Raw genomic sequence first — 230,686 nt, 5'->3', positions numbered from 1 at the left:
GAAACGGAAGCAAGCAAATTGTTGAATTCGGGCTGAAACTCGACAGCAACCCTGAATTTACGGCGAGCGTGCTCGTGTCTTATGCAAGAGCGGCCATTCGCTTGAGCAGAGAGGGACAGCAAGGCGCCAAGACGGTATTTGATATCCCGCTCGGATACCTGTCGCCAAAATCAGCCGAAGAGCTCCGCAGCGAGCTGCTGTAAGCTGTAAGAAGCCCTGCCGCATATGCGGCAGGGCTTCTTTTTTTCTGTATATTATACGATACCTTGGGCGATCATGGCATCGGCCACTTTGATGAAACCTGCGATGTTGGCGCCAGCCACAAGATTGCCGGCCACACCATACTCTTCAGCAGCATCTACGGCACTGCTGTAGATGTTTTTCATAATCTGATGGAGCTTCGCATCCACCTCTTCAAAGGTCCATGACATTCTCATGCTGTTTTGGCTCATCTCCAGAGCGGATACGGCAACTCCGCCTGCATTGGCGGCTTTAGCCGGTCCAAACAACACGCCGCTGCTAATGAACAGCTCCATGGCCTCCAATGTTGAAGGCATATTGGCTCCCTCGCCGATAGCCTTCACTCCGTTTGCGATGAGTGTTTTGGCAGCGTCGGCGTCGAGCTCATTCTGCGTGGCACAAGGAAGTGCGATATCGCATGGAAGGTTCCAGATTCCCGAGCAGCCTTCGGTATACTCGGCATGCGGGTGGATCTTGACGTATTCGCTGATCCGCAGGCGATCCCGCTCCTTCAGCAGCTTGACGGTTTCAAGGTTGATTCCGTCCGGATCATGCAGGTATCCGTTGGAATCACTGCAAGCAATGACATGCGCGCCGAGCTGCTGCGCTTTCTCGATGGCGTAAATGGAGACGTTGCCCGAGCCGGAAACCACGACGCGGCGGTCTTTGAAATCAAGGCCTTGCGCAGCCAGCATTTCCTGTACGAAGTAAACGCAGCCATAACCGGTTGCTTCCGTCCGAGCCAGGCTTCCGCCATATATGACGCCTTTGCCTGTCAGCACTCCGGCTTCATGTCCTCCGCGGATACGCTTGTATTGACCGAACATATAACCGATCTCGCGAGCACCGACACCGATATCCCCAGCAGGCACATCGGAATCAGGTCCGATATGGCGGTACAGCTCGGTCATGAAGCTCTGGGTAAAACGCATCACTTCCTGATCGGACTTGCCTTTCGGATCGAAATCCGAACCACCCTTGCCGCCGCCGATCGGCTGGCCCGTGAGCGAGTTTTTAAAGATTTGCTCAAAACCAAGGAATTTGACAATGCCGGCATAAACCGACGGATGGAACCGGATGCCGCCTTTGTACGGACCCAGTGCGCTGTTAAACTGGACGCGGAACCCGCGGTTCACTTGAGTTCTGCCTTGGTCGTCCATCCAAGGAACGCGGAAGGTGATCATACGCTCCGGCTCGACAAGGCGCTCCAAGATACCAAGCTCACGATACTTCGGATGCTGGGCTAACACAGGGACGAGGGAATCCACAAATTCCCGGACGGCTTGATGAAATTCGGACTCATGCGGATCTCGCGCTACAACCTGGTTATAGATGGATTCCACATAATCTTGCGCGGCAGTAAGGGGTGAGGATACAGAAATATTCGTAGTCACTTTTGCGATGCACTCCTTCAAATCGTTAAAGTAGTATTGCGTGAAAAATCGTCTGTTCTGCAGAAAGAGGGGCCTGTCTTGGACAATTTGTACTAAAACATTAAAAGTTTGCACTCTGCATTTTTAAGTTAAAAAGAATTTTATAGAATCTTGGCTCGCATTACCAATAAAATGTTTTTTACGAACTCATTAAATATTTCTATAAACCTGTCATTAGGTGTTAATTCGCTGGCAGTTTCGCCGTGTTTCGTGTAGTTAAAATGCAAAAAATAAGCTGAATTTGTCATGGAAATACACAACGAAACCGGTCGCGAAGTTAAATTTTTTGGGTGTGTTTTACGTTTAGGGTAATGGAATACATGGAATATTATTACAGGAGCTGAAGGAGCCATCTTCCGGCGGAGACGCTTCTGGTCATCCAGCCAGCAGATCCGAAGCAGGCCGGGGCGGAAGGAGAGAATGTACCTCTGCTGTCCGTGTCGGATGATGCGATAACGAATCTCGGATTGGAGTACGGAAGATATATGTCTCCGATTAAGCTGTTTAATATAGCCGAACATGTACACAAAAAAAAGATCGAACCCAGTCCGTGTGCTGAGTTTCGATCTATTTTGTTATTACAATAAGAATAAGTGCGTTTTATTTGGATATATCAATGAATCCCTCGCCAAACACATCGCGTACATCGTGGATCGTGACAAAGGCATTTTTGTCCTCTGCGCGCACGATTTTTTTGAGCATGGATACTTCTTGTTTGCTAATGACGATGTAAAGCACATCTTTCGTTTGACCGGTGTAGTATCCGTAACCCCGCAATACGGTTACCCCGCGATCCATGATCTCCGTCACCCGTATGGCGATGCGATCATGATGGGTTGAGATGATGGTAACGGCTTTTTTGGGATTCAGCCCCTCGATAATAAACTCCATGGCTTTGGTCCCGATATAGAGGATCACCACCGTGAACATCACCTTCTCGATACCGATAACAAAGACGGACAGTCCAGCCACGATCAGGTCGAAGAACAGCAGTGCGTAGCTGATATTCCAATCCCAATATTTGTTGGCCAGACGTGCGAGTATGACTGTGCCTGCCGTTGTGCCGCCCACCCGGACGATGAGTCCGATTCCGACGCCGGCAAACAGTCCGGCGAAGATGGCGTTGATCACCGGCTCATTCGAAGCGATACGCCAGTTCTCTGTCAGATGCAGGAAGATGGAGTTAAAGGCAACCGCAATAATGGTATACACCGTTGTTCTTCTATCCAGCAGCCTGTAGCCGATAATGAGTAAAATCCCGTTAATAACGATACCGACCAGTGCCGGGGACCATTGCAGTGCGTAATACAGAATGATGGATACCCCGGTAACGCCGCCTTCGCCAAAATCGTTGGGAATCACAAATAAATTGACGGCCAGCGCAAAAATAAATGCCCCGATGAGCAGCATGATCATATCAAATGCTCTTTTTTTCATACGTACCTACCTCCATGACTTTCAACAAGCTCACAAAAAAAGCGATTAAAGGAAAAAATCATCCTTTAATCGCTTTATGCAAACATAGGTTGCGCAGCTCTTTTGATATTCTCATTATAAAGAGCATTATATGGAATGTAAATGATTTTTAATTTTCAGAAAAGGAATGTCCGAATAGGTGAGCAACATTTCGAAACGGACCCTGTGATAAAACTGAAAGTGAAAGAAGAAGAGGAGATGATGAGATCATGACTGCATTGAATGGGAAGATAGCCCTGGTTACGGGTTCCAGTCGAGGAATTGGGCGCGCCGTAGCCATGCGTCTAGCAAAGGAAGGGGCCTTGGTAGCTGTTCACTATGGCAAGAACCGCGATACGGCGGAAGAGGTCGTACGGGAGATAACACAGGGCGGAGGCGACGCTTTTCTGATTGGGGCAGATCTTGGCGACAGGGATGGAGTAAGAAAGCTGTACAAAACGCTGGATGACATGTTGAGAGCACGGACCGATGATACGCGTTTCGATATTCTGGTCAATAACGCAGGAGTCGGCTTGATGGCAACAATCGAGGAGACAAGAGAAGAGAGCTTTGACGATATCATGCGAGTCAATGTGAAGGCACCGTTCTTCCTGATTCAGCAAGCCCTTCCGCGCCTTCGGGACGAGGGGCGCATTATTAATCTATCGTCTGCCGTAACCCGGATTTCCTTGCCCAATATTCCGGCGTACACCATGACGAAGGGGGCCATCAATGCGTTGACGCTCTCCTTGTCAAGCCAGCTTGGCTCCCGTGGGATTACGGTCAATGCGATTCAACCCGGATTCATTAACACGGACATGAATGCCCCGATGCTTCAGGATCCTGCTTCGTTTCAATTCGGCGCCGACTATTCGGTCTTCGGAAGGTGGGGAGAGCCTGGCGATATCGCAGATATCGCAGCATTTCTGGCTTCTTCGGAGAGCCGCTGGATCACGGGTCAGAGCATCGATGCAAGCGGAGGCTCTCACTTGTAAGAGCTTGCTTCTTGAAGCAAGAGAAGAACACGTATTCATGAGAAGAACCGTGCCATGCACGGTTTTTTGCATGTTCTGTAACAGGCCGACATACCATAAAGCCCGCGCGCAGTGCGCAGGCTTCTTATGGTAGGAAGCTAACCCAGCCGTTACCTCATGCGGCATGATAGTTATGCAAGTACTTCTACTGTAAAGCCTCCTGGAGCCTTGACATAGAAAGTCCAGCCGTGGGCCCTTTGGGGAGGAGGGACATCATACCCATCCTCCCTCAGACGTTGATGGATTTCATTTACCTTCTCTTCGCTTTCCTGTATAAAGCCGATATGAAAAGTCTTGGGATAGTTCACCTCGGTCCCCCGCATTAAGGTCAGCACCATCCCTTCATCGTCAAACAACGCTGCAAATGACTGACCGCGCTCACCGCCGATTTTGAGTCCGAAATAAGTTTGCAGAAATTCCTTGGCTGCGGTTACATCAGTTACCGTGAGATTAAGATGATTCAGTATCATTGTGTACACACTTCCTTTTTAGTGGAATGAGGGATTCTTAATTCAAGCGTAGCACATATATGCAAGTACCAGGCTTATGGTCGTTTTAGACTGTAGTTGATGATGAAAGCCGTCATATAAGTTGAAGGTTTTTGAACGGGCTTTGCTTTGTCAGTTCATAAAAATGCATAGCTGCTGAGAATGGATTTATCCTAACAGATGAGACAGCGCATCTGTTATACTTAATTGATAATGATTATCATAATCAAGGGGAGGTTCTATGTTAACTCCAAAGGCCACCTTTTCCATGTACTCTTTTCATATCCCCATTCGTTTAATCGGATTGGAGAAAGGGATTCCAAGCACCATCGGGGACAGTCAGGAGGCGGATTACATAGTACTGATTATTCAGGACGGAGCCGGTATGCTGCACCAGGATGATCGTTCATTCCCGGTTTCCAGGGGAAGCGTATTTGTCTCTGGCAGCACCATTCCGGATTTAAGGCTGGAATCGAACAGAGTTACCCCGTTGCGGGGGATTTATATAGAATACCGGTGTTTATCTATAGCTGGCAGCACATCTTATGGTCTTGATTGCTCTGCGCCGTTTCATGCCATCTCGCCCGAGACTCTGCGATTGGCCGGAGAGTTTGAGAGCTTGTGGAGAGGTCAGAACTCAGATGAGCCCTTTCACATGCAGCTTCTGTTTATTAAACTGCTGCAGGAGATCCATGCGGAGATGGAAATCAGGGCTTCTTCATCAACAAAACAATCTTGGGTGGAGCAAGCTCTTGAGTATATAGAAAAGAACTACCATCAAGATGTAACACGTGAGCATATGACTGCTCTGTCGGGTGTCAGTCCTGAGCATTTCTCACGCATGTTCCGCAAGCATACCGGACGTACCTTTAATGCTTACCTGACGCTGCTTCGAATTCGCAAAGCGCAGGAACGAGTATTGACCGGATCGCAGGATCTGAATGCTCTGGCGCAGGAGGTAGGGTATAAGGAGGGCTTGTACTTAAGCCGTAAATTCAAAGAATCCGTCGGTGTATCGCCTACGGTATACAAACGCAAGACTAAACGTATCACGGCGTTGAATCTTAACCATACCGCATCGTTGTTGGCACTTGGCATTATTCCAGAGCTTGGTGTGTATACTCCCTGGCTGCTGCAGACTCAATATAACAAGAACTTGAGTACAGGACGTTATTTCGATCCCTATACGCTTGCCACTGATGGATACTATGAAGCAGTGGCTTCATCCAGTCCCGATTTGATTATTAGCTACAATTCTGCGGCTGAGAATAAGAGGATGCTCTCTTTGGCCCCTGTTCTGGAGCTGCCATTCAAGACGATGAGCTGGCGTGAACAGTTTCGTTTCATTGCTTGCACGATGAACAAACAAACGGCAGCAGAGGATTGGCTGTCCCGTTATGACGAACTTGCCGATCGTGTGAATGGTGAGCTGAACCATGTGCTTGGTGAGCGGGGCACCGCCGTTGTCTGGGAAATATGCTCGGACAAGGCCTATTGCATTAGCGGCAGCTTCGGCAGAGGCAGTCAGATTTTATATGATGATATCGGATTCCGTCCACCTGAACGGCTGATAGAGGAGGGTTTGTTTCGTGATGGGTTTGTCGAAGTCGATATTGGAGAGATCGCTTCTTATGCAGCAGATCATATTTTTATCACGTCACTCCCAAGTGATCCATCTGGTCAGGAACGTGTCAATGTATTGTTTCGTTCGGAGGAATGGATGAATTTGGATGCAGTCCGGCGCAATCAAGTCTATGTGCTGAATCAGCCGGAATTATTCTTCGGGTATGATCCCATCTCTTCGGAAGCACAGCTGCACGAATTGATGAAGGTGCTGAGACGACATCACAAATTTGCATGAATGGACATCATTATAAGGCATAGCCATTTGAAGGGACAGGGGGTAAAGTTTATTTGAGAATGATTATCGTTATCGATAAATAAGGGGGATTCAAATTGCTTTTTTCAGATTATTTGAGCAGACGAAGGCTTACATTGATTGTCATGGTCCTTATAACGGCACTTATGATCAGTGCGTGTGGAGCAGCAGATACGGGTAACGGCAATAGCAACACGGAGACAGTACAGACTGCAGCGTCGGATCCGTCGAAAGCGGTTGAGACGAATTCGGAGGGAGATTCCAAAGTGAAAACGATCTCCACTGTCCATGGAGACATTGAAGTTCCGGTGCATCCGCAGCGAATTGTTGCTGAAGAATACTTGGGAAGTCTCATTGCGCTTGATGTGATTCCGGTCGGAGCGCCAGGATTAACCATCAAGAACTACTACTTTAAAGAATCTTTGGAAGGAATCGAGGATATTGGGGATTACGGAAAGCCGTCAGTCGAGAAAATCGTGGCATTGAATCCGGATCTCATCATCACCGGCAATGCTGAAAAAACGTATGAACAGCTCAGTAAAATTGCACCTACTATCGTCATTCCGTGCGGGGATTTAAAAAACGCCCACGAAGAGTTGACTTATTTCGGCGAACTGTTTGGTAAGGAAGAAGAAGCTAAAACCTGGCTGGAGGAATATGACCGGCGCATTGCGGCCGCCAAGGCTAAAGTCGATGCAGCAATTCCCACTGACGCCACCTTCAGTATTATGGAGGACGGCGAGAAGTCAACCTGGGTATACGGTGATAATTTCGGGCGTGGCGGTCAGGCTGTCTATCAGGCTTTGGGAAGGAAACCTCCCAGCGGGGTGGCCGAGGAAATATTAGAGAAGCAGTGGGCTGAGTTAACGGCTGAAATGGTGAGCAAATATGCGGGTGATTATATTATTATGACCTCCAATTCCAGTACGATGGAGGATTATAAAGCAGACCCGATCTGGGGCAGCCTCCCGGCAGTCAATAAGGGACAGATGTACGTCTGGCCTGAGGAACGCTCCTGGTATTATGATCCGCTTGCCGTTCTTGCTCAAACAGAAGAATTGGCGGATTGGCTCTCCAAACAGGATAGATAGTTGATGTGGTTCTCTCCGTCGTCGACGATGAGCACGCTCGCAAATGATATGACGTGTTGGCTTACTGGAAAAATAGATAAAGAGTGTGCAATTTCTGCACACTCTTTTTTGTTGTATTGAATTCAATCTATGAGGAACCAGCCTAATACTTGAGAGGTTATGGTGTAATGGAGGGAGCAGGATTATACAACAGGCATCGTAGTGTTTTTTCAGGATAACGAAGCTCTGCATCATAAGTGCTGCCATCTTCCAAAGTAATTAGAATGTTAACCATTCCACGTTTATCGTTAACTGGATTCTTCACATATTTTGCGCTCTTGATTGCTCGGGTTTCGCCAAGCTTCTTAGTCACAATCTGCCTAGCTGCTACCACCCAGCTTGCATCCTTGCTTATTTTTAGACTTGCTGAGGAACTAATAGGTGTTCTTTTGTATGATAAATCAGTAACCGTTGTATCTATCACCGTACCTGTTGTTGAATCCAGGATGACAATATAAGTTAAATAGGCTTGTCCATTGGCTCGTAAAGTATCTGCTTTATATGGCTGAAAGAGAATACTCCATGTTTTCTGTTGTTCGGAATATAAGGTATGCAAAGAGGCAGAAACCTCCAGCTTGGAAACATCGACGTCAAATATTTTCTTTACACTTGCTGCTGCAAATTTGACAGCTTCTGACTCTTTGATGTCGGTGATTTCCTGTTGTTCGGGATCAACTCGTTTGGATAATACATAGTTGATCCGGTAGTACCAGTCGATATGTTGCAGCAGCTCTTGATCTGTCATAGGTCTCTTGGGGTAGAAGAAGATGTCTTTGTCCATATCGAGATAAAAATCATAAGGTCCTGGCTCTAAGGGTAGTGGGCTCGTTGGTCGCAGTCCATCATATACATATTGATCGCCCAGCTTTAGAAGACGGTTACTTTCCTCTTCTGTAAGCTCTCTGCTTAGCTCGGTGGTTTCTTTTTTATTTTCATCGAAATAGTTATTAATTAATTGTATTTCTTCATCTGTTATGGTCTGCTCTAGATAGCTCTCAACTGTTGATACAGGAGCTGTGGCTTCAATTTTCATAACAGGCACCGTGCTGCTAACAGAGCTTACGGTTGATATGTTCTGTTGCAAGGACGCCTTTTGTGCTACAACTGTTTGATTTACGACACTTGGAACCATGACTGCATTTAATGCCAGAAGTCCCCCCGAAATAACAAATACTGTTGCTGCCATCGTGAATAATTTTTTCTTGTTTTTCATTGTTATACCCTCCATTTAATAAGCTTTTGTCTTGGTTTACTTTAATATAGCGTTATTATGGAGTCGTACTGGAGTTGTTATGGAGTTGTAAAATAAGATGGACACTCGTTCCTGAATGCTGCTTAGACTGCAGTGATAGACGAGCATCGTGTGCTTCGGCAATTTGACGGCACAAGGATAAGCCGAGCCCTGCCCCTCCATGTTCTCTGGAACGGGCACTGTCAGCTCGGTAAAAGGGTTCAAAAGCCCGTGCCACCTGCTGTGCAGTCATTCCAATACCGAAATCGCGTACTTCCAGAACGGCTTCTTCGTCAAGTTCATAAGCCATTAGCCTAATTTCGCCTCCTTCAACGGAAGCATGAATTGAATTCTCAAGGCAGTTTACTAGGAAAGTGGCGAGTAAATCAAAGTCCCCATATACATAATCGATATCCCGATGGACAATAAGCTTGATTCGAGAATCCCTCATGTTTTTCATTTCAGTCTGTTGGACAGAATTGAATAACTCTTCAACAGGGATTCGTTGCAGTTCCAGCGGTTTACGACCGACAACCGAAAGGTCTAGCAGCTTAAAGGCCAGGCTTTTTAATCGCATGGTTTCGGTCCATATATAGTGGGTGGCGGTGCCGCGTTCTTCTTCCCCAATGTTAGCGGATCTCAAGTATTCTGCGAAGCCTTGCATACTTGTAAGTGGTGTTCGCAATTCGTGTGCAAGATTATCAACGATTCGTTGTTTTTCTTCTGCCATTTCTGACAACTCATGCATACGCTGTTCTATCGCTTCAGCCATGCGGTTGAAATTCTGCGACAATTCGCCGAACTCATCCTTGTTGTATAACAGGACCCGTTCTGAATAATCGCCTTCGGCAATATGTTTGGTTGTCTTCGATAATAACCTAAGTGGTTTAGTCAACTGCCTGATGAATAGAAACAGGAGAATCATAAGCGCAGGGCTGATCGTAAAGTTGATAGTTACAAAAAAACGATTCAGCTCTCGCTGATTGTCATACAATTCCTCAATATCTCGTGTGTAAACAAGCAGTAGATGATCATAAGGGGGAGGAAGTTTATGAGAGAATTGTATATAATGAATTCCTTGTTCTTCAATTTGTTCGAATGGAATGTCGGGTTTTATTAGATGGTTCATATCTTTTGGATATAATAGCTGTTCTTGATTCCAGAGCTGTAAGGTAACACCCTGTTGTAAATAATTTTTGGCATAAGAATAGGTAACATTGTGCAGGATTTCATCGTCTACACTCGATCCTCGTGACATGATCGACGTTAAATTCTCATAGATGTTATTAGCAATGAGCGCTTGTTCACTTGAGGCTCTTTGGATTTCTCGCTCTGTATTAAGAGACCAGCTTTTATTCATAATCATGACAACACTGATATCAAGTGCCACAACGAAAAGAACTAATACCACGAGTAGTGTCTTCAGCCAGAATTTCAATGGGTTCTATACCTCCGCATTCAGCCTATAGCCCAGCTTAAAGATAGTGACGATCCGTTCTTCCCATCCTAGCTTTTTACGCAGCTGTCTAATATGGACGTCTACCGTGCGGGTTTCACCGAGGAAATCATAACCCCAGACAAGTTCCAGCAGTTTCTCTCTGGATAACGCAATATTGCGATTACGGATTAATACCTCAAGTAGATCGAATTCTCGTGCAGTCAATTCTACAGGTTGGTCGTTTTTTAATACTTGCCGTTCCAGCAATTTGACTTCTGCTTCACCTAAGACAAAGAGGTCATCGGATGGCTTCGCACGGCGAAGCACGACATTTATGCGAGCAAGAAGCTCTAAAATTTCAAATGGTTTGATGATATAATCCTCAGCTCCAAGTTCAAATCCGGTGATGCGGTCGGACAAGGATTCCTTCGCTGTAAGAAAAATAACCGGTATGTTATATGCTCGTATATGTTGCATTAGTTCAAAACCATCCATACCAGGCAGCATTATATCTAGGAGAATCAGATCAAATTTCTCCTGTTTAAGAAATTGAATGACGTCTGTTCCGTTGTAAGATTTACAGAAATGATGTCCTACCAGTTTTAAATTCATTGTAATTAAATCGTTTATCGATTTTTCATCTTCAACGACTAATATATTGGCCACAATCGAGTCCTCCGTTTGCTAAAATCCGTTATTCACTGCGATAAGCAGGGCGTTTTTTAAGTCAAAGCCCGTGTTTTACGATAGTTTCTCTTTGAAAGTACTTTAGCACGAGTTGTCGTTTCAGCGATACATAGATTCATGAAAGATAGTTAACAAGAGCGATCATATAAAAAAAGAACCCGCCGACTAACGGGTTCTTGCACTTTACTCGTCTCCCGTCGCAACCGGGTTGTCCTCGTAACTGATCCAGTCGCTCCAGCTGCCTGCATACAGCTTCACATGGCCGTAACCGGTTTCCTCCAGAGCAAGCACGTTGGGGCAGGCAGTTACGCCGGAGCCGCAGTATACAATGATCTCGGTATCTTGCGGAATGTCCGAGAAGTGCTCACGAAGTGCTCCTGGAGCCTTCCAATGTCCGGAAGGCTCCAGAACACCCTTCCAGAAGTAGTTCTTTGCACCCGGAATATGTCCGGCCTTGGCATCCAAGGGCTCCTCCAATCCGGCATATCTGCGCGGCTCGCGGGAATCCAGAAGCATGCTGATACCCTGTTGAGAAGCCTGGCGTACGTCATGTACGCTGACGAGTTTATGGGGCTGCAGCTTCATTTCGTATGTAACGGGAATGACAATCGGCTGTTCATCCGTAACCGGATAAGAAGCGCTCTTCCAGGCTGAATAGCCTTCGGCCATTACATAGGCTTGTTCGTGCCCCGTATATTTCAGCAGCCACCATAAACGGCTGGCCATGGCCCCGCCCTGGTCATCATAGATGACGACACGGCTGCCTTGATGAATACCGGATTGGCCAAGACGCTTTGCCAATGTATCCAAGTCTGGCAGCGGATGGCGTCCGCCATGTTCCGTAATGGGGGAGGAGAGGTCCTTCTCCAGATCGAGATAAACCGCACGCGGGATATGCGACTCCTCGTAACTGGCCTGGCCGCTTTCCGGCTTGCCAAGAGCAAAACGGCAGTCTACGATGACCAGATCCGATTCGTAGAGTCTGGCCAGCAGCCATTTCATCGTCACGATATTGTTCATATATCAGGACACCGCCTTCTATGGGAAATAATGATATAAGGTAATCGAATTATATCATATTGCTGCTTGCCATTACGTATATAAGTAAAAAGTCGACCTGTCCCATAAAATTATGAGAGCAGGTCGACATTAGTAAGAATGGAATATGGCAAGAATCGGATAATGCTTATTTCTTGATAGATTGAAGCAGCATCGAGGTGTAGGCAGCGGCACCTTCCGGTTCCAGGTGAACGCTGTCGGATCGGAAATATTCAGGATGATCCTTGCTCGCCGAGTACCAATCCACGAGTGTAACCTTCGGGTTCTCGGCAGCCGCTTTTGCCAGCATGTCGTTTACGTTCTGTTCCCAATCACGAGGAACCCGTGTATTGACAAGTACAATTTGCTTAGCGGAATCCAGCGGGCGCAGAAGCGAATCGAGGTCTTTTTTCGAGAAAGCTCCGTTGGTTCCCAGTCCGATAATGATGATGCCGCCATCGATACGGTTTTGAGCTTTCAATGCTGGGACAAGATCATCAGCCTGGCGCATTTGGCGTCCAATCACCGCATCGATATGAATGCCGGGCAGTGATTTCTCCAGATAAGGGGAGACACCGAGCATGACCGAATCTCCGATGGCCGTGATTGTGGATTTAGACGATGGACGAGCTTGCGGATCCTTATTCACCGGCTTGGTATGGTTAGGGTCCTTGCCATCAGCAGAACCGTCTGAAGAATCCTTGGATTGAGGAGGATTTTCAGACTTTATTTCCTTACCAGTCTTATCATTGTTGCCGGAATCCGTTGTCTCTGAGCTCCCATCCACTTTGTTTGTCTGATGGCTCGCGGTGCCATCTCCGGCTGGAAGTGCATTGCCCGAATCTTCATTCACGATTGAATCGTTATTCCCTGGAACGGCTTCTGTATCCGGGAGGGAATCCTTCTTCGTGTCATCCCCGGAGCTTGGCTCCCTCGTCGCTTCAGGCTGCATCGAAGACACGTCCGCAGGCGGAGTAATGTTTCCAATCGTTCCTACCGGATTTCGCTGCTGTCCTTGCGGAGGAACGTCTGGGGAGGACTCCTCTGTTTGAGACGGCTCGGGTTCTTCCAGAACCGTGTTCTCGATGTTCAGCATTGCTGCGATATCGCCAACTGTTCTTGCATCGGATACGCTGCTCATCATGCCGGTACAGAAAATACCAATTAAGATAAGCGAGCTTAGCGACACGATCCAGCCTCTTAACGATATCGAAGCCGGACGGCGGCGAACGGAACGGACCTTAAGCCATAACTTCTTCAAACCGCCGTGTCGTATTGGCTCTTCTACATACTTCCAGGATAGTGCTGCCAGTATGACACTTGCCGTAATCTGCAATACAACCTGTGGCAGGCTCAGATCTCCTGAACCGGAAGCAGGCGAGGTGAGTATCATCACAGGGTAATGCCACAAATAGATGCCATAGGAACGTACGCCTACCCATAACAGCGGTTTCCAGCTTAACAAGCGACTGATTGATGCCGCGGGATGGGCGAGTACCGCAACGAGTACGGCAGCAGCCATAGAGAAGAGGAACATGCCTCCGCGATACAGGAACGGATCGTACCGGTCCACCTGCCACATCATGAAGAGGATGATGAGCAATGCTGCAGCACCTGTCAGGTTAAGTCTGCGCCGGACGGCAGTGGATACTTGAAGGGATAACTTCCAGCTGGGCCATACGATGGCCAGCCCTGCTCCGATCAGCAGACCGAACGCCCGGGTATCCGTTCCATAGTAGACTCGGCTGGGATCTTCTCCCGGCTGGTAGATGAGCGCCATGACCAGAGCCGAGGCTGCTGCTCCGGCGGCGATAAAGCTGAACAGCTGTCCTCTGCGGGGGAACAGCTTGAGTCCCGCCAGCATGATGAGCGGCCACAGCAAGTAGAACTGCTCTTCCACGGCCAGCGACCAGAAATGCCCTAGTGGAGACGGCGGGCCAAATGATTCGAAATAGGATTGCTGCTGATAAATAAACTGCCAGTTGCTTATGTACGTAACGGCTCCCAGTACTTCGCCCCGAAGAGTGAGCAGCCGGGATCGGTCGAACAGTGTAACCCATACGACCAGGATGAACAGCATGAGCAGCATGGCCGGCAGAAGGCGCCGGAACCTTCGTATCCAGAAATCCTTCAGGTCGATCCGCCGTTGATGATGCCATTGGGATGCCAGAATATCGGTTATGAGATAACCGGATAGTACAAAGAATAAACTGACCCCGAGAAAACCACCGCCTGCAAAACCAAAATTCCAGTGGTATCCCATAACCCCGATCAAGGCGAGGGCTCTTAGCCCATCCAGACCAGGCATGTAACGCGAATGTGGTTTATCCGATATCGGCACTGGAGATCACTCCTTTCGAAGGATCTGCACTGATGCCGCCCTGCAACAGCCGCTGCGATAATATGTAGGACATATTCTCAAACGTCTGGGTGCTGAATAGTCGATGTGTCATTTGGAACATGGTAAACCTTCCCTTTCCTTTATAGGAGGATATTTCATATTAAGGAGACCTGTATCGAAACCTGTAATATCCTGCAACTTGATGTCATAGTTAAATACTAGCATCCCAAGAAAAACAGAAGGTGACAAAAAAATGAACCTACGGCTACATTGTGATGTCAATAATAAGACAGATTTTTCATTTGAAATTACAAGCTATTATGCTTGGTATGTGCACTCTTCGATAACAGCCTGTTAGCCGTATCGCTTCAGACCATAAGAAAGAGGAGGTCCCTGCCTCCCCTAACGTCAAGATGATGAATCAGCTCACATCTTCCTTCATTCTTTTTTGCGTACGGATTATATAGCGGCTCCTTCACGTTTGCGAAAAAAGGTTTTCAGTGCGTCGTACACTTCCCCTTTATCTTTGATCACATGGTACATGAATTGGTCCAGCTTGATATTCTTATAGGCCGACATCAGCGTGCTGCTGCGATTGTATTGATTGACCTCGCCGTAACCGAACATATTGCTTACCTTCAGCAGCTCGCCGATGAGTTTGACGCAGCGTTCATTGTCGGAAGTGAGATTATCGCCGTCCGAGAAATGGAATGGATAAATGTTGTATTGGGAAGGGGGATAACGGTGATTGATAATATCCAGCGCTTTCTGATAAGCGGATGAACATATGGTTCCGCCGCTTTCACCGCGTGTGAAGAATTCCTCCTCGGTTACTTCCTTCGCTTCGGTATGGTGGGCGATAAACACAATTTCAACCTTTTCGTACTGTTTGCGAAGGAAACGGGTCATCCAGAAGAAAAAGCTGCGTGCGCAGTATTTTTCAAAAGAGCCCATGGACCCTGAAGTATCCATCATCGCAATAATGACCGCGCTCGATTCCGGAATGACGGTATCGTCCCAGGTCTTGTAACGAAGATCGTCCGGGCTGATGCCGTGGATGCCGGGATTGCCGTCTCTGGCATTGCGTCGCAAATTCTCCAGAATGGTGCGTTTCTTGTCAATGTTGGACATGATGCCTTTTTTGCGGATGTCGTTGAACACGATGGACTGCGTCTCGATCTGCTCTTTATCCTTGGGCTGAAGCAGCGGAAGTTCCAGCTCCTCAAACAGCATGTTCTCCAATTCCTCCAGACTGACCTCGGTCTCCACGATGTCCTGGCCTGCCTGATCGCCCGCGGATTCTCCCTTTCCGGGCTGGGCCGACGAAGGGTCTCGACCGAGGACGTCACCAACCTGACTGTCGCCATCGCCTTGGCCGACATGCTTTTGCTTCTGATAGTTATAGATGAAACGGTATTCGTCAAGGCTTCGGATCGGAACCTTAATGATCTGTTTCCCGTCGGAGAGGATAATGTTTTCTTCGGTAATAAGGTCAGGCAGGTTGCGCTTGATCACTTCGCGAATTTTATGCTGATGACGTACCTGATCCTGATAGCCTTTGCGGTGCAGCGACCAGTCTTCACGGGATACGACAAACGAAAGGGCATCTTCATTTTGCACGGACAGTCACCTCCCAAGTGTAGCTTTGACACTGTTGCCGTCGTTTTGGCTGTAGTATTTCATTATATTCGGGAGAAAGAGCGATATGTGAGTGTGAATCCGTGTTTGCCGTGAAAAAGGACACTTCACCTGAAAATGATCAGGCAAGTGTCCCACCATGATAATGCTTAGCCGTTTAGTACGAATAGGAACAGGGCGCCGATGGTGACGATAACCACGCTGTTGACGATGGTTGCAATGACGGCAACCGCACGCTTGCGCGTTTTGGAGAAGCAGCCTACAACGCCGAGCACCAGCCCGACGATATTTACGATCATCACAAGGATGAACACAGCGGCAAGCGTCGTCATCGCTTCCATCGTTTCCTGCGTCGGCTCCAGGATCGGGCCATTTTCCGTCATATAAGGTTCAATCATCGTTGTGCCGAGTGCGCCGAGCAAAATATAACCGAGCAGCGTAACGATAGACAGTATGAAGGATGCTATGCCGAATCGGGAGTGCTTTCTGTCCTCAGGGGGGATAAATGTGGTTTTAGGTTTCTGGGGTGAAGCTTGGTCCTCGGATGGGGAGGAAGGTGTTTGCTGATCCATGTACTTAATCGCTCCTAACTTGGGATACATTCTTTAATAGTCCATGCGGGTTATTCAAAAAAAAAGACATCCTTATTAATCTTTCACAAAATGGCCCTGAAATCAAGTCCAGAGCGCTTTCATGCAGGTGGAAAAGCTGTGGCGAATCCGTTAAACTTAACATGATTACATAAGGACACGGTGTGTCCGTTGACAAAAGGGGTTGAAACGGCTTGAGTCGAACATTCATCGCATGGGGCTCGATCCTGATGGCGCTGTCTGTGGCCATCGGTGCTTTCGGTGCCCATATGTTAGAAGGCATGATTACGGCAGACGAGCTTGCCATTTATGAGACGGGAGTCCAATATCATATGATGCATGGACTTGCGGTCCTGATTACAGGTATTCTGGCAAAGGTACTGGGCGAATCCCGCAAGCTGTTCTGGGCGGGAGCTTTATTCATTGCAGGCACCATCATCTTCTCCGGCAGTCTCTATGTGTTAAGTATATCAGGTATAAAGTGGCTTGGGGCCATCACGCCGATTGGCGGCGTATCCTTCATCGTGGGCTGGCTGATGCTGATGTCCTCGGCGCTGTCTCGAAGAAACGCCTGATTCTCCTGAAAAACGGCTTCGCCGATCCCTTGTTGCAGGGGCGGCGAAGCCGTTTTTTAGTGGAATCCGGTTAAATGTATACCCTGTTAACTGACACTGAATTCGTCTATTTCATTAAGCTTGAAGGTATAAACCTGTTTCTCATCCACATGATAGACGTTGACCAGAAAATTGCTTTCATCATAGTTGAGAATCCGGCAGGGAAGACTTGTCTGCTTGCCGTGGCGGTTGGTTGTCAAGCGAACAAGGCGATTCTCCTTACTATATACTTTAATCCATTCAAAGGGATCGTTTCCGGTGAGTGGAGTTTGAACAGAAGGCACGCTGGCAGCGACCTTCTTTTTTTCCGGCAAGGATGTCGCAGGGGGCGGAGCGGGCTTTTCCTTATTCTGAGAAGTTGCAGAAGCCATCTTCTGAGAGGCTTTGCTGATAACGGATTTTTTCTTGGCTTGAACCAAAGTGTTGATAATCTCTCCAAGCTCCATCCCGGATTTAACCCGGAAATCGACGACCTCAGCCTTGTCGTTCAGCATTTCCAGCAAATATTGCAAAGCCAGTGCGTTGGAGGGACTCTTGACCAGAATATCAACGTTGAATAAAAAGCCGTTATCATCGGTGACAGGAATTGTGTTCATAGCTTTTATTATTCACCAGCTTTCACATTGTTTCTACTGAATCAAATATACCATAATTTTCAGATTTTCATAGTCCTAATGTCATGCGTATTTCATGATTGTTCTATTGATCTAGAGACATTCGTACCACTTGTATGCAGGAGAAGGCCCAGATATCAGAGACATTCGCACCATGTCGGTTCATGGAGAATAAACATAATTCTAAGCCGATGTGAGGGGAGGTTTGTTTATATTGGTGACTTTACTGCCAATCGAAATTGAAGGACATACCGTTATGGGGGTTGAGGTTAAGCTGCCCAAAACTACGCTGCTGGCCGTATATACTTCCCGCGGCTATATTATGTGTGGTGCGCTGGATGTTGGTCTTCTGAACGAACAGCTTGCGGACCGCAAGATCATTGCCGCAAGAGCCGTTGGGGTACGCACACTCGAGCAGCTGCTGGAAGCACCGCTCGAATCCGTAACCTTGGAAGCGGAGAAATGGGGTATCCATCCAGGCTTGGCTGGCAAGGACGCAATTCTTCGGATGTTATAGGGCCTGTTTCTGGGGCTGAGGAGTGGTCCAAGCGGATCGCTCTTTTTTATATGAAATAGTTAGTAAGCTGCATTGAAGCAGCTTTGACAAGAAAAAAACGGACAATCGGGTTTTTCAACCGGTTGTCCGTTTTAGTTGAAGTGACTTGCATTTGCAGCGACAGGACTATTCAAACAAACTTTTCAAGCTCTCGTGATAAGGAGCCTGTACGACGCCTTTTTCGGTAATAATTGCTGTGACATATTCATTCGGTGTGATGTCGAAGGCCGGGTTATATACTTTTACGCCTTGCGGAGCCGTGCGTTTGCCAAAACCTTCTGTGATTTCCTCGGCAGGACGCTCCTCAATCGGAATATCCGAGCCTGTCTTCGTGTTCAGATCAATCGTAGACAGCGGACAAGCCACGTAAAAAGGAATGCCGTGGGCTTTCGCCAGAACGGCTACCCCATACGTTCCGATTTTGTTGGCGACATCGCCATTTGCGGCTACACGGTCTGTACCGACGATGACTGCCTGGATCCAGCCTTTGGACATAACCATGGCGGCCATATTGTCTGCCAGCAGCGTAACGTCGATACCGGCCTGCTGAAGCTCAAAAGCGGTTAGTCGGGCGCCTTGCAGTACAGGTCTTGTCTCATCGGCGAACACCTTGATGTTCAAGCCTTGCTCATGAGCCAGATACATCGGTGCCAGGGCTGTGCCGTATTTGGCAGTTGCCAATCCGCCCGCATTGCAGTGGGTAAGGACGCCCATGCCATCCTTGAAGAAAGGCAGTGCATTTTCCCCGATCCGGCGGCATACCTCTTCATCCTCGGAACGAATGGCCTCAGCCTCAGCGAGCAATGCTGCATTTAGCGCGGCTGTATCAAGCTTATCTGCTGCGAGTTTCTCTGCAGCCAGCTTCATACGGTCCAGTGCCCAGAACAGATTGACAGCCGTCGGTCTGGAAGTGGCGAGATAAGCGCAGGTCTTTACAACTTGCTGAAGCCATCCCTCGCTGTCGTCAGCTTCGTACAGCATGCCTCCCAGCACGGCGCCGAATGCTGCCGCGATTCCAATGGCCGGTGCGCCGCGGACCTTCATGGAATGAATGCCTTCCCACACCTCCTCCGGTGTTGAAAGCTTGAGATACACGATTTCTTCCGGGAGCAATCTCTGATCAAGCAGGACCAGATGGTCCCCGCCCCAGTATACGGAGCTTAGCGGCTCATAGGTGCTGGAGTTGCCGGTAGTTATACCGCTCATATCGATACCTCATTTCCTTTAGTTGCTTGTTGAATCAAAGTCAGGATATCCTCGAAGGATTTGATGCTGCGATGATGGCGAACAAGATTCTTGCCGATCGCCAGTGCTTTGCGCTGCGCCGCTTCTCTGGCGGTATCGTCGGCAATGGTATCGATATCCGCAACGTGGGACAGCCCAACAATGCGCCGGATCATCTTGCAGCCGGCAAATCCTGCGGTGTCCTTCAATATCTGCGATACGTAGTAGTCCTGATATCCAGGCGTACGAGACATTTCATCCAACAGGTCATCATTCCACAGCATGCGGAAGTTGCTCTCGAAGTGATTCCACACGTCGCTTGCCATTTCGAGGAGCCTTGCCTCCCGGGTCGCTTGCGTGTACTCGTCCTGGCTCCAGCCCGGCTGAGCGGCATAGTTGAGCAGCAGGTTGCCAATCACGGCGCCGATATCAAAGCCCATCGGCCCGAAATATGCAAATTCCGGGTCAATCACCTTGGTTGATTCCGGCGTGACGAAGATGCTGCCTGTGTGCAGATCCCCGTGCAGCAGGGCTTGGGCGTGAGTCAGGAACTTCTCGCGAAGCAGAGCCACTTCGAAGTGGAGAGGCAGATCCGTACGAAGCGCCTCCGCCTCATCGGCAATATGGTCCGGATAGTTATTATTGGAGGATTCGCGGTATGGATCTTCGAAGATCAGATCTTCGGTGATTTTGCATAAATCCGGATTCACAAAACGGCCGGCAAGTACTTTCTTCTCCTGTTGGTTCATCCCGAGATCCGATGTATAGAACAGCGTTCTGGCCATGAATTCGCCAATGTGCTCGGCAAACTTCGGATAGGCGATGCCCTCAATAAGGCCTTTGCGCATGATGGTATACTCGCTCAAGTCCTCCATCACGGTGTAGGCGAGCTCATCCGAATAGCCGTATACTTTCGGTACGAGGTTCGGGCAAAGGGAGTACTGCGTCTCCAGCGCCACACGTTCAATACGGGCACGGTCGAGCGACAGCGGCCAGGATTCACCTACAACTTTTGCATAAGGAACGGCTTGCTTGATAATGATACTATCAGCCGTATTTTTGGCGGTGACATGAAACACCAGATTCAGATTGCCGTCGCCGATTTCGCGGCATTCGAGTTCGGCATGGTCCGGGAACCGGCCCGGTATACTTTTTGCTAACTGTATAGCTTCTTCCGCGTTCAGCGGATGGTATGCAGACATGGATGATCACCCCCAAATAGAATAGAAGAAAAACAAAGCCAACTTTTTTGCTTGGTATTACCTAGTATAACGTTTTTTCGCGAATTTTGTATAACTTTTTGGCAACCCTTAAGTTTGGTGAATCTGATTCGCTTCGAAGCCGTAAGGGTAAACTACAAATAGACGCCCAAGCTCAGGATGTACTTATATATTAATGAAGGAATGGCATTAGCAGAAGGTTCCAGTTACAATGGGTATACACCGATCTGCAGCATATTCCTTTGTCGCAGTACAGGGTGCATTTCATATAGAAAAGGAAGGGATTAACCATGGCAAAAACTACATCAGGCAAATCTGCAGGAAAAACAAAAAACTCCAGCTTAGAGCAGCTGTTGAACCAACAGGTCGCGAATTTCAACGTGCTCTATGTCAAACTTCATAATTATCATTGGTATGTAACAGGAGAGCAATTCTTCTCCCTTCATGTCAAGTTCGAGGAACTGTACGATGAAGTTACACTTAAAATGGATGAGGTTGCGGAGCGCCTGCTGTCGATCAAAGGCAAGCCTGCAGCAACCATGAAAGAATATTTGGAACTTGCAACGGTTCAGGAAGCTTCCGGCAACGAGGATACTCGCGGAATGGTACAAGCCCTGATTGAGGACTTTGCTACCGTATCGGAAGAGCTGACAGAAGGTATCGAAATGGCTGAGGAAGCCGGAGATGCGCCTACAGCGGATATGTTTACAGGCTTCAAGGCTGATCTTGAGAAGCATATGTGGATGCTGCGTTCTTTCCTTGGATAATTCGTGAATAATAATGTAGCGATGCCATGTTCATGACTTGTATTTGCAGAGCTTTAGGGTGCTCGTCCAACATGCGCCTGTACAGCTCAACATGATGATGACTATAACACCGTTTGTCAACGAGCGTTAACGCGGTGACGGATGCCGTGACGACACTAGAAGCATCAGCAACTACAGGATGAGCAGAGCAGATTAAAACAGGCTTGGCCGGTCTATCGGTCAAGCCTGTTTTTTAAGTGTTTTGGTTGTCCGAATGTTGTCTCTAAAACGCTTGTCCGGTTGAAATACGTCATATTTTATTATAAAATGGCTTGAGAATCATTGATAATCAGTTTAGAATGATTATAAATAAATAATTATTTTTTATTTATGAAATCAGGGCGTCCAAATCCTGTTATCATATAGGACAAAAATACACTACCTATCTAACGGAGGGAATCTAATATGTCAACCAAGTTTGTCATTGAAGGATTGAAAGCAACAATCGAAGGCAAGGAGATCCTTAAGGGAATCAACCTTGAGATGAAGGGCGGAGAAATTCATGCCATCATGGGACCAAACGGCACAGGCAAAAGTACGTTGGCTTCCGCTTTAATGGGTCATCCTAAATATGAAGTTACAGACGGTAAAGTTTTGTTGAATGATGAAGATGTGCTGGATATGGAAGTTGATGAGCGCGCACTCGCCGGTCTGTTCCTGGCTATGCAATATCCTAGCGAAATCGCTGGTGTTACGAACTCCGACTTCCTGCGCAGCTCCATCAACGCGCGCCGCGGCGAAGGTAACGAAATCTCGTTGATCAAATTCATCCGTCAAATGGAAGGCAAAATGAAAGAGCTCGAGATGAACCCTGAGTTTGCCCATCGTTACCTGAACGAAGGCTTCTCCGGCGGTGAGAAGAAGCGTAACGAAATCCTGCAAATGATGATGCTGGATCCGAAAATTGTGATTCTTGACGAAATCGACTCCGGTCTTGATATCGATGCTTTGAGAATTGTAGCGAACGGCGTGAATGCCATGAAATCGGAAGAACGCGGTTTCTTGATTATTACCCACTACCAGCGTTTGCTTAACTATATCACGCCAGATTATGTACATGTTATGATGCAAGGCCGCATCGTGAAATCCGGCGGTCCTGAACTGGCGGAGCGTCTGGAAGCTGAGGGTTACGACTGGATTAAAGAAGAGCTGGGCATTACTGATGAAACTGTAGGTCAAGACGCGTAAATAGACGGGAGGAGGAAACGATATGACTACACAAACCATTCTTCCGGTCAACGCTGAGGCTCTGAAGGCATTGTCCGAAAGTAAACAGGAGCCGACTTGGCTGACAGACAGCCGTCTGGCTTCTCTGGAACTGGCTGGCCAGTTGGAACTGCCCAAGCTGGAGAAACAGCGTATTGAACGCTGGAACATTCAAAGCTACGGTGAATATAAAGAGAGCAAGAAACTTGCTTCCCTTGATGATCTGCCTGAACAAGTTGCTAAACTTGTAGAAGGTTCAAGAGAAGGCGGTCTGGTTATTCAACGCAACTCGGGAACTGTGCATGTAAGCTTGGCACCGGAACTTGCTGCAAAAGGCGTTATCTTTACCGATCTGGAAACAGCGGTTAAAGAGCATGCGGATTTGGTTAAACCTTATCTGCACCAAGCGCTTAAGAACGATGAGCATTCGATGGCTGCTCTGCATGCTGCGGTATGGAACGGCGGGGTGTTCCTCTATGTTCCCAAAAACGTAGAGGTGGATGTTCCGCTTCAGGCCGTTATGCTGAGTGATGATGCCGAAGCGACATTTGCTCCGCATGTTCTGGTCGTAGCGGAAGCGAACAGTCAGATTACGTATGTGGATAACTACGTATCGGATTCCCTGACTGGGCCGGTAACGCACAACGGAGCGGTGGAAGTATTCGTTAAAAATGGCGCGAAGGTTCGGTATGCTTCCGTACACCAATTGACCGGCGAGGTAACGGATGTTACATTCCGCCGCGCGGTGCTGGAGAATGATGCCTCCATCGAATGGATCGTCGGCGAGATGAATGATGGGGATACAGCAAGTGACACCATGAGTATTCTGAAGGGCAATGGCTCAACCTCCGATGCAAAAATCATTGCGGTTGGTTCCGGCTCCCAGAAGATTAACTACACGACGCAAGCGAAGCATTTTGGCAAGAGCTCTGAATCCCAGATGATTACTCGCGCGGTCATGCGTGAAGAAGCCCAGGCCATCATCAACGGAATCACCAAGATCGAGAAGGGTGCAACGAAGGCGGACGGACAACAAACCGAGCGCGTTCTGATGCTCAGCCCGAAAGCCCGCGGCGACGCGAACCCGATCCTGTTGATTGACGAGGACGATGTAACGGCAGGACACGCAGCGTCCGTCGGACAAGTGAACCGGGAGCAAGTCTATTACCTGATGTCCCGCGGTATCTCGCGTACAGTGGCTGAATCCTTGATTATTTATGGCTTCTTGGCTCCGGTTGTAAGTGAAATCCCGCTTGAGGGACTTCGCGATCAGCTGCAGGGGCTTGTTGAAAGGAAGCTGGGACAATGATAGCCTCCGTCCGTGAGCAATTTCCCATCCTTCATCAGGAGATTAACGGACATCCGCTGGTATATCTCGACAATGCCGCGACATCTCAAAAGCCGCAGGTAGTCATAGATGCTGTCAAGCGGTACTACGAGTGGGAGAACTCCAATGTGCACCGCGGGGTTCATACGCTCGGCAGCCGTGCTACCGACGCTTATGAAGGAGCCAGGGAGAAGGTTGCCCGTTTCATTAATGCCGAGAGTTCGGAACAGATTATTTTTACCCGCGGTACAACGACGGCACTGAATCTGGTTGCTTCGTCGTACGCACGCTCTGTATGCGGTCCCGAGGATGAAATTGTCCTGACGGAAATGGAGCATCATAGTAATCTCATTCCGTGGCAGCAAGCGGCCCTGGCCGTTGGCGCTACGCTGAAATATATTCCTCTGCAGCCTGACGGCTCGATCAGGGTCGAGGATGTAGAGGCCATCGTTACCGAACGGACGAAGGTCGTTGCGATTGCTTACGTATCCAATGTCATGGGCATTGTGCATCCTGTAAAACAAATCGCGGAAATCGCCCATCGCCACGGTGCAGTTGTTGTGGTTGACGGCGCTCAAAGCACACCGCACATGAAGGTGGACGTTCAGGACTTGGATTGCGATTTCTACGCCTTGTCCGGCCACAAGATGTGTGCTCCAACAGGCATCGGCGCATTATACGGCAAGAAGGCGCTGCTGGAATCAATGGAGCCGATCGAATTCGGCGGCGAGATGATCAATGATGTTGGATTGTACGAATCGAATTGGAAGGAGCTCCCTTGGAAGTTTGAGGGGGGCACGCCTATCATTGCAGGGGCTGTCGGTCTTGGCGCCGCTATCGATTTCCTGGAGGAAATCGGAATGGACGCGATCGAACAGCATGAGACTCAGCTTGCGGCTTACGCTATGAACCGCATGTCCGAGATTGAAGGGATTACGATATACGGTCCACGCGAACGCAAGGTCGGTCTCGTTACATTCAATCTTGGAGACGTTCACCCGCATGATGTAGCCACGGTACTTGATGCACAAGGAATTGCGATTCGAGCAGGACATCATTGTTGTCAGCCGCTTATGCGTTGGTTAAAAGTATCATCTACGGCACGTGCGAGCTTTTATCTGTATAATACAGAGGAGGACGTTGATCGGTTAGTTAGCGCCTTAATCCAGACAAAGGAGTATTTCGGCGATGCAACTTGACGATTTGTATAGACGTGTCATCATGGATCATTATAAGAACCCCCGCAACCGCGGAAAGTTTGATGAAGATGTGGTAACCATCGATTTGAACAATCCGACTTGCGGAGATCGAATTTCCTTGCAGCTGAAGGTGGAGAACGGCGTTGTTGCCGATGCCAAATATACAGGCGAAGGCTGTTCCATCAGCATGTCTTCCGCTTCGATGATGACCGATGCTGTAAAGGGCAAGTCGCTTGATGAAGCAATTAGTCTTGCGAACCGCTTCTCCTCCCTTATGAAAGGTGAGGCCGTGGAATTTGAAGAGTACGAGGACATTGAAGCCCTATCCGGTGTTAATAAATTTCCTGCCCGCATTAAGTGTGCAACACTTGCGTGGAACGCACTCCGAAAAGGAATAGACGCGAAGTAAGCGAACGATAATAGATCGATAGGGAGGTAAGTTAAATGGCTAAAAAAGCACCAGAAATGGAAGAGTATAAATATGGTTTCCGCGATGAGCACAAAGCTATTTTTCAAACCGGTAAAGGTTTGACACGTGAAGTCGTTATGGAAATTTCCAAAATCAAGAACGAGCCGGAATGGATGCTGGAATTTCGCCTGAAATCACTGGAGCAGTTCGAGAAAATGCAAATGCCTCGCTGGGGCGGCGACCTCGACGAGCTCGATTTCAACGATATCCAGTATTATGTAAGACCTTCTGATAAGCAAGGGAAGACTTGGGAGGAAGTACCTACCGAGATCAAAGAAACCTTTGACAAATTAGGAATTCCGGAAGCAGAGCAGAAGTTCCTGGCCGGTGTATCCGCACAGTACGAATCCGAGGTTGTTTATCACAACATGCAGAAGGATCTTGAGGATCAAGGTGTCATCTTCATGGATACCGACACGGCGCTCAGAGAGCATCCGGAAATTTTGAGAGAATACTTTGCAACGGTGGTACCTCCAACGGATAACAAATTTGCTGCACTTAACAGTGCCGTATGGTCCGGCGGAAGCTTTATCTATGTTCCAAAAGGTGTAAAATGCGAAATTCCGCTGCAAGCATATTTCCGCATCAACTCCGAGAACATGGGACAGTTTGAGCGTACCCTGATCATTGCGGACGAAGATAGCTTTGTTCACTACGTAGAGGGCTGTACAGCTCCAATCTACAGCACGAACTCGCTTCACAGCGCGGTAGTTGAGATCATCTGTAAAAAGAACGCTCGCGTTCGTTATACAACGATCCAGAACTGGGCACCTAATATCTACAACCTCGTTACGAAGCGTGCGGTTGCTGAAGAGAATGCAACGATGGAATGGGTTGATGGCAACATCGGCTCCAAACTTACAATGAAATACCCAGCTGTTATTCTGAAAGGCCGCGGCGCTAAAGGGATGGTATTGTCCATCGCTGTAGCAGGTAAAGGCCAACATCAGGATGCAGGGGCTAAAATGATTCACCTGGCACCGGATACAACGTCTACCATTGTATCCAAATCCATCAGCAAGCACGGCGGTAAAGTAACGTACCGCGGACTTGCCTCCTTCGGCCGCAACGCGGAAGGCGCCAAAGCCAACATTAAGTGTGACACACTCATATTGGATAACGAATCTACATCCGATACGATTCCTTACAATGAAATCAAGAACGATAATATCGTGCTGGAGCATGAAGCGACCGTATCCAAGGTTTCCGAGGATCAATTGTTCTACCTTATGAGCCGTGGTCTCAGTGAAGCTGAAGCTACACAAATGATCGTTATGGGCTTCATCGAACCGTTCACCAAAGAACTCCCAATGGAGTATGCGGTAGAGATGAATCGTCTTATCAAGTTCGAGATGGAAGGTTCCATCGGTTAAATCCTAAACACAGGGGCAAATCACTCACATGCGAGTGGTTTGCCCCTTTTTTTGCTTATTCCCGATTATTATAGCCCACAGAGAAGGGGAAAGCATGGTGTCCTTCTCCATTCATTTTGACAGGAACGGTCCCATGATGTATCTAGTGTGACTTTTATACTTGCGTGCTCAGGTTATCGGGATACGTCTTATATTCTGCCAGAAACCAGGAGGGATCGGATGTGAGAAATATCACACCTTCCCTTGAAAATATGAAAAGGTTCCCCGGTGGTGAATCTCTCATCCAGCCGGGGAACCTTTATTTCAAATGTATGTATCGAAATGAATTCGAAAAGGACGTAACCATAGAAAAACGCGGTTTACAGATTACAGGAGGATCTCCAGAATCGCCGTATTGTATTCCTTGGAAAGATCGATGAACCGGTCGTCGGTTTTCACCAACGGACGGAAGTAATCCGAGGGATTGTTCATCACAATAATGCCCGATTCACCGGTTGTCAGCTGAACTTTTTTGCCAATAAAGTTCGGAAGCATTTGCTGGATGAAGGCGTGTGTAGGCTTGCCGTTCAGCTTTCCGAAACTGAGGCTGTAGAGCTCCCGAAGAACGGTTAACAGCTGCTGCTTGGACTGATACACCCGGTTCGTTGTCATCGCGCTATATACATCCGCGACAGCACATATTTGGGCATATGGATGGATCTGATCTTCACGGAGTGCTCTGGGATAACCGGAGCCATCGTCCCGCTCATGGTGCTGCAGGGCAACCATTGCGGTAACCTTATCATTCATGGATTCCGAGATCATCTCGTAACCATAGATGGTGTGCAGCTTCACTTCCTCAAACTCTTCAGGGGTGAGCTTGCCAGGCTTGTCCAGTATATCTCTTGAAATCTTGCTCTTGCCAATGTCGTGGAGATAACCGGCTTTGCCAATATCGTAAGCTTCCTTTTGGGAATATCCCATCCAATCCGCTATATAGTACGATAACATTCCTACTTGAATGGAGTGCCGGTAGGTGTAATCATCTTTACCGTTAAAGAGGAGGAGGAGGGATACGACATCCGTATGCTCATCCAGAGAGCCGACCAAAGGTTTGAAGACATCGTCTACAACGGATTCATTGAACTTTCCGGACTGAGATGCTTCCGTGAACAGGGTGGAGCATCCGTTGAATGCGAGATTGAATTGTGGTTTCACCTTGTTGAATGAATCTGAAATTTCAGATAATGGATCGAGGGATACAGTCAATGCCCGTGGCTCTATTTCAATGTAATCGATGCCGTGCTGCAGCAGCTTGGATATATCCTCTATTCGAAGTGTTGCTCCTTTTTGTAGAACATGAACGCCGTTACTGTTGTAAGCATCATGCTGCATTTGATCACCGGGTATCAGGTCCGTGACATGTACTCTCAAATCATTGCACCTCTTGCCCTTATAGTAAGTAAAAAGATCAAAACTATCTTAGCAAGAAAATTATGGTTTTACAATGATATAATCACGACTTATTGCCTAATCATTGGGTCCCAGGGTCCAGTCTGCGGTCCTTTCCACTCCGACCCATCGTCCCATATCTCCTTCTTCCATATCGGGACGGAGCGCTTCAGCTGTTCGATGGCGTAGCGACTGGCATCATAACAGGATGCCCGATGGGGAGAGGACACGGCAATGACCACACTGGTTTCACCTATGCCGACGGTACCGATTCGATGAGAGATCGCGCATTGCGTACCAGGCCATTGTGAGAGAATGTCTGCACAGATTTGCTGCATTTCTTTTAATGCCATCGGAATGTAGGCCTCATATTCCAACGTAACCGTACGCATCTCGCCGGTCATTTCCCTGGTAGTTCCTATAAATGAAAGTGTAGCTCCATGATTTGCATCATGGACTTTGGCTACAGCCTCTTCTACAGACAGCTTGTCGGAAGTGATAAGGCAATTCCCATCCGTGGAGGACTTCGAGTCAGGGGCATCCCCCTCTGTTCCATCACCGCCGGATACAGGCGGAATGAGAGCAACCTCATCGCCAATCTGAATAAGCTGATCCGATAGGGCATATTCTTGATTGACCGCTACAAAAGCGGTGGCAATCTGGGATTTGGCATGAGGATAAGCTTCGCTGAGAAGCGACTTTAATTCGCCGGCTGTAAGCGGGAGGCCCGGTACGTTGAAGGCAAGCGAACCGGTGCCGATTCGATCAGCTAGTCCGGCGAATAGCAGTAAAGGAATGGTTGTCGACATCTTTATCACCTCGTAATTCTTATGGGCTACAATATACCATATTCTTCGCTAAAATGTTATGCTTGTAAGACCGGAAATTATCGTAAAACGAACATAGGGAGGGGGGCCGCCAGATGGGGATACAAGGCAATAAACAGACGCTTACCATACTGTATACCAACGATATACACAGCCATTTTGAAATGATGAGTAAGGTGGCGGCACTTATTTCCCGGGAAAAGACGGCTGCCGGCGATTCTGCTATCGTACTGGATATCGGTGATCATATGGACCGGGCTTCGGTGGAAACGGAAGGCTCCATGGGCCAAGCCAATGTGGATGTCATTAATCTGACAGGATACGACGCGATTACAATTGGCAATAATGAAGGGTTGACCATACCCTATGACATCTTGGAGAGTGTTTACGCCGGACTGCTATGTCCTGTCGTCTGCTGCAACATTCATGAGACGATAAGCGGCGCTCCTCCTTCATGGATGAAACAGCATGTCATCCTTGAGCGGGAAGGCATCCGAATCGGGCTGACTGGCGCAACCGCTGCTTTTGCAGGATTTTATCAATTGTTAGGCTGGGAAGCTGAGGATCCTGTGCAGGCCATTGCTGAACAAGTAGAGGCACTTCAGGACAAGTGCGACATCGTTATTGTTCTATCCCATTTAGGTCTAACGATTGATAAAAGATTGGCAGAGACTATCGAAGGCATTGATGTCATTCTTGGCGGTCATACCCATCATATTTTAGAGGAACCGCTGATGATCGGAAATACCGCCGTATGCGGTGCAGGCAAATTCGGACAATATGTTGGTCGAATCGTTATGCAGCGCAGCCATGTGGAGGAGCGGTTTACTTGTATTGAGGGCAGCCTTCTGCCCGTTGACAAGAGCGTGATGGAGCCGATCGTCGAACAAGCGATCATGAGGCATCATGAGTTGGCAAGGGAGCGATTAACGGAGTCTGTTGCCGTTATAGATCGGAGTCTGCCGATCCATTATGAAGAGGAGTCGCCGTTTGCAAACCTGCTGGCTCAGGCCGTGCTTCAGCACACAGGGGCAGAACTTGCCATCGTTAACTCGGGACAGCTGCTCGGTCCATTGCCGGAGGGCGAGATCAGTACGGGAATGCTCCATGGTTTGTGTCCTTCCCCCATTAACCCCTGTGTAGTGAAGCTGCTTGGGGAACATATCTATCAGGCGCTTGAAGAGAGTCTACTCCAGGAGTTTAGCAGCAAGAAAATACTCGGTTTCGGCTTTCGCGGCTATATATTAGGCGGGCTTGCCGTAGACGGATTAAGCATTCACTACGATAAGCAGGGAGAGCCGTATCACAAGATCACCGATATCTCCATCCAGGGACAGCCGCTGGATCGACAACGTGAATATGAAGTGGGGACGCTGGACATGTTCACTTTCAAAATCGGATACGAGACGCTGGCACTTGGCAAGGATACGGTTTACATGCTGCCGGAGTTTATCCGAGATTTGCTGAGAAAAGAACTTTCGCGCCCCGGCTCGCTTGAAGAGACCTTGATTTCACGCTGGATATCCTGACAACCCCCGACTAACTTCCTTTGGCCGAGCATACATATGAGGACAAAGGTTAGGGAGGGGATGGACATGGATTTTATAACAGCTATTATACTGGGGATTGTGGAAGGATTAACGGAATTCATTCCGGTGTCTTCCACAGGCCACATGATTTTGACAGCCAAGGTGTTAGGGTACGATGATCAAACAGCGATCATGAAGACATTTGAAATTGTTATTCAGCTTGGCGCTATTTTGGCGATTGCGATTGTTTACTGGAATCGTATTCTGAACCTGCTGGGCTGGAGTCGAAGTGAATCTTTGAACAAAAAGGCGCCGCGCAAAAAACTGAATCTGATTCATGTATTTTTGGGCATTGCTCCAGCGCTGCTGGTAGCGTTTTTTGCGAGGGATTTCATCAAGAGCCTCTTTCATGCCCAAACTGTATTATTTGCACTTGTTGCGGGCGGTATTTTCATGATATTTGCAGAATGGTACAACAAAAATAAAGTCCAAGTGACTTCACACGATCTGGACGAATTGACATACAAGCAGGCACTTCTGATTGGTGTCTATCAGATCATATCGGTATTATGGCCGGGCTTTTCCCGTTCGGGCTCGACCATCTCCGGCGGCATGCTCAGCGGAGTGAGTTACAAGGCATCGGCCGATTTCTCTTTTCTTATCGCAATTCCTATTATGTGTGCTGCATCCGGTTATGAATTGCTGGATTCTTATCCATATTTTACTTCAGATACGATTGGTGTATTTCTCGCCGGATTTATCGTTTCGTTTGTTGTCGCTTATTTTGTCGTCTTGGCCTTCATGAAGCTTATACAGAAGATACGTCTCACTCATTTCGCGATCTACCGTTTTGTTCTCGCCGCTGTTTTCTGGCTGTTTATTATGCACTAGAGATCGTAGGCACAAGAGGTGGTCCGGCTTCTTCGTATAGTGATCGACTGAAGACTAGACGCTATATCCCACACAAGTTTGAGAATAGCAGAGGAAGTGACGGATTTGCGTCTTATACCTATCCATGCGTTGAGGCCGGGAATGGTACTTGGTAAAAGAATATACAATAGCGACGGTTTGGTCCTGCTTGCTGAAGGTGTTGAACTGACGACTGGACTGATCCGCCGACTTGGCACATTAGAATTGGGATATGTATATATCGAGGATGCGGTGACAGAGGATATCGTGGTTCCGGAGTTATTGACGGAAGAAACACGGCTTCAGGCGATTCGGTCGATTCGAACCAGCTTCAAGAACCTGGAGAGTCAAGCGAGTCTGAAAGGCAGCTTTCTTCATTTGGGCAAGACATTTTCGGGAATGATGGAATCGATCATGGATGAAATATCGGGACATGATGAGTGCATGGTGCTGCTGACCGATATGAATACGAATGATTACAATCTGTACCGCCATTCCTTAAACGTATGTTTATATTCAACGGTTCTTGGCGTGTCCTACGGATATAACCGGGAGGAGCTTCGAGTTCTCGGTCTGGGGGCTCTGCTCCATGATATTGGAAAGACCAGGATTTCCCAGAAGCTTCTGCAGCATCCCGGGCGGCTTAGCGAGGATGAATTTCGCGAGATCCAGAAGCATACCGAAATCGGGTTCAAAATATTAAAGGACGAGCCCAATATTCCGCTGTTATCGGCTCATTGCGCGTTATCGCATCATGAGCGTCTGGACGGCAGCGGTTATCCAAGAGCATTGAAAGGCCCTGACATCCATGAATATGCCAAATGGATTGCCATTACGGATTCTTACGATGCGATGACAACGCAGCGGGTGTACAAGCCTGCCTTACTGCCGCATGAAGCGGTAGAAGTCATGTATGCCGGGTCGGGAACGCTGTATGAACAGCAATTTCTGGCCATGTTCCGCGACCGCGTAGCAATATATCCTCCAGGGATAACGGTGAAGCTGCACACGGGTGAAAGCGGGGTTGTATCCAAAATCCACGCGCATGTGCCCCATCGGCCGGTGGTTCGTGTCTTAACGGATGGGGACGGAACGCCGCTCTCGGCTCCGTACGAATTGGATTTATCCGAAACCTTGGCGATCATGATTGCCGGAATCGGACAGAGCACCATAGATCAAACTTGACTATAAGGAGGTTGACTCGTGAAACGTAACGGCCGTACAACATTGCTGCATACATGGGGGCGACAGATATATCGCTACCGTAAAGCCGTTGTTGTAACTTGGCTTATTTTGTTTTGCGGGCTGCTTCCTTTTGCGTTTAAACTTCCCTCCATATTGCAGCATAACGGATTTACACCGGAGGATAGTCCCGCCCAGATCGGGATTGAAAAGCTGGAAGAAGGGTTGGGGCTTTCGGCAGCCTCGCTGGATATTGTCGTGGTCAGCAACAGTGATGAGAACCTGACAACAGGCATGGCGCAGAGGCGTATTCTAACGGAGCTGGAGCCTTTGCGTTCCCGTCCTTACGTGAGAGATATCTATATGAATTTGGCAGCTCATAGAGCCGGTCAGGACCATATCGTATCGGTGACGGTGCTGCTGGACCTGGACTCCTCGGAAGCCCTGTTACAGTTTGATGAGATTAGGGAATCGGTCCCTGCCATTACGGGAGCGGATACTTACATAACCGGAAATACGGCCATATTCGCCGATATGAATGAAGCTGTCAAAAGCGACATAATCCAAGCCGAGATGATTGGCATACCTGCAGCTTTGATCATTTTGGCCGTGGTCTTCGGCACATTGACCGCGGCGATCCTTCCGCTGATCGCAGGCGTGGTCAGCGTGGTTGTTACGATGGGGCTCCTGTATTTTGTTGCCATGGCTGACGGTTCGATCAGTAATTTTCTTCCGAATGTTGTCACGATGCTGGGTCTGGCTGTAGGTATTGATTATGCTCTGATCGTAGTAAGCCGATTCAAAGAAGAGATGCAAGCGCGCAGCGGAGACGTGGAAAGTGCCTTGGCCGTCACTTGTGCAACAGCCGGCAAAGCGGTCATGTTCTCCGGAGCCGCTGTATTGATCGGTTTTGTGGCCATGGGTTTTATCAATCTGCCGATTTTCCGTTCCTTTAGCCTTGGCGGCATTACGGTGGTGCTGTTATCGGTTCTGGCAGGCAACACGCTTCTTCCCGCACTGTTGGGGCTACTGGGACCCCGCATTCATACACTCCCTCTATTCCCGGCCAAATTCCGGCACTTCCGTGCACAGCAGACTTCAGGCATGTGGAGAAAACTATCCAGGTTTGTCATGGCTCATCCTGTGACGATCTCGATAGCTGTGATCGGTGCGCTTCTGCTGGCCATTTATCCGGTACGAAACATGAACATCGAGATCCCGGCTGCCGAGGTTCTGCCTCCAGCCTATGAATCCCGTTATGGTCATGACCTGCTTGCACAGGCTTATGATGAGCGTGAACTAAACTCCATCGTTGTTGCTGTGGAGCTGCCTGCCTCTTATGAGGATTTGCGCAGCATCGAGCAGATGAAGGCATATACGGATGAAATCAGGATCATGCCGGGCGTGAAGCGGGTGGAGAGCTATCTGAGCATCGGGCGGGGGTCCATCGATGAAGTGTCCAAGTATTTGTCTCGTGCAGATATCCGCCAGCAGCTGGAACAGCATCGTTTCGTAAGGGGAGAGATGGCCGCAGTAGCTGTGATTCCGGAATACGGTGAATCTCATGCGTTAACAACGCAGCTTGTCCGGGATTTGAGAACGATGGATGCGTTGGGCCTGACAACCTATGTAACAGGTAGCCCTGCTTATAAACTGGACATCATTGACGTTATTCATCAGAATATTCTGTTTGTCCTTACCTTTGTATTTGTAGTGACTTACGTCATTCTCCTTATAGCGTTCCGATCGATGGTGCTCCCGTTAAAAGCGAGTGTGATGAACCTGCTCAGCCTTGGTGCGGGACTCGGGATCGTTGTGTGGGTATTTCAAGAGGGGATAGGCGCAGAATGGCTGGGCGTGTCCTCAACAGGATCCATTTTTGCACTATTGCCGATACTGATATTCTGTGTTGTGTTTGGCATATCCATGGACTATGAAGTCATGATGCTCTCTCGGATTATGGAGAACTATGAGCGGACGGGGGATAATGAATACAGCACAGCCGAAGGTCTGGAGAGCACGGGTGGGCTGATCACAAGTGCTGCCCTGATTCTGGCTGTCGTTGTGGGTGCCTTTGTATTTACGGATAATGAAGTCATGAAAGCAATCGGTTTAGGTTTAACTGCGGCTGTTCTTCTGGATGCTACGGTGATTCGTGTTTTGCTTGTTCCTGCATTCATGAAAATGCTGGGCAGAGCCAATTGGTGGAGTCCAAACTGGATGTTTCCTCGATATAAGCCTGCTGCCAGGGATACGCCTGATCGCGGAAGGGAAACCGGCTGATATTCTCTAAGAATGAAACACAAGCCTTCTGTACGGGTATGTTATAATCATATAATGGGCATGATCAACAACCGTAAGTACATCCATGTAAGTTGTACTGATAGAATCGGTAATTCAAAGAAGTAAGGTGAGTGAACCATGAGTAATACAGCACAGCCATTTCCATCAGCCTTGAGGCCCATTTCGCCGAGTTATGATCCGTGGGATCCGATAACTTCATTGCGTGAGCATGGCCGCCATGTGCTGACCAGCGTGGAAATGACAGTGACGCATCTTTGTAATATGCGCTGTGAACATTGCGCTGTTGGCGATATGCTTGTCATGAAGGAAGCTCCGATGCTGCCACTTGATACCATGCTGAGGCGGCTCGACGAGGTAGAGCATCTGCAGACGATCAGTTTGACCGGTGGGGAACCGGCATTTCTCGGCAAGACGGTGGACAACGTGATTGTTCCCCTTCTTAAGTATGCCAGGGATCGGGGAATTCGGACTCAGATCAACTCTAATTTGACGCTCGATATCAGCCGTTACGAGAAGATGCTGCCCTATCTGGATGTTATGCATATCTCCTTTAATTATTTGAACGGGGACGACTTCTATGAAGTCGGATTTGCGAATAGTGCGCGTCCTGTTTCTAAGGAAACAGCATACAAGATGTATGATACGATGCTTCTCAATTCGGAAAAATTGAGTGCGGCGGGAATGTACATCTCCGCTGAATCCATGATTAACTACCGAACGCATACCAAATTGGGAGGCATTCACAGGTTGATTAAGGACATGGGCGCCAAGCGGCATGAAGTCCATCCGATGTATGCATCGAACTTTGCTTCTGCTCTGCCTGTGTTGTCCTTAGCGGATACGAAGGCCGCCATTCAGCATTTGCTGGATGTGCGCGACCCTGAGATGTGGATGCTGTTCGGAACGCTACCTTTTTATGCGTGCAGCTTCGATGCTCACGATCAGGAGATCATCCGCCGCCTGCGGCAAGAGCCTAATGTAACGGTTCGCAATGATCCGGATGGTCGCAACCGGGTGAATGTGAATTTATTCTCGGGTGACGTGTATGTTACGGATTTTGCTGATATCCCGGCTTTTGGTAATATTAAGGAACAGAAGCTGGACGATATTTTTGACGAATGGTCGACCGGCCACCCGTTAAATCAAACCGTCAACTGTCATTGTGATGCAGTAAGCTGCTGCGGCCCGAATTTGTTGGTAGCTGACATGTACTATCGGGGTGTGGATTTCAAGTCAAGAAAAGCACAGACAAACTAGAACCCTAGAAAGAAGGCGTGTCATCATGGCAGAGGAATTTGAGGTCGGGCAACTGATTTTGAATTTACTCTTGGTTTTCCTGCTCGTTTTGTTGAACGGTGTGTTTGTAGCTGCGGAGTTTTCACTTGTGAAGATGCGTCAATCCCGGTTGACCCAGCTCGTTAGTGAAGGCAACCGGCTTGCAGGTATTGCGCTGAAAGTTAACCAAAAGCTGGATGCGTATTTATCCGCGACTCAGCTTGGAATCACCTTGACTTCACTGGGTTTGGGCTGGATTGGGGAACCTGCAATTTCGGATTTGCTGGTAGCGCCGATTATGCACAGTATTGGCTTTACGGATGAGCGATTGATCAGCACAATCTCCGTTGCAGTCGGCTTCTGTATTATCACCTTCCTGCATATTGTATTAGGGGAGCTTGCCCCTAAATCAATTGCGATTCAGCGAACGGAGGGGACGGCACTGATCCTGTCGGCTCCGCTGCTCTGGTTTTACCGCATTTTTCTGCCGGTGATCTGGATACTCAATGCGTCCGCAAACCGTATCCTCAAGCTGGCCGGTATTCAGCCGGTAAGCGAAGCTGAGGCGGCCCACTCGGAAGAAGAGATTCGAATTCTGATGAACGAGAGTGCAAAGAGCGGGGTCATCGATGAGAATGAGATGAAGCTGATGGACAACCTGTTCGATTTCTCCGACTTGCGAGCCAGGGAAATCATGCTGCCGAGAACCGATATGGACGTTCTGTTCACGAATCTTACGTTGGAAGAGAACTTGCGGATTGTCAGCGAGACGAAGCATTCCCGTTATCCGGTTGCAACGGACAACAAGGACCGCATCATCGGATTTGTTCATATTACGGATCTTTTACTCGCCGATCCTGAGAAACAGCGTGATCTGGCCAGCTTGGTCAGACCGATTATGGACGTATCGGAATCGACGGAGATCAGCAAGGTGCTTCGTCAGATGCAAGCGAAGCATGAGCAGCTTGCTCTTGTGATAGATGAGTATGGGGGAACTGCCGGCATACTCACAGCCGAGAAGATTCTGGAAGAGATCGTCGGTGACTTGTACGATGAATTTGAAGATGAACGTCCGGAAATGGAAGTGTACGATGAGTACTTTTCGGTGGATGGGCGAATGCTCATTGAAGAAGTGAATGATTTAACCGGATTAATGATTGAGGAGCATAATGTTGATTCCATTGGCGGCTGGTTATTCAAGGAACTTGAAGGTAATCCGGCAGTCGGGAAGAAAACAACATTCGATGGAGTGGTCTTCGAGGTGGAGGAGTCAACCCGTTTTCGTGTAAACCGCGTCATGATTCATCAGAAGCTGGATAGCAGCTTCACTTAGAACTAGCAAGACTCTATTTGTTAGGAAGTGGATTATGTCGATTAAGCAGCTGATATTTATCGGCCTGGGGCTCTTCTTGCTGTACGGAATGTTTACGGTGGGAGCTCCCTTCTTGTTGGCCATTGTCATTGCTATTGCACTGGAGCCGTTAAATCGGCTCTTAATGAAAAGGCTGCGGCTCAATCGGATCGCGGCGGCCACCGCTACAAGCACACTGTTCCTTCTCTTGCTGCTGCTGTTAGCCTATTTAATCGGCCTGCAGGTGTTTAACCAGCTGGTTGAGTACTGGAGCCGGGCTCCGCAATATTTTGAAGGGGCTAACGAATTCCTTCAGCATACGATTATACAAGCTCAAGACATGCTGAACGGCATTTCGCCGGGACTTGCAGACAGTCTGACCGAGTTTATGTCGAATATTTCTTCCTATGTGCAGTCACTTGTCAATTCGGTATCATCGACATTCCTGTCCTTTGCCAAAACATTGCCTAACCTGTTTGTAACCTTCATCGTGTTCTGCGTGGCCGTGTACTTATTTGCCTTCAGCCTGGATACGATGCGAGAAAGAGTGCTCTCCCTGTTTGATGAGACATCGCAGTCGCAGGTGAATGAAGTGCTGCTCAGCCTGAAAAAATCAATTTTCGGATTTTTACGGGCACAGCTGATACTCAGTCTGTTTACATATGTGATCACACTGCTGGGCTTGCTGATATTAGGGATTAACTACCCGCTGGCAATCGCTCTGCTTGTTACGATTGTCGACATTCTTCCGATTCTGGGTGTAGGGTCCGTATTGGTGCCATGGTCGGTGTATCTGCTTGCAACAGGTGATGTTTTCACAGGGCTCGGCTTGATCTTCCTGTTCATTCTGATTACGGTGATCCGCCGTGTATTGGAACCGAAGGTCATCGGTGATGCTGTTGGTATAGGCGCATTACCTGCTCTGGTCAGCATGTATGTCGGATTTAAGCTGGTTGGCGTCATCGGATTTTTTATCGGTCCATTAGTCGTCATTATCTACTCAGCGATGCGCAAAGCAGGCTTGTTCCAAATCAAAATTAAATTTTAAGGACAACTTGAAAAGAACCCTTTTCACGGAAATATTCCAGGGATGAGGGTTTTTTTGTCAATTTGGAGTTCATTTTCTGGGCGAAGGACATATGTTAATTACGAAGAGTCCTTGATATTACGGATAGTAAAACATAAGGAGGAATACCCTTGAAGGAGAATCCAGAGGTACGTGTCTACCCGGTTTTTCATTCCCCGTTTGATCCTTGCCCTCCCAAACTCTACAGATCGTACGTTGTCCCTGTTAACCAGTATATCGTATTTCAACCGGCTGGACTGCCACAATTCAGCCCTGCCGAAGCGTTGAGATACGGAACGTTGTGGCCATCCTTATATAGTCCGTATACCTCGCGAAAATTTAAAGGAGAGTGAGCGGCGTGAATGAAGCCAAACCCCAGGTTGGTGATCTGAAGTATTACGAATTGCTGGAGCAGCTGCAGGCATTGGATTTTGTCCTGGTGGAGCTGAATCTGTTTTTGGATACTCATCCGGATGACCTGAAGAGTATTGAGCAGTTTAACAAGCTGACACAGGAAAGAACGGTACTTGCGAAGCAATTTCAAGAGCTGTATGGACCCCTGCAAAATTTTGGCCGTGCATTTTCTAAATATCCCTTTGAATGGGCTCAAGGCCCCTGGCCTTGGCAGGTTTAATGGTGCCGTCACTCGGGCTGCAACTTCCTTCACGAACGGCATGCAGCCCTCAAGATTAGGAAAAGCGAGAACAAGGAGGCGGAAGAGCCCATGTGGGTATATGAAAAGAAGCTTCAATATCCGGTCCGTGTAAGTAAATGTGATCCAAGAATGGCGAAGTTCTTGATTGAGCAGTACGGAGGTGCCGATGGCGAGCTGGCGGCAGCGCTCCGCTACCTGAATCAGCGATATACCATTCCTGACAAGGTCATTGGGCTGCTTAATGATATCGGGACTGAAGAATTCGCACATCTTGAGATGATTGCCACCATGGTATTTAAATTAACGAAGGATGCAACGGTGTCGGAGATGGAAGCTGCAGGACTCGGTGCTCACTACGTGAATCACGACCATGCGCTGTATTATGAGAATGCCGGAGGTGTACCATGGACGGCAGCCTATATACAGGCCAAAGGCGATCCTATCGCGGATTTGTATGAGGACATTGCCGCAGAAGAGAAAGCGCGGGCTACATACCAGTGGTTGATCGATATGACGGATGATGTGGATTTGCAGGACGGTCTTAAATTTTTACGGGAACGTGAAATCATTCATGCCATCCGTTTCCGGGAGGCGGTAGAGATTATTAAGGATGATCGGGCGACAAAGAAGGTTTTTTAAATAGGGAATACATAAAGTCCCACCGGCAGCCTGCCGGTGGGACTTTATGTATCTTACTGCATCTGTAGGCTGAACTGAGGTTCCGTTCGGAGGTAGTAGTTGCCCCTAACCTCCGCAGTCCAGTTGGCAAAGACCTCTCTCCATTGCACGCTGCCAAAAAATTCATCCACGGTCTGATTGTCGGAGTCCCATTCCACGAAAATGTTCAGCGGCGTGATGCCGCCTGCCCAGATCCCATTGGTGGTATCGGTCCCCCGTTCCCTGACCAACAAGATCGGAAGGCCAAATTGGAAAGCCATCGACGGTTCGATCTGTGAAAAGGTAGAGCCCTGCCAAAACGGCGTGGTTGTTGGCGGCTGCCCGACGTTAGCTTCCAGGATCTGCACAAAAAATCTTCGGAAGTTGATAGCCAGCATACCGTAGCTGGAGATGACCAGACGACGGATGTTGGTCAGCACCGTCTCGGGATACTGCTCACTCTGCGGCAGGGTGCGTGGAAATAACAAAGCGTCCTCAATTTCCAAAACCAGCCGGTTGAAAAATTGCTGCTGCACGTTGTTCAACGAATTGGCCGTGCTCAAAAAGATTGGAATCCGAAAAGCCCGATCGATGCATTCGTTGTATGCGGCGCTCACTTGTTGGGCAGCGGGGGCGTTTGCTTGACTCGTAGAAGAAGATGCGTGATGAATGCGCACAGTGGGAAACTCCTGGATCCGGGCGAGCGGGGGAAGTTTTTTTAAGGGGATGTGCTTGGGTTTGGCTTTCGCTTTTGCATGATTCATGGTTTTCTGGCTCCTTCATCGGCAAAATCAAATATATCCCAGTCTATGTACGTTCGCCTAGTTTAGACACAGGCTGGACTGGCTGACGGAGGAAAATAATCGACAATGACTCTGTCCGATTTGCTTTTTGCTTACGCAATGAACAAATAAGGCCAGGCTAATATCTGCCAGACTGTCCTGTATATGATGGAGCTTCGGCGGTTGCCTTTGCCTAGTGATTCAGTCAGTAAGTACCTGCCGGGATGGCGCCGTCTAACGGTGGCAGTCGGTATTGTGCGCAGCTACGCTGTTCATCTGGCGCACGTGTCCGAAGTAACCAGGTCGAAGATTACCTTTCAACGGCCAGCGATACCCAGACAATCAGAATATAGAATAGCAGAGGGATCGTGATTCCCATCGCCATGAGGAGCCACACCAGCGGCGTTCTGATCATCTCCTTAACAATCACGATCGGGCTGCGGACATACCTCCCTCTTTTTAGACGGCTGACTATTCGCTTAAGAATGGCAGCCTGTTCGTCTGAATTATATCGATTGAGCTCTGTCGCCAGTTCGGCTTCCAGTTGCTCGATTTGCTGCGCAGCGGCGGATTCCTGAGTTCCCGGCACGTCGATCATCCTTTCACATTAACTCACTATCTTTATAACAACGATTAAGCTCCCCTGGTTACGCATACTTTATAGGCTGAAGTCCAAAAGTATATAGGAATTGGGGTTTGCAGTTGTGATATGGTTCCTATATGATGAGGGGAGATTAGACTAAAATCAGATTATACGGAGCGAAGGGAAGGACCAAATTGGAAAACACAGCAACTTTGATCAAGCCGGAAGCAATGATATTTGACATGGATGGAACGCTGTTTCAGACGGAAACCTTGCTGCTGCCTGCCTATCACAAACTGTTCGACATTTTGCGTGAAGAGGGGCATTATCAAGGGGAAACACCGGATGAGGAGCTGATGCTTGGATGTTTGGGAATGCTGCTCGATGACATCTGGAAGAAGGTCATACCGAATGGAACGCCTGCTGCCCATCGCAGGGCAGATGAGCTGCTGCTGCAGCTGGAGCTTGAGGGATTGAACAATAAAACAGGCATATTGTATCCTGAGGTGAAGGAAACGTTAGAGGAGCTTCATCAGCGCGGTGTCCGTTTGTTTGTTGCCAGCAACGGTCTGGAGCATTACGTTAAGGGCATTGCTGATGCGAGAGGAATCATGTCGCTCTTTGACGGAGTCTACAGTGCTGGAGAGCATGGAACGGCTTCGAAGGTAGATCTGGTACGGTTACTGCTGGATCAGCATAATATCCAGAATGCCTGGATGGTAGGTGACCGGTCGTCGGATGTGGAGGCAGGCAAAGAGAATGGACAGACCGTCATCGGATGTCAGTACGCTGGCTTTGGCGGGGAGCAGGAGCTGAAGGGTTCGGACGTTGTCATTCATTCTTTTTCACAGCTGTTGAAGCTTCATGATCAAGCGGAATAGATAGATAGGAGTCACAAAGGCTGTTCCCAAGGGTAGGAACCAACTTGGGAACAGCCTTTGTGTGTTCTTCTGAATTCTGAGATACGGCATTCGTAAGCTTCGATTAAGCATTTTTTGCGGATTTTTTTTGACTGTATACCCACATTGCATACTCTAGAGGCCTTACCATGGATTCCCTGTAAGCCGTCATATCGCCGATTTGCGAGAAGACTTCCCGCGATGGCTTCGGATTAACCTCGATAATGAGGATTCTCCCGGATTTATCAACGGCCAAATCCAGGGCGAGTTCGCACAAGCCCCCGTACTGTTCATCAAGAAACTTAGCGACATCCACGCCGAGAGCGTCGGCTTCCTCGCGGATGCTGGCACGCCTTGCCGGATCCGCAATCCATTTGCTCAGCAGCTCTTCCATCCTTGTTGCACGTCCGCCGCCATGCAGATTGGAGGTGACGCTTTTGGGTGCTCCAACGCGTCCTACGCAGCCCGTCACTTGCCAACGGCCGGTTCCATTTTTCTGTACGAGCATCCGGTAATCATGCACTCTGCCATCCGGCAGTTCCAGCTGTATTCCTTCCTGAACCAGGTATCTATCTTTATTGCCCCAGCCTGAGAGGTATTGGGCCAGATGGCCTGAAGGCATGCGTTTTGGTTTAATAATGTTGCGGTTGGCATTGCGTCCCTGGACTTCATAGGTACCTGCGACACCTTCCACTTTGTTTATCCTCAGAATTCCGCGTCCGCCCGTTCCGTTAATCGGCTTAAAGTAGACGGTGGGATGAACATTCAGCATCCGGTGGATATCGCTGGTGCTCGTCACGATCCGGGTATCCGGCAAATGGGGCCGGAATCGTTTCTTGGTGGATAATATTTGATGAATCGTCCATTTATTGCGCAAGGGTCTGTTCAGAAACAGTAAATACCGGTAGCGGGAACGAAAGCGCAGCAGTTGTTGAAATCGGGCGCTCTTTTGAATTCGGCAGCGGTCAAAGATCATATGGGGAAACGAACGCCAATTTCGGCTCCATTTGTTGTTGTCAGGATCGTACTCCATGGCGTTGATCAGACCTTGTGAGCTGTTGACATCGGCAGGGGTGAAGACATAAACGTCCATCCCCATCGCTTTGCCTTCCCTGATCATATGCTCGTAGATATGCCGTTCTTCCAGCTTTTTTCGATCATCCAAGTAAAGCGTCATGATACCTAAGATGGGTTTTGACACAGAAGGTCACCTTCTTGAATAGAGTCAGCATTAGGCGCTGAAGAACTCTGGTATTGGTTTAAGGGCAGGGTTCCGCTCATAATGAGCGTTGGCTTGCCTGTTGGACCCTGCTCAAGGGCGATAGCTTGTAAGCCTGCATGGAAGCACATTTGCAAACTGGCTGAATGATCGGCAGCTACTTTGCAGCGCAGCCGACCAAGTCTGGACAATTGTGAGCGGATCAGGGAAGAGCCGATATGCCGGTTGCGGTAAAGCGGGTGCACCGCAATCATACAGGCACCTTCGCCATAGTCCGCCGCATAGCAAATTCCCACAGGTATGCGGCCGACATCGCTTCGAACTGTAGCCGCTATAATAGAAGTACCGGGCTGCATCAATTCATCGTAGGATAGCGAAGCCAGACGCTGATAACCTTCACGGGTTAGACGCTTGCTGCTATACCGCCGGAGAAAGTCGCTGCACTGCTGTCGTGCATGCGGCCATTCATCCGGACTTGAGAGAGAGAGACATGAGATTTCCACAGGATCCCCTCCTTTCCTATAATCCCTAAGGCTCGGTTTCGAGGCGAGGCAGCGTCCTATCGTTGATTGATTAGATAGTCGGAATATTGAAAAATCCGCTCAAGTGACTTTTTACGGATGGCCGGTTCGTCAAATTTCATCGGTCTCGAGTTGGCTTCGAAAAACCAGAGGACGCCTTCGCTGTCAATTCCAAGATCCATCGACATTTCACCATGCGTATGGCCGGAGCTTTTCTCAATCTGCCGGGCCATGTGCACGGCTGCTTTTCTAACTTCACTAAGAATGGCCTCAGAGCGCTCCTGACCGAACACGATTGGAAGCAATTTCTCGGGATCCTCAATGGTTCCTCCGCGGGGAACATGTGTGGTTATGCTCTTGGCACCTGCCATGCGAGCGCCGATGCCAGTGACGGACCACGCACCAAACTCATTCTTTTGCACAAGAATTCGAAGGTCAAAAGCGCGTCCATGGACCTGGGCCAGCTCGATTCCCTGCTGGATCAAGTAAGAGCTCCCTTTGGTTTCCTGATAGACGCGATTCCAGAGCCGTTCCAGAGACGCCGCTTTATAAGTCGTGCTGTTCTTGTTGTTCTGAATTTGAATGCGGTAAGGAAGGGAGTTGTTCCTCTGATACCGCACTCTCATGATGCCTTGCCCGGCTTTTCCATCCTCGGGTTTCAGATAAAGGTAAGGCTTCCGTTTAATCATCTCGTATAAAGTGGGGAAGCCTTTCATACGCTTCGTTAGAGGAGCCCATTTTTTAGTTAAGCGTGATTTGTTCAGCCACGAGAAGAGCTGCCATTTATTGAAGAAGTGCGGATTGTAAATATCGATGTGGGGGTGCTTTTGGCATTCCTTGATTTTGCGGCGGACCCAGGGGAGGGATTCATCCTCCCGGTATGGAATCCGGTTGTATATAACCTGGGGCAGAGGACAGAGCCTCTGCTCCCAGGAATTGTCGCTCTGCAGTGTATAGCCCTTGACCGTACCCGAGTTTAGTTTCAGATCACGCACGGTTACTACATAGACCATAAAGCCCATATCTTTTCCCGTCTTGATGATTTCCTGAAAGTTCTGCCGGTTGCCCCTGAACATGGAATACGAATCATGCATGGTCAGAATAGCTACAACCGGTCTTCCATCACTCTCCACTCGGCTGATCACGAATCATTCCCCCTGTGGAAGCCACTCAGATACATGCTGTGCTCAAAAATATGCTCGACCGATGCTTTTCCTTCCCCTTTGAGCAAAGGATGGCTGAAGATCGATCTGCCGGGCTTCGAATTCGCTTCAAACATCCATATTCTCTCGTTATCATCAATGCCGATATCGAACCCGATTTCTCCCAGCAGATGCGGATGATGATTCTCGATGGCTTCGGACATCGCAATGGCGGCGTCCTTGGCGCGCTCCAGCACATCACGCGACCTGGAGCCGAAGGCACGGGAGAGCGCCTGCTCCGGTGTCATTAAGGAGCCGCCGTTCTTGATATGCGTTGTTACGCTGCCCCGGCCGGCTTTTTTGGCACCGATACCGACCACCGACCAGCGGTTCTTGCTGTTCTTATGCATATGGAATCTGAAGTCGATGGGGCAGCCGTCAATTTCAATAAGCCGAATTCCCTGCTGGATGACATAATTCTTCAGCTTGGAGCCGTGTTTGGCCTGAAGCATCCGCATCATGCTGTTAAAGTTCGGGAATTTCAGCAGTGTGTTACCACCGTTTCCGTGATATCGCGCATAGTATCCTTTTTTGGGGAGGTAGGTCAGCCGGTAGATGCCGAGTCCTAAACTTCCGGCTGAGGGCTTATAGTAGACAAAGCTATGGCGTTCCATCATATCCTTGATCCGCTCGGGACTTGGATTGTTATAGGTTTCTGGTAAATATCTTCCGGCCTGCACGTCGCCGTCCAGCTGTGAATACACATCCGATTTATTGAAGAATGCCCAATTGAAGAATTTGATATTGCGTTTGCCAAACCGGTCTCTGAGCTGATTGGTGAACGGGGAGAAGTCGGTTTTCCGGCTGGGCAGGCGGTTATAGACCACGTCAGGAAGCGGAACGGTTTTGCGCACAAAGCCGCCGTTAGAGCCGAGCATATAGGCCTGCACGGTTTCACGCTGCCAGTTGATATCCCGCGGGGCGAAGGCATATACAAACATCTTCTTATTGCCCTCACGAAGCAGCTGCTTGATATACGAAGTCCTGGCGCCGAACGGGCTGGATGGATTATGTGGTCCATCGGACAGAACGCCAACAACGGGCCCGAGTTCGATTTCTCCGTCACGGGGGGAATGAATATAGACGGGTCCTTGTCTGGGGACATTGATGCTGTTTCGGACGCCGTTGCTTAAATAGATATGTTTCCCCGACCGCTCTATCGGTTTCACAGAAGCGGACACGGCATTGGTGCCGATGCGAAGCTGAATGGATTTCCTGCTTGTTAGTCCCAGGCTCCGAAGCAGCGAACCGGATAAAAAGACGACTTTTTCGGGCTGCTGCGAGAAATGAATATTTCCGAAATTCAAACTCATGTATTTACCCTCCTAAGTTGTCGAAGCAATAAATAACGGGCGTATTGAATCGGATGTTCGACGGACAGCCGGGCTGCGTCACCATCTCCCGTTAGTGTAAATGCGCGTCGGCCAGGTTTGGAATTGACCTCCAGAATCCATACTCGCCCGCTCATATCCACGCCGAAATCGATTCCCAGTTCCCCAAGACGGCCGAACCCTTCTTCCAGCAGTGAAGGAAGCTGGGCGGACAATTCCCGGATGGTCTGAATGATCTTCAAGGCCTTCTCTTCCCCGAAATCGGAGGTTAGATATGGAAGGGCGGGGTAAGCCGTACCGCCTCCATGAAGGTTAGAGGTCAACCCCTGGACAGCTCCTTGCCTTACTGCAATTCCTGTAATGGACCATAAGCCGCGATCATTCTTCTGGACCAGCGACCGGATATCGTACGGCTCCCCGTTACGGTTATGAAGCTTCAGGAAGGGTTGAATGATAAATCGGCGTCTGCCGGTAAATCTCCGCACCCAGTCGTTCATCTTCTCCAAGGGAATGGTCTGCTCGAACATGCGATTGCTCCGATCTCTCCCTTGCAATTTGACATGCAGCTCATCTATCCAGGAGATGCACAGCGTGTGACGACCCTGAGAGCCTCCGCTTGGCTTCATAAAAATGCCGCTGCCAAAAGCCAGCAAAGCCCGGTTCAGTGATTCGTCTCCCGTATAACTTAAGGTTGCAGGAAGATAAGGTCTTAAGGCGGCTGAATGCTTCAATAATTGATGTACTTTTTGTTTGCCTGGCAAACCGCGCGACCATAGTCTGGAACCTCGTTGTAACATGCGGTTTAGAGATTCGCTTGCGGCGGCGGTTTCCTCGCCGTTTCGATGCAGACCTCGGTCATAGATGATATCAGGCAGTGGAAAGCTGCCGGAACTCCACTGTTGATCCGGGCCGTAACAATACCCTTTGATTCTGTCTGAACTGCTTCCTGCATCGTCAGCAGCAAAAGCATCGTCCGGGCAAAAAACAAATACCTGCATTCCGAGCTTCCTGCCCCTCAAGCTTAATTCACGAAGAAATTCCTTCTCGGCAAAGGGAGGGGAACCTGGTCTGCGGCATACCATGACACCCAGGGTGCCTATCATGTTTAAGGACATAAGGTTCTCCTTTTTTTAAAGACCCGTCAAGAATTGACAATATTGAACGAGGCGTACGGCTGAAGGTCTAACTTTGGAGTCGGCATTCAGCGGTGCATTTTCACCTTTGGAAGGCTTGGAATTGACTTCAAGGAGCCATATGCGTCCTGACGTATCAATCGCCAAGTCAATGCCGAGCTCACCGAAATGATATGGAATGGCAGCCTCCAATCCATGAGCGATGTCCAGTGCGATCTGGTTCATTCGAGCAGGCGCTGTTTGTTTGGAGGTTAACGGAATTCCACTCATCGCAAGCGCATCCTTGACGGCAGAGAGCGTACCGCCTCTGGCAAGATTGGACACAAAGTGATTTCCGCCGGCGATTCGGGCTACGACAGAAGTCACCGACCATTTGCCGTTTTTGTTTTTATGAACAAGCACGCGAAAATCGACGTTTCGCCGGTTGATGCGGATCAAATCCAATCCTTGCTGAATTTGATAACGCGTTTTCTTGATTTTTCCTGATAAGCTGCTGAACAGCTTTGGAAGCGAGGAGTAGGTATTTTTCTTGATTCCTTCAAGAGAGGTGGTCATCGTCTGATAATGGCCGTTCTCTTGGCGGGATATCCGGATGATTCCTTTTCCCAGACTTCCACGTACCGGTTTTAGAAACACGGTCCGATAAGCGGCACACATTTTTTTGAGGGTTGGATAACCGCTGAGTAAATAGGATTCAGGCAAATACTTTTGAAGTTTCGCATCAGGTCCGAGTGCTTCAAAAACATCGGATTTATCGAGAAATTTCTCATTGAAGATGTGGGTGCCGAATCGTGATTTTACTTCTCTCATAAAATGCTGTACGCTAGGACTATTCTCCAGTTTGCGGGTAGACAGCCGGTTATTAATGACGTCTGGAGCTGGAACGCTGAGCTTTTTCCACCCCGCGTCATAGGCAATCGCTTCAAGTGTCGACGGGTTCGAACCGATCATGTCAGGGGTAAAGAAGTATACATATGCGCCTTGTTTCCTGGCCGCGTTTACCATTTCCAGGCAGAAGGCTGAAATGGATCCGAAAGGTTTGTCTGGCTCATCCGGGTGATAGCGACTGACCATAACCCCGATAAGCGGACCGAGCTTCAGAGTCCTTTCTAATGGAAAATATTTGACATTCATTACGGTTCGAGGAAGAAGTCCCGAATTGCTGAATACGGAAGGGTTAAGATGCAGCGAGTTCGATTTACCTCCTGAAGTGACTTGAATTTCCTGCTTGAAGGAGCCAAAGGCAAGCTGTATCGGCGAATCTGTGGGGATACGGAGCTGTCTTATGAGCCGATCACCAAGCTTGATATCGTTATCCGGAAGCTGGGCTGAACGGACTAATTGAACCGATATCTTGGATTTGGTGTTGGGTTTAATCTTGGATTTGCGCATGATGGATCTCCTTCCGACAACAACTGGATACTTAAGTGAACAGACTAAGAACTTCATCTGATCATTGCATGTAATGCATCATATGAGGACATATATCCCTTGGTGATTGTACTGCTCGGGAAAAAGGAGTGCTTAAAATGCCGAACTGGCTGTTTATTTTGGTGAACGTGTGCGTAGCTGCTTTTGTCGGCGGCATCACCAACCACTTTGCGATAAAAATGCTGTTTCACCCCCGCGAAGAAAAAATTCTGCTGGGTCGTCGCCTGCCATTTACACCAGGCTTGATCCCGAAGCGCAAGGAAGAAATCGCAGAGTCGTTGGGACATGTGGTCTCGGACTATCTGGTGACAAGCGAAGGACTGCAGGAACTCATCCGCAAGCCCGTATTCCGGGCCAAGATGGAGGATACCCTTCATCGGAAGCTGGTGGAATGGAGCCAATCGGAACGGAGCCTGGGAGACTTGGCGTTGAAGGTATGGAGTCCCGAGCAGTGGGAGCAGGTAAAGGTTCGGGCCGAACAATCGGCGCGCTCGCTTACGGCCCAGGGCGCATCTGCAATATGGCATGGGTATGAGCTGGGAGCCAAACCGCTGAAGGTGCTTGTTCCCGGTTGGTCGGAAGAAACGATCGAGGGCTGGAGCAGGGCAGCCACTGATATGGTGCTGAAGGAACTGGGGAGCACGCTGCTGTCAGCCAAAGGCCAGCTAATGCTATCGGATGTGGCTTCCTCGCTCATCGATAAGGCGGGCGGATTTTTGGGCACAATGGCTTCGATTTTTGTGGATGAGGATAAACTGATTCAGAAGCTGACCCCCATGCTGATCCAGCAGCTTGAGGGAGATCAGGTTCGTAAGACGATTACGGACATCATCTCAGGAAAATTGTCATATTACGGCGATATGCCGCTTGGGGAGGTCATCGAGCATGCAACGGGCGAGCCGGGGCTGACGTGGATCGAACGCACATTGGATGATAAGCTTCCTTGGGCCAAGTGGATTCAGCAAATCGAAAATCTTCGCGTTGCCGACGTGATCGGGACGCGGATGCCTGCCATCGAGGCGGCGCTGCCGGGCTTGCTTGACAAAGCCCTGGGCTTCCTGGAGCGAGGCGTTCCTGTGGCCATGAAGGCTGTTAATTTACCACAGCTTGTTCAGGAGCAGGTCCAGAAATTTCCCGTTGAGCGGCTGGAAGAGGTCATATTAAGCGTCTCGGGGCGGGAATTCAGGGCCATTACGTGGCTGGGCGTCCTGCTGGGGGGAATGATTGGATTGTTCCAATCGATGTTAACCCTGCTCTGGAGATAGATGGATATTCATCGAGTGCAAAGCAAACAAATACGGCAATGAGGCCGAACATAATTGGAGGAAATTAAAAATGAACATCTATGATAAAGCGCACGATTTGGCAAAAGCGATGAAGGAAAGCCAGGAGGTACAGGAGATTACGGATGCGATGAAACTCGTGGATGCCGATCCGGAGAGCCGACGCATGCTGGATGATTTCCGTCAGCGTCAGATGGAGGTCCAGCAGCGCATGATGTCGGGGGATATGCCGGCACAGGACGAAATGGAGAAAATGGAGAAACAGTTCGATGTGCTTAGCCTGAACCTGAACATTCGCCGTTTGTTTGATGCAGAGCGCCGTCTGAGTGTTATTATTGAAGACGTGAACAAGATCATTTCAGATAGTCTTCAGCATCTGTATGGCCCAGGCCAACAATAAATTCGTCATTGGCATAGCCGAACTGGATAAATTTCGAAAACTTGTCTCATAAATTGTGCAGACTCCTCATAGAGTAGAAATATAGATTTCAGAGAGTAGAGGAGCTGCGTTTACAATGAAAAAGAAGAAGAACAAGTTTAAGCACACGGCTTATTTGTTGGTCGCACTGGGCATGTTGATATACGCCCTTCCTAGCATTTCTTTCACAGGAGGGTTCTCATGGGTTTCTCTGTTCGGTGCAGTCTGGGCTGGATTTGCCCTGCTCGTTATCGGCTCGCATCTCTATTACCTTATCGGTGTTGATGATGCAAAACAGAAAGCACTTGATGAGATTCGTAAGGAAAAAATGCGTCAATGGGAACTGAAATGGCCTGAAGAACAGAAGAGCCAGGAAGCGAATTAATAGCAGGGGACGATAAGTACCGCGACAAGAACAAATAAACTCCCTAAGGCGGATTGGATGGCTGCACCCATCCGGTATCCGGCAGGGGAGTTTTTTGTGTTGGCCGGGTATGGGAGCTTGTTAGGACGTGATATAATAGATACAGTATGGTACAGATAGTGTTCCGGGGGTGTAACAGATGGACGTTCGAGATGATACGATTACAAAACACGAGCAGTTGGTTCAGCATATCGAAAGTTTGAAGGTTGGGAGCAAGATATCCGTCCGCCGATTAGCCAAAGAGATGGGGGTGAGCGAGGGTACCGCTTATCGTGCCGTGAAGGAAGCGGAAAGCCTGGGCATCGTGGTCACCAAGGAACGGATCGGCACGGTTCGCGTTGAACGCAAGCCGCGGAACATATCGGAGCAGCTTACGTTTGCGGATGTTGTTGAAATTGTGGAGGGGCACGTATTGGGCGGTGCGGAAGGGCTGAACAAGAGCCTGCACAAATATGTGATCGGCGCCATGAAGGTAGAGGCGATGATCCGGTATATTGATGCTGGAAGCCTTATGATTGTTGGCAACCGGGAGGATGCGCATTTCCTGGCATTGGAGCAGGGAGCGGGAGTATTGATTACGGGGGGGTTCGGTACGAGCCGTGAAGTGAAGCAGCTGGCAGACCAGTTGGACCTGCCCATCATATCATCCCGACATGATACGTTTACGGTAGCCTCCATGATTAACCGCGCCATTTTTGACCGTTTAATTAAGAAGAAAATTATGCTGGTCGAGGATATTGCTCATGATAAACCCAAGAATCACCAGTTGAAAAACTCTGTTACCGTTCAGGAATTTAAGCGGATTATCCAGGAGACCGGAGAGATTCGGTATCCGGTAACCGATGAATGGAACCGGGTCATCGGCATCGTCGGGGTTCGGGATGTGGAGGGATTGGCCGAATCCCAGCCGATCGAGAAAGCAATGACCCGCAATCCGGTAACGGCAAGTTTGAAGACGTCCCTCGCTTCAGCGGCACAGATTATGATGTGGGAGGGAATCGATTTTCTCCCGATTGTCGATCGGAACCGCAAGCTGCTCGCAACCGTCACCCGAAAAGAGGTGCTTGGCGCACTTCGCGATGCCCGAAACCAGCCTCAGCTTGGAGAGACGTTTGACCAGCTGATCTGGAATGGCATTGCCGAGGATCGGGATGAGGAAGGGCATTTGTTTTTCCACGGCTTTATTACTCCCCAGATGGCCACGGATCTCGGTACGATTTCTCAAGGCGTGCTCACAACGGTGATGAGTCAGGCGGCTGTCAAGGCTGCCAAGGATATCAGCGGGTGGGATCATGTATTGGATCATCTGTCGACCTATTTCATCCGGCCCGTGCAGATTGAGGATCCCATCGTCATTATTCCGAAATTGCTGGAAATCAGCCGGCGCACCTGCAAGATGGAGATCGAAATCCAGCATCAATCCAGTCTGATTGCCAAAGCGGTCATGACGATGCAGGCCATCGATCATGGATAATACAAACGCTTGAAATATAAAGGGGCATCCCATAGGTCGCTATGACCTGACGGGATGCCCCTTCAGCTTAATTCACTCAGCTTGCAGTCCGGGAATTCTTCAGCCTGTTGTAATAGGTGCGGCTTCGAAGCCCGGCAAATATATTAAATGCGCCAAGCACCATAAACGCGGCCTCTACAATAACGGCCGGCGTGGAGCCGCTGAACAAAAACATACAGATAAGCGATAGGGAAACCAGCATAATGCCCATGCAGAGGTTCATCATGGACATATATAGTCCGCGATCAGCCGGATCGGCCACTCGGCGAGCACGAATACTGTACAGCGCAGCGGCAATTACGGACAGAACAAGGATAATGTACAGGACGTAGTGAATGACGGTTATCATGGAAGGCTCCTTTAGTTCGGCTATGTGCTCACGATGCAGCACAGCATATACGATTCGATCATTTACGATAACGGTATTGTATCATGATATGCTTGACTTTGCATCCAGATGGTCAATGCTGATCCAGATTTGCAGCACACCCTCCATGACCAGCATGGTCTTGATTTGGACTTTGTAATCTTTATCGCGAACGGTGTAAATTTTGTCGCTGAGGAGCGAACGGGTCAGCTTGCTGTCCGTATCGATATCAAACACGTTCCGGCCGCGAAGGGCTGCCAGATCTTCCCCCATGAGTTTTATGATATCCTTGCTGATCACGGGATCAAGAGGGGCTTTGGCGTCTTGCTCGCTGCGGATCTTGATTTCCTTGATGACCGTAGATTGTTTATTGTATTTTTTTAACGAATCGATATCTTCTTTATACTGCGTGATTTGGAGCTGCTGGGCTTGATTCGTTTCCCACAGTTTAGTGTAGCTTGCGTGGTAGATCGAGTTGTAGACGATGCTGCCGACGACCATCCCCAGCACGAAGATGGAAGCAACCTGATAGAAGGGGCGAAAGCGGTGGGCTGGGGGCACTCGCATAGGCTAGCTCCGGCTGGAGCAAACCCATTTTACGAGTTCGCTGCCCATATGCGCTCCGAGAAATGCAAAGCCAAGATATAATATTTGCTTGATCGCAGGGGATAAATTGCCGCCAAGCATATTGCTCTCGATGACGCGCATCGGATCGATGGTGCCTCCGATGGCGGCAGCAAGCGCCCATATCTTGATCCGGTCTGCGACCTCCAGCATGGTATGGGTGGGGGGCTGCAGGGACAGCACGGCACCCACGCCTCCCACCATAGCGCCCCCCAGGACGATGCCGAAGGCTATAAAAAAGTCCAGAATCGCTTTTGATAAAAAAATGCTCATCGCCTCATGTCTCCTCTCTTCTTAGGTGGATATCACGGCAGCCGCCTGTCCACATTCTCCCTAGTCTCATTCTATGGGCGGGCCTAGCATGATTATGATAAAATGGAATAAAGACTTTTAAAGATATTCCCGGGTTGACTATGAATATAAATGTACCGGCGAAAGGAAGGCGTTACGATGAGCTCTTTCGTGCATTTGCACGTGCATAGTGAATACAGTTTGCTCGATGGAGCGGCACGTATCGGTGACCTGGTGCGGGAAGCGGCAGCGCTTGGAATGAAATCGCTGGCGCTGACGGATCATGGCGTGATGTATGGGGCCATTCCATTCTATAAAGCCTGCCTGGCGCAGGGCATTAAACCGATTATTGGGTGCGAAGCCTATATTACGGCGGGTTCCCGCAAGGAACGGGGCAGCCGGAAGGATCAGCCGATCTATCACTTGATTCTGCTCGCCAAGAATGAGGTCGGCTATCGCAATTTAATGAAGCTCTGTTCGATCGGGCATCTGGAGGGTTACCATTACAGACCCCGAATCGACATGGAGGCGCTGGCTGCCCATCATGAAGGCATCATATGCCTCAGTGCTTGCCTGGGAGGCGAGGTCCCGCAGCATCTGCTTCATGGACGTGAAGCGGAAGCCAAGGCAGCAGCGCTTCGTTACCAGGCGATATTCGGAGATGACTATTACCTGGAGCTGCAGGATCACGGGATTCCGGAGCAGAAGCGCGTCAATCCGCAGCTGATCGCGCTCAGCCGTGAGACGGGTATTCCACTCGTAGCTACCAATGATGTGCATTACCTCACGGAGGAAGATGCCGAGGTTCAAGACGTTCTGATCTGTATCGGTACGGGCAAAACGGTGGAGGACGAGGACCGGCTGCAAATCCAGACCAACCAGCTGTATCTCAAGAGCGGCAGTGAAATGGAGCGTCTGTACCCCCATGTGCCGGAAGCGATACAGAATACAGCCAAGATTGCGGACCAATGCAATCTGGAGCTCGAATTCGGCAAATCGATTTTGCCGGAGTACAGCTCTCTCCCCGAGGGAAAGAATGCTGCGGAATATCTGCGCGAGCTTTGCCTGAACGGACTGCAGGAACGCTACGGGATTACAGAACGGTGGCAGGATGAGGCACTTCGGAGTGAGCTGGAGCAGCGTCTGAATTATGAGCTCGGCGTCATCGAGAATATGGGCTTCAGCGACTATTTTCTGATCGTATGGGACTTTATTGCTTACGCCCACAGACAGGGCATCGCGGTTGGGCCCGGCAGGGGCTCGTCGGCGGGAAGCTTGGTCGCTTACACCCTTCAGATTACAAATGTTGATCCGATGAAATATAAATTGTTGTTTGAACGCTTCCTGAACCCGGAGCGGATTACGATGCCCGATATTGATATCGACTTCAGTGACGAGCGCCGGGATGAGGTTATCGATTATGTGGTGGATAAGTATGGGAAGGAGCATGTCGCCCAGATCATCACGTTCGGTACGATGGCGGCAAGGGCGGCTGTACGCGATGTCGGCCGTGCGCTGAATGTGCCGTTCGGGGATGTGGACAAAGCGGCCAAGCTGATTCCTAACCATCTTGGCATCAGTATTGCCAAAGCGATGGAGCAAAGCCCGCAGCTGAAGGAGCAGTACGAAACAAGGCCGAAGGTGCGCGAACTGATCGACATGGCGATGAAAGTGGAAGGTATGCCGCGCCATGCTTCGACGCATGCCGCGGGTATCGTTATTTCACGCGATCCGCTGACGGATGCGGTGCCGCTGCAGGAAGGCAGCGAGAAGACAGCGCTGACGCAGTATTCCATGGAGAATTTGGAGAGCGTGGGCCTTCTTAAGATGGATTTTCTGGGTCTGCGGACGCTGTCCATCATCGAGCGGACGCTGAAATGGATTCAAGAATTGACCGGCGGGGCGCTTGATTTCGAACAGATACCGGATAACGATGGCAACACATACGAAATGCTGGGGCGCGGCGAAACCACGGGCGTATTTCAGCTTGAGTCCGCAGGTGTAAGGCGGGTGCTGAAAGATCTGAAGCCTTCGGCGTTTGAGGATATCGTATCCGTGGTCGCCTTGTATCGACCAGGTCCGATGGAATTTATACCGAGGTTTATCCAGGTTAAGCACGGCCAGATAGATCCTGAGTACCCTCATGAGGATCTAATTCCAATACTTGGCGATACTTATGGGATCATTGTCTATCAAGAGCAGATCATGCAGATTGCCTCGACGATGGCGGGCTTCTCTCTCGGGGAGGCGGATCTGCTTCGACGAGCGGTATCGAAGAAAAAGCGCGAGGTGCTGGACCGGGAGCGCAGCCACTTCGTTTCGGGCAGCCTCAAGCTTGGCTATAGCGAGGATGAAGCTAACCGCGTGTACGATATGATTGTACGGTTTGCGAACTATGGATTTCCGCGTGCGCATGCTGCCGCCTACGGCGTGCTCGCCTTCCAGACGGCTTATCTGAAGGCACATTATCCGGTTCCATTCATGGCTTCCATGCTGACCGCCGTTATGGGGAGTCACCGGAAGGTTGCAGAATACGTGCTGGAGGCTCGCCGCATCGATATTGAAGTGATGCCGCCCGATGTCAATGAAAGCGGGACATATTTTACGCCGGTCGTAAGCCAGTCTGAATCTGGCAGCCTGGATGAAGGGAGCCATCATTTCACCGAAGGCGGCATTCGCTTTGGGCTTGCAGCCATCAAGAACGTGGGCACCCAGGCGGTTGAGAATATCGTGGAGATACGCCGCGAGAAGCCGTTTGAAAGTCTGCTCGATTTTTGCCGCCGCGTAGACCTCCGCGTATGCAACAAGCGCGTGATCGAGTCACTCATCCAGGCCGGGGCCTTCGATTCCTTGCCGGGTCACCGCTCCCAACTGGTGGCCATGCTGGATGAGACGGTGGAGGCAGCTGTGAAGTGGCGTAAAGAGCGGGACGACCTGCAAATTCAGCTGTTTGACTTTGTTGAAGCAACCAATTGGGACATTGAATATCCTGACATCCCGCCTTATACGGCAGGTCAGCAGCTCGAATTCGAGCGTGAGCTTCTGGGTATGTATCTGTCCGGCCACCCGCTGGATGGATATGAAGATACACTGACGGAGTCGGGGGCCGACCGGCTAATGGACCTTCATGAAGCGGCAGACGAATCGATGGCTGCCGTGGCCGGTATGGTGGTTACGCTGAAGACGATTACGACCAAACAGGGCAAAGCGATGGCCTTCATGGAATGCGAGGACCAAATCGAGCGCTGCGAGGTTGTGCTCTTTCCTGAAGTATGGAAACGAAGCGCGCATCTGATTGAAAAAGGCGCCCTGCTCGCCATACGGGCCAAGGTACAGCTGCAGGATGAAGGCTTCAAGCTGCTGGCCGAAGAAGTGGCGCCGCTTGAAGCGCAGACGCTGCGTCAACTGATCCAGCGGAGCAAGGTCCGTGGAGCAGCAGGCGGCGGCAGGGGCAAAGCCGGGGGACCAGGATCAGGCAGCGGCGGGGCTGGAAGATCGGGTCCGGGTCCGTCAGGAGCACAGCCGGTTTCCACTGCAGTGCCATCGGCAGAGCCGGCCGCGGCACCGGTGAGCACCATGAATGGCGGTGAGACGACCCCGTCTGGAAACGAAGCCGTAAACAACCGCCATGCGTCCGAGAAGGATTCTCGTACAGACACAGCGAATCCTAAGGCTGAGCAGCGCGTGTTTGTGAAAATAACAGCCGATGCCGAGCAATCAGAATTGCTGGTGAAGCTGAAAGAGCTGCTGCAGCGGCACCCGGGACCTGTCGCAACGGTGTTATTTTACGAGCGGAGCCAAAAGGTCCTTGCACTTAGCGATGCCTACCGGATTAAGCCCTCGAAGGAGCTTTTTGCTGAAATGGAGGGCATGCTGGGACAAGATACCGTCAAGGTAAAATGATATCAAAATTTAAGAACGTTTCTAATCCCTCCCGCATACAATTAGGACACTACAGGAAACATTGGCCGAGTATCGCCAGCCCAACAGGCTCTCCACGACATTTAATCCAGTGGGGATTCGGCCAGAGACGCGGGGGGGATTTGTGATGTCAATTGATTTGGCAGAGAGCATGCTCAGCCGCAGGGGAGTCAGCGTAAGCTCCATCGCGGATATTGTGTTTCAGCTTCAGAAGCGATATCATCCGAAATTAACGATCGACCAGTGTGAGGAAAGCGTTCGAGCCGTACTTGGCAAGCGGGAAGTGCAGTATACGCTGTTTACGGGCATTGCGCTTGACGAGCTGGCAGAGAAGAAGCTGCTGCCGGAGCCCTTGCAGTCGATTATGGAACAAGATGAACCGCTCTACGGTGTGGATGAGACCATGGCGCTTGGTGTCACAAGCATTTATGGCATGATCGGACTGACCAGTTTCGGTTATTTGGACAAGGAAAAAATGGGTGTGATTGAGACGTTGAATGATAAATCCGACGGGATCCATGTGTTTTTGGACGATCTCGTTGCAGGTATTGCCGCTGCCGCTTCTTCGCGGATCGCGCATCGAAATCCCGATGCGGCCCTCTACTCTGCGGGTTCTGACTGATTATCGCGAGTGCTGTCGAATGATGCATAAGGGTACAAATTTGGCTTTCAGCCCCCTGCTCTCTTTGTTGAGGTAAAAACTGAAGTATGTTATCATTATCCATTATATCGGCTCAGGATATGCCTGTGGGACGAGATTAGGGGGATCTGAAAGGCATGTGGACGGTAATCTATATTGCGCCAACTGCAAAGGTGGCGGAAATGATCAAGACCAGGCTAACGGAAGAAGGTTTTTTGGTTCAAAGCCGTCCTGTGAATCTTTCCAAACAGCAGTTTGAGATTTTGGTACCCTCCGGAGAGCTTGAGGAAGTACAGGAAGTGTTGAATTCGATATTGCACCCCTAGTTTCACCTGGGTTACATAGCGAAGCAAGTGTACGGATCGGCGAAGTGCTATTTGCGGCGGCCATTCAAATTTACGGCTGGAGAGGTGTAGTTGTGTTTAAAGACTTGTTTCAGAAAAAAAGGAAATACGCAACGATCCCATCGGAACGACTTGGGACAGCGGGGCAGCCTCAGGAAGGCGAACGCCCGAAACGGGAAATTCCAGAAGGTCTGATGAATAAGTGTGCCAAATGCGGCACCATTCAATACAGCAAAGAGCTTGAGAAGAATCTGAAGGTCTGTCAGGAATGCGGACATCACATGCGTCTGAATGCGATAGAACGGATTAGCATGACGTTGGATGAGACAGGCTTCGAAGAATTTGATGCCGATATGATCTCGGTGGATCCGCTGCAGTTTCCTGGATATGCAGCCAAGCTGGAGCAGCAGAAGATGAAGTCCGGACTTCATGATGCGGTTATTACCGGTCACGGCTCCATCCTGGGCCAGCCCGTTGTTGTGGCTGTGATGAGCTTTGATTTCTTCACGGGAAGCATGGGCTCCGTCGTAGGGGAGAAAATTACGCGCGCCATTGAGTTTGCAACGGACAAGCGTTTGCCGCTTATTATTTTCTCTACCTCCGGCGGTGCCCGGATGCAAGAAAGTATTCTAAGTTTGATGCAGATGGCCAAAACAAGCGCAGCCCTATCCAGATTCAATGAACTGGGCGGGCTGTACATTTCAGTAATTACGGATCCGACGACCGGCGGCGTATCCGCCAGCTTCGCAACCCTCGGCGATATTAACATTGCCGAACCGGGTGCCGTATTCGGTTTTGCGGGCCGTATCGTTATTGAACAGACCATTCGCCAGAAGCTGCCGGACGACTTCCAGACAGCGGAATTTAATCTGGCACATGGTCAGCTTGACATGGTTATTCATCGGAAAGATATGCGCTCCATGCTTGGCAAGCTGCTGGAGATGCATTCCGTGAAAGGGGGATTCTAATGTCAGGCGAATTGCCTTTTGAAATGCCTCTTGCAGAAATGCGCAAGAAGATTGAAGAACTGAAACAATTCGGACAGGAAAAAGGGATCGATTTCACGGATGAAATCGCCCGCCTCGAAGAACGATATAGCCGATTGGAGGAAGAAATTTACACTTCGATTTCGCCTTCCCAAAAAATGCATCTGGCCCGTCACCAGCAACGTCCGACATCGCTTGATCTGATTCAATTGGTCTTCACCGATTTTATCGAGCTGCATGGGGATCGACTCTATGGGGACGATCTCGCAATCGTCGGCGGATTGGCCAAACTTGACGGCATTCCCGTTACGGTGGTTGGTCAGCAGCGCGGCAAAGATACGAAGGACAATATCGCCCGTTTCTTCGGAAGTCCGCATCCGGAAGGCTTCCGCAAAGCCCTGCGACTTATGCAGCAGGCAAACAAATTCAAGCGTCCGATCATCACCTTCATTGATACAAAAGGCGCATATCCGGGTAATACAGCTGAAGAAAGAGGTCAGTCCGAGGCGATTGCCCGTAATTTACGGGAAATGTCGTCTCTTGGAGTGCCTGTTGTTTGTGTGGTCATCGGCGAAGGTGGAAGCGGCGGTGCTCTTGCGATGGCCGTAGGCAACCGTGTGCTGATGCTTGAGCACGCGATTTATTCCGCGATATCCCCTAATGGTGCCGCATCCATTCTGTGGAAGGATGCGTCCAAGGCAGATCAGGCTGCGGAAGCGATGAAGATTACCGCGAAGGATCTGCTCGAAATGGAAGTCATTGAGGAGATCATTCCGGAGCCTAAGGGCGGTGCCCACCGGAACTATGAGGAGACGGCTGCCGCGATCCAAAGCGCCCTCATCAGCCAGCTGAAGGAGCTGTCGGTGATGGACGCCTGTGAGCTTAAGGAAGACCGTTACCGCAAATTCCGCAAGATCGGCGAATTTGACTTTGCGAAGGCCGAAAAGACGGAACAGGAAGACATTATACTGTAAAAGTCTGATGAGTATGTGACGATATGACAAAGTTCCTATACAAATGAGACTTTTTGTAGTAGATTTAGTTGTTGGAAAAAGAGATATAGAGAACCCTTTAATAAACGGAGGAAACCCAAAATGCGCAAAACAAAAATTGTATGTACCATCGGTCCTTCCAGTGAATCGTTGGAAAACACCAAGAAGCTCATTATGGCTGGCATGAACGTGGCTCGTCTGAACTTCTCTCACGGCGACTTCGAGGAGCATGGCAACCGGATTAAAAATATCCGCCAAGCTTGCGAAGAGTTGAACAAAACGGTAGCGATCCTGCTTGATACCAAAGGACCGGAAATCCGTACAGGTAAACTTGAAGTGGAACCGATTGAGCTTGTACAAGATGAATATATCACCCTTACTACCGAGGAAATCCTTGGTGATAAGAATCGTTTGTCCATTACTTACAAAGAGTTGCCGCAGGACGTTCAAGTCGGATCGACGATTTTGATCGATGATGGTCTGATCGGTCTGACCGTAGTGGAGATTGAAGGCACGGAAATCAGATGCCGCATCGTTAATGGCGGAACCATCAAGAGCAAAAAAGGTGTTAACGTACCGGGAGTTGCAATTTCCCTCCCAGGAATTACGGAAAAAGACGCCAACGATATCATTTTCGGGATCGAACAGGGCATCGATTTTATTGCTGCTTCCTTCGTTCGTAAAGCAAGTGACGTGCTTGAAATCCGCGAATTGCTGAAAAGACACAACGGAGAGCACATCCAAATTATCTCCAAAATCGAGAATCAACAAGGCGTTGATAACCTTGACGAAATCCTTGAAGTATCCGACGGTTTGATGGTTGCCCGCGGTGATCTGGGCGTTGAGATTCCTGCAGAGGAAGTTCCATTGGTTCAAAAACGCATGATCGAAAAATGTAACCTGGCAGGCAAACCTGTTATCACGGCTACGCAAATGCTGGATTCCATGCAGCGCAACCCTCGTCCTACCCGTGCGGAAGCAAGTGACGTGGCGAATGCGATTTTTGACGGTACAGATGCCATCATGCTGTCCGGCGAAACGGCTGCAGGTAAATACCCGGTGGAGTCCGTGTTGACTATGTCCCGTATTGCGGAAAAAGCGGAGTCTGCACTGAATTATCGTGAAATGTTCTTGAAACAGCGCATCGCGCAGGATACCAGCGTTACAGAAGCGATCAGCCAATCGGTAGCGATCTCCGCACTCGATTTGAATGCAAAAGCGATCATTTCGTCCACGGAGTCCGGTCAAACGGCTCGCATGGTATCCAAATACCGTCCAGAGGCTCCTATCGTCGCTGTAACGACTCAAGACAGAACGATGAGACGTTTGGCACTGACTTGGGGCGTGACGCCGGTTAAAGGCGAACAGGCTTCTTCTACAGACGAGATGTTTGATTATGCTCTGCAAGGCGGCGTGAAGTCCGGACTTGTTAAAGAAGGCGATCTTGTTGTCATTACAGCAGGTGTGCCGCTTGGCCGTTCCGGTTCTACCAACCTGCTGAAAGTGGATCAAATCCCTGCGCAGAAGTAATTTCGATTAACAGGAATCGCGAGATTCTGAATATAGCCGCATACAAGCAATGGACGATGAACTCTATCGACCATTGCTTTTTGCATAGATAAGGGGTGATGACATTGCCTAGCAAAGACGAATGGAGACCCAGCCGCTGGTACTGGACATCCTTTCGGGTGCGTTATCAGGAAAGTGATCAGATGGGCGTGGTATATCATGCTAACTACTTAAACTGGTTTGAGATGGGTCGAACCGAAATGATTCGTGAATTGGGATTTTCTTATCGCGGAATGGAAGAGGAAGGCGTATTGCTCCCGGTGGTTGACCTTGACATCAAGTACCGCCAGCCAGCCCAATATGATGATTTGGTTACGGTATTCACTCGAATGACTGCTTTCTCTCCGCTTCGAATACACTATGAGTATGAGGTTCGTCTACTGAGTGGGCAGGAGCTGGCTGATTTGGATGCCAGTATGATGTTCCCGGAATCCGGACTTCCCGGTGCATTGTTAACCGCAGGGGCTACCCGTCATGTATGGCTGAACCGTGAGTGGAAGCCGGCTCGACTGGATAAATGCGCTCCAAAGCTGTATGATGCATTGAAGGACACCCTCTTGGGGAGGAAGGAGTAGCTTCATGTTCAAATGGTTGCTGGCAGCATTCATCTTCGTGCCTGTCATTGAAATATTTGGTTTCCAATTCGTTGCGGATCGCGTGGGCGGTATGAATACATTTCTTCTGACATTGCTGACCTCTGCCGTCGGCGTTGCCATGATGAGGTTTGAAGGCCGCAAAGCGATGGAAGATGCCAAACAGAGAATGAATTCAGGTATGGTTCCCGGTGTTTCCATGGCGGATGGCTTATGTATATTTGCAGGTGGAGTACTTCTTATTCTGCCGGGCTTTGTCACTGACATTATCGGATTTACGCTGGTATTTCCACTGACCCGTCCGTTGTACCGAATTTTGCTGCTGAAGTGGATGAAGAAAAATATGAAGAACGGCAAGATTACGATTTTTCGCAGATAAATCCAAAAAAGGCTTCCCCCATATATGACCGGCCCATCAGGGGCCGGTCTATTTATATGGAGCACTGCACTTTCATGGAGCTCAGCGGCCTGTAAATTACATCTCTCCTCCATGGAGAAGTTAGGGTCAGTTACCTCACCCTGCCCCCGATAATGTAATTCCTGAGATCCTTGAATACATGGGCCCGCCGGAAAGCATCCACAATGACAAGCGAAACCGGACCAATGATCAGACCCAGAATGCCGAACAGCTTCAGTCCGACAAACATGCCGAACAAGGCGGCCAGCGGGTCTAATCCCACGCTGCTGGCAAGCACCTTGGGCTCCATGATCTGCCTGACGATCAGGATGATGCTGTACAGCACTGTCAGTCCGATGCCGAGCGTCAGGTCATCGGACATGAAGGCATACAGCGACCAGGGGATCAGGACGATTCCGACGCCAAGATAAGGGAGAAGATCCACCAATCCTATCAGAAGTCCGATGGCAAAGGCGGAATTGACGCCGAGTGCATACAGCGTGATCATGACGATAAAGGCCGTAATGGATATTAGGATCAGCTGGGCTTTGGCGAATCCGAACAACGCTTTTTTGAGGTCCGAGAAGATATAGGTCATGGGTTTATGGATGACGCCCGGAATCATGCGGAACAGCGCCCGATTATGACGCTCCCAGCTATTGCTGAGAAAGAAGGTGGAGAGCAGGACAACGATGAAAATCGTGCCTAAATTCGGCAGGTAATAAATAATTTGCAGAATTCCGTTAAAAATACCAGTAACCAGGTCGGTCACGGCCGTACCGATGGTTTGTGTAGTGCGGGTCACGTTTTGATTGATGGTTTCATGGTAGTTTGGGTTGTTCTGATAGAAGCGGCCGATCTCATTGACAATATTCTGGAAGCTGTCATTTTGCGTCCAAGAGGTAAGCCAGTCCATCCAGGCGTCGATATGCAGGTTGAAGGACTGGGAGAGGGTGATCAGCTCCTTGACCAGCCTCGTAACAGCTGCAGTCAGAATCAGCAGAGCCGCACCGAAATACAGCAGCAGGGACAATGAGACAGCCACCCAGCGCGGCAGCTTCATGCTCTGCTGGAGCAGGTTGACGCACGGATTCATGGCATAGGCGATGACCCAGGCCAGCAGGAAGGGGTAGAGCAGCGGCAGCAGTACATATATCAAATAGGCAGTCACAAAGATGGAAGACATCACCCACACTCCACGGCCGATGCGTTTGAGCATCAATCGTTCCATTGAATCACACTCCTTTTGCGGCTGACTTCAGGGACGAGCAGAATGGGCTCATTCTATACCTATGCGAGGAGTTTCAATATAAGGATAAAGAGTTCGAAAACGTCCATCTTCATGATTCGACAATGAGAAATATCATAGGTATAATGGAATTGTAAGTGATTTCAAAAAAATGTTTATGGTGTCGATAAAAAATAAAAAGCGCTGATGCGGCATTCTTATGCGGTTTGTTGTGGTTAACTACCCACATCTTTCCCACACTTTAGAATAGGCCATCCATCAGCGCATCTAATTTATCTACAGCTGCACGTTTCTTTGATTCGGTTACATGCAGGTATATATTCTTTGTAGTGGTGTCGTTCTTGTGACCGAGCATGCTTTGTATCTCAGTGATCTCTACTCCAGACTCAGCCATCAAAGAAGTGTATGTGTGTCTTAATGAGTGGGGAGTGATCGAGGGAGGTAATTTTGCCAAGCTTATCACTTCGGACATGTACTTTCTAACTTCACTAGGTCGGATCGGCAAACCTGAGCAGCTTCCTTCATCAATGAAAATATATTCAGATCTATCATCGAACCACTTTCGGTATTCCATCTTAAATTCATTTCTCCACGCCATCTGCTCATTAAATACTGATATCACCCTTTGGCTTACATCTATCTTACGGATAGATGATTTATTCTTAGGGGTATGAAGGACGTGCTTCTTGAGTGATCCTTTTACATACAAAGTTTTAGTAACTGTTATACGTTTCTTAAATTTGTCGATGTCGTTTAATTTTAGTGAACAAAGTTCCCCTAACCGCATACCGGTATAGGCTAAGATGAAAAGTATTCTAAATCCTTGTGGCGATCCATATTCCCTGGCGGTCTTTAGTAATAAGGCTAATTGTTCCTTCTCCAAAAACTCTGGAAGTTCCTCAAAGCTTTCAAGTTCCTCGACTGTCTTTTTAAATGATGGCACTTTAGCGAACTGGGTGATATCCTTACTTACTACTTCTAATTCAAGAGCTTTTTGAAATATCATCTTCATTACTGCATGAAAATTAGATATGGTGTTCTTGGATTTCTTATCTTCCTTCATTTTGTTTAATTCCTGTTGATACTGAGCAGCAGTGATTTCAGTCATGTATAACCCGCCGAACTTCTTTTCAGTACTCTTTATAACACTTTCCCTCAAATAAACGGTGTTTTCTTTCACATCAGTCGCTTTATATAACTCAATCCATTGTTTGGCGAAGTCTGAGAAGGTTATCTTCTTCTCTTCTATGTATATTCCATTAAGAATTCTGGCTTTGATTTTAATACCTTCGTTATAAGCTTCTTTTTCTGTAGCGTATGGTCCAGCCTCTTTTTGTTTTCTTTTTCCTGTCTCAGCATTTTTGACGCTGTATCTAAAGTAATACTTCCCGTCTTTCTCTCTGACGTTTCTATACTTAGTTGCCACATGATCACCTTCTTAGTCTTTGTTCAATGATCTTTCCATAAGTATGTTGAACATCTTAACTTCTTCTGTAGGTAATTGAAGGATCAACTCAATTGCTCTTTTTCTATCTTCGTCTAAATCTAAATTATGTATGGAATTAATTTGTTCTAATCTGTTTATAGAGTTATCGAAAAGTAAATCATCAATAGTTACATCAAGAACCTGGGCAATATGATCTACCTTACCCATACGCGGTTCGTTTCTGCCGTTTTCCCAATAACCTACAGTAACACCAGATACCCCAACGCGTGAGCCTAACTCTTCTTTGGAAAGTCCTCTCAGCTCCCTGTATTTTTTTAAGTTTTCAGCAAAATTAATTTTATTCACTATTGATTCTCCTTCACTATTTATAAATACACTTTAACACTATTTATATAGAATTACCACAGTTTTTCTAACTTATACTTAAAAAAAATCATTTTTACGGTTGACACCTAACTTTAACTTAGGATATATTGGTCTCAAGGAAGGAGGTGGCAGGAATGGCCAGTTTCAACCGGAGGACAGTTCGAGAATGGAGGGCGTATCGAAGACTTACTAAATCTGAAGTTGCGAAACAGATGGAAGTTCACACTCAGACGTACAGTCGAATGGAAGATAAGCCTGAAAACATTACTTTGACACATGCTGTTAAATTGTCTTCAGTTTTTAAGTGTGATCCTAAAGAGATCATTTTTTTTGAAGAAGAACCTAACATTATGTTAGAAGTAGTGAACTGATCTAACTTTGAAGGAGGGAATCACAATGAACGCAACTGAATTACCACCGGTATGCAAGATCGCAGATGTTATGGATTACTTCCAGTTGAGTAGAACGACCATTTATCGGCTGATCAAATCCGGGAAGATCAAAAGTTACAAGTATGGCAACAAACCAAGAATCAAACGGGAATGGGTTTTGGAATACGAAGCGGAGCTGGTGGGCTCCGCTGATGTGGAAGAAGGTGCAGTATGACTCAATTAGTGTTCATCGATAACGGAAAAACAGTAACGGATAGTCTGACAGTCGCTCTAGTGTTCGGGAAGGAACACGACAAGGTGATGCGTGATATCAGAGAACTCGAATGCAGCAAGGAATTTTCACTCGCCAATTTTGGAGAGTCAACATACACGAATGATCGAGGTCGAACATATCCGAAGTACATCATAACCCAGGACGGATTTTCATTCCTTGTAATGGGTTATACGGGCAAGGAAGCAGCTCGTTTCAAAGAAAAGTATATTGCCGAGTTCAACCGGATGCGAGATAAGGTGAACAATCTTCCTGCAAGCCCATTAAAAGCTCTGATGCAAGCTACTCATAATCTGCTTGCCAGTCAAGAATTGATAGTCGAGCGCTTGGACGAAGTCGAAGAGAAGGTTGAAAAACAAATCACTTTAAACAGTGGGGAGCAACGAAGATTACAAAAGGCAATTGCTCAAAAGATTTACAGCATTGAACCTGACGAAGAATTCCGAAGTGAGTTATTCCGACAGCTATACAAGGAAGTTAAAGACCGTTGGCAGGTTCCGAGTTACAAAGACATCCTTCGGCAGGAATTACAGAGTGTTCTGAAATATGTAGAAGCCTGGGTGCCGATTCGCCGAGCTGGATAATAAATCGGAAATGGAGAGTGACGACATGAAAGAACTCGCTATCCATACTATCCATCGCAGATTAGCTGAAGCAGCATACATGCATATGAACCACACGACAGGCCGCATCAAGATTGAGAATATCCCAGCACGTCTTATTGAATTGCTCTTATTGCAGAATTACATGTTGATTCGCCAATATGACGAGCTTCACGAGTTGTCTATGGTAGCTTATACGGCTGGTGATATGGATTGGTTGCATAACATTTGCGAAGCCATTGAATACCTGAAAGATGAATCTTTAACCAAGAAGGGAGAATGGAAATGAACATTATCGTGAGTACATGGAATGCACTGACTACAGGTGAGAAAATGGCCGTCCTGCAGTACGCAGCATCGGAAAACAAAAAGAAATGGAGCCGGTGAACATGTGGATCCATGAAATGAAAGCTATCGAGAAGACGGCTTATGGTTTCGTGAAGATCACAAAGGAAGACTTGGAAAAGCTCGGTCTTGTCAAGAAAGACGAGGACGAAGGGGATGAACCGGATGATCAAGTGTGAAGGATGCCATAAACCGGCTAAATACCTTGTCTACGAACATAAAGAACCACATTGCCTTGAATGCATGCTTGATGCAGTTGAATGCAAGGGATGGGTGGAATTGAGGTCAATCGATGAACATGCAAACCAGATGCAAAGGGACTCATAGTTTTGAAGACGTATTTTCATTACAGCTTGCTGGAGGAAAGATGCTTAACCCTGAAAGTGACAATCCGACATTCGTGTTCCCGTCAGATGTTCACTATTCGGAGTACAAGAGGCATAAACGGAATTTGAAGGAGGCTGGCGAACGTGGATCCGCTGAACAAAGTGATAAACCGGCTGGAAGGTCTGCAACACGAAACGAGCACCGCTGGAAACTCGGCAGCAAGCATTATATGTGAAGCTGGTGATTTCATGCGTGAGCTTCCGGAGATTATCGACCAGCTAAAACAGGTTCAGATTGATTTAGACATGAAAAAAGACCATGGCTGCAACCATGATCTTTGAGTAGTAGTTTTATAAAAATTTCTTACGGTCACAATATCACATTTTTTAGGAGGTTGTAAAGGGATGAATCCATTGATGCAGGAAGAATTGGACGAAATCGAGCAACAGGAAATAGAAGAACGGCAGAGTTTCCGGGTCACTGACCTGGATTCTCTAAACTGGGTATTCCGTAAATTGGCGGCGATTGAAGCCAAGAAAACCGAAGTGAATAAGCTGGCGGCTGCTGAAATCTGCCGTATTCAAGATTATCAAAAACGTGAACTTGATAAGTTGGCAAAAGACGAAGAGTTTTTCCGCACTCATATTTCTGCATATGCTTCTATGCGTAAAGAAGCTGATCCAAAGTTCAAGTCCGAGAAGACTCCATATGGTTCCTTCACCTTGAAGAAGCAACAGCCTAAATGGAACTACGATGACGCGAAGCTTGTTTCATGGCTTGAGTTTAATGATTGCGAGGACTTGGTTCGAATCAAAAAAGAACCGGCTAAGTCTGAAATCAAAAAGATGTTTGTTGTAACGGATTCTGGCGAGGTCGTGGATCCTAACGGGCAAGTGGTCGAGGGGATACAAGTGGAATTCCGTGGTGATGAATTAGTCATCAAACCGGAGGTGTAACGTGAGCAAAGAGAAGTTGTACCAAAAGATCAGTAATGTCATGAAGGATGTTGACTACCTTCAAAAGGATGATCAAGTCGCATTTGGTAACACGAAGTACAAAGTGATCAGCGAAGAAAAAGTAACGTCAACGGTACGGGAAAGCTTGATCAAAAACGGTCTTGTTATTTTCCCGATCGAACAACTTCATAGTCGTGAGGGGACTCTTTCAACGGTCGATGTTAAATACAAGATCGTAGACACTGAAACGGGAGAATATGAGGTTCTTGTTTCTTCTGGTACTGGAGCTGACACACAAGATAAAGGTGTAGGTAAAGCAATGACTTACGCCTATAAATACCTATTGCTTCGGACGTTTGCTATTCCAACAGGCGAAGACCCGGATAAGATCAGTAGTGCAGAATTGGACGCAAAAGAATTGCCAAATGAACAAAATGAACCGCAAAAAAACAATCAAACAAAACGAACAGCAGCACAAGTAAAACGCTTGTTTGCCATAGCGAGCAGTAAAGGATTCAGTACTGCCGATGTAAAGAAAGTAATCATGAAGGATTACAACAAAACACAAGCTTTTGACTTGACTAAAGAAGAATACGACGAATTGTGCAACCGGCTTGAGTCGGCTGGGAAGGAGTAATCAGAATGATTAACAGATCAGTTTTAGTGGGGCGACTCACAAAGGATCCTGAATTGAAATACACACCTTCGGGGGTTGCAGTAGCTCAGTTTACTCTCGCGGTGGATAGACCATATACAAGCCAAAGTGGGGAACGGGAAGCCGATTTTATTCCGGTAGTGGTATGGAGGCAATTGGCTGAGACATGCGCTAACTACCTACGTAAAGGGCGTTTGACAGGTGTTGAGGGCCGCATTCAGGTTCGAAGCTACGAGAACAATGAGGGCAAGCGTGTTTATGTAACTGAAGTTGTTGCTGATAATGTGCGGTTCCTGGAGTCCAATCGTCAACAGGATCAAAACAAGCAAGACCCATTCCAGGGAGAAGGGGAACCGGTTGATATCGATGATCGAGATCTTCCGTTTTAAGGTGACACATGCACATTACTGATATCACAAACGAGATACACGCCGCATCTCAACGACTCAGCAAGTCCGCTGATGCACTCTTTGAACTAGGCCGTGAAAAGGCAGAGACAGAACGTGAGTACCGCTCAGAGCTTGCTAAAGAGATGTTGAGACTCAAAGCGGAGGGAATGCAGGTCACTCTTATCACAGATATAGCAAAGGGCAATGTGTCGGAAAGATTGTTCCAGCGTGATTTAGCTGAAGCAAGATTTAAAGCCGGTATAGAAGCTGCCGACGCTATTAAGATACAAGTTTCAGCATTACAGACGATCCTAAAATATCAATCGGATATCTAGGAGGCGGTCACATGCAATTTGGGTTCAACCCAGCACCGAAACCAACAAGCCGCCGTAGGAAGCCCACAACCAAGATGCGTGGGCGTATCGAGCCAGAAGTATATGCGGCGGCTATGGATCGTTCTGGAGGCTTGTGTGAGCGTTGTGGAAAGTACGGCAGTCATGAGTACCAAACATTACAATGTGCTCACCTGATTCGGCGTTGGAAGATTGAAGGAGAAACAACCGTAAACGATGTAGCCATGCTATGCGGTCCTAGTGTAAATACTGGGACCTGCCATAACTGGATTGATTACACCGCAGAGGGTAAAGCCTGGGCCGAAGAATACCGGCAGCAGTTATACGAGAAAGCGAAAGAGAGTGAGGGGTGACAATGGCGCGGCCTCGCAAAGAAGGTATGGACTACTTCCCTCATGATACGGATGCCGTGAATGATACCAAGATTGAAGCGTTGCGAATGCTCTATGGAAATGACGGATACGCATTTTACTTCATCCTGTTGGAACTCATTTATAAGCAGCCTGATTTTGAGTTAGACGTTTCTGACGCAGAAACTATTCAGATACTCGCCAAGAAAGTAGAAGTAACACCGGAGAAATTCAACAATATGATGCAAACTGCAATCAAAAGAGGTTGTTTTGATCCTACTTCATATCATGAAAGATGCGTTTTAACCTCTGAAGGTGTGAAAAAACGGTCAAAAGTAGTGGTTGATAAGCGAGAGAAGATGCGGAAAAAGTCCAGTAACGGCGCGGAAAACGAGTTACTGAATGATTCCTGTGGAGTTTCTGACGCAGAAACGGGGGAAGAAAGTACACAAAGTAAAAGTAAAAGTAAAAGGAAAGTAAAAGAAAAAGTAAAGATAAATAAAATACATTACGCAGAATTCGTAACTCTTTCTCAGGAGGAACATGACAAGCTCATTTCCTCCCATGGGGAAGAGAAGACAAAACGAATGATCGATATCCTTGATAACTACAAAGGAGCAAACAACAAGAAATACGCAAGTGATTATCGAGCTATTTTAAACTGGGTTGTCAAACGAGTAGAAGAGGAGGGGCAACGTGAACGCCAACGATCTGAACCTTTCTCCAGAGGACAAACAACTACTGGTCAATACAATGCGAACGGCTCCAACTATTCCAGCTCGAACGGTAAGCCGGTCTCCGATCCAAGGAATGCTTCGGGAACTGGAGAGCAATCACAAGATAGAGGAAATCAAAAGGCCCCTTCGAAGTACGACCAGTTTGTTCGCAGATGACCAGTATGAGGGAACGTACTGCTGCATTAAATGTCGTCAGGAAATAACGCGATCATACTTCACTTTTAAAAAGCAGTGGGGATTAAACAAGGCTTGCTCCTGTGTGATAGCTGAAGGTGAGAAAGAAGAGAAAGAGCGAGAACGGCGATTCCGAAGAGGACAGATGGAACGTGTTTTTGCACGAAGTATCATGAACGAAGATTTAAAACAAGCATCCTTTGATAACTTCATATCCCGCACAGGGACGGAATCGGCCCTCTCAGGCGCTTTAGAGTTCTTGAAGACATATGAGTCCAGAGACACGGGATTGCTCCTCTACGGTCCTCCTGGTAACGGGAAAAGCCATCTCGCAGCTGCTATCCACCATGAATTAACCAGACAAGGCTATGTGTGTTTGTTCCTTGACGTTCCCCAACTTATGAAACTAGCCAAAACAGCTAGCAGATTTGATTCAAAAGTTACACTCACAGATATTATTAACGGCGCTGTATCTTGCGATCTTTTAACGCTTGATGAACTTGGGGCAGGAAGCATAACTAGTGAAGAATACAAAGATGTATTGTTCCCAGTACTGAATGGGAGACAGGGCAAGATAACAAACCTAACCTCCAATCTTAGCCTAGATCGGCTAGAAAGTTGGTTGTACAGAGACAAGTACGGAAATATCGTCGATGAAGAGGGTAGGTTATTTGACCGGATCCTAGGTGGCTCTGACATATACGAGAACACAGGAACATCGAAGCGCCGAGAGGATGCTTTAAAACGAATGAATGGAGGATGAACAACGTGATGGAGACCAAGCAAGACACTGAACTTATAAATATCATAATGAACTGTGAATTGGATTATGACTATCGAATCCACGCAGCCAAAGAGGTAATAAAGCGAATCGAGGAGGGCGACACAACATGCAAAACTTGCATAACCCGCATTTAGGAGATATCGATACATTCATAAAGGAAAACAGTGGTTTAGTTGCTCAAGTAGCCAAAAGGTCATTTCATAAGACAAGACACAAGGTCGAATTCGATGACCTAATGCAAGAAGGATTTATTGGATTAACGAAAGCATATTGCAATTACACTCCAGAAAAAAACACAACATTCTCTACCTATGCCTATTACCATATTTCTAATCAAATTATGAGGTATATAGCAGAACGAGTTCCGATGATTCGGGTCCCAAGATATATCTACGAGATCAGCGGCATGATTTTAAGAATGAAATTGGAGAATGCAACGCCAGAGGAAGTATCTGAAAAGATACCCTGTTCATTAAATGTTGCAAAACGAGCCCTAGATAATTTAAAAGGCAATATGGTTATGTCATTGAACACGATAGTCGCAGAAACAGACACCAGAGAATCGGAACTTATGGATACTTTGCCGCATGATGATGACTTTACTAACTTAAATGTCGAAGAGTTTATTAAAAGTCTGAATGATGAACTTCGAGAAGTTTTAATATTGGCTTTAAAGGAAAAGTCACAGATGGAAATTGGTGTTGAGTTAGGGTTTTCACAAGCTCAAGCATGGCGTCTAATGAACAAAATTAGAAAGAAGGCTCGAGATTTCTTCGATGAGGGGATAGCTTAATGAACCGGCTAATACTCCCAGGCACGGCACCAAGCGTAAACCACATGTACCAAAACACAGGTGGCAAACGGAGGATGAAGATTCTAAAACCGAAAGCGAAAGCCTGGTTTGACGAGACCACTTTACTCGCCAACCTATGGCGTGCTAAAAATAAGTGGCCCACAGCCAATGGAAAGGTCATAGTGCGGCTTTGGTACTATTTCCCGGATGCTAGGAGGCGTGACACACATAACACCTTAAAAGCGCTCCTAGACGCCTTAGAAAATGGATTGATTTACGAGGATGACAAACTAGCGTTACCGCGAATTATGGATTACGAAATTGACCGGAAGAACCCGAGGATCGAAATAGAGTTTGAAGTGGCTGGATAATACGCTCAGTCCGTACCCCGTTACACCCTATAAACCAAACTGGTGTTCAGTGAATACAAATTATGGATATTAATTTAACCCCCAAAGGAGCGATAAAGGATGCAAGGAAAAGCGAGTGAAATCTTTGTTACGCAAATCAAGACGATAGAAAATGACCTTGACCTTCGTATCACAAAGTTTTTAAGCAATAACCCAACCTTCCAAATTATAAAGATGGACTTCACATCAGTCATGATGGTTCGCGGAAATCATCAACAACAAACTCAATATGTCAGAGATTCGGTATTTATTACTTACAAACAATATTAACCCCCTTACCCTATATACCAAAAAAAGCGAAGGAGTGTAGGCAATGTACGATAGATTACTTGAAGTAACAAGACAAAACGAATATGGGAGTTTGCATAAAAGAGATATTGACTGGCTCATTAATCAAGCAAAAACACTAAGGGTAATAGCAAACCGTTGGATTGAAATCGAAACAAACGGAACAAGAGAAGAAGCTGACGATTTTTATAGCTTTGTTCAAGACACCCTATCTGATCAATAATTCATACCCCATATAAGGAGAGATAACATGAAAGTTTGCATAGAAAACAATCTGTACATTGAATCGGACGGCATGCAATTTATTTTGAAGGAATACACAGGTAAACAATCGGTCGGAGAAAACGGAAAAACAACGGACTTATACAAGACATATGGCTATTACCCTACGGTAGGAAGTGCACTGAACAAGGTCGTAAAGATGAAAGTCATGGACAGTACTGCACATACGCTTGGTGAGCTTTTGAGAGAGGTTGAAGGCATTAGGGAATACATCGAATCCACCGTAACGATATAGGGGCTGTATAAGCCCCACAATAGACTATAAGGAGAGATAACGGATGCTAACAGCAGAAAAAGTAAACAGGTTTTCAACTGAGACATATCAGAACTACCCAGGAATCGACGTCATTAATATTAAGTACCAAGGTGATGATAATTCATTTACCAAGAGTATGACATTGGCTGAAGCAAAGGAATTTGCGCGTGAATTGCAGGAAGTTATTGACGAGTTTTAGCCTAAGGAGGGCAGATAACAATGAGCGAACAGAACAAGATAGACGAGATAAAATCTGAACACCAAATAGCAGAAGAGCTATTTAGAAGGAAGCCCCAGATGAAGGATGTATTCAATCCAACGCACGATTGGATTGGCTACCTACTGGCAGAGATCGAACGCAAGGATGAAGCGCTGAGGTTCTTCCTTGACGATGACAATTACATGCCAACGTATGAAAGCCCTACTGGAACAATGTTCTCAGCAGTTGAAAAAGAAGGCCGTAAACGCGCTAGGGAAGCCCTATAAACCCAAACCCAAGGAGGGATAAGACGGAATGACAGAAAGAAAATTGTGCGTGAGCTGCAGAAGAATTTATACAGCGTTCTACCTCAAAGGCAAACCCGTTTGTCTGCTCTGTCGTGATAGAGGGTCTATTGACTAGAAAGTAGGTGGTGCAGTGAAAAGAATCATCTATGTTGCTGGAGTCAATCGGAAGCACCTAGCAGAACAAGCGAACAGCGTCCCTTATTGGCTCCTAAGCGCCACACTGCTTCGCAGATATCCGAGCTGGCTAGAGTCTTATATGCGAAATAGAACGGTCATATGGGACCCTGGGACATTTACAGAGGATTGCATTTCATATCAAGGGTATCGCGCCTATTTGGACCGACACGCCAAGTCTAAGCATATGTACATGCAATATGACGAGATCGGCAATCCAGAAGCTACAGAATGGTACCTAAAGGACATGAGGCGGCGGGGGTATGAACCTATCCCGATCCTACAGCCGGGCGGAGATAGGAGCTTACTGCAGAAAGAAAAGATGGTTTTTATCGGCGGTACGGTCCCAATGTCAGAAGGTGAACGGATGAGGTATCTGGACAGTATCCTGCTACAACCAATCTGCGCTCGGGTCCACTTACTCGGAATGATGAAACATGAATGGTTTGCTCCTTATCAGGTAGCAGTGCAAGGAGATAACACGAGCTGGATTCCCCGGAGTGAATGGAATCGGCGTAAGTCGATTGAAGAATGGATGAGGGAATACGGAGAACAGTGGATACCACACAGGCCGCGTGATGCGGTACAAATGGCACTTTTTTAGGAGGATCGATATGTATCCAGTCGGATCATTAGAATACAGAATCATCTATCACGCTCTATGTGCGTTGTCGTTGAATTGGCATAACGATGACAGGGATGCGATTGAGATTGCACAGATTCATGGGGTGTCGGTATCAGACGTGCACCAGACGTTGGAAGCTTTGTATACGGATAACCCTGATCCAGATGCAATTTAACCCCAGGGGAGGTTAATATCCTCCCTACTTAACTATAAGGAGGTATAGAGGATGAAGGGATTGACGGAAACTGAACGCCAAGAAATCAGAGAGGCTCATATATTTTACAATGCCCAAGGTGTCCCGATACTTGACGATCATGTGGAGAAAGCGTTGGATTCTGAACGTGTTGCTTGGTCTGAGATAGAGAGACTACGGAATGCCCTTGAAGAAGCGTCCAAAGAGTATATGTACGGGCAAGGAACTGGAACACAAGTGGCGCGAAGAATGTATAAAATTCTTAGTTTAGCAATTGAAGAAAAGGTATAGAATCCTGTAAACCCTATATACGGCTACCACTCCAAAGGAAAGGATGTTCAATATGAAAGAATGGATGAAAGGATTGCAAAATAAGTTTTGTGGAGTAATCAAGCATGAGGACGCTGTAAAGTACCTGAACGATAGTGAGAAGGCCGATTTTAACTATATGTGTCACAAGATCGAATGCGGACGCAAAAGGGATGGGAAACGCCCAGTTAATGCCTATCTGATTATTAATGTGGATGAACCATATGCCGAAGAAGTGGCAGAAATCATGAAACGAAACGGACATTGGGGCTAACTCCATCCCTTTAGAGAGGAAGAAGAGAAGATATGGGAAAAGCAGTTTACTTAACAGATTATGAATTACAGATGATTTACCAAGCATTTGATCCGGCTAATATTGGATTTGACGGAGATCCAGATGAAGACCGAAAGATTGAAGTTTCGGAGAAAATACGCAATAAATTTGAAAAAGCACTATGGAGGTAATCCCGATCTATTGGAGGGTGAGAAGATATGAAAGAGACTGTCTTAGGAATACGATGTCCGTTTTGCACGGAACGCTTAAAAATGGAATCGTACAGCAAGATGAGACCGGGGGCTTACCCGCCCAAATTCACCGTATTTTGCGATAACGATAAATGTGATGTTAAACCAAGCACAATCGATACCAGTCCAACGGCTGCATTTGCAGACGTTGAAGCATGGGGGTGAGGGTGGATATGAATAACCAAGGGAAATCAATCTATTTTACAAAGCCTGAAATAGGTTACCTTAGTCTCATTTTACAAAACATCGATTCTTTCATTGATGAAGAGGAACGAGAAATACAAGAAAGCTTGATGAATAAAGTGACGAAAGCTTGGGAGGTAACCCATGAATAACCAAGTAAAGCTAATAGAGTTGCTAACTGAAAAAATGTTAGCGCATAGGGCGACAAAAGAAAGATGTTGGAAACTGGGAGACAAAACGAACGCGCACCATCAAGAGGGTCGTGAGTTTGGATTGCAGACCGCGATTGACATTCTATCCGAACTCGACACCCCACCAGTACCCACCATTAAGCCGGGAGATAAGGTAAAGTATAAGCCTAATTCTGAATTGGGATTGGGTGAGGTCAGAGGGATCGATGTTTACGTGAAGTTTGAAAAATACGGACTTGCAAGCCGTATAAGCCCCGGTGATTTGGAGGTAGTGGAATGAGTAGAGACTGGCGAAAGGATATCGAGTTTTTGAAGAGTCTTCAATCAGAATTAAACAGTCAGGTAAATGATTGTCAGGCATCACCGCGCTTTTGGGTGGTTGGTGATTATAGATGGGTTGAATGCAGTCAAGATAACGCTGAAAGATTTTCTGTTTATCTGCCAAGTGCCGGAGAATCATACGAGCTTAATGGTTATCTTCAAGAAATTAAGGAAGATAAAGAATTGTCCGGCGAAGCCTATGAGGATTTCGAAGATATAGGTTGCGAAGATAGCGCACTTGAATGGATCCAGACGTACCAAGACGAAGATGCTCATCTTTGTCCAGAGCGTAAAGAGCATTTCGTCAGGGAAAACACGATGTTTCTAACCAAGTCGGAAGCCAAACAACATATCGAACTGAACCATTATCACTATACAAAAGAAGCCCATACCTATGCCATGACAGCATGGAGGGCGCCAGCAGTAGAGCGGTTGTTACAGATTCTACATGAATTTGACTTTGATTCCCTTTACCCAAAGGAGGCGTAGGCATGAAACGGGAAGAGATATTGAAGAAATGGGATAAAGTTTCATCGACTCGCAAAAATATATGGGTCTCAGAAATCGTGTTTAACCACCCTGTTAGGCGAGTTGATTGGATCGGATACTTCGCTTCAGACAAAGAAGATGATAGAGAATACACATTGCCCTCATATTCAGACAACATGTCTACAGCATGGAAAGTGGTAGAGCAGATACGTGCGGATGCACCACCCGTTCGTAACGCATTCAAAGCGATGCTTGGTGTAGATATCTTTCAATTGGATCCTGATCTCATATGTAGGTCCGCAATACTGGCAGTATTAGAGGAGGGAGAAACATGCAGTTAACCGTAGAATTGTTAGAGGCTCTGAAACATGCATATTCAAATGAAGGGGTAGTACATGGAGCAGGGTTCAAACGGATGAAAGAATATCATCAATTAGAAAGAATGGGTTTGATTACACTTGATATGAAAGCAATAGGAATGGGAATAGTCTACCTAACAGAATCAGGAAAGTCCTACCTTCCAGGGGAGGAAACAACCGAATGAGTATCAAATGGGAAAACTACCAAATTGTATTGACAGCATTGGGAAATCAAATCGTATTAGGTAAGGTTAAGCCAGGCACTCCGTTTTTAGCAGACAGGAGTGACGACAGAACAAAGCAAGCAGTCGCCGCCGTTGTGAACTATATGAAAAACGAGTACGAAATCCGAAAGCGAGACGATCCGAAAATAAATAACCTTGAGTTTACATTTTCTACTGGTGCGAAATTGGTCTACGAACCGCCGGTCAAGGAGGAATAACAGTGACACCTAACACCGTAACAGCACAAACTCACTGGGTTTGGACAAAGAAGGCTGAGAAATCAAATCTTGCTCCTTATCGTACAAAAGCTGGAGAAAGAGTATGGGAAGCCAGATCCATTGAAGCTCCGGCGAAATGGTTGGAAGATGGCTTAATACAGGATGCTAGTGAGTTTGAAAAAGAAGGTCAGGTTGATTTATTCGATATTTTGGTATGATAGTACAAGTGAAATGCTCGAAAATGCGATGTTATATAAAATGGACATGTGAATTAGTGTAAAGGAGTGCGTTTGAATGGGGGCGGTGGAGCAAATGGAACTTTTCCCGAGTGCTACGGCGGACGAAATCAAGTATGTGCGGCAGCAACTCAAGAAATATCCAGAAATGCGCCGTACAATCACTGTACTGAGTCAGAAGCCCGCATTAAATGACATCGAGCAGAAAGTATTGGCTAAATATAAACGTAAGACAGAAGCCTTAGAAACAGCTATACAATGCATACTCGATGACGAGATAAGAGAGATCTTGCATTATCGCTTTATCCTGCATCACGAGCGATGGGCAGCAGTATCTAAATGGAGCCGCTTCACAGACCGTTCACTGGACCGTAAGGTTCGGGACGGGGTAAAAGCCATCGCCGGGACATTAAAGCTCACACAAGATATAGATTAAGATTGATGACCCTCTAAAAAGAGGGTTTTTATTTTGAGATTATTCATAAAGTTAAAACAAAAGGTTGCATTAGGAAACCAGTTGTGGTATATTTATATCAACAGCAAGGGAACAACGGAAGCCAACAGGCCGGAAAAACCGGATGAGGAAAAGGAGAATATCTATGAAAACATTTAGCGATCTGAACGAATTCAACTCAACAGTTATCGAATGGGAAGGCAAAACACTTAAGACTACACAGGACCCATATCCTACTGATGAGGGGGATCAGTACACGGCTCCTGCTATCGATGCTGAAGGAAACGAATATATCCTATCTTGGTCGGTTATCGATCCAGAAATAACAGACGAGTCCTCTGTCTGTGACTGGGATAATCCTGTAGGAATCACACTGGTAAAGTAGCACCGCCTCTTGAATACGTTGGGGCCGTGTGGTTAGCTGGTAAACTTGGCAATACCACGCGGCAAAACGTAACTAAAACAGCATTATCCATGCTAAATCCGGGCTATCGCGGGAGAGAAAGCAGATTCCCACGTCCGGACGCATTATTTGAGGGGCGGCCTCTGTGGCTGAAAAGTCGGTTTGAAAGAGATCTATAATGCAGATAAAGTCTAAAGGAGTGGTAACGGTGAAAAGAATGACTGAGCAAACCCTGGAAGAGTACAGGGAAGAAGTTTTCGAATTTGTTAGTAGGATTGATATGTCGTTTGAAGATGCGCTCGAATACGTGTTTACACAAGCCCATATACGGGGCAGTTGGGCTGGCAACAAAGGAATTATAGAAAAAATTATAGAATAGTTCCGTTGCGGTTAATCGATATGTGAGAGAGTACAATAAACACGCAAAAAGACCCTACTAGCTGATAGGGTTATTTGTGTCTGTTTTACGTCTGTACAGCGTCGCCTTTATAAAGCGATAACATATTAAAGTAGGGACATAGAGCTAAACGCTCGGGTGTCCCTGCTAACCCTTATCATTGCAGGACTCGGTTACATTGTGGGTCTTGTGCCTAGGCGTTTATCGCCGGTGATGTAGCAATCGGGGGATGCAGTTAAGACCACTGCAAACTTTTATTATGGCCTTCATGGTACAGACAGGTTCGATTCCTGTCAAGGCCAAAACAGACCGGGGTTGATCCGGGCGTTTACATGTGGGCGCATTGTACATATGTATCCTGAAATGAAATGTCGGTCGGCTTTCAGGATTAAGGGATCGGCATACGGGTGAAGGGATATCGAGATAACTATACGGCACGGTCTCGGTATCCCTAAATTTTAGAACACCACCTTAACATATCGAATACTCCACTCTTGATAGCAATCCTCCTTTACCGTGACCAGAGCGGTTAAAGAGTGTGATCCTGGACGCAGCCGGCCCGCGTTAGAAAGTGTCGGATAACAAAGGAATAATCTCCCAAACGTCGAATGATGTAATTGGGGGAGGTGATAAAGATGTCATCAATCGGTCAAGAGGAAGAAGATTTGGTAAGAAAAGCGATGAGTGAATGGAAACAAGAATTAAAACAAGGTATTGAAGAACAAAGAAAGACCATCGCGAAGAGTGAGTTGCGACTAGAAATATTGAGGGCTAAACAAAATGTTTTGGAGTCTGCTTCGAGGAGGTTCCAAGATCCTGAACAGCGCAGATTGTTTTATGAAGCGAATGCAGGGGAATTGGAAAATGAAATCGAGACAGAAGAAAGATTCCTAGAAGGGTTTAAGGCTAAATATCGTGTTGAGACCAGTCATGCTAGGTTAATAATTGAATATATCGAAGCACAATAATAAGTAAGGAGCGCCCTATAATGGGCGCTTTTTTAATTTGCATATTTGCATAAGAAAGGGTGAAAATAGTGTCTAAACAAAGTGAGAGTAAAAGTGGTGGTATTGGTGTATTGGGGTTACTCGGGGTTGCTTTTATTGTATTAAAGCTAACTGGTGTGATTGATTGGTCATGGTGGTGGGTAACGGCTCCATTCTGGGGATTGTTAGCTTTAGGGGTTGTGATTTGGGTGATTTTTTATATTATTGCTGGGATAGTGGCTATCTTTGAAGTAATAACGAAGCGAAGAAAAAGCTGATGCTTGCGCAAAAGATCAAACTCATTACAGCAAATGAAGCCAAAGAGAAGCTAAGACTTACTGACCATGAATACAACCTACTGAAATACTACCAAGGGAACAAACGCAGCAAAGACATAAACGAAGTATGTATGGAGTTGGCAATGTCAAAGCAAAGGTTGGCTAAGACGAAGAGGTCATTGGAACATAAGTTAAATAAACTGTGAGGTGAAAGGGATGTACAAAGAAACTGTATTTAACCGTGAAGACCTGCAAAGCGCTATGGATGCATTGGATCGCTTAGACAAGGAATACAAGATTAAGAAGACGAACGCAGTAGATGTGGAAGATGATAAACCTGCATTTATAGTCAGTAGAGCAAAGAACCCAGAACGATTCGATAGATGGGTTATTGAGGAAGTCGCACAAGCGGTTGGTTTGGTCATATCTAAAGATGAAGGATTTAAAGCGACATTCTTTGATACGCACGGAACTATAAGGGTGGCAGAAGAATGACGCAACCATTCTATCGAAGTAAACAATGGAAACGTAAACGGGCCAAAATCCTTAGAAGAGACGAATACATGTGTCAACAACGCAAAAGGTACGATAAGACCGAACCGGCTACAACAGTACACCATATTTACCCATTGGAGTATTACCCTGAATTAGCATTAGAGGATTGGAACCTGATCAGCCTAAGTGATAAGCAACATAACGCAATGCATGACAGAGTGACACATGAATTGACAGCATTGGGGTTGGAGTGGCAAGAGAGAGTGAGACCACATTATGAAAGGTGGAGGGGAAAACAATGAATGGTTTGGTTAAAGCAGCTGAGAGTGCTCATGAACTTGGTATGGCATATGAAGAGCTAGCCATGGCACTGAGTGTCTTTGGTGATAGCGCAGAGTGTAATGAGCAGTCGATTGAGATGGAGATAGTGTCTGGCACAATAAATGCTGAGGATATTGATCGTCATCGAGATTTGGAAGAGTTGATGACCAAATATGGATCCCCCCCTCCTAAATTATAGTTTTAACCTATCAATGGGACCGGGCAGGGTAGATTTTTCCAATAGAGCGGGTTTCCAATAAATTTTTTTGGGGGAGGTGAGAGCATAGTGAGCGTACCAACTAAGGAGACGATCAAGAGGCGAACGATAGCGGATATGAAAGAGCTTGGAGTGTACAAAACCCAATACGGGCGCATAATTGACCTTTATTCTGGATTGGTGCATCAGTTTCTGATCCTTAACCAAAAATTCGAAGATGAGGGGATGCAATATGAAAGCTTTACTGCTGCTGGAGGTGCAAAAAAGTCACCGATTGTCGCAACCCTGGAATCATTGCGTAAGGATATTTTGGCATACTCTAACCAACTATGTCTCAATCCAAAGTCCCTTGAAAGTGTCACGGTGGAAGACAAGAACAAAAAATCCACCCTAGCAAGCGTATTGGGTGATATGAGTGATTAACTTCAAAAACTATGACACGGTAAAAGAGTATGCCAGCAGCATTATTGAGGGACGGAAGGTTGCTTGTAAAGAAGTAAGACAGGCATGTGAGAGGTTTTTCCGAGATATTGAGAACCCTGCATATGACTTCAACCCTAAAGATGCTGAATTTGTCATAGGGATCATCGAAAAAACATTCGTCCACCAAAAAGGCGAAAACATGGAGGGGTATCCACTTAGGGGTAGGCCTTTTTTATTGGAACCATGGCAGAAGTTCATTATCTATAACCTTCTTGGTTTCTTCCATACCGGAACTAAGCTGCGGAAGTATAAAGAAGCGTTCAACATGCTACCGAGGAAACAAGGGAAGACGCCGCTTATGAGTTCCTTGGCTTTTGGTCTTGGTCTTCTGGAAAGGAAGTCTGGTGCTGAAGTCGTCATCGTTGGCGCACAGCTCAAGCAAGCTTTACAGAGCTTCAACTTCTTGAATTACAACTTGAAGCACATGGGCGAGGAAAAGAACTTCCGTATCCTCGACAATAACCAAGAGCACAGCATAAGTGGTGAACTTGGCGATGGGTATATGAGGATTGAAACGATTGCTGGTAACAGTGATCGTATGGACTCGCTTAATACCCTTATTCAGATCCTGGACGAGCTACACCTTTACCGGAATGCCAGCCAGTACAACACCATCAAGGAATCAGGCAAGGCGTACCGGAATAGCTTGTGTATCGGTATAACAACGGCTGGAGACAACATGAACAGCTTTTGTTATAACCGCATGGTTTATGGACAAAAGGTGCTTGAAGGCACGGTAACCGATGAACAGTTATTCGTGTTTATCGCCAAAGCGGACAAACACCCTGATACTGGCGAGGTTGATTATACCAATCCAAAAGAGCATGAAAAGGCTAACCCCAATTACAATGTGTCGGTATCAGGCCAAGAGCTGATGAACGATGCTATGCAAGCCCAAAACGATCCGCAGCAACGGAAATCGTTCCTGGCGAAGTCGCTTAACATATATACGTCTGCTATGAAGTCGTATTTCAACATTGACGAATTCAAATCATCGGATCGCAAGTACGAGTGGACACTTGAACAACTCGCTAAATTACCTATTGATTGGTACGGAGGGGCCGACTTATCTAAACTCCACGACTTAACGGCTACAGCTCTTTACGGGAACTATAAAGGCGTAGATATCGTTGTATCACACGCGTTTTTCCCAATTGTAGCTGCTACGAGGAAAGCGGACGAGGACAACATTCCTTTGTTTGGCTGGAAAGAAGATGGCTTGCTGACAATGACCAACACGCCTACCGTCAACTACACGGATGTTATTAAGTGGTTCGTTGATATGAAAGCAAAAGGATTCAAAATCAAGCAAGTGGGATTCGACCGGAAGTTTGGCCGGGAGTTCTACTTAGGTATGAAGCGAAAAGGATTCTCTATTGTGGATCAGCCACAGTATTTCTACAAGAAGTCCGAGGGCTTCCGTAGAATCGAGAAGCAAGCCAAAGATGGTAATCTGTACTACCTTCATTCCCAAGCTTTTGAATACTGTGTTCAAAACGTCCATGCCATAGAGAAGACAGATGACATGATGCAATACGAAAAAGTAACACCTGAACAGCGGATTGATATTTTCGATGCCGCTGTTTTTGCTGCTGTCCGAATGCTTGAAAACATTGAACGGGCTGGCAGTGCTTCTAAATGGCTGAATGGGGGGTGATGAAACTGAGCAAAAAGAAGCGTAACCGAAACCAAAACGCTAAGAATACAAGGGCCGAGCCGCAAAGCAACCTAGGGTGGTTCCTAACAACCGATGCATACGACACTTTGTGTGTACCGGGATACACGAGATTATCCGACAACCCTGAAGTGAAAATGGCTGTTCATAAAATCGCGGACTTGATCAGCTCTATGACGATCCATTTAATGCGAAACACCGCAAATGGAGATGTGCGAGTTCAGAATGAACTTTCTCGAAAGATCGACATTAATCCTTACAGCCTTATGACTCGTAAGAATTGGATGTACAACATCATCTACACCATGTTACTTCCTGGTGAGGGGAACAGCGTTGTGTTTCCGCAGCTGCGCGAAGGTTTGATTGATGAGTTGATTCCATTCAAACCGAGTAGAGTCACCTTCCAAGACACAACCAACGCTTATCAAGTCACATATCAAGGCAAGATATACGATCATGATGAAATCCTTCATTTTGTGATGAACCCTGATCCTGAAAGGCCGTGGATAGGAACAGGGTATCGCATAGTGCTGAAAGACATCGTTGATAATCTCAAGCAAGCCACAGCCACCAAGAAAGGCTTTATGAGTGGCAAGTATATGCCTAGTCTTATCGTGAAGGTAGACGCTAACACAGCGGAATTATCGAGCGAGGAAGGCCGTGACAAGGTATTTGATATGTACCTCAAACGGTCCGAAGCAGGGCAACCGTGGATTGTCCCGGCTGAGATGATCGATGTCGAACAGATCAAGCCGTTATCCCTGAACGATCTTGCTATTAACGATGCGGTACAACTAGATAAAAGAACAGTAGCTGGACTCTTAGGAGTACCGGCTTTTTTCGTTGGTGTCGGAGATTTCAAAAAGGATGAATACAACGCCTTTATTAATACGCGGATCTTGCCCATGGCACAGGGGATCGTACAGGAGCTGACAAGGAAATTGCTGTTTGCTCCTGAGCTGTATTTCAAGTTCAATCCGCGCAGCTTGTACGCCTACGACATGAAAGAGTTAGCAGAAGTTGGTGGCAATCTGTACATTCGCGGTTTGGCAGAAGGAAACGAAGTTCGTGATTGGCTGGGCATGTCGCCTAAAGAGGGATTGGATCAACTGGTTATCCTGGAAAACTTCATCCCGGCTGGCATGATTGGCGACCAGAAAAAATTGAACCCGGGAGGAGGTGAGGACGATGGATAGGAATCAGAAAGTAACCCGAAGCGTACAGACAGAGCTACAGACTCGGGCCGAAAGCGATAGCTCTGATATGTTCATCGAGGGTTATTTTGCTGTGTTTAATCAGCAAACGGAGTTATGGCCTGGAGCATTTGAAGAGCTTGCTCCTGAAGCATTCAATGAAACGCTAGGAAACGATGTGAGGGCCTTAATCAACCACGATACAACGTTGGTGTTAGGCAGGAATAAATCAGGTTCCTTGGAGCTTAAAGTGGACTCACACGGACTTTGGGGGCGCGTCAAGATCAACCCGAATGATTCTGATGCGGTGAACATGTACGAGCGTGTTAAACGTGGCGATGTGGACCAGTGTAGTTTCGGATTTAACATCCTACAGGAAGATACTGAGTTTCGTGATGATGGCGGCGTGAAGTGGACAATCCGGAAAGTGGATCTTCATGAGGTTTCCGTTTGTACATTCCCAGCCTATGCGGCAACCGGCGTACAAGCCCGTAAAGCGGAAGTTGAGCAGCACAAAAAACGACAGATGCAACAACGAAAACAACAATTGAAAGCGAGGTTGAAATAATGGCACTTAGACAAATCATGTTGACGAAGAAAATAGAACAGCGGAAATCGTCTCTTGCTGAGTTGATTGAGCAGGAGAAAACGTTGGAAACACGAGCGCAAAAACTGGAACAAGCAATTGAAGAGGCACAAACGGTGGAAGAAGAAGCTGCTGTGACTGAAGAAGTCGAGAAGTATGAAGCAGACAAGACAGAACTGGAAGGCAAGAAGACAACACTTGAAGGTGAAATTGCTGACCTGGAAGGCGAGTTGGAAGAATTGAACAACAAAGAACCAAAGAATACGCCTCCTGCTGATGGTGGCGAACAAAGACAAAAACAAACACAATCCCAAGGGGGCGAAACGAGAATGAGAGAAAACAAATTCGAAACACGCGCACAAATGATTGAGCGCTTGAACCAACCAGAAGTACGGGATTTCTACACCACGATTGCAAAGGCAGTAAATGACAAACGCGCCTTGTCCGGTACTGATATCGTTATTCCAGAACAAGTAATTAACATGATTCAACAGCGTTTGGGAGACTACTCCACGCTGTATCGTGAAGTTACCGTGGAGCAGTTGAACGGAACAGCTCGAATTATCATGGATGGAGCCATCCCAGAAGCGATCTGGACTGAAATGTGTGATCCGGTTGAAGAACTGGCTTCTGCATTTAGCCAAACAGAACTTGATGGATTTAAGGTGGGTGGATTCATCCCGGTATGTAACGCTATCCTCGAAGATGCGATGATTAACCTTGCAAACTTCATAGAAACGCGATTGTCTATGGCAATTGCCAAAGCACTGGATAAAGCAGTTTTGATCGGTCAGGGTGCGTCTGCAAAACAACCTATGGGTATTATTACTGCCCTTGCATCTGTCCCTACACAAAATGTGGACAGTGACGGAACGTTGGGTGACATCGTGGGGAACATGGCACTGATCGACGATGGAGAAGATGGTGTACCAGTGGGCGAGGTTATCGCAGTTATGAAGCGTTCCACATACTACGCTCGGATTGCACCGCAAACCTTCTTGCCAACTGCTGACGGTCGTTTGGTTATCCAAACAGCGCAGTCTCCACGACTCCCGGACGGTACACGGGTTGTATTCAGTCAATATGCACCGGCTGACACTATCGTATTGGGAGACTTCAAAAAGTACCTTCTCGGTGAGCGCCGTGGTGTGCAATTGGCGGTTTCTACAGATGTACGCTTTATCCAAGACCAAACAGTGTTCAAAGGTACGGCGCGTTATGACGGTAAGCCAATCTATCCTGAATATTTCGTTGTCATTACACTTGATCCTGTTGTTCCTACTCCATAATAAGGCGGCCTAGTGCCGCTCTCTATTTTTTGAAAGGAGATGATTTCAATGGCGAAAGTATTGAAGAAATTCAAAGATAAGTTGACAAACCGCACTTATGAAATCGGAGAGGAATTCAACGGCGAGCGTCAAGAATTTTTAGAGTCACTTGGATATATTGAGATCGAGGAAAAGAAAGAGAGAAAGAAAAAGAAAAAAGGCGATGAGTAGGTGATGATCTATGGATGAAACACAAATCCTACTGCTCGTTAAAGAGCGTCTAGGCATCCGTACAGCGGTTAGAGACTCATACCTTACCGCTATTGTACAAAGCGTGTTGAAGGAACTTCAGGATCAAAATGGATTGAATCTTGATCCTACAAATGCCTATCATCTTATGTTTTGTGTTGACTTTGCAACGTGGCGTTATCAAAGTGCTACCAACAACGAAACTTCATTCACTGGATCGCCTGTATCAATGCCAAGACACCTTCAATACCGATTGCACAACCTTTTGTTGCATGTTGGGAGTAAATTATGAGTTACGATCATGAATTGATACTCATTACTCCGGGTGGAATCATTGAGGATGACATAGGCAATCAGATACCAATTGATCCAGCAAGAACTCCTGTGTATTGCGAACTACGTTCAGTAGGTCGGAATGAGTTTTATAACGCTGCTGTAACAGGTCTACGGCCTGAGTTTATTTTTGTTATTCACGGTTATGAGTACAACGGCGAGCAAACGGTTGAGTTCGAGGGCGGACAATATCGTGTGTTGCGGACATATTCCAATAACTTCGAGGAAATTGAGTTGACTGTGGAAAGGGTGGCTGCTGATGGCTAATATCTCCATTGATAAGTTAGCATCAGAAGTCGTTAAGGCAGTGGCTGAATACAACGAGGATGTGTCAAGGTCAATAGATAAAGCTGTTGATGATGCGGCGAATGATATGTTGCGCGATACGCAAGCGAATGCACCTAAAAACACTGGTGATTATTCCAAGGGTTTTAAGAAGACCAACCGCGACAGCATGGGAACAACAAGACGGATTATTTGGAACAAAAAGTATTCGCGTATAGTCCATTTGCTTGAATTCGGACATGCCAAGGTTGGTGGTGGTCGCGTAGCTGGTAAACCGCATTTACGATTGGCCTATGATCGAATCGAACCGCAAATGATGGAAAAGATCCGTCAAATCATCAGGAATGGGGGTTAGGAATGACACAAGCTGAACTATATACTGCATTGAAGTCACTTGGGTTGCCAGTGGCTTATTCGTCATTCGCAACGTCACCTAGCCCTCCATTCATAACCTATCAGTTCGCTTATGACAATGATTTTATGGCAGACGGATTTAACTATGCTGAAATTAGTAATTTTCAGGTGGAATTGTATACGAAGATTAAGGATCAAGTTGCTGAAAAGTTGGTTCAGGACAAGTTCAAAGAACTGAAAATGCCGTATCGGAAAAACGAAGCTTGGTTAGACAGCGAAAAACTAATTCAAATCATATATGAGATACAACTAATTGGAGGTTGAGATAATGAGCAAAAACAAAGTTACCTTCGGTCTGGATAAAGTCCATATCGCTTTTGAGGATACAACAGTGGTTGATTTGCCAGCCTGGAAGACCCCTATAGCTGTTCCTGGTGCGGTTAGATGGACACCAGAAGCTCAAGGTGAATCGACGCCGTTTTATGCCGACAACATGACATATTATGTTGCCACTAGTAACAATGGTTATACAGGTGAGTTAGAAATGGCGAACATACCCGATGAAGTACTGGCAGAAATGTTAGGTTGGGAGATCGACGATAATGGCATGTTGGTTGAAGTAGCTGACGCGCAACCGAAAAAATTCGCTTTACTTGGTCAGGTTCAAGGTGATAAGCGTAACCGGAGATTCGCCTATTACGATTGCCAAGCTACACGTCCAGCAAAGGAGCGTACAACAAAAGGAGAATCTGTCGAACCCACAACAGATGTTTTAAATGTGAACGTGTCGCCAATTGAGATCGATAACCGAATGGTTGTAAAAGGTGATTTGGAGTTAAGTGATACCAATGCTACAGCTTTCAATAGCTTCTTCACCACGGTTTACCTGCCAACTTTCACAGTTCCTACACCTTAATGGAGGATTGAAAAATGAGAGAAATAAACATTGGTAACCAAGTTGTAAGAGTCAGAGCAACCACTCTGGCTCTTTTGTTTTATAAGCAGGAATTCAAAAGTGATTTGCTCGGTGATCTGATGAAGATGGGGCAGGTTGCAGAGGATCCTTCCAAACTTGAGGTTTTATCTGTGCTGCAACTGATCTGGGCCATGGCAAAAGCAGACTCTTACGGTAAGCAGTTCCCTTCATTCGAAACGTGGCTTGGATCACTTGAGAACATTGATTTTTCCGATGCTAATTTCTTGACCGCTGCTATGGAGGAAGCCGCAGACGGATTTTTTCGTGCCGGAGTCAAAGGAGCAGTCCAAAAGTAGCGGTAATGATGACAATATCGAAATCCGTTTATTGGCGCTTGGTAAGCGTTCGGGATTAAGTTTCACAGAAATTAACGAATTGAGATCATCGGATCTTATATCATTCGCAAAGTTTTATTCCGGTGCCGAAGACGATAAGCCGAAAGACGCTACACAGGATGATATTGACGCATTTTACGGCAGATAGAGGTGAGTAGATGGCAGAGACAATACGTGGCATTAACGTCCAAATAGGAGCCGAAACAACGGGGCTATCGAAAGCCCTATCAGACGTTAACAAACGAAGTAGGGACATACAGTCAGAGTTAAAGCAAGTTGAACGATTGCTGAAGCTTGATCCAGGTAATACGGAACTGCTTGCACAAAAGCAAAAGCTCTTATCCGATGCAATTAATAATACGAGCCAGAAGCTGAACACCTTGAAAACTGCCCAGCAGCAGGTGAACGAGCAGTTCGCCCGAGGCGAGATAAGTGAAGGCCAATATCGAGCATTTCAACGCGAGTTAACTAAGACTGAGCAAGAACTGAAAAAGATGGATGGCCAACTTGATGAAACAACGAAATCACTGAAAGAACAAGGGGTGGTTGTTTCTCAACTCGGCAAGGACTATCAGGAATCATTCGAACAAGCCCAGCAGTCAATGGGTAACAGCTTCGAGCAGATGAAAAAAGTCGGTGCCGGGGTCACGGCTGTTGGTGCTGGTATTGCTGCTGGTTTGGGTGTGGCTGTAAGTAAGGCCGCAGACTTCGAACAAGGCATGGCAAACGCATTCTCTGTTATGGCTCCTGAAGAAGTGACAGAGTTCAGAGATGAACTTGAAAAGTTAGCAATCACAATGGGAGCTGACACAAAGTATAGCGCCACGGAAGCTGCACAAGGCATAGAGGAATTAATCAAAGCCGGTGTCAGTATCCAAGACGTGTTAAGCGGCGGTTTAGATGGTGCCTTATCCTTGGCTACAGCCGGTGAGCTTGAGTTGGCGGATGCGGCTGAGATTGCATCGACAGCCCTTAACGCTTTTAAAGCAGATGCAATATCGGTCAATGATGCGGCTGATATCTTAGCAGGGGCCGCGAATGCATCCGCAACAAGCGTTGGAGAATTGAAGTTCTCGCTTGCCGCTGTATCATCTGTTGCATCAGGAGTAGGACTGAGTTTTGAAGATACCACTACTGCGCTTGCTTTATTTGCGCAAAACGGCCTTAAAGGTTCTGATGCTGGTACCTCCCTAAAGACAATGCTCATGCGCCTTACACCTACTACTGATGCCGCAGCAGCTGAGTTTGACAAGCTTGGTTTGTACTCATTCAACGCTCAAAAGGCAATGGATTACTTGGTCAGTAATGGGGTAACGCCTGTTTCATCTGCTACTAAAGATGTCGTAGATGCGATGATGACCTATTCAGCTGAGTTAGATGGCGTTAAGGTAGGATCGGCAAAAGCCAATAAAGCCTTTAACGAAATGGCTTTCAGCTCAGGAGCGATGTCATCAGAGTTTTATGATGCCAACGGTAATTTAAAATCAATGGCTGAAATTGCAGATATCCTGCAAAACTCCTTGAAAGATATGACAGCGGAACAACGTCAGGTAAGCTTGAACACCTTGTTCGGATCTGACGCTATTCGTGGTGCCAACATCCTTTTTAAAGAGGGAGCCAATGGTATTAACTCAATGGCTGAGGCTATGGGTAAGATATCGGCGGCAGATGTGGCGGCTCAGAAGCTAAACACCTTTAAAGGTGCTATGGAAGAGTTGGGCGGCTCTGTTGAAACTGCTCAGATTTCATTGGGTACCGCATTACTCCCGGCCCTGGATATGTTGGCAAAACTCGTTCAAGGATTGGTTGATGGTTTCAACTCGCTCTCACCTTCAGTTCAATCATTTATTGCCATTGCAGGTGCTATAACAGCAGTGTTGGCGTTAATAATCGGCCCTTTAACATTGCTAGTCGGGTTTCTACCTCAGATAGCAGCAGGATTTACGATGTTAGGACCGGCTATATCGGTAATAACCGGACCAATCGGCATAGTTATTGCTGCCGTTGCCGCTCTAGCTGCTGGACTTACCTATTTATACAACAATAACGAGACTGTCAGGAATGGCCTGAATGCAGCCTGGGAGTTCTTGAAAACAGCAGCAACCAATGTGTTCAACGGGATAAAATCCTTTTGGAACAAATGGGGTGCCGATATTGTTGCTTTCTTCAAAAACAATTGGGAGATAACCAAGTCCGTTTTCAAAGTAGTATTCGATGCTATAGCCCAAATTGTAAAGAAGGTATTTGACGACCTTAAAGCGTTCTGGGCCAAGTGGGGTCCAGAGATTACTCAAGCGTTCAAAAATGTATTCGAAATATTAAAAACAGTATTTAGTGCGGTATTCAACGCTATAGCTGCTGTAGTAAAAATGATATTCAACGGGATTAAATCATTCTGGGATACATGGGGTACAACGATCAAGGGGCTGTTTACAACCGCCCTAAATGTGATCAAAACTTTATTCTCTGGAACTTGGAATTCCATCAAGATAACTATTGAAACCGTGATTGGCGTAATATCTGGTGTTATCAAAGCTTTCCTTGCAGTCCTAAAAGGGGATTGGAAAGGTGCCTGGGATGCTGTGAAAGGCATTGCTGAATCGATATGGAACGGCATTAAGAACATGTTCTCCAATGTCGGAGCAACCATGAAGACCATCGGTAAGGACATCATGCAAGGACTTATCAATGGTATTAAGGATATGGCTGACGCGGTATGGAACAGCGCAAAGGATGTTGCTGCTAAGATCAAAAACGGATTCAAAGACTTCTTCGGAATTAAATCTCCATCTCGTTTGATGATGGGATACGGCGAGTACATTTCGGAAGGTTTGGCTATCGGTATTGCTGATGCTGGTAGGTTGGCTGTTAAATCAGCCGAGAATCTATCAGGAGCCGTTTCTAAGGCCATGTCTGTCGATCCGGTAGGTTTATCGGTTGCGGCATCGAGTGCGATGTCAGGAGCGCAAGGAAGCGCACCTACAGGCGGTGTGGTTAATCAATACAACATGGAAGGGATGTTCAAGGGAGCTAACTTCAATGTTCGCAATGATGAAGATATCAGGAAATTGAGTCAAGGAATCGGAAGTTATATCACTGGAAACTCAAGAGGATTGGGAGGTGTGGCGACTTGAGTCACGAAATAGTATTAACCCTAGACGGTGTAACACCGAAGTCGTTAGGCATGGGAGTGTTTCGCAGGACTCAGCGCCCAATCCTATCTTCTACGGTGGATACTATTGTCACGGTCCCGGGAATGCACGGAGCATATGACTTCGGGGCAACCATGGGGCCGAAACAATTTGAACTGGAATGTGCGTTTTTCGCAAAGAACCATATAGAATTGCAGCAACGTGTTTCGGCGCTTGCTGCTTTTTTATTGGATGGTGATGGGAGACCGAAGACAATGCCTATCATATTTGCTAATCAACCGGATAGGCAGTATACGGTCCGGTATACTGGCGATTCCCCAATTGATCGAATAGGTGGTCTCGGTACATTTACATTACCATTTACGGCATTTGATCCATTCGCCTATAGCACGTATTGGTCCCATGAAATAAACGTAGATAGTCTCATAGTCGTTGATAGCGATATATACGTTGATACAGCGTATGAATTTTTCGTTAACGGTCCACAAACCATTCCAACATATAACACAGGAAATCAAAACGCCCAGCCAATCATTGAGATAGCCGGGGCGTTTTCTTATTTATCTCTGACGGTTGGTGGCGTTGAATTTATATATTCAGTTCCGATGTCCGGAACACTTACTTTGGATTTCCAACGTAAGACAGCCTGGATCGGGACGCAAAATGTTTTACAAAACACGAACGCACGGTTCGGTAAGTTGCCTGTTGGAATATCCAACATTCAGGTAAGTGGAACAGGATTGAACTACAATATGAAACTTAAGTTCCGTCAGAAATATGCGTAAGGGGTGAATTAAATGGCAGACATCGAAATCATTAAAGGTGCGGATAACGGTAATCCACCCGACACATTGCGAGAAATGTATCCGAAAATAAATCGTAACTTTCAAAAGATTAACTCACAATTGACGGGACATGTCGCCTCAACAACAGCACACGCCGCTCAAGACATTACTTATTCAGGCGATGCGCCAGGGGCCAATACAAAAGAAGGTATTGACAACACGTATAAACGCATTAGTGAAATTGTTGCTCAGGCGGGTGATGACAATACTGAAATTGTTGATTCTCGTGATGGTTACGATGTATTGGGTGATCGATTAAATGCTATGACTAGCGAAATAAGCTCAAAAGCAGAAAGATTGTACTTTAATATTAGAAGTTTTGGGGCGACAGGGGATGGTGTAGCAGACGATACCCAGGCTTTGAAGGATGCTATTAACGCTGCTTCTGTTGGCGGTGGGGTAGTGTTCGTTCCATCAGGTTGTTTTGTATGTACGGACACGATTGAAGTGCCGCACAATGTTCATATCTTGGGTTCTGGAGCTTGTTACTGGACGGCATTTGATTTAGGTGTTGGAGGTACTGATCCGAGAGGTGTCGACAACAGGACACAAGGCTCAATTCTTTTATTTAAAGGAACAGGACAAACACAATTTGCAACAGGTAGAGCAGATTACCCGAGTTTGACAAGCGCGGTTAAAAACACTTCGGGATCGTATGTAACCGTAAGAGACCTAGCGATCATATGTGATTTTGATGTATATGACACTTTGGGTAACTATACAAGTCCATCAAACGACAATAGAGCGAAATTCGATGTCGGTCTATGGCTCGATGAAGGAAGACAGTGTTTGGTTGATAACGTGGTTGTAGGCGGATACTGGGCCAAATTCGGATTACTGATTGAGGCCACAGCGAATAGTGTATCAGCTGATGACAATAAACTCACAAATTCGATTTTTCAAGGGAATATTGGAGTTGGTATTTTAGGTAGTGATGACGGGAATTTAGGGAGCAATATAACAACTCTAGAAGGTTCAGAAGGTGTTTCCTCAACTTCATTTGTGAATTGCATTATCCATAGTCAGGACCACCATTCGAAGGATTTATTTTCTCCAAATCTTGATAATGGAGACACAGCGCTTTTAATCGACGGATATATTTCTGGTGGTAACACTATCAGAGGACACTTCTTCACGAATTGCAAAATTAGAACAAAAACTGATATACCGGTAAAACTAAACAGATGCAGAAGAGTGTCTTTTACATCTACCCATTTCGAAACGCCAGGGAATGCATTGAATAACACACCAAAATTCTCAGCTACAAACAACACACAAGATGTTTCCTTTGTAGGATGTCGAATTGCTGACAATCTTGATTTATACAATGAGTTTGATGCCAAAGTATTGGGGGATATAACCTTTGTCCCAGATTATGTAATGTATTCTAACGGACCGAGGCGAAATGCAGAATTGATGGACATCACTTTCATACTAGAATTCAGGTACAGTGGAGGGAAGATTCAGCATAGATTGGGTGAGGACATGGTAGGGCAAACCAATGCACAACGAATAAGGCGAGCCCTTTGGTTTCCGATAAAAGACGGGTATGTCCCAAATGAATGGACTGACACTCCTCTAACTGAAGATTACTCTAAAGGCGTGTGCATTATTGGCAATAGAATCAAGACGGGATTCAGGGTTGGGGTTAGACGTTTTACTGGTATTGCGGTTACAGAGAAATACCGTAAAACTACTAGCCCAAGAGCGAATGTAGTTTGTGAATGTAAATCTATAAACGCTCCTGAACTTCCTTATGTGTGGACTGGCGGTGTTTTAACTATCGATATGTTTTACGATTATGGTCGCACTAATTTGGATATGAGCGCGGTAGCCGAATATGAGAATAGTACTGTCGCTACTTTTCAAATTAGGTTTATGGGAAAGGTTGGATATCATTTGATAGACGGTGTTGAAAATTAAAAGAAAGGGATACAGGTGTATCCCTTTTACATTCTTGGCGTAAGTTTTTTTGTTAATTTAGCAAGAGGCTTTTCAACAAAAAAGTACATTAATATTCCAAATGAAAAAACTAATATGAAGTAGAAAAACCAGCCATACACGCCAGTACTAATGGGTGATTTATAAATCATGAAAATGTAATTGTACAAGAAAATAGAGTAAGAATACTCACCCAACTTAGATAGTGAAAGATTGAGTGTGTTATTTTCTGATAATTTCAAGTTGGAATAGTAAAGCATGAAAAATCCGAACAAAGAACCGGTTACGATGTGATCTATAAATTGGTTTGAAATTAGAGGGACCTTAAGAAAAGTTGTGTGAATAATCAATATCGTGAATAAGACGACAATGATTTTATTGTTTATGATACTTAGTATCTTATCTTTATATAGGAAAGCTAAAATGCCTAAAACAAATACTACAAGATAACTAAATATCGATGTATCTAAAATAACTTTGTATTTACCGTAGCTCGTGCCTGACAAAAAATAAGGTATTATGATTAAGTTAATAATAAGCGTAACCGCTGCTGAGCTAACAAAAAGGAACAACGGCTTCTTTAGTGCTGTTTTGTACAATAGTGGGAAGATTAAGTAAAACTGCATTATTGGTGCTACAATCCACAGTACACCAGATATAGAATATACAGTAGAAGGATCTAAGTTGTGAAGGAAAAGAATATGTAAAATATTATCGATAACACCATGTGATTTATTTGTAACCCCTAAATAAAGGAGTATATTCCATACTAATAAACAAACATAGTATGGTGGAGCTAATCGCATAAATCTGTTCATGACAAATTTCTTATAACCTGCTAAATTGTCAAAAGTCTCATTTTTTTTACTAGTGGTGTACGCCAAAGAAAACCCAGAAATAAAGAAAAAAAGATCAACTCCAAAATAGCCGCGTTCAAATATTGCAAACATATTATAATGATAAAAAGTTATCTCTGGTTTTCCTAACATTCGCCAAAGATGATAACCAGTAACTAACAGTATTGCAATAAACCTAAAATGATCAATATAAAAGTGTCTAGTCTGTTTCATGTCGTGTACCCCTCTTGAATAGTGTAGATATTATAACATGCTACGAATAAGGATTGTGAAAATTATGCAATCTATATTTGATTCTCTTGGAGGTGATACGTTGATAACAATATTAAACTCATATCTCCAACCTCTAGCCATATTTGAGGATTATCTAAACGATGAAATAACCGAACAACTAAACGGAGCTTATACTCTTAGATTTTCAGTTGTACTTGATGAAGATAAGAGCCAATACATCCAAGTCGGTAATATTGCTGAGGCTGAAGGACAATATTTCAACATAGTCAAGCACAGGCGTACACGATCAGAAAGCAATGAGGTAGCCATAGCAGTGGAATGTGAGCAGGTCTCTTATGACCTGCTTTTTCATTTGTTCGAAGGTGGGTTCATCCATACAAATACACCTTGGGTTTTATTGAACATGGCGCTTGAGGGAACGGGGTTCATGGTCGGTGCGGTCCAACATCATCAGTACGTGAGCATAGAACTAAAAGAAGGCGTTAATGTCCGTGGTGTCCTGATGGAAATAGCAGCTCAAACAGGATGCGAACTGTACTTTGACAAATACACCGTGTCATTGCTTTCTAGAAGAGGCCAAGATCGCGGCGTGCAATTCCGGTTAGGCAAGAACCTCAAAGGTATCGTAAAGGACGTTAACGGGCAATCAGGCGAGGTATTAACGTCCTATGAAATCGATGTGGTGGAACTGAACACATTACCGGAATTCGAAGGCCTGGAATATTTCGAACTCGGGGACACCGTGGACATCATTGACGAGGAATTAGGGATCAATGAACAACAGCGTATCATTGAATATTCCTATTCACCTAAACGCCGCATCAATTCCAAAGTAACCATAGCCAATTATATTGAAGGTATCCAGGATACTATTTACCTGATTCAGACGACAACAGTAGGCAAGGACAAATGGATGTATGGCGTTAAGATTGGACCGGACGAAGGGATAGTCATCGAACGCTACGACAAAATGGCTAAATCCATTTTTAACGCTGATGAATTCCGCATGCAGAAGGGCAACGGTAGCGGAAGTTATACGGATTCTTTATACTTCGATCCGATCAACCAAGAATATGAATTTACAGGAGTCGTAAGAGCCGGTCAATTTATCGGCGGGGAGATTCAAATAGGAAGCAACTTCAGTGTTGATGAAACTGGTCATATGAAGGCTGTAGGAGCTGAATTCAGCGGGGATATAACCGCATCCACCATAACTGGCGGTACAATAACAGGAACTGATATTTATGGGGCCACCATAACTGGTAGTACCCTAAGAACATCGTCAAGTGGCGCTAGAATCGAGGCTGACATTTTTGGATTGAGCGCCTATGATCAGTCTGGCACATTGCGTGTCGCTTTAGGCATGAATAGTGGAGCAGGTATGTCTGGACACGTTTATTACGGACCAGATGGAAGTTATGAGGGGCAGGTATATTCTATCTCTGATGAACTGCACATTATTGCAGACAACACATTATTCCTTCGAGCTTTTGGGCAAACGAAATTTCAAGGTGTAGTAGATTTTAGCGATGCAACTGTAATCGGATTATAAGGAGGCGTGGACATGGCAGAAGCGAAAGTTATTTCCAAAGAACATGTATTCGAAGAAGGTAAGGTAGTTATAACCGAAACCGTAGAGAAGAAGTTGTCATTGGAGGAATTGCAACGCGAGATAAATCAATACAGGGTGCAGCAACAAGGCATTATTCGTCAGGTCGAGTCATTGAAAAAGCAATATGAATTACTGGAACAGAATGCGGCAGAGGTTCAAAGAATCATTGACAGCGTAGATACCTCATTTCCAGATTTCTAAAAAAAGGGTCTATGTATAGAGAGAATGGGGGTAAGGGTCGTGGGGGAATGGTCTGGAGAAATATTTAAAACCATATCCACAGTATCGGGGGCGCTGATGGGTTATATGTTTGGAGGTTGGAGCCTGTTGATACACATATTATTGGTTTTTGTCATCATTGATTGGTTAACTGGCTGGGCGGCTGCTTGGATCAATGGAGAGCTTAGAAGCAGAGTCGGATATTACGGTATTGCCCGAAAGATAGCAATATTCCTGCTAATCATGGTGTCACACTTTATAGATATGGCCCTAGGGGGATTACAGTATTTCCAAAATGCTGTGATCTTTTTTTATTTGGCAAACGAACTGCTATCGATAATTGAAAATGTGGGACGTATGGGTGTTCCTGTCCCTCAGGTATTGCGTGGGGCGATAGATGCATTCAACAAGAAGAGTGGGGAGGGGGATGAGAAGGATGTCGTACAAGATAGTTCAGAAGGGGAACCAACACACAAACAGCAGCAGTAGAGATGGACATGTACCTTATGTAATTGTTAACCACATTTCAGCCGGTTCGATGGGAAGCATGGATAATTGGTTCACTTCTTCAGGTAACAAGGTAAGTAGTGCACACTTCGGTGTTTCTAAGAAAGGTGAAATCCATCAATATGTTCCGATTGAACGGATGGCATGGGCAAATGGCATGAGCAAATGGGAGCAGTTAAACGCTAAGGCAGATGTAGTGCGAAACAATCCAAGCATTAATCCGAACAAATATACAGTTAGTATCGAGCATGAAGGTACTGACGGGCTACTGACGGTCGAACAGTTCGCTGCTTCTATCTGGTTGCACAAATATATCCAGGCAGAAATAAAACGCCTGTATAGGCGCGACATGAAGCTTGACGAGTACCATGTGATTGGGCATTTTCAAGTGGATCCAAAACGAAAACCGTATTGTCCCGGTACTAAGTTTCCGTGGGACCAGTTGTACAAAGAATTAAAGAAAGTGGGTGTTACTAAAGTGGAACAACAGAAAGTGAAGGTCCTCGTAAACGGCAAGAAGGTTGCAGATGGATACTTAGACGGTGGAACCACATTCACGCCATCTAGGGCAGTTGCAGAAGCTCTAGGAGCGTCTGTCAGATGGGATAAAGATAACTTAACGGTGCATATCACCAAGGAGGATAAATAAATGAATAATGAAGTATTAACAACGGTTCTGGCCTTTGCTACGACATTGGCCGTTTTTGTGTTGGCTTTGGTGCAATTAGCGAAGAAAACAATCAATATGCCGGTTAACATCGTTCCTGTTGTTGGTCTGATAATCGGGGTATTGGTGGGAGCTGCTGCATATCCTTTTACCGATCTTGATTTAACTTTGAGGTTGTGGGCTGGTGGTATCGCCGGTTTATCTGCGACCGGCTTATTTGAGTTGGTATTTAGTGATCGTAAAGGCACCACGAAGGATTGATATTGTTTACAAATTGTCCCAAATGAAATATAATAACTTCAAAACCGATAGCATCGGTAAAGATAACCCTGTTGGCTTAGGCTGACGGGGTTATTTTTTTGTTAGTGGGTTGTCTTCATACATACTTATATCTAACTCTAGATACTTACGCATTAATACAGATGCCTCTGCCGTTATAAACTCCCAACGCAACTCAATATCCGATCTATATCCCCTACACATAAACTTTGCATGTATCCCTATCTTGGTGCTGTTCTGTTCGTATACTTTAAGGCCCTTGGACCGGAAATGCTTTTTCACATCCTTTAGATCATCCCATGCTCTGTTTATGGCTAGCTTTATTGTATCTATATATGGTCCGGGCGTTTTTAGATTAGCTTCAATGTATCGGCAGTCCCGTTCATAAGCAGCAATCACAAGTACCAATAATATATATCTTTTGACATACATACGATCTTCAGGCGTAATAGCTTCTAAAATACTCATTTCACCAACCTCCAAATACGAACATATGTACTATATTATATCCAAGCACATATTAAATCAATCCTTGTTAAGAACATTTGTTCGTAGTAATATTATACCAAAATAGTATTTATAACTGGGATCTCTCGTTCTGTTTATTTCTAATGTGCTTGAATAGGTTAAGTAATATTAATAGGCGGAGGAGGTGGAGTTTCTAAAGTTGGCAACAGCTATCAATGCTAATGCAGTAGCCATTATTATCAAATATATTATGTTGGATTTGGTTATGAGAGAGGTGTTCTAGAAAGAGGGGTGAATGATGTTAGGTTTAGTCAAAGTAGGTAATTAATCCTAGTAAAATTTTACCAATGGTTGAATTAACCAATATTAATGTATAGTGTGGGTATACAAGGGCCCGGGGAGAAGCCTATTGATCGCTCCACACCCAATCATACAAATCTTCCATATCACATCTAAGTACATACGAAATTGTTCTCATTGCTCCTGGCGACATATAAGCGCGGTTGTTAGCGTAATGAGATATGAGTTGTCGAGAGTAACCGGTTCTTCTCGATAACTCAGATTGGGTCATACGTCTTTGCGCTAGACGTTGCTTCAATAGGCATCTCCCTTGGGAAAATGCCACAGTAACTTCTCCTTTCGAGGATGTTACTGGAACTAGTATATATTTTTTTTACTTCAAATGACATAGGAGATGATGATGGGTATGCAAGCAGGATCTAATGATTGCCCCAAGGGAATTAAATCATTGCGTCTAAGACGAGGTTATTCATTAACTGAAGCAGCTACTCATATCGGAATTACAGAAAATGAGCTAACCAACTATGAAGCCAACCCCAGCGAATTGCCCATTAAAGTTGCAGTCAGATTAGTTGGACTTTATGGTACGGATTTTCAGTACGTTTGCTTTCAGAATTGTTGTAATTTAAGATAAAGCGGAGGGTATACCCCTCCCACTTTTTTCCCACACTTTTTATGTCGAACAAATTAACTCACCAATTTGTACCCTGAAACATCCAGAATCAAACAGATACAGAAAGGGTAAAGGCTTGATGTGCCTAGTGATTAAACGCACTGAAACATTCTGATTTGTAAGCGCATAATAAAAAATTTATGGTGTCGATAAAACATTTTGATGCGGCGAATGTCGTCGCTTATGTTCACATATCAGACAAAATCCAGTATGATATGAGAAGGTTTTGTGACTAGGACCATAGCAATTTTTTTGCGTGTTTTTCTTTTTCATCCGACTTCATGAAAATGTTTTCATGAAAGTCAAAACCGTTCAGTTTATCCCGATCACAAAGGAGAGATGATGCATGACAGCTACCAAGGGTTTGGAAGGCATTGTAGCTACCACCTCCGCGATTAGTTCGATCGTCGATGGCGTTCTGACCTACCGTGGATATGATATTGACGATCTCGCAGAACATGCAAGTTTTGAAGAGGTAGCCTATCTGCTCTGGTTTGGAAAGCTTCCAAACGCAGAGGAGCTCAAGGCGCTCCAGCAGGATTTGAGCGACTACGCTGCAATTCCGGATGAGCTTATTGAGCAGATCAGATTGTATCCGAAGGACGGCAATACGATGGCTGCGCTTCGTTCCGCTGTATCCGCGCTTGCGCTGTACGACGCAGAAGGCGATGATATGAGCCGTGAAGCGAATGAGAAGAAAGCGGTTAAACTGCAAGCTCAGCTTCCGACTATCATTGCTGCTATCGCTCGTGTGCGTCAGGGCAAGGATCCGGTAGCTCCCAAAGCCGGCGTCTCCATTTCGGAGAACTTCCTGTATATGCTGAGAGGCGAGGATCCTGATCAGACTTCCATCAAGGCGCTGGATCAGGCGCTCGTCCTTCACGCGGATCACGAGCTTAATGCATCCACGTTTGCAGCCCGCGTAACCGTAGCAACACTGTCTGACATATATTCCGGTGTTACTTCTGCCATCGGCGCACTCAAAGGTCCTCTGCACGGCGGTGCGAACGAAGCCGTTATGAAGATGCTGAACGAAGTCGGTTCGCTTGATCGGGCACAGGCTTACATTCAGGAGAAGCTGGACAACCGTGAGAAAATTATGGGTTTTGGACATCGTGTTTACAAAAACGGCGATCCCCGCGCGAAGCATCTGCAAAAAATGTCTCGTGAGCTTGGTGAAATGAAAGGGGATACCACGCTGTATGACATGTCGGTTCTGATCGACGAGACGGTTACAAACCAAAAGGGTCTGAAGCCGAACGTTGATTTCTATTCCGCATCGGTTTATACTCAGCTCGGCATCGAGCAGGAGTTGTTCACACCGATTTTTGCCATCAGCCGCGTATCCGGATGGACTGCGCATATCCTTGAGCAGTATGAAGGCAACCGTATTATCCGCCCGCGTGCAGAGTATACAGGTTTGACCGATCAAAAATATGTGCCGATAGAACTTCGCTAAGTGACTGGCAATCATGTACAATAGGCTAGAGAACCGCTTAAACGTGAGCGAATCGCGGCTGGCGGGTTTCTCTGTGCCTATTCACATGGATTTTTCTGAATGGCTAGAAATAAGAACCATATTCGAAGGAGGAACTCATACTTATGAAATTGGAAAAATTCGCACTACCGACTGAAGGCGACAAAATCACGATTGATAACGGCAGCTTGCAGGTACCTAACAACCCGGTCATCCCTTTTATTGAAGGTGACGGGACGGGCCGTGACATCTGGAAAGCTTCCAAGCGCGTGCTTGATGCAGCTGTAGAGAAAGCATATAACGGTTCCAAGAAAATTGCCTGGTATGAAGTGTTTGCCGGTGAGAAGGCTTACAATACATACGGTGAATGGCTCCCGAATGATACGCTTGAAGCGATTCGCGAGTACATCGTTGCAATTAAAGGACCTCTTACGACGCCAATCGGTGGCGGTATCCGTTCCCTGAACGTTGCTCTTCGCCAAGAGCTGGATCTGTACACTTGCTTGCGTCCTGTTCGTTACTTCACAGGCGTGCCATCCCCGGTAAAACGTCCCGAACTGGTTGACATGGTTATTTTCCGTGAGAATACAGAGGATATCTATGCAGGTATTGAATATAAAGAAGGTTCCGAAGAAGTGAAGAAAGTGATCAAGTTCCTTCAAGACGAGATGGGAGCGAACAAAATCCGTTTCCCGGAAACGTCCGGTATCGGCATCAAGCCTGTATCCGCTGAAGGTTCCAAGCGTCTTGTTCGTGCAGCTGTGGAATATGCAGTTAAGCATGGACGTAAGTCCGTTACGCTGGTTCACAAAGGCAACATCATGAAATTTACGGAAGGTGCCTTCAAAAACTGGGGTTATGAAGTGGCTGAAGCTGAATTTGGCGATAAAGTGTTCACTTGGGCTCAATACGACATCATCAAGGATCAAGAAGGCGTCGATGCGGCTAACGCTGCTCAGAAGGCAGCTGAAGATGCTGGCAAAATCATCGTAAAAGATGCGATTGCTGATATCGCGTTGCAGCAGGTTCTGACACGTCCAACCGACTTTGATGTGATCGCAACGCTGAACCTGAACGGTGACTATCTCTCCGACGCACTGGCTGCACAAGTTGGCGGTATCGGTATCGCTCCAGGTGCTAACATTAACTATGTAACAGGACATGCGATTTTCGAAGCGACTCATGGTACTGCTCCGAAATATGCTGACAAAGACGTGGTGAACCCAGGCTCCGTTATCCTGTCCGGCGTTATGCTGCTTGAGCATTTGGGATGGCAGGAAGCGGCTGACCTGATCTACAAAGGCATGGAAACATCCATCAACAACAAAACCGTGACTTATGACTTCGCTCGCCTCATGGAAGGCGCTACAGAAGTAAAATGCTCCGAGTTCGCAGACGAAATCATTAAAAACCTGTAAGGAGGAGAGACATCGTGGCAATTACTCGTAAAAAGATTACGGTAGTAGGTGCTGGCTTTACTGGTGCGACGACCGCGCTGATGCTTGCTCAAAAGGAACTGGGTGATGTGGTTCTGCTCGATATTCCACAGCTCGAGAACCCAACCAAAGGTAAAGCTCTGGACATGCTGGAAGCAAGCCCGGTTCAAGGATTTGACAGCAACATTGTCGGTACATCCAACTATGAGGATGCAGCAAATTCCGATATCGTTATCATTACAGCTGGTGTAGCTCGTAAGCCGGGCATGAGCCGCGACGATCTCGTTAACACGAATGCAGGAATTGTGAAATCGGTATGTGAGAACGTGAAGACTCACGCTCCGAACTCGACGGTCATCATCTTGAGTAATCCGGTGGATGCCATGACGTATGTGGCATATAACACACTTGGATTTCCCAAGAACCGCGTTATCGGTCAGTCCGGCGTATTGGATACAGCCCGCTACTGCACATTCATCGCACAGGAGCTGAACGTATCCGTTGAGGATGTGCGCGGATTTGTTCTTGGCGGTCATGGCGATGACATGGTCCCTCTCGTTCGCTATTCCAGTGTCGGCGGTATTCCGATCGACACATTGATTCCCGCCGAGCGGATTGAAGCGATTGTACAGCGCACTCGCGTTGGCGGCGGCGAGATCGTTAACCTGCTGGGTAACGGCAGTGCGTACTATGCCCCGGCGGCATCTCTTGTGCAGATGACGGAAGCAATTCTGAAGGACAAGAAGCGGATTATTCCGGTTATTGCTCTCTTGGAAGGCGAGTACGGCTATGACAACCTGTTCATGGGTGTGCCTGCCATCCTCGGGGGAGACGGCATCGAGAAGATATTTGAGCTCGAGCTGACTGCTGAAGAGAAAGCTGCACTGGATAAATCCGCGGAATCTGTACGCAATGTGACGGCGGTTGTGACTCTGTAACTGAATCACGCTTCACAGAATCGTCTAAAAATGCAGTCCCGTCCCGTTTCCAGGGGCGGGATTGCTTTTCTTTGGATGATCTGTCCAGTATAATAAGGACGATGACGTGTATGTAACAATAATCACACTAATGACTTTGGAGGAATTATTTATGTGGAACGTGACATTTTTTCTGCATATGGTCGGTACGGCGGCGCTAGGATTTTACTTGATCCTGCCGTTTGTTGTTGGCGGTATTCAGAAGCTGTCTCTCGGTGCTCAAGAAGGAGCCATTAATACGATTCGGGTAACGAATCGATTTGCTCAGTATGGTTTGGTCATTCAGCTGTTGACTGGCGGATACTTGATGTCTCAAGGGGACTATTCACCTGCCTGGATGATTATTGTAACGATCCTGCTTCTGGCTATGTTTGCGGTAGGGGGCATTATGAGCAAACCGCTGAAGAATGCGCTTGCAGGAATCCGCGAGAAGCGTGAAGTGAAGGAAGAAACAAGCAAGCTGGGTACGCTTAGCGCTCTTCTGGCCTTGCTGCTTTTGGTTATGATTTTCTTCATGGTGTTCAACCATATCATCTAAGAACAGCTACATACGAGAAGAAAACCGCCCGGTGAATCGGGCGGTTTTTTTGTTGAAAGAAAACACTGTACAACGTTTGATCCTGATCAATATGGGTAAAAAACAATAGCGAGAGGCTTTTTAGGAGTATAAAGAGCCGTGTCGTACACATCCTAAGAATGGTTGTTTGAGATACTGACCTGAAAGGAGAAATGTTCATATGCCACAAGATCAACCAAAGCAAACATTGCCGCCCCAGCATCAGGATCACAGGCCAGGAACGGAATCGGAGATGCACCCGAAACCGGAATTCGAGAGTAATGAATACAAAGCTGCCGGTAAATTGCAAGGCAAGGTAGCCTTGATCACCGGTGGTGACAGCGGCATTGGCCGTGCGGTAGCCGTGCATTATGCCAAGGAAGGTGCGGACGTATCCATTGTGTACCTGAGCGAGCACAAGGATGCCGAAGAAACGAAGCGTCAGGTGGAGCAGGAAGGACGTAAATGCTTGCTGATCTCCGGTGATGTTGGCGATGATGCTTTTTGCCGCGATGCCGTGACCGAAACGGTAGAGAAGCTTGGGAAACTCGATATTCTCGTAAATAATGCAGCGGAACAGCATCCTCAGAAGAAAATTGAGGACATTTCGAAAGAACAATTAGAGCGGACCTTCCGAACAAACATATTCGGGATGTTCTATCTGACACAGGCGGCCATGCCGCATCTGTCCAAGGGAAGCTCGATTATTAATACGACCTCCATCACGGCTTACCGGGGAAGCCCGCAGCTGCTGGATTATGCATCCACCAAGGGAGCCATTGTAGCCTTTACGCGCTCGTTGTCGATGAACATCGTTGAGCAAGGGATTCGGGTAAACGCTGTAGCCCCAGGACCGATCTGGACGCCGCTGATCCCTTCAACTTTCCCAGAGGACCAGGTGAGTGAATTCGGCGCAACCCAGCCGATGAAGCGCCCGGGTCAACCGGAAGAACTGGCTCCGGCTTATGTATATCTGGCATCAACAGACTCCTCCTATGTGAGCGGTCAAGTGATTCACGTCAATGGCGGTGAAGTGATTAACGGATAAGTCACTTGTATCTGTTACGAGAGACTTCGAGCATACATTTCTAGAATAAAACAGCGAACATCCAGGACTTCAGCCTGGATGTTCGCTGTTTTCATGTGATTGATGATTCGGATAATCAGACGCTTCTGAAACCGCTCGGAAGAACGCCGGTATCCCGGATCTCTCTGATTTCGTCCAGGGTCAAGAAACGGTTCGAGCTGATAATGGATTCCGGTTCCTCCCCGCCAATGATATCACCAAGATCCGCGATATTGGTGCTGCCGCGGAACACTCTGAATACGCCTTTAAAATTACGTCTTGAGAACAGAACCAGGGTGGCTCTGGATCTTGTCGAGAAGAATCGCAGGCTTTCAATGTCACCAAAGGTTCCTTCGAGATTGCGGATTCCTAAGTTTCCACGTCCGACAAACCGGCGTCCTGCGTAGAACTCTTCTCTATAAAGCGCGAGTCTGGGATAAACTACCTGGGAGATTGAGACTTTCTTCATCGTAATCTCCTCCTTTCCTTAACCAATATATGCGAGATTCATAGATTGGTATGGTTGATACAACGGGAGAGATCGACACATTTTTATCGGAGCATGGATGATATGGAATCTGGCACTCCGGATAGCGATCTGGTACTTGCTGGCTAAAGGGCCTGCTTACGTAGTCACAATGAATTCGCATGATCTTATTTCGAATTTTCGTTGCGGATCAGAACACTCCGGTTTATGATGAAAGTCAAATACGTCAATTCAGTCATAGGAGGAAACAGGTGAGAAGTTTTGGATTGGCTTTTGCAGCTTGGTTTGAAAAGTACACCTTTCTGCTGATTCCCGGCTCGCTGGTGCTTGGCTGGCTGCTCTCGGATTATTTGCTGGATTTTGTACACTGGATCCCCTATTTGTTTGGTTATATTACATTGATCATGGCTCTTGGCTGCGGCATCCGACATTTGCAAGGTGTTCTAAAAAAGCCCTTTGCCGTCATACTGACGCTGCTGCTCGCCCATGCGGCGGCTCCGGTGCTTGCTTACGGACTGGGTTCTGCCGTATTCGGAGCACAGTCCGACTATACGATAGGTCTGCTGTTATTCGCCATCATTCCACTGGGGATATCCTCGGTGATGTGGGTGGGAAGCTCCGGCGGGAGCGTTCCGTTCATATTAGCTGTTGTAGTGCTGGATACTATACTGAGTCCGCTGGTTGTGCCAGCATTGATGGACATGTTTATCGGGGATGCTCTGGTTACATGGAACTCTTCTGAACTGATTCTGGATTTGTTGACCATGGTGGTACTGCCGACACTGATCGGAGTGATGCTGTACGAAGTATCCAAAGGGCGGATGAAGGACTGGTCGGCTCCGGTGACACAGCCGATATCCAAGCTGTTTTTCATGCTGGTGGTTATGCTCAATGCGGCAGCCATCGCTCCCCATGCAGCTGGCTTGAAGAATGAGATGCTGGTGGTTATACCGGTTGTCCTTACGCTGATTGTGATATGTTATCTGCTTGGGTATTTTGGCTCGTATGTGATGCTTGGACCGACCCAGGAAATGCAAATCACATTTACATATGCTTCAGGAATGCGTAATATATCTCTCGGGATGGTGCTTGCGACATCTTATTTCTCACCGCAGGCTTCGATCCCGGTTGTACTGGGCATTATGTTTCAACAGCCGGCCGCAACGGTTATTCATGCGCTGTTTCATAGAAGGCGGACGCGGGCGGTAATATATCCAAAATGATTATGCAGCAGAAAGAGGAGAGACCATGAGGCAGTATCGCAACCGCTTGACCCTGATTATGCTTACTTTAATTGGACTATCCATGCTTGCAGCGGGCCTGGCTATGGTGACCGTGTTCAAACAGTCGCATATTCAGCTGCTCGAGGACAATATGGTTCGGGAAATCAGGCTTCTGCAGACCATGATGGAGTTTCCGGCTACGGACGATCCGGATGCCTTATCGTATTATACCGAACGATCGAAACAACTGGAGGAGTTGTCCGACGCTCGAGTCACTTTTATATTGAAGGATGGGACGGTTATCGGGGATTCGGAGAGCGATCCGCTAACCATGGATAATCATGCCTATCGTGAGGAAATGCTTCAAGCGGTGAAGGAAGGCCGCGGCAGCACCATCCGCCGGAGCAATACCCTTCAGCAGGACATGCTGTACGTTGCACTTCCTGTTCAGGCAGGGGAGAACTTTGACGGGTTCGTCCGATTGTCTGTCAGCCTGAAGGAAGTTGATCAGGGAGTCAGACAAGGCTGGACGGTTATGGGGATCGGCCTGCTGGTGTTGTTTCTGATTGCTGCCTTGGTGAGTTACCGTGTTGCCAAGGGTTTAACCTCACCACTGGAAAAAATAACGCGCGTAGCCAGACGGATATCGCGCCTTGAGTATGATGCGAGGGTGAAGATTCACCGTCAGGATGAGATTGGCCAATTGGCACAAGCCATTAACGCCATGGCTGACAGCCTGCAAACCCAGCTGCGCACCATAAGGGATAATGAGGATTTGCTGCAAAGCGTTCTGAACAATATGACGGGCGGCATCGTTATGGTGAACAGGGCAGGTCAGATCATTCTCGTCAACCGGGCTGCCGAGAAAATGCTGGGTATTGATGCCGAAGTGATTACCGGCAAATCATACCGTGAGCTCAAGCAGCATTATGAGTTGACGAAATTGATGGAGGAAGGACTTGAGAGCAAGGAAGATTTTCATGAGGAGCGCAATCTTTATTATCCGGTCGAAGCCATTATCCGGTTGGATGGGGTGACGATGAGGCAGGAGGAGGAAGAGGACTCCTATCGCGGAATGCTGTTCCTGCTGCAGGATGTAAGTGATATCCGCAGGCTTGAACGCATGCGGAGCGAATTCGTAGCCAACGTGTCCCATGAGCTGAAGACCCCGCTTGCCGCGGTCAAAGGGTTTGCTGAAACACTGCTCGGGGGTGGAGTTACAGATGAGAAGACCTCGCGATCCTTCCTCCAGATTATATACGACGAGTCCGAACGGCTGAACCGGCTGATCGGCGACATCCTGGAGCTGTCCAAAATCGAATCCAAGCGAATCCAGATGGATTACTCGCCGATTCACCTGTCGGTGTTCTTTGATACGATATCGGAAATGATGCGTACAGTGGCTGAGAAGAAGCGGATCACCCTGGAGCTGGACATTCCGGAAGAGTTGTTTATGGAGGGGGATGAGGATAAACTTCGTCAGATTTTCATGAATCTGCTCTCCAATGCAATTAATTATACGCAGGAAGGCGGACGAGTAAAATTAACCGCGCGTGAACAGCATAATAACGGCAGTGCCGATGATATGGTGGAGTTCGTGGTGACGGATTCCGGGATCGGGATTCCCAAAAAAGATCTTCCTCGCATATTTGAACGATTCTACCGGGTGGATAAAGCACGCTCACGCGGATCAGGCGGAACCGGGCTTGGACTATCCATTGTTAAGCATCTTGTGGATCTTCATCACGGCACCATCAAGGTGGAGAGCGAGCTCGGCACCGGAAGTTCCTTCATCATTGATCTTCCGGTATTGCAGGAAACGGACGAAACAGGAAGTTAACACTCCGTTAACATTCTGTTGATATACTTGCATAAGCAGTCCAATTATCTAGATAAGGGCGGGGGTAACATTGAGTCAACGCATGCTTGTTATCGAAGATGAGCCGACACTTTCTCGGCTGTTGTCTTACAATCTCACGCAGGAAGGATTTCAAGTCGAGGTAGAGGAGCACGGCACTGCAGGCTATGAGAAAGCAGCCAATCATGAGTATGATCTGATCCTGCTGGATGTCATGCTGCCTGGAATGAATGGCTTTCAGATTTTAGAGAAGCTGCGCGGCAGCGGAATCACTACGCCGATCATTATTCTGACTGCGAAGAACGCCGAAGAGGAAGTTGTTCAAGGTCTGAAGATGGGAGCGGATGACTATATCACGAAGCCATTTGGGGTATCCGAGCTGCTGGCGCGTGTGTCCGCGGTCATGCGCAGGGTTTCGGGCCATGTGGAAGAGGTAAAGACGCCTGACCAGCAGGGTAATGTCATTTCACTGGGACAGCTGGAAATCTACCCTGAGAAATATGAGGTGCGGCTGGGCGGTCAGAGCATCAATCTCCGACCGAAAGAATTTGAAGTACTGCTCTATCTGGCCAAAAAACCGGGCGTTGTGTTAACAAGAGATGATCTCATGAACGTGGTCTGGGGTTTTGATTATATCGGCGGACAGCGAACCGTGGACGTTCACGTAAGTTCACTTCGCAAGAAGCTTGAGCTTGATCCTGAATCCGTGCACATAGACTCCATACGCGGAGTTGGCTATAAACTGGTTGTTAATCCGAAAAAAGGCTCCCATCATTCGATTTGAAATGATGAGGAGTCTTTTTTAGGTTTTTTGTTTACATTGCCTTAATATTTTGAGTAAATTCTCCTAATACTAGTCCAGTAAGATGCGTCTAAAGGACCAGATTAAAAGGGGTGAGGGCGCATGACATTGCTTCAAACCAAACCGGCACAATCAGCAGTAGTAGAAGTACAAGCGGAAGCGGCATTCGAGAGCCGATTAACAACGGAGCCTGAAGCAGGTGCATCATATCGGCAGTACATAAGAAAGGTCCCTATTATCCGGGAGAGTGAATCTTGCCTGGACGTGCTGAATATGTTCGCGAAGGACCCGTCCATCCCTTGTGTTATTTACTGCAATGAGGAGGACAGGCCGTCAGGTCTGATCATGCGAGATGTTTTTTACCAGCGCATGATGGGCAGGTTCTCCGTAGATTTGTATTATACGAGGCCAGCCTTTCGGTTTGCTGACCATCACCCGATGAAGATCGACATGTCGGAGAGGGTAGGATCCCTGCTTCAAATGGCTTTGGAGCGTCCGGATTCAAAATTCTACGACTGTGTCCTGTTAACGGATGGGGATCGGCTTGCAGGGGTGCTGACTGTCCGGGACCTCATGCGTCTGTCCAGCGGTCTTCAAGCCGAGGCCGAAGAGAAGCGGGAATTGATTTTGCAGGAAAGTTACCGCCATACGCATAATATACAATCCTCGTTAACCGAGGTCAGAGAGGCAGCAGCGAAAACAAGTTCCGAATGCAAACAGATGAGGGAATGGTCCCATACCGGGAAAGAGAAGCTGGAACTTGTCAGAACCTCATACCTTGGGCTTGTCGATGATATGACCAAGCGTGAAGGACAAGCTTCTGAGCTCGTCCAGAATGCAAGCCGCATATCCTCTATCACAGGAATGATTACGGAGCTTGCGAATCAAAGCAGCCTGCTCGCCATGAATGCCTCGATCGAAGCTGCACATGCAGGGGAGCACGGACGGGGATTTCAAGTGGTTGCGGTAGAGGTGCAGTCGCTTGCCAAGCAGACACGAAAGCTCTCGGGCGATATATCCGAGCTGCTGCAGCACATCGAGCGGCTCGCAGCGGATACAGCCGAAGGTGCCGTATCTTCGCTGAGAGAAATCCAATCATGCGAGAGTCATGTGAGTGAAGGCAGTCAGATGTTCCATGAAATGGAGACGACCGTTCATGAGATAGAGATATCCGGCAATCGGGTTTATCAACTGGCAGAGGAAACGGTCCAGCGCGTGGAGCGGGTCAAATTAGAGCTTGCAGGAATGAGCAACAGCGATGTTTCAACAACGTAAGTGTCGAAATCTATGTCTATGATTCTAGTTTTTTTTGAGATTTTACACAGAGTTTACATTTCTCAGAAACTGTTATTACATTACAGGATTATTATCAATATTGTGAGTAGGAAAGTAGAGACAACAACCATTTTGAAGGAGTGGATTCGTTTGTTTAGAAAATGGGGTCGTAAACCAGCAGGTATTCTGGTATTGGTGTTAATGCTGAGCACGCTTCTGGCAGCATGTGGCGGAGGTACTTCCGGCAGTGCTACAGGGGAAAATACAGACAATGGTTCAGCACAGCAAAACGAAGAGAACACAACAGCTTTGACAGGTACAATTGAAATTGACGGCTCAAGCACACTGCATCCTTTGACCGAAGCGATTGCTGAAGAGTTCGGTGCAGCAAACCCGGATGTTCGTATTCCGATTGGAACAGGCGGAACAGGTGCTGGCTTTAAACGCTTTAACAGCAGTGAAATCGCAGTGGCCAATGCTTCCCGTCCAATTAAAGATACCGAAGCAGAAGAAGCAAAAGCCAACGGCATTGAGTATCACGAAGTTCTGGTAGCCTATGACGGATTGTCCGTTGTTGTTAACCCTAGCAATGAATTTGTAGATAAACTCACCGTGGATGAGCTCAAAAAAATCTATGAACCAAACAGCACCGTGAAAACATGGGCTGACGTTCGCGAGGGATGGCCCGCAGAAGAAATTAAAATCTACTCGCCAGGTACGGATCACGGAACATTCGATTACTTCACCGAAGCGATTAATGGTGAAGCACAGTCAAGCAGAAATGATAAGCAAATTACGTTCAGTGCCGATACAAACGCAGTTGTTCAAGGCGTTGCCGGTGACAAGAACTCCATTGGATACTTTGGATTCTCCTTCTATGAAGAGAACCAAGACAAGTTGAAACTGGTTCCGATTGATAACGGAACAGCTACCGTAGCTCCAAGCATCGAAACGATCAAGGATAACAGTTACGCTCCATTGTCCCGTCCGCTGCTGCTCTATGTGAATGACAAAGAGCTTGAGCGTCCAGAAGTGAATGCGTTCATGAACTTCTACCTTGAAAATGCCGCTAGTCTTGCTGGCGAAGTTGGATTCGTACCACTTCAAGATGACCAGTATCAAGAAGAAATAGACAAGTTGGCAAAATAATTAAAGACTAGATGCCCGGAGGGTTCCCTCCGGGCGACCCATAGAAAGGGAAGAGGAGAATGAACAAAACTTCACCCGTGGCGGGAAGCACTAAAAGCATGACATTCCGTCGAAGCAAAACACGCATCTCAGATAAAATCATTCCAGTTCTGCTCGGCTTGTGTGCCATGCTTTCGGTGCTTACCACCATCGGTATTGTATATACGCTTCTACAGGAATCCGTGATCTTCTTTAAGGAAGTGCCGGTATGGTCCTTCTTGACAGGAACGACATGGAGTCCAATTCTCCCTCCAAAAGAATTCGGCGTGCTGCCCTTGCTGGGCGGCACATTGCTGATTACAGGCATTGCGGTCTTATTCGCAGTGCCTATCGGCTTGGCATGCGCTATTTATCTCAATGAATACGCTCCTGCCCGGGTTCGGGGGGTTGTAAAGCCAGTACTTGAAGTATTGGCCGGTGTACCGACGATTGTATATGGATACTTTGCGCTCGAAACGGTAACGCCATTCCTTCAGAAGATTTTTCCCAACATGGGTATATTCAACGCCCTTAGTGCCGGTATTGTGGTCGGGATCATGATCCTGCCGATGATATCGTCACTAAGTGAGGATGCCATGCGAGCTGTACCGAAGAGTTTGCGTCATGGCGCTTATGCGCTGGGAGCTACCCGGTTTGAGGTTGCGCTGAAAATCGTGCTGCCTGCCGCTCTATCGGGCGTAGTGTCATCCTTTGTATTGGCGTTCTCGCGCGCGATTGGCGAGACAATGATCGTAACGGTGGCTGCCGGTGCAACCCCGCAGTTGACACTGAATCCGCTGGAAAGCATTCAGACGATGACTTCTTATATTGTTCAAGTAAGTATGGGTGACGTTCCGCGCGGAACGATCGAATACGGTACGATTTTTGCAGTAGGTCTGACTTTGTTTGTCATCACCTTCTTGCTTAATATACTGGCGCAGTGGGTCGCTCGCCGTTTCAGGGAGGAATACTAGATGGAACAATTAAATCTGGGGGATAGCAAAGGTATCAACCGGAGACGTCGAAGTGACCAGACGCTGCATATTATTTTTCTGGCTTGTACCAGCATTGGTATTCTGGCCTTGATGGCTTTGATTGTTACGATTGTGATGGATGGCGTTCACAGGCTCTCACCGGAGCTGTTCACCAACTTTCCGTCACGAATTGCGGATAAAGCTGGCTTGAAATCACCGATTGTCGGCACGATTTACCTGCTGCTGCTCATGGCGCCGCTGTCCTTTATACTGGGTGTGGGTGCGGCAATCTTTCTTGAAGAGTATGCGGGACGCAGCCGCTGGGTTCGGCTGATTCAGTTGAATATCAGTACGCTTGCAGGGGTTCCTTCTATTATATACGGTATCCTGGGTCTTGCGATTTTTGTGCGTGGGATGAACCTTGGCCGCAGTCTGCTCTCAGGGGTATTAACGATGACCTTACTCGTGCTTCCGATTATTATCGTTGCGGCTCAGGAGGCGCTTCGTGCCGTACCTAAGAATCGGCGGGACGCTTCGTATGCCCTTGGGGCAACGAAATGGCAAACGGTATCCAGCGCCGTGCTGCCTTCAGCGATTCCAGGAATTATGACCGGGGTTATCCTGGCCTTGTCTCGCGCGATCGGCGAAACCGCGCCGCTGATTATGATTGGTGCTTTAACGTACGTGGCCTTCTTGCCGGAGAATCTGCTTGATTCGTTTACTGTCATGCCGATCCAGATCTTTAACTGGGTATCAAGACCAAGTGAGGCTTTCCACGAGCTGGCAGCTTCGGGTATCATTCTGCTCCTCATCATGCTGTTCATTATGAACATTGCAGCCGTGTGGATCCGGAATAAGTATTCGAAGAACATCTAAGAGAGGCTATAAGCAGATCTAATCGTGAAAAAGGAGACATGAATAAGATATGGAATCCATCATACAAATTGAGAAACTAAACCTTTATTATGACACGTACCACGCCCTGAAAAATGTAGATCTGGACATTCCGGAGAAAACCGTGACGGCATTCATCGGACCGTCCGGCTGCGGTAAATCCACTCTGCTGCGTACGTTGAACCGGATGAACGATATGATTCCTTCCACCCGGATTGAAGGCAGCGTGCAAATTGGCGGGACGGAAATTTACAGCGAAGAGGTTCACGTTGAAGCATTGCGCAAACAGGTAGGCATGGTATTTCAGCAGCCGAATCCGTTTCCTAAATCAATCTATGACAACATCGCGTACGGGCCGCGTCTGCATGGTATCCGCAACAAAGCCCAGCTAGATCAAATCGTGGAACAAAGCCTGAAACAGGCCGTTCTGTGGGATGAGGTCAAAGATTATCTCAAGCGCTCGGCTTTGAGCCTCTCTGGCGGCCAGCAGCAGCGTCTGTGCATTGCCCGGGCGCTTGCCGTGCAACCGGATATTCTGCTGATGGACGAAGCAACATCGGCGCTTGACCCGATCTCAACGCTGAAGATTGAAGAGCTGGTACAAGAGCTGAAGAGCAACTACACCATTGTCATGGTAACGCACAACATGCACCAGGCTGCCCGTGTATCCGGGCAGACGGTATTTTTCCTGAATGGTGAAGTGGTAGAATCCGCAAACACCGATACACTGTTTTCTACACCATCCGATGCGCGTACCGAGGACTATATTTCGGGCCGCTTCGGGTAATGATTCAATATCGAAATGATCTTTCTTAAAAGCAGATAGGAGGAGCGTCACACATGATCCGGAGAATTGAGTTTGATCAGCAGCTTAATGAGCTGAAGACCCTGCTGCAGGATATGGGCAAACATATGGAGGAAGCTCTGGCCAGCAGTGTACAGTCTCTCCAGACCTTGGATACGGAGAAAGCACAGGCCGTTATCAAGAACGATGCGCAGTTAAACACCATGGAAGAGCAGATCATGGAGATTGGCTCCCGCTTAATTGTAACCCAGCAGCCTGTGGCGAAGGATTTGCGCCGGATTTTGGTGGCCTTCCGCATTGCAAGCGATTTGGAGCGTATGGGCGATTTGGCTCGAGACGTTGCCAAGGTTACGATCCGCCTTCAAGGACAGAAGCTGATTAAGCCGCTCGTGGATCTTCCACGGATGTCGGATTTGGTGCGGGCGATGGTTTCAGAATCGATCGAATCCTATCTAACCGAAAACACAGATCTGGCTTATAAAATGGCTCAGGACGATGATCAGGTTGATCATCTATACAGCGTCATTCTGCAGGACCTCTATGCGCATCTGACTTCTGATCCGGATTCGGCCAATCAAGCCATGCTGCTGATCATGGTGGGGCGCTACATCGAACGGATTGCCGACCATGCAACCAATATTGGCGAGAGTACCGTATATCTCGTTACAGGGCATCGTCCTGACCTCAATCAATAAGCGCGATTACAGGGAAACGCTGGCGAAAGCCGGCGTTTTTTTGCGTGAAATCTGGAATTCACCGTTAATCGAACGGATTGTTCGGAATTAGCGGTAACCTATGTTATCATGTGGGAAGGAAGTAATATTGGTGCGAGGTGTTCTATGGACAAGCTGATTCTAATTGATGGAAATAATATCATTTACCGTGCATTCTTTGCGATGCCGCCGCTTACGAATGCAAGCGGGCAGCAGACGAATGCGGTTTACGGTTTTACCACCATGCTGCTTCGGGTGATTGAAGAGCATAAACCGACACATATAATGGTAGCTTTTGATGCTGGCAAGGAAACGTTCCGGCATGCGGATTATCAGGATTACAAGGGTGGACGTCAGAAGACGCCGCCTGAGCTGTCGGGACAATTCCCGCTGCTTAAAGAGCTGCTTAAGGGCTTGGGTGTCCCCCAATTTGAAATCGGCGGTTATGAGGCGGATGACATCATCGGCACCATTACCCGTCAGGCTGATGAAGCTGGCCGTAAAGTGATGGTTGTATCGGGAGATAAGGACATGCTTCAACTGGCTTCGGAGCATACAACGATTGCCATGGTCCGCAAGGGTGTTACAGATATCGAGTATTATGGACCGGAACAGATCAAGGAGCGTTACGATCTGACCCCTGAACAGATTATCGATTTAAAAGGGCTTATGGGCGATGCTTCCGATAACATACCAGGGGTTCCAGGCGTGGGCGAGAAAACAGCGCTGAAGCTGCTGCATGAATTCGGCTCGGTAGAGGCTGTGATCTCGCGGACCGATGAGCTCAAGGGCAAGATGAAGGAGAAAATTGAAGAGCATGCGGATTCCGCCATTCTCAGTAAGAAGCTGGCTACGATCTTCCGCGAGGTTCCGCTGGAGCAGTCGCTCGATGATATGGCGTTTGCAGGCTTGAATGAGGAAACGGCCGGACCTGCGCTGGCGAAGCTGGAGTTCAAATCCCTGATTGAAAGGCTGAACCTGAGCACGAGCGGGATCAGCGGTGATGCGGTGGAGGCGAAGCCGGAAGCGAAGATTGATGTGGCAATTGTAGGCACGAAGGAGCTAGCCGGCGTTGCTGACATTCTTGAACACGTGACTATGCTGCATGTCGAGACGCACGGAGACAATCCCCATCATGCAGAGGTGATCGGGATTGCGCTGGCAACAGCGGAACGGCAGTACTATATTCCGTTTGACGTTCTGAAGTCGGAGGAGGCGGAGCCTGTCCGTGCTTGGCTTGCTGATAGTGAAATCCAAAAACGCGGTTATGATTTGCATCGGATTGATCTGGCGCTCCACTGGCAGGGTATTGCTTTTGCAGGGGCGGCATTTGATGTCCATCTGGCGGCCTACCTGCTGGATCCGACGGAATCAAATCAGAGCCTCAGCGGGCTGGCTTCCAAATACGGACTCGCGTATCTTCAAGCCGATGAGGATGTGTTTGGTAAAGGGGCAAAATACAAGGTTCCCGAGCTGGAGAAGCTTAGCGAACATATGGCTAGAAAATGTTTGGCCGTCACGGAGCTTGTCCCGGTACAGGAGAAGGAGCTGGCGGCAAATGAAATGCTTCCTCTCTTCCATGATCTGGAGATGCCGCTTTCCCGCATTCTTGCCGATATGGAGAAGCAGGGGATTGCCGTGAATGCGGAAGCTCTGAAGGAACTGGGGCGTGAGTTCGAGGGGCAGATCGACAAACTCGTTAAAGAGATTTACGAGATTGCCGGAACAGAATTCAACCTGAATTCGCCTAAACAGCTGGGAGAAATACTGTTTGTCAAATTGGAGCTGCCGGTCATCAAGAAGACCAAAACCGGTTATTCCACCGATGCTGAAGTGCTGGAGAAGCTGGCGCCTTATCATGATATCGTTCGCCTGATCCTGCAGTATCGTACCCTGGCTAAACTGCAATCTACTTATGTGGAAGGCCTTCTGAAGGAAATCTCGGCACAGACCGGGAAAGTACACACATATTACCGTCAGACAATAGCTGCGACGGGCCGTCTGAGCAGCCAATATCCAAATTTGCAGAACATTCCAATCCGTCTGGAGGAAGGGCGCAAGCTGCGTAAAGTTTTTGTGCCGTCGGAGCCCGGCTGGAGCATTCTGGCTGCCGACTATTCCCAGATCGAGCTTCGTGTGCTTGCGCATATTTCGGATGATGAGCGGCTGAAGGAAGCCTTTGTTCAAGATATGGACATTCACACCAAGACTGCGATGGATGTGTTTGGAGTCGGCGTGGATGAGGTGGATTCAAATATGCGCCGATCCGCCAAGGCGGTTAACTTCGGGATTGTCTATGGCATTAGCGACTACGGCTTGTCCCAGAACCTGAACATTACCCGGAAGGAAGCTGCGGCGTTTATCGACCAGTATTTCGAGGTGTTTCAGGGCGTACGCCGCTATATGGACGTGATCGTCAAGCAGGCGAAGCAGGACGGTTATGTGAAGACGCTGCTGGAACGCCGACGTTATTTGCCGGAGATCAACGCCAGCAACTTCAACCTGCGCTCTTTCGCGGAGCGTACGGCGATGAATACGCCGATACAGGGAACCGCGGCGGACATTATCAAGCTTGCCATGGTCCATATGGACAAAGCGCTGCATGAACGCCAATTGAAGAGCCGCATGCTGCTTCAGGTACACGATGAATTGGTGTTTGAGGTGCCGGAGGATGAGCTGGAGGTCATGAAGGAATTGGTTCCGGAAGTCATGAGTCATGCATTGAAGCTGTCGGTACCGCTGAAATCGGAAGTCAGCTACGGAGAGAACTGGTACGAAGCGAAGTAGATGTGCTGCAGGCTCTGCCTCGCAGGCAGCTTGCTTACAGATGATGGGGACGTTTCTAAGGGATCATGGCGTGAAGAGGGGGCTGATTATGCACCATACCTTTCCACAAAACCATGGTCCCGCTGTGTCCCAACTTCCGGTATAATGGTACATGAGGTGAAGTCATTATGCCGGAATTGCCGGAAGTAGAAACCGTTAAACGAACACTTAACCAATTGATTAAAGGTAAGCACATAGATCAAGTTTCCGTACATTTGCCGCGGATTATTCAACGTCCCGACGATGCCGAGGCGTTTGCGTTTATGCTGAAGGATCACACCGTGCAAGGGGTGGAGCGCCGAGGCAAATTTTTACGGATGCTGCTGGACGGGCTGGTCCTCGTTTCCCATCTTCGGATGGAAGGCCGATATGGATTATATAGGGCCGAGGAACCTGTAGAGAAGCATACCCATGTCATATTCCATTTCTCGGATGGCACAGAGCTGCGTTATAAGGACGTGCGCCAATTCGGTACGATGCATCTGTTTGCGCCCGGGGAAGAATTCAAGCATGCTCCCCTTGCCAAATTAGGCTACGAGCCGCTTGATGACACATTTACGTTAGGAACCTTCAAGCAGGTCATTGGCAGCAAAAAAACAAAGATCAAGGCTGTGCTGCTTAACCAGGCATATGTGGTCGGAATCGGCAATATATATGTCGATGAGGCTTTGTTCCGGGCCAAGATTCATCCGGAGCGCAGCGCGAACAGCTTGAAGGATGCGGAGCTGAAGCGATTGTACCATGCCATTGTGGATACATTGTCCGAGGCCGTAAACGCTGGGGGCTCCTCTATTAAATCCTACGTCAACGGACAGGGCGAGATGGGCATGTTCCAGCACAGCCATCAGATTTATGGGCGTAAGGACAAGCCGTGCCATGCTTGCGGTGGTCCGGTTCATAAGATGGTTGTTGGTGGACGCGGGACCCATTATTGCCCGAAATGTCAACCGGTCCAGAAACAATAAAATATAGGCGTGCACCCATTCCCCTTCTCACACATATAATGTGGAACATATGTGGAGCGCATGGAGCTGCTCTCTTTATGAATGAGCAGCTGTCTATGGCGCTTTCGGAGGAGGGAAAAGGGTGCTCAATCATATTTTCTCGTCTGCGCTGCTGGCCATGGCATTAAGTCTGGACGGTTTTGGAGCGGGTGTTACATACGGTCTGCGCAAAACAAGGATACCGCTATTGTCTGTATTAATCATCTCGCTATGCTCCGGACTGGTGCTAGGCGTCTCCATGCAGGCGGGTGCTCTGTTACAGCGGTTCTTATCCCCATCTGTGGCATCCGTTATCGGAGCTGCCATTTTGATTCTGCTGGGTTTGTGGTCCCTCTATCAGCAAGTCCGCAGAAGAAGCGAGTCTGAAGCGCAGCCGGTTTCTGCTTCGGGGATTTCCGAATCCCTTACGGAAGCACAGGCTGCTTTAAATCAAAGGAAGTCCATCGACGGTGGGGCTGGCACAGCTGAACCAGAGGAGCTTCAGAAGGCTGTATTCTCTCTTGAGATTCCGAAGATCGGCGTTGTCATTCAAATTCTGCGCAGTCCGACAAAGGCGGATCTGGATGACTCCGGCAGCATCTCTCCCTGGGAGGCGATGTGGCTCGGGATCGCGTTATCGCTTGATGCGTTCGGAGCTGGACTTGGCGCAGCGATGCTGGGTTTTTCGCCGCTGGGTACGGCGGCTGTGGTTGCATTGTTTAGCGGGATATTCCTCGTTATGGGCATGAGGATCGGTTTACGTTTTGCTTCCAAGGGCGGAATGCGATTTATCTCTTATTTGCCCGCTTTTTTGTTAATCGTCATGGGTATAATGAAGCTGTTATGAGGTGAAGTCATGAATATCGGTTTAACCGGAGGAATTGCAACAGGCAAAAGCACCGTGTCCTCTATGTTGGCCATGAAGGGAGCGCTTCTCGTCGATGCGGATATCATCGCCCGGGAAGTGATGCTCCCGGGTCATCCGGTGCTGGATGAAGTGACCGAACATTTTGGACAAGATATCCTGTTTGAGGACGGTACCTTGAATCGAAAAAAACTCGGAGAAATCATATTTCATAATCCCGAGCAGAGAACGGCGCTGAATGGTATCACACATCCTGCGATACGGCAGGAAATCCGGGAACGGACGGAAGCGTACGAACGCCAGCATCCGGATCGGCTCGTGGTGGCCGATATTCCGCTGCTGCTGGAGGCGAGGGAGCAATATCCTTTTCTTGAGCAGATAGCGGTTGTCTATGTACCGCGAGAGCTGCAGCTTGAGCGTTTGATGAATCGTGATGCTCTTACCAGAGAAGCGGCAGAGGCACGTTTAAGCAGCCAGATGGATATCGAACAGAAGAAGTCGCTGGCGGATATTCTTATCGACAACAGCGGCTCACTAGTCGAGACACAGCTGCAGGTGGACAACCTGTGGCGCAGGATGGTTCAAATATGAAGTGGCTGCTTAAAAAAAGAGTGCTGCTTCTGCTGTTTGTTTCTTTTGTAGCGCTTCTGTTCCTGAGCTCCAACTGGATGACGCTCCTGTACCCGATCCATTATAAAGATGAGATCCGGAAGCATGCAGATTACTATGAGGTTGATCCATTTCTGGTGGCGTCCATCATTCGGGTGGAAACCAATTTTAAGCCGGGCAAGGAGTCCAAGAAGGGTGCGCTTGGCATTATGCAGCTGATGCCGGATACGGCCAATTGGGCGATGGAAATGGCCAAGCTGCCCTCGGTGAACCTCCTGGGCGTAAAGAATGAAGTGGACGCGAATATCCAGCTGGGCACCTGGTATATCCAGAGCCTGCACAAAGAGATGGACGGCAATCCGATTGCCGCCATTGCAGCCTATAATGCCGGCCCCGGGAACGTCAAGAACTGGATCAACAAGGGTATGTGGGATGGAACCTATGAGAATGTGAAGAGTATTCCCATTGGGGAAACCAGGCATTATGTACAGCGAGTAATTTATTATTATAATCAATATACGGACGTATATAAGGGCGGTTTTTAATGAAAAAAGAGCGCTGGACAGGCTCTTACATCGAGCCGCCAACACTCCTTTTTTAAGGAAGAATCAATTATTGACCGGAGTATTGACCAGCCAATTGTTGCTCGGCCAGGGTTACAAGACGTTTTGTGATGTATCCCCCGATCGAACCGTTCTCGTAGGAAGTCATGTTACCTTGGTATCCGTCTTGTGGGATGGAGATACCAAGCTCTTGAGCTACCTCGTACTTCAATTGCTCAAGAGCAGCGTTTGCGCGAGGAACAACCAGGTTGTTGGAGTTGTTGTTGCTTTGTGCCATGTTAAGTTCACCTCCTTGAGTTGGTAAAAGTATTATGTCTCGGGTTTCGCATTTTCATAACATAAAAGACAAAAGTTTTGCTGGTAAATTTTTCTGAATGTAGTTACAGGTTAAATATGCGAAGAACAAAGGAAGTGAAGATGACTTTATGAAATGTCCATATTGCAGTTATGCCGGAACGAAAGTGCTGGATTCCAGGCCGGCCAACGAGAATAAATCCATCCGCCGCCGCAGGGAATGCGAGCAGTGCAGCAAAAGATTCACAACCTTTGAAATGGTGGAGGAAACGCCCCTGATTGTCGTTAAAAAGGATGGTAGCCGTGAAGAGTTTAGCCGGGAGAAGGTGCTTCGTGGCCTGATTCGGGCTTGCGAGAAGCGTCCGGTATCCGTCGACCAGCTGGATATGATTGTGTCGGATGTGGAGAAAGCACTGCGCAATACCGCAGCAGCCGAGGTGGAGAGCCGCCAGATCGGCGAGCTGCTGATGGAACGGTTATATCCCGTGGATGAGGTAGCTTATGTCCGCTTTGCGTCCGTGTATCGGCAGTTCAAGGATATCAATATGTTTATGAAGGAATTGAAAAGCCTGCTGTCCAAGGATACGGACGTACAGGAGCTGTAAGAGCGTCGTGGTTTTTTAGGGAGACGGGTACTATACCGATGTTAGGATGGCTCCGCAGCCTCATCATGATAAGTGACATTATATAGAGAGTAAAAGAAGTACAGCTTGTCTTCATAAAATGCCAAAAAAATGTTGACAGGCCTGCTGATATTTTATATGATATAGAAGTCGCTTACGGGGCCTTAGCTCAGCTGGGAGAGCGCATCGCTGGCAGCGATGAGGTCAGGGGTTCGATCCCCCTAGGCTCCATACATGGAAAGCCCTTGAGAAATCAGGGTTTTTTTATTTTTTTGGACTCCAGAATGATATGAGATTGGCTCATTATTGCTCCGTGATCACATTCGTGATCACCAAAAAAAATTTCTGCTTACAATTGATCACAATCAGAGCAATAAAAAAAGGCTCCTGAACGTATGAAGATCGTCATAGGAGCAGAACCTTATTGTGAGCTATTCGATTGATTGAACAACATATTTCCGTACTTCTTGGCTGTCTCCTTATGGACGCTTGGAAGAACGTGACTGTAGATGTCAAGTGTAATTCGTACATCTGAATGCCCGAGGATTTCCTTTACTATCTTCGGATTGATATCTTCTTGCAACATCAGAGTAGCTACTGTGTGCCGCAGATCGTGAAACCTTATCTTGGGTACATCGGCCTTCTTGATCAGATTGTAGAATGTACGCAAGAGATTGCGTGGCAGTATAGGCGTTCCGAAGCCAGTACATATAACTAGGTCATTGTTTTGATACACGGGCCTGATGGCGAGCATTTCCTTCATTGTATTGCGCTTATGCTTTTGCAATACTTCTAATACCCTCTGATCCAGCGAGATTGTTCTTGTGCTGGTCTTGGTCTTCGTTTGAGCGGTCAGTTCCTTTCCATCGTGGCTTAGCGTTTGTCGGACGCTTAGTGTTTCGTTCTCGAAGTCGATATCTTTCCATCTGAGTCCTAGAATTTCGCTTTGTCGCATTCCCGTAGTAAGAGCCAGGAGGAAGGCGGGGTAAAGTCGGTGTTCTTTAGCGACTTTTAGAAATTGGTTGGCTTCCAGTACGCCCCAAACCTTCATTTCCTTCTTTTCAACTTTAGGCGTTTCGGCATCTTTCACTGGATTATGTGGTACGTACTTTCGCTTTACAGCGGCTTCAAATGCACTTTTTACGATCTTATGGATGTCTAGGATGGTTCGTGGAGACAATTGCGCATCCTTTGCTAAGTCGATGTAAAATTTCTCGATCTGAGCTGTCGTAATCTTAATGAGTTCAAATCGTCCGAGCTTCGGAATGATATGTTTATTCACGTGGCCCGTATACACTTCCAACGTATGCTTCCTCAGCTTAAGCGACTTGCTTTGAAGCCATTCAGGAAAGAAGTCAGCCAACGTCCGTTTCGTCGGCTTCACATACGTGTTCTCGTCAACCTGCATTGCTACTTTGCGCATTTCACGCTTGGCTTCTGCTTCGGTCTTAAAACCCCGCTTGAAGATTTGCTTACGTTTGCCCTTCTCGTCTTTCCCAGCCTCAACTACGAAGTACCATGTACCACGTTTTTCATCCTTTTTTACTTTCATGGTGATTCTCCTTTCAATTTTAGTGGAATCTTTCACAAACACTTTTTTGCTGGATCGCCTCGAATGCGTATAGTGCCCATTTGTCTCACCTCCTTTCAAGACTGGATTCTAACCGTTAAGCCACTTCAGAAACACTTCTCTATGGATTCTGATGGTTTTCCCGATCCTGACAATATGGAATTGTCCTGAGTTAACCAATTCATAGGCTTGACGGCGGCCAATACCGAGGATTTGTTGAATATCGTTTACGCATAGCACCTCAGGGCTGATGTTCTGCATAGTTATCATCCTTTCACGATTTCTTTAGGAGCAGGTATACGTTGGGCTGCGTTAGCTGAAATTTCCTTATTCTGTTCAGATGCTCTCATTTCTAATGCTTTCGGATTCAACTTTATGTGCAAGGCTTTCCTCCCAGGCTTGGAATCATCCGCCTCGACATCGATGTAAGATCGTTGTGAGAGTATCCTGATTGCTGTATCCAGCCGTTCCACTCTGGTGAACTTGCCTTTGGTCTTCTGCCAGATGTACTGCTTACGATATTCCTGCTTTCCCTCTCTGACGAGGACGTTCCATAGATATTTCGCACTTTCTAGTTGCTCATCGGATTTAATCCACCCAAATGCGGCCATCGTATGGTCTACGAGATACTGTTTCAATTCAATCACCTTTTGAATGGTCGCAAGGCTGATGTCGTCGTTAATCCTGCATTCTTCGTTATCAAACTGTTCTGCCACATGCAACAATGAAGCGATTCGCAGCAGATGGGCAGGAAGCCGCTCTGTCCATGACTTCATAAAGTCAAAGGCTAGGTCATTGTTCAAGCTTTCTTCATGCTCTTTTAAGAAGGCAAGAAACGACTCCTGAGCTTCTGAGGACAAACAGAGCTTGATTGGTTGCTCAGGGCAAAAGTCCATCATTGCCATGATCGAAGAATAGAACTTTTGCGATACTGGCTCGCCGATTTCTTTTGGCGTCACATCACGTGTCCCTCGCATTGATCTAGGAACAGCGTAAAGGAATCGGCCAAATAATCCACGATCTGCCAGGCGATCAGGAAGTCCTTGCAGGACGCTTGGTTGCACGAATAGACCGATTGTGAGTACAGGTTTGTTCAATACCTCAGACGGTCGTCCAATGCGGTCAACGGCCAGATAATCACCTGTGTATGACTTAAGGTAAACATCCAGATTCGGTGTCGTACTGTATCGCTTTCCATCCAGCATCTCGAACAAGCCGCCTTCAGAAGAAAGCACTGCTAACTTCTCGCCGTTCTTCTTCATTAAGCCGATTAACTTCTCTGGAGTAACGTCATCGGCAATAATTCTAGGCAATGTACCGTCTTCGTCAGTGTCAGAGCCATTGTCCTGGGCTTGCGCTCCCATACGTTTCTCATAATCGATGAGGGGCCGCACGAACGCATTGTGAACGACGCTTTTCCTTTCCCCTGAGGGCATAACAACAACGGTGTATAGGTTATTCAGTTCAGTCCATGATCCCGTTGTAAAAGGGCGAATCACGAACTTCTTGGATAGAGCTGCTGATAGAACGGATAGTGCGGCGAAACCTGATGCATCGACAGGTGTCTGTGATGCGTCCGATACTGCTAATACAAACCGCTTTAGCCATACTGGGAATGTGTCGACGGGAAAGCTCGGAAGATCGTACTGATCGAACGGTATGACATCAGCTTCTTGCTGGGGTATTGTCATTTAAACTCCTCCTCCTATGCCTGATTTTGTTTTGCCTTCTTGCAATCATGACTTTACAGCAGCTTGATTTATGTTTCAATAGTTGTAAAATACGTTGTAAAGAATATTAAAATGTTTCAATTATCGAACGATAGAGTGCGCTTTTTCATACCTGCTACGGGCATGAAGTACGAGCAAGTATTGAATCAAATGGACTGAATATCAATTCTGCGTCTTGGAGGGGATTTTGTGAGGCAATCGTCAAAATCAACGATCACGTTCACGGATAAAGGCAACATTAGAGAGATCACGGGGAGCAATTACGAAGTTTTCAAGCAGTACAGTATCGGTAAGAAACTGCGATTCGTTCGTGAGACACTAGAAGAGATGCATTCAAAGAAAGAGTTCAGCAGAGGTAAAGTGGCTAAAGCGGCTGGCATGTCGTATCAGGGACTAAAGAACATTGAAGAGGAGCATAACAAGCGACCATACAACGGGACAATTAAGTTACTGTGCAAGGTATATGACCTTCCTCTTAAGCTGTTTACGGATGAAGAATATTGCAACTCATTAGAAGGCTTTTTGCTCGGTAAGCAATCGAATAAGGAAAAGTTTTTTGAAAACTATTACAAGATGAACTTTAATCGTCATCCCCTCGATCCTAGTTATTGCGTACATATAGATGAAGGTGAGTATTTTGATATTGATCCAGAGGCTTATGACGTTATTCATAATGATGACGGCAGTATAAGCTTTGATCGATATACTGTTGAGATTTCACTGAAGATGTATCAGACATCATCGAGGTCGCTGGTCAGTGATAGCAGAATTATTGAAGAGACCGTGCTGACTTCCGACGATGTAGAACATTTGAAGGAACTGATTCAGAGGGAAGTAACCTATATGAAATCGAAGTTGAAGAAAAGCCTGGAGAATCAATCTCACGATACGACTAAGTTGATACAGGAGCATATCAAGCGGTTGGACAAAGCGATAGTTGAAGAAGAATAATACGAATGTAAGTTCCGTATTGCACAAATTATAGCAAGTGGTTGTTCTATCTGTGGGGAGATAAGTATTACACAGTTTCTTGTCGTTACTACCTCTCTAGAACAGATAAGGGAGCAACCATAGCATGAGAGTATTATCAGACACAAAGACGTTGTATATCAATCTGAATGACATTGAGAAGAGACAGCTATTCAACAGTATCATCAAGGTGTACAACAATACGGATCACGTAAGGTATCGTTACTTCGTCGTAGACAAGCGGAAGGGCGTGTACCTGTGGCACCTTCCCAAGTTTCCTACATCGAAGTTCACTTGTAAGCTCATGTTTCACGGCTACTCTGACGATAGCTCGTTGCTGCGTGACATATTTAATTTCATACCACTGCATAGATGGTCAGTGAAGCGGCTGGATATTGCATTCGATAGTAAATCTCCATATGAGCAGTTCCATGCCGTGCATCCACCTAAACGTGCGGATGTTCGACCTCTGTCGACTTCAATGTATATGGGTTCCAGGCGTTCATCTGTCCAGCTTCACATGTATGACAAGCGGCTTCAGATGCAGGAGAGACGCGGGGTGCAGACAGATATCTCCACTCGAACAGAGCTTCGATTCCGTTTTCCAACGATGAAGAAGGTGTCAGCACTGACGATCGATGATTTCGTTGCGGCTCAGCAATATCAGATCATCGCAGACATTTCAGCAATGCCTTTCAAGCTACAGGAACTCGTAAAGCAACTGAATGCAGGTAGCCTGAAGTGGGGACATCTCACACGGGCTAATCAGAAAAAAATAAGAGAGTATGCAGCGGCACAAGCGGTGAACTTGTACGACCTCATACTCTCAAATGTAGATGACCTTGCTAGCTTCATTCACTCTCCCACATCTGACGTTAGCGCAAGAACCTCCTGACAGTTTCCTGCTGCTGTAATGTTATTTCCTTTCATATTGATGGTAAGCACTCCTGAGCGAGATTTCAATACTATTCGGACTAATCCTCCTCCAATCCTTGAGATGTCTGGGTCTGCGCTAGTCTTGTCATTATACTGATACATGACTAGAAGAACGAGCGACTAATTTTTCTTTAATGTAGGATTTATCAGTCTGCAGCGGGATACTGGATAAAGCCCATATGGATCGAGGTATTGAGCAGGATTAGTCCTATTAGTCTCGTATTTACCAGCAAGATTGCTGTTTACTACTCCCATGAATAACTCAAAACGAGAGTGATACATAGATGTATATGATATTTCGGCATATTAATAGATCATCGTATGAAACGCATTGTTTACGAAGAGAAAGCTGCAAGCTGAGAACCTAAACGGTGAGTAAGTTGAATTTTACACCATTCATTAAGGTTTTGAATCAGGATTGAAGCAGGTGGTGGGAAGATACCCAGAATATACACTGGTTAAAGCAGTACTCACATACTAAGGAGGAACAAACAATAGCTATCTAAGGTATTGTCTATTGGCGTGTTCGTGAACAAGTATGATCCGTAATGTATCACTTCCCCCACACCGTCAGCATCTGATCCCCTTTTAATTTGTACATACGTTCTAATTTCATCGAAAGGCTAAAAATCCAGTAGTACCAAGGCTTTCAGCAATTTGTGCCGAAAAGTTTTACCTAGTCGTGTGTAAGCATGCCGAAAATATAAATTTTGTTAGCGCTTTTGGTTGGAATTTGAATGATTGTCACTCAGAAAAAACTTGCCTATAATCAGAAAAAATTTCTTGAGAATTCCTATTCTAATGGTTACGTTTTATCTATCCTAATGTAGGCTGCAATCTACAGCGGGTCTCCTCTTATTCAAGGTAGGAGGTTGCACTATTCCCATTAGAGTGAAAGGAGTACAAATGAAGAAACACATATTCTACCCCTGTGACTTCGATGACAATGAGGAAATAATCCCTTACTGGGAGATGCACAGGATATTCAACAGACACGTACTTATGGATGTCGATAGCCTTCCTGTGTACTACCAGTTACGCATCAAACGCCATTTCTGTTTTTTGTCTCAGGCTGAGCTAGCATCTCATCTCGGAATGGGCACAAGTACTCTCTGTGAGATAGAAAATAGCAAGCGAGATATTCCCCGAAAGTATGGAGAAGCCGTTGAACGCTTCTTATATCGAGAAATGTGGTACGGTGGAGCACTTACACACGAAATTGATGATCTTGACGATGAGATGATATAAATGATGCCACTTAATAAGCAGGATAAGGAACCAGGTATACCGATTGACTACTGGTGTTACCTACACACCTAATTTATCGCTTGAAAAGTAACTAACAATAACAATTCGTTCATTGAGCATCAGCAATTCTTTTATGAAGAGTGTTCTCGCAAGCCCATTAAGGCATCGACTTTGTAGCAAGATTCGTTATACACACGAAAAAACCAAGTCAAAGCCGAAGGCCAAGCGAAAGGAAGAGAAGTCAATCAGTTAGACTGGCTCCCCCTGTTTAATCCCTTAATTTTGACGGTAGAACTCTTCAGCCTCTTCGATTGCATATTCATCAAGCACCGAGCGCATGATATTTGCTGCGTTTGTGATCATTGATGATTGACCTCTTCTGATAGTATCGTCTTAACGAGTGCGGCGGAACATCCACGTTGCTCAATGCATTGAAGATATTGCTGTGAATTGATCTCTTGTAATAGGCTTCATTTCCTGATGACCATTTACATATATTGTGAAGTCGCCTGGTACAAGTTTGTTGATGAATACCGATTGATTATCGATAAAGCCAAGTACATGTATCCAACCGTCAGTCATACGAATGAATAAATGATCGTTCATTTAGAATAGTCCACGCTCTTTCAACGAGCAGTAGCTGTCTGTTGTTATGATAACGTGATCGAGTAAGTGGATATTCAGGAGTTCCCCTACTTCAGCAAGCCTTTTGGTAAGCTGGATATCTTCACGAGATGGAGTGCAGTCACCAGAGGGATGGTTATGGATGGCGATCCAACTACAGGCACTCCGTTGAATCAGAGAACGGTACACTTCTCTAACTCCTACAATAGCACTGTTTATTGTACCGATGCTGATTCGCTCCTTGCAAATCACGTGATTCTTTGTGGACAACGGCAAGAGCCAGAATTCCTCAACCAACTTGTGTCCTACCTCAAATCGCATCAGACGAAAGACATCCTCAGGTTTGCGAATAATATACGATTCTTCTCGAGGTGTGTTGAACGCTCTCGCTAACTTAAGCGTAGACACGATCTGACGTGCTTTCACGGGGCCAACACCTTTGATGCGGGTAAGCTCCATTTCATTAGCATCAAGCAGTTCATATGGCGTTACAAAGCGGGAGAAGAGCTCTTGGATGATAGCACTATCTTCTTTTACGCAGAGTGCATCTGCTAAGGCTGCTTTGATCATATACTGGTTCATTTATGATTACCTCCAAGAAATAGAATAGAAATAGGGAAGCAGCATGGCAGCTACTTCCCTTGGTATAAATTGCAATATTCAATTAGTGTTTAGGAGTAGCAGGATATGAAAAAGACGGCATCAAATGCCGTCCCATTGAAATGCTATTCGTCAAATACGTCCACTTGTCTGCAATCTTACTGTCCATTGCATCCTTTAAGGCTTGAATACTACAAACTCCGAAAGATCTTCCGCAAGCAACTTCGCCTTTAGCTTCGCAGCGATTTCTTCTTGCTCATCCTTTGGCAACTGTGCGATATATCGCGGGTTAGACATATCAGCGAACTCAACCTTTCGTGTAGTTTCTACAATTCCACCATATTTGACACCGAGCTTAGATGTTCTATATGATTGGTTTAGGTTGTTTTTCTTAGCTGCTCCGATTGACGGGCGGCTTTTTCTTTTTTTTAAAAGTTGCATTTTAGACACTGCCAGCAGTGTCAAGCACTCCACGTCATTCCTTCAGCGGTATTCAACGGCGCATACTTCAATTCACGGAATGTAGTTGCTTCCGTTGCACGATCAATTGCTCCATGCTTTTCATCTGTCGCTTCTCCTCATTAGCGAGCCTGTCTCTTTCCTTTCTGATGCTTCTCAAGACGATCAGGGTAATACTTGAGGAAGTACCGAACTACGTAATAGGCGGCAAGATCATCCTCCAGAGACCAATTCCTTTTGAAGAATACGAACAGTACAGTACTTGCCATTCGGAAATGGCCATTTATGACGAGTTGCCGAAGCAAGATCGTCATATCCTCAGGTAATCCACGCTTTACAACCATTCTTCGTTCCTCCGTTCCTAGAGACTGTCTTTCCATTCCATCAAGATCATCACGATTTCCCGCCAATCATTGCTTAGCGGATACTGCTCAGCCAAGTAATCGGAATGTGTATTGTCGATCCTCTCCCATTCAGCTTCCAGCTTGATCATGGAATCAATCACTGCATCCAGTGCCTGCTTAAAGGTTTCCAACTGCTATCACCTCCATTCGCTTGGGGTTCATCTCACTTTCCCCGATTATCGCTGTCAGGAACGCAAAAAGGCCCGTATCCACCCCAATGGGAGCGGATACAAGCCTCATAGTTGTTCCATCTATATGTACCTTATATGGATTATTTATGGTATAAATAGTAGAGTAGTTCATTGGATGCAATCTGGAAGAACTATATGTCTATAGATTGGGGGGGGCTCGTTAGAAAGTTCGAAAGCTTTCTACTTCATAATATTTGCGCCTGGAAAATTTCCTGATTTTCGTTTCCATCAATAATTTACATATATTAACATATTGTAAGGGTCGGCGAGGAACTTTGAATTATACGACATGTCGTTATTGAGGGAAGGTATAATAGAATGAATAATGTCTTCTTTGACTGGAAAACAACGAATGCACTTGAGAAGATAGAATCCGTTGAAAATACGGAAAGACTGTTTATCGCTACAGCATTTATGGAGCAAAGTGGAGTTGACTGGATTAAGAGGTTAGCTGATATGTGGGGATTGCAGAAAGAGAAAATCAAAATATTTCTCTCAGTTGATTTCTCTTTGAATCAGCCATCGTCCTTGCTTCACCAATTGGACCAGCTAGCTTTAGTATATATCGTTTCGAAAGAAAGGTTGCATGCTAAAGCTGTTCTTGCGGTAGACAAAAATGGTACTGGTAAAGTTATGAGCGGCTCCGCCAACTTAACTCATAATGGGATGAATAATAATCTTGAACTTAGCTCTGTGCTGGATGTGACCAAGGGCAATACAAACATCCATTTCTTTTTTTCTAAGCTCGAAGACCTGTCAGTGAGTGTGGATTCGTATATTATTGAGAGCTATCGTTTGAGAGAGGAAGAATTAGAAAGGATACCTATTGCCAATGACACGATGAATACATTGTTCAAATCTGTGTTCATCCCCACTAATAACGCAGAGCTGCCATCTGCTGCACTTCTAAAAGACTACTATTTCACTTATGATGATTATGAAACTCTCTTGGAAGAGAATGCGCCGCTGGTTACAAATGAGTTGCGACATAGAAGAAAAGCGATTCGTGATAAGCTGATACATCTGCATGATGAACTTGAATCTGCAGCAAATAACATGGGTTTACACTCTCATTGGGATGACAATCATAAGGTGTCCCATATTGAGCCTTCTCAGTTCAATTATGGGCGTGTAAACTGGATGGCAGTTCGTTTCGGCAAGCATAGATCGCAACTAGATAAGTTATTACCAGAGCGGTTTTATGGCGAGAGGGAGTTATACTCTTTTCCTAAACATGGATGCATTCAAATGTCCTTAAACCAGCACGGATTTTCTGTGGGTCTTTTCCATGCTGTTCGACATGATTCTTGGGACCGAGCATACGTTAAGGATCGAATAGAGAAAGACCCTATATTCGTTAAAACGATGATAAAGCACTTAAAGAATCTTGAGGGTAACGGCTATACGTGGTATATTCATGATCCTGTATCAGGTAAAGAGTACGTGTTTGACATTGATTCAGATTCAATGGGTTCATTTCCAAACTTCTATGCAAATGATCAGGCTGGATTTGAATCTTATGTGATAACTACGTACGATCATCTGGACGAGGACATAAAAACAGTAAATGATATAATTGATACTATTGAATATCACTTTAGTTTGTTAAAGCCATTGTATGATTATATGGTTCAGGTTCCGTAGGGAGGCGGTAAGTATGTTCAAATGTAAGGAATGCGGGGGAATATTACTTGTGATCGGCGTCGAAACTCCTCCAGACCACTTATCTAAACAAGAAAAGCTCATATATGATCGAGTGTGTGATGTTCAGTGTGCCGACTGCAAGAAGATGTATTATTCTCAACCGTATGATTTTGGCAAGAAATTCAATACCGTCCGTACTTTAGAAAAATAAGAAAGACCCTGAAGGTGCTTCCTTCATAAGGGTCTTTTACGCCGATGCTTTCGGACATAGGTATTTTATCATCCAATTTTTTGGAAATCAAGATGTATTTTCTCGGGTAAGCAGGAACCACCCAGATGATGTAGAAATTATTATCGCAAGCTGTCGAATTAATGCAGAATAGAGGTAAGGCAATGTCAAATACACCAGCCATTTTTTCGTTTTTTTCAGGTGCAGGCTTCTTAGATTTAGGATTTGAAAAGAGTGGCTATAACGTACTGTTTGTAAATGAATTCTATCGCCCTTTTATGGAGACATATATTCATTCTCGGAAGGTAATGGGCATCCCAGAACCTGAATTTGGTTATCATCTTCGTGACATAACTGAATTCACCAATGCAGAAGACAGTGGGAACCTAACCTCACTTGTCGAGAAGGCAAGGGAATCCAATCCCCTTATTGGCTTTATCGGCGGCCCCCCTTGTCCTGACTTCTCCGTTGGTGGTAAGAACCGAGGAAGCGAAGGTGAAAACGGAAAGCTCTCGGCTACTTATGTTGAGTTAATCTGCCAACAAGAGCCTGACTTTTTCTTATTCGAAAACGTCAAAGGATTATGGAGAACAAAGAAGCACAGAGCATTCTATGAAGAGATTAAGTCTAATCTCCATAGTGCAGGATATGTAACCACAGAGCGCTTGATCAACGCTATAGAGTACGGAGTTCCTCAACAAAGAGAACGAATTATTATGATTGGATTCAAGCAAAATGTGTTGGAGAGAATGGGGATAGAATTAGGGGAAGGCATGTCATTAACAGACGTGTTCCCATGGGAAAAGCATATTAAATATAGTCTAGATAGGATATCCAGTATTCCTTGGCTAGCGACTACTCCATTTGGGGAAGATGTTGAACTTGAGCGTCCAGCAGGTATCCCTGAGGAACTCACAATTGAGCATTGGTTCAATCAGAATGATGTATACAATCATCCGAACGCTCGTCAATATTTTACGCCTAGGGCTGGACTTGTGAAATTTCAAACGATTCCTGAGGGCGATGATTCAAAGAAAAGCTACAAACGACTTCACCGATGGAGATACTCACCTACTGCGGCATACGGAAACAATGAAGTACACCTGCATCCTTACAAAGCAAGGCGTATTTCTGTAGCAGAAGCATTAGCAATTCAGTCTTTACCAAAAGAATATGCATTACCAAGTGACATCACCTTGTCTGCTGCATTTAAGACTGTAGGCAATGGTGTGCCTTATTTAGCAGCTAAGGGATTGGCTGAAACCATTTTAGACTTCCTAGGAGTGAGTACACATGAGACTAACTGCCTCCAACTTAGTACATGAGATTGGGCAATTACCTAAGGACATGATATATCAGTATGTTAATTCCAAAACTCCAGGCATGATTAGAATTATGGATGTTGTATATCCAGAGGGACCTATTGTCATTAAGCGCATAAATCCTAAAAAGGGTGAGACATGGGCAAATGCAGTCGAAGAATCAATTTCTACGGGGATGATTTGGCGACTCGCAAATGCATTGTTTCAAAACCATCCAGTCAATGTTGAACGTGTATTCGGTGGTAGTTACAATACAAGATCAGTATTAGAAGCATTATTAGCGCATACTCCGCAGTTTTATTACTGCTACCCTGGAAGGATTGAAAGCATTAGCTCTAACACGAATATCAAGAAAGGCCACAAGCATCTTATGTGGTGTCCTGACGATCCTCACCCTGCTGGAGCAATGTACAAATCGCAAACTGATGTGGTCATTTCTGAAGTGCCGACCGTTGATGTAATGTATGATGCGTTGGTACTTCCCGACCAAATTAAGACTCCAGAATTGGATATAGAGATGAAAAGGCGGCATTCACAGATGCAGATCGCTCTTATCGAAATCGGACAGCATCTGGGTTTCCGTACCTGGATTGCTCAAAACGACAAAGGTATTGTGTATAAAAACAAAAAGATCGGCGAGATGGAGAGTGTAGTAAGTTCCTTGCGCAATGAAAAGCTAATTGCGCCATTTGAGGATGCATACAGAGCTGCTCTAATGATTGACTGCATTTGGTTTAAGAATGGAAAGTTAATGCCTGCTGTTATGGAAGTTGAACATAGCACTGGGGTTACGAGTGGTTTAACACGAATGAAGGGCCTCCAAGATGCAATACCGCCTTTCCCTACTCGATATGTAATCGTAGCAGCTGACGATGAAAGAGAGAAGGTGTTTAAAGAAGCGAGTAAGCCTCAATTCCATTCACTTAACACACGATTTTTCTCATACTCAGCTGTAGAAGAAATGTACGCTCTGTTCAAAAAGAGAAACATTAAAGGCGTTACGGAAGAATTTCTCGATAGTTTCATGGAACCTGTATTAGGTAAGCTAGCTTAACGACACAACACCACGAATGAAGAGCCTATTACAGTATCTATTGTATGGGCTCTTTTATATTATGACTAATGGAGGAACAGTATAATGGCTAATATTAATCGTAAGATTCATTTCTTCAGAATCGATTTGTATGAGTTACGACAGGGTTCCAATTCCTTACGCCCACATACTGATCCTTATGGAGTGTTTGATTACATAAGTAACTTGCAGTTCAATGGCAATAATCCTCTATCAAGGTATCTTTATCTGCTAAGCGGGGATGTCCATCTTATTGAAATGGATTCGACAAGTACAGCGTCTGAGATCAAAGGTCGATTTGCGGTGTCACGGAGAAGTTCTCTGCCAGAGCTTGAAAATCAAGGAAAGCTAACTGGATTAATCATTCCAGCGAATGCAGGACTTGCTGAAATCACACATTTTGTTTTTTACCCGATAGCTGGGGTTGTAGGCCTAGAGTTCAATTTCTATGGACCAAGAGCATCCGCCCTGAAGGATTATGTGTTAGAAAAAAGCCGTACTTATTCTAATCCAACAGTTCACATCGAAATTACGCCAATACTTAATCTTGATGTGGATCGCCAGTTAAGATCAATTGGTAATGAGGTAAGCTTAGTACAAATTGAAGTGGCAAAGAATTCAATTGGAATTATTGAACAATTGGATTCAAACCTTAAGAATGCATTTGAAGCAGCAGCTTCAATATCGGAAGCGGAGACTGTAGAAGTTATTCTTCGTAAAAAGAAGTACTCAAAGCGTGGATTTGGGTTCCCGTTTGTTAAGCAGAAACTCAATGACTTTCTCACTCGACAGTCAAACCGAGACCAGATACATCGCTTTAAGATGGTTGGTGAAGATATCACAACTGAGAAGAATAAAGCTTTTGATTTATTAGAAGATAAGATGATCTCCACGAAAAGTGTTATAACGGTCGACGACAAAAGACGAGCGGTAGACTCAACTAGTATGTATAATGCAATCAATGAAGCATACCATGAGTTGAGAGATAATTTCGCAAGGGTGGAACAATGTCCTGATGAAGAAAATTATTGATACGTATGATAAGTATTTCCTCTTCATGGAATTTATCCTATCAATCGTGTTAACCTTTGTAATTCTTTGGATGATTAATAAATATAGTCTACAGGATGAAGTAATGAATGTATTAAAAGGTTCACGCTCAGCTTTATATGGAGCGATTGCTGGAGTAGCTGGCTCCCTACTCGGCTTTGTTATTACTGGATTGTCGATTCTACTTGTTACTGGAAATAATTCAGGTATGAACGCCCTCAGATCGAGTATATATTATGGTCAAATCTTTAAGGTATTCTTAAATACGAGTAAATATCTTGGGCTGTTGGTTGTACTTTCACTTGTATCCCTAATTATGGACCGTGATACAGCTCCGTTGTTTGAACTAAATATGGTTGTGCTGTGGGGAGTTATTATTGTATCGTTCAGGATGCTAAGGTGCTTATGGGTGTTGGAGAATATTATTGGAATTAATAAGAAAAAAAATAAGGTTGTTCCGTAAGTTCAACCATCGTTTGAATCGATATTCTTTACTGCTTTCGCATAGCTAATGTGGCTAGTTTATTACATCAACAATTATATGATCACACCTATGATCACAAACCTTAAATAATATGCGGAAATTCAAGGTAACAACAAAACAGACCGAAGTCCGAAAACCCGCACTACAGAAGGCTTTCGGACATATCGGTTCATTGAAGGAAACAGTGTTCACCACACTGGCAGCGATGAGGTCAGGGGTTCGATCCCCCTAGGCTCCATAACTAAAAAGAACCCGCTAAACACAGGGATTTTCGAGTGTTTGGCGGGTTCTTGCTATGCTTAGATATGATTTGAGCGCGTGGTCACACGTTTGGTCACACTAAGGATTTTTTTAATGCTATTTCATCTTTTGCGAGGCAAATAGGACTCCGCTCAGACCTTTATTTTATTTTTCTCGATCACAAACAATCGCCCTGTCCTCTTTTGGAGGCAGGGTGATTTACTTTTACTCCGTTCTAAATGCTCCGATGAAAGGCGGTCAGTAAGTTGAGGATGAATTATTGAATCGTGTTTAACGATTCAGAATCAAATTCTAACGAGCTACCCGTGTCGGCAGCGATTAAAACCTCCTTTTCTTTGCTCTCAAGTTGCGACCCGAAAATCATGTTGCCATACTGATGAGTGGTTTCCTTATGAATAGATGTTAAAATATGGAAACTAATGTCGAGGGTCACTCGAATGTCTGAATGCCCAGGGATTTCCTTTACAATCTTTGGGTTTGTATTACTACTAAGCATTAATGTGACCACGGTATGACGAAGATCATGAAAACAAATTTTAGGGACTTTCGCTTTCTTCGTCAAATCATAGAACGTTCGAAGCAAGTTGCGTGGATTTACAGGAGTGCCTAACTTCGTACACACAATCAAATCATAGACTCTATAGTACGAGCCAGCGGAGCCGCAGCAAAATGCGCAGCTTATTTTAATCTCCTTCTGATAATTCCTTGTAGCGTTCCATTGTTATTTTTGCCTGCGACAGTACGTAATCCCTGACAGCTATCTTCGGAATTCGATAGCCCTTCATCTTTATCGCCTTGATTTCGCCACTATTTAGCAATTCATAGGCTTTGTTCCTCCCAATGTTCGATGCTGGCAATGGTCAACTTCATCGCGCAAGGGATGGCAATCGGGATCTATGGCAAGATGACGGACCTCAGCAGATCGGCGATTCCAGCATGGAATCCGCTCTTTGGATCACCCGCAACGCGGGGGCTTGATCTTCAGCAATATCTGGTTCGTGCTGGCGGTCTTACAAGTTGCCAGCTTAGGCCTCTTCTATTTCGTATTCGGCAGACACCGCCGCGCTGAATCGTCCGAGACATGGTTAAACACGGCTTAAGCCTGTGTCAAGCGCACACTTCTACGACATGAGGTATTCCGTAAAATTCTTTGCCAGCTTTCGCGGTTCGGCGCGATTAATGAAAGTGCGGTCAATTTAAATACTGAATATTCCTTGACAGGTATATTCCTTAAGAAGTATATTCAAAATGAACAGAAAATAATATGAAAAGGAGTGATTTGGTCGAAGAAATCGGCATTCTTGATTGTTGCCGTCGTCCTGTTGTTGGGAGCATTGGTCAGAAGGTCCCGTGTTTGCTTTCGTATAGCGAATCCTTTGTAATCGCGCGTATGAATGGATTGGAGTTTTCACGCGACGTTAATCCAAATGCTGATTTATCCAGACTTCATCCAATCGTATTCCGATGAAGAAGGTAACACGATCCGGGCTCCGTTCAGCGGAACGTGGCCGCTCGAAGTGTTCAACCACTTGATGTTAATCGAAAGCGAAGGAAAGACGAAGCTTACGCTAAAAGGCGGTCCGTTTAACGCCACTGAGGAAGAACGCGCCACCTTTGAGAGCATGCGCCCGCATGTACAGCAAGGATTCGTCGGGACATTTGGTCAACTCGATGCGTTCTTGGAACAAAACTTGAACCGTTAACTACTGTGTTGGCGATATTGGAAAAAATGGGATAAAATCTGAGCAGAACCCTATTACTTACCCAAATGAGGAGGAAAAACACGATGAGTCAACAGGCAAATAAAGCAACAACGCGAGTAGAAGGACAAGCATTAATCATTGAGCGTATTTTCGAAGCACCGCGCGAGTTGGTGTGGGATGCTTGGACAAAGCCGGAGCATGTGTCCCGCTGGTGGGGTCACGGCGGAGTACCCCTCCATGCCTGCGAGATCGATTTGCGAGTGGGTGGCACCTACCGATATGTTCAGTTGGGTCCGGATGGGACCGAGTTTCCTATCATCGGTACGTATCGCGAAATTGTGAAGCCCGAGCGACTGAACTATACGATGATTTTTGACGTGGCTCCGTATAACGAGCACGAATCCGTCATTTTCGACTCGTTTGAACAGCTTGAAGGCGGTAAATCAAAATTGACGATGCGCACGGAATACGTCTCTGCTGAAGCCCTTCAAGGCTCACTGGCTTCCGGTGCGGAGCAAGGTGCGATTGCGTCCATGGAACGTTACGCCGAATATTTGGCCAAGTTGCAACAGGAAGTCTAATATCCATCGATAAGAGAGGACGTGTTAGAAAATGAACCCAGAAGTATCCACATTTATTGAAAATCTGTCCTCGCCATGGCAAGTTCAATTGTGCGGTCAGCTTCGGCATATGGTCCACGAGACGATTCCTGGAGTGGAAGAGAAGATTCATTTTCTGAAGAACGGGCAGTTTGCTGCCGTCATTTCACCTTCGAAAGATGCAATTGCATTTATGATCATGAATACAGTCGGCATGGCGTTTCCGAAAGGCTTCGAGGGTCCGGCCGAACGGAAGTGGATCAAGCTGCGCGAAGGAGATAAGCCGGATCTGGCCCAATTGTCCGGCTATCTGAAGCAAGCATCCGAGTCGTTGTAATTGGGAAAGTAGCAGTTTTTTAGAGGATATAAGCAAAGAGAGAGAGTGGAGATAAGGTTCCTCACTCTATTATTTTTATCGAAAGAGAGGTTAAATCGGTGCAAGTTTCCGATGTGAGTTCCGAAGTCTCGCATCACGCAGTAAACGGCCCATCAAAAGGGCACGATAGTTGAAAATTGAAAATGGGAGAACCCTCATATTCTGATGGCTCTCCTTATTAACTTGCTGGGCTCTATTTCGATAACATCATGGCTCTCACTAATTAACCAAGTGGCTCTGCCGCACCGAAATATTCACAAGGACAGCGATGGTCGCCGTCCTTGTTGTGTTTTTTTATTGCAAACCAAACAAATGAATAATGCTTAAATAATGTAACCCTTCTTCACCAGTATGCCTTCCTACAGATGGCATTTTCCTTATGCATCTATCTTTAATTAGTAGTTCTATACAAGAAATTTTATATATGGTCAATATCGGAATAGATACTATGTATATTAACTGTCCAATTTCACAATCGGAATTCAGCAGATTGAAAGTGCAACTCGAGGAAGCTTTAGGCGAAAAGTTTCATCCAGAAAGAAAGCACAAACAAGATAGCAAGAAACAGACAGAGGACAAGTATCTTAAAAATACATTTATTACCTATGCCTATGCCAAGCTAGGTTTTCAGAAAATAAGATTACGGAAAATACACCGGGACGGTGTGTTGGAAATTTCTCCGGTCTCGACAGCATGGGATCAAAGAGACGCTACATTTTACGTGAAATAAGTCAGGTGTGAAGGGATTGCCCATCTGTAGCGCAGCTATGAGTTTACCTGCAGCATCACATAGAAATGAAGGCAGCTGATCGTAATGATCAACTGCTTTTTTCATTAATATCTCGCTGCGCATGGGCAGCATGGGGATGAAGCGAGGCCCATGCAACGAGCTTTATGTACTGATCGTAGGTTCAACCACGGTTATGGTATTAAGAATGGAATCGAGATTAACCAAGGCGCCAATCGGCAGAGCTGCTTTATACAAACCATGACCCGTGGCAAGATTTGTGATCAACGGCTTGCCGAGCGGCACAATGAACTCGTTGATGACATCCTCGTAGGATTTGCCGTAAGCAGCCTGGCAGCCTGTACATTCCCCCGTGATAATGCCGATGCAGTCACGAAATTTCCCCGCGAGTTTCAAATCGTTCAAGTACCTGTAGACGGTATTGGTCGGTTCATGCGTTTCTTCAAGAACGATTATTTTGCCCCGCGTATCGATTTCGAAAGGCGTTCCAAGCGTATCTACAAACGAGGTTAGATTACCGCCCACAAGCGGCCCTGTAACGTTGCCCGGAACTCGGCTGATCAGAGGCATTTCGGGTGGATTCAGGATGGGCCGTGTTAATGAATACAGGGACGTCGCGGCAAAAAACTGGTCGTAATTGTAGGAGGGCGTCTCGGGTTTGAAGTCGATAAGCAAGAGGCTGTGAAACGTAATTAAATCCACGAATTGATGCAATGCGTTTAATAGTACCGTTATATCACTGTAGCCCGTCAAGATTTTCGGATGGTTCCGGATCACTTGATAATCAAGGTATGGAAGGATTCCGGCTACTCCGGTGCCGCCTCTTGTGGGCAGTATCATTTTCACCTGATCGTCTTGAAACATCATCATTAAATCGGATGCCCGCTGTTCGTCTGTTCCGGCCAGAAACCCGTTTTGGGCATATACATATTGGCCCAATACGACATTGAACTCCATGGCTCGTAAATATTCGATCCGTGCATTGATGATGTTGGCATCGAGCGGGCTGCCCAAGGTAACGATTCCAACGGTATCGCCTCTCTGCAATATGGGCGGACGTATCGGCATATTTCTGCCTCCTTCCTTGAGTCCCAGGGGCCATCGTATTCCCGTATTGCTTAATTATATTGGGTACGTTGGTTTCACAGTACTCAATGAAGGGAAATGTCGATTCATCGTCAGTCGGATCTAATCACTGCCCCGACATAAGCTTTCATGTTTTCTTTCATCGTTGTTAACGGGCGTCCCAATAAATTCTCCAGATCGCCAGAAGTTGAAGCCGTATCGATTTTTCTTAAAAAGCTGAATATCCAATGCTGTAACTCGTTGGTGGGACATAGGGATATCGCTCTGCCCGTTAGTTCTGAAAGAGTGGAGGTTACATCGCTGAAGGTCCAAACGTTAGGCGCCACAAGCTCATACGTTTTATTAAGATGGCCCTCACCGGATAATGCTGCCGCGATGGCGGCTCCCAGATCGGAGCGCGTAACCGCATTGAATTTCCACGACCCCGGATGGATACGAAGATTTCCTGTCAGAATGGACGCATTCACATCGAGTGCTTCGATAAAGTCCATATATAGGCCATTGCGAAGAAAAGTATACGGAATTCCGGTTGTGCGAATGGCATGTTCCGTTGCCAAATGCAAATGGGTCAGTGAAATGTCGCTATGTTCGGGAAAGGCAAAGCTGGTATAGAATATATGGCCAACGTTCGCTTTTTTTGCAGCTTCTATCACATGGGCATGCTGCCGCATACGAACGGTATCATCGAGATGGGGACTAGAGATGAACAACAGCCGCGAAGCACCCACGAAGGCCTTCTCCAGGGAGGCGGGCTCGTCGTAGTTGCAGAAACGAACAGTTATTCCTTGGTCCTCCCATGATTTTCCGGATTCCATACGCCGAACGCAAGCAACGATTTGATCAGGTGAAACATGGTGAAGAAGCTCTTGGATTATGAGGCTGCCGAGCCGGCCATTGGCTCCTGTAATTACGATTGACATTGCCATCATCCTTTTTGATTTTAGTTAAGTGCTTAACCAAATGGGCGTGAAAAGCCGTCACGCCTCCTTTAATTTACTCAGAAGGGCCAGTAGCTGCTTTAATTCTTCGTCATTCAGCACGTTCATCTTAGCTGAAACTTGCTGCCTGTTCGCAGGCAGGTTGTGGATTAATAAATGCTGACCTTCATTTGTAATGCTGATAACCGATTTTCGACCGTCCCGGGGATGGTTATCCCGCCGAATCAAGCCTTCATTTTCCAAGGGGGTGAGCAGCAGGCTGATATTGGGTTTGGTTACTCCGATTTGTTGTGCCAGCTTGGAGGGAAGCATGGTTCCTCCCTCTTTCATAAGTTCAACTAATATACGTATTCTGGCTCCGTTCAGCCCTTGTGCCTTCCAGTAGCTTTCGGATACGTCGACCAGCTTTGCCGTTGTTTCCACCAACGTGAAGAAAGCAAGGGTCGGCAGCGGCAAATCCAGCACGTATTGTTGCAGGTCGTCATTCAACGAGATCACACCCCCTATTTAGTTAAGTGCTTAACTATAAATAATATAATTCTAAATGGGTCAACTGTCAATTACCTGCTTCCTATACGCTCCGGGAGTCATTCCCGTCAACGTTTTGAAATTTCGATGAAAGTGAGTCAGGGTGTCGTATCCGCAGATTTCAGCGATTTGTCCGATAGATTTCTCATGCTGTAGCAGGAGCTCTTTTGCACGGGCGATTCGTTTGGCATTGATGTAACCCGTAACATGCAAACCGGTATATTTCTTGAACATACGGGAAAAATGGGCCGGGTCTACCGATGCATGGGCCGACAGAGTGGCTAGTCCTATGGGTTGATCCAGATGTTCATGAATCCATTGGATGGAATTCCTCAACCAGGAGGGGCCGATCTGTGAGTGGGCCGGCTGTTCTGCGGACAAGGTACTGATGTAGCGATTGATATGCAGCAGTAAGGAGCGCAGCAAGAGCACAAGCGCCTCGCGGAAACCCAACTGAGCAAGTCGGGTCTCTTCCGAGATCCTTTTTAGCATACCCTCGATATATTGTTGATTCGACTTGGGTAATTCATGACGATAAGATCCTGATTTTTGAGCAACGTCGAAGCAAGAAAGGATTGCATATTGCAGATCGCTTCCATTCGCACCTAAGACGAGCGAAGGCGCAAAGAATAAAGCACTCGAAATAATCGGATCATCCGGGTCAGGGAAAGAGCTGTGAATCGTGTTTCCGGGGATGATGAAAAGGTCGCCTGCTTTTTTCTCCATCAGCTTGTTTTCAATAAAAAAAGTGCCCTTTCCCTGGTACACATATACCAATTCGTAAAGATCATGCAAATGATGAGGCAGCTCCACTTCGGGGCTTTTTGTAGTCCGATAAACCAATTCCATCGGAAACAGGGGGTCCCCTTTAAATGGTTTGCGCAGGGGAGTCATGATCATCGCTCCTTATCTTCTAATAGAAACACAATATCAAAATAAGTTATAAAATTGCAATTCCACGCTATATTTGTACACAGACTTTGATCATACAATGAAAATAGCAAACATTACATCAAAAAGGCAGGGATGTTCATGAGAGTGGATGCCCATCAGCATTATTGGCTGATAGAACGAGGAGATTATGGATGGATCAAGCCGGATATTCCAGAGCTTTATCGAAACTTCCTGCCTTCTGATCTGAGGCCGAATTTGGATTTGCACCGGTTTGACGGCAGCATAACCGTCCAGGCGGCACCGACCATGGAAGAGACGGACTATCTATTGTCGCTCGCGGATCACGATTCTTCCATTCTCGGAGTGGTAGGATGGATCGATCTCTTCGATCCCGAGCACCGGCAGCATTACGAGCGATTTCGGAAACATCCGAAATTTATCGGCTTTCGTATTATGATCCAGGATATGCCTGATGCCCAGGTGATCCTGGAGCCGTCATACATCGAAGCATTAAGTGGATATGCCAAGGAGGAGGTTCCAATTGATTTTCTTGTTCTGAGTCACCAGTTGGAACCGCTGCTGAAGCTAATCCAACATGTTCCCAGCATCCGCGGAGTTGTCGATCATCTGGGCAAACCGCCGATCCGGAGCGGACGGATCGAGCCTTGGGAGAGCCTCCTGAAGCAAATTGCCGGTTTTCCGAGTATCTACTGCAAGCTCTCCGGCATGGTAACCGAGGCGGAGCATCGCCGATGGAGTCAGGAGGATTTTAATAAGTATGTACATAAAGTGACAGCGATGTTCGGTCCTGAGCGGGTCATGTTCGGCAGCGATTGGCCCGTATGCCTGCTTTCAGCTGAATATGGCCAAGTGGTTGACGTATTGGCCGAAGCTCTGCCGAAATCATGGGGAGAGGCGGAATATGCCCGATTGTTCGGCCTGAATGCCAAGGCGTTTTACAAGCTTAAGGATGTTCGTGGTGACGGTCTGGAAGAATAGCTGGGATGCTGCTGGGCAGCTCATGAATCGATATATCTATGAATAGGGAGGGTGTTTTCATCATGAAATATCGTAAGTTAGGTCGTACCGGGCTCGATGTTTCCGTATTAAGCTTCGGAGCTTCTTCGCTAGGCTCCGTCTTTCGGGAAACGGACGACCGCGAGGGAATCCGAACCGTGCACGCAGCCGTTGATGCGGGCATCAATTTGATCGATGTATCCCCCTATTACGGCTTGACGAAGGCGGAAAGCGTGCTGGGCGAAGCAATCCAACAATTACCCCGGGACATGTTTATCCTGTCCACGAAAGCAGGCCGGTATGGCGAGCATGATTTTGATTTCACGTCCAAGCGAATTATCGACAGTGCCGATGAGAGCTTGAAACGACTTAAAACCGATTACGTGGATATTCTTTTTCTGCATGATATAGAGTTCGTTTCCGCATCCGTTATTCTCGAGGAGGCTCTTCCTGCACTCCAGCATTTAAAAGAGAAGGGGACAATCCGGTTTGGCGGGATTTGCGGTCTGCCGCTGCAGCTGTTCGAGAAACTGCTGCCCCAAGTGCAAGTGGACGTCATCATTTCTTATTGCCATTATTCTTTGAACGATCAGACACTTACCGGTTTGCTGCCGCTGCTTAACGACAAGGAAGTTGGCCTTATTAATGCATCTCCCTTATCCATGGGATTGCTTGGTCCCAGAGGAGCGCCGTCCTGGCACCCGGCTTCAACGGAGATCAAGGAAGCCTGCAGACGTGCGTCCGAATATTGCGCCAAAGCCGGAGTGGATATTGCGAAACTAGCTGTGCAGTTCTCAACCTCGAATGAACAGATACCGACAACGCTGGTCAGTACGGCTAACCCTGACAATATAAAGCGTAATGCTGCTTGGAGTGAAGAGTCGCTGGATCCTGTCGTCTTAGCCGAAGTGTTGAACATATTGGAGCCCGTACAAGGGCGGACTTGGACAAGCGGCCGTCCGGAATACAATGAAGGCATCCGCTGATCAAGAGAAGGAGGCAGTTAGAAGTGAAGGGAATTGTGTGTAATCGGATTGGGGAATTTCAATACCGGGAGGACTTGCCTGAGCCACAATTACTCGACGGAGAAGCCATCATCCGCATCAAGCGAATCGGAATTTGCGGTACGGATCTACATGCCTTCCGCGGTAATCAGCCTTTTTTTACGTACCCGCGAATTCTCGGTCATGAGTTATCCGGTGTGATTGAAAAGGTCGGAGTTAACGATGAGGGATTGAAGGTCGGGGACACCGTCTGTGTCATTCCTTATATACACTGCGGAGAATGCTGGTCTTGCCTGAGAGGCAAAACCAACTGTTGTCGATCCATGAAAGTGATTGGCGTGCATCTCGACGGCGGCATGCGCGAGCGCATCTCCGTTCCGATTTCCCATTTGATGCGGACCGAAGGGCTGTCTTTGGATCAGGCGGCCTTGATAGAGCCGTTAGCCATTGGAACTCATGGCGTTAAGCGGGCGAATGTAACCAGCAAGGATACGGTTTTGGTGATCGGAGCCGGTCCTATTGGACTTGGGATCATGGTTTGTGCCAAAGCGATGGGAGCAACCCTTATCGCCATGGATACAAACGTCGATCGACTGGCCTTTTGCAAAGACTGGGCGAAGGTAGATCATACGATTCAGGTTGGAGAGGAACTATCCGATCTTTCGGCGCTAACAGGAGGAGAATTTCCCTCCATCGTTTTGGACGCAACAGGAAACCAGGAATCCATGACCAACGCTTTTCATATGGTTGCCCACGGGGGGACCTTGGTGTATGTCGGCTTGATTCAAGGAGAAATCTCATTTCGGGATTCTGAATTTCATAAACGGGAATTGACGCTGATGGGCAGCCGTAACGCAACCAAGGATGATTTCAATGAGGTGATGAAGCAGATCTCGGACGGCGGGCTGGATGTAGAACCGTACATAACTCATCGGTGCAGATTTGAAGAATTGATCCGTGAATTTCAGGGCTGGATGCATCCTTCCGCCAAGGTGATCAAAGCGATGGTGGAGCTTTGAACCATCCTTACTCAACGTATTAGCCTGGTTCAGAAGAAGTATATGAGCTTAATTCATTCCACACCGGTTCTTCCATTTACGGATGAGAAAATGTTATATTTTTCGATCATTTTACAGGTCATGACGATGGTTATGCAGAATGAGTTAAAGAAGGAGTCATGTTCATTCCCTCGGTAGGAGAAAAAAAGGAGGTGAAGCAGATGGATGTGAACAAGGACCCAAAGGAATCTGCTTCTGCAGCTGATGAAGATCAGCATCAAGAAAAAGAACGGCGTCCTGTGTCGACCAGCAGCGGGCTTCTGGAATCGGCGGTCGATAAGTTTGCAAGAGAAGGCGGCTTTGACGATTTGCCGTTGAAGGGAAAGCCAATCAAGATCGAAGACGGGGATGTATTAACCGGTATCATGAAAAACGCGAATTACCAGCCGGCATGGATTGAGCTGAGAAAAGAAATCGCCGCCGACATCAAGCGGCTCTTGGGTCGTCCGGAGCCAAATGCAATCCCGGAGGCTGAGCTGGAGGCCATCAACCAAAAAATTATGAAGTACAACCGGATGGTTCCGAATCCGCAGCTGCAAAAAGGACTCCTGTCCGGAATGAATTTGCAGGCAGCCTACGACAAATGGGAGTAAAACTGCAAATAGAGACCTTGAAGCAATCAGCTTCAAGGTCTCTTCTGAATATAGACAATAGGGTTCATTCACCCCGATTCAATTCCGCCTACCTGCCGCTTACTCTCTTTGGCTCCGCCAAGCGTCCAGCTGCTTCTGCACCTCTTGTCGTACTTCGTCCATGCCTGCTTGCTTCAGCTCCTCGTTAAACTTGGGGAGGATGGTATCGACATCGACGGAGCCTGTCATGAGGCTTGGATAATATTTTTGCCAGACCATCTCGATGTTAGCGGTTTGGGCGGTCAGGCTGGATAGATCCGGCGTGAATCCAAGAACAGTGGAGTTGACGACGCCGTCGTTGTATTTACGGAATTGGTCCCATTTGTCGAGGGGTTCCGGGTTATCGCCGCCCATGGTTTTCAGAATAAACCAATTCCCCTGCGTGTACTGCACTCCTGAATAGCTGCTTGCCGGCGTATCCGGGACGGCGTCGTCATTGCTGTTCTTATCCGTAATCAGAACTACTTGGCCCTGTTCATCCAGCGTGTAGTGCACGCCTTCGATCCCGTAATTGAACAAGTTGCGTATTTCCGGGTCCGTATTCAGCAAATTCAGGAATTTTATGCACTCCACGGGATGTTTGGTGTTGGCATTAACGGCCATGATGCCTCCACGGACGGCTTCCGTAGTCACGGTGTTAGGGGTTACGGGATGGGCTACAAGTTTGTAGCCGCGATCCTTGCTCCAAGTTGTCTCCGAGAGCGGTCCGCCGCCCGAGGACTTCCAGAACACCTTGGCCCCTCGCTTAAGCGCTCCAGGCTCTCGCAGCGCGGCATCCTTGTTAATGAAGCCCTCCTTGTAATAACGCCGCAACGTATCCAGCACCTGCCGCGCTTCCTTGGTTTCGAAGATATTCACCACCTGGGCGGCAGGGTCCAGCGATTGCACCATCAAGGGCAATTTATGGTTCAGAATATATTCGTATCCATGGAGCGCGAAGAAATTCTGTGAATCCCGGTCCAATTCCATAGGGATGTATGCCGGCTCTTCCTGGCGAATCATTCGTAGCAAGGGTTCAAGGGATTCCAGCGTATTGTATTGGGTAATGTCGATATTGTGCTTGTTCACGATGGAAGCGGGGTACATCCAATGATCACGCACGGCTAATTCCTTATTGGTGGGAACGCCGTAAATGCTGCCATCGTTCATACGCACCCCTTGCCAGAAGGTTGGGTCGATGGCATCGTACATGTCCTTACCAATGCCGGTAAGGTAATCATCAAGCTTCAGCCAGGCGCCGCGCATCGCAGTTGTTGCATAATCGGGGGCAAAAGCGATATCAAACGGACTCCCGGCGGATATCAGCGTGTTCAGCCGATCCTCGTATTCCAGCCAGCTTACCTTGACATAGGTGATCGTTACGCCGATTTTGCGAGCCATGATTTCATTGATTTTGTCGTTTACGAGCTGGAGATCCTTGTCCGGCTCTCCGATCGTATAATAGATCAGGTTAACCGTGTCGCCATCGTAGGCCTCGTCGTTATGTCCGGGCTGCGGGAAACAGCCGGTTGTATACGATGTGAGCAGCATTATAAGAACAATATGCATGAACCATCTTCGGGGTCTGGCATGCTTCAACATCGATCTCCTCCTTTCTCGCAGCGTGTTGTTATCCTTTTCCCCGCAGTTCAGAAGGAGATTTACCGAAAAAGTTGTGAAATTGCGTATAGAAATAATTGAGATTGTTGTAGCCCACCGAAAGCGCGATGCAGGAAATTTTCTCATCGGTTCCTTGAATTCGTTCTTGAGCAAGAAGCATTCGGTAAGCCATAAGATATTCTGAGAACTTCATAGCGGTTTCTTTGAGAAACAATTGTCCAAGGTAGGTGCTGTTCATCTGAAAACGCTCCGCCACGGATTTTAAGGTGATGTTCTGAGCATACTCTGTCTTGATCATCAGCAGAATGCGGTTGACCAGCTTCGATAAGCTGTCATAACTTACACCTAAAACCGGATCCCTGTTCAAACTCTCGCTATTTATATCACCAATCGAACCATTCAGATCCTCCACTATAATCTTCTCGATCACTTGCTGCAGTTTGGTGCGTTCCACAGGTTTGAGCAGATAGTCTTTGACACCGCAGCGAATGGCTTCCAGAGCATACTTGAATTCGCTATAACCGCTCATGATAATAAATTTAGTAGGGAGCTGAAATTCGTTGAGTCTGCGAATCGCCTCATATCCAAGCTCCTTGCCGATGCAGACATCAAATATGGCGATGTCCGGCATCAGGTCCACCGCTTTGGACATGGCTTCGTTGATGGATTCGCAGGTTTCGATCCGGCCGAAGCCGTATTGCTTCCAATCCAGAATTCGCTTCATCCCCTCCAAAATCTGAGGTTCGTCATCCACAATCATCAGTTTGTACATGTGCAATCACCTCTTTTGAAATCCGCACGGAAATCTTGACTCCGGCTTCCTCATTATTCTCAATCTCTATCGAAAAGCCGTTCCCATAGAAGAAGTGAAGGCGTGTGTATACGTTGCGCAGCCCGATGCTGCCGGAAGACGGATCATCGTGGTTAGACAGCGTGCTTCGGACGTTTTCCAATCGCTCTGGCAAAATCCCGCTCCCGTTGTCCACAAATTCCAGCACGTAACACGCTTCGGACTCAAAACCATTAACTACATACAGATTAAACTCATGATGGGTATTGAAGCCGTGAATGAAAAAATTCTCAGCCAAAGGCTGCATCCAGAATTTCACGGTAGGGAGCAAGAGCAGCGGCGGCTCCACATTGATTTGGTAATAAAAACGTCCCGGGTATTTAAACTCCATAATCTCCAAGTACTTCTGCAGCAATTCCAGCTCGCTTGCAATCGAAATGACAGTTTCCTTCTTCACCATCTCCCGATAGAGCGTCCCTAACGTAGCAATGGCGTCCGCGGTGTCCCTGTCCTGGTTGACAAGGGCCGTGGAGCGGATAACCTCTAACGTATTGTATAAAAAATGAGGGTTGATCTGATGTTGAAGCGCTTTCATTTCAGTTTCCTGCTGTTTGATTTTCAGCAGATATTCATTGCGGATATGCTTATTCAGCTGCTGAATCATATCGTCCAATTCCCGGGCGATCATGCCGTATTCATTGCGACGGTAGCGGGCAGGCCCGCTTGGCGTAAAATTGGCCATCTTCACACGTCCTATCGATTGAATGATGCGGCGGAGGAAGAGGGCATCATCCCGCATATTGTATGCAATGAGAAGAAGCACGCTAATCATGGCTGCCAATACAATCAGAAAAACGGTGACCAGCATGCCGGCATGCTGACGAATCAGCATGGATAAATCGATGAGGGTGATGAATTTGAAATTAAATTTGGTGGATGGGAAGGAGGCAAATAGGATATGCTTCATGAACCCTTTCGAAATAAAACCATGACTGCGTCCATCCGCCTCAGCCAGACGGGATAGCTCCTCCAGGTCCTGGTCCTGTCCATTGCCGATGAGATAGGTATCGCCAGAAGCACTAACGGCAGCAGCATTGCCGAATCGAAAATTTCGTATGGATTTAAAAACCTGATCACTGCTGATCAGGAAGCGCATTTCCCCGAACTCCGGAGCGCCGAGCGCCGGATCCGACAATTTCTTGCGATATACGAAGCCCTTCATAATGGTATCGCGAAAGGCCTCATCTGCATTCGGCAGCCCGAAGCTGAAGCTTGCCGTTCCGGTTTCGTTAAAACGTACGACATTGCCATACCGGGCGGTGTGCAGACTAATCTGCGTAATTTCGCCTTGCGCCCAGCTGTACAGGTAGGTCTTAACGTCCTCCGGAAAGGAAACCAACGGCTGTGAGAATTGGCTGTTGACCAGCCTGTTGGTTAAGTAGCCTTCCGCGCTGCTGCTTAAAAAGCTGCGAGCGTCGTTCATCAGACCGGGATTGGAGTATATCCGCTGCATGTAGGCTTCGATTCGGTCGGCATCATACTGCAGCTCGTTCTCAACGCGCGCGAAGGCATTGGCCGCCTCAATGCGGGCATTGCCAATCCATTGATTCAGCAGCATGGCACTGGTCAGCGTACCGAGGGTGAGTCCGATGGCCACGACGAAGATACAATAGGCAATAAACTTGTGACGATAAATTTTGATTTGTAAAAAAGAGCCCATTACGACACCTCGATTGCAGCAGATCGGCCGAAATAATCGTTGCTATATCCCAATGTAACACGATTAACACCAAGCTTCATAGGTGTAAGGAAAAAGCATCCCTTAACAGCGACTCATTAAGGGATGCGCATGAATTCTAAGCATTACTTGAAGTATTGGTTGATTTGCTCCTGAGCAGCTTGCATAATCGTGTCCATGCCGGCCGACTTTAATTCCGCCGTGATTTTGGGCACCATTTTCTCCGGATCGGATGCACCTGTAATGAGTTCATATTTGTATTTATCCCATACGGCCTGGCAATTCGCCACTTCGGTTTGAAGATCGGTAATGTCAAGCGCGAAGCCCAGAATCGTTGAAGAGGTCGCTGCATCGTTCAGCTTTTTGACCTGTTCCCATTGATCTTCAGGAGCGCCTTTTGTAACCGCTAAATTAAAGAACGTCCCTTGCGTATAGGCAGCCAGCGGCCAAGTATCGGAGGTGCGCTCAATCACCTTCTCGCCATCAACGTTGTTGTAGTCCACGCCTAACTCGCCGAAGGCCAGCATATTGCGGAGCTTGGGATCCGTATTCACTAACTCGAGGTACTTCAGGGCTTCCTGTTTATATTTTGAATTCGCCGAAATTGCGTTTAGCGAGCCTTGGATCGTACTGGTTGTATAAATAGGTCCGTAATGCTGAACCATATCGTACTTCTCCACGGCGTCATTGATTTGCCAGCTGACCTCTGCCCCAGGGAAGGCCTGGGCTGCAAAGAATGCTCTTCCTTTGTCGTTCTCTGTTTTTGTCGGCGCATCCGGGTTGATGATGCCGTCCTGGTACCACCCATGCAAGAGCTTCAGGTTTGCCATGATATCAGGCTGCTCAAGGACAGAGACAACCGTACGCGAAGCATCGTCAGCCTTTACGCCGATGGGCGGGAAGCCTAAGGTCAAATCGTCATACTCGTTGAAGAAGCCGTTCAAGCCTTCGCCTTGCGTCATCGGGAGCGGATAGAAGCTTTTGCCTTCGCCAGCCTTCATGTCATGGAGAGGCTTATCCAGATCCTGCAATGTTTTCATCTGATTGATATCGATATTGTACTTTTGTACATGCTTATCATCGAATACCCAGTACTGCGTCAGTGCCGAATCCTTGTAAGTCGGAACAGAATAATACTTACCGCCGATTTTTGTGCCTTCCCATACCTTCTCGGGAATCAATTTGTACAAGTCGGGCGTTTCACTCTGCACCAGATCCGTAATATCGGCAAATGCGCCCATAGCTACTTGTTTGCTGTATTTACCACTGTTCGTGAACATGATGTCAAATGGCTCGCCGGTATTCACAATGGTATTCATTTTGGTGTCCCATTCCCCCCAGCTGGCAACCTTGATGTCAATCTTCACGCCAATCTTCTCGGCTGTGTATGCATTCATGGCATCAATCGCTTTGCTGAAATTGTTAGGCACTTGACCTCCAATGGTCCACCAAGTCAGCGTTGGGACATCCTTGCTTGCAGCTGCGGATTCTTTAGATGTGTCCGGTGTCGTCGAAGATCCATCAGACGTGGATGCAGGCTTCGAGCCGCCACAGGCCGCCAAAGCAGCCAGCATAAGTGTCATCACGCACAGTGCAGATAAGAACCTTAAAGATTTCTTCATTCCATTTCCCCCTTTTTGAAGTTAACTCACCTTAAAAGTTGTATAAGAGTGATCTATCATAAACCAAGTATGGCTTGGCTTATTTCGCTGTTATCCTTTGACTGCACCGACCGTAAGTCCGGATATAAAGTACTTTTGGAAAAAAGGGTAGGCGAATGCGACAGGCAGAACGATGAGAATGGCTACAGCCATGCGGGCAGATTCCTTCGGCATCGTTGCGACAAGCAGCGCGTAGCTGACGCCCATGCTTGCGGCATTCTTGGCAAGTGCATCCACATTGCTCATTAAGCTGTTAAGCAGTGCTTGCAGAGAATAGAGGTTCTGGTTGTCGATATAAAGCATCGATTGGAACCAGTCGTTCCAGTAACTAAAGCAGAGAAACAGTCCGATCGTTGCGATGACCGGCAGCGAGATCGGCATGATGATGGAGAAGAAGATTCGCAGCTGGCTCGCGCCATCAATTTCGGCAGATTCGATCAGCCCATCCGGAATCGTGCTTTTGAAGAAAGTTTTACATATGATGACGTTGAACGATGAAACAGCCAGCGGTAGAATTAGGGCCCAGATGCTATCCTTGAGACCTAATAGATTTGTATTAATGAAATAACTGGATACCAAGCCGCCATTGAAGACCATGGGGATAAATACGACCCAAGTCAGAAAACCTCTCAGCTTGTAGGTCGGGCGAGAGAGTACATATCCCATCGAAGTGGTCAGCAGTACACCGAGCACGGTACCAGCTACGGTAACAAGTGCGGATACGCCGAGCGCGCGCAGAATCATCGTACCCTGCTTGACGATATAGACGTAGGCGTCAGCTGACAAAGCAACCGGCAGCAGATGATATCCCGTCTCGCGGATGGAGTCTTCACTGGAGAATGAAATCGATAGAACAACAACAACAGGGATGACGCAGAGCAGCGCCAGGATTATAAAAATCAGATTAAACAGAAGGTTCACGGCTTTGTTTGTACGGTTAAACTTCTCCAGGCCCGTCTCATAAGCGGTTTTTGTTGTCATCGTTTTGCCTCCTACATCATCGCGCTATCCGGATCAATTCGGCGAACAATCCAGTTAGCGATCAGAATGGTAGCACACCCCAGAACAGACTGCACAAATGCGGCAGCAGAGGCCATCCCTACGGTGGCGGTTTTTAATTGTTTATACACCATCACGTCGATGGTGGTAGACACGTTGAAGAGAGAGTTGGAATCTCGCGTAACCTGATAGAACAAACCGAAATCGGTGTAAAAAATCCGTCCGACGGCCAAAATGAACATCATGACAATCACCAGCTTGAGCATGGGCAATGTAATAAATCTTGTCTGCTGCCAGATGGAGGCGCCATCAATGACAGCTGCTTCATAATAAGTGCTGTCAATGCTCGTGATGGTTGCCAGATAGATGACCATGCCATAACCTAAGCCTTTCCAGATATTCAGGAGAATCAGAAAGTACGGCCAATAACTTGGCTCCATATACCAGTTAATCGGATCGCTGCCCATATTGACGAGCACTTGATTGACAATCCCTTTATCAAAGCTCAGGAAGGCCCAGCCTACGGCGGATACGACAACCCAGGATAGGAAATAGGGCAGGAACATCATCGTCTGATAGACTTTGCTTGCCTTTCGACTGTGGAGCAGACCGATCATAATGGCGAATAGAACGGGCAGCACAATCCCAGTAATGATAAAAATCATATTGTAGCCAATGGTGTTACGGATAATGATCCAGGCGTCATTCGACTTGAACAGGAACTCAAAGTTTTTGATGCCTATCCATGGACTGTTGAACACATTACTCAAGAAGCCGCCGCTAATCCTGAAATTTTTGAAGGCGATAATGATCCCGAACATCGGCAAGAAACTAAACAGGATGTACCAGATCGTCGTTGGCAATGCCAACAGGGTCAGTTCCGTATCCTGTTTGTGCCAGCGCATTCGAAAGCGCTTTCGTTTATCTTTTGGTTCGGCTGTAGAGCTCATGTCCGTCACTCCTTACGGGGATATCTCGCTTGTAGTGGCCTTGTTGAATTCATTGTATAAGAGAAAGTTTCGATGCTTCCAGACAACAAACTTGATACTATAGTCAACAAACGTTAGATTTGAAAGAATTGAATTGTGAAACACAACCTAAAATTGCTATTTGTGGAATAAAAATAGCGGATAAGTTAGCAGGAACGGGAGGAGAAACGTGGTTGAAACCAGAGCGTAATCGAGACGGGTATCCTATGGTACAAATACCGGCAGGTGAAATTCAACTAAGGGACGATCGTATCAAGACAACATGGACAGCTCAGGTAAATTCTTTTTTGCTAGCACCGGTTCCAGTTACGGCTGCGTTGTATTGCTCGATTATGCAACAGACAGGTGAACACGGCGACAAGCCTCAAGCGCCGATTGCGAATGTTTCATGGCATGATGCGATTCTCTTTTGTAATACAATATCGCAGAAGTCAGGTTTAAAGGCATGTTACTCGGTAAGCGATGATAGAGAGCAGGTTATCTGTGACCGGGAGACGGATGGCTATCGTTTACCTACAGAAGCGGAATGGCAGTATGCCTGTAAAGCAGGGACGGGTGGTTATCGGTACGGCGAGCTGGATCAAATTGCATGGTATGGTGAAAACTCGGAGGGTATGGCGCATGAAGTAGGCAAAAAGCTGCCGAATGCGTGGGGGCTCTACGATATGCTGGGAAATGTTTGGGAGTGGTGTTGGGATTTATACGACCCGGAAGTGTACGGTCCCTACAGAGTTTTTCGTGGTGGAAGCTGGGCTGAAGAAGCCAGGGGATGTGGAGCAACGTGCCGCCGCCGAAGTCATCCTACATTTCGAATTGAGGATCTGGGCTTTCGTCTTGCAAGGTCGATTCCCTCAAAGGGAATCACCTCCTGAATTACAAATGCATGAGCTGCTGTAAATCGATAGATTTTTCCACGGGAACCCAAACGCCTATTTATTACAGGTAATCTGTAATAAATAGGCGTTTGTTACGAATAGAGGTTTAGTCGGATAAACGTCTGGGACTGTTGACTCATCCGATGAATTTTTATTGATAATACTAATAAAACAAGACTTATTCATGTTTTTCTATTCCAACACTTACAATTCCAAAAACATAAAGATTAAAAAATACATCAAATTAATTACATTAATTGTGTTTGAAAGCGTTGACAAAACAATGATATATGCTTATACTTCGATTAAATATACAGGATATTTGTATTAAATGAGGGGAATTTGAGTTTTGTTCTAGTTATTTTTTAGCTGAAAGGGGACTTGTTTTCGGGATGGTAATGAGAGCAGAAGCATGGCTTCCAGCGAGGAGGTGCTGGCCGCATTTCTATGATCTTGTTGGAGTGAATAACATTCGCTTTCCGAGAAGCAACCAATGCTCCGAGATTTAAGAATGAAGTCAAGCTTTAATCAGGCGCCCTTGAATAACTACAGCTAATAGAACATCTCGACACCATACGGGAACGCTTGCAACTATTCATATCATGGGAGGTTAAGCATGAACAGAACGATGAAGCGCCTTTTCACACTGTTATTCATATCCATATTGATCATTTCGACGGTAACCGCTTGCAGCGGTAAAGGAAACAATGAGCCCGATACTCCCGTAGCCAAAGAAGAAGGCGTTTCCAAAGAGAAGAATCAAGTGATTTTCGAAGACATCAGTGAAGACATTCGCGGGAATACAGCACCGACGCAGGAGCAGATTGACGAGGTGAACAGCACGTTAAACGATACATACCTCGGTGATGTTTACGAGGAAGTGATTCCGAGTGATTATTCTGCATATCCGGTCCAAGGTGACGTGGTACTGGATGTGTGGATGCCCGCGAACTCCAATATCCCGGATATGAATAATCACTTGGTTCAGAAGCAGGTGGAGAAGCTGACCGGAATCAAAGTGAACTTCATTACGCCTCCTGTCGGGCAGGAGGCGGACGCCTTTACCTTGATGATCTCCTCCGGCGAGCTGCCGGATATCATTATCGATCCGGGGCGTTACCCGGGAGGTTTTGAAGCCGGGGTGAACGATGGTGCCTATTTGGACCTCACCGATAAGATGGAAGAGTTTGCCCCCAACTACACGGCATGGCGAAATTCCGATGAAATGAGAAGAAAAACGACCGTAACGGACGATGGCCGATTGCTTGGCTTCTACGGCATCGCGCCGTATTCCGAATGGATCTGGTTCGGAACCTTAATCAAGCAGGAAGCACTGGATAAGACAGGGCTGGAAGTTCCGACAACGATTGATGAATGGTACACGTTCCTCAAGAAATGCCAGGAAGTTGGATATAAGAACCCGCTGAATTACGGATCCACTTACGGCCAAATCTTTACTGGCATCATTAACGGAGCGTATGGCGTGTGGGATTGGACCTTCATCGATGAGAACGGCAAGGTTGCATGGGGACCGGCACAGTCGAAAGCGAAGGAATACCTGACCACGATGCAGCAATGGAACAAGGAAGGCTTACTGAATCGGGACTGGGCGACCGCTGACTTTAATCAACGGATGGCAAGCGCCATTTCCGATGATACGGCTGTCATGATGGACTCGCCGGATACGATGTGGAGTTATTGGAAGGTGCAGAACGATATTGATTTTGTCGGGGCGCTGAATCCTGTGCTGAACAAAGGGGATAAATCCGCATCCACCTATAAGAATTTCAAGAGAGCCGGTACCAATGCGGCCATCACCACGCAGAGCAAGAACGTAGAGGCCGCTATGGCATGGCTGGATTTCAACTTCACGAAAAAAGGCTGGGAGCTCATTAACTTCGGCGAGTACGGCACGGTGCATTTGGTGGATGAGCAGGGGATGCCGTATTACCCGGAGAGCAGCTATATCTACAATGATCCGGATGGTCAGCCGGTTGATGTGACGCTCTGGAAATACCGCATGCACAACTGGCCGAATATTCGTGACGAGCACCATGCGAATCCGTTGATTGCGGCAAAAGGCAGCTATTCGGGCGATATCCGAAAGACCTGGACGGAGAACATGGATACGAGCATGGCGATGCCGCCGATTACATTCACGAAAGAGGAAGCCTCACGGGAGGCAGAGCTCGGGAACCAATTGTCTACGCTGCGCGGTGAATATTTTGCCAAGATCATGATGGGTGAACTGCCGGTGGATGCGTACGATAAATTTTTGAAGGAAGCGCAAAGCATGGGGCTGGAGGAATTCTTAAGTCTCCATCAAGCAGCCTTGGATCGGTACAACCAACGCTAGTGTCACTTTCGAAGAACAGGTGGTTGAATCATGGAGATATTAAGGAAACCAAGGGAAATGGACCCGGTTGGTTTGAACCCGAAACCGAAGAATACGAAGCGACTGATTCAAAAGGATCTAAAGAAAAACTGGTTTGTCTATCTGATGGCCCTTCCGGTCGTAGCCTGGTTCCTGATCTTCTGCTACGGCCCGATGTGGGGCGTGATGATCGCCTTCAAGGATTTCAAGCCCTTGCTCGGATTTGCCGATAGCGATTGGGTCGGTTTCAAGCATTTCATCGACTTTTTCACAGGGCCTTATTTCTGGAGAGTGGTCAAGAATACGCTGCTTCTGAACGTGTGGGGCATCGCATTCGGATTCACCGCTCCAATCATACTTGCCTTGCTATTGAATGAGGTTCGTTCGTCCAAGTTCAAGCGGACCGTGCAGACCATTACGTACATGCCGCATTTTATCTCATTGGTTGTGGTGTGCGGCATCATACACATATTCACGGCGAACGAAGGGGTCGTAACCCAGCTGCTGTCGTTCATCACAGGCAAAGATTACTCGTCGCTTCTGGGATACTCCAATTTGTTCCGGCCGATCTACACCTTCTCGGGAATATGGCAGAGTATCGGATGGGACAGCATTATCTATCTGGCCGCGATGAGCGGCATTGACCCTTCGTTATATGAAGCAGCCGATATCGACGGCGTGGGTCGGGTGAAAAAAATGTGGTATATCACACTGCCGCAGATCAGTCCGGTCATCATCATACTGTTTATTTTTGCGATTGGCGGATTGATGTCGTCCGGTTACGAGAAAATCATTCTGCTGTATAATCCGCTCATCTACGATACGGCGGATGTCATCGCATCGTATGTTTACCGAAGGGGCTTAAGGGAAGCGAGCCTCAGCTACTCCACGGCTGTGGGACTTGTCAGCTCCATCGTCAATTTCGGGCTGTTATGGATGACAAATACGATAGCGAAGCGTAGATCCGAATCCAGCCTATGGTAAGAAAGAGGGACGGTTATGAAAGATATCATGCAACCCAAAGCGAAACGAAGCAGAAAGCACAAGTCCATCGGGGACCGCGTGTTCGATTGGACCAACTATACGGTACTTACCGCATTGACCTTGGTGTGCTTTTATCCGATTCTGCATATCCTGTTCGCCTCCGTCAGTGATCCGGGCGCTTTAATGGCACATAAAGGGGTGCTGTTGAAGCCCTTGGGATTCACGCTGGATGGCTACAAGCTGGTGTTCAAAGATAACAGTCTCTTGAACGGGTACAAGAACACGATCATTTACGTGGGACTCGGTACGCTGGTCAATATGGTCATGACGATATTAGGCGCATACGTATTATCCAGGCGGGACTTGTATTTCAAGAATTTCATCATGATTGTCATTACCATTACGATGTTTTTCGGCGGGGGGCTGATTCCATGGTTCCTGTTGATGAAGGATATCGGCCTGTACAACAATCTGTGGGCCATGATCCTGCCAACGGCGTTAAGCACATGGAATATCATCATCCTGCGGACCGGTTTCCAGTCCATCCCGAAGGAACTGGAGGAAGCGGCAGTAATCGATGGCGCCAGCCAGTTCAGCATCCTGGTAACCGTGATTCTCCCGCTATCGAAAGCGACGCTGGCTGTCATATTCCTGTACTATCTGGTTGGCAATTGGAACTCCTGGTTTAATGCCATGGTGCTGCTGAAGGATCGGGAGCTGTTCCCGCTGCAGCTGCTCATGAAGGAAATTCTTGTTGCCAATGACGCTACGGCGACAACGATCGGCAGCGCCGGCGGTGTTGTCATCAATAGCGCTCAGAGCTCCACTGCGTTCCGGGAACTCGTGAAGTATTGCGCAATCGTGGTTTCCACGGTTCCGATCTTGCTGGTGTACCCGTTCCTGCAGAAGTATTTTGTGAAGGGCGTTTATGTAGGCTCGATCAAAGGATAGACGGTGAACTTGTACTTGGATGAACTAGATAGAGATGAATCGAACAGGAGTGAGTCACATCTTGACGACAGCAGTTAGCGAGACACAAACAGGTTTGCGCAGCGAATATCCAAGACCCCAGTTTCAACGCAAGGAATGGCTGAGTCTTAATGGAGAATGGGATTTCGGATTTGATGATCTTGGCATCGGTGAGGATGAGCGATGGTTTCTGGGGAATGCCAAACAATCTTTTACACGAAAAATAACGGTCCCGTTTACGTTTCAAAGCAAGCTGAGCGGCATCGACGATCCGGCTTTTCACGATGTTGTGTGGTACCGTAGAACGTTCGAGATTCCGCCGGATTGGCATGGTAAACGGATCGTGCTTCATTTTGGCGCCGTGGATTATGCGGCCAAAGTATGGGTGAACGGGCATATGGTGGCGGTGCATGAGGGCGGTCATACGCCGTTCCAGGCAGACATTACGGCTGCGCTGGCGGCAGGAAGCAACACCGTCATCGTTCGAGCCGAGGATTTCAGCCGGGATGTCACCTTGCCGCGCGGCAAGCAGTATTGGCTTGAGCATTCCGCAAGCATATTCTACACCCGCACGACCGGCATCTGGCAAAGTGTATGGATCGAGCCGGTATCCCCTGTACATCTGAGCAAGACGATGATGACACCTGATATTGATCGAAATGAAATCCGCATCCGGACGTTTATAGAGGGAGTTAAGTCTGCGGAGGAGGTCAAGCTGCAGATTACCGTAAGGTTTCAGGGAGAGCTTGTTGCGGAGGATCAATATGCGATTCAAAATGCGGAGCAGCTTAGGACCATCGGTCTGAGCGATTTCACAGATCATGGATTGGGGCGGCTGTGGAGCCCGGAGCATCCGAACCTGTATGATATCGAGTTTCGCCTCCTTCAAGCCGAAGCCGTGGTGGATCAGGTATCGAGTTATTTTGGCATGCGAAAGGTATCCATCGAGGATAGCAAGCTGTGCCTGAATAATCGCCCTTACTTTCAGAGGCTGGTGCTGGACCAGGGATATTTTCCAGAGGGCATCCTGACGGCGCCGTCGGATGAGGCGTTAAAACGCGATGTGGAACTGGCGAAGGAAATGGGCTTTAACGGCGTGCGAAAACATCAGAAGAGTGAGGACCCCCGCTTCCTGTACTGGTGTGATCGACTCGGCCTGCTGTTATGGAGTGAGGCAGCTAACGCGTATGAATACTCCGAAGCGTATGTCCGCCGGTTCACGGCGGAGTGGCAGGAGATTATGGAGCGGGATTACAATCATCCGTGCATCATCACGTGGGTTCCGCTGAACGAGAGCTGGGGCATTCCGAATGTCCAGATGGATCGGCGCCAGCAGCAGCACGGACTGGCGATGTACCATTTGACTAAATCGCTGGATGATAGCAGACCCGTCGTTTATAACGACGGATGGGAGCATATGACCACCGATCTGGTCACGATCCATGACTATGAGAGCCGTCAGGAGGTGCTGGAGGAGCGGTATGCAACAGCCGCGTCTGCGGTGCAGGCCATGCCGGCTAACCGGAGGATCTTTGTCGGCGGAGCCAGCTATCAAGGACAGCCGATATTCGTATCGGAGTTCGGCGGCATTGCCTTCAAGAAGAGTGAGTGGGATGGCTGGGGTTATTCCGGCGCAGAGAATGAAGAGGATTTCTTGGCCCGGCTGAAGGCGGTGGTTGATCCAATGTTCTCGTCACCTGTGGTTCAGGGATATTGCTACACACAGCTAACGGATGTTGAGCAGGAGATCAATGGACTGCTGACGTATGACCGCAAGCCGAAAGCACCGCTTGAGACCATCCGTAAGATTATGATGGGAACCTAATCGGGGGAGATGAAGAAGAAATGGACCGAACGAATTCCTATGAGGGTGTATACCATGACGAGAGCGCGGTTTATTTAAGGGCAGGAGCTTATGAAGCAGTCATGCTTCCGGGAATCGGGGGGAATCTGATTTCGTTCCGGGACCTGGAGAAGGGGTACCGGTTTCTGCATGAACCGGCACCGGAGGAAATGGCGGCATTCAGGGAAAGACCGATGATTCACGGCATACCGGTGCTGTTTCCCCCGAACCGCTATGAGCAAGGCAATTTCCGGTGGAACGGCAAGATCCATCACCTTCCCGTCAACGAGGAGGCAACCGGTCATCATCTTCATGGCTTCTTGTACAATATTCCATGGGAGCTTGATGACTACGGGCACTCCAAGCAGGAGGCTTATGTGACGGTATCTGTCCATGTGGATGAACGGCATCCGGTATACGAAGCCTTTCCGTTCCCGTTTCATATTCAGCTGCGGTACAGCTTAAGCGATCAAGGGTTATCCCAGCGCGTCACGATAACCAATACGGGGACAGCACCCATGCCGTGCCTGCTTGCATTTCATACGTCCATTAATGCGCCTTTCGTGGAGGGAGGCGATGCCCGGGATTACCGGATGAAGCTGACCATCGGTAAGCGGTGGGAGCTCGGTGAATCCATGCTGCCCACCGGCGCCCATCAGCCATTGTCCGCGAGTGAGGAAGCGATGCAAGGCGACGGCGTCTATCCGTTCTTCGAGCGTATGGACAATCACTATACCGCCGCCGCCCAGAATGGAAGGAACCGAATGGAGCTTACTGATGAGGTTGCCCAATTGACGTTGGTGTACGACGTGGGTACCTCTTACAAGCAGTGGATGATCTGGAATAATGAAGCGACGGAGGGTTTCTTCTGCCCTGAACCGCAGATTAATCTGGTCAATGCGCCCAATATGGACATGCCAGCGGAGGAAGTCGGGTGTTTCAGTCTGGATCCCCATGAGACATGGGAGGAGAGCAGCAGGCTGTACGTTAGGAAAAGCTGAGGCATTGCCCACCTTCAGCCCCATGGCAATAGATACTATACAGACAAATTAAACGTTAAAAGGAGTTCAACCATGACCCACACTACAGTTCCGCGTCCCGAATACCCGAGACCCCAATGGGTAAGACCCGATTGGATCAACCTGAACGGTCCATGGCAATTCGAAATCGATCATGGCCGGAGTGGAAAAGAACGCGGTTACCAAGAAATCGGACACGAGCTCTCGGGAACGATCACGGTCCCTTTTTGCCCGGAGAGCAAGCTGTCCGGCATTGAATATAAGGATTTTATGGCTGGAGTCTGGTATAAACGGGAGTTTACCGTGCCTGAGAGCTGGAAGGGCAGAACACTGCTTCATTTCGGGGCGGTCGATTATGAAACGGAAGTATGGGTGAACGGTGTATCCATAGGTACCCATCGCGGAGGATATACCCCGTTCAGCTTTGATATCAGCCCTCAGATGACACCGGGCGCGAATGTGATTACCGTATATGCGGAGGACGATGTCCGTTCCGGACGTCAGCCGCGAGGCAAGCAGAGCGAGCGCTACGACTCCCATGGCTGTGATTACACGCGCACCACAGGCATCTGGCAGACGGTATGGCTGGAGCATGTGCCGGAAGCCTATTTGTCTGACATGAAAGTGGTGGCAGACCCTGATAATGCTTGCGTACACCTTGAAGTGAAGGTGGTCGGAAAGGCATTGGGGGGCAAACTCACTGCTGCCGCTCTCTATGACGGTAAGGCTGTAGGGGATGCCAGCGCTTTGGTATCCGGACCGTCCGTCAAGCTCACCCTTCCGTTGGAGGAAGTTCACTTATGGGAGGTTGGTCAGGGCAGATTGTACGATCTGGAGTTATCCCTGCAGGAGCAAGGTAAAACAGGTGATACGGTGCAAGCTTATTTCGGACTCAGAAGCGTTAGGCTGGACGGCATGGCGTTTCGGATCAACGGCAGATCCATATTTCAGCGTCTGGTGCTGGATCAGGGCTTTTACCCGGACGGCATCTATACGGCTCCAAGCGACGAGGCTCTTCGCAACGACATCGAAATATCGATGGGCCTTGGCTTTAACGGCGCGAGGCTGCATGAGAAGATATTCGAACCGCGCTTCTTGTATTGGGCCGACCGGTTAGGTTATCTGGTATGGGGAGAGCATGCAAATTGGGGACTGGACATCACAACAACCGAGGGGCTGTCCCATTTCCTGCCGGAATGGCTCGAAGGGATGGAGCGTGATTTCAATCATCCTGCCCTTATCGGCTGGTGTCCTTTTAACGAAACTTGGGATCGGGACGGTGCCAAACAAAATAACGAAGTGCTGCGCATTGTATACGAGGTATCCAAAAAAATCGATCCGACGCGTCCGGTCATTGATACGAGTGGCAACTTCCATGTCGTGACGGATATATTCGACATTCATGATTATGATCAGAACCCGCAGACATTTAAGGAGAGATATGAGCCGATGAAGGATGGCGGCGAGGTGTACAACGGCTTTCCGAACCGGCAGCAGTATGCGGGGCAGCCTTATTTCATCAGTGAATATGGCGGCATCTGGTGGAATCCGGAGCAGCAAGATGAGAAGTCCTGGGGATACGGGGATCGTCCGACATCTGAAGAAGATTTTCTTACGCGTTATGCGGGTTTGACTAATGTCTTGCTCGATCATCCGCGGATGTTCGGATTTTGTTACACCCAGCTATACGATGTCGAGCAGGAAGTGAACGGGCTGTATACCTACAACAGGAAGCCGAAATTCGATCCTGATCTGATACGAAGCATAAATTTGCGTAAGGCCGCCATTGAAGATTGAAGCCGCTGTCCCATGACTGCTCTGTACAGGCCGGAATCTTGGATGCCCAAGTGCATGTTGTTACATTATCCAAAAAGGACGTGACCGGTAATGAAGGTAGACATTCGGAATAAATGGCTGCTCGCAGTGTGCGCACTTCTTATTTTTCCTATGGGGCAGGTGACCCATGCCGTCTCAAGCCAAAACAACTTCTACAACGTTGTCATGCAGGATGGAGCGGATCCTTGGGTTTATAAACATACCGACGGTTACTACTATTTTACGAAAACGACCGGCGGTGACGTTACGATCTGGAAGTCAGCCCAGCTGACGGCGATGGATGCAGCTCCCACTACGGTTGTAAACACAGGCTGCTGCGGGATATGGGCTCCCGAGCTGCATTACATCAACGGCGCTTGGTACATCTACTACGCGAAGGACGACGGGGACAATGTCAATCACCGTATGTATGTGATGGAGAATACATCGGCAGATCCGACACAGGGAACCTGGCAGTATAAAGGTCAGATTACGGACCACACCAACAAGTGGGCCATTGACGGCACGGTGCTGCAAGCAGGCGGTCAGCTGTACTTTATCTGGTCCGGCTGGGAAGGGGACACCAATGTGCGGCAGAATCTGTATATCGCACGCATGAGTAATCCGTGGACCATCAGCTCGGATCGGGTGGAGATTGCAAGGCCTACTTATCAGTGGGAGACGAATCACTCCCCGCACGTAAACGAAGGTCCCCAGGTGATTATCCAAAATGGCGTCATTAGCCTGGTGTACTCGGCCAGCGGGAGCTGGACCAATGACTATTGTCTAGGATTGATCACAGCCAGCACGACCAGCGATTTGTTGAACCCGGCATCCTGGAACAAACGCAGCCAACCGATATTCAAGTCGGGTAACGGGCTGTACGGACCGGGCCACCATTCATTCACGAAGTCGCCGGATGGCACGGAGGATTGGATGCTCTACCACGTCGCTAAATATCATAATGCCGGGTGGAATCGTGAGGTTCGAATGCAGAAATTCACATGGCATGCGGACAATACCCCGAATCTTGGTGTTCCGGCGAATCCGAATGCGCCGATAACCTTGCCTTCAGGCGAAGCCGCTCACACCCGTTACGAAGGGGAAGTGGGAGCGTTCGGCGGTGTCGCCTATGCATCCGGAAGCCCCAACGGCTCGGGAGGACTTAAGGCGGGACATATCGACACGCCGGAGAGTTATGTGGAATTTTCCGTTCATGCCGCATCGGCTGGCGAATATATTCTGCTCGCCCGGACAGCAAACGGCACAGCCGGGGGGAACTGGTCCAATCTTCTGTTAAGCGTAAATTCAGGCGTGCCGAGCAGGTTTCACATCACGAATAAAGGCTGGGAGAACTGGGGATTGTCCACGGCGCGAGTTCAGCTTAAGGCCGGCGTGAACCAGATCCGTTTTTCTAAAGGCGAAGGCTACGGAGAAATCGATTTTTTTGACATCAAGCCAGCGAATTAGCACACTGTGCATGACAGATGGAACCGAAAAAATAGTGGTGTTCGCTTGACCATGGATGGCTTCCGGTTCTCCCGGAGGCCTTTTCTGGCTAAGCAAGGAGGCGTTCTCCCCTACTCCTTCGAAGAGCTAACTAACGGCAAAATGATGATAGATCAACGATGTAAGCCTTTGCAAGTTTGATTGTTTTTCGTCACGTTAAGAAGTAAGATAATTGTAATGAATATGTTTAGTTTAAAGGAGAGCAGATTTGTGCTGGAACTTGGCTTTAACGACCCGGAAAGACTCGTCACGGTATCCCATGCCTTGTCAACGCGTTCACGGGTTGATATTCTAAGGCTCCTGAATTCCAAAAATTTAAATATTATCGAGATTGCCGAGAAGCTTAAACTTCCGGTCTCAACAGTAGCCAGCAACATCAAAGTGCTGGAAGCCGCCGAGTTAATCAATACTGAACTGCTGCCGGCTTCCCGCGGGGCCATGAAGGTCTGCAGCCGGAATTACGACGATATTCACATTGCCCTGAACTTGAAGAATTCGGTGCCCAAGGGAGTAACGCATGTTTATGAAGTCGAGATGCCGATCGGTCATTACAGCGATTGCGAGGTATCTCCCACCTGCGGAATGGCTAATGCGGACGGTTATATCATTAAGGAAGACGAGCCTGCGAGCTTTTACCACCCCAAGCATGTGAACGCCCAGATCATCTGGCTGCGCAAGGGGTATCTGGAGTATTTACTGCCGATGGATATTCCGGCCGGAGCTCGCATTGAATCGCTTGGACTGTCCATGGAAATGTGTTCCGAAGCGCCGAATTATGATCATAATTGGCCGTCCAATATTTCGGTATGGGTAAACGGCGTGGAGATTGGAATGTGGACAAGTCCAGGTGATTTCGGGGACCGCCGCGGCAAACTGAATCCGAATTGGTGGTATGATTGGGCTACGCAATACGGCTTTCTCAAAACATGGCGAGTGGACCACGAAAAGACGACCCTTGATATGGATAAAGTGTCCGATGTTACATTAGATCATCTTAAGATTAACGAGAGCCCCAAAATGCGCCTGCGTATCGGCATCAAACCCGATGCCGTAAATCAAGGCGGACTGAATTTGTTCGGCCGTCAGTTTGGAGATCATGAACAAAATATTATGATGCAGATTAAATATACGATGGATCAGGATGAGGAAGATCCGGTTGTCCCCTAGAGCAGTTCGCTCGCTTGACGAAGACCTCACCTCATCAAAATAACAAAAGAACCGTTTCTTTCGTAAATGGGCAGGACGTGCCTCCATTTAACCAAGAAACGGTTTTTTTGCTTATGTCTGACGTTTACCTTTGCACAGCACAGCATAGCGGCGGGGAGGAACGGTTCGTGTGCGGCGCGTAAAAGAGCCCATTTTATTTTACGGTTTACATTCCGTTTAAATACGGGTGTTACGATCCCCATATCATCAATAATGGATTGGAGGAAATAGAAGTGGAGCATGTATACAGAAAGAGAATGGAACCGAACAATGGAGACCTCGCTGTTGAAGCACATGGACTTGTCAAAACCTTTGGCAGCAATCGTGCAGTAGACGGTGTGAATTTGCAGGTGCGCGCAGGCACGATTTACGGCGTGCTTGGACCGAATGGTGCAGGCAAGACAACCACCATTCGGATGCTGGCGACCCTGCTGCGGCCGGATGCAGGTTCCGCCCGAATCTTCGGGCACGATGTGCTTGCGGAATCCCAGATCGTTCGTCAATTAATCGGGGTGACCGGCCAATACGCATCGGTTGACGAGTCGCTCAGCGCCACCGAGAATCTGATCATCTTCTCACGCTTGCTGGGACTGGGCCGTACAGAGGCACGGCGCAAGTCCGAAGAATTGCTGGAGGAATTCGGATTGACGGAGGCGGCGAAGCGGCCGCTCAAAAATTTCTCCGGCGGCATGCGCCGCAGGCTGGACCTGGCGGCAAGCCTCATTGCCCAGCCGCCGCTCATTTTTCTGGATGAACCGACAACGGGGCTGGACCCGCGCACGCGTTCACAGATGTGGGATACGATCCGCAGGCTGGTGAATACCGGATCAACTGTACTGCTCACGACGCAGTATCTGGAGGAGGCTGATCAGCTGGCTGACCGAATCGCCGTCATCGATTACGGCCGGGTGGTGGCCGAAGGTACGGGAGATGAGCTGAAAATGTCAGTGGGGACTTCGTCGCTGCATCTGACGGTCCAAAACCCGCTGGACATTGACAGGGCTCGTCATACCGTGGAACGGGTGCTGAAAGTCCATGTCAATGTGTCACCGGAAGCTGGAAAGATTACGGCGCCGATGGAGAGTGCGGACCTTGTTGCAGACCTGTTGATCGAGCTTCGCTCGGCGGGAATTGGCTTGTCCGAGATGAGTGTGCAGAAGCCGACCCTGGATGAGGTATTCCTGACGATTACCGGTCATGGCGTGAAAGAGGAGACGTCTCAAGCGTCCCGTGAATCCAATAAAACAGAGGTGACAACCGTATGAGCAGCACAATGATTAAGCCAGCTAAGGAGCGGCAGCTGAAAAACCACACAAGTCTCGGTCAGACGCTGCGAAACTCATTGACGATGGCCTACCGGGGGCTGCTGAAGATTCGGCGCACGCCCGAGCAATTGTTCGACGTAACGCTCCAGCCTATTATTTTCACCTTGATGTTTACCTATATTTTTGGCGGTGCGATCTCTGGCGACGTATTGAGTTATTTGCCTGTCATCATTCCGGGGATCCTCGTTCAGACCGTGATTACGACCTCCGTTGTGACCGGGGTTCAACTGCGCGAGGATATGGATAAAGGGGTGTTCGACCGATTCAAGTCGCTGCCTATTGCGCGGATTGCTCCGCTTGCCGGAGCCCTGCTGGCAGATACCGTCAGGTACACCATAGCAACGGTGCTTACCTTTAGCATGGGATATGTTATGGGGTACCGTCCCGAAGGGGGCCTTGGCTACGTTGCTCTCGCGGCGCTGCTGGTAATTTTGTGTTCATGGGCAATCAGTTGGATATTTGCTTTCTTCGGTGTCATTGCGCGTACGGCCTCAAGCGTACAGGGCATATCCATGATTGTGCTGTTCCCGCTCACGTTTCTCTCCAATGCGTTCGTTCCGGTAGATACCATGCCGGGCTGGCTGCAGTGGTTTGTGAACATCAATCCGATCTCGCATCTGGTTACGGCTGTGCGGGATCTGACCAACTCCGGGATTGTCGGATGGGATCTCGCGATTTCGCTGATCGGCGCTGCCGTCATTGTAGCTATCTTTGCTCCGATTACGGTACGTGCATATATGCGCCGCACGTAAGAGCAGCAGTTGAACAACCGGACCTTCATTCAGGTTTGCCGCCTGTGTAAGACTACCTATGCGAACGCTGGTTGACATCGATTTATTATTTCACTATACTGTCTGTAATCTTATAAACGACATGCGTTGAAAGAGCCCAGTAGCAGCTTGGTCCCTGTTCTAGAAAGCCGGGGGTTGATGGAACCCGGTACACACCAAGCTGGCGAATTACACTCTGGAGTATCTCGGGTAATGCCGAGCGGAAATGGCGAACGATATCTCGCCTGATGAGCGGCATGAACGGCGCGCAGCAGCAGCTGGCGGTCCAATTGTGCAATCTGGGTGGTAACACGGTTATTAATCGTCCCTATGTCTATAACAGACAAGGGGCGATTTTTTGTTTTTTTCAACGAGGATGGACGTTTCGTAATAAGGATATTAATGAATTGAAGGGGTGTTAATGCTGTGAATATTATCGATGAACTTGAATGGCGCGATGCCATCAACCAACAGACGGATGCCGAAGGCCTCCGGGAACTTACGAATGAAAAATCAATCTCGCTATACTGCGGCGTAGACCCAACGGGCGACAGCATGCATATCGGCCATCTGATTCCCTTTATTATGCTGAAGCGTTTCCAGCTTGCCGGTCATCGCCCGGTCATTCTGATCGGTGGCGCAACCGGCACTATCGGGGATCCAAGCGGACGTCAAACCGAGCGCTCGCTGCAAACGCTGGAGCAGGTTCAGGCCAACGTGGATGCACTGACCGGGCAAATGAAAAAGCTCTTTGTGACGGAAGGCGACAATCAAATTCGCATGGTCAACAACTACGACTGGACGCATAAGATTAGCATTATCGAATTTTTACGAGATTTCGGCAAAAACTTCAGCATCAACTCCATGCTGGCGAAGGACGTTGTGGCGAGCCGCCTCGACAGCGGCATTTCCTTCACGGAATTCACTTATCAGATTCTGCAGTCCGTGGACTACCTGCATCTGTTCCAGCATGAAGACGTGCAGCTGCAAATCGGCGGCTCGGACCAATGGGGCAACATTACAAGCGGTCTTGATCTGATCCGGAAAAAAGAAGGCTCCGAGGCGAAAGCATTCGGTCTCACGATTCCGCTGATGCTGAAAGCCGACGGCACGAAATTCGGCAAAACCGCCGGTGGCGCGATATGGCTGGATCCGAACAAAACCACGCCATTTGAGTTCTACCAATTCTGGGCGAACACCGATGACCGTGACGTCGTGAAATATTTGAAGTACTTTACGTTCTTGAGTAAAGAGCAAATCGACGAGTTGGCCGAGAAGGTTCAGAGCGAGCCGCATAAACGCGAAGCACAAAAAATGCTGGCAGAGGAAATGACGAAATTCGTGCACGGCGAGGAAATGCTGGAGCAAGCCAAGCGCATTACCGCAGCCCTGTTTACGGGTGATATCCAATCGCTTACGGCCGAAGAGATCGAGCAGGGCTTCAAGGAGATGCCAACATTTGAAGCGACGCAGGAGCCGAAGAATATCGTTGACTGGCTCGTGGATCTGGGCATCGAGCCTTCCAAGCGGCAAGCCCGCGAGGACATCACGAAAGGCGCAATCTCCATGAACGGCGAGCGCGTCAGCGACCTGGAACATGAGGTTACGGCTGATCAAGCGATCGGCGGGCGTTTCATCATCATCCGCAAAGGAAAGAAAAACTACAGCTTGGTGAAAATGTCCTAAACTTGAAAAAACCGCTCAACACAGATCATTGTGTTCAGCGGTTTTTTTACGATGGAAGTTGTTGTGTCTTCATAGGATAATAGCTGTAACAACGAAGGAGGGAATCATGAATATGCAGCTATACACGGAGTTATGCCAACGGTTCGGAATCCGCTACCCGGTCTTTCTGGCTGGAATGGCCGGAGGGCCGTCAACGGCTGATCTGGTTGCCGCCGTATCGGATGCAGGCGGGCTTGGAACGCTGGGCGCAGCCTATATGGAGCCGGCCGCCATTCGTCAAAGCATTCAGGATATCCGCAAGCTGACGGATAAGCCCTTTGCCGTGAATCTCTTTGCTTCTACTGCCACTCAGGCTTCGGATAACTTGGATCGAATCGGAGAAGTCCAGCATGAGCTGAACCGGATGCGGGAAACGCTGGGCATTCCTCAAGCGGGTGCGGATCAAGTGGCAGCTGCCGATTGGTTTGAGAAGCAATTCACGGTTCTGCTTGAAGAGAAGGTGCCTGTCATCAGCACTGCATTCGGCATTCTGCCTGAACCTCTCATGCGGCAGGCAAAAGCGGCAAACCTGCTGGTGGTTACGATGGTAACGACGGTAAACGAAGCGTTGATGGCGGAGCAAGCGGGCTGTGATGCCATTGTTGCCCAAGGCAGCGATGCAGGTGGACATCGAGGAACGTTTGATCTGACAGAGCACCCGATGGGTGCGAATATCGGGACATTTTCCCTGGTACCGCAAATTGTGGATCAGGTGAAGATACCGGTTATTGCTGCGGGAGGCGTTATGGATGGACGCGGGCTTGTTGCCTCGCTTGTTCTTGGAGCGCAAGGCGTCCAGATGGGGACGCGATTTTTGACGGCACTGGAATCGGGGGCGCATGAGGTTTACAAGCAGGCTCTGCTGGAGAGCACGGAAGAGAGCACAGTCATTACCCAAGCGTTCTCGGGACGGCCAGCCAGAGGAATACGCAATGCCTTTATCAGGCGTTGGGATGCCACTGGTTTAGAGCCGCTTCCGTTTCCCGTGCAGAATACGGTGACCCGCGATATTAGAAACGCCGCCAACCGCCAAAATAATCCGGACTATATGTCATTATGGGCAGGGCAAGGGACAAGAAGGCTGACCTCCGGACAGAGGGCCAAGGCTATCGTATACGAGACCATTCAGGAAGCGCTCTCCCTATGCGGGTCAAGCGAAATCACCGATCCGCATGAATGAGGATGACCGCTGCCGGGTTGTTAAGCTAGTCTAACGACAGGCCACCTGAGGACGAATTCCCGTGGGGCCTGCCAATTCTTTTTAGAATCCGTAAGTATCTCCGCCTTCACCGTTCCACGTCATCTCAACAAAGGAGGATGGACTGGCAGCAGATGCGGTTTTGGAGCCGGAAGCATATAGACCTCCAGCCACGCCGGACATGGTGTAGTCGGAATATAATGTGTAGGTGGTATGGTTCGTATAAATCATCGCACCCGCGATGTTGGAAGCAGTGACGTTCTTCAGCTCCAGCTTGTTTCCACGCCATGGAATCGCGTTGTGAATTTTCATATCATGCCTCCTGCAAGAATGATTCGTCCATCGTCAACGGCAGGACCATCCAATCTCTTTCATCATCACCCTTTACGAGTTTTTGGTTTTTTAGGTATAATCCTATCCAATCTTTTTCCAGATATCAAGGACAAGAGATACATAATATGTAAAAAGGTTATAAAAATGCCAAGTGGGATGATGAAGGGCGTATGAAGAGGAGCGTTGTCATCAAGGCGGAGCATGATAACGGCGGAGGTCGTTAGGTTTAATTACCGTAGGCAGCTTATTAGATTAGATACAAAGAGGCTAATTCTAGCGATCTGCGTTCACATGGATAAAACGAAGTCGTGTTTAAGGAATAAGAACGAAGAGCTGCTCCAGCAGAGGGTCGGCTTTTCTCTCGGCTGGCAGGGAATGAGTAGGCACATCAACAGCAGATGCAGCATGGGAGATATTTCTGAACCTGTGTTTTTTGTGATTTATAATGGAAGTGAAATGAATGAATCCTGAAGGGGAGGAGTACTGAATACGATGTCTAAGGCTGATAATATGCTGGCGATTCTATGGCTCTTAAAGGCACGAAGAAGAATGACGGCCAAACAGCTGGCGGAGGAACTTGACGTACATATTCGAACGATATACCGGAATATCGATGCCCTCTGCATTTCCGGCGTGCCGATCGTTTCCGAAATCGGACGCGGTGGGGGTTACTTCATCCCTGATCCTATCAAGCTTGCGCCCCTGTTTTTTGATGCCGATGAACAGAAGGCACTTCTTCACGCCGCTGCATTCGCACGGGAAGCGGGTTATCCTTCCAAAGCTCCACTCAGTCGAGCTCTTTCCAAAATCAAGCGGCATACGAATCCGGAGCAGCTAGAGCGTCTAACGCGCCGTGAAAATAGCATCGAGGTCATCCAACCGCCTACAGCTCCCGTGCTTATGTCCATGCTTGCCGCGATTGAAGCTGGCATCTCGACCATCAATGCCGTCTCCAGATCAACTATAAGACAGGGTATGATGGTACCATACATACACGTATCCTGGATCCATATGGGCTTGTCCATTGGAAGAGCAAATGGTATACGGTGGGTTATTGCCACCTGCGGGGTGAAATACGCAGCTTTCGCGTCGATCGTATGAGCGATATCCGTTGTACCGTTGACTCCTTTGTCCGTCCGGAGCCGTTCTCCGCCCGTGAGTTTTTGTTGGAGGGATTGCTGGCAGAGCAGGGTTCTGATAACAACCCGCATGGGGTCTCCGTGCACATACAAGGTGTCCCCCAAGCTATTGACGATTTATGTCAGCATTGGCTGCTCGGTCATGCACTGCAGGAGCGGACAGCAGATCATGCGGTGTTCAGGCTGGACGAGCTTACGCTATACACCCAGGTAGCCTATTATCTCCTATCATTCGGGGGGAGGATTCGAATCATGGAGCCTGAAGAATTGAAATTAGGCATGATCGACATTACGGAATCCTTGTTGAAATATTATCAATCCCAATGATAAAAGACTGACCTTCTATGTCAGTGTTTGCGTTATATAATGAATTCCATAAGGCAGCGTTAGGAGGAGATTAGGGTGGCAGGCACTATTTTTAGACAAGATGTGTTACAGGCAACGGGACGCTCGTGGGAAGACTGGGTCGCCAAACTTGGGCAGGAAGTGGACCAGCTATGGTCTCATGAACAGATCCGAAATCATATCTGCGCGTTGGATCAGGTGTCAGAGGAGTGGGGGGAATGGATCACCGTCATGTACGAACAGCTCATGGGCCGGATTCCTGTTGGATTTTCCAAAGACGCAGGCGTGCAGATTGGCGTCAGAAAAACGATGGCCATGACGAAGGAGCAAGCTTGGGACTTCCTCACATCGCCGGAAGGTCTGGCGCTATGGATAGGGGATGTACCTTCGATAGAGTTTCGGGTAGGGCATGAATATGAGTCGAAGGAAGGCGTGTCCGGCAAGATTACGGTGGTCATCCCCTATCATAAACTGCGTTTGACATGGAAGTGCAAGGCGTGGGATAACCCGTCCCGGCTGCAAATCTACGTACTATCTACGAATAGCGGTAAAACCACCATCGCGATTCATCAGGAAATGCTGGAAGACGTCTATATGCGAGAGGTGATGAGGCGTTACTGGAACGAGGTACTGACAACGATTCAACAACATAGGGAGGTGGCAGGATGAATCGATTCAGTCATATGGACCTGCGAGTGAATTCGTGGGAACAAGTTAGTCTGTTTTATGACAAGCTGCTGCATGAACTGGGTTTCACCATCACCTATCATTCCGAGCAATGGAACGTATTTGCAGCACAAGGGGAGCTTCCAAGTGTTCCTTATTTTGCGATAACGGAGGATCCCGAACATCAACCGAATGACAATCTGATCGGGTTCTGGGGGAAAGATCCGGCTGAAGTTGATCATATCGCAGAGGTTGTGAAGCAGTATGGGGGAACCATTAACAGCGGGCCAGGGTTATTCCCGATCAGTCCGACCTATTATGCCGTTTATTTTGAAGATCCCTGCGGCAACAAGTATGAAATGGTCCATAGGTTGAATTAATTTGGCTGCGGGCAAGGGCAAGGGCATGAACACAAGCGCGATGATGACGGTGGTAATGGGTTAACGCTAATGCTAACGGGCAAAGACCACAGTTAACAGTAAGCTGCCAACGGCAAAGAGTAAGCAGTAGCAGTGAGCAGTCAGAAGTAAACAGTAGACAGTAAGCAGTAGCAGTGAGCAGTAACAGTAGCAGTAGCAGTAGCAGTAGCAGTAGCAGTAGCAGTAGCAGTAAGCAGTATGTGTAGTAGCAGTAAGCAAGTAACAGTAAGCGTGAATAGCCAATAGTAACTGTAGCAGTAAGCATTAACAGCAAACAGTAACAACAAGCAAAAACCGTAAACAAGCCAATAGCATGAAGTAAAAGTCAACAGTACAATAACGGTAACAGTAACAGTAACAGTAACAGTAACAGTAACAGTAACAGTAACAGTAAACAGTAGAGCTACTAAACAATAAGTAAAGGCGGAGACAAGGATGCGATAAGGCGAGCGTTGAATTCGACCGGCATGGTCAAGGTGCTGGAGCAATGAACGCGACGAAGACAGCGGTGAACGACTAACAATCACGCCCAACCGCTAACGCACAGACCAAAGACTACAGAACACAGAAACCTTTGCTAACTGTCACTCGTCAACCCCAACCGCCAAATGGCAAATGCGAGAGCTGCCCAGTAAATGTGAGGACAGAGGTTCCGCTATTTCGTCCCATGTAGTTGTATATGGTCAGTTTGAGGACACCAGATCCGTTATTACTTAAAAAATGGCGATATTTAGTGATGTTTTAAGCAAATAACGGATCCTGAGTCCGGAAATTCTCAAAAACAGGTCAGTTTTCTCATAATAACGGATTCTGTGTCCAGTTTAGTATAGGCTCATCCAGAGTCGTGAGGCAACGCAGGTGCAATGCGAAACGAGAAGCCGCACAAGAGGCATGAAAGAAGCGCTGCTGACGAGGAGCGAAGTCCTCGACATGTCAGAAGTGCTTGAAGCAGCAAGCGCCCTCAATGCCCTCAATGAAGGAAATGCCGCAATGCCCAAAATGCCAGAAATCCTTAAAGCCCCCGAAAAAATGCCCGAAGTACCCGGAATGCTCGAAACGCTCAAAATCCTCGAAACGCTCGAAATTCTCGGATTGTCCGAACCCTCGAGATCCCCCAGATACCAGAGGTTCATGGTGGTTTCGATTACTAGGATTACTGGGAGCAACACACACCCTGCCTGGCAACCAACCAACGGGTGGCGCTACTGGATGTGGCTGCCCGCAAAGTACTGCTGCATAACCCCTTAATCATAAACGGAGTTTATAGGTGCGAGCTCGTCGTTCCCCGCTTGCAACGTCTAGTATTTGGAGCTCGACCAGCCTATGCAACAGGCGCCTTGTGTGTCTGTCGCTGACCCTAAGGTGATCGGCGAGTTCCAGTGGGGTGATTGGACGCAGAAGCCTTCGCGCAAACCGGACAGCTTCCGCCTCAAGCCAAGTCAAGGTGGCAGGGACATCTGATGCAATAAATCGACCGACAAAAGACAATACGAGCTGCTGACATTGTTTTGGCTCGTCGACGATGGAGGGGTAGGCAATCGGAAGAAAGGTCCAGCCATCCAAGGCCAATAAGCAGTGACGGCGGCACAAATCCTTGAACCTTCTGACGTCAAGATCGCGGGCATGCGGACCATATCCTTGGATTTCGATTCCTCCTCTCGCGCCGCCAGGCATATAAGCCAAGTCCAAATATCGATAACCATTGCTGAAATCACGGACTTCCCACTCTGGATGCAAATCATTGAAATTACCGATCGCCGGAAACCATATCGAGCGCAGGAATTCGATTGTTCCATGACCTAATCCTTTATGGAGGATTTCGAGTCTGCGCGGATTTTTTTCATTTAGGGTATTTGTTTGCATCCAAGACTCATATTGCTTATCAAAACGTGTCATGAATCGGTCTACCCCCTTTGGGTTGTTTAATAAAAACAAACATTAAAAAGCCGCCCCATACCCATGCAGCCCGATCTCTTCATTCGGGATACATCGTATGGAAGCGGCGTGTTCTTCACGTCCTCAGTAGGTATAGTATAACTCGCGGTTTTTGGGTTTAGCAACGGGTTCAGATTAAGATTCTCAAACCATGAACTTCTCTGCAAAGGTTCTAATCTTTTATACAGTGTGATGGAAGAGTGTCCAATTAATTAGAATTCGGTGCATCATCAAAGATTCAGCCGTTTCAGCTTGTTATACAATGTAGCTCTTGAAATGCCAAGTTGTTTAGCCATGCTCAGCTTGTTACCGTTAACGGCTGCTAATGCCTGGGATAACAATTTCCGTTCGTAATCGTCGAGCGCGGCTTGAAACGCCTCTCCGGTGATGGGGGGAGTGTTCATATTGTTGGAATCATCGGCTGGGACGGGCAGCTGTTTGTCGCCAGAGTAAATGTTGTCAGGCAAATATTCGCGCCGGATCTCACCATCGGTGGAGAATATCACCAGTCGCTCTATGGTGTTGCGCAATTCTCTGATATTGCCCGGCCAGTCGTACCGCAGCAGATCTTCTAACACATCGGGAGCAATAGACTGGATGTGCCGGCCGTAAATAAGCGAGAATTCATGTAAAAAGGATTGCGTCAATTCGTAAATATCTTCTTTGCGTTCACGCAAGGAAGGAATCTCGATAGACACTACGTTCAGTCGATAGTACAGGTCCTCACGAAAGCTGCCTTCGGCAATCATCTGTTCCAGATTACGGTTGGTTGCTGCGATGATACGGCAGTCGGTCCGCTTCAGCTGTGTGCCGCCAACAGGAAAATAACTGCGCTCTTGCAGCACACGAAGCAGCTTGACCTGCATTTCCAGCGGCATTTCCCCGATTTCATCGAGGAACAATGTACCGCCGCTCGCGAGTTCTATTTTTCCTTTTTTGCCTTTGGGATCCGCTCCCGAGAACGCTCCCCGCTCATAGCCAAACAACTCACTCTCGAACAAGGCAGCCGGAATGGCTCCGCAGTTGATGGCGATATACGGAGCGCTGCTCCCTTCACGGGAATCGTGGATGGCTTTGGCGAAGAGCTCTTTCCCGGTGCCGCTTTTTCCTTGAATGAGAACCGTCGCTTTGGTTGTACTGATCTTACGGATGGTATCGATGCTATTCTTGATGGTTCGGCTAGTTCCTTTGATATGCTGGAAAGGGTCGCTGGAAGGGCTGAGCATGGCGACTTCCTTCTGTAAATGATGGACTTTGGTTGTCATCTGGAGCAGTTCCTGATGGAGTCTCATTTGTGTAGTCAGATCGGATTCTGCCGCTACAGCGCCAATGATCTGATCATCTAAGGTGATGGGGTTGGAATTAATGAGGACAAACATATCCTGGCGAGGCCGATGCTGCATTTTATGCGCCGATTCGCCGGTTTTGAGCGTTCGGAGCGACTGCAAACGGTCCGCTTGGAAAAAATCCGAAGCAGGCTTCCCGATAATCTCGTCCCTGCGAATGGAGAAGATGTGCTCCGCGCCGGATGTCCAGACAGCCACATGGCCTTCCTCGTTGATGAGTGTAATTGCGACATCGGGATTAAGCGTTTCCAAAGTGGTGGAGAAATAGGCCTCCAGATGGCGAAACGCTTGCAGCGCAGCTTCGATCACATCGCTTGATGAGATGTAGCCAACGGGTGTGCCGTCACGTTCCACAATCGCCAGAGGGGCCGCTCGGAATGCTTGCGCAATACTTTGTATAGACTCATCTATATTTACAGCAGCAACATCCATTACACAGGGCTGATCAAGAATTTTGGCATGGGCTTCGAATTGTAGCAAACCATAACGGCCCTGACCGTCCTCCAAGAAGACAGGAACTCCGGCCGCCTCGTGTTGACCGTTCTCAAGCTCTGACAGGCTGGACAGATGAATCATGCTGTAATCCGTACGGATAAGGCATTCCAGACTAGGCAAAACATGTTTCATTCCGGTGCCCCCTATATATGAATACATTTTATCTTGTTTGTATTAATAGGGCCATTATACCCAGCCTGATTTTCAGTGTAAATATTATTTGAACATATTGCTGAGAACCATCCACAGATTGGCCGGTTTTTCGGCCAGTCGCCGGGTGTAGTAGGGGTACCACATCGTGCCATAAGGCATATAACAGCGGATGCGGTAGCCCTCTTTGGCTAATTCCGCCTGATCCGTCATCCGTAAGCCGTAGAGCATTTGGAACTCAAATGCATCGGCGGTGATGCCATTTTCCTTGGTGTAGGCTTTGACCCAATTTATGATTCTATCATCATGTGAGGCAATCGCTGTATATACGCCTCTGTCCAAATGCATCCGGATGATCCGTTTGTAATTGTCGATGACCTCATTCATTTGCTGATAGGCAATCGATGCCGGTTCATTATAGGCTCCCTTTACAAGCCGAAGATTGACTTTAGCATCAATCAATTGATTGACATCTTCCACTGTGCGATGTAGATATGCCTGGATGACGGTGCCCACATTGTTCAGACCCTCTGCATGCAGCCGGAGCACAATATCAATCGTGGCTTGGGTAAAAGGAGAATCTTCCATATCAATTCGGATGAAATTGTTGTGTTGTTTAGCTTGGCGTACGATCGAGCGGATGTTATCGTAACAGACTTGCGGGTCGAGGGCCAATCCCATCTGCGTCGGCTTCAGCGATACATTGGAGCTCACTTTCCGCTCAGCGATGCCCTCCACAAGCCTGATATATTCTTCCCGGTATGCTGCAGCTTCGTTTAGGTGCGATATACCTTCTCCCAAATGATCCAGCGTCACCATGATTCCCTTGCCATTCAGGTGCTCAATTTCGTCCAGTGCCTCAGCGAGTGTGTCGCCTGCAATAAATTTACCTGCCAATTTCCGGCCGTATTTAATGGCAAGTTTCTCGACCAAACGGTTGCCGGATACCGACAACAGTGTTTTGCGATAAAGTTCAATGCGATCCAAAGGTTACTCCTCCTTACAAGAGCTTGATTAGTGTAATAAAAATACGGAATCGACATATTCTTAAGCAAAAAATGTGCCAAATATCATGGAGTTTGAACTTGGCACGATAATTGCTTGTAATCTTTGAATGAGAAAGCGATATCTAAAACAAATGGTGAGAGGATGGTTGTTCGATATGAGAACCGAGTTTAAGAATGAGGCATTTGTGAATTTTAAGGAAGAAAGAAACCACGAATTATATGAGCAGGCACTAAAAAAAGCAGAGGCTGAACTAGGCAAAGAGTACCCGCTCATCATTGGCGGCGAGAGAATTACAACGGACCGTACAGCCCTTTCCATAAATCCGGCCAATCATTCGCAGGTGATTGGCATTGTCTCGCAAGCGGATGCCCAGCTTGCAGAGCAAGCGATCCAAGTCGCGGCAGCGACATTCGAGACATGGAAGCGCACCGATCCGAATGAACGCGCAAGGTATCTGTACCGGGCAGCGGCCATTCTGCGTCGGCGCAAGCATGAATTCTCGGCCATCATGACCTTCGAGGCCGGAAAGACCAGAGTAGAGGCTGATGTGGAAACGGCGGAAGCCATTGATTTCCTGGAATTTTATGCACGGGAGATGCAGCGGCTTAGTCTGCCTCAGCCGTTAACGGCAAGTGCCGAGGAAGAGAATGAGCTGTATTATATCCCGCTTGGAGTTGGTGTCGTCATTCCGCCTTGGAATTTTCCGCTGGCCATTATGGCGGGTATGACTACAGCAGCTCTCGTTACCGGCAATACCGTTGTCCTAAAGCCGGCAAGCACTACGCCGGTGATTGCAGCGAAATTTATGGCCTTGCTGGAAGAGGTGGGTCTTCCACCCGGTGTTGTCAATTACCTCCCGGGTCCCGGCGGTGAAGTAGGGGACTACCTGGTCGACCATCCGCTTACAAGATTCATCAGCTTTACTGGTTCCCGGGATGTCGGTCTCCGAATTAATGAACGAGCTGCCAAGGCTAATCCGGGACAAAAGTGGATCAAGCGGGTCGTGGCCGAGATGGGCGGCAAAGATGCCATCGTTGTGGATTCCGAAGCTGATCTGGATCTGGCAGCGGATATGATAACAATGTCAGCATTCGGGTTCTCCGGGCAAAAGTGCTCTGCTTGTTCACGCGCCATCATCCATGAAGACGTATACGACACGGTACTGGAAAGGGTAGTGGAGCGTGCGAGTCAGTTGAAGATGACAAACCCGGCACATGCAGATGCCAATCTGGGGCCGGTTATAGATGAGAAAGCATATAATAAAATCCTGGAATATATTGAAATTGGCAAGGAGGAAGGGCGTTTGGTGCTCGGCGGCAGTACGGGTGACTCGAACGGCTATTTTATCGAGCCTACCATCTTCGCAGATGTGGATGCGGATGCCCGAATTTCACAGGAAGAGATCTTTGGACCAGTCGTAGCGTTCACAAAAGCGGCGTCGTTTGACGAAGCCATACAAATTGCAAACGGAACCGATTATGGTTTAACAGGGGCTGTCATCTCGCGCAATGGCGCTAACCTGGAGAAAGCCAGACGTGAGTACCACGTCGGGAATTTATATTTCAACCGCAAGTGCACAGGGGCTTTGGTTGGAACTCATCCGTTCGGCGGATTCAATATGTCGGGTACGGATTCCAAGGCAGGGGGCCGGGATTATCTGCTGCTGTTTACTCAAGGCAAGCTGGTTTCCGACCGGTTTTAATGAGACTTTCTGTAACATTCAACTTTCAATATTCAATGTTCATTGCAAACCAAATTAAGTATAGTAGAGGAAAAAGATCGTAGGATGCAGTTTGAGCTGACCCTGGAGGAAGGGGGAGATGAGTTGTTAAACTATTCATTGGTGCAGGATCAACGTACGACTCTGACTGTAACACCTGAATTGAAGCAGTCGATTCATATTTTGTCATTGTCAGGTTATGAGCTTTTGCAATATTTGCAGGAACAGGCGATGGAGAACCCGGTCCTTGAGATTGAAGCTGGACGTGATGGGTATCTATATCGCAAGCAACGCGGAGCAAGCAGCGGCAGCATTGCGTATGATCAAGATCCGTTGTGGAATGTGAAGTCGACGCAAGAATCCATGGAGACAAGGCTGCAGAATCAGCTCCGTCTCCTCTCCCTTCCAACCGATGTGTACCGGGTTGCTGCCTTTTTGGCAGGGAATCTTAATGATGACGGGTATCTGGATGCGGAGTTGTCAGACCTCGGAGGAGTGTTGAAGGTTTCTAATGATCTTCTGGAGGCAGCGCTTCATCAGCTGCAATCTCTGGAGCCAGCAGGAATAGGCTCCAGGAGTTTGCAGGAATGCCTGCTGCTGCAAATCGCGCGGGACCCGGAACCTGTTCCGTATGCGGAAGAAATCGTGGATGGGTATTTACCGCAGCTGGCCGATGGAAGTTTCAATCAGATCGGCCTTTCTTTACGAATCAGCAAGGAGCAGGTGAGCAGGGCTTCACAGTATATCCGCAGCCTGAATCCGCGTCCGGGGTTATCGATGAGCATTCCAGAACGACATTATATTGTTCCTGATGCTGTAGTCCGCTGTGTAGGGGATGGTTGGACGGTTGCAATGCACCCGTATGCCCACCCCAGGCTTTCCGTGAATAAGGAATGCCGGGAGTGGATCAAAATCAGGCAAACGGCCGAAGGGGACTCCTATTTAAACCATTGCTTTAATTCGGCGCGTTGGATTGAACGCTGTATCGAGATGCGGAAGCTGACCCTGATGAGGGTAGTAACGGCGATGATGGAGGAACAACAGGAATTTCTGGCAAGAGGTGTGAGAGGTCTTCGGCCGATGAATTTGCTTACCATCTCCAGCATGTTGGATATGCATGAATCCACAGTCAGCCGGGCAATTCACGACAAGTTCGTGCTTACTCCGCAAGGAGTGTTTCCTTTGAAATTTTTTTTCGCACCAAGCATAGCCACAGCGGACGGTAGCGGGGCATCCTCGCGCAGTGTAAAGCTGAGGATCAGGGAACTTGTCGATGCCGAGAACAAGAGTAAGCCGCACTCCGATCAGACCATCGTTGAGCTATTATTTGCAGAAGGAATACAGTTATCGCGCAGAACGGTGACCAAGTACCGTGAAGAATTGAAAATCTTATCCTCAACCTATCGGAGGCAGAGATGATAAAGGGTGTTTAGCATGTTGGCCCCGAGCCTTTGGAACAGAACTGAAGGGGCTCCCGAAAGGGATGCTGGGCAATGGAGCACATTTTTTCCCGTGGTTCTAGTCTCTGTGGAACACTGCGCTATGATTCATCTTTAAAAAAAAGCGGCGCAGGGAGTATTCCTGTGCCGCTATTACATTTCAATTACCCCTGTAGTTACCCCTACCAGGGGAGATTTAGCGGAAGACTGGACTGGAAGAATTCGAGCTTCCCCTGGCACCCAGCGTGAAGGATTGGACTCCGTTGATAAGCAAGCTCAAGGACTCCATCACATTGTAGATGATAATGGGCGGGATAGCGTTTCGATCCGGCATGCCGATTTCGGCTGCGAGGCTGATGCTGTGATCGAGTCCCATGACCTGAAAGGCAGATTGGCTTAGGGATACGGCCTTTTCGTGTACGATGCCGTTGGCCGGATGGATATCGATCTGCTCCAACGAAGCACCGAGGCGAATGTCGCTGCATAACTTGGACAGGTTAACAGCCAGGCCTTTTAGTGCGGAAGAGAGCTCAACAACAACATGATAAGATGGTTCCCCGCTCTTGGAAGGAAACAGCTCGATTTGGGTTAGCTCTTGTAAATGGGAGGTAGCTCTCTCGTTAAATCCGGAATGATGATCAGGCTGTCTGCCCATGGCTGCCGAATTCAAGCAGGTGATATTCATCTGCGAGACGGCTTTGTCCAGTCGTGTCATATCGCTTTGAATGCACTCGCCATAATCCTCGAATTGGCGGCTGAGCCATAGCGGAGCACCGGTATGATACATAGAAATTTCTGGCATGTGGAGCTGGTCGATGGGTTCCTTTTTGTACAATAATTCGGTTATCAAATCCTGCAAGGACTTGATTAAATCCTGTGTGAGCTGATAAGCTGCGATCTGAAGAGAAGCCGACATGACCCCGTTTGACGTCTGACCTAAATTCGCGTGCAGCTCAGGATTGACAACACTGTAGTTTCCTTTATCTTCAAGCAGGAATTCCAGGGCGCGGTTGGCCAGTATTTCATTCATATTGGTGTTCAGAATATCCCCGGATGCGCTTTGCGAATAATCGGCGATGAAGTGCTTCGAATGTTTACCCCTCAATATCTCCTCTGCTGCCTGTACAATGAGGTTGCCGATTCGTTGAGGCAGCGCACCGATTTCCAGATTTGCTTTTGCAGCCGCGATTTTAACATTAGCCATGGCTGCGATAAACGCTCGGTGAACGGGCGTTCCGGCAGTCGGATAAACTTCGGCGGCTCGCAGTGTTTGAATCCCATAGTAAGCATAGGCAGGTACCTCTACAGCCCCTAATTCGTCTCGTTCGATTCTTATCATCATGATCATGATCCCTCCGCAAGTTTGGTGATAACCTTGACTTGAACTTATGAAGATTAAACAAGCAATTTCTGTACCAACAATCACGGATGTAATTAAAAAAATTAACTTAAGTCCGGTTAGGTGATGGAATCGTATAACAAAAGCGGATTGCTCGGATCTTGTGTGTGCTCATTGAGGACAAACGGTGTACTATGGGGCGATTTGGCGGCACCAGGCAGTAACCGCCTCTCTGTGAATACAGAGGGTGGTTTTTGTATTATTTTAATATGACGTCATAAATAATAATTTTACAACAAATATGCTATTATATATTGCGCATTATTTATTTATATTGTACATTAATTGCGTAAGAAGGATATATAAAGCGCATAATTGGAGGGATGAAATGAATCCGGGAATCGGTATAAGCGGAATGGGGAGAATCGGCCGGTTATTGATCAGGAGGCTGATGGCTGAGCATTCAACTCAACTGAAGGCGATTAACAGCATGCATCCCATTGAGACCATCGCCCATTTGTTGAAATACGATTCGATTCATGGGACGTGGGATGCTGCGATATGGGGAAAGGACGATGCCCTTATCATTAATGGGCATTCCATACAGGTGATATATGAGCCTGATCCATCGCGCATACCATGGCAAGCCCTTGGCGTGGAGATCGTCATTGATGCAACTGGAAAGTTCAACAACCGTGAGAGTGCAGAGCAGCATAAGGCGGGAGGCGCATCAACGGTGATCATCTCCGCACCGGGAGACCGAATGGATCTGACGGTTGTCATGGGGGTCAACGACCATCAGTATCATCCCCGGAAGCACACTCTGCTGTCGGCGGCATCCTGTACAACGAACTGCTTGTCTCCCGTATTGTTTATTTTGGATCAGGCGTACGGTGTGGAGCGGGGATGGATGACCACCATTCATTCCTTCACCTCGGACCAGAGGCATCTCGATAATCCCCACAAGGATTTGCGAAGGGCCAGGGGCTGTACGCAATCTATTGTTCCGACTTCGACAGGTGTTGGCAAATCGTTGATCGATGTGCTTCCCCATCTGTCCGGCTGCGTTGAGGGAACCTCCATCCGAGTTCCAACGCAGGACGTATCCCTGATTGATCTGACCCTGCGGGTCTCAAAAGAGATGACAACGGAGGATGTACAGGGCGTGCTGCGTGAAGCGGCAAGAGGTGCTTTTTCGGCATATGTGGATTACACGGAGGAACCGCTTGTATCTGCCGATTTTATAGGAAACGACAAGTCAGCGGTCATAGATGGCTTAACGGTAAGCGCATCTGATGGATTTATTAAATTAATGGCTTGGTATGACAATGAGTGGGGATATGCAAGCAGAGTTATAGACTTAACCCATCTGGTACAAGAGAGGATGAGTGAAGCATGAACGATTCCGTTAAACAAATGAATATGGGTGTCATTTTATGCAGACATTGCAACGCTCAAGTCGATACAGTGGATACGGATCGGATTGCCACCTTCTATGGTGTATGCGATCAGCCGGAGTGCCGGGAGCTGCACAGCCGTTTGGATGTACCGGGAGTTGTCATGGACGAAGAATAACGATATGAAGAGGCTGAAATGGGAGGAATTACGGTGAACGCAAATCGTAAAATGAACACACGGATGGCCAGCCTGCATGTGGAGACATCTCGAAGAAACCTGCCGGTTGTCAAACTTGTGGAGGCAGCTCTTTCTCAAGGAGAGGGGAAGCTTAGCTCCGCAGGCGCTCTGCAAGTTTTGACTGGAAAGTATACTGGACGTTCACCGAAGGATAAATTTATTGTTAGAGAAAGCGAAACGGAAGACCATATTGCTTGGGGCGGAGTCAACCAGGCACTGACTCCGGAACAATTCGATTCGCTATATGAGAAGATGATGAATTACATGGAGTATCGCAGGTTATTCGTTTTTGACGGATATGCCGGGGCAGACCCCGATTATCGATTGCCGATTCGAATCGTTAACGAGCACGCATGGCAGAGCCTGTTTGTCCGCCAATTATTCATACGGCCCTCGGCGGCAGAATTACAGTCCCACGAACCCGAATTTACTGTTTTGGCGATGCCTGGTTTGAAAGCGGATCCCTTTACGGATGGTACGAATTCCGAGACCTTCATTGCGATATCCTTCGCAAGAAGGACGGTGCTCATCGGGGGAACCCACTATGCAGGTGAGATGAAGAAATCCATCTTCAGTGTGCTGAACTATCTGCTGCCATTCCGCGGCGTCATGCCGATGCACTGCTCGGCCAATATCGGGGAGGCGGGAGACACGGCTTTGTTCTTCGGGTTATCGGGGACAGGCAAAACGACGTTGTCCGCTGATCCGAACCGCAGATTGATCGGAGATGACGAGCATGGCTGGTCCGACAAAGGCGTATTTAATTTTGAAGGCGGATGTTATGCCAAATGCATTGGGCTGACGCAGACGAATGAGCCCCAGATCTGGAATGCGATCCGATTCGGCTCTGTTCTGGAGAACGTGTCCATCGATGCTGTATCAGGCGAAGCCGATTACAACGATAAGGCATTGACGGAGAATACGCGGGCGGCGTATCCGATTGATTATATCCAAGGCGCGGTGATACCGGGAGTGGCCGGTCATCCCAAGGTCATTATCTTTTTAACCGCAGATGCCTCCGGTGTGCTTCCTCCCGTATCGAAGCTTACGAAGGAGCAGGCCATGTATCATTTCTTGTCGGGATACACCTCCAAGCTGGCAGGTACGGAGCGCGGCGTCACGGAGCCTGAAGCCACGTTCTCGGCATGTTTTGGCGCCCCGTTCCTCCCCCTTCAGCCGAATGTGTATGCAGAAATGCTCGGGAACAACATCACGAAGCACGATACCCGCGTCTATCTCGTCAACACAGGGTGGAGCGGCGGTCCGTACGGGATCGGCCAACGGATGAACCTGTCATACACAAGAGCTATGATTACAGCTATTATAAATGGAAGTATCGAGAACACCTCGTTCATTCCCCAGCCAGTGTTTGGCGTATGGATTCCAGCCGCTATTTCCGGAGTCCCGGAAGAGCTGCTAGACCCGAGGAACGTATGGACAGATAAGGACGCGTATGACCATGGAGCGAGAGAGCTTGGGAGGTCATTTGCTCAAAATTTCGAGAAATTTCGTGACATACCAGACGCTATCAAGCTAGCCGGACCGCGGCTATAGCGGTAGCTCGGCAAGTTAAACCCGGAAAACGTCACCACATGAAGTGGTGCGTTTTTTGGTTATGTGGAACATGCTGCAGACCGCCCATTTCGATCTGAGCGACAAGTCCATGTATAATGAAATGAGGTAGGTACAAGAGCAGCCGAATTCATTATTTTATCAAGGAGACCTAAGAATGAAGAATTATATTATATTTGGCGCAAGCAAAGGGCTGGGAGACGCCTTTGTCAAAGGCCTTCCCCAAGCGGGAGATCGGGTTTGGGTGGTATCCCGCAGCAGACCGGGCAGTTTGGATATGGAGGATGGGGTCCAGCGAAAATGGATCCAAGCCGATCTCTCACAGCCGAAGGCCGTTCAAGAAGTGGCAAATTCCTTACAGCATGAGAAACTGGATGTGTTGATATATAACGTTGGGATATGGGAAAAAGAAGGTTTCGAGGATCACTATAATTTTGATGAGGATGACCCTGCGGAGATTGCTAACATCATACATGTGAACATCACCTCTACGATAACCTGCATGCAAGCGCTGCTGCCGAATCTGCGCAAATCCGAAGCAGGCAAAATCATTATGATTGGCTCCACTGCCGGCTTGGATCATACGAACAATGCCCAAGTCTCTTTTGTGGCATCCAAATTCAGTTTGCGCGGCATTACCCATGCTCTGCGGGAGCATGTCCGTAAAGACGGGATAGCGGTTACTTGCATTAATCCGGGCGAGCTTGCAGCCGAGATCCCCTATGAAGATGGGGCGGAGAAGGCCATATCCGAATACGGGGGCACCCGAATCCCGGTTCAAGATATCGTCTCGCTTGTCCGGTGCGTAGTCGGTTTATCGAAGGCGGCATGTGTCAAAGAAATTAATGTTCCGGCGATAACGGATTTAAACGCATAGAATGATTGTAAGGGATTTTCCAGAATAATTTTACACGCTACATATTTGAAGCACGCCGAATAGGCGTGTTTTTTCATGTGAAAAGCGATACCGCGAGCGGTCTATTCGATTGTTGAGGGAACCGTCTTCATCGAAAGAATTGGTATTGGTATAGTCCGTTCCATGGAAAGTGGCACTTAATAGGTCTATCCCCATCATGCTAAGATGGAAACTACCCCTACACTGAAGTTCGGTCTGACAACGTTGGGTTCATTCCTATTTGTATTCGATTGGAGGTCGTTAAGTTGAACATATTTGTTGCCGGCTCCACAGGAGTCATTGGGCAATTACTGCTTCCCAAGCTCGTTCAGGCAGGTCACGAGGTTGTAGGAATGACACACAACCCTCAGCGTAAGGAGTTCATTGAATCCTGGGGAGCCAGGGGCGTTGTCGCAGATGCCTTTGATCGGGAAGGGATGATAGCTGTAATCGAGGACATACGCCCGGATGTGGTCATTCATCAGCTCACTTCATTAAGCGAATGGAACCTCGAGGATAATGCGAGGATTCGCATGGAGGGAACACGCCATTTGGTGGAAGCTGCTCAGGCTGCAGGTGTTAAGCGAATGATTGCTCAAAGCATTTCGTGGGCCTATGAGCCCGGGGATTACCCCGCCACCGAAGAGGTATCCCTGGACATTCATGCACCTGCGCCGCGCAAGTCTACGATCGACGGCATCGTTTCGTTGGAACATGCTGTCGCACAACTGCCAAATCACGTCATTCTACGGTATGGCATGCTGTATGGCCCTAACACATGGTACGATGCCAAGGGGAGTGTGGCGGAAAAGGTAGTGCATCGAGCGCTCCCGTCAACGGACGGGGTTACGTCATTTCTTCATGTTGAGGATGCGGCGAATGCTGCCCTGCTGGCACTGGATTGGCCGATAGGTCCGGTAAACATTGTTGATGACGAGCCTGCGGCTGGAACGTTGTGGCTGCCGGTGTATGCGGATGCGCTGCAAGCACCTACTCCTGAATATCAAGCGGGGAGCCATCGTGGCGAACGCGGTGCTTCGAATGCCAAAGCTCGGAAGGAGTACGGCTGGGAGCCGCTCTATCCAACGTGGCGATCAGGTTTTGCGCATGCGCTGGGGTGAGAACGTAGCGCCTCTCGTGCTGGCGTTACGCATATCGACATAGCCAAGGTAACATGGGGTGTTCTGAGAAGAAGTGAGGTACCATGGAATGCTCAGAACGAGATCAACAAGGCACCGTGGGGTGTTCTGAACGAGACCAAACCAGATCTAACGGACATCACAGCCGTTATTCCTGCTGAAAAGGCCGCAATTCTAATGTAACGGACAGCAGAAGCGCTATATTGACTATTGAGCGCATTGGAGCTGTCCTTTTCCTTGAATAACGACGCCTGAGTCCGTTACCCATTGTAAATTGCAAATTTGCCTCGAATAACGCCTACTCGGTCCGTTATCCATCTCGAAATGCAATGTTCCCCTAATAAAGTCTACTGACTCCGTAAGTAACGCCTACTCGGTCCGTAAGCAATACCTACGATATCTCTAGTTTCCGACGGGTACCTACATGATCTCCAAATCCACGAGTTTACGAGGGTTTGACTGGCATGTCTTTCCGTATATTGCAGAAGCTCCGTCAACACTGCAGAAGCTCCGTCAACATTGTAGAAGCACCGCTGAGTCTAAAAGGGAGTTCTAAACCAAACCAGATCTAACGGACATCACAGCCGTTATTCCTGCTGAAAAGGCCGCAATTCTAATGTAACGGACAGCAGAAGAGCTATATTGACTATTGAGGGCATTGGAGCAACCCTTTTCCTTGAATAACGACGCCTGAGTCCGTTACCCATTGTAAATTGCAAATTTACCTCGAATAACGCCTACTCGGTCCGTAAACGATACCTACGGTACCTCATATTACCGCTGGACACAGACATGATCTCCAAATCCACGAGTTTATGCAGAATTCGACGGGCATGCCTGTCTGTAATGCGCAGATGATCCGCCAACTCTAAAGGCGTGAATGGTCTCAGCAGCCGCCTGGCAAAACGTACCGTCTCGGCTTCAAAAGAAGTTAATGCATGCGGAGTATCAAGAGAAGTGAATTTGCCGATGAAGGATAGAACAAGCTGCTGGCATCGTCGAGGCTCATCTTGAATCGATAGGTAAGGGATGGGGAGGAATATCCAATCATCCAGCGCTAATAAGCAATGCCGCCAGCATAAATCTTTGAATCGTCTTACATCAAGATCTCTGGCGTGAGGGCCGTAGCCTTGAATCTCAATTCCTCCTTTGACACCGCCAGGCATATAAGCCAAATCCACGTAACGAAATCCATTGTTGAAATCGCGTACTTCCCACTCGGGATACAGGTGGTCAAAATGCTGTATCGTTGGGAACCAAATGGTGCGTAAAAATTCGACGGTGCCGTGACCTAGTCCCTTCTCAAGCAATTCGCGCCGCCTGGGGTTTTCCTCCTGCTCAATATTGAGCTGCATCCACTCTTCATATTTTTGAACAAATCTTGACACGCGGATTCTCTCCTCTGTTAAAAGGTAAATGCAAAAAGCCGCCCCGATACAACGTATCGAAGCGGCGTGTACTTCACGACCGAATTTATCTACTAGACAAGTGTATCTTGAAAGTTAGATATCAGCAAGCATGTTTTTGCGATCTTATAGGGACTTGGTTTACGTTAGTGCATGATGCCTTTCCTTTACTGTGGACGATGAACGGGCGAGAGGTTAATTTTTATGAGAAATCTACTATTCCGAAGACAAACTGTACGTGTCATACACAAGAGCATCAAAAACACTTGGCGTCACAATGAAGCCAAACGCAAATCTCAAGATAAATTGCATGTGCCTTAAGTGCGGATTACCAAAGGAGGTTCAGTTTAAGTTATTCATAAAGAGTGATGAAGCAGACGGCAGAGTTGATGGAATTGGTGTTCCATTGCGAGTTGAGTTTCAGTAACGGTGCTCTAAGCAAGAAGAGTTTTAGCTGCGGATACCAACCGAGTTGAGTTTCAGCTACGGAGCTCAAGCAAGGAAAGTTTCAGTATCGATCCTCCGAGCGAGAAAGGTTTCAGCTAAGGTGCTTTAAGAAAGAAGAGTTTCCGCAACGGTGCTCTAAGTGAGGTGAGTTTCAACTACAGTGCTCCAAACGAAGGCTAGTTTCAGCTACCGGTGTTGTTGCAGCCGTCCAATCATAGTAAACTGATCTAAAAACAATAGTAGGTGCAGCGATGAATATTGAAATTCGGACAGGACGCAGTGAGGATATTCAAGAAATCATGGGTTTGATTGCCCGCTGCGTTCAGGTGATGCAGGCTGGAGGCAGCGATCAATGGGATGAGTTCTATCCGAACCGGGATGTGATCGGGGAGGATTTGCGGAACGGAACGCTGTTTGTAGCTGAGGGTGAAGGCCGTATCTTAGGGATTGTTGTCCTTGATGAATCACAGGACGAGCAGTATCAGACGATTAACTGGAAGCAGGCAGAGGGTCCGCATTTAATGATGCACCGCCTTGCCGTCGATCCGAAAGCGCAGGGGAAGGGCATTGCACGCAAGCTTGTTGCCTTCTCCGAAGAATACGGCATACGCGGAGGTTATAGCAGCCTCCGGCTGGATACTTACTCCAAGAATGCGTCAGCGCTCAAGTTGTATCAAGGTTTGGGTTATGATCTGCGAGGTGAAGTGAACTTCCCTGGCAGGGTTGCAAGTTTCCCTGTATTTGAGAAGGTTTTCCAATAAGGAAGCAACTTAAGAAGTCTGCTGAGACCCGTACTGATGCGGGTTGACAGCAGACTTTTTCAGATTATAAGAAGGTCATACCGCAGCTGTCGTGTCGGTGTCGGTTCGCTATCACCCGGTATGGCTCTTGCGTGGTAACACTGGACTATCAATTAACGCGAAAGGCTTTGGCTGTATTTATCTACGAGCAGATAGCGGAGGAACATTTCATCCATAAAACCCGGGCGATCAGCAGTTAGCATGCTGCCGATCGCCACAGAAGATGTGAAGATCAAGCCTTCAGTTATAAACACTGTGCCGCATGAGGATGCAGCTCGTATTTCACTACATGTTTGCCTTGCGATCCGGTGACGGGCAAAAGCAACCCCTTATCGCAGAGGGAATGAAGAAAGCGTTAGAGCCGTTCGATGGTTTAAGCGCAGATGTGTCTTGACATCAATCGGGCGAAGCGGACGGGCAAGCATGCACCCAAAACGGATAATTTCACGCTCCGTAACCCGTGGGCACACCCACAGAGGAAGTAGCGGCATGATAACGGCTGATCACTATCCTGAGGAGCATTATGCAGATCTCGGGACGGTTAGCCACATCATCGTAAGCAAAAGAAATAACCTGATAACCCATAGCTGATAAAAACGTTTCCCGATTTAACTCGTTGCAAAAGGTTTGCCTGTCCATGCCGCTTGCATAAGTATCCAGCCCTTTAATCTCTATGATGAGTTTCAAGTGTGACGTGATGAAGGCGAAGTCGCAGAAATAAGATACTCCCCGCCAGTCCAGCACTTCGAACTGCGGATGCAAATCGCGGAAATGGCCGCGCAGCCTATCAAAATAAAAAAGAACGCCCTGACATACTCCAGGAAAAGGAGTGAATCAGGACGTTCTTCGTCTCTTACAGCCCATTATAATCAAAATGAAGCCAATTAACCATATTCTCTTATAAGTTATGACCATAACCCGATTGGACGCGCCCCAGAATTATTGGCCTTGCTCAATGACTGCTTTGGCAGTTCTTTTGCTGCTCAAACGAAATGCGATCCGGCGCAGCAGCTTGATGAAATAACCGACCAGAAAAGCCGAAATGACCGTACCCTCGCGTACGCCTTCAATCGAACCGAACGCAAACAGTGATATGACAATCCCGATGGATACCAGTGTCCAGTCGAATAGGATTTTGATATTGCCGAATTCGGCACCAAGCTTCTCGGAAATGACCTTCACGATGCCTTCACCCGGGTTCAGAATGGCATTGGCGATAATTTGAAGATAGATGCCCACCGCCAGGATGATGCAGCCAGTCAGCAAAGCCAGCATGTTCATGAAATACATCGTAAAGTTAATCGAACTTACCATATACGCTCCCAAATCAAGAAAAAGGCCGAACAGCACCCCGACCAACACTTGAAGATATTGAATCTTGGGAAACTGCTTGCCGAGCAGAAGGGCCTGAAGCACCACAAATAGCACACAGATTCCTATAGTCATCACTCCCATGGAGATGGGGAACTTTAAACTAAGCACATAGGGAACACTAGCGATAGGGGATGTACCGATATTGGCTTTGGTTACGAGAGCAGTGCCGACCCCCATCAATAAAAGACCTGCAATCAGGATCATGTATCGTTGGACAAGCTGTTTTGCCATTCACGCATCCCTTCTTTCTTATGATATTTCTAGCTCCGCTACCTCAAAATCTCGAACAAATAATACCGACTATAATGGTATCACTAAACAGCGGCAGAAATGCATGGATAAACATGAAAAAGCTGAGCTCCATATGCCATGGAACCCAGCTGGTCTGATTACTTTATTTACTGTAAGGGTCAATCGTCTGAATGGTGCCATCCGCATTGTATTTCAACTCGGTGAATTTCACGCTGCGTTTGTTATCCGCTCCTCCAGAGAGGGAGCTGTCATGATAGAAGAGATACCACTTATCCTGGAACTGCACGATGGAGTGGTGGGTTGTCCAGCCGATAACCGGCGTGAGAATCGTCCCCTTGAATTCAAATGGACCTGTCGGGCTCTGGCTGGTGCCATACACGATTTGGTGTGTCGAACCGGTGGAGTAAGAGAGGTAGTAGGTGCCGTTGTATTTATGAACCCACGGACCTTCAAAATATCTTCTCTCTTCATCTCCGGCAGTTATCGGACTGCCATTCTCATCAATGATGGATATTTCTTGCGGTGTATCCTTGAACGTGAGCATGTCGTCACTCAGTTCGGCAACCCGCGGTCCGATGGCAGGTGCATCTGCGGCAGGTCCCTCCCCATCCGGAATGTGGGAGCCGGTCTGCCATTGCTCCAGCTGTCCACCCCAGAGGCCGCCGAAATAAATGTACGCCCGGTTATCGTCATCCACGAATACGGCAGGGTCAATGCTGTAGCTGCCCGGGATGTAGTCGGGCTCCGGCGTGAAAGGTCCGGAAGGGGACGAACTGGTAGCTACGCCAAGACGGAATATGTCGTTATGATCTCGGGCAGGGAAGTACAAGTAATAGGTGTCGTTTTTATAAGCAGCATCCGGTGCCCACATCTGTTTCTTGGCCCACGGAACATCCTTTACATGCAGGGCTTGACCATGGTCAACGCACGGAGCGTTCACACCTTCCATCGATAAAACGTGGTAGTCTTCCATATCGTACTGATCGCCATTATCATTGGACGTGTTCTCATGATCAAGGTCATGGGATGGATAAATATAAATCTTACCCTCAAATACATGGGCAGAAGGGTCTGCGGTGTAAATGTGGGTTACGATGGGTTCATTAGGTTGTGCCGATTTGCTCATGATATATCCTCCTTGGTCTATTGCGTTTGTAAGCGTTATATTTTTTATTCTATCAAACGTCCATCTCGCATTAAACCTAATAAAATTAGGTATTATACCTAAAAATTTTAGATCTTTGCTCCTTTTAGTCTTTTGTTGTGTCTTTTTAACATGAAATAACGCTGAAATGATGGGAGAGGGAGTAAACGGATACGGCGATCATTCAACTCAAAACTTAACCAAGCCCTGGGTACCGTCAGGGTGGTGGGTTATAATCTAAGCATAAGAGGGGGCGCAGCGGATGAAAAAATACATGTCCATTCTGGTTGATATGGAATCGAAGATTCAGGAAGGACGATACCGTCCCGGTCAGAAGCTGCCCTCCGTCCGAAGCGCTGCACAACAATACGGATGCAGCATCAGCACGGTCATTCGCGCCTATGCTGAGCTGGAGGAGCGGCATACCATATATTCGGTTTCGCAAAGCGGCTATTATGTAGTTCAGAAGGAGAGCGATCCCGATAACAGGGACGAAAGCCTGATTGATTTTGCCTCGGCTTCTCCCGACGTGAACGTGTTCCCTTATCTGGACTTTCAGCACTGTTTGAACAAGGCCATCGATACCTACAAATACCATCTCTTCACGTATGGTGACGGGAAAGGAATGGATAAACTCCGCCATACGCTGGTTTCCCATTTTGCAGACAGCCAGGTGTTTACCCGCCCAGAGCGGATTATGGTGACGTCCGGTGCCCAGCAGGCGATGGAAATACTGGCGAAGATGCCGTTTCCTAACGGAAAATCGGTGATTCTGGTGGAGCAGCCCAGCTACAATAACTTTTTGCATTTTCTGGAGTCGGAGAATGTTCCGGTTGTGGGCATTCCTCGTTCTACAGCGGGGATCGATATCGGGTTGTTGGAGGAGAAGTTTAAGACCGGACATATTAAGTTTTTTTATACGATGCCAAGATACCACAACCCGCTTGGAACCTCGCTTCGAGTCGAGGAGCGGAAAGCGATCGCCGCATTGGCGAGCCAATATGATGTATTTGTGGTGGAAGATGATTACATGGCCGATCTGGGGGATGAGCGAGGATTCGATCCGGTTTATGCGTATAACCAAACTTCACACATCATCTATTTGAAAAGCTTTTCGAAGATTATCTTTCCAGGTTTGCGTCTCGGGGCAGTTGTTCTGCCGGAAAGCCTGCTGGAGGAATTTTACGCCTATAAAAAATACGGGGATGCTTCACTGCTGTCCCAAGCTGCGCTCGAAATTTATATCAGCAACGGCATGTATGAACGGCATAAACAGAAAATCTACAGGCAGTATGAGACCCGAATGGTGGCTTTGGATTCCGCTGTGCAGTTATATGGAGGAACTGGACTTATTGAAGTCGTACCCGGCAACGGTGGAATATATAAAATATTCAAGCTGCCGCATAACGTAAATTTGGAGCGTTTGATCAAGCGGCTGGAGGAGCGGAGCATCTTAGTGGTATCAGGCAAGCCGTTCTACCTGTCCCAGTATCTGGAGCGCGACAAATTCATACGCATCAGTATTTCCAGAGTGAGCCAGGCGCAGATTGAGGCAGGGGTTCAGACGATTGTGGAGGAAGTGAAGCGAGAACTGGGGAACCGGTGGTGATGAACGGAAGGATGGTGTAGTGCAACTGAATCGGCCGATAGGGTTCCGCTGAAGAAAAAGACGTGCTGTCTGCAAGCCCCTCAAGGGGACATGCAGACGATTCACGTCAGAAAGAATCGGACCAGACCCAGCACAGCAAAAGCGAATAATACCACCCCGGAACCTATCCCTGTGATTGCGCTGTTTGCTACCCGCAGTTTAGGGGACACAAACAGGGAAATAATCGAAACGGCCACCAGTAGAGCTGCCAGAACGTAAAGACTTGGATCGTCAAATACACGGGAAAGCCCGATGAAATGAATGCCGACAATGAAGGCGATCCATGGCGCTACATAATCTTTGCGTTTTTTTCGGATGAGGACAAAAGCTCCAAGCCCTGCCAGGAAAAATTCAACATAAACGGAGATGAGGTAATTCTTGAAGTTCGTTTGATCCGTTAGCGCAGAAGGTGCACCCCAGTTTGTTATACTTAAATAAACCCCCAGCAAACACACCAGGAGCGCAGCACCCGAGGCGATGCCCAGGTATTTGCGCCAGCTTGCCCGCGGATTTTCCTGTGCCCAACCAAACCAGCTCATGCTGAACATACCGAAGATCGATGCGTACATGGCGTAATCCCGTATGTATTCCATTCAACCCCTCCATGATTAAGGAAAAATTTACATGTCATTCGCGTTAATACTATATCATGGAACGGAGGGTTCCGTGATAGGTTCCGGGTAAAAAAATTCACACGTCATTATCATCCTGAAGGGTGAGATTGGCCTCAACTGCTCGTCGCATGATTATGAAGAAGAAAATAGATGGAATTCGCTGCCCTGGTTCATCAAGGCGGCTTATTGATGTTCTCGAGCAAACATGCTTCTTCACAGATTGAGCTTGGTAGGATACACGTTCCAATCCGCCTAATCATAGTATGGGGAAAATACAATCACGTTACAAAATATGGTGAATGCTATCTATTTAACGGACTGCTGACAGCATCCTTGTCAGGCTTGGATACAGATTGAGCAGTTTGCTGTTGAGGGGGAGATTATCCCCTTATTGGAATGGATACGTAATCGAATGGAGGGAACCGTGTTGGCATTTCATGCTGCAGTCTCTGGGAACATCAGTCGATTGCATCCATTGGCCGCGATTGACATCCCTCCACGGGCAGAGCCCAAAAAGACTTCCGGTTCATTAACCGGAAGTCTTTTTTTGAAAGGATATGTATCCGTCCCAGATAGCGCGTGCTCGGCTAAATGTAAGAAAGAAACAAGGTGGCGATGCCGAAGTAAATGACAAGTGAGAGAATATCGTTGATGGTTGTAATTAACGGCCCGGAAGCCACAGCCGGATCAATCTTGAATTTAAATAGAATGAGAGGAATGATGGTACCCGCCATGGTTCCGACGATGAGGGTTGCAACCAGCGAGCTTCCAACCACAAACCCCAGGTAGAGATTGCCCTGCCAGAAATAGGCGATTAAGGAGATCAGAAAGCCGCATGTCACACCGATCATCAAACCGACCTTCAGCTCTCTTGCTAACAACCGGTATACCAGCGATTTGCTCATTTCCTTTGTTGTCAGACCACGAACAATGACCGCAAGGGACTGTGTACCGGTATTTCCGGTCATACCTGCAATCATGGGCATGAAGAAGGCGAGGGCCACAACCTGTGCCAGCGTTTCTTCAAACCGGGAAATGATTGTTCCCGAGATCAGACCGATGAATAAGAGCAGAATCAGCCAAGGCAATCTTCGGTAGGCCGCTACCGTGGCCTTGGTGTTAAAATCAATGGATTTTCCGCCAGTGGCGTTCATTTTCCGGATGTCCTCATCTGCTTCACTGATGACCACATCGAGAATATCGTCAACGGTAATGATCCCCACCAACCGGTTGTCCTGTTCAACGACCGGAATCGCGACCAAATCATACTTTTGGATAAGCAGCGCGACCTCCTCCTGATCCGCATCCACAGGCACGGACAGAACTCGGCTATGCATGATATCCACGATATATTCATCCGGCTCGGCCAAGATGAGCCCGCGGTAGGAAACCACGCCCATGAGTTTCTTGTCATGATCGATAACGTACAGATAGTTGATCGTTTCCGAAATGGAAACATAGGTTTTCAGCTTCTGCACCACCTCCGACACGGTGTAATGCTGAGGAATCCAGACATAGCGGTTGGTCATGATCCGGCCGGCCGTTTCCGGTGGATATTTCATAATGTTCCGTACAAATTGGGATTCTTCATCCCGCATTCCTCTAATGAGCTCGTCTTTCTGTTCGGGAGACAGCTCGTCCAGCAGAATGGCCAAGTCGTCATTATCCATCAAGTCCAGGATGATGGCGGTTTTTTCTTTACCCAGTTTGGTCAATACTTCAATTTGATTGGGATGCTCCATTTCCTGGATCATATCGGCAATCTGGTCTTCATTCAGAAATTTCAGAAGCTGGGTCTGCTCCGTATTATTCAGATGGCTATGTACTCTTGCCAGATCATAAGGCAGAAATTCATGGATGATGTGCTGAAAGTCTGTCGAAGTCTTCGCTTTCAGACTCTCCTTAATGTCCGGCATTAATTGCTCGAGTGTTCGAGAATTCACGCTGAAATCCCCCTTTCTTATTCCATAACAGGATAACGGAAATCATTATTATAGGGTTCACCATAACAACTTATTATTAAACAGTCTACATATGGGGGATGTGTGAAAATAAAATTTTTGAATGGAACAAGAGAAAGCCCTAATGTGCGAGCTGCCATCCGTATATAATCAAGCTGTCAAATTCATTTCGATTGTTGCAAACGGTTGCAATATCACATAAGATATAGGCGCACAAATCTGCGGGAAGAGGTGAGCGTATGAAATACAGACGATTAGGCAAAACCGATCTGAAGGTATCTGTAGTCGGTGTGGGAACATGGCAGTTTGGCGGTGATTGGGGGAAGGATTTCGACCAAAGGGAAGTTGACGAAATCTTGACCCGCGCGAAGGAACTGGGCATTAATTTGTTAGATACAGCCGAGTGTTACGGGCCTCATCATATGTCTGAGAATTTCATCGGGGATTTCTTGTCGCGTGACCGCCGCGAGGATTGGGTTATTGCCTCCAAGTTTGGTCATCAGTGGCATGAGCAATGGGAGAATGCCTGGGACGCGAAGCAGATTCGAATCCAGCTGGAGGAATCTCTTAAAGCGCTGCGTACGGATTATATCGACCTGTATCAATTCCATTCCGGCTCGGATGAAGTGTTCAATAATGATGAGATGTGGACGATGCTGGACAAGCAGGTTCAGGCGGGAACGATCCGCAATCTCGGGATATCGATCGGAAGCAATAGGAATATCTATCAAACCGACAAGGCTGCGGAGCTGAATGCCAAGGCGATTCAGGTTGTGTATAACCGTCTGGATCAGGCACCGGAGGAAGAGGTTCTCCCTTCATGCCTGAAGCAGAATCTTGGTGTATTGGCACGGGTTCCGCTGGCAAGCGGGTACTTGAGCGGGAAATACAAGCCGGGGACGGTGTTCAGCGATAAAGTGCGAAGGAACCGTGACCAGGACGAGATTAATGCCAAGCTGAAGCTTGTGGAAGAGATCAGACAAAAGGAAGTGCCCGAAGGCGTGAATATGGCGGAATGGGCGCTGGCCTGGTGTCTGAAGCATCCGGCGGTGAGCTGTGTCATTCCGGGCTGCAAAAGCGTGGATCAGGTAGAGATGAACGCAAAGGCCGTGGAGCAGGATCTGGTAAACGAAGAACACCCGGGTGCTTGGAAATAATCAAGCAGCGGTCGTAACTGACGCAGGCTGTTACGGGATGAGCGGGTTAGATAGTAGAATGTTTAAGCATCTCAAGGTCTTTCGTAGATCCTTGTGATGCTTTTTTCATGGTGGCTATCCAAGTGAATCTCTTAAATCTTCTGAACGATTAACAGTGACTCATTGCCATAATAGATCGTAATGGAATAGTATAAAGTAGTAATCATCGAGAGCTATAGTATGGGGAGCCTTGGACATGAAGATACGAGATCATAATCGAATGACCTGGACTAGATGGTTTATGAACAAGCCATCGTTTTACCGAAAAATGGTGTGGATCGCTTTATTATCGTCGATTGTTCCGATTATGATCTTGGGCATATCCAGCTACGCCATGACAACCAAAATGGTCAAGCAGGATGCAAGTCAGGACGTCTCGCAGATTTTGAATTATGCTTCACAGACGATTGATACAGAGATGGATCGAATACAGAATAATTTGATTCAGATGTTAATGGGGTCATTTTTCACCTCCGATTTTGCAGAGCAGAAACGTAACAATTATGCCGGGTTTTATTCCAATGTGTATCAGAATCTGGCAGCCTTTAAGAATGGAAATCCTCAGATCGAGGATATTTCCTTATATACGTTGGATGAGAATTACTTCATATCGGCTACATATGGCGGGCACAAGGCTGAATCTGAAGACGAAATCAGAGCAGCCCATCAATTGCTGAACGACAAACAGCAGCTTTATTGGAAGGCAGGCTATTCTCTCAATGGCAGAGAGGACGACAATGGCATTTCTATCATAAGCGCACTCCCCCTGCATGCCCAGGACCCGATGGGCTTTATTGGGATCACGATGGATAATCGGATGTTCGAATCGTTAGCCAGGCCCTTCATCAAATATGAGAATGAACGAATGTATGTCCTTGACGATACAGGCCAATTGGTATTCCATCTCAATGGCACCTCGGTTCCTCCGGAATTGTATGAAATGATAACGGTTACAAATAAAATCGGACATGAATTTGTATACCATTGGGATGGCAAGGAATACCTTGTTACCTCCAAGCTTTCGCCTATGTACAATCTGCTGTACATCGACAAGCGCTGTTCACTCGATTGAAATATGGAACGATCCAACCTATTCGCCGAATCCGGTTGCAGCGGAGAAAGCGTTGGAATTGTGGAGTGTTTGCTGGAATGCAGGGCATAAGCTGACGGGGATTGGCGGGTCTGACTCTCATATGCTTCCTACGGTATGTTATGAGGACTGCGATATGCCTTCCTTGATCGGTGACCCGGCAACCTATGTCTGGTGTGAGCACCTATCGGCGGAGTCTGTTCTGGAGGGGGTGCGCCGCGGTCACGTATACGTATCACGGGGGCCCGTCCTTGAGGCTGCGATTCGGGCAGGCCGTGATGAATATCGGTTTGGCAGTGACATGTCCGCTGCCTTTGCAGGCAAGGATGCAGCAGAGGATAACCGTATGATTTACTGTACGCTGCGTATAACAAGCGAGGCGAATGTTCAAGTCGCGCTGGTTCATAACGGCAGGATTGATTCTTCCCAAGCAGCTGTGTCAGCTCAAGAGGAAGGTCAGCCTATTATACTGGAATGGGCGATCCCATGGGAATCGGAAGGTTACCATTGGTACCGGTTCGATATCCGTGATGAAGCGGGGCAGCTTCTTGCGTTCACGAACCCGGTCTATCACGGCTCTAAACAGCCACAGCCCATGATCTGGAGTGAACTTATAACACGCGCCGACCTGTCCGAAATCTGAAACCCTTAACAGGGTGATTATAGGTCTAACAATATTATAACTAGAGGGTGTCCCAAAAGATCTTAAATCTTGCGAGATGCCCTCTTTGCACGAATTTGTTCTGAATCGAGTTATACAAAGTGAATTAGAGCTTACTTATGGGACAGCCCCTGTGAAAAAATGTATATATTTCATCAGTTCTGTTATTCCTTTCAATTGCAATAATAGTTGATTGTTCAGATTTTCCAAAGCCAACTGAAAGGAACGTTTGATGTTACCATAGTTTTGTGTGTCTAAATCATTTAATAACTTCTTCATATTTTCTATATAATAAACGGTTTTTCTCAAACTGCTTATGACCAGTATTTTACGCAGTTCAGGGATGGAGAACATTCTGTAACCGTTTTCTTTGTTTCTCTCTGAATGGACTAACCCTTCATATTCCCAATGACGGATAGCTGATGTATTTACTCCCGATATTTTTGCAGCCTCACCAATACTCATCCATTCATTTAATTTTACATTTTTATATTTAGTAAAATCAGTGTTTTGAATCATGCCTAGTATTTCTTCCACTCGCTGTTTCTCCATTTGTATATGGAATTGCTGTTCATTCACTAACCAAAGGGCTTCTTCAAACCTTCCGTGTTTAATCATTCTCATGACTTCGTAAACCATGGGGATGTCATATCCTTTTAACAAGGCCCTAATGGCAGTAAAAGCTTGGAAGTGTATCGATTTATAGTAACGGTGATTACTTTTTGTTCTCGGTACAACAGGAATGAGGTCTTGTTCTTCGTATCTTCTCAGAGTTGTTGTACTAACATTTAAGATATTTGCAATTTGTTTAGGGGTATATGATTCCATTTATTAACTCCCTTTTTAAAGTAGAACCTTCAAGTGCTACAATAACATATTTTTCATAAAGTCCTAATACGGGAAGGGGAAAAACTGAAAAACTGAAAGATTGCATGAATGTTATATGATATTCGTATAACAAATTAAGGAGTGATCGAAATGGAGAAGATCATAAAGCTGATAGATGAATCCGAATTGAAGGTTGGTTTAGTTGGAAATCCCAACTCTGCAACAATCATGCTCCCGGTTGCTAAAGAATCCGTTTATGGACAAGAAGCCGAAAACTTAAAGTTGTGGGGAGTAGACCCTGAATTAGGAAAACATTTTATCGAGGGACTCGCGGACAAGTTTCAGATTTTATATTTTGACTATGAAGGACATCGTATGCAGCATCCGGTTCCAGAGAATCTCACACCTGAAAATATAGTAAAAGATCTGTTGACTATTGTTGATGAAATGAACGTTAAGAGGTTTAGTTATTATGGTTATTCTTGGTTAGCTTTAGTTGGATTACAATTAGCCATTCGGACGGATAGACTAGAAAGCTTAATCATGGGTGGTTTTCCGGCAATAGACGGTCCCTATAAAGAGATGATGGTGGTGACAAATAAAACATACGAACAAGCTTTGAATAATCAAAATTCTCCTGTTATTGATGAACAAGACCAGAGTAGTCCAGAAAAGATTGATTGGGATCACATCCAGGTAAAGATCAACCCTGATCAAACGAAACAGTTTGTTACAATGTACGAAAATTTGATGGAATTTGATGATCGAGAAATTCAACATAAATTGGTTATTCCGAGATTGGCGTTTGCTGGGGAAAAAGACACCATTGTCTATGGAGAAAACTTTGGCAGTGTTACAGTTGATATTATCGGTATCCTTCAAAAAAATAAACAAGAGTTAGAACACCTTGGATGGGATGTAGGAATCTTAAAAGGAAATGATATGGATCACACCAAAGCTATGCAGCCTAACACGGTTCTTCCATTGGTAATGCCCTGGTTGATAAGAAATTTGAATATAACTCGTTAAACTTAGCGATTCGATACCCTAATTCCGATAGAGTGCACCGTAAGAGGATAGACAACTAGAAAGCAAAGAATCCCGTGTGATGGACGCCTTGCACGGGACTTTGTTATAGTTAACCTAATGGGATTTTTTCGGGGAGGGAACAGATGAAGCCTATTAATAAACTTAGCATACAAGACGATTTCGTCGGCTTTTACTTGTTAAAAGAGTTGAATATGAGACAGACCAGCGGCACGCCCCCAAAAGATTATTTTGATATTGTGCTCTCGGATGCCAGTGGTCAAATATCCGCCAAGTACTGGGATGTGACCATTCAGGATAAAGAAACGTTCTTGCCCATGCAATTAGTTAAGATTCAGGGAACCGTTCTGAGCTACCGGGATCAGCCTCAAGTCAAGATCAGCCGAATCCGGAAGGCATCCGAGGAGGATGGTGTTTCGTTGACTGACTTTGTGAGGGCTGCACCGATACGCCCCGTTGATCTGTTACATACGATTAAACTGACGATGAATGAGATTACGGAGCCGCAGATAAGAACAATCGTGCAGTATTGCGTGGCGAAGGTGGAGGAGAAGCTGATGCATTATCCTGCTGCGAAAACCTATCATCATGCCTACTTTGCCGGACTTGCCTATCATATTGTGCGCATGCTGGAGATTGGCGATTTCATCTGCAAGCAGCGGCCATTTCTGAAGCCTGACTTCATCAAGGCGGGCATTATTCTTCATGATATCGCAAAGCCGGAAGAGATGATTGCACAGATGGGCATCGTAACGGATTACAGCAACCAGGGCAAGCTGATCGGACATATCGCCCTCGCCTCCAACTGGATTGTGGAGGCTGCGCTTCAGAACGAGATTCCGCTTGAATCCGAAGTGGTCCTGGGCTTGCAGCATCTGGTGCTGTCTCATCATAATCTGGGAGAGTGGGGGAGTCCGGTTCAGCCGCAAACGGCAGAAGCCGTTGCGCTGCATCACATCGACCTGCTGGACGCCAAGCTGCAGATGGTAGAGGATGCCCTGGATACAACGGTTGAGACGGAGCCGTGGACACCGATGATCCGTGGACTCGACAATAAGGCGATTTACCGTTTGAAGGCATGATGATGGCTGGAGAACACTAGTAATCTGAGCCATCAGATTGGTCGTAAATGCACTCAACAACTAATGTGAACGCAATTCAGTCAAGTAACATATGGTATATGGTCATTTGACTAATTGAGAACATGTTGCGAAGGGAACAAATTGATGCATTACAACGACCGTCTAGTGATGCCACACCCCATTCTTCTAGAGGCCAGGCAAGTGGCTCCTAATCAGATTGTAATGATGTATGATAAGCGGACTGATTTAGCATCAGCGACTACTATTTCTAATTACTGGATTAGAAGTAATATGGAGAGTCCAACGGGTATAGCAAGCGTAGGAATGGGCGATGCACTTACAACGGCAAATTCAATACGCCCTGAAATGGGAATGATAACACCTGCTGACCATACAGGTATGAGGTTTGTTATGACATTTAGAGGGAATGCAGTGCCAGGTATCCTATACGTAGTGCTTCCTTGTTTTGTTAATTTGGAGGGAATGGCAGGTTATATGGGGGCTAACTGGGGACCCTCTAGCAGAAATGCATTTATCGGAATGTAGGTTCTCGTGCTTGGACAATAACCAACTATTCGCTTCAATCAGATCCCTTGCGGCTTGATTAGGATACGGCTTGCAAATCCTGTGTATCAAGGGCAGAAGGTGAATGTTCGTTCCTGACAGGAGGGACCGGCCATTTAAATCTTTGCTGCATCAAAGCAACTGAGCGTTAAATAAAACTCTTGCATATCCGTACTGACTGTAATACAATGCATCTAAATTAACTAACACGATATGTTAAAACAAGCGATGATGGAAAGAGTAAGCGAAATAACGTTCCTGACAGGAAAGGGCTGCCACCGACTGAGAGCGCCCGGGCGAAGGTTTTTGGCTGAAGTTCATTCCGGAGCTGGTATTCTGATCGTTTGCAATGCAGTGTGTGCAGGCTGTAGGATTACCCGTAACCCTTGCGTTAAGAGGTTCAAGTGAGATGTGTTTGTCTTTTTTTTTTCAGCATATCTAATAAGGGTGGTACCACGACTCCTCGTCCCTTTCCGGGCGGGGGGTCTTTTTGTTTTTTATATATCAGATAAATGAGAGGGAGAGATTCTGTATGAGTCAAGGACGTTTGGAACAATTAAGATCGGAGCTCGATTCCGTAAACCTACAACTGCTGGAGCTGCTGTCTGAACGGGCGCGGATTGCCCAGGAGATCGGTCAGGAGAAAGAGAAGCAGGGAGTGCCCGATTTTGATCCGGTACGCGAGAAAAAAATGTTGGATACTCTGGTTGAGTTTAACCAAGGTCCTTTTGATAATGAGACGGTGCGTCATTTGTTCAAACAGATATTCCAGGCATCATTAAAGCTGCAGCAGGTCGATCACAAGAAACATCTGCTGGTCAGCCGGAAGAAGAAACAGGAAGATACTCTCATTCAGCTGGGGAACACGATCATCGGCGGCGGCACGCCAGTGATGATTGCAGGGCCATGCTCGGTCGAGAGTTATGAGCAGGTGCGCCAGGTAGCGGCTGCCCTGAAGGAGGCGGGCATTACCGTGATGCGCGGGGGCGCGTTCAAGCCGAGAACATCGCCTTACGATTTTCAGGGATTGGGTGTAGAAGGCTTGAAAATTCTGAAGGAAGTGGCCTCCGAGTTCGGGTTGAAAACGATCAGTGAAATCGTGGATCCTGCTCACATCGAGCTTGCGTGCGAATATATTGATGTCATTCAGATCGGCGCCCGGAACATGCAGAACTTTGAACTGTTAAAAGCAGCCGGAGACGTCCAAACCCCGGTTCTGCTAAAACGCGGTCTTGCAGCTACGATCGACGAGTTCGTGCATGCTGCGGAATACATCGTATCCCGGGGCAATACGCAGGTGATGCTGATTGAACGCGGCATCCGGACGTATGAGAAGGCGACCAGAAACACACTGGACATTTCGGCAGTGCCGATCCTGAAACAAGAGACGCATCTTCCGGTGCTGGTGGATGTGACACATTCCACGGGCCGTAAGGACATCCTGGCTCCATGTGCCAGAGCCGCGCTAGCAGCAGGTGCAGACGGAGTCATGGTTGAGGTTCATCCCGATCCGGCTACGGCATTGTCCGATGCGGCGCAGCAGCTGAATATTCCGGAGTTCCATGATTTCCTGGCTAATGTGAAGAAGTCGGGACTGTTGTAATTAAAGCGCACGCTTGCAGGTCCATGGAAGATTAAGGGTTGAAAGAAACGAAATGAACCTCGTCACTTCTTACAGCGACGAGGTTCATTGCTGTTTCGATGGCGTGTGATTACATTTCAGACATAGGGTGCGGGGACTGCTCAGGGGGAGTATAGCGTGATACGGAAGAATAAATAGGGAATATTGGATGACAGGAGGTGACGATCGTGATTGATTTTGAATGGTATAGAAGCATTTGCAGCATATACAAGATTAATACCCAACAAACTGTACTTGGCATATCAAACCAAACATAAACATCTGCCCCAGCTTCATGCAACGATGTCTCGAATAAGGGATCATATATAAATATTTTTATGTATAATGCGTTATTTCATAATTTGTTTTATATATTGGACTGCCATTAGAATGGGGATAACTTGTTAAGGCTTATTCGTAGGAGGCGTTCATATATGAAGGTATTTGTTACAGGTGCTACAGGATATATCGGCGGATCGGTCGCGAAGGTACTGATCGACGCAGGACATACGGTTTACGGTTTGGTACGCAATCCGGATAAAATAGACGCACTAAAGGAACTGGGCATCGATCCGGTCCTGGGTACCTTGGATGATACGGAAGTTCTCGCCCGTTATGCTGAGCAGAGCGATGCGGTCATTCATACGGCGGATTCGGACCATCGTCTCGCTGTGGAGACCTTTATATCGGCTTTGCGCGGCAGCGGTAAACCCTTTTTGCATACGTCCGGGTCCAGTGTGGTCGGCGATGATGCCAGGGGAGATGCTGTCAGTGAGCAAATTTATGATGAAGAGACACCTTTCACGCCGATGGATACCCGGGAAGATCGCGTAGCAATCAACAACCAGGTGCGCAGAGCCGGAATAGACGATGCGGTCCGAAGTGTCGTGATCGTTCCTTCCATGATATATGGAGAGGCGCTTGGATTGCCGACAGACAGTGACCAGCTGCCTCAAATCATTCGGAAATCCCGTGAGGTAGGGGCAGGCGTTCATGTCGGAAAAGGTGTCAACCGCTGGTCCAACGTCCATATTCGGGATTTGGCGCAGCTATATCTGCTGGTGCTTACGAAAGCTCCCTCTGCGTCTTATTTCTTCGCTGAAAACGGAGAGGAATCCTACGGGGATATCGCCATAGCTGTCAGTAAAGCGCTCGGGTTCGGCGGAAAAACGGTCTCTTGGTCCGCTGAGGATGCGATCGCTGAGCTAGGGGATTGGGCGCGGTTCGCTATCGCTTCCAACAGTCGTGTGCGTGCGGTTCACGCACGGAATTTACTCGGCTGGAAGCCCGCAGAGGAATCATTGCTGGACTGGATAGAGATTCATTTAAAATAAGCTTTTTTAACCCAAACGGCAGAAATGCCGTTTTTTTTGCGTTTTGGCTCAGGTGATGTAACGCTAGCTTAGGAAAACACATGCGATCAGAAGAAGAAAGTACATGTTAATGGACGGGATATAGAGAGTTATAAAAACGCTTTAAAAATTCGGTGGATCCGACCCTGGGGTTAGGGCACTCGATTGTTATGAAGGAGATGGGCAAGCAGCATAAATCCGAGGGATTCATTTAGAAGAGCATCATGGCAAGTATTCTGCGAGAAATAGGGAAGGAAGCGATGTCGATGAGAAAAAAATGGGGTTTGGTAATGAGGAGTGCGCTGATCGCCGTTGCGGCGGTCGGCTGTAATGGGACAAAGGCGGAGATGGCGTGGAATCAGGCGTTGCGGCTGATGGCAAGCTGTAGGGCCGGAACATGTTGGGGCCATCCTGCTGTACTCAATACGATATGGCATCAAGTCGTTCCGAAATAACATTTGACATATCGATGATTCTCGATATAATGATACGTATGAAACCAATAGAAGTTTTTAAAGCGTTGTCGAATGAATCGAGGCTCGAGATATTGCAGTGGCTCAAGGAACCGGAACAATATTTTACGCCCCACGAAGGGATTGATATGAGAGAAATCGGGGTATGTGTAAGCCAGGTGACTGAGAAGCTGAATATGACGCAGTCCACCGCATCGCAATATTTATCCATTCTGCATCGGGCGGGCCTGATCAAGACGGAGCGGTTAGGGAAATTTACGTATTATAAGCGGGACGAAGAAGTCATTCGTGAAATCGGTGAGTATTTGAAGCAGGAAATATAGCACAAGAACTGAATACTTCCTTAAGAAATAAGGAATATTCAGTCTTGTTTTGCATTACATATCTACATATTACGATATGTATTTTTATTAGTTAAAACATCGATAATTTGCGATATATAAATATATTAAAGAGGTGGAATCATGACTGGTGCTTGGAAAGTTTATTTTTTGGCTATCGTCAGCTTTTTAGTAGGAACGTCGGAATATATTATATCTGGAATTTTGGATAAAATCGCGGATTCATTAGGGATTACGATTACCGCCGCAGGCCAGCTGATCACGATATTTTCAATGGTTTACGCCATTCTGACCCCTATTCTTATGGCACTGACAGCCAAGGTGGAGAGAAGAAAGCTGTTGGTTTATTCATTAGGCATCTTTGTGATTGCCAATGTGTTGTCCTATGCACTTCCGGGGTATATTCCGTTTGTTTTTGCGCGCGTTCTTATGGCGATGGGTGCAGGCATGGTCGTTGTCACCGCGCTCGGAATTGCCGCCCAAATCGCGGCTCCTGGCAAACAGGCTAGTGCGATCGCGACGGTAATTATGGGGTTCACAGCTTCTCTCATCATCGGCGTCCCTCTGGGACGTGTGGTCGCTGCCGCTTTTGGTTGGAAGTCGGTGTTCGGGTTTATTGCCATCCTGGGTGTGATCTCGATGTTTGTTCTATACAAGGCAATCCCAATAACCAAAGGAGATGCACCGGTCCCGTTACTCAAGCAGTTCGCGCTGCTCAAGAAGCCTAAAGTGGCCCTCGGGTTGGCGATCACGTTCTTTTGGCTGGGGGGATATTCCGTTGCCTATACGTACTTGTCTCCCTATCTGCTTATGGTCAGCGGTTTGAATGAAAGCTGGATTAGTGCAGCGCTATTCGCTTTTGGCTTAGCCAGCCTCATTGGTTCCCAATTCGGGGGATTCAGCACGGACCGGTGGGGAGTTTCTTCCACATTAACCGGAGGTATGATGCTGCATATTCTTGCCTTAATCGCTCTTACTTTTACCCATGCAGCTTCATCAGTCATTCCCGTGTTAGTCATCCTTGTTGTCTGGTCGTTAGCCGCTTGGTCCAGCGGTCCGGCGCAGCAGTTTAACCTGGTCCAGCTGGAGCCGAACTCCTCCGGTGTCATGCTTGGGTTGAACCAATCGATGATGCAGCTGTCCATGGCTGCCGGTGCAGGAATCGGGGGAGTTGCCGTAGAGCAGATCTCCTTATCGTCCATCACCTGGATCGGGGCAGTTGGTGTTGCTGTTGCCATGGCAGCGTCATTTGTATTGTTCCGGTTAGGCAAGGAGAAAAGCCCTGATCATGCTGCGCTTGAGACTTAAATGATATCCCTGTCAGCTTCCCTTCCAGATTACCGATCCTGACATATACAGCAGCGGCATTGACGCTGCTCCGGAATACAGGAATACAGGAATCCGGGAGACGCCGACGCCAACGCCAACATTCCTCCTCTTGCCAGTTCAATGATGGAGTGGGGGTCACCATTCCAGAGATGGTCGACAGCCATCCAAGCATGCCCCGGACCACGCACCATGAGTCTAGCTTGTCATCAGTGGAACAGTGTCAATTTGACGCCCCCAACCGGCAAAGTTTATGCTATGATCATGGATGGAGAAAAATTTGGTTCCAAATTTTGTGGAGGAGGAAGTGCGATTGGCTAAGCTTAAAGATATCGCCGAGCGGGTCGGGGTATCCATATCTACGGTATCGCGGGCAATCAGCAATGATGCCAGCCGTCCGGTCAGCGAAGAAACCAAGCAGAAAATCCGGGAAGCGGCACTTGAACTTGGTTACAAGCTACATGAACCGTCCAGACACGCTAATGAGAACAACGGCACAGCGGCCAAGCGGATTGCATGTATCGTTCCCCAGCACCTGATGGATGATCACCCTTATTTCTCAACGGTATTAGCCGGTTTTCATAAAAAAATGGAGGAGCTCGGGCAGCCTCCAGCTATCGTTCGCACATGCGAGGAAGTGGGCGATGCGGAAAAAATACGGCTGATGCTGAGGGAGACAGGAGCCGAGGGGATTGTTGCCATCAGCTGGTACGACGAAGAACTGTTTGAACTGATACAGCAGAATGGTGTTGCGATCATGGGCGTAAGCCTGAACGATGAAAGGCTGACCGTGCCTGTTGTTGACTGTGACCGCATTCTATCGGCAAGGGCCGCAGTACGTCACTTGATTGATCAAGGACATACGCGTATTGCTTATATCGGAGGGCCCGCCTATTCCAAACAGATGGAGAGCGAAGAACGGTTTGTTGGATATAAATTTGCCATGCTTGAAGCGAACCTGCAGCTGCAGGGGGAGTGGCTGATGAATACAGGATGGAATGTGGATCGAAGCTTCAGCAAGATGTCCGAGCTTCTGGAACGGCTTCCGAAGGCGGAATGGCCCACTGCTGTTTTTTGTGCCAGTGACATGCTGGCTATACCTGCGATGCGTGCCGTTGTCGAGAATCATGGCAGCATACCGGAGGATATTGCGATTGTGGGGATGGACAATATCGATGTAGCCCAGTACACTACACCGCCGTTAACCTCCGTTTCCGTGCCCAAATACGAAATCGGCAGAGTAGCTGCCAAATCCATCGTGGATTATTTAGACGGACATTTTCCGATGGCGACCAAAATATTGCTGCCGGGTTCTCTAGTCGTTCGAGAATCCTCTCACTTCACCAGAAATTAATTTTCACATTAAAAGTTAGATTCATTAACGTTATAGGATAGTTATATACTCATTAAGCAGCGGCCAGTAGCAAAATTGGCTGCTGCTTTTTTACTTTTTCTCACCAAAACGAGAAAAAGTTTGCGCCAAAACAATCCAAAAAAATGTTTGACAATACAAAATCTCTATATTATTATGAGTGAAATTGCTGAGATATTTGGAGTGATTTCTCCATTTGGAATCGAAGTGGAATAATCTTCGTACCGCTACATTGAATTTTTGATTGCGTTTTCATTCCTTATTATATAAGGATATATAAAAATTGATCCAATTTCCTTCCGTTGATATTACATGTTCTTTATTGCAAGGGAACATGTCTCTTATATACCAATTTGTCTCCAAATTAAATCCAAAACAAAGAGCTTAATAATCCAAAATTTATACAGTTTATATGTTGCAACATCCGTTTATTCGGATTTTATTTATAGATCTATCCCACGTTAATATATATGACATATATTCGCCCGAATAACCGCATCCATCCATCGGTGGCCACAGGCGGTAGCTTCGCAGCATGGCTGATTACAGAAAGATAAGGGGGAATCCATCAACGATTATTACGCTACAAGAAATTGACTAATACATACCCGAGGTGACGCTAAATTGGCTAAAACAACCGTACAGCCCGCAGTACAAGCGGTAACCGAAACGAAACGCAGCCCCTTCAAGTGGAATCGCATCTTGCGGAATTGGCAGCTTTATATTCTGATTTCTCCGGTCATCGCCTATTACATCCTGTTCCAGTACGTTCCGATGTACGGTATCCAAATCGCCTTTAAGGATTTCATAGCAACACAAGGGATTTGGGGCAGTCCATGGGTTGGATTCGAGCACTTTGACCGGTTCTTCAACAGCTATTATTTCTGGCGATTGATCAAAAATACGCTAGGCATCGGTTTATACAGCCTTGCCCTCGGTTTCCCGATCCCTATCATTCTGGCTTTGCTCATGAATGAGGTCCGAGCTGAACGATTCAAGAAATTCGTGCAGACGATTACGTACGCTCCCCATTTTCTGTCTACCGTGGTTGTTGTCGGAATGATGATGATTTTTCTGTCGCCCCGTTACGGTATCATCAATCATTTCATTGAAATGTTTGGCGGCCAGCCGATCAATTTCATGACAGAACCTTCCTGGTTCAAGTCGCTATACGTTCTGTCGGATGTATGGCAGACCATGGGCTGGAGCTCCATCATTTATTTGGCCGCCCTCGCCGGCATTGACAACCAGCTGCATGAAGCTGCGCGGGTTGATGGCGCCACGCGGCTGCAGCGCATATGGCATATTAACATCCCCGGCATCATGCCGACGATTATTATTCTTCTCATCCTGAACATGGGCAGCATCATGGGCATCGGTTTCGAGAAGGTGCTCCTGATGCAAAACAATCTGAATATGGAGAGCTCCGACATTATTGCCACCTATGTTTACCGAATGGGGATCCAGAATGCCGAGTACAGCTTCTCTGCAGCTATCGGTTTGTTCAACTCCATCATCAACTTTGTCTTGCTGGTTGTTGTGAACTTTATTTCGAGGCGTGTGAGCGAAACAAGTCTTTGGTAAAGAGGGGAGCTTAATGAACCATGCAAATTGAATCCAGAGGGGACCGAATTTTCAATATCATCAACTATACGATCCTGATCTTGGTTACCATCATCGTCATGTACCCGCTGGTATTTGTGCTCAGCGCATCGTTCAGCGATCCGCAGACGGTGCTCCGGGGCGAGATGCTGCTGTGGCCAAAGGGAGTCAACCTGAACTCTTACGTAAAAATATTTCAGAACAAGGATATTATCAGCGGTTTTACCAACACGCTGGTATACACGTCGCTCGGGACGCTCATTAACCTTACGATGACCATACTTGCGGCCTATCCGCTGTCCCGGAAGGATTTTGTAGGCCGGAATGCCATTATGGCCTTGCTTGTCTTTACCATGTTTTTCAGCGGTGGTCTGATTCCGACGTACTTGCTGATCAAGAACCTCGGCATGCTGAATACGCTGTGGGTCATGATTATCCCGAATGCGGTGTCCATCTGGAACATTATCATTATGCGGACCTTCTTCCAGCAGTCCATACCGGGCGAACTGCAGGAGGCCGCGACCATCGATGGATGCTCGAACATCAAAATTCTGACCCGGATCATTCTGCCGCTGTCCATGCCGATTATCGCAGTAACCATTCTGTTCTATGCGGTCGGTCACTGGAATGCTTTTTTCAATGCGCTGCTGTATCTGTCGGACAAGGATAAATTTCCGCTGCAGCTCATTCTGCGCGAAATTTTGATTCAGGGGCAAACGAATGACATGGTCAAAATGTCAACCGAATCCGCGATCAAGCAGCAAAGAGAGGTGGAAGGGATCAAATACGCGGTGCTGGTCGTGGCCAATATTCCGGTGCTGGCGCTTTATCCGTTCCTGCAGCGGTATTTTGTCAAAGGCGTTATGATTGGGGCCATCAAAGGATAATTCCTTGAATGGATAATGAGGAAGGAACATGAAAAGGGGAGGATCAGGGATGAAGCTGAAGCAATGGGGAAGTCTTCTGTTAACTTGCATGTTGTCGGTATCGCTGGTGGTGGGCTGCAGCTCGAAGGGTTCGGAGGGGGCGTCAGAATCGGATTCGGCGGAAGGTGGGGCGAAGGTTAATGAGACGGGATTTCCAATTGTCAATGACAAGATCACGGTGACCGGTTTTGCCGGAAAGTTCTTTGCCAACGCCGACTGGAACAGCATCAAGCTCTGGCAGGAATATGAGAAAACGACGAATATCCAGGTAAAGTGGGACACGGTGCAAAAGGATAATTTGGCAGAGAAGCGCAACCTGCTGCTTGCCGGTGGTGATTACCCGGAAATGTTCTACGCCTCTGCCTTCCCAAGGGCTGACTTGCTGAAATACGGCAAGCAGGGTGCTTTTATCCCGCTGAATGATCTGATCGATCAATATGCCCCGAACTTCAAGGCGCTGATGGAGAAGTATCCGGTTATCGAGAAGGGAATCACGATGCCGGACGGCCATATTTATGGGCTGCCGACGCTGTATGATCCGGAATTCCGTTCCGTGCTGTACGGAACGCCATGGGTGAATTCGGAGTGGCTGACCAAGCTTGGGCTGGACGAACCGCAAACGCTGGATGATTTTTACGATATGTTAAAAGCATTCAAAGAGAAGGACCCGAACGGAAACGGCCAGAAGGATGAATATGCCTGGGGTGGAGTCAAGACCACTGGTATTGTGAATTATTTGCGCGGGTCGTTCGGTCTCAATTATAACGGAACCTCCAATATTAACGTGGATACCGATCCGGAGAGCGGTAAGGTTCGGTTCATCCCGTCTGATCCGCGTTACAAAGAACTGCTTCAGTATGTGAACAAGCTGTATAAGGATGGCCTGCTGGAGCAGGATATCATGTCCGTTCAAAGCACGGAGGTGGATGCAAAGGGAACGGAGGGGCTGCTGGGCGTAGTCGATAACGTGGATCCGGTCGCCATTTACAACCAGAAGGGCTATGTGGGGCTTCCGGTACTGAAGGGTCCGCACGGCGATCAGATGTTCAGTGCTACAGGCTCACCGCTGGGCAATATCGGAATGTTTGTCCTGACAGACAAAGCGAAGAGTCCGGAGGCGCTGGTCCGTTGGATGGATTATTTCTACAGCGATGAAGGGATCCGCATGTTCTTCATGGGCTGGAAAGACGAGACGTACACGGAGGATGCAGACGGCAATGTGGAATACGTGGACGATATTAAGAATAACCCGGACGGACTTAATCTGGACCAGGCGGTAGGGCAGTATCTGATTTGGCCTGGGGGATACTATCCAGGTTTTGTGGCGCAGAAGTATTTTAAAGGAGCGGAGGGCTTGCCGACATCTGTAGAGAACGCCAAAAAAGCGGAGCCGTATGTCATACCTCAAGACAAGGTTTGGCCGCCGTTTAACTTTACAGCCGATGAACAGTCCGAGCTTACCAGCATTCAGACCGACATTAATACGTACGTGGATGAGATGAGGGACAAATTCATTGCCGGCAATGAGTCTTTTGATAACTGGGACCAATATGTAGCTACCCTGCAAAAAATGGGATTGGACCGCTATCTGGCCATCTACCAGTCCGCGGCGGATCGATACACCGAGTGAACGAGTACCTAACATAAAAGGAGCGACACGATATGACACAAATCAAAGCCATATTGATCGGGGCAGGCGCGCGCGGCGCCGGGGGCTATGCACCCTATGCCCTCGATTACCCGCATGAGCTGACCTTCGTGGCAGTAGCCGAGGCTGATCCGGCACGGAGAACCCGTTTTGCCGAGAACTACGGAATTCCGCCTGAACGTTGTTACGAATCATGGGAGCCGCTGCTCGCCGAGCCGCAGCTTGCCGAAATTGCCGTCATCTGCACGCAGGACCGTATGCATTTTGGCCCGACGATGCAGGCGCTGGATAAACAGTACCATGTACTGTTGGAGAAGCCGATGTCGCCGGAACCGAAGGAATGTCTTATGATGGAGCAGGCGGCCGTTCGGAACAACAGGCTGCTGACCATATGCCATGTTCTGAGGTATACCCCTTTTTGGAGTGCCATCAAGCGCGTAATTCAGGAGGGAACGATCGGTGAGGTCGCTTCGATCCAACTGAATGAGAACGTAGGATATTGGCATATTGCGCACAGCTTTGTACGAGGAAACTGGAATAACTCCGATAAGGCCAGCCCGATGATTCTGGCTAAGTCCTGCCATGACATGGACGTGCTGTCCTGGTTGATGGACCGGCCGTGCACACAGGTCACTTCTTTTGGCTCATTAATGCATTTCCGCGAGGAGCAGGCACCCGAAGGATCGGCCGACCGCTGCTTGGATTGCCAGGTGGAATCCACCTGCCCATACTCGGCTCCGAGGTTTTATCTGAGCCAGGAGTATAAGGGCTGGGCGGGGCATTTTACCCAGGAGCTGACCAAGCCGAACATTATTCAGGGGCTTCGCGAAACGGACTATGGCCGCTGCGTGTACAGGAGCGACAACAATGTGGTCGACCATCAGGTCGTCAATATGGAATTTGAGGGCGGTGCCACCGCAATGTTCAGCATGTGCGGGTTTACGTATGAACAGGAGCGCAGAATCCAGATCATGGGGACACGAGGCGAGCTTCGGGGAGAGGAAGACAAAATTACGGTCTTTGATTTTCTGACAGGCCATAAAACGGAGATAACGATCCCTTCGCAGTCCAGCGGCCATGGCGGTGGCGACAGCGGAATTGTAGCCAGTTTCCTGAACGAGGTCCGCAGCTATAACGGGCAGGAGAGTCTGACGTCGGCCAGTGCCTCCGTGAGGAGCCATCTTATTGCGTTTGCTGCCGAGAAATCGAGGCTGAATCATGGTGAGTCCATTAATCTGAATGACTATGCACAGGAATTGATGGCAGAAGGAAATGCGGTGAAATAAGTTCATGTCCGTCATAGGGTCAACCGTCATCCAAGCATGCCTCCGACTCTGCACGGTACGTTGTGCAATAATTGAAATTATATTAAAAATACATCATATGAAAAATTCATAATAGATGAAATATAAAAGAAGAAGCCTTGATCTGACGATCTATGGCTTCTTCTTTTATTTGACCTGATCAATGGACAGGCTTACTTTATAATTCCCGATCGCGCCATGCAAGTCCCGAAAAGGGACTTGCATGGCGCAATAAAATATATTCAACGCGATAAATCCTGACATACTAGATGTCAGGATTCATAATTTATCATTCAATCCAGAAGTCCAAAAAGTGTGGAAGTGTGAGGAGTGTTATCGATGAAACTTGACCGGTTGCTTGGCATTACGATGGAATTATTGACAAAAAAAAGAGTGACGGCAACCGCGCTTGCTGCCCGGTATGAGGTCTCGGTTCGTACGATCTACCGCGATGTGGACCTCATTAACCAAGCCGGCATTCCGGTTGCTTCCTTTACGGGTGCGGATGGCGGGTTTGAATTAATGAGCGGTTTCTATCTGACGAGACAGCACTTCTCCATTGATGACTTTTTGGCTATCTATAATCTCTTAAAAGGCATTGAAGGAACTGCTAAGGGAAAGTACACCACCATCATGAACAAACTCGGAACCCTGCAGCCTGCCTTGTTGAACGGAGGATGTCATGAACAAATCATATTTGACATGAGCACATCGGAGCGTGAGAGAACGTGGGTTCAACCGATACTGCATGCCATGGACCGATCCAACCTTATTAAATTTACTTACACCAGCGCATCCGGCAGCTGCTCCGAACGGCAGGTAGAGCCGCTCCATCTTTACTGGGAGCAGGGCGTGTGGTATTTGGAGGCTTACTGCTTGTTCAAACAAGCGAAGCGAATCTTCAGAGTATCGCGTATATCCGCTCTTGAAGCATCCAGCGAGAACTTCCTTCCACGTGAGAACCTGGAGGAAGGCCGGGAAGAGAAGAAGGCACTGGGGATTCAAGCGCATCTCCGCTTCGATTCATCCATTGGACCTCGTGTGACCGAGCAATTCCCGGAAGCTTTCATCTCCGTTGAGGGATATGTTGAAGTCCACACTATCTTTTATACCACAGCTTATGCCATCTCGGTCATCTTGAGTTATGGCTCGAAGGTGGAGATCCTATCGCCGCCGGAACTGAAGGAAGACCTTCTGCAAGAGTTAGAGAACATACGAAATCGCTACGAAATCAAATCATGAACAGTAACCTATTTCCAAGGAGGATATTCAAAATGACTATTTTAGTGACAGGCGCTACGGGGACCGTGGGAAGGCACATTGTGAAACAACTTGTACAGCAGGGGAAGGAAGTTAGAGCGATATCGCGCAATCCACAACAAGCGAAATTACCGGCTGGCGTTCAGGTGCTTGCCGGAGATCTGAACGAGCCGGACAGCCTGGTGCCTGCCCTGCAAGGAGTCACTGCACTTCATGTGATCACATCGAGCGATGAGGCTAATGGAACCCTTCAGACCGATCCGCGGATCATTGAACTGGCAGAGCAGGCAGGCGTTAAACGGGTGACGGTACTGGTGGGTTTTGAAGAAGGGCCTGTTGAAGCAGCGCTTAGAGCGAGCGGAATGGAATGGACTTTGCTGAAGCCAGGCGAATTTATGGCGAATATCCTGGTGGATTGGAGGGAGTCGATTCGAACGGAGGAGGTTGTCCGGGAGCCGTTCGGTCATGCCTTGAGCGCTAGAATACATGAGGCCGACATCGCACGTGTTGCCGTAACGGCACTGGTTGAAGAAGGACACCATGGGCAGGAGTATTTTCTGACAGGGCCGGAAGCCCTCTCCCGTAGGGAAGCGGTTCGGATCATAAGCGAAGTGACCGGCAAAAATATTCGCTTTGAAGAGCTGACGGAGGAACAAGCGAGAGATCAATGGAGAGTGCAGGGCTACGATGAGGAATCGATAGAGTTTTTTGTGCAAATGGGGAAAAATCCGCCAGAGATCGGTTATACGGTATTGCCAACGGTGGAGCAGGTCACGGGGCGGCCGGCAGCCACGCTTGCAGATTGGGTCTCTGATCATAAGGAGGAGCTGTGAAACTTGCCATATGCCATTGAAGCCAGGAAGCTTCGCAAATCATATAACGGTATCGAGGTCGTTCAAGGCATTGATCTGCGATTGAAGCAAGGAGAGCTGCTGGCCTTGCTGGGCCCGAACGGTGCCGGAAAAACAACCACCATCCATATGCTATCAACGCTCCTGAAGCCGGATGCCGGTTCTGCGCAAGTTGCCGGATTGGATATCGTAAAAGATGCTCGAAACGTCCGGAAGAAGATTAGCCTGACAGGCCAGTTTGCAGCACTGGACGAAGGGTTGTCCGGACTTCAAAATCTAATGCTGATTTCAAGACTTTACGGGTATTCTGCGAAAACCGCCCGTTCCATAAGCGAGGAACTGATGGAATCCTTCGGGCTTGGTGAGGCGAAGGACCGCACGGTGCAGCAATATTCTGGAGGCATGCGGAGACGACTCGACATTGCGGCAAGTATCGTGACCAAGCCGGATGTTATTTTTCTGGATGAGCCGACGACGGGCCTTGACCCACAAAGTCGGATGCAGGTGTGGGACATTGTGAAGACGCTCTTGCAGCAGGGAACCACCGTGCTGTTGACAACACAATACCTGGAGGAGGCGGACCGATTGGCGGACCGGATCGCTGTCATTGATAAAGGCAGGATTATTGCGGAAGGGACTCCACAGCAGTTGAAGGCGTCCATCGGTGGCCGGACGTTGTCGATCACATTAACGGAGCAGGGAGATTGGCATAAGATCAGTGCTTTGCTGAACGATGAGCATGGGCTAAGGGTATGGCAGGGCGATCACCTGCGGTTATACAAGATTCCGGTGTTGGAAGCGAGCCTGGCCAATCAGGCCATTCATACATTGATGGAGAACGGGATTGCGATTGAAGATTTTTCCCTGAGCGAACCGAGTCTGGATGAGGTATTCCTGGCCTTGACCAGGAAAGGGGGGACTCCATGAGTTTAAGCCATCACACAAGTAATCAGGTCGGCAGCATGCTTCCTCCGCCCCACCCAGTCTCCGGCCCTCCCCATGCATTCACGGCTATCCGTATCTTCATGTGGAGAACTTGGCAGCATACGAAGAATAACGGATTTAGTCTTGTGATGGATGCGATTCTGTCACCGATTCTGCTGCTGCTCATATTTAATTATTTGTTTGGCGGAGCCATTGCCGGATCGACCGGGGTCTATATTCAATTCCTCTTGCCTGGCATCCTGATCTTAACGGTCGTTCCCATGACGGTTTACAGCGGAACTACGATCTGTTCGGATATTACCAAAGGGGTATACAACCGTTTTCGAACACTGCCCTTTTGGCAGCCAGCATCCGTCATCGGTTCGATCCTTACGGACGGTCTGCGTTATGCGGTGGGCGTTATCGTTGCCCTTGGAACGGGGCTTGCGCTGGGCTTCCGTCCGGAAGGCAGCTTGATCCAAGTGATGTGCGCTGTTGTCTTCATCCTGTTGTTTGCATTTAGCGTCAGCTGGATTTTTGCGATGATTGGCGTTATAGCTAAACGTCCAGAGACGGTTTCAGGGTCCAGCATGATTGCGATATACCCGCTATTGTTCGCCAGCAACATTCTGGTGGATACGGCGACGATGCCGGGATGGATCGGGATTCTCATTGAATTGAATCCGATCAGCATAGCAGCAGCCACCGTCAGGGGCTGATGAGCGGCATAGCAAGCATGACGGAGATTATGGCCGGTATCGGTGTTAGTGTGCTGTTTATCGCTATTTTTGCCCCGACCACGTTGTATTTATATCAGACGAAAAACCAGCGTTAAGGACGCAAAAAAACCAGGTATGCATGTAATTGCAGCCTGGTTTTTGTCTATGTGAGGTTCCATCTCATTCTATTGCTTGCACCAGGGCGATGCATAGGCTTTCGTTGACCTATTCGGGTCGGGTGAAGTTGAAGTTAGCCCTTGGTTGAAATCCACATGATGCATCTAACAACCACCTAACTAATACTGTACGTTTGAGATTGAACTCTTAATGTTCCCGAATGGGATGTGATATGTGTTCTGTTTCATGAACTGGCATATGAAGGGTTTTATATATGTGGATGTGCGAATGAGGAAGGAGGACTGATTTTTTTCTAGAAACTATTAATATGGGAGTTTCACAGCAACGTACGGAAGGGGGAACGAATGAGGCTTATAAAAAACCAACTATCGGACAGGAAGTGATATGGGACATTGGACTCTCATCGAATACTTGGAGACTTTTTCAGGAAGACGTGGCTTTTCTACGTATTGTCGATTTGCTGCCATTTGGTTGCTAATATCATTCATGTAAATTTCCCTAGAGTGCTGGGCAATTTCACGGATGAATTGAAGGATGGTTTATTGTCAGGTGACGGCATTGTGCAGTATAGCTGGACGCTGCTTGGCATTGGTGTTGGTTTTGCTGTTATTGGAGGTATAGGACAATATTTGGTCATGTATACGGGGCGTTACTTCGAATTTATGAACAGGCGCCGGCTGTTTGTCCACTTTACGGGACTTAGCGAACAATTCTATTCCAAGAACGGCGTTGGCAAGCTGCTTAGTTATTTTATGAATGACGTGACTACGGTGAGGGAAGCAATCTCCATGGGGGTTAACCAGACGGCGAATGCCTCCATCCTGCTGGTGTCCACGATTGCAATGTTGCTGATTACGAATGTCCCGCTATATCTGGTGGCCGCAAGCATGGTTCCTCTGCTACTGATACCGGTAATCGTGGTTTGGCTTGGGCCGATGATTCGAAGAAGATCGCTTCAGGTACAGGAAGCGCTTGGCGTGATGACGGAATCGGCTGAGGAGCAGTTCGGCGGGATGCGTGTCACCAAGAAATTCGCGGTAGAAGATACGATGAAGCAGCGGTTTGGGACCACAGTGGACAACATCCGCAATAAACAGCTGAGGCTGGTGCGCGTATCCTCCCTGTTTCAATCGATCATTCCGTTTCTCGGCGCCTCCTCACTCATTATTGCGCTCTCATTCGGCGGGTACTTGACGATTACGGGACGGATTACGGTCGGTAACTTTGTTGCATTGACGCTGTACATCCGCATGCTCATGAACCCGCTGCAGCAGATCGGCAATGTTATTAATGTTGTACAGCGAGCGAGGGCTTCGCTTGACCGGCTGAATGATCTGCTTGGCAAGCAGGCCGACATTAAGGAACTGCCAGGTGCCAAGGAGCTGGATTTGGAACATGCCGGAATCGAAGTGCGGGACTTATCCTTTTCTTACGATAGAGTAAACGGTCATGAAGATGGAGCGAGACAAGTGCTGCGGGGCATTCGATTGGAGGTTCCGCCCGGTGCGACATTAGGCATCATTGGGCGAACCGGCAGCGGGAAGACCACGCTGATGAAGCTGCTGCTGCGTACCTATGACCCGCCTCCTGGCACAGTGCAGATTGGGGGCGAGGATATTCGAAAGCTTACATTAAAGAGCCTGCGCGAAGGAATCGCCTATGTGCCACAGGATGGCTTCCTGTTCAGCTCGACCATTCGGGAGAACATTGCTTTCTATAAACGGGATACCGAGCCGACCGTTGTTGAGGAAGCAGCACACAAAGCCCGGGTATATGACAATATTGCTGAATTTCCTGACAAGTTCGAGACCCGTCTCGGTGAGCGGGGCATTACGCTTTCCGGGGGACAGCGGCAGCGGACAAGTCTTGCACGGGGGATTATCAAGAATGCGCCCATACTCATTCTGGACGATAGTGTGAGCGCCGTGGATGCGGTGACCGAGACAGAGATCATGGAGACGATTCGTGATATCCGCGAAGGCAAGACCACAATTATTATCGCCCACCGAATCAGTGCACTGAAGTTAGCCGATGAGATCATCGTCCTGGATCAAGGAGAGATCGTTCAGCGCGGTACACATGAAACCTTGCTGTCTGAGGACGGATTGTACCGGACGCTGCACGATATTCAGGAGGAGGGGATGAGACATCATGGCACAGGCCATTAACAATTGGCAGATGGATCAGAAGGCTGATCTGAATGCACCTCAGGCCAAGCCCAAGTATATATCCACATTCCGTGCTTTATCGGGTTATATGAAGGAACACCGGCTAACCTTTGCGGGGTTTATCGGCTGCACCTTGATTGCCATATCGGCCGAGCTGCTGCAGCCATATCTGATGAAAATCGCGATCGATGATAATCTGATGGTCGGAAAAAACGATTACCATGGCCTGATGATCATATGCGGCATTTATTTTTCGTTGTCGCTGCTAAGCATGCTGTTCACCTATCTGCAAAATAATTTGCTGCAAAAGGCAGGGCAGAGTATCGTGGCAAGCATTCGCAAACGGCTGTTTGCGCATATATCCAAGCTGTCGATGTCTTATTTTGATAAGGTGCCTAGCGGAAGTCTGATCACGCATGTATCCAGTGATACGGAAGCGATCAACCAGTTTTTTAACCAGGTGCTGCTCAGCCTGTTCCGGGACGGTTTTACCCTGGTCTTCATTCTGGTGATGATGTTCCAGCTGGATGTTACATTGACCCTGTACTGTCTGATCCTGCTGCCGATCATTGCGGGGATCGCGATAGCATTCCGGCGGTACATGCGCCATACCTATCAGATGGCCAGAACCCGCTTGTCCCGGCTGGTGGCTTTTGTAGCGGAGAACCTGTCGGGCATGAATCTGATTCAAGTGTTTCATCAGCAGAAGGAGCAGGAGAAGCAGTTCGAGGAGCGGAACAACTCGTATTTCAAGGCTAACATCCGGGAAATCCGGACAAATGTGCTGTTCAACCGATCCTATGAGATTTTGAACAATTTGGCGATCGCATTTGTGACATGGCTGGGCGGACAAGCTGTGCTTGGGACAACGCTTGAGTTCGGCGTACTCTATGCATTTATTACGTATATCCGTTTATTCTTTCAGCCGATTAATACGATTACCCAGCAGTGGAATACGCTGCAGTCAGCGACGGTGGCGATCAACCGGGTATGGGGCCTCCTGGCGATTCAACCGGAAGTTACGGATAAACCCAAGCCGGCGAAGATTGACAAGGCCGAGATTCAGGGACGCATCGATTTTAACCGAATTACGTTCGGATACGAAGGCGGGGCTCCAGTCATCCAGGATCTCGATCTTCATGTCAAGCCGGGAGAAATGAACGGAATCGTCGGGACCACCGGAGCGGGCAAAAGCTCGCTGATTAGCCTGCTGTGCCGTTTCTATGACGTAAATGAAGGAAGTATTCTGATTGATGGACTTGACATAAGAGAGCTCGCTCAATCGGATTTGCATCGGATTGTAGGCCTTGTACAGCAGGAGCCTTATCTCTATTCCGGTACGGTGCTGGAAAATGTAAGGCTGTTCGATGAGACCATTTCAAGGGAAAGCGTGATCCAGGCCTGCCGCTTTATCGGTGCGGACTCAATCATCATGCGGATGAAGGAAGGCTATGACACCCGGTTGTCTGAGCGTGGCAGCGGACTGTCCGCGGGAGAGCGCCAACTGATCTCCTTCGCCAGAATCATCGTGTTCCAGCCAAAGATTCTCATCCTGGACGAAGCCACGGCTAATTTGGATTCGCACACGGAGCAGCTGATTCAGAACGCGCTGCATCTCGTTGCCGAGGGGCGGACGACCCTTGTGATTGCTCACCGCCTATCCACCATCATGGGGGCGGACCGGATTCTGGTTATGAGCAGGGGCCGGATTGTGGAGCAGGGCACCCATCAGGAGCTGCTCGATGCCCATGGATATTACGAAGAATTATATCTTCATTCCCGAGGCCAGAAGCAGGAGCGGGAGGACGTTGCCGGAACATGGCATCGAACGAGGTAACCGCGATAGAACGAAAATAAGCTGTTTATCGAAGAGGGGGTCCCAAAAGGAGTTAAAGACGAATAAGGGATAATCAATTCACTCAAAAGCAAAACAGAGGTGAAAACGGTTTGGAGAATGTCTTTCATGCGCTCGGAACGAACGATTTCTTTTTGTGTTTTTTATATGAAGACGCACGAAAGCAGCGGAGAGAACGAAGCCATTTCCGGAAAAGCGGTAGCGATCGCCTTTGTCCCCGATATATCTTCCTTTAAGATGAATTCAGGATAATTGGGGGCAACAGCGATTGGAGGAATGCTTCGTTCCGCAGCTTCCTTATAACAGACAAAGGGGCTGCCCTCAGGTCAAGTGACTTTTGGGCAGCCTCTTTTTTGCTGAAGCTTACATATGTCTCGCTTTGGCGGCAGTCAGCAAATCGATAAAGTTCAGGGCCGTTCTGGAAATGTGATAATCCTTCAGCCAGATTAGGGCGGTAGAAGCGGTAGCCGGGGTACCTGTGATTCTAAAGGCGTGAATGTGATCTGGCAAGTGCCGTTTAACCAGCGTCTCCGGTACGATCGCAACTCCAAAATCGGAGGCCACTAAACGCAGCAACAGGGAAATATCCGAGCATTCGGCGACAACGTTGGGCTGCAGGTTCTGCTCGGAGAAAGCCATCTGAATCGTATAATACACGCCTAATCCTTCGGTGCTGGGCAGAATAAGGGGATACTGCACGATTTGGGAGAGGGGCATTTCCTGTTCCAGGGATGCCTGCTGATCGGAGGCGAGTAAATAAAAGGGCTCCGTATGCAAATGAAGCACCGAGAAATCATCCAGTTCCAGCGGGAGGCGGACGATGGCTAATTCAAGTGCCCTGTTTCGAACGAGCTCACAGAGTTGATACGACTCATTTTGCTGGATTTTATACGAGACTTGGGGAAACTTTGCTCTGAATTCATGGAGCCAAGCAGGCAATTCTACCGAAGACAGAGTATTAATGCCAAGACGGAGCGTT

General features: G+C 47.6%; 245 protein-coding genes, 1 tRNA gene and 1 other annotated feature (2 of these 247 cut by a window edge). Of the genes, 179 read left to right on the top strand and 67 right to left on the bottom strand.

What is annotated here, in order from left to right:
* Positions 1–203, top strand: the end of a protein-coding gene (locus tag M2277_RS04510) for a diaminopimelate dehydrogenase (protein WP_006212103.1). The gene continues 781 nt to the left of window position 1, outside the view; 203 of the gene's 984 nt are visible here — the last part of the coding sequence; the start codon falls outside the window, past its left edge; it ends in the stop codon at positions 201–203.
* 51 nt (positions 204–254) lie between these two features.
* Here M2277_RS04510 and gdhA read toward each other — a convergent pair whose 3' ends face one another.
* Positions 255–1,634: an NADP-specific glutamate dehydrogenase gene (gene gdhA, locus M2277_RS04505; RefSeq protein WP_076152169.1), complete on the bottom strand. Its 1,380-nt coding sequence runs from the start codon at positions 1,632–1,634 to the stop codon at positions 255–257.
* Between the two features lie 639 nt (positions 1,635–2,273).
* Complete coding sequence (locus tag M2277_RS04500; protein ID WP_280754253.1) at positions 2,274–3,110, bottom strand: YitT family protein; 837 nt, start codon at positions 3,108–3,110, stop codon at positions 2,274–2,276.
* Between the two features lie 248 nt (positions 3,111–3,358).
* Here M2277_RS04500 and M2277_RS04495 point away from each other — a divergent pair, with 248 nt between their 5' ends.
* Positions 3,359–4,123 (top strand): SDR family oxidoreductase, encoded by a 765-nt coding sequence (locus M2277_RS04495; protein WP_280754252.1) that lies wholly within the window; start codon positions 3,359–3,361, stop codon positions 4,121–4,123.
* Between the two features lie 170 nt (positions 4,124–4,293).
* Here M2277_RS04495 and M2277_RS04490 read toward each other — a convergent pair whose 3' ends face one another.
* On the bottom strand, positions 4,294–4,632 hold the full coding sequence (locus M2277_RS04490) for a VOC family protein (RefSeq protein WP_006212100.1): 339 nt from the start codon (positions 4,630–4,632) through the stop codon (positions 4,294–4,296).
* Between the two features lie 259 nt (positions 4,633–4,891).
* On the opposite strand from M2277_RS04490, the gene M2277_RS04485 reads away from it, so the two are divergent.
* Positions 4,892–6,511: a helix-turn-helix domain-containing protein gene (locus M2277_RS04485; protein ID WP_006212099.1), complete on the top strand. Its 1,620-nt coding sequence runs from the start codon at positions 4,892–4,894 to the stop codon at positions 6,509–6,511.
* 95 nt (positions 6,512–6,606) lie between these two features.
* A complete protein-coding gene (locus tag M2277_RS04480; protein WP_280754251.1) occupies positions 6,607–7,620 on the top strand; it encodes an ABC transporter substrate-binding protein in 1,014 nt (337 codons plus the stop codon).
* Between the two features lie 157 nt (positions 7,621–7,777).
* On the opposite strand, the gene M2277_RS04475 is transcribed toward M2277_RS04480, so the two are convergent.
* The 8 genes from M2277_RS04475 to M2277_RS04440 all read right to left on the bottom strand — a co-directional run bounded on the left by M2277_RS04475 (position 7,778) and on the right by M2277_RS04440 (position 16,604).
* Positions 7,778–8,872 (bottom strand): hypothetical protein, encoded by a 1,095-nt coding sequence (locus M2277_RS04475; protein WP_036643384.1) that lies wholly within the window; start codon positions 8,870–8,872, stop codon positions 7,778–7,780.
* Between the two features lie 55 nt (positions 8,873–8,927).
* Positions 8,928–10,328, bottom strand: coding sequence for a sensor histidine kinase (locus M2277_RS04470; RefSeq protein WP_006212094.1), 1,401 nt, complete (start codon positions 10,326–10,328; stop codon positions 8,928–8,930).
* 6 nt (positions 10,329–10,334) lie between these two features.
* Positions 10,335–10,994, bottom strand: a complete 660-nt coding sequence (locus M2277_RS04465; RefSeq protein WP_280754250.1) for a response regulator transcription factor — start codon at positions 10,992–10,994, stop codon at positions 10,335–10,337.
* Positions 10,995–11,198: 204 nt separating this feature from the next.
* The gene (locus M2277_RS04460) at positions 11,199–12,035 is read right to left on the bottom strand and encodes a sulfurtransferase (protein WP_280754249.1); all 837 of its coding nucleotides are present in this window, start codon (positions 12,033–12,035) and stop codon (positions 11,199–11,201) included.
* 166 nt (positions 12,036–12,201) lie between these two features.
* Positions 12,202–14,394: an acyltransferase family protein gene (locus M2277_RS04455; protein WP_280754248.1), complete on the bottom strand. Its 2,193-nt coding sequence runs from the start codon at positions 14,392–14,394 to the stop codon at positions 12,202–12,204.
* On the bottom strand, positions 14,378–14,515 hold the full coding sequence (locus M2277_RS04450) for a hypothetical protein (protein ID WP_006212090.1): 138 nt from the start codon (positions 14,513–14,515) through the stop codon (positions 14,378–14,380). The genes M2277_RS04455 and M2277_RS04450 overlap by 17 nt, the downstream gene beginning before the upstream one ends.
* 338 nt (positions 14,516–14,853) lie before the next feature.
* Positions 14,854–16,014: a sporulation protein YhbH gene (yhbH, locus tag M2277_RS04445; RefSeq protein WP_006212088.1), complete on the bottom strand. Its 1,161-nt coding sequence runs from the start codon at positions 16,012–16,014 to the stop codon at positions 14,854–14,856.
* 167 nt (positions 16,015–16,181) lie between these two features.
* Positions 16,182–16,604 (bottom strand): hypothetical protein, encoded by a 423-nt coding sequence (locus tag M2277_RS04440; RefSeq protein WP_006212087.1) that lies wholly within the window; start codon positions 16,602–16,604, stop codon positions 16,182–16,184.
* Positions 16,605–16,816: 212 nt separating this feature from the next.
* On the opposite strand from M2277_RS04440, the gene M2277_RS04435 reads away from it, so the two are divergent.
* The gene (locus M2277_RS04435) at positions 16,817–17,197 is read left to right on the top strand and encodes a DUF423 domain-containing protein (RefSeq protein ID WP_006212086.1); all 381 of its coding nucleotides are present in this window, start codon (positions 16,817–16,819) and stop codon (positions 17,195–17,197) included.
* An 86-nt stretch (positions 17,198–17,283) separates the two neighbouring features.
* Here the strand turns inward: M2277_RS04435 and M2277_RS04430 are convergent, their stop codons facing one another.
* A complete protein-coding gene (locus M2277_RS04430) occupies positions 17,284–17,832 on the bottom strand; it encodes a hypothetical protein (protein WP_006212085.1) in 549 nt (182 codons plus the stop codon).
* A gap of 232 nt (positions 17,833–18,064) precedes the next feature.
* Here M2277_RS04430 and M2277_RS04425 point away from each other — a divergent pair, with 232 nt between their 5' ends.
* Positions 18,065–18,367, top strand: a complete 303-nt coding sequence (locus M2277_RS04425) for a YunC family protein (protein WP_006212084.1) — start codon at positions 18,065–18,067, stop codon at positions 18,365–18,367.
* 165 nt (positions 18,368–18,532) lie between these two features.
* Here M2277_RS04425 and mtnA read toward each other — a convergent pair whose 3' ends face one another.
* Positions 18,533–19,612, bottom strand: a complete 1,080-nt coding sequence (mtnA, locus tag M2277_RS04420) for an S-methyl-5-thioribose-1-phosphate isomerase (RefSeq protein WP_280754246.1) — start codon at positions 19,610–19,612, stop codon at positions 18,533–18,535.
* On the bottom strand, positions 19,609–20,832 hold the full coding sequence (gene mtnK / locus M2277_RS04415; protein WP_006212082.1) for an S-methyl-5-thioribose kinase: 1,224 nt from the start codon (positions 20,830–20,832) through the stop codon (positions 19,609–19,611). Before mtnK ends, mtnA begins: the two co-directional genes overlap by 4 nt.
* A 308-nt stretch (positions 20,833–21,140) precedes the next feature.
* On the opposite strand from mtnK, the gene M2277_RS04410 reads away from it, so the two are divergent.
* From M2277_RS04410 to sufB, 6 genes are all read left to right on the top strand, one after another.
* Positions 21,141–21,617, top strand: a complete 477-nt coding sequence (locus M2277_RS04410; protein ID WP_006212081.1) for a Dps family protein — start codon at positions 21,141–21,143, stop codon at positions 21,615–21,617.
* Positions 21,618–22,061: 444 nt separating this feature from the next.
* A complete protein-coding gene (gene sufC, locus M2277_RS04405) occupies positions 22,062–22,844 on the top strand; it encodes a Fe-S cluster assembly ATPase SufC (RefSeq protein WP_006212080.1) in 783 nt (260 codons plus the stop codon).
* Positions 22,845–22,866: 22 nt separating this feature from the next.
* Positions 22,867–24,171, top strand: coding sequence for a Fe-S cluster assembly protein SufD (gene sufD / locus M2277_RS04400; protein WP_148246654.1), 1,305 nt, complete (start codon positions 22,867–22,869; stop codon positions 24,169–24,171).
* Positions 24,168–25,388 (top strand): cysteine desulfurase, encoded by a 1,221-nt coding sequence (locus tag M2277_RS04395; protein WP_148246655.1) that lies wholly within the window; start codon positions 24,168–24,170, stop codon positions 25,386–25,388. The genes sufD and M2277_RS04395 overlap by 4 nt, the downstream gene beginning before the upstream one ends.
* On the top strand, positions 25,378–25,797 hold the full coding sequence (gene sufU, locus M2277_RS04390) for a Fe-S cluster assembly sulfur transfer protein SufU (protein ID WP_006212077.1): 420 nt from the start codon (positions 25,378–25,380) through the stop codon (positions 25,795–25,797). The genes M2277_RS04395 and sufU overlap by 11 nt, the downstream gene beginning before the upstream one ends.
* Before the next feature lie 35 nt (positions 25,798–25,832).
* Positions 25,833–27,230, top strand: a complete 1,398-nt coding sequence (gene sufB, locus M2277_RS04385) for a Fe-S cluster assembly protein SufB (protein WP_006212076.1) — start codon at positions 25,833–25,835, stop codon at positions 27,228–27,230.
* A 366-nt stretch (positions 27,231–27,596) separates the two neighbouring features.
* On the opposite strand, the gene M2277_RS04380 is transcribed toward sufB, so the two are convergent.
* Positions 27,597–28,643: an HD-GYP domain-containing protein gene (locus M2277_RS04380; protein WP_006212075.1), complete on the bottom strand. Its 1,047-nt coding sequence runs from the start codon at positions 28,641–28,643 to the stop codon at positions 27,597–27,599.
* A gap of 89 nt (positions 28,644–28,732) precedes the next feature.
* Positions 28,733–29,470, bottom strand: coding sequence for a molybdopterin converting factor subunit 1 (gene moaD, locus M2277_RS04375; protein ID WP_280754244.1), 738 nt, complete (start codon positions 29,468–29,470; stop codon positions 28,733–28,735).
* 113 nt (positions 29,471–29,583) lie between these two features.
* On the opposite strand from moaD, the gene M2277_RS04370 reads away from it, so the two are divergent.
* The 10 genes from M2277_RS04370 to M2277_RS04325 all read left to right on the top strand — a co-directional run bounded on the left by M2277_RS04370 (position 29,584) and on the right by M2277_RS04325 (position 40,398).
* Positions 29,584–31,017 carry a bifunctional metallophosphatase/5'-nucleotidase gene (locus M2277_RS04370; RefSeq protein ID WP_006212073.1) on the top strand — a complete coding sequence of 478 codons (1,434 nt, stop codon included), beginning with the start codon at positions 29,584–29,586 and terminating at the stop codon, positions 31,015–31,017.
* A 66-nt stretch (positions 31,018–31,083) separates the two neighbouring features.
* Positions 31,084–31,908: an undecaprenyl-diphosphate phosphatase gene (locus M2277_RS04365; RefSeq protein ID WP_006212072.1), complete on the top strand. Its 825-nt coding sequence runs from the start codon at positions 31,084–31,086 to the stop codon at positions 31,906–31,908.
* Between the two features lie 105 nt (positions 31,909–32,013).
* The gene (locus M2277_RS04360; RefSeq protein WP_040680931.1) at positions 32,014–33,111 is read left to right on the top strand and encodes an HD-GYP domain-containing protein; all 1,098 of its coding nucleotides are present in this window, start codon (positions 32,014–32,016) and stop codon (positions 33,109–33,111) included.
* A gap of 18 nt (positions 33,112–33,129) precedes the next feature.
* Positions 33,130–35,391: an MMPL family transporter gene (locus tag M2277_RS04355; RefSeq protein ID WP_280754243.1), complete on the top strand. Its 2,262-nt coding sequence runs from the start codon at positions 33,130–33,132 to the stop codon at positions 35,389–35,391.
* 138 nt (positions 35,392–35,529) lie between these two features.
* Positions 35,530–36,669: a radical SAM/CxCxxxxC motif protein YfkAB gene (gene yfkAB, locus M2277_RS04350; protein WP_063480371.1), complete on the top strand. Its 1,140-nt coding sequence runs from the start codon at positions 35,530–35,532 to the stop codon at positions 36,667–36,669.
* Positions 36,670–36,694: 25 nt separating this feature from the next.
* On the top strand, positions 36,695–38,020 hold the full coding sequence (locus M2277_RS04345) for a hemolysin family protein (protein ID WP_063480370.1): 1,326 nt from the start codon (positions 36,695–36,697) through the stop codon (positions 38,018–38,020).
* A 34-nt stretch (positions 38,021–38,054) separates the two neighbouring features.
* Complete coding sequence (gene ytvI / locus M2277_RS04340; protein WP_006212068.1) at positions 38,055–39,086, top strand: sporulation integral membrane protein YtvI; 1,032 nt, start codon at positions 38,055–38,057, stop codon at positions 39,084–39,086.
* 149 nt (positions 39,087–39,235) lie between these two features.
* Complete coding sequence (locus M2277_RS04335) at positions 39,236–39,457, top strand: spore coat associated protein CotJA (protein WP_006212067.1); 222 nt, start codon at positions 39,236–39,238, stop codon at positions 39,455–39,457.
* Positions 39,458–39,462: 5 nt separating this feature from the next.
* Positions 39,463–39,738, top strand: a complete 276-nt coding sequence (locus M2277_RS04330) for a spore coat protein CotJB (protein WP_006212066.1) — start codon at positions 39,463–39,465, stop codon at positions 39,736–39,738.
* A gap of 90 nt (positions 39,739–39,828) precedes the next feature.
* Positions 39,829–40,398 carry a manganese catalase family protein gene (locus M2277_RS04325; RefSeq protein ID WP_006212065.1) on the top strand — a complete coding sequence of 190 codons (570 nt, stop codon included), beginning with the start codon at positions 39,829–39,831 and terminating at the stop codon, positions 40,396–40,398.
* A gap of 53 nt (positions 40,399–40,451) precedes the next feature.
* On the opposite strand, the gene M2277_RS04320 is transcribed toward M2277_RS04325, so the two are convergent.
* Both M2277_RS04320 and M2277_RS04315 read right to left on the bottom strand, forming a co-directional pair.
* Positions 40,452–41,180, bottom strand: a complete 729-nt coding sequence (locus M2277_RS04320) for a hypothetical protein (RefSeq protein WP_006212064.1) — start codon at positions 41,178–41,180, stop codon at positions 40,452–40,454.
* 328 nt (positions 41,181–41,508) lie between these two features.
* Positions 41,509–41,796 carry a hypothetical protein gene (locus tag M2277_RS04315; RefSeq protein WP_006212062.1) on the bottom strand — a complete coding sequence of 96 codons (288 nt, stop codon included), beginning with the start codon at positions 41,794–41,796 and terminating at the stop codon, positions 41,509–41,511.
* Between the two features lie 179 nt (positions 41,797–41,975).
* Between M2277_RS04315 and M2277_RS04310 the strand changes: the two genes are divergently transcribed.
* A complete protein-coding gene (locus tag M2277_RS04310) occupies positions 41,976–42,662 on the top strand; it encodes an HAD family hydrolase (RefSeq protein ID WP_006212061.1) in 687 nt (228 codons plus the stop codon).
* A 103-nt stretch (positions 42,663–42,765) separates the two neighbouring features.
* Here M2277_RS04310 and M2277_RS04305 read toward each other — a convergent pair whose 3' ends face one another.
* From M2277_RS04305 to M2277_RS04280, 6 genes are read right to left on the bottom strand one after another with little or no spacing between them, the layout of a single operon-like run.
* A complete protein-coding gene (locus M2277_RS04305; RefSeq protein ID WP_063480368.1) occupies positions 42,766–43,881 on the bottom strand; it encodes a YheC/YheD family endospore coat-associated protein in 1,116 nt (371 codons plus the stop codon).
* Positions 43,863–44,402 carry a GNAT family N-acetyltransferase gene (locus M2277_RS04300; protein ID WP_006212059.1) on the bottom strand — a complete coding sequence of 180 codons (540 nt, stop codon included), beginning with the start codon at positions 44,400–44,402 and terminating at the stop codon, positions 43,863–43,865. Before M2277_RS04300 ends, M2277_RS04305 begins: the two co-directional genes overlap by 19 nt.
* Positions 44,403–44,458: 56 nt before the next feature.
* Positions 44,459–45,565 (bottom strand): YheC/YheD family endospore coat-associated protein, encoded by a 1,107-nt coding sequence (locus tag M2277_RS04295; protein WP_036643312.1) that lies wholly within the window; start codon positions 45,563–45,565, stop codon positions 44,459–44,461.
* Positions 45,562–46,935 carry a YheC/YheD family endospore coat-associated protein gene (locus M2277_RS04290; protein ID WP_006212057.1) on the bottom strand — a complete coding sequence of 458 codons (1,374 nt, stop codon included), beginning with the start codon at positions 46,933–46,935 and terminating at the stop codon, positions 45,562–45,564. The genes M2277_RS04295 and M2277_RS04290 overlap by 4 nt, the downstream gene beginning before the upstream one ends.
* Positions 46,932–48,068: a YheC/YheD family endospore coat-associated protein gene (locus M2277_RS04285; protein WP_148246662.1), complete on the bottom strand. Its 1,137-nt coding sequence runs from the start codon at positions 48,066–48,068 to the stop codon at positions 46,932–46,934. Before M2277_RS04285 ends, M2277_RS04290 begins: the two co-directional genes overlap by 4 nt.
* Before the next feature lie 15 nt (positions 48,069–48,083).
* Positions 48,084–49,478: a YheC/YheD family endospore coat-associated protein gene (locus M2277_RS04280; RefSeq protein ID WP_006212055.1), complete on the bottom strand. Its 1,395-nt coding sequence runs from the start codon at positions 49,476–49,478 to the stop codon at positions 48,084–48,086.
* Between the two features lie 137 nt (positions 49,479–49,615).
* Here M2277_RS04280 and M2277_RS04275 point away from each other — a divergent pair, with 137 nt between their 5' ends.
* The 4 genes from M2277_RS04275 to M2277_RS04260 all read left to right on the top strand — a co-directional run bounded on the left by M2277_RS04275 (position 49,616) and on the right by M2277_RS04260 (position 53,116).
* Positions 49,616–50,782 (top strand): DUF445 domain-containing protein, encoded by a 1,167-nt coding sequence (locus M2277_RS04275; RefSeq protein ID WP_036643309.1) that lies wholly within the window; start codon positions 49,616–49,618, stop codon positions 50,780–50,782.
* Between the two features lie 70 nt (positions 50,783–50,852).
* The gene (locus tag M2277_RS04270; protein ID WP_280754242.1) at positions 50,853–51,200 is read left to right on the top strand and encodes a YlbF/YmcA family competence regulator; all 348 of its coding nucleotides are present in this window, start codon (positions 50,853–50,855) and stop codon (positions 51,198–51,200) included.
* A gap of 115 nt (positions 51,201–51,315) precedes the next feature.
* Entirely contained in the window at positions 51,316–51,603 is a 288-nt protein-coding gene (locus M2277_RS04265; protein WP_280754241.1) for a hypothetical protein, read from the top strand.
* 178 nt (positions 51,604–51,781) lie between these two features.
* Positions 51,782–53,116 carry a DRTGG domain-containing protein gene (locus tag M2277_RS04260; RefSeq protein ID WP_006212051.1) on the top strand — a complete coding sequence of 445 codons (1,335 nt, stop codon included), beginning with the start codon at positions 51,782–51,784 and terminating at the stop codon, positions 53,114–53,116.
* Between the two features lie 76 nt (positions 53,117–53,192).
* On the opposite strand, the gene M2277_RS04255 is transcribed toward M2277_RS04260, so the two are convergent.
* The 3 genes from M2277_RS04255 to M2277_RS04245 form a co-directional block, all read right to left on the bottom strand.
* A complete protein-coding gene (locus tag M2277_RS04255; protein ID WP_006212050.1) occupies positions 53,193–53,504 on the bottom strand; it encodes a YtpI family protein in 312 nt (103 codons plus the stop codon).
* A gap of 81 nt (positions 53,505–53,585) precedes the next feature.
* On the bottom strand, positions 53,586–54,089 hold the full coding sequence (locus M2277_RS04250) for a sporulation membrane protein YtrI (RefSeq protein WP_036643308.1): 504 nt from the start codon (positions 54,087–54,089) through the stop codon (positions 53,586–53,588).
* Between the two features lie 3 nt (positions 54,090–54,092).
* On the bottom strand, positions 54,093–54,419 hold the full coding sequence (locus M2277_RS04245) for a YtrH family sporulation protein (protein ID WP_006212048.1): 327 nt from the start codon (positions 54,417–54,419) through the stop codon (positions 54,093–54,095).
* A gap of 177 nt (positions 54,420–54,596) precedes the next feature.
* Between M2277_RS04245 and M2277_RS04240 the strand changes: the two genes are divergently transcribed.
* From M2277_RS04240 to M2277_RS04205, 8 genes are all read left to right on the top strand, one after another.
* On the top strand, positions 54,597–58,340 hold the full coding sequence (locus M2277_RS04240) for a DNA polymerase III subunit alpha (protein ID WP_280754240.1): 3,744 nt from the start codon (positions 54,597–54,599) through the stop codon (positions 58,338–58,340).
* 145 nt (positions 58,341–58,485) lie between these two features.
* Positions 58,486–58,980 (top strand): phosphatidylglycerophosphatase A family protein, encoded by a 495-nt coding sequence (locus tag M2277_RS04235; protein WP_006212045.1) that lies wholly within the window; start codon positions 58,486–58,488, stop codon positions 58,978–58,980.
* A gap of 155 nt (positions 58,981–59,135) precedes the next feature.
* Positions 59,136–59,324 carry a hypothetical protein gene (locus tag M2277_RS04230; RefSeq protein ID WP_006212044.1) on the top strand — a complete coding sequence of 63 codons (189 nt, stop codon included), beginning with the start codon at positions 59,136–59,138 and terminating at the stop codon, positions 59,322–59,324.
* Positions 59,325–59,416: 92 nt separating this feature from the next.
* Positions 59,417–60,310 (top strand): acetyl-CoA carboxylase, carboxyltransferase subunit beta, encoded by an 894-nt coding sequence (gene accD, locus M2277_RS04225; protein ID WP_006212043.1) that lies wholly within the window; start codon positions 59,417–59,419, stop codon positions 60,308–60,310.
* Positions 60,310–61,302 (top strand): acetyl-CoA carboxylase carboxyltransferase subunit alpha, encoded by a 993-nt coding sequence (locus tag M2277_RS04220; RefSeq protein ID WP_036643304.1) that lies wholly within the window; start codon positions 60,310–60,312, stop codon positions 61,300–61,302. The genes accD and M2277_RS04220 overlap by 1 nt, the downstream gene beginning before the upstream one ends.
* A 120-nt stretch (positions 61,303–61,422) precedes the next feature.
* Positions 61,423–62,850 (top strand): pyruvate kinase, encoded by a 1,428-nt coding sequence (gene pyk, locus M2277_RS04215; RefSeq protein WP_006212041.1) that lies wholly within the window; start codon positions 61,423–61,425, stop codon positions 62,848–62,850.
* 98 nt (positions 62,851–62,948) lie between these two features.
* A complete protein-coding gene (locus M2277_RS04210; RefSeq protein WP_481857753.1) occupies positions 62,949–63,464 on the top strand; it encodes an acyl-CoA thioesterase in 516 nt (171 codons plus the stop codon).
* A 4-nt stretch (positions 63,465–63,468) separates the two neighbouring features.
* Positions 63,469–63,861 (top strand): FxsA family protein, encoded by a 393-nt coding sequence (locus M2277_RS04205; RefSeq protein WP_036643301.1) that lies wholly within the window; start codon positions 63,469–63,471, stop codon positions 63,859–63,861.
* A 130-nt stretch (positions 63,862–63,991) separates the two neighbouring features.
* Here M2277_RS04205 and ytvI (M2277_RS04200) read toward each other — a convergent pair whose 3' ends face one another.
* The 3 genes from ytvI (M2277_RS04200) to M2277_RS04190 all read right to left on the bottom strand — a co-directional run bounded on the left by ytvI (M2277_RS04200) (position 63,992) and on the right by M2277_RS04190 (position 66,920).
* Positions 63,992–65,110, bottom strand: coding sequence for a sporulation integral membrane protein YtvI (ytvI, locus tag M2277_RS04200; RefSeq protein WP_006212038.1), 1,119 nt, complete (start codon positions 65,108–65,110; stop codon positions 63,992–63,994).
* A gap of 259 nt (positions 65,111–65,369) precedes the next feature.
* The gene (locus tag M2277_RS04195) at positions 65,370–66,554 is read right to left on the bottom strand and encodes a tyrosine-type recombinase/integrase (protein ID WP_280754238.1); all 1,185 of its coding nucleotides are present in this window, start codon (positions 66,552–66,554) and stop codon (positions 65,370–65,372) included.
* A 12-nt stretch (positions 66,555–66,566) separates the two neighbouring features.
* Positions 66,567–66,920 carry a helix-turn-helix transcriptional regulator gene (locus M2277_RS04190; protein ID WP_280754237.1) on the bottom strand — a complete coding sequence of 118 codons (354 nt, stop codon included), beginning with the start codon at positions 66,918–66,920 and terminating at the stop codon, positions 66,567–66,569.
* A gap of 155 nt (positions 66,921–67,075) precedes the next feature.
* Between M2277_RS04190 and M2277_RS04185 the strand changes: the two genes are divergently transcribed.
* The 54 genes from M2277_RS04185 (at position 67,076) to M2277_RS03920 (ending at position 97,067) form a co-directional block, all read left to right on the top strand.
* Positions 67,076–67,312, top strand: coding sequence for a helix-turn-helix transcriptional regulator (locus M2277_RS04185; protein WP_280754236.1), 237 nt, complete (start codon positions 67,076–67,078; stop codon positions 67,310–67,312).
* A gap of 25 nt (positions 67,313–67,337) precedes the next feature.
* Positions 67,338–67,547, top strand: a complete 210-nt coding sequence (locus M2277_RS04180) for a helix-turn-helix domain-containing protein (protein WP_280754235.1) — start codon at positions 67,338–67,340, stop codon at positions 67,545–67,547.
* On the top strand, positions 67,544–68,188 hold the full coding sequence (locus tag M2277_RS04175; RefSeq protein WP_280754234.1) for a Rha family transcriptional regulator: 645 nt from the start codon (positions 67,544–67,546) through the stop codon (positions 68,186–68,188). The genes M2277_RS04180 and M2277_RS04175 overlap by 4 nt, the downstream gene beginning before the upstream one ends.
* Positions 68,189–68,213: 25 nt before the next feature.
* Positions 68,214–68,495, top strand: coding sequence for a DUF7667 family protein (locus M2277_RS04170; RefSeq protein ID WP_280754233.1), 282 nt, complete (start codon positions 68,214–68,216; stop codon positions 68,493–68,495).
* 100 nt (positions 68,496–68,595) lie between these two features.
* A complete protein-coding gene (locus M2277_RS04165) occupies positions 68,596–68,730 on the top strand; it encodes a hypothetical protein (RefSeq protein WP_280754232.1) in 135 nt (44 codons plus the stop codon).
* Between the two features lie 291 nt (positions 68,731–69,021).
* Positions 69,022–69,219 (top strand): hypothetical protein, encoded by a 198-nt coding sequence (locus M2277_RS04160; RefSeq protein ID WP_280754231.1) that lies wholly within the window; start codon positions 69,022–69,024, stop codon positions 69,217–69,219.
* Between the two features lie 63 nt (positions 69,220–69,282).
* A complete protein-coding gene (locus M2277_RS04155; RefSeq protein WP_280754230.1) occupies positions 69,283–69,834 on the top strand; it encodes a host-nuclease inhibitor Gam family protein in 552 nt (183 codons plus the stop codon).
* 1 nt (position 69,835) lies between these two features.
* The gene (locus M2277_RS04150; RefSeq protein ID WP_280754229.1) at positions 69,836–70,471 is read left to right on the top strand and encodes an ERF family protein; all 636 of its coding nucleotides are present in this window, start codon (positions 69,836–69,838) and stop codon (positions 70,469–70,471) included.
* 5 nt (positions 70,472–70,476) lie between these two features.
* On the top strand, positions 70,477–70,878 hold the full coding sequence (ssb, locus tag M2277_RS04145; protein WP_280754228.1) for a single-stranded DNA-binding protein: 402 nt from the start codon (positions 70,477–70,479) through the stop codon (positions 70,876–70,878).
* Positions 70,879–70,886: 8 nt separating this feature from the next.
* The gene (locus tag M2277_RS04140; RefSeq protein ID WP_280754227.1) at positions 70,887–71,213 is read left to right on the top strand and encodes a hypothetical protein; all 327 of its coding nucleotides are present in this window, start codon (positions 70,887–70,889) and stop codon (positions 71,211–71,213) included.
* An 11-nt stretch (positions 71,214–71,224) separates the two neighbouring features.
* Positions 71,225–71,584, top strand: coding sequence for a hypothetical protein (locus M2277_RS04135; protein ID WP_280754226.1), 360 nt, complete (start codon positions 71,225–71,227; stop codon positions 71,582–71,584).
* A 2-nt stretch (positions 71,585–71,586) separates the two neighbouring features.
* Complete coding sequence (locus M2277_RS04130; RefSeq protein ID WP_280754309.1) at positions 71,587–72,474, top strand: DUF4373 domain-containing protein; 888 nt, start codon at positions 71,587–71,589, stop codon at positions 72,472–72,474.
* Positions 72,392–73,255, top strand: a complete 864-nt coding sequence (locus M2277_RS04125; protein WP_481857762.1) for an ATP-binding protein — start codon at positions 72,392–72,394, stop codon at positions 73,253–73,255. Before M2277_RS04130 ends, M2277_RS04125 begins: the two co-directional genes overlap by 83 nt.
* A 127-nt stretch (positions 73,256–73,382) precedes the next feature.
* Complete coding sequence (locus M2277_RS04120) at positions 73,383–74,069, top strand: sigma-70 family RNA polymerase sigma factor (RefSeq protein ID WP_280754224.1); 687 nt, start codon at positions 73,383–73,385, stop codon at positions 74,067–74,069.
* The gene (locus M2277_RS04115; RefSeq protein ID WP_280754223.1) at positions 74,069–74,440 is read left to right on the top strand and encodes a RusA family crossover junction endodeoxyribonuclease; all 372 of its coding nucleotides are present in this window, start codon (positions 74,069–74,071) and stop codon (positions 74,438–74,440) included. Before M2277_RS04120 ends, M2277_RS04115 begins: the two co-directional genes overlap by 1 nt.
* Before the next feature lie 99 nt (positions 74,441–74,539).
* Positions 74,540–74,749: a hypothetical protein gene (locus tag M2277_RS04110; RefSeq protein ID WP_280754222.1), complete on the top strand. Its 210-nt coding sequence runs from the start codon at positions 74,540–74,542 to the stop codon at positions 74,747–74,749.
* Positions 74,750–74,792: 43 nt separating this feature from the next.
* The gene (locus M2277_RS04105) at positions 74,793–74,990 is read left to right on the top strand and encodes a hypothetical protein (protein WP_280754221.1); all 198 of its coding nucleotides are present in this window, start codon (positions 74,793–74,795) and stop codon (positions 74,988–74,990) included.
* Positions 74,991–75,017: 27 nt separating this feature from the next.
* The gene (locus M2277_RS04100) at positions 75,018–75,284 is read left to right on the top strand and encodes a hypothetical protein (protein ID WP_280754220.1); all 267 of its coding nucleotides are present in this window, start codon (positions 75,018–75,020) and stop codon (positions 75,282–75,284) included.
* Between the two features lie 43 nt (positions 75,285–75,327).
* Positions 75,328–75,504: a hypothetical protein gene (locus M2277_RS04095; RefSeq protein WP_280754219.1), complete on the top strand. Its 177-nt coding sequence runs from the start codon at positions 75,328–75,330 to the stop codon at positions 75,502–75,504.
* 20 nt (positions 75,505–75,524) lie between these two features.
* The gene (locus tag M2277_RS04090; RefSeq protein WP_280754218.1) at positions 75,525–75,791 is read left to right on the top strand and encodes a hypothetical protein; all 267 of its coding nucleotides are present in this window, start codon (positions 75,525–75,527) and stop codon (positions 75,789–75,791) included.
* 809 nt (positions 75,792–76,600) lie between these two features.
* Entirely contained in the window at positions 76,601–76,786 is a 186-nt protein-coding gene (locus M2277_RS04085) for a hypothetical protein (protein ID WP_280754217.1), read from the top strand.
* A gap of 51 nt (positions 76,787–76,837) precedes the next feature.
* Positions 76,838–77,095 carry a hypothetical protein gene (locus M2277_RS04080; protein WP_280754216.1) on the top strand — a complete coding sequence of 86 codons (258 nt, stop codon included), beginning with the start codon at positions 76,838–76,840 and terminating at the stop codon, positions 77,093–77,095.
* Between the two features lie 52 nt (positions 77,096–77,147).
* Positions 77,148–77,387: a hypothetical protein gene (locus M2277_RS04075; RefSeq protein WP_280754215.1), complete on the top strand. Its 240-nt coding sequence runs from the start codon at positions 77,148–77,150 to the stop codon at positions 77,385–77,387.
* A gap of 32 nt (positions 77,388–77,419) precedes the next feature.
* Positions 77,420–77,578: a hypothetical protein gene (locus M2277_RS04070; protein WP_280754214.1), complete on the top strand. Its 159-nt coding sequence runs from the start codon at positions 77,420–77,422 to the stop codon at positions 77,576–77,578.
* 27 nt (positions 77,579–77,605) lie between these two features.
* Positions 77,606–77,803, top strand: a complete 198-nt coding sequence (locus M2277_RS04065) for a hypothetical protein (protein ID WP_280754213.1) — start codon at positions 77,606–77,608, stop codon at positions 77,801–77,803.
* A gap of 8 nt (positions 77,804–77,811) precedes the next feature.
* Positions 77,812–77,973: a hypothetical protein gene (locus tag M2277_RS04060; protein WP_280754212.1), complete on the top strand. Its 162-nt coding sequence runs from the start codon at positions 77,812–77,814 to the stop codon at positions 77,971–77,973.
* On the top strand, positions 77,966–78,292 hold the full coding sequence (locus M2277_RS04055) for a hypothetical protein (protein ID WP_280754211.1): 327 nt from the start codon (positions 77,966–77,968) through the stop codon (positions 78,290–78,292). The genes M2277_RS04060 and M2277_RS04055 overlap by 8 nt, the downstream gene beginning before the upstream one ends.
* Positions 78,289–78,822 carry a hypothetical protein gene (locus M2277_RS04050; RefSeq protein WP_280754210.1) on the top strand — a complete coding sequence of 178 codons (534 nt, stop codon included), beginning with the start codon at positions 78,289–78,291 and terminating at the stop codon, positions 78,820–78,822. Before M2277_RS04055 ends, M2277_RS04050 begins: the two co-directional genes overlap by 4 nt.
* A 2-nt stretch (positions 78,823–78,824) precedes the next feature.
* Positions 78,825–79,163, top strand: coding sequence for a hypothetical protein (locus tag M2277_RS04045; protein ID WP_280754209.1), 339 nt, complete (start codon positions 78,825–78,827; stop codon positions 79,161–79,163).
* Positions 79,154–79,366, top strand: coding sequence for a hypothetical protein (locus M2277_RS04040; protein ID WP_280754208.1), 213 nt, complete (start codon positions 79,154–79,156; stop codon positions 79,364–79,366). The genes M2277_RS04045 and M2277_RS04040 overlap by 10 nt, the downstream gene beginning before the upstream one ends.
* Positions 79,363–79,623 (top strand): DUF7446 family protein, encoded by a 261-nt coding sequence (locus M2277_RS04035; RefSeq protein ID WP_280754207.1) that lies wholly within the window; start codon positions 79,363–79,365, stop codon positions 79,621–79,623. The genes M2277_RS04040 and M2277_RS04035 overlap by 4 nt, the downstream gene beginning before the upstream one ends.
* A 2-nt stretch (positions 79,624–79,625) precedes the next feature.
* The gene (locus M2277_RS04030) at positions 79,626–79,841 is read left to right on the top strand and encodes a hypothetical protein (protein ID WP_280754206.1); all 216 of its coding nucleotides are present in this window, start codon (positions 79,626–79,628) and stop codon (positions 79,839–79,841) included.
* Positions 79,842–79,917: 76 nt separating this feature from the next.
* Positions 79,918–80,295 carry a hypothetical protein gene (locus M2277_RS04025; protein WP_280754205.1) on the top strand — a complete coding sequence of 126 codons (378 nt, stop codon included), beginning with the start codon at positions 79,918–79,920 and terminating at the stop codon, positions 80,293–80,295.
* Between the two features lie 163 nt (positions 80,296–80,458).
* Positions 80,459–80,698, top strand: coding sequence for a hypothetical protein (locus tag M2277_RS04020; protein WP_280754204.1), 240 nt, complete (start codon positions 80,459–80,461; stop codon positions 80,696–80,698).
* 226 nt (positions 80,699–80,924) lie between these two features.
* Positions 80,925–81,095 carry a hypothetical protein gene (locus M2277_RS04015; protein WP_280754203.1) on the top strand — a complete coding sequence of 57 codons (171 nt, stop codon included), beginning with the start codon at positions 80,925–80,927 and terminating at the stop codon, positions 81,093–81,095.
* A gap of 653 nt (positions 81,096–81,748) precedes the next feature.
* Positions 81,749–82,081 (top strand): hypothetical protein, encoded by a 333-nt coding sequence (locus tag M2277_RS04010; RefSeq protein ID WP_280754202.1) that lies wholly within the window; start codon positions 81,749–81,751, stop codon positions 82,079–82,081.
* A 68-nt stretch (positions 82,082–82,149) separates the two neighbouring features.
* The gene (locus M2277_RS04005; RefSeq protein WP_280754201.1) at positions 82,150–82,377 is read left to right on the top strand and encodes a hypothetical protein; all 228 of its coding nucleotides are present in this window, start codon (positions 82,150–82,152) and stop codon (positions 82,375–82,377) included.
* 216 nt (positions 82,378–82,593) lie between these two features.
* Positions 82,594–82,872, top strand: coding sequence for a hypothetical protein (locus tag M2277_RS04000; protein ID WP_280754200.1), 279 nt, complete (start codon positions 82,594–82,596; stop codon positions 82,870–82,872).
* Between the two features lie 298 nt (positions 82,873–83,170).
* Entirely contained in the window at positions 83,171–83,392 is a 222-nt protein-coding gene (locus tag M2277_RS03995) for a hypothetical protein (protein ID WP_280754199.1), read from the top strand.
* Between the two features lie 87 nt (positions 83,393–83,479).
* Positions 83,480–83,833 (top strand): P27 family phage terminase small subunit, encoded by a 354-nt coding sequence (locus M2277_RS03990; protein ID WP_280754198.1) that lies wholly within the window; start codon positions 83,480–83,482, stop codon positions 83,831–83,833.
* Positions 83,826–85,550 carry a terminase large subunit gene (locus tag M2277_RS03985; RefSeq protein ID WP_280754197.1) on the top strand — a complete coding sequence of 575 codons (1,725 nt, stop codon included), beginning with the start codon at positions 83,826–83,828 and terminating at the stop codon, positions 85,548–85,550. The genes M2277_RS03990 and M2277_RS03985 overlap by 8 nt, the downstream gene beginning before the upstream one ends.
* Positions 85,550–86,764: a phage portal protein gene (locus M2277_RS03980; protein ID WP_280754196.1), complete on the top strand. Its 1,215-nt coding sequence runs from the start codon at positions 85,550–85,552 to the stop codon at positions 86,762–86,764. The genes M2277_RS03985 and M2277_RS03980 overlap by 1 nt, the downstream gene beginning before the upstream one ends.
* Complete coding sequence (locus M2277_RS03975) at positions 86,757–87,329, top strand: HK97 family phage prohead protease (RefSeq protein ID WP_280754195.1); 573 nt, start codon at positions 86,757–86,759, stop codon at positions 87,327–87,329. The genes M2277_RS03980 and M2277_RS03975 overlap by 8 nt, the downstream gene beginning before the upstream one ends.
* The gene (locus M2277_RS03970) at positions 87,329–88,636 is read left to right on the top strand and encodes a phage major capsid protein (protein WP_280754194.1); all 1,308 of its coding nucleotides are present in this window, start codon (positions 87,329–87,331) and stop codon (positions 88,634–88,636) included. The genes M2277_RS03975 and M2277_RS03970 overlap by 1 nt, the downstream gene beginning before the upstream one ends.
* Before the next feature lie 48 nt (positions 88,637–88,684).
* The gene (locus M2277_RS03965; RefSeq protein ID WP_280754193.1) at positions 88,685–88,846 is read left to right on the top strand and encodes a hypothetical protein; all 162 of its coding nucleotides are present in this window, start codon (positions 88,685–88,687) and stop codon (positions 88,844–88,846) included.
* 10 nt (positions 88,847–88,856) lie between these two features.
* The gene (locus M2277_RS03960; protein ID WP_280754192.1) at positions 88,857–89,156 is read left to right on the top strand and encodes a hypothetical protein; all 300 of its coding nucleotides are present in this window, start codon (positions 88,857–88,859) and stop codon (positions 89,154–89,156) included.
* Positions 89,153–89,464: a phage head closure protein gene (locus M2277_RS03955; RefSeq protein ID WP_280754191.1), complete on the top strand. Its 312-nt coding sequence runs from the start codon at positions 89,153–89,155 to the stop codon at positions 89,462–89,464. Before M2277_RS03960 ends, M2277_RS03955 begins: the two co-directional genes overlap by 4 nt.
* Entirely contained in the window at positions 89,457–89,837 is a 381-nt protein-coding gene (locus M2277_RS03950) for an HK97 gp10 family phage protein (RefSeq protein ID WP_280754190.1), read from the top strand. The genes M2277_RS03955 and M2277_RS03950 overlap by 8 nt, the downstream gene beginning before the upstream one ends.
* Positions 89,838–89,839: 2 nt before the next feature.
* Positions 89,840–90,160: a hypothetical protein gene (locus M2277_RS03945; RefSeq protein ID WP_280754189.1), complete on the top strand. Its 321-nt coding sequence runs from the start codon at positions 89,840–89,842 to the stop codon at positions 90,158–90,160.
* Positions 90,161–90,164: 4 nt separating this feature from the next.
* Positions 90,165–90,752, top strand: coding sequence for a major tail protein (locus tag M2277_RS03940; protein ID WP_280754188.1), 588 nt, complete (start codon positions 90,165–90,167; stop codon positions 90,750–90,752).
* 14 nt (positions 90,753–90,766) lie between these two features.
* On the top strand, positions 90,767–91,108 hold the full coding sequence (locus tag M2277_RS03935; RefSeq protein ID WP_280754187.1) for a hypothetical protein: 342 nt from the start codon (positions 90,767–90,769) through the stop codon (positions 91,106–91,108).
* A gap of 197 nt (positions 91,109–91,305) precedes the next feature.
* A complete protein-coding gene (locus M2277_RS03930) occupies positions 91,306–94,281 on the top strand; it encodes a phage tail tape measure protein (RefSeq protein ID WP_280754186.1) in 2,976 nt (991 codons plus the stop codon).
* A complete protein-coding gene (locus tag M2277_RS03925) occupies positions 94,278–95,084 on the top strand; it encodes a distal tail protein Dit (protein ID WP_280754185.1) in 807 nt (268 codons plus the stop codon). The genes M2277_RS03930 and M2277_RS03925 overlap by 4 nt, the downstream gene beginning before the upstream one ends.
* A 12-nt stretch (positions 95,085–95,096) precedes the next feature.
* Positions 95,097–97,067, top strand: coding sequence for a glycosyl hydrolase family 28-related protein (locus M2277_RS03920; protein ID WP_280754184.1), 1,971 nt, complete (start codon positions 95,097–95,099; stop codon positions 97,065–97,067).
* A 26-nt stretch (positions 97,068–97,093) separates the two neighbouring features.
* Here M2277_RS03920 and M2277_RS03915 read toward each other — a convergent pair whose 3' ends face one another.
* Positions 97,094–98,155: an acyltransferase family protein gene (locus M2277_RS03915; protein ID WP_280754183.1), complete on the bottom strand. Its 1,062-nt coding sequence runs from the start codon at positions 98,153–98,155 to the stop codon at positions 97,094–97,096.
* A gap of 100 nt (positions 98,156–98,255) precedes the next feature.
* On the opposite strand from M2277_RS03915, the gene M2277_RS03910 reads away from it, so the two are divergent.
* From M2277_RS03910 to M2277_RS03890, 5 genes are read left to right on the top strand one after another with little or no spacing between them, the layout of a single operon-like run.
* Positions 98,256–99,728, top strand: a complete 1,473-nt coding sequence (locus tag M2277_RS03910) for a phage tail spike protein (protein ID WP_280754182.1) — start codon at positions 98,256–98,258, stop codon at positions 99,726–99,728.
* Between the two features lie 12 nt (positions 99,729–99,740).
* The gene (locus tag M2277_RS03905; RefSeq protein WP_280754181.1) at positions 99,741–99,989 is read left to right on the top strand and encodes a hypothetical protein; all 249 of its coding nucleotides are present in this window, start codon (positions 99,741–99,743) and stop codon (positions 99,987–99,989) included.
* 24 nt (positions 99,990–100,013) lie between these two features.
* Positions 100,014–100,496 (top strand): phage holin family protein, encoded by a 483-nt coding sequence (locus M2277_RS03900; RefSeq protein ID WP_481857752.1) that lies wholly within the window; start codon positions 100,014–100,016, stop codon positions 100,494–100,496.
* Entirely contained in the window at positions 100,444–101,163 is a 720-nt protein-coding gene (locus M2277_RS03895; protein WP_280754180.1) for an N-acetylmuramoyl-L-alanine amidase, read from the top strand. The genes M2277_RS03900 and M2277_RS03895 overlap by 53 nt, the downstream gene beginning before the upstream one ends.
* Positions 101,164–101,442, top strand: a complete 279-nt coding sequence (locus tag M2277_RS03890) for a holin (RefSeq protein WP_076152795.1) — start codon at positions 101,164–101,166, stop codon at positions 101,440–101,442.
* A 90-nt stretch (positions 101,443–101,532) separates the two neighbouring features.
* On the opposite strand, the gene M2277_RS03885 is transcribed toward M2277_RS03890, so the two are convergent.
* Together M2277_RS03885 and M2277_RS03880 are read right to left on the bottom strand one after the other, a co-directional pair.
* On the bottom strand, positions 101,533–101,928 hold the full coding sequence (locus M2277_RS03885; RefSeq protein WP_280754179.1) for a YhjD family protein: 396 nt from the start codon (positions 101,926–101,928) through the stop codon (positions 101,533–101,535).
* Positions 101,929–102,334: 406 nt separating this feature from the next.
* Positions 102,335–102,553 carry a helix-turn-helix domain-containing protein gene (locus tag M2277_RS03880; RefSeq protein ID WP_280754178.1) on the bottom strand — a complete coding sequence of 73 codons (219 nt, stop codon included), beginning with the start codon at positions 102,551–102,553 and terminating at the stop codon, positions 102,335–102,337.
* 81 nt (positions 102,554–102,634) lie between these two features.
* Between M2277_RS03880 and M2277_RS03875 the strand changes: the two genes are divergently transcribed.
* The 6 genes from M2277_RS03875 to M2277_RS03850 all read left to right on the top strand — a co-directional run bounded on the left by M2277_RS03875 (position 102,635) and on the right by M2277_RS03850 (position 108,395).
* Positions 102,635–102,862 (top strand): helix-turn-helix domain-containing protein, encoded by a 228-nt coding sequence (locus tag M2277_RS03875; RefSeq protein WP_280754177.1) that lies wholly within the window; start codon positions 102,635–102,637, stop codon positions 102,860–102,862.
* Between the two features lie 385 nt (positions 102,863–103,247).
* Entirely contained in the window at positions 103,248–104,360 is a 1,113-nt protein-coding gene (gene citZ / locus M2277_RS03870; RefSeq protein WP_006212036.1) for a citrate synthase, read from the top strand.
* 143 nt (positions 104,361–104,503) lie between these two features.
* Positions 104,504–105,796 (top strand): NADP-dependent isocitrate dehydrogenase, encoded by a 1,293-nt coding sequence (gene icd / locus M2277_RS03865; protein ID WP_036643299.1) that lies wholly within the window; start codon positions 104,504–104,506, stop codon positions 105,794–105,796.
* A gap of 14 nt (positions 105,797–105,810) precedes the next feature.
* Positions 105,811–106,752 carry a malate dehydrogenase gene (gene mdh / locus M2277_RS03860; RefSeq protein WP_006212034.1) on the top strand — a complete coding sequence of 314 codons (942 nt, stop codon included), beginning with the start codon at positions 105,811–105,813 and terminating at the stop codon, positions 106,750–106,752.
* 151 nt (positions 106,753–106,903) lie between these two features.
* A complete protein-coding gene (locus M2277_RS03855; RefSeq protein ID WP_063480362.1) occupies positions 106,904–107,329 on the top strand; it encodes a hypothetical protein in 426 nt (141 codons plus the stop codon).
* A gap of 199 nt (positions 107,330–107,528) precedes the next feature.
* Positions 107,529–108,395 (top strand): SDR family oxidoreductase, encoded by an 867-nt coding sequence (locus M2277_RS03850; RefSeq protein ID WP_006212031.1) that lies wholly within the window; start codon positions 107,529–107,531, stop codon positions 108,393–108,395.
* Positions 108,396–108,510: 115 nt separating this feature from the next.
* Here M2277_RS03850 and M2277_RS03845 read toward each other — a convergent pair whose 3' ends face one another.
* Positions 108,511–108,882, bottom strand: a complete 372-nt coding sequence (locus M2277_RS03845) for a hypothetical protein (RefSeq protein WP_063480361.1) — start codon at positions 108,880–108,882, stop codon at positions 108,511–108,513.
* A gap of 269 nt (positions 108,883–109,151) precedes the next feature.
* Between M2277_RS03845 and M2277_RS03840 the strand changes: the two genes are divergently transcribed.
* The 14 genes from M2277_RS03840 to M2277_RS03775 all read left to right on the top strand — a co-directional run bounded on the left by M2277_RS03840 (position 109,152) and on the right by M2277_RS03775 (position 124,439).
* Positions 109,152–110,123: a bile acid:sodium symporter family protein gene (locus tag M2277_RS03840; RefSeq protein ID WP_280754176.1), complete on the top strand. Its 972-nt coding sequence runs from the start codon at positions 109,152–109,154 to the stop codon at positions 110,121–110,123.
* Positions 110,124–110,148: 25 nt separating this feature from the next.
* Entirely contained in the window at positions 110,149–111,963 is a 1,815-nt protein-coding gene (gene pnpS / locus M2277_RS03835) for a two-component system histidine kinase PnpS (RefSeq protein ID WP_063480359.1), read from the top strand.
* A 70-nt stretch (positions 111,964–112,033) separates the two neighbouring features.
* Positions 112,034–112,765 carry a response regulator transcription factor gene (locus M2277_RS03830; protein ID WP_040680925.1) on the top strand — a complete coding sequence of 244 codons (732 nt, stop codon included), beginning with the start codon at positions 112,034–112,036 and terminating at the stop codon, positions 112,763–112,765.
* Between the two features lie 120 nt (positions 112,766–112,885).
* Positions 112,886–114,058 (top strand): methyl-accepting chemotaxis protein, encoded by a 1,173-nt coding sequence (locus M2277_RS03825; protein WP_063480358.1) that lies wholly within the window; start codon positions 112,886–112,888, stop codon positions 114,056–114,058.
* A gap of 150 nt (positions 114,059–114,208) precedes the next feature.
* On the top strand, positions 114,209–115,207 hold the full coding sequence (locus M2277_RS03820) for a PstS family phosphate ABC transporter substrate-binding protein (RefSeq protein ID WP_006212025.1): 999 nt from the start codon (positions 114,209–114,211) through the stop codon (positions 115,205–115,207).
* A gap of 98 nt (positions 115,208–115,305) precedes the next feature.
* Positions 115,306–116,199, top strand: coding sequence for a phosphate ABC transporter permease subunit PstC (gene pstC / locus M2277_RS03815; RefSeq protein WP_228029941.1), 894 nt, complete (start codon positions 115,306–115,308; stop codon positions 116,197–116,199).
* Positions 116,200–117,075 (top strand): phosphate ABC transporter permease PstA, encoded by an 876-nt coding sequence (pstA, locus tag M2277_RS03810; protein WP_006212023.1) that lies wholly within the window; start codon positions 116,200–116,202, stop codon positions 117,073–117,075.
* A gap of 49 nt (positions 117,076–117,124) precedes the next feature.
* A complete protein-coding gene (pstB, locus tag M2277_RS03805; RefSeq protein WP_006212022.1) occupies positions 117,125–117,880 on the top strand; it encodes a phosphate ABC transporter ATP-binding protein PstB in 756 nt (251 codons plus the stop codon).
* A 53-nt stretch (positions 117,881–117,933) separates the two neighbouring features.
* On the top strand, positions 117,934–118,593 hold the full coding sequence (gene phoU / locus M2277_RS03800; protein ID WP_006212021.1) for a phosphate signaling complex protein PhoU: 660 nt from the start codon (positions 117,934–117,936) through the stop codon (positions 118,591–118,593).
* A 144-nt stretch (positions 118,594–118,737) separates the two neighbouring features.
* Positions 118,738–121,398: a DNA polymerase I gene (gene polA, locus M2277_RS03795; RefSeq protein ID WP_280754175.1), complete on the top strand. Its 2,661-nt coding sequence runs from the start codon at positions 118,738–118,740 to the stop codon at positions 121,396–121,398.
* Positions 121,399–121,565: 167 nt separating this feature from the next.
* Positions 121,566–122,402: a DNA-formamidopyrimidine glycosylase gene (gene mutM / locus M2277_RS03790; RefSeq protein ID WP_280754174.1), complete on the top strand. Its 837-nt coding sequence runs from the start codon at positions 121,566–121,568 to the stop codon at positions 122,400–122,402.
* Positions 122,403–122,523: 121 nt separating this feature from the next.
* A complete protein-coding gene (locus tag M2277_RS03785; RefSeq protein ID WP_006212019.1) occupies positions 122,524–123,267 on the top strand; it encodes an MntP/YtaF family protein in 744 nt (247 codons plus the stop codon).
* Between the two features lie 9 nt (positions 123,268–123,276).
* Complete coding sequence (gene coaE, locus M2277_RS03780; RefSeq protein ID WP_006212018.1) at positions 123,277–123,876, top strand: dephospho-CoA kinase; 600 nt, start codon at positions 123,277–123,279, stop codon at positions 123,874–123,876.
* The gene (locus M2277_RS03775; protein WP_280754173.1) at positions 123,873–124,439 is read left to right on the top strand and encodes a lytic transglycosylase domain-containing protein; all 567 of its coding nucleotides are present in this window, start codon (positions 123,873–123,875) and stop codon (positions 124,437–124,439) included. Before coaE ends, M2277_RS03775 begins: the two co-directional genes overlap by 4 nt.
* 67 nt (positions 124,440–124,506) lie before the next feature.
* Here the strand turns inward: M2277_RS03775 and M2277_RS03770 are convergent, their stop codons facing one another.
* Positions 124,507–124,734, bottom strand: a complete 228-nt coding sequence (locus M2277_RS03770) for an alpha/beta-type small acid-soluble spore protein (protein WP_006212016.1) — start codon at positions 124,732–124,734, stop codon at positions 124,507–124,509.
* A 148-nt stretch (positions 124,735–124,882) separates the two neighbouring features.
* On the opposite strand from M2277_RS03770, the gene nrdR reads away from it, so the two are divergent.
* Positions 124,883–125,356, top strand: coding sequence for a transcriptional regulator NrdR (nrdR, locus tag M2277_RS03765; RefSeq protein WP_006212015.1), 474 nt, complete (start codon positions 124,883–124,885; stop codon positions 125,354–125,356).
* Between the two features lie 176 nt (positions 125,357–125,532).
* Positions 125,533–125,605 (top strand) — tRNA-Ala (locus M2277_RS03760).
* A 190-nt stretch (positions 125,606–125,795) separates the two neighbouring features.
* On the opposite strand, the gene M2277_RS03755 is transcribed toward M2277_RS03760, so the two are convergent.
* The 3 genes from M2277_RS03755 to M2277_RS03745 all read right to left on the bottom strand — a co-directional run bounded on the left by M2277_RS03755 (position 125,796) and on the right by M2277_RS03745 (position 128,635).
* Positions 125,796–126,926, bottom strand: coding sequence for a site-specific integrase (locus M2277_RS03755; RefSeq protein WP_280754172.1), 1,131 nt, complete (start codon positions 126,924–126,926; stop codon positions 125,796–125,798).
* Positions 126,927–127,034: 108 nt separating this feature from the next.
* Positions 127,035–127,205, bottom strand: coding sequence for a helix-turn-helix domain-containing protein (locus M2277_RS03750; protein WP_348537766.1), 171 nt, complete (start codon positions 127,203–127,205; stop codon positions 127,035–127,037).
* 5 nt (positions 127,206–127,210) lie between these two features.
* The gene (locus M2277_RS03745) at positions 127,211–128,635 is read right to left on the bottom strand and encodes a YfjI family protein (protein WP_280754170.1); all 1,425 of its coding nucleotides are present in this window, start codon (positions 128,633–128,635) and stop codon (positions 127,211–127,213) included.
* Between the two features lie 228 nt (positions 128,636–128,863).
* On the opposite strand from M2277_RS03745, the gene M2277_RS03740 reads away from it, so the two are divergent.
* From M2277_RS03740 to M2277_RS03730, 3 genes are all read left to right on the top strand, one after another.
* Positions 128,864–129,625: a hypothetical protein gene (locus M2277_RS03740; RefSeq protein WP_280754169.1), complete on the top strand. Its 762-nt coding sequence runs from the start codon at positions 128,864–128,866 to the stop codon at positions 129,623–129,625.
* Positions 129,626–129,749: 124 nt separating this feature from the next.
* Positions 129,750–130,538: a hypothetical protein gene (locus M2277_RS03735; protein WP_280754168.1), complete on the top strand. Its 789-nt coding sequence runs from the start codon at positions 129,750–129,752 to the stop codon at positions 130,536–130,538.
* A 947-nt stretch (positions 130,539–131,485) separates the two neighbouring features.
* Positions 131,486–131,827, top strand: a complete 342-nt coding sequence (locus M2277_RS03730) for a helix-turn-helix domain-containing protein (protein ID WP_280754167.1) — start codon at positions 131,486–131,488, stop codon at positions 131,825–131,827.
* A 606-nt stretch (positions 131,828–132,433) separates the two neighbouring features.
* Here M2277_RS03730 and M2277_RS03725 read toward each other — a convergent pair.
* From M2277_RS03725 to M2277_RS03710, 4 genes are all read right to left on the bottom strand, one after another.
* A complete protein-coding gene (locus tag M2277_RS03725) occupies positions 132,434–133,033 on the bottom strand; it encodes a JAB domain-containing protein (protein WP_280754166.1) in 600 nt (199 codons plus the stop codon).
* Between the two features lie 195 nt (positions 133,034–133,228).
* Positions 133,229–133,516 (bottom strand): hypothetical protein, encoded by a 288-nt coding sequence (locus M2277_RS03720; RefSeq protein WP_280754165.1) that lies wholly within the window; start codon positions 133,514–133,516, stop codon positions 133,229–133,231.
* 116 nt (positions 133,517–133,632) lie between these two features.
* Positions 133,633–133,854 (bottom strand): hypothetical protein, encoded by a 222-nt coding sequence (locus tag M2277_RS03715; RefSeq protein ID WP_280754164.1) that lies wholly within the window; start codon positions 133,852–133,854, stop codon positions 133,633–133,635.
* A 17-nt stretch (positions 133,855–133,871) separates the two neighbouring features.
* Complete coding sequence (locus tag M2277_RS03710) at positions 133,872–134,045, bottom strand: hypothetical protein (RefSeq protein ID WP_280754162.1); 174 nt, start codon at positions 134,043–134,045, stop codon at positions 133,872–133,874.
* 378 nt (positions 134,046–134,423) lie between these two features.
* Here M2277_RS03710 and M2277_RS03705 point away from each other — a divergent pair, with 378 nt between their 5' ends.
* The 5 genes from M2277_RS03705 to M2277_RS03685 all read left to right on the top strand — a co-directional run bounded on the left by M2277_RS03705 (position 134,424) and on the right by M2277_RS03685 (position 139,885).
* The gene (locus M2277_RS03705) at positions 134,424–135,749 is read left to right on the top strand and encodes a restriction endonuclease PLD domain-containing protein (RefSeq protein ID WP_280754161.1); all 1,326 of its coding nucleotides are present in this window, start codon (positions 134,424–134,426) and stop codon (positions 135,747–135,749) included.
* 393 nt (positions 135,750–136,142) lie between these two features.
* The gene (locus M2277_RS03700) at positions 136,143–137,303 is read left to right on the top strand and encodes a DNA cytosine methyltransferase (RefSeq protein ID WP_280754160.1); all 1,161 of its coding nucleotides are present in this window, start codon (positions 136,143–136,145) and stop codon (positions 137,301–137,303) included.
* On the top strand, positions 137,272–138,354 hold the full coding sequence (locus M2277_RS03695) for a restriction endonuclease (RefSeq protein ID WP_280754159.1): 1,083 nt from the start codon (positions 137,272–137,274) through the stop codon (positions 138,352–138,354). The genes M2277_RS03700 and M2277_RS03695 overlap by 32 nt, the downstream gene beginning before the upstream one ends.
* Positions 138,355–138,438: 84 nt before the next feature.
* The gene (locus M2277_RS03690; RefSeq protein WP_280754158.1) at positions 138,439–139,404 is read left to right on the top strand and encodes a hypothetical protein; all 966 of its coding nucleotides are present in this window, start codon (positions 138,439–138,441) and stop codon (positions 139,402–139,404) included.
* Complete coding sequence (locus M2277_RS03685; protein ID WP_280754157.1) at positions 139,388–139,885, top strand: hypothetical protein; 498 nt, start codon at positions 139,388–139,390, stop codon at positions 139,883–139,885. Before M2277_RS03690 ends, M2277_RS03685 begins: the two co-directional genes overlap by 17 nt.
* 538 nt (positions 139,886–140,423) lie before the next feature.
* Here the strand turns inward: M2277_RS03685 and M2277_RS31680 are convergent.
* Both M2277_RS31680 and M2277_RS03680 read right to left on the bottom strand, forming a co-directional pair.
* A complete protein-coding gene (locus tag M2277_RS31680) occupies positions 140,424–140,789 on the bottom strand; it encodes a tyrosine-type recombinase/integrase (protein ID WP_481857761.1) in 366 nt (121 codons plus the stop codon).
* Positions 140,790–140,850: 61 nt separating this feature from the next.
* A complete protein-coding gene (locus tag M2277_RS03680; protein WP_076152143.1) occupies positions 140,851–141,024 on the bottom strand; it encodes a helix-turn-helix domain-containing protein in 174 nt (57 codons plus the stop codon).
* A gap of 570 nt (positions 141,025–141,594) precedes the next feature.
* On the opposite strand from M2277_RS03680, the gene M2277_RS03675 reads away from it, so the two are divergent.
* From M2277_RS03675 to M2277_RS03665, 3 genes are all read left to right on the top strand, one after another.
* The gene (locus M2277_RS03675; RefSeq protein WP_280754156.1) at positions 141,595–141,870 is read left to right on the top strand and encodes an SRPBCC family protein; all 276 of its coding nucleotides are present in this window, start codon (positions 141,595–141,597) and stop codon (positions 141,868–141,870) included.
* 83 nt (positions 141,871–141,953) lie between these two features.
* Positions 141,954–142,451, top strand: coding sequence for an SRPBCC domain-containing protein (locus M2277_RS03670; RefSeq protein ID WP_006212011.1), 498 nt, complete (start codon positions 141,954–141,956; stop codon positions 142,449–142,451).
* 31 nt (positions 142,452–142,482) lie between these two features.
* On the top strand, positions 142,483–142,806 hold the full coding sequence (locus tag M2277_RS03665; protein WP_280754155.1) for a DUF1801 domain-containing protein: 324 nt from the start codon (positions 142,483–142,485) through the stop codon (positions 142,804–142,806).
* Positions 142,807–143,737: 931 nt separating this feature from the next.
* Here the strand turns inward: M2277_RS03665 and M2277_RS03660 are convergent.
* From M2277_RS03660 to M2277_RS03645, 4 genes are all read right to left on the bottom strand, one after another.
* Positions 143,738–144,661 (bottom strand): S66 peptidase family protein, encoded by a 924-nt coding sequence (locus M2277_RS03660; RefSeq protein ID WP_280754154.1) that lies wholly within the window; start codon positions 144,659–144,661, stop codon positions 143,738–143,740.
* A gap of 110 nt (positions 144,662–144,771) precedes the next feature.
* Positions 144,772–145,599 carry an NmrA family NAD(P)-binding protein gene (locus M2277_RS03655; RefSeq protein WP_280754153.1) on the bottom strand — a complete coding sequence of 276 codons (828 nt, stop codon included), beginning with the start codon at positions 145,597–145,599 and terminating at the stop codon, positions 144,772–144,774.
* Positions 145,600–145,656: 57 nt separating this feature from the next.
* Positions 145,657–146,106: a MarR family winged helix-turn-helix transcriptional regulator gene (locus M2277_RS03650; protein WP_280754152.1), complete on the bottom strand. Its 450-nt coding sequence runs from the start codon at positions 146,104–146,106 to the stop codon at positions 145,657–145,659.
* A 60-nt stretch (positions 146,107–146,166) separates the two neighbouring features.
* On the bottom strand, positions 146,167–147,039 hold the full coding sequence (locus M2277_RS03645) for an AraC family transcriptional regulator (RefSeq protein ID WP_063480349.1): 873 nt from the start codon (positions 147,037–147,039) through the stop codon (positions 146,167–146,169).
* Positions 147,040–147,177: 138 nt separating this feature from the next.
* Between M2277_RS03645 and M2277_RS03640 the strand changes: the two genes are divergently transcribed.
* The 4 genes from M2277_RS03640 (at position 147,178) to M2277_RS03625 (ending at position 150,711) form a co-directional block, all read left to right on the top strand.
* A complete protein-coding gene (locus M2277_RS03640; RefSeq protein WP_280754151.1) occupies positions 147,178–148,038 on the top strand; it encodes an amidohydrolase family protein in 861 nt (286 codons plus the stop codon).
* Positions 148,039–148,100: 62 nt separating this feature from the next.
* On the top strand, positions 148,101–149,042 hold the full coding sequence (locus M2277_RS03635) for an aldo/keto reductase (RefSeq protein WP_280754150.1): 942 nt from the start codon (positions 148,101–148,103) through the stop codon (positions 149,040–149,042).
* 23 nt (positions 149,043–149,065) lie between these two features.
* A complete protein-coding gene (locus tag M2277_RS03630) occupies positions 149,066–150,079 on the top strand; it encodes a zinc-binding alcohol dehydrogenase family protein (protein WP_063480346.1) in 1,014 nt (337 codons plus the stop codon).
* 200 nt (positions 150,080–150,279) lie between these two features.
* Positions 150,280–150,711, top strand: a complete 432-nt coding sequence (locus tag M2277_RS03625; RefSeq protein ID WP_040680919.1) for a DnaJ family domain-containing protein — start codon at positions 150,280–150,282, stop codon at positions 150,709–150,711.
* Between the two features lie 99 nt (positions 150,712–150,810).
* Here the strand turns inward: M2277_RS03625 and M2277_RS03620 are convergent, their stop codons facing one another.
* The 6 genes from M2277_RS03620 to M2277_RS03595 form a co-directional block, all read right to left on the bottom strand.
* Positions 150,811–152,331, bottom strand: coding sequence for an ABC transporter substrate-binding protein (locus M2277_RS03620; RefSeq protein ID WP_280754149.1), 1,521 nt, complete (start codon positions 152,329–152,331; stop codon positions 150,811–150,813).
* Between the two features lie 28 nt (positions 152,332–152,359).
* Positions 152,360–153,121 (bottom strand): response regulator transcription factor, encoded by a 762-nt coding sequence (locus tag M2277_RS03615; RefSeq protein ID WP_006212000.1) that lies wholly within the window; start codon positions 153,119–153,121, stop codon positions 152,360–152,362.
* Complete coding sequence (locus M2277_RS03610; protein WP_280754148.1) at positions 153,096–154,859, bottom strand: sensor histidine kinase; 1,764 nt, start codon at positions 154,857–154,859, stop codon at positions 153,096–153,098. The genes M2277_RS03615 and M2277_RS03610 overlap by 26 nt, the downstream gene beginning before the upstream one ends.
* A gap of 143 nt (positions 154,860–155,002) precedes the next feature.
* A complete protein-coding gene (locus M2277_RS03605) occupies positions 155,003–156,499 on the bottom strand; it encodes an ABC transporter substrate-binding protein (protein WP_076152134.1) in 1,497 nt (498 codons plus the stop codon).
* A 90-nt stretch (positions 156,500–156,589) separates the two neighbouring features.
* Complete coding sequence (locus M2277_RS03600; protein WP_036643260.1) at positions 156,590–157,519, bottom strand: carbohydrate ABC transporter permease; 930 nt, start codon at positions 157,517–157,519, stop codon at positions 156,590–156,592.
* Between the two features lie 11 nt (positions 157,520–157,530).
* On the bottom strand, positions 157,531–158,487 hold the full coding sequence (locus M2277_RS03595) for an ABC transporter permease (RefSeq protein WP_006211996.1): 957 nt from the start codon (positions 158,485–158,487) through the stop codon (positions 157,531–157,533).
* A 245-nt stretch (positions 158,488–158,732) separates the two neighbouring features.
* Here M2277_RS03595 and M2277_RS03590 point away from each other — a divergent pair, with 245 nt between their 5' ends.
* The 13 genes from M2277_RS03590 to M2277_RS03530 all read left to right on the top strand — a co-directional run bounded on the left by M2277_RS03590 (position 158,733) and on the right by M2277_RS03530 (position 176,120).
* Positions 158,733–159,398, top strand: a complete 666-nt coding sequence (locus M2277_RS03590; RefSeq protein WP_076152182.1) for a formylglycine-generating enzyme family protein — start codon at positions 158,733–158,735, stop codon at positions 159,396–159,398.
* 619 nt (positions 159,399–160,017) lie between these two features.
* The gene (locus tag M2277_RS03585; RefSeq protein ID WP_280754147.1) at positions 160,018–161,757 is read left to right on the top strand and encodes an extracellular solute-binding protein; all 1,740 of its coding nucleotides are present in this window, start codon (positions 160,018–160,020) and stop codon (positions 161,755–161,757) included.
* Between the two features lie 30 nt (positions 161,758–161,787).
* Positions 161,788–162,759, top strand: a complete 972-nt coding sequence (locus M2277_RS03580; protein ID WP_006211993.1) for an ABC transporter permease — start codon at positions 161,788–161,790, stop codon at positions 162,757–162,759.
* A gap of 15 nt (positions 162,760–162,774) precedes the next feature.
* The gene (locus M2277_RS03575; protein WP_006211992.1) at positions 162,775–163,710 is read left to right on the top strand and encodes a carbohydrate ABC transporter permease; all 936 of its coding nucleotides are present in this window, start codon (positions 162,775–162,777) and stop codon (positions 163,708–163,710) included.
* A gap of 61 nt (positions 163,711–163,771) precedes the next feature.
* Complete coding sequence (locus tag M2277_RS03570; RefSeq protein WP_481857751.1) at positions 163,772–165,553, top strand: glycoside hydrolase family 2 protein; 1,782 nt, start codon at positions 163,772–163,774, stop codon at positions 165,551–165,553.
* A 20-nt stretch (positions 165,554–165,573) separates the two neighbouring features.
* Complete coding sequence (locus tag M2277_RS03565) at positions 165,574–166,572, top strand: aldose 1-epimerase (RefSeq protein ID WP_280754145.1); 999 nt, start codon at positions 165,574–165,576, stop codon at positions 166,570–166,572.
* Positions 166,573–166,644: 72 nt separating this feature from the next.
* Entirely contained in the window at positions 166,645–168,387 is a 1,743-nt protein-coding gene (locus M2277_RS03560; protein WP_280754144.1) for a glycoside hydrolase family 2 protein, read from the top strand.
* A gap of 90 nt (positions 168,388–168,477) precedes the next feature.
* Complete coding sequence (locus M2277_RS03555) at positions 168,478–169,875, top strand: family 43 glycosylhydrolase (protein WP_063480337.1); 1,398 nt, start codon at positions 168,478–168,480, stop codon at positions 169,873–169,875.
* Positions 169,876–170,124: 249 nt separating this feature from the next.
* Complete coding sequence (locus tag M2277_RS03550; RefSeq protein ID WP_280754143.1) at positions 170,125–171,081, top strand: ArsR/SmtB family transcription factor; 957 nt, start codon at positions 170,125–170,127, stop codon at positions 171,079–171,081.
* A 272-nt stretch (positions 171,082–171,353) separates the two neighbouring features.
* Positions 171,354–172,385: a daunorubicin resistance protein DrrA family ABC transporter ATP-binding protein gene (locus M2277_RS03545; protein WP_006211985.1), complete on the top strand. Its 1,032-nt coding sequence runs from the start codon at positions 171,354–171,356 to the stop codon at positions 172,383–172,385.
* Positions 172,382–173,197 carry a tetracycline efflux ABC transporter Tet(58) subunit B gene (gene tetB(58), locus M2277_RS03540; RefSeq protein WP_006211984.1) on the top strand — a complete coding sequence of 272 codons (816 nt, stop codon included), beginning with the start codon at positions 172,382–172,384 and terminating at the stop codon, positions 173,195–173,197. Before M2277_RS03545 ends, tetB(58) begins: the two co-directional genes overlap by 4 nt.
* A gap of 117 nt (positions 173,198–173,314) precedes the next feature.
* Positions 173,315–173,548: a binding site (T-box leader), on the top strand.
* Between the two features lie 93 nt (positions 173,549–173,641).
* On the top strand, positions 173,642–174,901 hold the full coding sequence (gene tyrS / locus M2277_RS03535) for a tyrosine--tRNA ligase (protein ID WP_036643250.1): 1,260 nt from the start codon (positions 173,642–173,644) through the stop codon (positions 174,899–174,901).
* A gap of 106 nt (positions 174,902–175,007) precedes the next feature.
* Entirely contained in the window at positions 175,008–176,120 is a 1,113-nt protein-coding gene (locus tag M2277_RS03530) for an NAD(P)H-dependent flavin oxidoreductase (RefSeq protein ID WP_280754142.1), read from the top strand.
* An 81-nt stretch (positions 176,121–176,201) separates the two neighbouring features.
* On the opposite strand, the gene M2277_RS03525 is transcribed toward M2277_RS03530, so the two are convergent.
* On the bottom strand, positions 176,202–176,450 hold the full coding sequence (locus M2277_RS03525) for a hypothetical protein (RefSeq protein ID WP_063480333.1): 249 nt from the start codon (positions 176,448–176,450) through the stop codon (positions 176,202–176,204).
* A gap of 513 nt (positions 176,451–176,963) precedes the next feature.
* On the opposite strand from M2277_RS03525, the gene M2277_RS03520 reads away from it, so the two are divergent.
* The 5 genes from M2277_RS03520 to M2277_RS03500 all read left to right on the top strand — a co-directional run bounded on the left by M2277_RS03520 (position 176,964) and on the right by M2277_RS03500 (position 180,288).
* Positions 176,964–177,572: a helix-turn-helix transcriptional regulator gene (locus tag M2277_RS03520; RefSeq protein WP_280754141.1), complete on the top strand. Its 609-nt coding sequence runs from the start codon at positions 176,964–176,966 to the stop codon at positions 177,570–177,572.
* Complete coding sequence (locus M2277_RS03515; protein ID WP_280754307.1) at positions 177,458–177,937, top strand: helix-turn-helix transcriptional regulator; 480 nt, start codon at positions 177,458–177,460, stop codon at positions 177,935–177,937. The genes M2277_RS03520 and M2277_RS03515 overlap by 115 nt, the downstream gene beginning before the upstream one ends.
* A gap of 75 nt (positions 177,938–178,012) precedes the next feature.
* Complete coding sequence (locus M2277_RS03510) at positions 178,013–178,624, top strand: SRPBCC family protein (protein WP_280754140.1); 612 nt, start codon at positions 178,013–178,015, stop codon at positions 178,622–178,624.
* Positions 178,621–179,001 (top strand): VOC family protein, encoded by a 381-nt coding sequence (locus M2277_RS03505; RefSeq protein ID WP_006211977.1) that lies wholly within the window; start codon positions 178,621–178,623, stop codon positions 178,999–179,001. The genes M2277_RS03510 and M2277_RS03505 overlap by 4 nt, the downstream gene beginning before the upstream one ends.
* Before the next feature lie 930 nt (positions 179,002–179,931).
* Positions 179,932–180,288: a hypothetical protein gene (locus tag M2277_RS03500; RefSeq protein WP_076152123.1), complete on the top strand. Its 357-nt coding sequence runs from the start codon at positions 179,932–179,934 to the stop codon at positions 180,286–180,288.
* Here the strand turns inward: M2277_RS03500 and M2277_RS03495 are convergent, their stop codons facing one another.
* The 3 genes from M2277_RS03495 to M2277_RS03485 form a co-directional block, all read right to left on the bottom strand.
* On the bottom strand, positions 180,289–180,936 hold the full coding sequence (locus tag M2277_RS03495; RefSeq protein ID WP_076152122.1) for a transcriptional regulator: 648 nt from the start codon (positions 180,934–180,936) through the stop codon (positions 180,289–180,291). It abuts the gene before it with no gap.
* A 269-nt stretch (positions 180,937–181,205) separates the two neighbouring features.
* Positions 181,206–182,948, bottom strand: coding sequence for a sigma 54-interacting transcriptional regulator (locus tag M2277_RS03490; RefSeq protein ID WP_280754139.1), 1,743 nt, complete (start codon positions 182,946–182,948; stop codon positions 181,206–181,208).
* Between the two features lie 84 nt (positions 182,949–183,032).
* Positions 183,033–183,953, bottom strand: coding sequence for a proline dehydrogenase family protein (locus tag M2277_RS03485; protein ID WP_280754138.1), 921 nt, complete (start codon positions 183,951–183,953; stop codon positions 183,033–183,035).
* A gap of 175 nt (positions 183,954–184,128) precedes the next feature.
* Here M2277_RS03485 and pruA point away from each other — a divergent pair, with 175 nt between their 5' ends.
* Together pruA and rpoN are read left to right on the top strand one after the other, a co-directional pair.
* A complete protein-coding gene (gene pruA, locus M2277_RS03480) occupies positions 184,129–185,676 on the top strand; it encodes an L-glutamate gamma-semialdehyde dehydrogenase (RefSeq protein WP_076152119.1) in 1,548 nt (515 codons plus the stop codon).
* An 84-nt stretch (positions 185,677–185,760) separates the two neighbouring features.
* Positions 185,761–187,113, top strand: a complete 1,353-nt coding sequence (rpoN, locus tag M2277_RS03475; RefSeq protein WP_280754137.1) for an RNA polymerase factor sigma-54 — start codon at positions 185,761–185,763, stop codon at positions 187,111–187,113.
* Positions 187,114–187,329: 216 nt separating this feature from the next.
* On the opposite strand, the gene M2277_RS03470 is transcribed toward rpoN, so the two are convergent.
* On the bottom strand, positions 187,330–188,475 hold the full coding sequence (locus M2277_RS03470) for a lyase family protein (RefSeq protein WP_280754136.1): 1,146 nt from the start codon (positions 188,473–188,475) through the stop codon (positions 187,330–187,332).
* Between the two features lie 385 nt (positions 188,476–188,860).
* Between M2277_RS03470 and gap the strand changes: the two genes are divergently transcribed.
* The 5 genes from gap to M2277_RS03445 all read left to right on the top strand — a co-directional run bounded on the left by gap (position 188,861) and on the right by M2277_RS03445 (position 193,695).
* A complete protein-coding gene (gene gap / locus M2277_RS03465; RefSeq protein WP_152825442.1) occupies positions 188,861–189,871 on the top strand; it encodes a type I glyceraldehyde-3-phosphate dehydrogenase in 1,011 nt (336 codons plus the stop codon).
* Complete coding sequence (locus tag M2277_RS03460) at positions 189,868–190,047, top strand: GapA-binding peptide SR1P (protein ID WP_006211966.1); 180 nt, start codon at positions 189,868–189,870, stop codon at positions 190,045–190,047. The genes gap and M2277_RS03460 overlap by 4 nt, the downstream gene beginning before the upstream one ends.
* An 18-nt stretch (positions 190,048–190,065) precedes the next feature.
* The gene (gene pckA / locus M2277_RS03455) at positions 190,066–191,661 is read left to right on the top strand and encodes a phosphoenolpyruvate carboxykinase (ATP) (protein ID WP_481857750.1); all 1,596 of its coding nucleotides are present in this window, start codon (positions 190,066–190,068) and stop codon (positions 191,659–191,661) included.
* 175 nt (positions 191,662–191,836) lie between these two features.
* Positions 191,837–192,556 (top strand): SDR family oxidoreductase, encoded by a 720-nt coding sequence (locus M2277_RS03450; protein WP_280754135.1) that lies wholly within the window; start codon positions 191,837–191,839, stop codon positions 192,554–192,556.
* A gap of 284 nt (positions 192,557–192,840) precedes the next feature.
* Positions 192,841–193,695, top strand: a complete 855-nt coding sequence (locus tag M2277_RS03445; RefSeq protein ID WP_280754134.1) for an NAD-dependent epimerase/dehydratase family protein — start codon at positions 192,841–192,843, stop codon at positions 193,693–193,695.
* 755 nt (positions 193,696–194,450) lie between these two features.
* Here M2277_RS03445 and M2277_RS03440 read toward each other — a convergent pair.
* On the bottom strand, positions 194,451–195,101 hold the full coding sequence (locus M2277_RS03440) for a hypothetical protein (RefSeq protein WP_036643225.1): 651 nt from the start codon (positions 195,099–195,101) through the stop codon (positions 194,451–194,453).
* A gap of 716 nt (positions 195,102–195,817) precedes the next feature.
* Between M2277_RS03440 and M2277_RS03435 the strand changes: the two genes are divergently transcribed.
* Complete coding sequence (locus M2277_RS03435; protein WP_051449311.1) at positions 195,818–196,327, top strand: GNAT family N-acetyltransferase; 510 nt, start codon at positions 195,818–195,820, stop codon at positions 196,325–196,327.
* 483 nt (positions 196,328–196,810) lie between these two features.
* Here the strand turns inward: M2277_RS03435 and M2277_RS03430 are convergent, their stop codons facing one another.
* The 3 genes from M2277_RS03430 to M2277_RS03420 all read right to left on the bottom strand — a co-directional run bounded on the left by M2277_RS03430 (position 196,811) and on the right by M2277_RS03420 (position 199,118).
* Entirely contained in the window at positions 196,811–197,110 is a 300-nt protein-coding gene (locus M2277_RS03430; RefSeq protein WP_280754305.1) for a DUF559 domain-containing protein, read from the bottom strand.
* A gap of 195 nt (positions 197,111–197,305) precedes the next feature.
* On the bottom strand, positions 197,306–197,971 hold the full coding sequence (locus tag M2277_RS03425) for a YczE/YyaS/YitT family protein (RefSeq protein ID WP_036643224.1): 666 nt from the start codon (positions 197,969–197,971) through the stop codon (positions 197,306–197,308).
* Positions 197,972–198,134: 163 nt separating this feature from the next.
* Complete coding sequence (locus M2277_RS03420) at positions 198,135–199,118, bottom strand: glycoside hydrolase family 43 protein (RefSeq protein ID WP_280754133.1); 984 nt, start codon at positions 199,116–199,118, stop codon at positions 198,135–198,137.
* A gap of 280 nt (positions 199,119–199,398) precedes the next feature.
* Here M2277_RS03420 and M2277_RS03415 point away from each other — a divergent pair, with 280 nt between their 5' ends.
* Complete coding sequence (locus M2277_RS03415) at positions 199,399–200,745, top strand: aminotransferase-like domain-containing protein (RefSeq protein ID WP_280754132.1); 1,347 nt, start codon at positions 199,399–199,401, stop codon at positions 200,743–200,745.
* A gap of 101 nt (positions 200,746–200,846) precedes the next feature.
* Here M2277_RS03415 and M2277_RS03410 read toward each other — a convergent pair whose 3' ends face one another.
* Together M2277_RS03410 and mgtE are read right to left on the bottom strand one after the other, a co-directional pair.
* Positions 200,847–201,377, bottom strand: coding sequence for a hypothetical protein (locus M2277_RS03410; protein ID WP_280754131.1), 531 nt, complete (start codon positions 201,375–201,377; stop codon positions 200,847–200,849).
* A gap of 608 nt (positions 201,378–201,985) precedes the next feature.
* Positions 201,986–203,341: a magnesium transporter gene (gene mgtE / locus M2277_RS03405; RefSeq protein WP_280754130.1), complete on the bottom strand. Its 1,356-nt coding sequence runs from the start codon at positions 203,339–203,341 to the stop codon at positions 201,986–201,988.
* 257 nt (positions 203,342–203,598) lie between these two features.
* Here mgtE and M2277_RS03400 point away from each other — a divergent pair, with 257 nt between their 5' ends.
* The 3 genes from M2277_RS03400 (at position 203,599) to M2277_RS03390 (ending at position 206,288) form a co-directional block, all read left to right on the top strand.
* Positions 203,599–204,516 (top strand): aldo/keto reductase, encoded by a 918-nt coding sequence (locus tag M2277_RS03400; protein WP_006211947.1) that lies wholly within the window; start codon positions 203,599–203,601, stop codon positions 204,514–204,516.
* 235 nt (positions 204,517–204,751) lie between these two features.
* Complete coding sequence (locus M2277_RS03395) at positions 204,752–205,627, top strand: cache domain-containing protein (RefSeq protein ID WP_280754129.1); 876 nt, start codon at positions 204,752–204,754, stop codon at positions 205,625–205,627.
* Positions 205,560–206,288 (top strand): CehA/McbA family metallohydrolase, encoded by a 729-nt coding sequence (locus tag M2277_RS03390; RefSeq protein ID WP_280754128.1) that lies wholly within the window; start codon positions 205,560–205,562, stop codon positions 206,286–206,288. Before M2277_RS03395 ends, M2277_RS03390 begins: the two co-directional genes overlap by 68 nt.
* 135 nt (positions 206,289–206,423) lie before the next feature.
* On the opposite strand, the gene M2277_RS03385 is transcribed toward M2277_RS03390, so the two are convergent.
* Positions 206,424–207,134, bottom strand: coding sequence for a MerR family DNA-binding transcriptional regulator (locus M2277_RS03385; RefSeq protein ID WP_280754127.1), 711 nt, complete (start codon positions 207,132–207,134; stop codon positions 206,424–206,426).
* A 150-nt stretch (positions 207,135–207,284) separates the two neighbouring features.
* Here M2277_RS03385 and M2277_RS03380 point away from each other — a divergent pair, with 150 nt between their 5' ends.
* From M2277_RS03380 to M2277_RS03295, 18 genes are all read left to right on the top strand, one after another.
* The gene (locus tag M2277_RS03380) at positions 207,285–208,163 is read left to right on the top strand and encodes an alpha/beta fold hydrolase (protein ID WP_280754126.1); all 879 of its coding nucleotides are present in this window, start codon (positions 207,285–207,287) and stop codon (positions 208,161–208,163) included.
* Between the two features lie 143 nt (positions 208,164–208,306).
* Positions 208,307–209,263, top strand: a complete 957-nt coding sequence (locus tag M2277_RS03375) for a 3'-5' exoribonuclease YhaM family protein (protein ID WP_006211936.1) — start codon at positions 208,307–208,309, stop codon at positions 209,261–209,263.
* 1,096 nt (positions 209,264–210,359) lie between these two features.
* Positions 210,360–211,430, top strand: a complete 1,071-nt coding sequence (locus M2277_RS03370; RefSeq protein ID WP_006211934.1) for a bifunctional 3-deoxy-7-phosphoheptulonate synthase/chorismate mutase — start codon at positions 210,360–210,362, stop codon at positions 211,428–211,430.
* 452 nt (positions 211,431–211,882) lie between these two features.
* Positions 211,883–212,782: an NAD-dependent epimerase/dehydratase family protein gene (locus M2277_RS03365; protein WP_148246723.1), complete on the top strand. Its 900-nt coding sequence runs from the start codon at positions 211,883–211,885 to the stop codon at positions 212,780–212,782.
* A 242-nt stretch (positions 212,783–213,024) separates the two neighbouring features.
* Positions 213,025–213,255, top strand: a complete 231-nt coding sequence (locus M2277_RS03360; RefSeq protein WP_172963918.1) for a hypothetical protein — start codon at positions 213,025–213,027, stop codon at positions 213,253–213,255.
* A 38-nt stretch (positions 213,256–213,293) separates the two neighbouring features.
* Positions 213,294–213,596: an ArsR/SmtB family transcription factor gene (locus M2277_RS03355; protein WP_036643228.1), complete on the top strand. Its 303-nt coding sequence runs from the start codon at positions 213,294–213,296 to the stop codon at positions 213,594–213,596.
* 141 nt (positions 213,597–213,737) lie between these two features.
* A complete protein-coding gene (locus M2277_RS03350; RefSeq protein ID WP_280754124.1) occupies positions 213,738–214,922 on the top strand; it encodes an MFS transporter in 1,185 nt (394 codons plus the stop codon).
* Positions 214,923–215,253: 331 nt separating this feature from the next.
* Entirely contained in the window at positions 215,254–216,294 is a 1,041-nt protein-coding gene (locus tag M2277_RS03345) for a LacI family DNA-binding transcriptional regulator (protein WP_006211929.1), read from the top strand.
* 642 nt (positions 216,295–216,936) lie between these two features.
* The gene (locus M2277_RS03340) at positions 216,937–217,896 is read left to right on the top strand and encodes an ABC transporter permease (protein WP_006211928.1); all 960 of its coding nucleotides are present in this window, start codon (positions 216,937–216,939) and stop codon (positions 217,894–217,896) included.
* 20 nt (positions 217,897–217,916) lie between these two features.
* The gene (locus M2277_RS03335) at positions 217,917–218,801 is read left to right on the top strand and encodes a carbohydrate ABC transporter permease (protein WP_280754123.1); all 885 of its coding nucleotides are present in this window, start codon (positions 217,917–217,919) and stop codon (positions 218,799–218,801) included.
* Positions 218,802–218,850: 49 nt separating this feature from the next.
* Entirely contained in the window at positions 218,851–220,470 is a 1,620-nt protein-coding gene (locus M2277_RS03330) for an extracellular solute-binding protein (RefSeq protein ID WP_280754122.1), read from the top strand.
* A 32-nt stretch (positions 220,471–220,502) separates the two neighbouring features.
* Entirely contained in the window at positions 220,503–221,774 is a 1,272-nt protein-coding gene (locus M2277_RS03325) for a Gfo/Idh/MocA family protein (RefSeq protein ID WP_280754121.1), read from the top strand.
* 357 nt (positions 221,775–222,131) lie between these two features.
* Positions 222,132–223,034, top strand: a complete 903-nt coding sequence (locus M2277_RS03320) for a helix-turn-helix transcriptional regulator (RefSeq protein WP_280754120.1) — start codon at positions 222,132–222,134, stop codon at positions 223,032–223,034.
* A gap of 32 nt (positions 223,035–223,066) precedes the next feature.
* Complete coding sequence (locus M2277_RS03315; protein ID WP_280754119.1) at positions 223,067–223,885, top strand: NAD(P)H-binding protein; 819 nt, start codon at positions 223,067–223,069, stop codon at positions 223,883–223,885.
* 3 nt (positions 223,886–223,888) lie between these two features.
* Complete coding sequence (locus M2277_RS03310; RefSeq protein ID WP_280754118.1) at positions 223,889–224,830, top strand: ATP-binding cassette domain-containing protein; 942 nt, start codon at positions 223,889–223,891, stop codon at positions 224,828–224,830.
* Entirely contained in the window at positions 224,827–225,546 is a 720-nt protein-coding gene (locus M2277_RS03305) for an ABC transporter permease (RefSeq protein ID WP_280754117.1), read from the top strand. The genes M2277_RS03310 and M2277_RS03305 overlap by 4 nt, the downstream gene beginning before the upstream one ends.
* Positions 225,547–226,076: 530 nt before the next feature.
* The gene (locus M2277_RS03300) at positions 226,077–227,852 is read left to right on the top strand and encodes an ABC transporter ATP-binding protein (RefSeq protein WP_280754116.1); all 1,776 of its coding nucleotides are present in this window, start codon (positions 226,077–226,079) and stop codon (positions 227,850–227,852) included.
* Positions 227,836–229,689: an ABC transporter ATP-binding protein gene (locus tag M2277_RS03295; RefSeq protein WP_280754115.1), complete on the top strand. Its 1,854-nt coding sequence runs from the start codon at positions 227,836–227,838 to the stop codon at positions 229,687–229,689. The genes M2277_RS03300 and M2277_RS03295 overlap by 17 nt, the downstream gene beginning before the upstream one ends.
* 381 nt (positions 229,690–230,070) lie before the next feature.
* On the opposite strand, the gene M2277_RS03290 is transcribed toward M2277_RS03295, so the two are convergent.
* Positions 230,071–230,686, bottom strand: the 3' portion of a protein-coding gene (locus M2277_RS03290; RefSeq protein ID WP_280754114.1) for a LysR family transcriptional regulator. The gene runs 272 nt beyond the window's last position; the window shows 616 of its 888 coding nt (coding positions 273–888); the start codon falls outside the window, past its right edge; its stop codon occupies positions 230,071–230,073.

Origin of the sequence: Paenibacillus sp. LBL (genome assembly GCF_029893715.1) — a bacterium.
Classification (GTDB): Bacteria; Bacillota; Bacilli; order Paenibacillales; family Paenibacillaceae; genus Paenibacillus_AQ; species Paenibacillus_AQ glucanolyticus.
This window is presented reverse-complemented; position numbering and strand designations above follow the sequence as displayed.

Excerpts from the sequence above, each read along its gene's own strand:
- M2277_RS03935 (WP_280754187.1), top strand. The coding sequence starts at position 90,767 with ATGAGAGAAATAAACATTGGTAACCAAGTTGTAAGAGTCAGAGCAACC.
- M2277_RS04475 (WP_036643384.1), bottom strand. The coding sequence starts at position 8,872 with ATGAAAAACAAGAAAAAATTATTCACGATGGCAGCAACAGTATTTGTT.
- M2277_RS04155 (WP_280754230.1), top strand. The coding sequence starts at position 69,283 with ATGAATCCATTGATGCAGGAAGAATTGGACGAAATCGAGCAACAGGAA.
- M2277_RS03490 (WP_280754139.1), bottom strand. The coding sequence starts at position 182,948 with ATGAAACATGTTTTGCCTAGTCTGGAATGCCTTATCCGTACGGATTAC.
- M2277_RS03325 (WP_280754121.1), top strand. The coding sequence starts at position 220,503 with ATGACACAAATCAAAGCCATATTGATCGGGGCAGGCGCGCGCGGCGCC.
- M2277_RS04240 (WP_280754240.1), top strand. The coding sequence starts at position 54,597 with ATGAGCTCTTTCGTGCATTTGCACGTGCATAGTGAATACAGTTTGCTC.
- M2277_RS04010 (WP_280754202.1), top strand. The coding sequence starts at position 81,749 with ATGTCATCAATCGGTCAAGAGGAAGAAGATTTGGTAAGAAAAGCGATG.
- M2277_RS04265 (WP_280754241.1), top strand. The coding sequence starts at position 51,316 with ATGAAAAAGAAGAAGAACAAGTTTAAGCACACGGCTTATTTGTTGGTC.
- M2277_RS03495 (WP_076152122.1), bottom strand. The coding sequence starts at position 180,936 with ATGACACGTTTTGATAAGCAATATGAGTCTTGGATGCAAACAAATACC.
- M2277_RS04270 (WP_280754242.1), top strand. The coding sequence starts at position 50,853 with ATGAACATCTATGATAAAGCGCACGATTTGGCAAAAGCGATGAAGGAA.
- M2277_RS03320 (WP_280754120.1), top strand. The coding sequence starts at position 222,132 with ATGAAACTTGACCGGTTGCTTGGCATTACGATGGAATTATTGACAAAA.
- M2277_RS04490 (WP_006212100.1), bottom strand. The coding sequence starts at position 4,632 with ATGATACTGAATCATCTTAATCTCACGGTAACTGATGTAACCGCAGCC.
- M2277_RS03620 (WP_280754149.1), bottom strand. The coding sequence starts at position 152,331 with ATGTTGAAGCATGCCAGACCCCGAAGATGGTTCATGCATATTGTTCTT.
- M2277_RS04500 (WP_280754253.1), bottom strand. The coding sequence starts at position 3,110 with ATGAAAAAAAGAGCATTTGATATGATCATGCTGCTCATCGGGGCATTT.
- pckA (WP_481857750.1), top strand. The coding sequence starts at position 190,066 with ATGGGAGGAATTACGGTGAACGCAAATCGTAAAATGAACACACGGATG.
- M2277_RS04250 (WP_036643308.1), bottom strand. The coding sequence starts at position 54,089 with ATGCGAGTGCCCCCAGCCCACCGCTTTCGCCCCTTCTATCAGGTTGCT.
- M2277_RS04135 (WP_280754226.1), top strand. The coding sequence starts at position 71,225 with ATGCAATTTGGGTTCAACCCAGCACCGAAACCAACAAGCCGCCGTAGG.
- M2277_RS03975 (WP_280754195.1), top strand. The coding sequence starts at position 86,757 with ATGGATAGGAATCAGAAAGTAACCCGAAGCGTACAGACAGAGCTACAG.
- M2277_RS03505 (WP_006211977.1), top strand. The coding sequence starts at position 178,621 with ATGAATCGATTCAGTCATATGGACCTGCGAGTGAATTCGTGGGAACAA.
- M2277_RS03670 (WP_006212011.1), top strand. The coding sequence starts at position 141,954 with ATGAGTCAACAGGCAAATAAAGCAACAACGCGAGTAGAAGGACAAGCA.
- M2277_RS03905 (WP_280754181.1), top strand. The coding sequence starts at position 99,741 with ATGGCAGAAGCGAAAGTTATTTCCAAAGAACATGTATTCGAAGAAGGT.
- M2277_RS03525 (WP_063480333.1), bottom strand. The coding sequence starts at position 176,450 with ATGAAAATTCACAACGCGATTCCATGGCGTGGAAACAAGCTGGAGCTG.
- M2277_RS04495 (WP_280754252.1), top strand. The coding sequence starts at position 3,359 with ATGACTGCATTGAATGGGAAGATAGCCCTGGTTACGGGTTCCAGTCGA.
- mutM (WP_280754174.1), top strand. The coding sequence starts at position 121,566 with ATGCCGGAATTGCCGGAAGTAGAAACCGTTAAACGAACACTTAACCAA.
- M2277_RS03415 (WP_280754132.1), top strand. The coding sequence starts at position 199,399 with ATGAAAAAATACATGTCCATTCTGGTTGATATGGAATCGAAGATTCAG.
- M2277_RS04450 (WP_006212090.1), bottom strand. The coding sequence starts at position 14,515 with ATGTTCCAAATGACACATCGACTATTCAGCACCCAGACGTTTGAGAAT.
- M2277_RS04170 (WP_280754233.1), top strand. The coding sequence starts at position 68,214 with ATGAAAGAACTCGCTATCCATACTATCCATCGCAGATTAGCTGAAGCA.
- sufB (WP_006212076.1), top strand. The coding sequence starts at position 25,833 with ATGGCTAAAAAAGCACCAGAAATGGAAGAGTATAAATATGGTTTCCGC.
- ytvI (WP_006212068.1), top strand. The coding sequence starts at position 38,055 with ATGTCGATTAAGCAGCTGATATTTATCGGCCTGGGGCTCTTCTTGCTG.
- M2277_RS03750 (WP_348537766.1), bottom strand. The coding sequence starts at position 127,205 with ATGCAGAACATCAGCCCTGAGGTGCTATGCGTAAACGATATTCAACAA.
- pruA (WP_076152119.1), top strand. The coding sequence starts at position 184,129 with ATGAGAACCGAGTTTAAGAATGAGGCATTTGTGAATTTTAAGGAAGAA.
- M2277_RS03705 (WP_280754161.1), top strand. The coding sequence starts at position 134,424 with ATGAATAATGTCTTCTTTGACTGGAAAACAACGAATGCACTTGAGAAG.
- M2277_RS04185 (WP_280754236.1), top strand. The coding sequence starts at position 67,076 with ATGGCCAGTTTCAACCGGAGGACAGTTCGAGAATGGAGGGCGTATCGA.
- M2277_RS03375 (WP_006211936.1), top strand. The coding sequence starts at position 208,307 with ATGAAGCCTATTAATAAACTTAGCATACAAGACGATTTCGTCGGCTTT.
- M2277_RS04485 (WP_006212099.1), top strand. The coding sequence starts at position 4,892 with ATGTTAACTCCAAAGGCCACCTTTTCCATGTACTCTTTTCATATCCCC.
- M2277_RS03555 (WP_063480337.1), top strand. The coding sequence starts at position 168,478 with ATGAAGGTAGACATTCGGAATAAATGGCTGCTCGCAGTGTGCGCACTT.
- M2277_RS04025 (WP_280754205.1), top strand. The coding sequence starts at position 79,918 with ATGGGGGCGGTGGAGCAAATGGAACTTTTCCCGAGTGCTACGGCGGAC.
- M2277_RS04260 (WP_006212051.1), top strand. The coding sequence starts at position 51,782 with ATGGACGTTCGAGATGATACGATTACAAAACACGAGCAGTTGGTTCAG.
- M2277_RS04285 (WP_148246662.1), bottom strand. The coding sequence starts at position 48,068 with ATGTCCTTAAACATGATAGGCACCCTGGGTGTCATGGTATGCCGCAGA.
- nrdR (WP_006212015.1), top strand. The coding sequence starts at position 124,883 with ATGAAATGTCCATATTGCAGTTATGCCGGAACGAAAGTGCTGGATTCC.
- M2277_RS03980 (WP_280754196.1), top strand. The coding sequence starts at position 85,550 with ATGAAACTGAGCAAAAAGAAGCGTAACCGAAACCAAAACGCTAAGAAT.
- M2277_RS03885 (WP_280754179.1), bottom strand. The coding sequence starts at position 101,928 with ATGAGTATTTTAGAAGCTATTACGCCTGAAGATCGTATGTATGTCAAA.
- M2277_RS03530 (WP_280754142.1), top strand. The coding sequence starts at position 175,008 with ATGAATATGCAGCTATACACGGAGTTATGCCAACGGTTCGGAATCCGC.
- M2277_RS03410 (WP_280754131.1), bottom strand. The coding sequence starts at position 201,377 with ATGGAATACATACGGGATTACGCCATGTACGCATCGATCTTCGGTATG.
- M2277_RS04345 (WP_063480370.1), top strand. The coding sequence starts at position 36,695 with ATGGCAGAGGAATTTGAGGTCGGGCAACTGATTTTGAATTTACTCTTG.
- M2277_RS03635 (WP_280754150.1), top strand. The coding sequence starts at position 148,101 with ATGAAATATCGTAAGTTAGGTCGTACCGGGCTCGATGTTTCCGTATTA.
- M2277_RS03660 (WP_280754154.1), bottom strand. The coding sequence starts at position 144,661 with ATGCCGATACGTCCGCCCATATTGCAGAGAGGCGATACCGTTGGAATC.
- M2277_RS03520 (WP_280754141.1), top strand. The coding sequence starts at position 176,964 with ATGTCTAAGGCTGATAATATGCTGGCGATTCTATGGCTCTTAAAGGCA.
- mtnK (WP_006212082.1), bottom strand. The coding sequence starts at position 20,832 with ATGTCTGCATACCATCCGCTGAACGCGGAAGAAGCTATACAGTTAGCA.
- M2277_RS04255 (WP_006212050.1), bottom strand. The coding sequence starts at position 53,504 with ATGATAACCGTCATTCACTACGTCCTGTACATTATCCTTGTTCTGTCC.
- M2277_RS04440 (WP_006212087.1), bottom strand. The coding sequence starts at position 16,604 with ATGGATCAGCAAACACCTTCCTCCCCATCCGAGGACCAAGCTTCACCC.
- mtnA (WP_280754246.1), bottom strand. The coding sequence starts at position 19,612 with ATGAGCGGTATAACTACCGGCAACTCCAGCACCTATGAGCCGCTAAGC.
- M2277_RS04050 (WP_280754210.1), top strand. The coding sequence starts at position 78,289 with ATGAGTAGAGACTGGCGAAAGGATATCGAGTTTTTGAAGAGTCTTCAA.
- M2277_RS03745 (WP_280754170.1), bottom strand. The coding sequence starts at position 128,635 with ATGACAATACCCCAGCAAGAAGCTGATGTCATACCGTTCGATCAGTAC.
- M2277_RS04040 (WP_280754208.1), top strand. The coding sequence starts at position 79,154 with ATGCAGTTAACCGTAGAATTGTTAGAGGCTCTGAAACATGCATATTCA.
- M2277_RS04045 (WP_280754209.1), top strand. The coding sequence starts at position 78,825 with ATGAAACGGGAAGAGATATTGAAGAAATGGGATAAAGTTTCATCGACT.
- M2277_RS03920 (WP_280754184.1), top strand. The coding sequence starts at position 95,097 with ATGGCAGACATCGAAATCATTAAAGGTGCGGATAACGGTAATCCACCC.
- M2277_RS04105 (WP_280754221.1), top strand. The coding sequence starts at position 74,793 with ATGTACGATAGATTACTTGAAGTAACAAGACAAAACGAATATGGGAGT.
- M2277_RS04165 (WP_280754232.1), top strand. The coding sequence starts at position 68,596 with ATGTGGATCCATGAAATGAAAGCTATCGAGAAGACGGCTTATGGTTTC.
- M2277_RS03845 (WP_063480361.1), bottom strand. The coding sequence starts at position 108,882 with ATGAAGAAAGTCTCAATCTCCCAGGTAGTTTATCCCAGACTCGCGCTT.
- M2277_RS04100 (WP_280754220.1), top strand. The coding sequence starts at position 75,018 with ATGAAAGTTTGCATAGAAAACAATCTGTACATTGAATCGGACGGCATG.
- M2277_RS03955 (WP_280754191.1), top strand. The coding sequence starts at position 89,153 with ATGAGTTACGATCATGAATTGATACTCATTACTCCGGGTGGAATCATT.
- M2277_RS03470 (WP_280754136.1), bottom strand. The coding sequence starts at position 188,475 with ATGATGATAAGAATCGAACGAGACGAATTAGGGGCTGTAGAGGTACCT.
- M2277_RS03425 (WP_036643224.1), bottom strand. The coding sequence starts at position 197,971 with ATGGCAAAACAGCTTGTCCAACGATACATGATCCTGATTGCAGGTCTT.
- M2277_RS04290 (WP_006212057.1), bottom strand. The coding sequence starts at position 46,935 with ATGAGTTTGAATTTCGGAAATATTCATTTCTCGCAGCAGCCCGAAAAA.
- M2277_RS04210 (WP_481857753.1), top strand. The coding sequence starts at position 62,949 with ATGACATTGCCTAGCAAAGACGAATGGAGACCCAGCCGCTGGTACTGG.
- M2277_RS04080 (WP_280754216.1), top strand. The coding sequence starts at position 76,838 with ATGAAGGGATTGACGGAAACTGAACGCCAAGAAATCAGAGAGGCTCAT.
- M2277_RS03605 (WP_076152134.1), bottom strand. The coding sequence starts at position 156,499 with ATGAAGAAATCTTTAAGGTTCTTATCTGCACTGTGCGTGATGACACTT.
- sufD (WP_148246654.1), top strand. The coding sequence starts at position 22,867 with ATGACTACACAAACCATTCTTCCGGTCAACGCTGAGGCTCTGAAGGCA.
- M2277_RS03305 (WP_280754117.1), top strand. The coding sequence starts at position 224,827 with ATGAGTTTAAGCCATCACACAAGTAATCAGGTCGGCAGCATGCTTCCT.
- M2277_RS04220 (WP_036643304.1), top strand. The coding sequence starts at position 60,310 with ATGTCAGGCGAATTGCCTTTTGAAATGCCTCTTGCAGAAATGCGCAAG.
- M2277_RS03450 (WP_280754135.1), top strand. The coding sequence starts at position 191,837 with ATGAAGAATTATATTATATTTGGCGCAAGCAAAGGGCTGGGAGACGCC.
- M2277_RS04090 (WP_280754218.1), top strand. The coding sequence starts at position 75,525 with ATGAGCGAACAGAACAAGATAGACGAGATAAAATCTGAACACCAAATA.
- yfkAB (WP_063480371.1), top strand. The coding sequence starts at position 35,530 with ATGAGTAATACAGCACAGCCATTTCCATCAGCCTTGAGGCCCATTTCG.
- M2277_RS03730 (WP_280754167.1), top strand. The coding sequence starts at position 131,486 with ATGAAGAAACACATATTCTACCCCTGTGACTTCGATGACAATGAGGAA.
- M2277_RS04130 (WP_280754309.1), top strand. The coding sequence starts at position 71,587 with ATGGCGCGGCCTCGCAAAGAAGGTATGGACTACTTCCCTCATGATACG.
- M2277_RS04175 (WP_280754234.1), top strand. The coding sequence starts at position 67,544 with ATGACTCAATTAGTGTTCATCGATAACGGAAAAACAGTAACGGATAGT.
- gap (WP_152825442.1), top strand. The coding sequence starts at position 188,861 with ATGAATCCGGGAATCGGTATAAGCGGAATGGGGAGAATCGGCCGGTTA.
- M2277_RS04020 (WP_280754204.1), top strand. The coding sequence starts at position 80,459 with ATGAAAACATTTAGCGATCTGAACGAATTCAACTCAACAGTTATCGAA.
- M2277_RS03585 (WP_280754147.1), top strand. The coding sequence starts at position 160,018 with ATGAACAGAACGATGAAGCGCCTTTTCACACTGTTATTCATATCCATA.
- citZ (WP_006212036.1), top strand. The coding sequence starts at position 103,248 with ATGACAGCTACCAAGGGTTTGGAAGGCATTGTAGCTACCACCTCCGCG.
- M2277_RS04070 (WP_280754214.1), top strand. The coding sequence starts at position 77,420 with ATGGGAAAAGCAGTTTACTTAACAGATTATGAATTACAGATGATTTAC.
- M2277_RS03915 (WP_280754183.1), bottom strand. The coding sequence starts at position 98,155 with ATGAAACAGACTAGACACTTTTATATTGATCATTTTAGGTTTATTGCA.
- M2277_RS03945 (WP_280754189.1), top strand. The coding sequence starts at position 89,840 with ATGACACAAGCTGAACTATATACTGCATTGAAGTCACTTGGGTTGCCA.
- phoU (WP_006212021.1), top strand. The coding sequence starts at position 117,934 with ATGATCCGGAGAATTGAGTTTGATCAGCAGCTTAATGAGCTGAAGACC.
- moaD (WP_280754244.1), bottom strand. The coding sequence starts at position 29,470 with ATGTCGACAACCATTCCTTTACTGCTATTCGCCGGACTAGCTGATCGA.
- M2277_RS03420 (WP_280754133.1), bottom strand. The coding sequence starts at position 199,118 with ATGAGCAAATCGGCACAACCTAATGAACCCATCGTAACCCACATTTAC.
- M2277_RS04230 (WP_006212044.1), top strand. The coding sequence starts at position 59,136 with ATGTGGACGGTAATCTATATTGCGCCAACTGCAAAGGTGGCGGAAATG.
- M2277_RS03350 (WP_280754124.1), top strand. The coding sequence starts at position 213,738 with ATGACTGGTGCTTGGAAAGTTTATTTTTTGGCTATCGTCAGCTTTTTA.
- M2277_RS04275 (WP_036643309.1), top strand. The coding sequence starts at position 49,616 with ATGCCGAACTGGCTGTTTATTTTGGTGAACGTGTGCGTAGCTGCTTTT.
- M2277_RS03995 (WP_280754199.1), top strand. The coding sequence starts at position 83,171 with ATGAATGGTTTGGTTAAAGCAGCTGAGAGTGCTCATGAACTTGGTATG.
- M2277_RS03770 (WP_006212016.1), bottom strand. The coding sequence starts at position 124,734 with ATGGCACAAAGCAACAACAACTCCAACAACCTGGTTGTTCCTCGCGCA.
- M2277_RS04065 (WP_280754213.1), top strand. The coding sequence starts at position 77,606 with ATGAAAGAGACTGTCTTAGGAATACGATGTCCGTTTTGCACGGAACGC.
- M2277_RS03890 (WP_076152795.1), top strand. The coding sequence starts at position 101,164 with ATGAATAATGAAGTATTAACAACGGTTCTGGCCTTTGCTACGACATTG.
- M2277_RS03775 (WP_280754173.1), top strand. The coding sequence starts at position 123,873 with ATGAAGTGGCTGCTTAAAAAAAGAGTGCTGCTTCTGCTGTTTGTTTCT.
- M2277_RS03640 (WP_280754151.1), top strand. The coding sequence starts at position 147,178 with ATGAGAGTGGATGCCCATCAGCATTATTGGCTGATAGAACGAGGAGAT.
- M2277_RS03575 (WP_006211992.1), top strand. The coding sequence starts at position 162,775 with ATGAAAGATATCATGCAACCCAAAGCGAAACGAAGCAGAAAGCACAAG.
- M2277_RS03850 (WP_006212031.1), top strand. The coding sequence starts at position 107,529 with ATGCCACAAGATCAACCAAAGCAAACATTGCCGCCCCAGCATCAGGAT.
- M2277_RS04075 (WP_280754215.1), top strand. The coding sequence starts at position 77,148 with ATGAAAGAATGGATGAAAGGATTGCAAAATAAGTTTTGTGGAGTAATC.
- M2277_RS03355 (WP_036643228.1), top strand. The coding sequence starts at position 213,294 with ATGAAACCAATAGAAGTTTTTAAAGCGTTGTCGAATGAATCGAGGCTC.
- M2277_RS03960 (WP_280754192.1), top strand. The coding sequence starts at position 88,857 with ATGGATGAAACACAAATCCTACTGCTCGTTAAAGAGCGTCTAGGCATC.
- M2277_RS03685 (WP_280754157.1), top strand. The coding sequence starts at position 139,388 with ATGAAGAAAATTATTGATACGTATGATAAGTATTTCCTCTTCATGGAA.
- M2277_RS04235 (WP_006212045.1), top strand. The coding sequence starts at position 58,486 with ATGTCAATTGATTTGGCAGAGAGCATGCTCAGCCGCAGGGGAGTCAGC.
- ssb (WP_280754228.1), top strand. The coding sequence starts at position 70,477 with ATGATTAACAGATCAGTTTTAGTGGGGCGACTCACAAAGGATCCTGAA.
- M2277_RS04120 (WP_280754224.1), top strand. The coding sequence starts at position 73,383 with ATGCAAAACTTGCATAACCCGCATTTAGGAGATATCGATACATTCATA.
- pstC (WP_228029941.1), top strand. The coding sequence starts at position 115,306 with ATGACATTCCGTCGAAGCAAAACACGCATCTCAGATAAAATCATTCCA.
- M2277_RS03395 (WP_280754129.1), top strand. The coding sequence starts at position 204,752 with ATGAAGATACGAGATCATAATCGAATGACCTGGACTAGATGGTTTATG.
- M2277_RS03400 (WP_006211947.1), top strand. The coding sequence starts at position 203,599 with ATGAAATACAGACGATTAGGCAAAACCGATCTGAAGGTATCTGTAGTC.
- M2277_RS03565 (WP_280754145.1), top strand. The coding sequence starts at position 165,574 with ATGGACCGAACGAATTCCTATGAGGGTGTATACCATGACGAGAGCGCG.
- M2277_RS03330 (WP_280754122.1), top strand. The coding sequence starts at position 218,851 with ATGAAGCTGAAGCAATGGGGAAGTCTTCTGTTAACTTGCATGTTGTCG.
- M2277_RS04180 (WP_280754235.1), top strand. The coding sequence starts at position 67,338 with ATGAACGCAACTGAATTACCACCGGTATGCAAGATCGCAGATGTTATG.
- M2277_RS03725 (WP_280754166.1), bottom strand. The coding sequence starts at position 133,033 with ATGAACCAGTATATGATCAAAGCAGCCTTAGCAGATGCACTCTGCGTA.
- M2277_RS04110 (WP_280754222.1), top strand. The coding sequence starts at position 74,540 with ATGCAAGGAAAAGCGAGTGAAATCTTTGTTACGCAAATCAAGACGATA.
- coaE (WP_006212018.1), top strand. The coding sequence starts at position 123,277 with ATGAATATCGGTTTAACCGGAGGAATTGCAACAGGCAAAAGCACCGTG.
- sufC (WP_006212080.1), top strand. The coding sequence starts at position 22,062 with ATGTCAACCAAGTTTGTCATTGAAGGATTGAAAGCAACAATCGAAGGC.
- M2277_RS03315 (WP_280754119.1), top strand. The coding sequence starts at position 223,067 with ATGACTATTTTAGTGACAGGCGCTACGGGGACCGTGGGAAGGCACATT.
- M2277_RS03930 (WP_280754186.1), top strand. The coding sequence starts at position 91,306 with ATGGCAGAGACAATACGTGGCATTAACGTCCAAATAGGAGCCGAAACA.
- M2277_RS03365 (WP_148246723.1), top strand. The coding sequence starts at position 211,883 with ATGAAGGTATTTGTTACAGGTGCTACAGGATATATCGGCGGATCGGTC.
- M2277_RS03695 (WP_280754159.1), top strand. The coding sequence starts at position 137,272 with ATGAGACTAACTGCCTCCAACTTAGTACATGAGATTGGGCAATTACCT.
- M2277_RS04055 (WP_280754211.1), top strand. The coding sequence starts at position 77,966 with ATGAATAACCAAGTAAAGCTAATAGAGTTGCTAACTGAAAAAATGTTA.
- M2277_RS04035 (WP_280754207.1), top strand. The coding sequence starts at position 79,363 with ATGAGTATCAAATGGGAAAACTACCAAATTGTATTGACAGCATTGGGA.
- M2277_RS03970 (WP_280754194.1), top strand. The coding sequence starts at position 87,329 with ATGGCACTTAGACAAATCATGTTGACGAAGAAAATAGAACAGCGGAAA.
- M2277_RS04115 (WP_280754223.1), top strand. The coding sequence starts at position 74,069 with ATGAACCGGCTAATACTCCCAGGCACGGCACCAAGCGTAAACCACATG.
- M2277_RS04320 (WP_006212064.1), bottom strand. The coding sequence starts at position 41,180 with ATGAATCATGCAAAAGCGAAAGCCAAACCCAAGCACATCCCCTTAAAA.
- M2277_RS03715 (WP_280754164.1), bottom strand. The coding sequence starts at position 133,854 with ATGGTTGTAAAGCGTGGATTACCTGAGGATATGACGATCTTGCTTCGG.
- M2277_RS03435 (WP_051449311.1), top strand. The coding sequence starts at position 195,818 with ATGAATATTGAAATTCGGACAGGACGCAGTGAGGATATTCAAGAAATC.
- rpoN (WP_280754137.1), top strand. The coding sequence starts at position 185,761 with ATGCAGTTTGAGCTGACCCTGGAGGAAGGGGGAGATGAGTTGTTAAAC.
- M2277_RS04315 (WP_006212062.1), bottom strand. The coding sequence starts at position 41,796 with ATGATCGACGTGCCGGGAACTCAGGAATCCGCCGCTGCGCAGCAAATC.
- M2277_RS03950 (WP_280754190.1), top strand. The coding sequence starts at position 89,457 with ATGGCTAATATCTCCATTGATAAGTTAGCATCAGAAGTCGTTAAGGCA.
- M2277_RS03735 (WP_280754168.1), top strand. The coding sequence starts at position 129,750 with ATGAGAGTATTATCAGACACAAAGACGTTGTATATCAATCTGAATGAC.
- M2277_RS03600 (WP_036643260.1), bottom strand. The coding sequence starts at position 157,519 with ATGACAACAAAAACCGCTTATGAGACGGGCCTGGAGAAGTTTAACCGT.
- ytvI (WP_006212038.1), bottom strand. The coding sequence starts at position 65,110 with ATGGAACGATTGATGCTCAAACGCATCGGCCGTGGAGTGTGGGTGATG.
- M2277_RS04245 (WP_006212048.1), bottom strand. The coding sequence starts at position 54,419 with ATGAGCATTTTTTTATCAAAAGCGATTCTGGACTTTTTTATAGCCTTC.
- M2277_RS04280 (WP_006212055.1), bottom strand. The coding sequence starts at position 49,478 with ATGCGCAAATCCAAGATTAAACCCAACACCAAATCCAAGATATCGGTT.
- M2277_RS04410 (WP_006212081.1), top strand. The coding sequence starts at position 21,141 with ATGGCAAAAACTACATCAGGCAAATCTGCAGGAAAAACAAAAAACTCC.
- M2277_RS03615 (WP_006212000.1), bottom strand. The coding sequence starts at position 153,121 with ATGTACAAACTGATGATTGTGGATGACGAACCTCAGATTTTGGAGGGG.
- M2277_RS03595 (WP_006211996.1), bottom strand. The coding sequence starts at position 158,487 with ATGAGCTCTACAGCCGAACCAAAAGATAAACGAAAGCGCTTTCGAATG.
- M2277_RS03610 (WP_280754148.1), bottom strand. The coding sequence starts at position 154,859 with ATGGGCTCTTTTTTACAAATCAAAATTTATCGTCACAAGTTTATTGCC.
- M2277_RS03380 (WP_280754126.1), top strand. The coding sequence starts at position 207,285 with ATGGAGAAGATCATAAAGCTGATAGATGAATCCGAATTGAAGGTTGGT.
- M2277_RS04395 (WP_148246655.1), top strand. The coding sequence starts at position 24,168 with ATGATAGCCTCCGTCCGTGAGCAATTTCCCATCCTTCATCAGGAGATT.
- M2277_RS03965 (WP_280754193.1), top strand. The coding sequence starts at position 88,685 with ATGGCGAAAGTATTGAAGAAATTCAAAGATAAGTTGACAAACCGCACT.
- M2277_RS04085 (WP_280754217.1), top strand. The coding sequence starts at position 76,601 with ATGTATCCAGTCGGATCATTAGAATACAGAATCATCTATCACGCTCTA.
- M2277_RS03560 (WP_280754144.1), top strand. The coding sequence starts at position 166,645 with ATGACCCACACTACAGTTCCGCGTCCCGAATACCCGAGACCCCAATGG.
- M2277_RS04365 (WP_006212072.1), top strand. The coding sequence starts at position 31,084 with ATGGATTTTATAACAGCTATTATACTGGGGATTGTGGAAGGATTAACG.
- M2277_RS03675 (WP_280754156.1), top strand. The coding sequence starts at position 141,595 with ATGCTGATTTATCCAGACTTCATCCAATCGTATTCCGATGAAGAAGGT.
- pstB (WP_006212022.1), top strand. The coding sequence starts at position 117,125 with ATGGAATCCATCATACAAATTGAGAAACTAAACCTTTATTATGACACG.
- M2277_RS03625 (WP_040680919.1), top strand. The coding sequence starts at position 150,280 with ATGGATGTGAACAAGGACCCAAAGGAATCTGCTTCTGCAGCTGATGAA.
- M2277_RS03940 (WP_280754188.1), top strand. The coding sequence starts at position 90,165 with ATGAGCAAAAACAAAGTTACCTTCGGTCTGGATAAAGTCCATATCGCT.
- polA (WP_280754175.1), top strand. The coding sequence starts at position 118,738 with ATGGACAAGCTGATTCTAATTGATGGAAATAATATCATTTACCGTGCA.
- M2277_RS03755 (WP_280754172.1), bottom strand. The coding sequence starts at position 126,926 with ATGAAAGTAAAAAAGGATGAAAAACGTGGTACATGGTACTTCGTAGTT.
- M2277_RS04060 (WP_280754212.1), top strand. The coding sequence starts at position 77,812 with ATGAATAACCAAGGGAAATCAATCTATTTTACAAAGCCTGAAATAGGT.
- M2277_RS04370 (WP_006212073.1), top strand. The coding sequence starts at position 29,584 with ATGGGGATACAAGGCAATAAACAGACGCTTACCATACTGTATACCAAC.
- M2277_RS03665 (WP_280754155.1), top strand. The coding sequence starts at position 142,483 with ATGAACCCAGAAGTATCCACATTTATTGAAAATCTGTCCTCGCCATGG.
- M2277_RS03875 (WP_280754177.1), top strand. The coding sequence starts at position 102,635 with ATGCAAGCAGGATCTAATGATTGCCCCAAGGGAATTAAATCATTGCGT.
- M2277_RS04460 (WP_280754249.1), bottom strand. The coding sequence starts at position 12,035 with ATGAACAATATCGTGACGATGAAATGGCTGCTGGCCAGACTCTACGAA.
- M2277_RS03370 (WP_006211934.1), top strand. The coding sequence starts at position 210,360 with ATGAGTCAAGGACGTTTGGAACAATTAAGATCGGAGCTCGATTCCGTA.
- M2277_RS04205 (WP_036643301.1), top strand. The coding sequence starts at position 63,469 with ATGTTCAAATGGTTGCTGGCAGCATTCATCTTCGTGCCTGTCATTGAA.
- M2277_RS03900 (WP_481857752.1), top strand. The coding sequence starts at position 100,014 with ATGGGGGTAAGGGTCGTGGGGGAATGGTCTGGAGAAATATTTAAAACC.
- M2277_RS03590 (WP_076152182.1), top strand. The coding sequence starts at position 158,733 with ATGGTACAAATACCGGCAGGTGAAATTCAACTAAGGGACGATCGTATC.
- M2277_RS04140 (WP_280754227.1), top strand. The coding sequence starts at position 70,887 with ATGCACATTACTGATATCACAAACGAGATACACGCCGCATCTCAACGA.
- pstA (WP_006212023.1), top strand. The coding sequence starts at position 116,200 with ATGGAACAATTAAATCTGGGGGATAGCAAAGGTATCAACCGGAGACGT.
- M2277_RS03360 (WP_172963918.1), top strand. The coding sequence starts at position 213,025 with ATGGCAAGTATTCTGCGAGAAATAGGGAAGGAAGCGATGTCGATGAGA.
- pyk (WP_006212041.1), top strand. The coding sequence starts at position 61,423 with ATGCGCAAAACAAAAATTGTATGTACCATCGGTCCTTCCAGTGAATCG.
- M2277_RS03580 (WP_006211993.1), top strand. The coding sequence starts at position 161,788 with ATGGAGATATTAAGGAAACCAAGGGAAATGGACCCGGTTGGTTTGAAC.
- M2277_RS04325 (WP_006212065.1), top strand. The coding sequence starts at position 39,829 with ATGTGGGTATATGAAAAGAAGCTTCAATATCCGGTCCGTGTAAGTAAA.
- M2277_RS03895 (WP_280754180.1), top strand. The coding sequence starts at position 100,444 with ATGTCGTACAAGATAGTTCAGAAGGGGAACCAACACACAAACAGCAGC.
- M2277_RS03825 (WP_063480358.1), top strand. The coding sequence starts at position 112,886 with ATGACATTGCTTCAAACCAAACCGGCACAATCAGCAGTAGTAGAAGTA.
- M2277_RS04000 (WP_280754200.1), top strand. The coding sequence starts at position 82,594 with ATGTACAAAGAAACTGTATTTAACCGTGAAGACCTGCAAAGCGCTATG.
- M2277_RS04430 (WP_006212085.1), bottom strand. The coding sequence starts at position 17,832 with ATGAACACAATTCCTGTCACCGATGATAACGGCTTTTTATTCAACGTT.
- M2277_RS03855 (WP_063480362.1), top strand. The coding sequence starts at position 106,904 with ATGTGGAACGTGACATTTTTTCTGCATATGGTCGGTACGGCGGCGCTA.
- M2277_RS03700 (WP_280754160.1), top strand. The coding sequence starts at position 136,143 with ATGTCAAATACACCAGCCATTTTTTCGTTTTTTTCAGGTGCAGGCTTC.
- M2277_RS03335 (WP_280754123.1), top strand. The coding sequence starts at position 217,917 with ATGCAAATTGAATCCAGAGGGGACCGAATTTTCAATATCATCAACTAT.
- M2277_RS03645 (WP_063480349.1), bottom strand. The coding sequence starts at position 147,039 with ATGACTCCCCTGCGCAAACCATTTAAAGGGGACCCCCTGTTTCCGATG.
- sufU (WP_006212077.1), top strand. The coding sequence starts at position 25,378 with ATGCAACTTGACGATTTGTATAGACGTGTCATCATGGATCATTATAAG.
- M2277_RS03460 (WP_006211966.1), top strand. The coding sequence starts at position 189,868 with ATGAACGATTCCGTTAAACAAATGAATATGGGTGTCATTTTATGCAGA.
- M2277_RS03500 (WP_076152123.1), top strand. The coding sequence starts at position 179,932 with ATGAAAGAAGCGCTGCTGACGAGGAGCGAAGTCCTCGACATGTCAGAA.
- pnpS (WP_063480359.1), top strand. The coding sequence starts at position 110,149 with ATGAGGCAGTATCGCAACCGCTTGACCCTGATTATGCTTACTTTAATT.
- M2277_RS04125 (WP_481857762.1), top strand. The coding sequence starts at position 72,392 with ATGCTTCGGGAACTGGAGAGCAATCACAAGATAGAGGAAATCAAAAGG.
- M2277_RS03385 (WP_280754127.1), bottom strand. The coding sequence starts at position 207,134 with ATGGAATCATATACCCCTAAACAAATTGCAAATATCTTAAATGTTAGT.
- icd (WP_036643299.1), top strand. The coding sequence starts at position 104,504 with ATGAAATTGGAAAAATTCGCACTACCGACTGAAGGCGACAAAATCACG.
- M2277_RS03655 (WP_280754153.1), bottom strand. The coding sequence starts at position 145,599 with ATGTCAATCGTAATTACAGGAGCCAATGGCCGGCTCGGCAGCCTCATA.
- M2277_RS03690 (WP_280754158.1), top strand. The coding sequence starts at position 138,439 with ATGGCTAATATTAATCGTAAGATTCATTTCTTCAGAATCGATTTGTAT.
- M2277_RS03295 (WP_280754115.1), top strand. The coding sequence starts at position 227,836 with ATGGCACAGGCCATTAACAATTGGCAGATGGATCAGAAGGCTGATCTG.
- M2277_RS04095 (WP_280754219.1), top strand. The coding sequence starts at position 75,328 with ATGCTAACAGCAGAAAAAGTAAACAGGTTTTCAACTGAGACATATCAG.